At 68.0% G+C, this 230,103-nt stretch carries 196 protein-coding genes, 27 pseudogenes and 1 riboswitch (1 of these 224 only partly in view); of the genes and pseudogenes, 123 read left to right on the top strand and 100 right to left on the bottom strand.

All coding sequences use genetic code 11. The annotated features are described in order from the left end of the window. Nucleotides 1-77: 77 nt before the first annotated feature. Nucleotides 78-564, bottom strand: a pseudogene (locus ACQEXA_RS03100) (hypothetical protein). Between the two features lie 446 nt (nt 565-1,010). Between ACQEXA_RS03100 and ACQEXA_RS03095 the strand changes: the two are divergent. From ACQEXA_RS03095 to ACQEXA_RS03085, 3 genes are all read left to right on the top strand, one after another. Then, complete coding sequence (locus ACQEXA_RS03095; RefSeq protein ID WP_433128498.1) at nt 1,011-2,078, top strand: hypothetical protein; 1,068 nt, start codon at nt 1,011-1,013, stop codon at nt 2,076-2,078. 36 nt (nt 2,079-2,114) lie between these two features. Next, nucleotides 2,115-2,633: a hypothetical protein gene (locus ACQEXA_RS03090; RefSeq protein WP_433128496.1), complete on the top strand. Its 519-nt coding sequence runs from the start codon at nt 2,115-2,117 to the stop codon at nt 2,631-2,633. A gap of 94 nt (nt 2,634-2,727) precedes the next feature. Continuing rightward, nucleotides 2,728-2,925, top strand: coding sequence for a hypothetical protein (locus ACQEXA_RS03085; RefSeq protein WP_432937429.1), 198 nt, complete (start codon nt 2,728-2,730; stop codon nt 2,923-2,925). Nucleotides 2,926-3,071: 146 nt separating this feature from the next. Here the strand turns inward: ACQEXA_RS03085 and ACQEXA_RS03080 are convergent, their stop codons facing one another. Beyond that, entirely contained in the window at nt 3,072-3,290 is a 219-nt protein-coding gene (locus ACQEXA_RS03080; RefSeq protein ID WP_432937432.1) for a hypothetical protein, read from the bottom strand. An 81-nt stretch (nt 3,291-3,371) separates the two neighbouring features. Here ACQEXA_RS03080 and ACQEXA_RS03075 point away from each other — a divergent pair. Next, nucleotides 3,372-3,555, top strand: a pseudogene (locus ACQEXA_RS03075) (hypothetical protein); the annotation flags it as partial. A gap of 17 nt (nt 3,556-3,572) precedes the next feature. On the opposite strand, the pseudogene ACQEXA_RS03070 reads toward ACQEXA_RS03075, so the two are convergent. Then, a pseudogene (locus ACQEXA_RS03070) lies at nt 3,573-4,028 on the bottom strand (MFS transporter); the annotation flags it as partial. Between the two features lie 380 nt (nt 4,029-4,408). Next, complete coding sequence (locus ACQEXA_RS03065) at nt 4,409-5,236, bottom strand: enoyl-CoA hydratase/isomerase family protein (protein ID WP_433128494.1); 828 nt, start codon at nt 5,234-5,236, stop codon at nt 4,409-4,411. A gap of 153 nt (nt 5,237-5,389) precedes the next feature. Between ACQEXA_RS03065 and ACQEXA_RS03060 the strand changes: the two genes are divergently transcribed. The 5 genes and pseudogenes from ACQEXA_RS03060 to ACQEXA_RS03040 all read left to right on the top strand — a co-directional run bounded on the left by ACQEXA_RS03060 (nt 5,390) and on the right by ACQEXA_RS03040 (nt 15,710). Next, nucleotides 5,390-6,322, top strand: coding sequence for a LysR substrate-binding domain-containing protein (locus ACQEXA_RS03060; protein WP_432937438.1), 933 nt, complete (start codon nt 5,390-5,392; stop codon nt 6,320-6,322). Nucleotides 6,323-6,450: 128 nt separating this feature from the next. Then, a pseudogene (locus ACQEXA_RS03055) lies at nt 6,451-6,936 on the top strand (ISAzo13-like element transposase-related protein); the annotation flags it as partial. Nucleotides 6,937-7,618: 682 nt separating this feature from the next. After that, a complete protein-coding gene (gene ltrA / locus ACQEXA_RS03050; protein ID WP_433128492.1) occupies nt 7,619-9,400 on the top strand; it encodes a group II intron reverse transcriptase/maturase in 1,782 nt (593 codons plus the stop codon). 367 nt (nt 9,401-9,767) lie between these two features. Further along, on the top strand, nt 9,768-14,018 hold the full coding sequence (locus ACQEXA_RS03045; protein WP_433128490.1) for a carboxypeptidase regulatory-like domain-containing protein: 4,251 nt from the start codon (nt 9,768-9,770) through the stop codon (nt 14,016-14,018). 471 nt (nt 14,019-14,489) lie between these two features. After that, nucleotides 14,490-15,710, top strand: a complete 1,221-nt coding sequence (locus ACQEXA_RS03040) for an RNA-guided endonuclease InsQ/TnpB family protein (RefSeq protein ID WP_433128489.1) — start codon at nt 14,490-14,492, stop codon at nt 15,708-15,710. Between the two features lie 130 nt (nt 15,711-15,840). On the opposite strand, the gene ACQEXA_RS03035 is transcribed toward ACQEXA_RS03040, so the two are convergent. The 11 genes from ACQEXA_RS03035 to ACQEXA_RS02985 all read right to left on the bottom strand — a co-directional run bounded on the left by ACQEXA_RS03035 (nt 15,841) and on the right by ACQEXA_RS02985 (nt 28,964). Continuing rightward, nucleotides 15,841-16,278, bottom strand: a complete 438-nt coding sequence (locus ACQEXA_RS03035; protein ID WP_432937450.1) for a hypothetical protein — start codon at nt 16,276-16,278, stop codon at nt 15,841-15,843. Next, nucleotides 16,275-16,709, bottom strand: coding sequence for a MarR family winged helix-turn-helix transcriptional regulator (locus tag ACQEXA_RS03030; protein ID WP_433128487.1), 435 nt, complete (start codon nt 16,707-16,709; stop codon nt 16,275-16,277). Before ACQEXA_RS03030 ends, ACQEXA_RS03035 begins: the two co-directional genes overlap by 4 nt. 430 nt (nt 16,710-17,139) lie before the next feature. Beyond that, nucleotides 17,140-18,564, bottom strand: a complete 1,425-nt coding sequence (locus ACQEXA_RS03025) for an extracellular solute-binding protein (RefSeq protein ID WP_432937456.1) — start codon at nt 18,562-18,564, stop codon at nt 17,140-17,142. 19 nt (nt 18,565-18,583) lie between these two features. Further along, entirely contained in the window at nt 18,584-20,467 is a 1,884-nt protein-coding gene (locus ACQEXA_RS03020; protein ID WP_432937459.1) for a glycoside hydrolase family 125 protein, read from the bottom strand. After that, complete coding sequence (locus ACQEXA_RS03015) at nt 20,464-21,282, bottom strand: carbon-nitrogen hydrolase family protein (protein ID WP_359399549.1); 819 nt, start codon at nt 21,280-21,282, stop codon at nt 20,464-20,466. The genes ACQEXA_RS03020 and ACQEXA_RS03015 overlap by 4 nt, the downstream gene beginning before the upstream one ends. After that, the gene (locus ACQEXA_RS03010) at nt 21,279-22,112 is read right to left on the bottom strand and encodes a carbohydrate ABC transporter permease (RefSeq protein WP_432937464.1); all 834 of its coding nucleotides are present in this window, start codon (nt 22,110-22,112) and stop codon (nt 21,279-21,281) included. Before ACQEXA_RS03010 ends, ACQEXA_RS03015 begins: the two co-directional genes overlap by 4 nt. Then, entirely contained in the window at nt 22,109-23,188 is a 1,080-nt protein-coding gene (locus tag ACQEXA_RS03005; protein WP_433128484.1) for a carbohydrate ABC transporter permease, read from the bottom strand. Before ACQEXA_RS03005 ends, ACQEXA_RS03010 begins: the two co-directional genes overlap by 4 nt. 7 nt (nt 23,189-23,195) lie before the next feature. Next, complete coding sequence (locus ACQEXA_RS03000; RefSeq protein ID WP_432937469.1) at nt 23,196-24,497, bottom strand: ABC transporter substrate-binding protein; 1,302 nt, start codon at nt 24,495-24,497, stop codon at nt 23,196-23,198. A 1,701-nt stretch (nt 24,498-26,198) separates the two neighbouring features. Further along, a complete protein-coding gene (locus tag ACQEXA_RS02995) occupies nt 26,199-27,266 on the bottom strand; it encodes an alpha/beta fold hydrolase (protein ID WP_432937472.1) in 1,068 nt (355 codons plus the stop codon). Between the two features lie 159 nt (nt 27,267-27,425). After that, entirely contained in the window at nt 27,426-28,265 is an 840-nt protein-coding gene (locus ACQEXA_RS02990) for an IS5 family transposase (RefSeq protein ID WP_433128482.1), read from the bottom strand. A 279-nt stretch (nt 28,266-28,544) separates the two neighbouring features. Continuing rightward, on the bottom strand, nt 28,545-28,964 hold the full coding sequence (locus ACQEXA_RS02985; RefSeq protein ID WP_432937477.1) for a hypothetical protein: 420 nt from the start codon (nt 28,962-28,964) through the stop codon (nt 28,545-28,547). 277 nt (nt 28,965-29,241) lie between these two features. Here ACQEXA_RS02985 and ACQEXA_RS02980 point away from each other — a divergent pair, with 277 nt between their 5' ends. Continuing rightward, a complete protein-coding gene (locus tag ACQEXA_RS02980; RefSeq protein WP_433128481.1) occupies nt 29,242-29,868 on the top strand; it encodes a DedA family protein in 627 nt (208 codons plus the stop codon). 1,032 nt (nt 29,869-30,900) lie between these two features. Here ACQEXA_RS02980 and ACQEXA_RS02975 read toward each other — a convergent pair. Next, nucleotides 30,901-32,154, bottom strand: coding sequence for an IS4 family transposase (locus ACQEXA_RS02975; protein WP_433128479.1), 1,254 nt, complete (start codon nt 32,152-32,154; stop codon nt 30,901-30,903). A gap of 61 nt (nt 32,155-32,215) precedes the next feature. Here ACQEXA_RS02975 and ltrA (ACQEXA_RS02970) point away from each other — a divergent pair, with 61 nt between their 5' ends. Further along, entirely contained in the window at nt 32,216-33,430 is a 1,215-nt protein-coding gene (gene ltrA / locus ACQEXA_RS02970) for a group II intron reverse transcriptase/maturase (RefSeq protein ID WP_433128478.1), read from the top strand. Nucleotides 33,431-34,408: 978 nt separating this feature from the next. On the opposite strand, the gene ACQEXA_RS02965 is transcribed toward ltrA (ACQEXA_RS02970), so the two are convergent. Continuing rightward, complete coding sequence (locus ACQEXA_RS02965; protein ID WP_432924671.1) at nt 34,409-35,455, bottom strand: IS110 family transposase; 1,047 nt, start codon at nt 35,453-35,455, stop codon at nt 34,409-34,411. Nucleotides 35,456-35,618: 163 nt separating this feature from the next. Between ACQEXA_RS02965 and ACQEXA_RS02960 the strand changes: the two genes are divergently transcribed. From ACQEXA_RS02960 to ACQEXA_RS02950, 3 genes are all read left to right on the top strand, one after another. Further along, entirely contained in the window at nt 35,619-36,002 is a 384-nt protein-coding gene (locus ACQEXA_RS02960; RefSeq protein WP_433128476.1) for a hypothetical protein, read from the top strand. Between the two features lie 17 nt (nt 36,003-36,019). Further along, on the top strand, nt 36,020-37,027 hold the full coding sequence (locus tag ACQEXA_RS02955; protein WP_433128475.1) for an IS3 family transposase: 1,008 nt from the start codon (nt 36,020-36,022) through the stop codon (nt 37,025-37,027). A 122-nt stretch (nt 37,028-37,149) separates the two neighbouring features. Next, nucleotides 37,150-37,458, top strand: coding sequence for a reverse transcriptase domain-containing protein (locus ACQEXA_RS02950; protein WP_433128473.1), 309 nt, complete (start codon nt 37,150-37,152; stop codon nt 37,456-37,458). 9 nt (nt 37,459-37,467) lie between these two features. On the opposite strand, the gene ACQEXA_RS02945 is transcribed toward ACQEXA_RS02950, so the two are convergent. The 5 genes and pseudogenes from ACQEXA_RS02945 to ACQEXA_RS02925 form a co-directional block, all read right to left on the bottom strand. Further along, complete coding sequence (locus ACQEXA_RS02945) at nt 37,468-37,887, bottom strand: hypothetical protein (RefSeq protein WP_433128471.1); 420 nt, start codon at nt 37,885-37,887, stop codon at nt 37,468-37,470. After that, nucleotides 37,868-39,685, bottom strand: a complete 1,818-nt coding sequence (locus tag ACQEXA_RS02940; protein WP_433128469.1) for a recombinase family protein — start codon at nt 39,683-39,685, stop codon at nt 37,868-37,870. Before ACQEXA_RS02940 ends, ACQEXA_RS02945 begins: the two co-directional genes overlap by 20 nt. Then, a complete protein-coding gene (locus ACQEXA_RS02935) occupies nt 39,678-39,815 on the bottom strand; it encodes a hypothetical protein (protein ID WP_433134827.1) in 138 nt (45 codons plus the stop codon). Before ACQEXA_RS02935 ends, ACQEXA_RS02940 begins: the two co-directional genes overlap by 8 nt. Nucleotides 39,816-39,978: 163 nt before the next feature. Further along, nucleotides 39,979-40,119, bottom strand: a pseudogene (locus ACQEXA_RS02930) (DUF5372 family protein); the annotation flags it as partial. An 11-nt stretch (nt 40,120-40,130) separates the two neighbouring features. Further along, nucleotides 40,131-40,508 carry a hypothetical protein gene (locus tag ACQEXA_RS02925; RefSeq protein ID WP_359412606.1) on the bottom strand — a complete coding sequence of 126 codons (378 nt, stop codon included), beginning with the start codon at nt 40,506-40,508 and terminating at the stop codon, nt 40,131-40,133. A 71-nt stretch (nt 40,509-40,579) separates the two neighbouring features. Between ACQEXA_RS02925 and ACQEXA_RS02920 the strand changes: the two genes are divergently transcribed. The 3 genes and pseudogenes from ACQEXA_RS02920 to ACQEXA_RS02910 all read left to right on the top strand — a co-directional run. Continuing rightward, on the top strand, nt 40,580-41,434 hold the full coding sequence (locus tag ACQEXA_RS02920) for a group II intron maturase-specific domain-containing protein (protein ID WP_433128467.1): 855 nt from the start codon (nt 40,580-40,582) through the stop codon (nt 41,432-41,434). 121 nt (nt 41,435-41,555) lie between these two features. Further along, nucleotides 41,556-42,278 (top strand): annotated as a pseudogene (locus ACQEXA_RS02915) (ISAzo13-like element transposase-related protein); the annotation flags it as partial. 3 nt (nt 42,279-42,281) lie between these two features. After that, nucleotides 42,282-42,533, top strand: a pseudogene (locus tag ACQEXA_RS02910) (transposase); the annotation flags it as partial. A gap of 281 nt (nt 42,534-42,814) precedes the next feature. On the opposite strand, the gene ACQEXA_RS02905 reads toward ACQEXA_RS02910, so the two are convergent. The 3 genes from ACQEXA_RS02905 to ACQEXA_RS02895 all read right to left on the bottom strand — a co-directional run bounded on the left by ACQEXA_RS02905 (nt 42,815) and on the right by ACQEXA_RS02895 (nt 46,268). After that, the gene (locus tag ACQEXA_RS02905; RefSeq protein WP_432937486.1) at nt 42,815-43,426 is read right to left on the bottom strand and encodes a hypothetical protein; all 612 of its coding nucleotides are present in this window, start codon (nt 43,424-43,426) and stop codon (nt 42,815-42,817) included. Nucleotides 43,427-44,074: 648 nt separating this feature from the next. After that, a complete protein-coding gene (locus ACQEXA_RS02900; protein ID WP_432937491.1) occupies nt 44,075-44,839 on the bottom strand; it encodes a DUF3592 domain-containing protein in 765 nt (254 codons plus the stop codon). Nucleotides 44,840-45,314: 475 nt separating this feature from the next. Next, nucleotides 45,315-46,268, bottom strand: a complete 954-nt coding sequence (locus tag ACQEXA_RS02895) for a phosphotransferase family protein (RefSeq protein ID WP_433134432.1) — start codon at nt 46,266-46,268, stop codon at nt 45,315-45,317. 180 nt (nt 46,269-46,448) lie between these two features. Between ACQEXA_RS02895 and ACQEXA_RS02890 the strand changes: the two genes are divergently transcribed. Next, nucleotides 46,449-46,763, top strand: a complete 315-nt coding sequence (locus ACQEXA_RS02890; protein ID WP_432937493.1) for a tyrosine-type recombinase/integrase — start codon at nt 46,449-46,451, stop codon at nt 46,761-46,763. 140 nt (nt 46,764-46,903) lie between these two features. Here ACQEXA_RS02890 and ACQEXA_RS02885 read toward each other — a convergent pair whose 3' ends face one another. After that, on the bottom strand, nt 46,904-47,350 hold the full coding sequence (locus ACQEXA_RS02885) for a DUF1772 domain-containing protein (protein WP_432937496.1): 447 nt from the start codon (nt 47,348-47,350) through the stop codon (nt 46,904-46,906). Nucleotides 47,351-47,441: 91 nt separating this feature from the next. Between ACQEXA_RS02885 and ACQEXA_RS02880 the strand changes: the two genes are divergently transcribed. Together ACQEXA_RS02880 and ACQEXA_RS02875 are read left to right on the top strand one after the other, a co-directional pair. Next, nucleotides 47,442-48,020, top strand: coding sequence for a TetR/AcrR family transcriptional regulator (locus tag ACQEXA_RS02880; protein ID WP_432937498.1), 579 nt, complete (start codon nt 47,442-47,444; stop codon nt 48,018-48,020). Between the two features lie 348 nt (nt 48,021-48,368). Next, nucleotides 48,369-48,854: a peroxiredoxin family protein gene (locus ACQEXA_RS02875; RefSeq protein ID WP_433128465.1), complete on the top strand. Its 486-nt coding sequence runs from the start codon at nt 48,369-48,371 to the stop codon at nt 48,852-48,854. A 143-nt stretch (nt 48,855-48,997) separates the two neighbouring features. On the opposite strand, the gene ACQEXA_RS02870 is transcribed toward ACQEXA_RS02875, so the two are convergent. The 6 genes and pseudogenes from ACQEXA_RS02870 to ACQEXA_RS02845 all read right to left on the bottom strand — a co-directional run bounded on the left by ACQEXA_RS02870 (nt 48,998) and on the right by ACQEXA_RS02845 (nt 55,372). After that, nucleotides 48,998-49,912, bottom strand: a complete 915-nt coding sequence (locus tag ACQEXA_RS02870) for an IS982 family transposase (RefSeq protein ID WP_359412734.1) — start codon at nt 49,910-49,912, stop codon at nt 48,998-49,000. A gap of 882 nt (nt 49,913-50,794) precedes the next feature. Beyond that, nucleotides 50,795-52,690, bottom strand: a complete 1,896-nt coding sequence (locus tag ACQEXA_RS02865) for a zinc ribbon domain-containing protein (protein WP_433128463.1) — start codon at nt 52,688-52,690, stop codon at nt 50,795-50,797. Next, entirely contained in the window at nt 52,663-53,007 is a 345-nt protein-coding gene (locus ACQEXA_RS02860; protein ID WP_433134826.1) for a hypothetical protein, read from the bottom strand. The genes ACQEXA_RS02865 and ACQEXA_RS02860 overlap by 28 nt, the downstream gene beginning before the upstream one ends. Before the next feature lie 6 nt (nt 53,008-53,013). Next, nucleotides 53,014-53,148 (bottom strand): annotated as a pseudogene (locus tag ACQEXA_RS02855) (helix-turn-helix domain-containing protein); the annotation flags it as partial. Between the two features lie 214 nt (nt 53,149-53,362). Next, nucleotides 53,363-53,800 (bottom strand): hypothetical protein, encoded by a 438-nt coding sequence (locus tag ACQEXA_RS02850; RefSeq protein ID WP_433128461.1) that lies wholly within the window; start codon nt 53,798-53,800, stop codon nt 53,363-53,365. A gap of 927 nt (nt 53,801-54,727) precedes the next feature. Further along, on the bottom strand, nt 54,728-55,372 hold the full coding sequence (locus tag ACQEXA_RS02845; protein WP_433128459.1) for a hypothetical protein: 645 nt from the start codon (nt 55,370-55,372) through the stop codon (nt 54,728-54,730). Nucleotides 55,373-56,154: 782 nt separating this feature from the next. Between ACQEXA_RS02845 and ACQEXA_RS02840 the strand changes: the two genes are divergently transcribed. Further along, nucleotides 56,155-56,868: a PP2C family protein-serine/threonine phosphatase gene (locus tag ACQEXA_RS02840; RefSeq protein ID WP_432937510.1), complete on the top strand. Its 714-nt coding sequence runs from the start codon at nt 56,155-56,157 to the stop codon at nt 56,866-56,868. Nucleotides 56,869-57,291: 423 nt separating this feature from the next. On the opposite strand, the gene ACQEXA_RS02835 is transcribed toward ACQEXA_RS02840, so the two are convergent. The 4 genes from ACQEXA_RS02835 to ACQEXA_RS02820 all read right to left on the bottom strand — a co-directional run bounded on the left by ACQEXA_RS02835 (nt 57,292) and on the right by ACQEXA_RS02820 (nt 60,719). Next, the gene (locus tag ACQEXA_RS02835; RefSeq protein ID WP_432937513.1) at nt 57,292-58,503 is read right to left on the bottom strand and encodes a globin domain-containing protein; all 1,212 of its coding nucleotides are present in this window, start codon (nt 58,501-58,503) and stop codon (nt 57,292-57,294) included. Nucleotides 58,504-58,849: 346 nt separating this feature from the next. Continuing rightward, nucleotides 58,850-59,170 (bottom strand): EthD family reductase, encoded by a 321-nt coding sequence (locus tag ACQEXA_RS02830; RefSeq protein WP_432937516.1) that lies wholly within the window; start codon nt 59,168-59,170, stop codon nt 58,850-58,852. Beyond that, complete coding sequence (locus ACQEXA_RS02825) at nt 59,167-59,724, bottom strand: dihydrofolate reductase family protein (protein ID WP_432937518.1); 558 nt, start codon at nt 59,722-59,724, stop codon at nt 59,167-59,169. The genes ACQEXA_RS02830 and ACQEXA_RS02825 overlap by 4 nt, the downstream gene beginning before the upstream one ends. A gap of 56 nt (nt 59,725-59,780) precedes the next feature. Next, nucleotides 59,781-60,719, bottom strand: coding sequence for an RNA polymerase subunit sigma-70 (locus tag ACQEXA_RS02820; RefSeq protein WP_432937520.1), 939 nt, complete (start codon nt 60,717-60,719; stop codon nt 59,781-59,783). A gap of 351 nt (nt 60,720-61,070) precedes the next feature. Here ACQEXA_RS02820 and ACQEXA_RS02815 point away from each other — a divergent pair, with 351 nt between their 5' ends. After that, nucleotides 61,071-61,580, top strand: coding sequence for a hypothetical protein (locus ACQEXA_RS02815; protein ID WP_433128457.1), 510 nt, complete (start codon nt 61,071-61,073; stop codon nt 61,578-61,580). A 64-nt stretch (nt 61,581-61,644) separates the two neighbouring features. Next, nucleotides 61,645-61,816 (top strand): annotated as a pseudogene (locus tag ACQEXA_RS02810) (tyrosine-type recombinase/integrase); the annotation flags it as partial. Nucleotides 61,817-63,294: 1,478 nt separating this feature from the next. On the opposite strand, the gene ACQEXA_RS02805 reads toward ACQEXA_RS02810, so the two are convergent. Beyond that, on the bottom strand, nt 63,295-64,701 hold the full coding sequence (locus tag ACQEXA_RS02805; protein ID WP_433134430.1) for an IS1380 family transposase: 1,407 nt from the start codon (nt 64,699-64,701) through the stop codon (nt 63,295-63,297). Nucleotides 64,702-66,444: 1,743 nt separating this feature from the next. Here ACQEXA_RS02805 and ACQEXA_RS02800 point away from each other — a divergent pair. Beyond that, nucleotides 66,445-66,651: an acetyl-CoA synthetase gene (locus tag ACQEXA_RS02800; RefSeq protein WP_433128455.1), complete on the top strand. Its 207-nt coding sequence runs from the start codon at nt 66,445-66,447 to the stop codon at nt 66,649-66,651. A gap of 51 nt (nt 66,652-66,702) precedes the next feature. Here the strand turns inward: ACQEXA_RS02800 and ACQEXA_RS02795 are convergent, their stop codons facing one another. Next, nucleotides 66,703-69,348 carry a glycosyl hydrolase gene (locus ACQEXA_RS02795; protein ID WP_432937529.1) on the bottom strand — a complete coding sequence of 882 codons (2,646 nt, stop codon included), beginning with the start codon at nt 69,346-69,348 and terminating at the stop codon, nt 66,703-66,705. A 412-nt stretch (nt 69,349-69,760) separates the two neighbouring features. Next, entirely contained in the window at nt 69,761-70,588 is an 828-nt protein-coding gene (locus tag ACQEXA_RS02790; protein ID WP_432937532.1) for a ZIP family metal transporter, read from the bottom strand. 279 nt (nt 70,589-70,867) lie between these two features. Between ACQEXA_RS02790 and ACQEXA_RS02785 the strand changes: the two genes are divergently transcribed. The 4 genes and pseudogenes from ACQEXA_RS02785 (at nt 70,868) to ACQEXA_RS02770 (ending at nt 75,123) form a co-directional block, all read left to right on the top strand. Beyond that, complete coding sequence (locus ACQEXA_RS02785; RefSeq protein ID WP_433128453.1) at nt 70,868-71,821, top strand: hypothetical protein; 954 nt, start codon at nt 70,868-70,870, stop codon at nt 71,819-71,821. Between the two features lie 231 nt (nt 71,822-72,052). Then, nucleotides 72,053-72,586 carry an SMI1/KNR4 family protein gene (locus tag ACQEXA_RS02780; RefSeq protein WP_433128452.1) on the top strand — a complete coding sequence of 178 codons (534 nt, stop codon included), beginning with the start codon at nt 72,053-72,055 and terminating at the stop codon, nt 72,584-72,586. 108 nt (nt 72,587-72,694) lie between these two features. After that, nucleotides 72,695-72,973 (top strand): annotated as a pseudogene (locus tag ACQEXA_RS02775) (hypothetical protein); the annotation flags it as partial. Between the two features lie 167 nt (nt 72,974-73,140). Further along, entirely contained in the window at nt 73,141-75,123 is a 1,983-nt protein-coding gene (locus ACQEXA_RS02770; RefSeq protein WP_433128450.1) for a SpoIIE family protein phosphatase, read from the top strand. 258 nt (nt 75,124-75,381) lie between these two features. Here ACQEXA_RS02770 and ACQEXA_RS02765 read toward each other — a convergent pair whose 3' ends face one another. From ACQEXA_RS02765 to ACQEXA_RS02755, 3 genes are read right to left on the bottom strand one after another with little or no spacing between them, the layout of a single operon-like run. Continuing rightward, a complete protein-coding gene (locus tag ACQEXA_RS02765) occupies nt 75,382-75,612 on the bottom strand; it encodes a non-oxidative hydroxyarylic acid decarboxylases subunit D (protein ID WP_432937542.1) in 231 nt (76 codons plus the stop codon). Nucleotides 75,613-75,662: 50 nt separating this feature from the next. Continuing rightward, nucleotides 75,663-77,087, bottom strand: coding sequence for a non-oxidative hydroxyarylic acid decarboxylases subunit C (locus ACQEXA_RS02760; RefSeq protein ID WP_432937545.1), 1,425 nt, complete (start codon nt 77,085-77,087; stop codon nt 75,663-75,665). A 27-nt stretch (nt 77,088-77,114) separates the two neighbouring features. Beyond that, on the bottom strand, nt 77,115-77,705 hold the full coding sequence (locus ACQEXA_RS02755) for a non-oxidative hydroxyarylic acid decarboxylases subunit B (protein WP_432937548.1): 591 nt from the start codon (nt 77,703-77,705) through the stop codon (nt 77,115-77,117). 79 nt (nt 77,706-77,784) lie between these two features. Here ACQEXA_RS02755 and ACQEXA_RS02750 point away from each other — a divergent pair, with 79 nt between their 5' ends. After that, nucleotides 77,785-78,657, top strand: a complete 873-nt coding sequence (locus ACQEXA_RS02750) for a helix-turn-helix domain-containing protein (RefSeq protein WP_432937550.1) — start codon at nt 77,785-77,787, stop codon at nt 78,655-78,657. Between the two features lie 500 nt (nt 78,658-79,157). Here the strand turns inward: ACQEXA_RS02750 and ACQEXA_RS02745 are convergent, their stop codons facing one another. Further along, nucleotides 79,158-79,634, bottom strand: a complete 477-nt coding sequence (locus ACQEXA_RS02745) for an MFS transporter (protein WP_433128448.1) — start codon at nt 79,632-79,634, stop codon at nt 79,158-79,160. 62 nt (nt 79,635-79,696) lie between these two features. Between ACQEXA_RS02745 and ACQEXA_RS02740 the strand changes: the two genes are divergently transcribed. Beyond that, nucleotides 79,697-80,236 (top strand): carbonic anhydrase, encoded by a 540-nt coding sequence (locus ACQEXA_RS02740; protein WP_433128446.1) that lies wholly within the window; start codon nt 79,697-79,699, stop codon nt 80,234-80,236. 528 nt (nt 80,237-80,764) lie between these two features. Further along, nucleotides 80,765-81,202, top strand: coding sequence for a hypothetical protein (locus ACQEXA_RS02735; protein ID WP_433128444.1), 438 nt, complete (start codon nt 80,765-80,767; stop codon nt 81,200-81,202). Between the two features lie 334 nt (nt 81,203-81,536). On the opposite strand, the gene ACQEXA_RS02730 is transcribed toward ACQEXA_RS02735, so the two are convergent. Continuing rightward, complete coding sequence (locus ACQEXA_RS02730; protein WP_433128442.1) at nt 81,537-82,550, bottom strand: transposase; 1,014 nt, start codon at nt 82,548-82,550, stop codon at nt 81,537-81,539. A gap of 122 nt (nt 82,551-82,672) precedes the next feature. Between ACQEXA_RS02730 and ACQEXA_RS02725 the strand changes: the two genes are divergently transcribed. Further along, a complete protein-coding gene (locus tag ACQEXA_RS02725; protein WP_432920626.1) occupies nt 82,673-83,707 on the top strand; it encodes an IS110 family transposase in 1,035 nt (344 codons plus the stop codon). A gap of 460 nt (nt 83,708-84,167) precedes the next feature. Here the strand turns inward: ACQEXA_RS02725 and ACQEXA_RS02720 are convergent, their stop codons facing one another. Further along, the gene (locus ACQEXA_RS02720) at nt 84,168-86,366 is read right to left on the bottom strand and encodes a recombinase family protein (protein WP_433134428.1); all 2,199 of its coding nucleotides are present in this window, start codon (nt 86,364-86,366) and stop codon (nt 84,168-84,170) included. 298 nt (nt 86,367-86,664) lie between these two features. Here ACQEXA_RS02720 and ACQEXA_RS02715 point away from each other — a divergent pair. Both ACQEXA_RS02715 and ACQEXA_RS02710 read left to right on the top strand, forming a co-directional pair. Further along, nucleotides 86,665-86,793 (top strand): annotated as a pseudogene (locus ACQEXA_RS02715) (IS5/IS1182 family transposase); the annotation flags it as partial. Between the two features lie 189 nt (nt 86,794-86,982). Continuing rightward, the gene (locus ACQEXA_RS02710; RefSeq protein ID WP_432937564.1) at nt 86,983-87,423 is read left to right on the top strand and encodes a hypothetical protein; all 441 of its coding nucleotides are present in this window, start codon (nt 86,983-86,985) and stop codon (nt 87,421-87,423) included. A gap of 82 nt (nt 87,424-87,505) precedes the next feature. On the opposite strand, the gene ACQEXA_RS02705 is transcribed toward ACQEXA_RS02710, so the two are convergent. After that, the gene (locus ACQEXA_RS02705) at nt 87,506-88,678 is read right to left on the bottom strand and encodes an RNA-guided endonuclease InsQ/TnpB family protein (RefSeq protein ID WP_433128440.1); all 1,173 of its coding nucleotides are present in this window, start codon (nt 88,676-88,678) and stop codon (nt 87,506-87,508) included. 32 nt (nt 88,679-88,710) lie between these two features. On the opposite strand from ACQEXA_RS02705, the gene tnpA reads away from it, so the two are divergent. After that, on the top strand, nt 88,711-89,139 hold the full coding sequence (tnpA, locus tag ACQEXA_RS02700) for an IS200/IS605 family transposase (protein ID WP_359408944.1): 429 nt from the start codon (nt 88,711-88,713) through the stop codon (nt 89,137-89,139). A gap of 718 nt (nt 89,140-89,857) precedes the next feature. On the opposite strand, the gene ACQEXA_RS02695 is transcribed toward tnpA, so the two are convergent. Both ACQEXA_RS02695 and ACQEXA_RS02690 read right to left on the bottom strand, forming a co-directional pair. Then, entirely contained in the window at nt 89,858-91,255 is a 1,398-nt protein-coding gene (locus tag ACQEXA_RS02695) for an IS1380 family transposase (protein ID WP_433128438.1), read from the bottom strand. A gap of 121 nt (nt 91,256-91,376) precedes the next feature. After that, a complete protein-coding gene (locus tag ACQEXA_RS02690; RefSeq protein WP_432937572.1) occupies nt 91,377-92,387 on the bottom strand; it encodes an NADP-dependent oxidoreductase in 1,011 nt (336 codons plus the stop codon). Between the two features lie 111 nt (nt 92,388-92,498). On the opposite strand from ACQEXA_RS02690, the gene ACQEXA_RS02685 reads away from it, so the two are divergent. From ACQEXA_RS02685 to ACQEXA_RS02650, 8 genes and pseudogenes are all read left to right on the top strand, one after another. Continuing rightward, nucleotides 92,499-93,074 (top strand): TetR/AcrR family transcriptional regulator, encoded by a 576-nt coding sequence (locus tag ACQEXA_RS02685; protein WP_432937575.1) that lies wholly within the window; start codon nt 92,499-92,501, stop codon nt 93,072-93,074. Continuing rightward, a pseudogene (locus tag ACQEXA_RS02680) lies at nt 93,071-93,673 on the top strand (alcohol dehydrogenase catalytic domain-containing protein); the annotation flags it as partial. The gene ACQEXA_RS02685 and the pseudogene ACQEXA_RS02680, both read left to right, overlap by 4 nt. Nucleotides 93,674-93,864: 191 nt before the next feature. Next, nucleotides 93,865-94,335 carry a helix-turn-helix domain-containing protein gene (locus tag ACQEXA_RS02675; RefSeq protein WP_433128436.1) on the top strand — a complete coding sequence of 157 codons (471 nt, stop codon included), beginning with the start codon at nt 93,865-93,867 and terminating at the stop codon, nt 94,333-94,335. Between the two features lie 205 nt (nt 94,336-94,540). Next, complete coding sequence (locus ACQEXA_RS02670; RefSeq protein WP_433128434.1) at nt 94,541-95,578, top strand: IS630 family transposase; 1,038 nt, start codon at nt 94,541-94,543, stop codon at nt 95,576-95,578. A 44-nt stretch (nt 95,579-95,622) separates the two neighbouring features. Beyond that, nucleotides 95,623-96,183 carry a transposase gene (locus ACQEXA_RS02665; protein ID WP_433128432.1) on the top strand — a complete coding sequence of 187 codons (561 nt, stop codon included), beginning with the start codon at nt 95,623-95,625 and terminating at the stop codon, nt 96,181-96,183. A gap of 294 nt (nt 96,184-96,477) precedes the next feature. Then, complete coding sequence (locus ACQEXA_RS02660; RefSeq protein WP_432937578.1) at nt 96,478-96,654, top strand: hypothetical protein; 177 nt, start codon at nt 96,478-96,480, stop codon at nt 96,652-96,654. 363 nt (nt 96,655-97,017) lie between these two features. Continuing rightward, a pseudogene (locus ACQEXA_RS02655) lies at nt 97,018-97,371 on the top strand (alcohol dehydrogenase catalytic domain-containing protein); the annotation flags it as partial. 59 nt (nt 97,372-97,430) lie between these two features. Beyond that, entirely contained in the window at nt 97,431-97,904 is a 474-nt protein-coding gene (locus tag ACQEXA_RS02650) for a cupin domain-containing protein (RefSeq protein WP_432937580.1), read from the top strand. Between the two features lie 211 nt (nt 97,905-98,115). Here the strand turns inward: ACQEXA_RS02650 and ACQEXA_RS02645 are convergent, their stop codons facing one another. After that, nucleotides 98,116-98,718: a CGNR zinc finger domain-containing protein gene (locus ACQEXA_RS02645; RefSeq protein WP_433128430.1), complete on the bottom strand. Its 603-nt coding sequence runs from the start codon at nt 98,716-98,718 to the stop codon at nt 98,116-98,118. A 1,849-nt stretch (nt 98,719-100,567) separates the two neighbouring features. Here ACQEXA_RS02645 and ACQEXA_RS02640 point away from each other — a divergent pair. Both ACQEXA_RS02640 and ACQEXA_RS02635 read left to right on the top strand, forming a co-directional pair. Beyond that, the gene (locus ACQEXA_RS02640) at nt 100,568-101,041 is read left to right on the top strand and encodes a VOC family protein (protein ID WP_432937585.1); all 474 of its coding nucleotides are present in this window, start codon (nt 100,568-100,570) and stop codon (nt 101,039-101,041) included. A 184-nt stretch (nt 101,042-101,225) separates the two neighbouring features. Further along, nucleotides 101,226-102,347: an alpha/beta fold hydrolase gene (locus tag ACQEXA_RS02635; protein WP_433128428.1), complete on the top strand. Its 1,122-nt coding sequence runs from the start codon at nt 101,226-101,228 to the stop codon at nt 102,345-102,347. 653 nt (nt 102,348-103,000) lie between these two features. On the opposite strand, the gene ACQEXA_RS02630 is transcribed toward ACQEXA_RS02635, so the two are convergent. Beyond that, nucleotides 103,001-103,828: an HARBI1 family protein gene (locus ACQEXA_RS02630; protein WP_433128426.1), complete on the bottom strand. Its 828-nt coding sequence runs from the start codon at nt 103,826-103,828 to the stop codon at nt 103,001-103,003. A 142-nt stretch (nt 103,829-103,970) separates the two neighbouring features. On the opposite strand from ACQEXA_RS02630, the gene ACQEXA_RS02625 reads away from it, so the two are divergent. Together ACQEXA_RS02625 and ACQEXA_RS02620 are read left to right on the top strand one after the other, a co-directional pair. Further along, the gene (locus tag ACQEXA_RS02625) at nt 103,971-104,252 is read left to right on the top strand and encodes a hypothetical protein (RefSeq protein WP_432937593.1); all 282 of its coding nucleotides are present in this window, start codon (nt 103,971-103,973) and stop codon (nt 104,250-104,252) included. 21 nt (nt 104,253-104,273) lie between these two features. Further along, complete coding sequence (locus ACQEXA_RS02620) at nt 104,274-104,765, top strand: RrF2 family transcriptional regulator (protein WP_433128424.1); 492 nt, start codon at nt 104,274-104,276, stop codon at nt 104,763-104,765. 48 nt (nt 104,766-104,813) lie between these two features. Here the strand turns inward: ACQEXA_RS02620 and ACQEXA_RS02615 are convergent. The 4 genes and pseudogenes from ACQEXA_RS02615 to ACQEXA_RS02600 all read right to left on the bottom strand — a co-directional run. Beyond that, nucleotides 104,814-104,957 (bottom strand): annotated as a pseudogene (locus ACQEXA_RS02615) (pyridine nucleotide-disulfide oxidoreductase); the annotation flags it as partial. 368 nt (nt 104,958-105,325) lie between these two features. Then, nucleotides 105,326-105,787 carry a carboxymuconolactone decarboxylase family protein gene (locus ACQEXA_RS02610; protein WP_432937599.1) on the bottom strand — a complete coding sequence of 154 codons (462 nt, stop codon included), beginning with the start codon at nt 105,785-105,787 and terminating at the stop codon, nt 105,326-105,328. Nucleotides 105,788-105,825: 38 nt separating this feature from the next. Further along, a complete protein-coding gene (locus ACQEXA_RS02605; RefSeq protein ID WP_432939936.1) occupies nt 105,826-106,197 on the bottom strand; it encodes a cupin domain-containing protein in 372 nt (123 codons plus the stop codon). A 112-nt stretch (nt 106,198-106,309) separates the two neighbouring features. Continuing rightward, nucleotides 106,310-107,230 carry an NADP-dependent oxidoreductase gene (locus tag ACQEXA_RS02600; RefSeq protein WP_432937602.1) on the bottom strand — a complete coding sequence of 307 codons (921 nt, stop codon included), beginning with the start codon at nt 107,228-107,230 and terminating at the stop codon, nt 106,310-106,312. Between the two features lie 526 nt (nt 107,231-107,756). On the opposite strand from ACQEXA_RS02600, the gene ACQEXA_RS02595 reads away from it, so the two are divergent. Further along, nucleotides 107,757-109,106 carry an IS701 family transposase gene (locus tag ACQEXA_RS02595; protein WP_432928858.1) on the top strand — a complete coding sequence of 450 codons (1,350 nt, stop codon included), beginning with the start codon at nt 107,757-107,759 and terminating at the stop codon, nt 109,104-109,106. A gap of 35 nt (nt 109,107-109,141) precedes the next feature. On the opposite strand, the gene sigJ is transcribed toward ACQEXA_RS02595, so the two are convergent. From sigJ to ACQEXA_RS02580, 3 genes and pseudogenes are all read right to left on the bottom strand, one after another. Next, nucleotides 109,142-110,032 (bottom strand): RNA polymerase sigma factor SigJ, encoded by an 891-nt coding sequence (gene sigJ, locus ACQEXA_RS02590; RefSeq protein ID WP_433128422.1) that lies wholly within the window; start codon nt 110,030-110,032, stop codon nt 109,142-109,144. 404 nt (nt 110,033-110,436) lie between these two features. Next, nucleotides 110,437-111,300: an LLM class flavin-dependent oxidoreductase gene (locus tag ACQEXA_RS02585; RefSeq protein ID WP_433128420.1), complete on the bottom strand. Its 864-nt coding sequence runs from the start codon at nt 111,298-111,300 to the stop codon at nt 110,437-110,439. Between the two features lie 32 nt (nt 111,301-111,332). Beyond that, a pseudogene (locus ACQEXA_RS02580) lies at nt 111,333-111,485 on the bottom strand (hypothetical protein); the annotation flags it as partial. Nucleotides 111,486-111,532: 47 nt separating this feature from the next. Between ACQEXA_RS02580 and ACQEXA_RS02575 the strand changes: the two are divergent. The 6 genes from ACQEXA_RS02575 (at nt 111,533) to ACQEXA_RS02550 (ending at nt 114,625) form a co-directional block, all read left to right on the top strand. Then, a complete protein-coding gene (locus ACQEXA_RS02575; protein WP_432937611.1) occupies nt 111,533-111,847 on the top strand; it encodes a hypothetical protein in 315 nt (104 codons plus the stop codon). A gap of 152 nt (nt 111,848-111,999) precedes the next feature. Beyond that, nucleotides 112,000-112,185: a hypothetical protein gene (locus ACQEXA_RS02570; protein ID WP_432937614.1), complete on the top strand. Its 186-nt coding sequence runs from the start codon at nt 112,000-112,002 to the stop codon at nt 112,183-112,185. Then, a complete protein-coding gene (locus tag ACQEXA_RS02565; protein ID WP_359408899.1) occupies nt 112,182-112,325 on the top strand; it encodes a hypothetical protein in 144 nt (47 codons plus the stop codon). Before ACQEXA_RS02570 ends, ACQEXA_RS02565 begins: the two co-directional genes overlap by 4 nt. A gap of 58 nt (nt 112,326-112,383) precedes the next feature. Beyond that, nucleotides 112,384-112,629, top strand: coding sequence for a hypothetical protein (locus ACQEXA_RS02560; protein WP_432937617.1), 246 nt, complete (start codon nt 112,384-112,386; stop codon nt 112,627-112,629). A 363-nt stretch (nt 112,630-112,992) separates the two neighbouring features. Continuing rightward, nucleotides 112,993-114,210 (top strand): MFS transporter, encoded by a 1,218-nt coding sequence (locus ACQEXA_RS02555; RefSeq protein ID WP_432937619.1) that lies wholly within the window; start codon nt 112,993-112,995, stop codon nt 114,208-114,210. A gap of 241 nt (nt 114,211-114,451) precedes the next feature. Next, nucleotides 114,452-114,625 (top strand): hypothetical protein, encoded by a 174-nt coding sequence (locus tag ACQEXA_RS02550; protein WP_432937622.1) that lies wholly within the window; start codon nt 114,452-114,454, stop codon nt 114,623-114,625. Between the two features lie 54 nt (nt 114,626-114,679). On the opposite strand, the gene ACQEXA_RS02545 is transcribed toward ACQEXA_RS02550, so the two are convergent. Further along, nucleotides 114,680-115,180: a DinB family protein gene (locus ACQEXA_RS02545; protein ID WP_432937624.1), complete on the bottom strand. Its 501-nt coding sequence runs from the start codon at nt 115,178-115,180 to the stop codon at nt 114,680-114,682. Between the two features lie 612 nt (nt 115,181-115,792). Here ACQEXA_RS02545 and ACQEXA_RS02540 point away from each other — a divergent pair. Next, a pseudogene (locus ACQEXA_RS02540) lies at nt 115,793-117,379 on the top strand (IS200/IS605 family accessory protein TnpB-related protein); the annotation flags it as partial. Between the two features lie 28 nt (nt 117,380-117,407). On the opposite strand, the gene ACQEXA_RS02535 reads toward ACQEXA_RS02540, so the two are convergent. The 7 genes and pseudogenes from ACQEXA_RS02535 to ACQEXA_RS02505 form a co-directional block, all read right to left on the bottom strand. Further along, nucleotides 117,408-118,238 carry a hypothetical protein gene (locus ACQEXA_RS02535; RefSeq protein WP_432937628.1) on the bottom strand — a complete coding sequence of 277 codons (831 nt, stop codon included), beginning with the start codon at nt 118,236-118,238 and terminating at the stop codon, nt 117,408-117,410. Nucleotides 118,239-118,658: 420 nt separating this feature from the next. Further along, nucleotides 118,659-118,946 (bottom strand): annotated as a pseudogene (locus ACQEXA_RS02530) (helix-turn-helix domain-containing protein); the annotation flags it as partial. Between the two features lie 42 nt (nt 118,947-118,988). Further along, on the bottom strand, nt 118,989-119,480 hold the full coding sequence (locus ACQEXA_RS02525) for a GNAT family N-acetyltransferase (RefSeq protein WP_432937630.1): 492 nt from the start codon (nt 119,478-119,480) through the stop codon (nt 118,989-118,991). A gap of 671 nt (nt 119,481-120,151) precedes the next feature. Beyond that, entirely contained in the window at nt 120,152-120,997 is an 846-nt protein-coding gene (locus tag ACQEXA_RS02520) for a GNAT family N-acetyltransferase (protein ID WP_432937632.1), read from the bottom strand. A gap of 185 nt (nt 120,998-121,182) precedes the next feature. Next, nucleotides 121,183-121,806: a sterol carrier protein domain-containing protein gene (locus tag ACQEXA_RS02515; RefSeq protein ID WP_433128418.1), complete on the bottom strand. Its 624-nt coding sequence runs from the start codon at nt 121,804-121,806 to the stop codon at nt 121,183-121,185. A 48-nt stretch (nt 121,807-121,854) separates the two neighbouring features. Next, nucleotides 121,855-122,523 (bottom strand): GNAT family N-acetyltransferase, encoded by a 669-nt coding sequence (locus ACQEXA_RS02510; RefSeq protein ID WP_433128416.1) that lies wholly within the window; start codon nt 122,521-122,523, stop codon nt 121,855-121,857. Nucleotides 122,524-123,171: 648 nt separating this feature from the next. After that, the gene (locus ACQEXA_RS02505) at nt 123,172-123,837 is read right to left on the bottom strand and encodes a nitroreductase (protein WP_433128414.1); all 666 of its coding nucleotides are present in this window, start codon (nt 123,835-123,837) and stop codon (nt 123,172-123,174) included. 629 nt (nt 123,838-124,466) lie between these two features. On the opposite strand from ACQEXA_RS02505, the gene ACQEXA_RS02500 reads away from it, so the two are divergent. The 3 genes from ACQEXA_RS02500 to ACQEXA_RS02490 all read left to right on the top strand — a co-directional run bounded on the left by ACQEXA_RS02500 (nt 124,467) and on the right by ACQEXA_RS02490 (nt 127,437). Continuing rightward, nucleotides 124,467-125,033: an RNA polymerase sigma factor gene (locus ACQEXA_RS02500; RefSeq protein WP_432937642.1), complete on the top strand. Its 567-nt coding sequence runs from the start codon at nt 124,467-124,469 to the stop codon at nt 125,031-125,033. Further along, on the top strand, nt 125,030-126,259 hold the full coding sequence (locus tag ACQEXA_RS02495; RefSeq protein ID WP_432937644.1) for a CU044_5270 family protein: 1,230 nt from the start codon (nt 125,030-125,032) through the stop codon (nt 126,257-126,259). Before ACQEXA_RS02500 ends, ACQEXA_RS02495 begins: the two co-directional genes overlap by 4 nt. 377 nt (nt 126,260-126,636) lie before the next feature. Then, nucleotides 126,637-127,437, top strand: coding sequence for a L,D-transpeptidase family protein (locus ACQEXA_RS02490; RefSeq protein WP_432937646.1), 801 nt, complete (start codon nt 126,637-126,639; stop codon nt 127,435-127,437). A gap of 525 nt (nt 127,438-127,962) precedes the next feature. Here the strand turns inward: ACQEXA_RS02490 and ACQEXA_RS02485 are convergent. Further along, complete coding sequence (locus ACQEXA_RS02485; protein ID WP_432937648.1) at nt 127,963-128,652, bottom strand: response regulator; 690 nt, start codon at nt 128,650-128,652, stop codon at nt 127,963-127,965. Next, entirely contained in the window at nt 128,652-130,316 is a 1,665-nt protein-coding gene (locus ACQEXA_RS02480; RefSeq protein WP_433128412.1) for an ATP-binding protein, read from the bottom strand. The genes ACQEXA_RS02485 and ACQEXA_RS02480 overlap by 1 nt, the downstream gene beginning before the upstream one ends. A gap of 291 nt (nt 130,317-130,607) precedes the next feature. Between ACQEXA_RS02480 and ACQEXA_RS02475 the strand changes: the two are divergent. From ACQEXA_RS02475 to ACQEXA_RS02435, 9 genes and pseudogenes are all read left to right on the top strand, one after another. Beyond that, nucleotides 130,608-131,444: pseudogene (locus ACQEXA_RS02475) on the top strand (ABC transporter ATP-binding protein). Further along, the gene (locus ACQEXA_RS02470; RefSeq protein WP_433128410.1) at nt 131,441-132,319 is read left to right on the top strand and encodes an ABC transporter permease; all 879 of its coding nucleotides are present in this window, start codon (nt 131,441-131,443) and stop codon (nt 132,317-132,319) included. The pseudogene ACQEXA_RS02475 and the gene ACQEXA_RS02470 overlap by 4 nt, the downstream one beginning before the upstream one ends. A 100-nt stretch (nt 132,320-132,419) precedes the next feature. Next, nucleotides 132,420-133,505 carry an ABC transporter substrate-binding protein gene (locus tag ACQEXA_RS02465; RefSeq protein WP_432937654.1) on the top strand — a complete coding sequence of 362 codons (1,086 nt, stop codon included), beginning with the start codon at nt 132,420-132,422 and terminating at the stop codon, nt 133,503-133,505. A 259-nt stretch (nt 133,506-133,764) separates the two neighbouring features. Beyond that, entirely contained in the window at nt 133,765-134,382 is a 618-nt protein-coding gene (locus ACQEXA_RS02460) for an IS607 family transposase (protein ID WP_433128408.1), read from the top strand. After that, on the top strand, nt 134,379-136,349 hold the full coding sequence (locus ACQEXA_RS02455; protein ID WP_433128406.1) for a zinc ribbon domain-containing protein: 1,971 nt from the start codon (nt 134,379-134,381) through the stop codon (nt 136,347-136,349). Before ACQEXA_RS02460 ends, ACQEXA_RS02455 begins: the two co-directional genes overlap by 4 nt. A gap of 170 nt (nt 136,350-136,519) precedes the next feature. Next, nucleotides 136,520-137,458: an ATP-binding cassette domain-containing protein gene (locus ACQEXA_RS02450; protein WP_432937660.1), complete on the top strand. Its 939-nt coding sequence runs from the start codon at nt 136,520-136,522 to the stop codon at nt 137,456-137,458. Beyond that, on the top strand, nt 137,455-138,306 hold the full coding sequence (locus ACQEXA_RS02445) for an ABC transporter permease (RefSeq protein WP_432937662.1): 852 nt from the start codon (nt 137,455-137,457) through the stop codon (nt 138,304-138,306). The genes ACQEXA_RS02450 and ACQEXA_RS02445 overlap by 4 nt, the downstream gene beginning before the upstream one ends. A gap of 68 nt (nt 138,307-138,374) precedes the next feature. Continuing rightward, the gene (locus tag ACQEXA_RS02440; protein ID WP_432939939.1) at nt 138,375-139,643 is read left to right on the top strand and encodes a sensor histidine kinase; all 1,269 of its coding nucleotides are present in this window, start codon (nt 138,375-138,377) and stop codon (nt 139,641-139,643) included. Then, nucleotides 139,640-140,308, top strand: a complete 669-nt coding sequence (locus tag ACQEXA_RS02435) for a response regulator (RefSeq protein ID WP_432937664.1) — start codon at nt 139,640-139,642, stop codon at nt 140,306-140,308. The genes ACQEXA_RS02440 and ACQEXA_RS02435 overlap by 4 nt, the downstream gene beginning before the upstream one ends. A gap of 321 nt (nt 140,309-140,629) precedes the next feature. Here ACQEXA_RS02435 and ACQEXA_RS02430 read toward each other — a convergent pair whose 3' ends face one another. Then, the gene (locus ACQEXA_RS02430; RefSeq protein ID WP_433134825.1) at nt 140,630-140,902 is read right to left on the bottom strand and encodes a hypothetical protein; all 273 of its coding nucleotides are present in this window, start codon (nt 140,900-140,902) and stop codon (nt 140,630-140,632) included. Here ACQEXA_RS02430 and ACQEXA_RS02425 point away from each other — a divergent pair. Together ACQEXA_RS02425 and wrbA are read left to right on the top strand one after the other, a co-directional pair. Next, complete coding sequence (locus ACQEXA_RS02425) at nt 140,802-141,515, top strand: alpha/beta fold hydrolase (protein WP_433128404.1); 714 nt, start codon at nt 140,802-140,804, stop codon at nt 141,513-141,515. The two genes, ACQEXA_RS02430 and ACQEXA_RS02425, sit on opposite strands and share 101 nt — an antisense overlap. A 673-nt stretch (nt 141,516-142,188) precedes the next feature. Further along, a complete protein-coding gene (gene wrbA, locus ACQEXA_RS02420) occupies nt 142,189-142,803 on the top strand; it encodes an NAD(P)H:quinone oxidoreductase (protein WP_432937668.1) in 615 nt (204 codons plus the stop codon). Nucleotides 142,804-143,582: 779 nt separating this feature from the next. Here the strand turns inward: wrbA and ACQEXA_RS02415 are convergent. Beyond that, nucleotides 143,583-144,451 (bottom strand): annotated as a pseudogene (locus ACQEXA_RS02415) (IS5 family transposase). A gap of 417 nt (nt 144,452-144,868) precedes the next feature. Between ACQEXA_RS02415 and ACQEXA_RS02410 the strand changes: the two are divergent. Together ACQEXA_RS02410 and ACQEXA_RS02405 are read left to right on the top strand one after the other, a co-directional pair. Beyond that, a complete protein-coding gene (locus tag ACQEXA_RS02410) occupies nt 144,869-145,288 on the top strand; it encodes a YciI family protein (protein WP_432937670.1) in 420 nt (139 codons plus the stop codon). Continuing rightward, nucleotides 145,261-146,592 carry an RNA polymerase sigma factor gene (locus ACQEXA_RS02405; protein ID WP_433128402.1) on the top strand — a complete coding sequence of 444 codons (1,332 nt, stop codon included), beginning with the start codon at nt 145,261-145,263 and terminating at the stop codon, nt 146,590-146,592. Before ACQEXA_RS02410 ends, ACQEXA_RS02405 begins: the two co-directional genes overlap by 28 nt. A 37-nt stretch (nt 146,593-146,629) precedes the next feature. Here the strand turns inward: ACQEXA_RS02405 and ACQEXA_RS02400 are convergent. Then, nucleotides 146,630-146,854: pseudogene (locus ACQEXA_RS02400) on the bottom strand (site-specific integrase); the annotation flags it as partial. A 14-nt stretch (nt 146,855-146,868) separates the two neighbouring features. Between ACQEXA_RS02400 and ACQEXA_RS02395 the strand changes: the two are divergent. Beyond that, nucleotides 146,869-147,045 (top strand): annotated as a pseudogene (locus ACQEXA_RS02395) (amino acid deaminase/aldolase); the annotation flags it as partial. Nucleotides 147,046-147,091: 46 nt separating this feature from the next. Here the strand turns inward: ACQEXA_RS02395 and ACQEXA_RS02390 are convergent. Both ACQEXA_RS02390 and ACQEXA_RS02385 read right to left on the bottom strand, forming a co-directional pair. Continuing rightward, entirely contained in the window at nt 147,092-148,003 is a 912-nt protein-coding gene (locus ACQEXA_RS02390) for a DUF2510 domain-containing protein (RefSeq protein WP_432937674.1), read from the bottom strand. Between the two features lie 80 nt (nt 148,004-148,083). Next, a pseudogene (locus ACQEXA_RS02385) lies at nt 148,084-148,354 on the bottom strand (SDR family oxidoreductase); the annotation flags it as partial. A 554-nt stretch (nt 148,355-148,908) separates the two neighbouring features. Here ACQEXA_RS02385 and ACQEXA_RS02380 point away from each other — a divergent pair. Together ACQEXA_RS02380 and ACQEXA_RS02375 are read left to right on the top strand one after the other, a co-directional pair. After that, the gene (locus tag ACQEXA_RS02380; RefSeq protein ID WP_432937677.1) at nt 148,909-149,139 is read left to right on the top strand and encodes a hypothetical protein; all 231 of its coding nucleotides are present in this window, start codon (nt 148,909-148,911) and stop codon (nt 149,137-149,139) included. 367 nt (nt 149,140-149,506) lie between these two features. Next, the gene (locus ACQEXA_RS02375; protein ID WP_432937679.1) at nt 149,507-151,435 is read left to right on the top strand and encodes a hypothetical protein; all 1,929 of its coding nucleotides are present in this window, start codon (nt 149,507-149,509) and stop codon (nt 151,433-151,435) included. 215 nt (nt 151,436-151,650) lie between these two features. Here ACQEXA_RS02375 and ACQEXA_RS02370 read toward each other — a convergent pair whose 3' ends face one another. Next, a complete protein-coding gene (locus ACQEXA_RS02370; protein ID WP_432937681.1) occupies nt 151,651-152,565 on the bottom strand; it encodes a LysR family transcriptional regulator in 915 nt (304 codons plus the stop codon). Nucleotides 152,566-152,721: 156 nt separating this feature from the next. Between ACQEXA_RS02370 and ACQEXA_RS02365 the strand changes: the two genes are divergently transcribed. Both ACQEXA_RS02365 and ACQEXA_RS02360 read left to right on the top strand, forming a co-directional pair. Beyond that, nucleotides 152,722-153,999: an MFS transporter gene (locus ACQEXA_RS02365; RefSeq protein WP_432937683.1), complete on the top strand. Its 1,278-nt coding sequence runs from the start codon at nt 152,722-152,724 to the stop codon at nt 153,997-153,999. A gap of 27 nt (nt 154,000-154,026) precedes the next feature. After that, nucleotides 154,027-154,488, top strand: coding sequence for a transposase (locus tag ACQEXA_RS02360; protein WP_433134426.1), 462 nt, complete (start codon nt 154,027-154,029; stop codon nt 154,486-154,488). Here the strand turns inward: ACQEXA_RS02360 and ACQEXA_RS02355 are convergent. The 4 genes from ACQEXA_RS02355 to ACQEXA_RS02340 all read right to left on the bottom strand — a co-directional run bounded on the left by ACQEXA_RS02355 (nt 154,471) and on the right by ACQEXA_RS02340 (nt 160,294). Further along, nucleotides 154,471-155,268 carry a zinc ribbon domain-containing protein gene (locus tag ACQEXA_RS02355; RefSeq protein WP_433128400.1) on the bottom strand — a complete coding sequence of 266 codons (798 nt, stop codon included), beginning with the start codon at nt 155,266-155,268 and terminating at the stop codon, nt 154,471-154,473. The genes ACQEXA_RS02360 and ACQEXA_RS02355 overlap by 18 nt on opposite strands. 36 nt (nt 155,269-155,304) lie before the next feature. After that, complete coding sequence (gene tnpC / locus ACQEXA_RS02350; RefSeq protein ID WP_432920114.1) at nt 155,305-156,753, bottom strand: IS66 family transposase; 1,449 nt, start codon at nt 156,751-156,753, stop codon at nt 155,305-155,307. Nucleotides 156,754-156,791: 38 nt separating this feature from the next. Beyond that, complete coding sequence (locus ACQEXA_RS02345; protein ID WP_433128398.1) at nt 156,792-158,171, bottom strand: hypothetical protein; 1,380 nt, start codon at nt 158,169-158,171, stop codon at nt 156,792-156,794. 446 nt (nt 158,172-158,617) lie between these two features. Continuing rightward, entirely contained in the window at nt 158,618-160,294 is a 1,677-nt protein-coding gene (locus ACQEXA_RS02340) for an IS4 family transposase (RefSeq protein ID WP_433128396.1), read from the bottom strand. Nucleotides 160,295-161,140: 846 nt separating this feature from the next. On the opposite strand from ACQEXA_RS02340, the gene ACQEXA_RS02335 reads away from it, so the two are divergent. From ACQEXA_RS02335 to ACQEXA_RS02250, 18 genes and pseudogenes are all read left to right on the top strand, one after another. After that, complete coding sequence (locus tag ACQEXA_RS02335) at nt 161,141-161,647, top strand: reverse transcriptase domain-containing protein (RefSeq protein WP_432931328.1); 507 nt, start codon at nt 161,141-161,143, stop codon at nt 161,645-161,647. Beyond that, a complete protein-coding gene (locus tag ACQEXA_RS02330) occupies nt 161,596-162,396 on the top strand; it encodes a reverse transcriptase domain-containing protein (RefSeq protein ID WP_433128394.1) in 801 nt (266 codons plus the stop codon). The genes ACQEXA_RS02335 and ACQEXA_RS02330 overlap by 52 nt, the downstream gene beginning before the upstream one ends. A 552-nt stretch (nt 162,397-162,948) precedes the next feature. Beyond that, nucleotides 162,949-163,956, top strand: coding sequence for a group II intron reverse transcriptase/maturase (gene ltrA, locus ACQEXA_RS02325; RefSeq protein WP_433128392.1), 1,008 nt, complete (start codon nt 162,949-162,951; stop codon nt 163,954-163,956). Further along, nucleotides 163,920-164,210, top strand: a complete 291-nt coding sequence (locus tag ACQEXA_RS02320) for a group II intron maturase-specific domain-containing protein (RefSeq protein WP_433128390.1) — start codon at nt 163,920-163,922, stop codon at nt 164,208-164,210. Before ltrA (ACQEXA_RS02325) ends, ACQEXA_RS02320 begins: the two co-directional genes overlap by 37 nt. A 90-nt stretch (nt 164,211-164,300) precedes the next feature. Next, nucleotides 164,301-164,819: a transposase gene (locus tag ACQEXA_RS02315; protein ID WP_433128388.1), complete on the top strand. Its 519-nt coding sequence runs from the start codon at nt 164,301-164,303 to the stop codon at nt 164,817-164,819. A gap of 333 nt (nt 164,820-165,152) precedes the next feature. Beyond that, nucleotides 165,153-165,503, top strand: a pseudogene (locus ACQEXA_RS02310) (IS701 family transposase); the annotation flags it as partial. 731 nt (nt 165,504-166,234) lie between these two features. Then, entirely contained in the window at nt 166,235-167,491 is a 1,257-nt protein-coding gene (gene ltrA, locus ACQEXA_RS02305) for a group II intron reverse transcriptase/maturase (protein WP_432920871.1), read from the top strand. A gap of 548 nt (nt 167,492-168,039) precedes the next feature. Next, entirely contained in the window at nt 168,040-169,305 is a 1,266-nt protein-coding gene (gene ltrA, locus ACQEXA_RS02300) for a group II intron reverse transcriptase/maturase (protein WP_433128387.1), read from the top strand. Between the two features lie 535 nt (nt 169,306-169,840). Then, nucleotides 169,841-170,110, top strand: coding sequence for a hypothetical protein (locus ACQEXA_RS02295; protein ID WP_433128385.1), 270 nt, complete (start codon nt 169,841-169,843; stop codon nt 170,108-170,110). Nucleotides 170,111-170,144: 34 nt separating this feature from the next. Next, a complete protein-coding gene (locus ACQEXA_RS02290; protein ID WP_433128383.1) occupies nt 170,145-170,396 on the top strand; it encodes a DUF5372 family protein in 252 nt (83 codons plus the stop codon). A 130-nt stretch (nt 170,397-170,526) separates the two neighbouring features. Next, nucleotides 170,527-171,996: a recombinase family protein gene (locus tag ACQEXA_RS02285; RefSeq protein WP_433128381.1), complete on the top strand. Its 1,470-nt coding sequence runs from the start codon at nt 170,527-170,529 to the stop codon at nt 171,994-171,996. A gap of 10 nt (nt 171,997-172,006) precedes the next feature. Next, nucleotides 172,007-173,227 carry an RNA-guided endonuclease InsQ/TnpB family protein gene (locus ACQEXA_RS02280; RefSeq protein WP_433128379.1) on the top strand — a complete coding sequence of 407 codons (1,221 nt, stop codon included), beginning with the start codon at nt 172,007-172,009 and terminating at the stop codon, nt 173,225-173,227. A 28-nt stretch (nt 173,228-173,255) separates the two neighbouring features. Beyond that, complete coding sequence (locus ACQEXA_RS02275) at nt 173,256-174,053, top strand: hypothetical protein (RefSeq protein ID WP_433128377.1); 798 nt, start codon at nt 173,256-173,258, stop codon at nt 174,051-174,053. A gap of 7 nt (nt 174,054-174,060) precedes the next feature. After that, nucleotides 174,061-175,083 carry a reverse transcriptase domain-containing protein gene (locus ACQEXA_RS02270; protein ID WP_432937705.1) on the top strand — a complete coding sequence of 341 codons (1,023 nt, stop codon included), beginning with the start codon at nt 174,061-174,063 and terminating at the stop codon, nt 175,081-175,083. A 168-nt stretch (nt 175,084-175,251) separates the two neighbouring features. Beyond that, on the top strand, nt 175,252-176,007 hold the full coding sequence (locus ACQEXA_RS02265; protein ID WP_433128375.1) for a hypothetical protein: 756 nt from the start codon (nt 175,252-175,254) through the stop codon (nt 176,005-176,007). 35 nt (nt 176,008-176,042) lie between these two features. Next, complete coding sequence (locus tag ACQEXA_RS02260) at nt 176,043-176,714, top strand: response regulator transcription factor (protein ID WP_432937710.1); 672 nt, start codon at nt 176,043-176,045, stop codon at nt 176,712-176,714. After that, nucleotides 176,711-178,105 (top strand): sensor histidine kinase, encoded by a 1,395-nt coding sequence (locus tag ACQEXA_RS02255; protein WP_432937713.1) that lies wholly within the window; start codon nt 176,711-176,713, stop codon nt 178,103-178,105. Before ACQEXA_RS02260 ends, ACQEXA_RS02255 begins: the two co-directional genes overlap by 4 nt. Before the next feature lie 33 nt (nt 178,106-178,138). Continuing rightward, a pseudogene (locus tag ACQEXA_RS02250) lies at nt 178,139-178,460 on the top strand (transposase); the annotation flags it as partial. Here ACQEXA_RS02250 and ACQEXA_RS02245 read toward each other — a convergent pair. Then, complete coding sequence (locus ACQEXA_RS02245; protein WP_433128373.1) at nt 178,457-179,440, bottom strand: alpha/beta fold hydrolase; 984 nt, start codon at nt 179,438-179,440, stop codon at nt 178,457-178,459. The pseudogene ACQEXA_RS02250 and the gene ACQEXA_RS02245 overlap by 4 nt on opposite strands. Before the next feature lie 144 nt (nt 179,441-179,584). Here ACQEXA_RS02245 and ACQEXA_RS02240 point away from each other — a divergent pair, with 144 nt between their 5' ends. Then, entirely contained in the window at nt 179,585-180,223 is a 639-nt protein-coding gene (locus ACQEXA_RS02240; RefSeq protein WP_433128371.1) for a helix-turn-helix domain-containing protein, read from the top strand. Here the strand turns inward: ACQEXA_RS02240 and ACQEXA_RS02235 are convergent. Both ACQEXA_RS02235 and ACQEXA_RS02230 read right to left on the bottom strand, forming a co-directional pair. Next, a complete protein-coding gene (locus ACQEXA_RS02235; RefSeq protein WP_433128369.1) occupies nt 180,123-180,593 on the bottom strand; it encodes a hypothetical protein in 471 nt (156 codons plus the stop codon). The genes ACQEXA_RS02240 and ACQEXA_RS02235 overlap by 101 nt on opposite strands. A gap of 72 nt (nt 180,594-180,665) precedes the next feature. After that, a complete protein-coding gene (locus tag ACQEXA_RS02230) occupies nt 180,666-180,908 on the bottom strand; it encodes a DUF5302 domain-containing protein (protein ID WP_432937724.1) in 243 nt (80 codons plus the stop codon). Nucleotides 180,909-181,237: 329 nt separating this feature from the next. Between ACQEXA_RS02230 and ACQEXA_RS02225 the strand changes: the two genes are divergently transcribed. From ACQEXA_RS02225 to ACQEXA_RS02205, 5 genes are all read left to right on the top strand, one after another. Beyond that, nucleotides 181,238-181,849 (top strand): DoxX family membrane protein, encoded by a 612-nt coding sequence (locus ACQEXA_RS02225; RefSeq protein ID WP_433128367.1) that lies wholly within the window; start codon nt 181,238-181,240, stop codon nt 181,847-181,849. Nucleotides 181,850-181,942: 93 nt separating this feature from the next. Then, nucleotides 181,943-182,467, top strand: a complete 525-nt coding sequence (locus tag ACQEXA_RS02220; protein WP_432937729.1) for a DUF3995 domain-containing protein — start codon at nt 181,943-181,945, stop codon at nt 182,465-182,467. Next, entirely contained in the window at nt 182,457-182,972 is a 516-nt protein-coding gene (locus ACQEXA_RS02215) for an RNA polymerase sigma factor (protein ID WP_432937731.1), read from the top strand. The genes ACQEXA_RS02220 and ACQEXA_RS02215 overlap by 11 nt, the downstream gene beginning before the upstream one ends. Further along, the gene (locus tag ACQEXA_RS02210) at nt 182,969-183,430 is read left to right on the top strand and encodes an SRPBCC family protein (protein ID WP_433128365.1); all 462 of its coding nucleotides are present in this window, start codon (nt 182,969-182,971) and stop codon (nt 183,428-183,430) included. The genes ACQEXA_RS02215 and ACQEXA_RS02210 overlap by 4 nt, the downstream gene beginning before the upstream one ends. A gap of 149 nt (nt 183,431-183,579) precedes the next feature. Then, nucleotides 183,580-183,936 (top strand): DoxX family protein, encoded by a 357-nt coding sequence (locus ACQEXA_RS02205; RefSeq protein ID WP_432937736.1) that lies wholly within the window; start codon nt 183,580-183,582, stop codon nt 183,934-183,936. A 1,032-nt stretch (nt 183,937-184,968) separates the two neighbouring features. Here ACQEXA_RS02205 and ACQEXA_RS02200 read toward each other — a convergent pair. Further along, entirely contained in the window at nt 184,969-185,367 is a 399-nt protein-coding gene (locus ACQEXA_RS02200) for a hypothetical protein (protein ID WP_432937738.1), read from the bottom strand. Continuing rightward, the gene (locus ACQEXA_RS02195) at nt 185,367-185,639 is read right to left on the bottom strand and encodes a hypothetical protein (protein ID WP_359410207.1); all 273 of its coding nucleotides are present in this window, start codon (nt 185,637-185,639) and stop codon (nt 185,367-185,369) included. The genes ACQEXA_RS02200 and ACQEXA_RS02195 overlap by 1 nt, the downstream gene beginning before the upstream one ends. Nucleotides 185,640-186,063: 424 nt before the next feature. Between ACQEXA_RS02195 and ACQEXA_RS02190 the strand changes: the two genes are divergently transcribed. Next, a complete protein-coding gene (locus ACQEXA_RS02190) occupies nt 186,064-186,252 on the top strand; it encodes a ketopantoate reductase family protein (protein WP_432937741.1) in 189 nt (62 codons plus the stop codon). Between the two features lie 36 nt (nt 186,253-186,288). On the opposite strand, the gene ACQEXA_RS02185 is transcribed toward ACQEXA_RS02190, so the two are convergent. Both ACQEXA_RS02185 and ACQEXA_RS02180 read right to left on the bottom strand, forming a co-directional pair. After that, entirely contained in the window at nt 186,289-186,948 is a 660-nt protein-coding gene (locus ACQEXA_RS02185; RefSeq protein WP_432937744.1) for a hypothetical protein, read from the bottom strand. Then, nucleotides 186,945-187,484 carry a SigE family RNA polymerase sigma factor gene (locus ACQEXA_RS02180; protein WP_432937746.1) on the bottom strand — a complete coding sequence of 180 codons (540 nt, stop codon included), beginning with the start codon at nt 187,482-187,484 and terminating at the stop codon, nt 186,945-186,947. Before ACQEXA_RS02180 ends, ACQEXA_RS02185 begins: the two co-directional genes overlap by 4 nt. 580 nt (nt 187,485-188,064) lie before the next feature. Between ACQEXA_RS02180 and ACQEXA_RS02175 the strand changes: the two genes are divergently transcribed. The 3 genes from ACQEXA_RS02175 (at nt 188,065) to ACQEXA_RS02165 (ending at nt 191,608) form a co-directional block, all read left to right on the top strand. Beyond that, nucleotides 188,065-189,405, top strand: coding sequence for an IS701 family transposase (locus ACQEXA_RS02175; protein WP_433128363.1), 1,341 nt, complete (start codon nt 188,065-188,067; stop codon nt 189,403-189,405). Between the two features lie 190 nt (nt 189,406-189,595). Beyond that, the gene (locus ACQEXA_RS02170; protein WP_433128361.1) at nt 189,596-190,048 is read left to right on the top strand and encodes a hypothetical protein; all 453 of its coding nucleotides are present in this window, start codon (nt 189,596-189,598) and stop codon (nt 190,046-190,048) included. Nucleotides 190,049-190,180: 132 nt separating this feature from the next. Continuing rightward, on the top strand, nt 190,181-191,608 hold the full coding sequence (locus ACQEXA_RS02165) for a purine-cytosine permease family protein (RefSeq protein WP_433134424.1): 1,428 nt from the start codon (nt 190,181-190,183) through the stop codon (nt 191,606-191,608). Nucleotides 191,609-192,472: 864 nt separating this feature from the next. Here ACQEXA_RS02165 and ACQEXA_RS02160 read toward each other — a convergent pair. The 4 genes from ACQEXA_RS02160 to ACQEXA_RS02145 form a co-directional block, all read right to left on the bottom strand. Beyond that, the gene (locus tag ACQEXA_RS02160; protein ID WP_433128359.1) at nt 192,473-192,691 is read right to left on the bottom strand and encodes a hypothetical protein; all 219 of its coding nucleotides are present in this window, start codon (nt 192,689-192,691) and stop codon (nt 192,473-192,475) included. Between the two features lie 401 nt (nt 192,692-193,092). Next, nucleotides 193,093-193,830: a cation transporter gene (locus ACQEXA_RS02155; RefSeq protein WP_432937749.1), complete on the bottom strand. Its 738-nt coding sequence runs from the start codon at nt 193,828-193,830 to the stop codon at nt 193,093-193,095. Between the two features lie 231 nt (nt 193,831-194,061). Continuing rightward, nucleotides 194,062-196,374: a bifunctional polysaccharide deacetylase/glycosyltransferase family 2 protein gene (locus tag ACQEXA_RS02150; protein WP_432937751.1), complete on the bottom strand. Its 2,313-nt coding sequence runs from the start codon at nt 196,372-196,374 to the stop codon at nt 194,062-194,064. Between the two features lie 16 nt (nt 196,375-196,390). Next, nucleotides 196,391-197,209: a hypothetical protein gene (locus ACQEXA_RS02145; RefSeq protein WP_432930415.1), complete on the bottom strand. Its 819-nt coding sequence runs from the start codon at nt 197,207-197,209 to the stop codon at nt 196,391-196,393. Nucleotides 197,210-197,633: 424 nt separating this feature from the next. On the opposite strand from ACQEXA_RS02145, the gene ACQEXA_RS02140 reads away from it, so the two are divergent. Further along, nucleotides 197,634-198,065 (top strand): hypothetical protein, encoded by a 432-nt coding sequence (locus ACQEXA_RS02140; protein WP_433128357.1) that lies wholly within the window; start codon nt 197,634-197,636, stop codon nt 198,063-198,065. A 31-nt stretch (nt 198,066-198,096) separates the two neighbouring features. Here the strand turns inward: ACQEXA_RS02140 and ACQEXA_RS02135 are convergent, their stop codons facing one another. After that, the gene (locus tag ACQEXA_RS02135; RefSeq protein WP_433134422.1) at nt 198,097-198,327 is read right to left on the bottom strand and encodes a hypothetical protein; all 231 of its coding nucleotides are present in this window, start codon (nt 198,325-198,327) and stop codon (nt 198,097-198,099) included. Between the two features lie 804 nt (nt 198,328-199,131). Here ACQEXA_RS02135 and ACQEXA_RS02130 point away from each other — a divergent pair. From ACQEXA_RS02130 to kdpC, 4 genes and pseudogenes are all read left to right on the top strand, one after another. Further along, complete coding sequence (locus ACQEXA_RS02130; RefSeq protein WP_433128355.1) at nt 199,132-199,221, top strand: K(+)-transporting ATPase subunit F; 90 nt, start codon at nt 199,132-199,134, stop codon at nt 199,219-199,221. Continuing rightward, nucleotides 199,221-200,884: pseudogene (gene kdpA / locus ACQEXA_RS02125) on the top strand (potassium-transporting ATPase subunit KdpA). Before ACQEXA_RS02130 ends, kdpA begins: the two are co-directional and overlap by 1 nt. Next, nucleotides 200,884-203,013 (top strand): potassium-transporting ATPase subunit KdpB, encoded by a 2,130-nt coding sequence (kdpB, locus tag ACQEXA_RS02120; RefSeq protein WP_433128353.1) that lies wholly within the window; start codon nt 200,884-200,886, stop codon nt 203,011-203,013. Before kdpA ends, kdpB begins: the two are co-directional and overlap by 1 nt. Before the next feature lie 21 nt (nt 203,014-203,034). After that, the gene (gene kdpC / locus ACQEXA_RS02115; protein WP_432937761.1) at nt 203,035-203,664 is read left to right on the top strand and encodes a potassium-transporting ATPase subunit KdpC; all 630 of its coding nucleotides are present in this window, start codon (nt 203,035-203,037) and stop codon (nt 203,662-203,664) included. Nucleotides 203,665-204,167: 503 nt separating this feature from the next. Here the strand turns inward: kdpC and ACQEXA_RS02110 are convergent. Both ACQEXA_RS02110 and ACQEXA_RS02105 read right to left on the bottom strand, forming a co-directional pair. After that, nucleotides 204,168-205,586, bottom strand: coding sequence for a hypothetical protein (locus tag ACQEXA_RS02110; RefSeq protein ID WP_433128351.1), 1,419 nt, complete (start codon nt 205,584-205,586; stop codon nt 204,168-204,170). 116 nt (nt 205,587-205,702) lie between these two features. Then, nucleotides 205,703-206,818, bottom strand: a complete 1,116-nt coding sequence (locus ACQEXA_RS02105; protein WP_433128349.1) for an IS630 family transposase — start codon at nt 206,816-206,818, stop codon at nt 205,703-205,705. A 126-nt stretch (nt 206,819-206,944) separates the two neighbouring features. Here ACQEXA_RS02105 and ACQEXA_RS02100 point away from each other — a divergent pair, with 126 nt between their 5' ends. Continuing rightward, nucleotides 206,945-207,286: a hypothetical protein gene (locus tag ACQEXA_RS02100; RefSeq protein ID WP_433128347.1), complete on the top strand. Its 342-nt coding sequence runs from the start codon at nt 206,945-206,947 to the stop codon at nt 207,284-207,286. A gap of 76 nt (nt 207,287-207,362) precedes the next feature. Beyond that, nucleotides 207,363-208,292, top strand: a complete 930-nt coding sequence (locus tag ACQEXA_RS02095; RefSeq protein ID WP_432922089.1) for a transposase family protein — start codon at nt 207,363-207,365, stop codon at nt 208,290-208,292. A 76-nt stretch (nt 208,293-208,368) separates the two neighbouring features. Here the strand turns inward: ACQEXA_RS02095 and ACQEXA_RS02090 are convergent, their stop codons facing one another. The 4 genes from ACQEXA_RS02090 to ACQEXA_RS02075 form a co-directional block, all read right to left on the bottom strand. Further along, nucleotides 208,369-210,075, bottom strand: a complete 1,707-nt coding sequence (locus ACQEXA_RS02090; RefSeq protein WP_433128026.1) for an ISAzo13 family transposase — start codon at nt 210,073-210,075, stop codon at nt 208,369-208,371. 987 nt (nt 210,076-211,062) lie between these two features. After that, nucleotides 211,063-212,364, bottom strand: coding sequence for an NRAMP family divalent metal transporter (locus tag ACQEXA_RS02085; RefSeq protein WP_433128345.1), 1,302 nt, complete (start codon nt 212,362-212,364; stop codon nt 211,063-211,065). Then, complete coding sequence (locus tag ACQEXA_RS02080; RefSeq protein WP_432937766.1) at nt 212,361-213,707, bottom strand: magnesium transporter MgtE N-terminal domain-containing protein; 1,347 nt, start codon at nt 213,705-213,707, stop codon at nt 212,361-212,363. The genes ACQEXA_RS02085 and ACQEXA_RS02080 overlap by 4 nt, the downstream gene beginning before the upstream one ends. Nucleotides 213,708-214,040: 333 nt before the next feature. After that, a riboswitch (M-box (ykoK) riboswitch) is annotated at nt 214,041-214,211 on the bottom strand. Between the two features lie 470 nt (nt 214,212-214,681). After that, on the bottom strand, nt 214,682-215,248 hold the full coding sequence (locus tag ACQEXA_RS02075) for a hypothetical protein (protein ID WP_432937768.1): 567 nt from the start codon (nt 215,246-215,248) through the stop codon (nt 214,682-214,684). Between the two features lie 266 nt (nt 215,249-215,514). Between ACQEXA_RS02075 and ACQEXA_RS02070 the strand changes: the two genes are divergently transcribed. The 9 genes and pseudogenes from ACQEXA_RS02070 to nthA all read left to right on the top strand — a co-directional run bounded on the left by ACQEXA_RS02070 (nt 215,515) and on the right by nthA (nt 221,300). Next, a complete protein-coding gene (locus tag ACQEXA_RS02070; RefSeq protein WP_433128343.1) occupies nt 215,515-215,997 on the top strand; it encodes a cupin domain-containing protein in 483 nt (160 codons plus the stop codon). A 271-nt stretch (nt 215,998-216,268) separates the two neighbouring features. Further along, nucleotides 216,269-216,706 carry a VOC family protein gene (locus ACQEXA_RS02065; protein WP_432937774.1) on the top strand — a complete coding sequence of 146 codons (438 nt, stop codon included), beginning with the start codon at nt 216,269-216,271 and terminating at the stop codon, nt 216,704-216,706. Nucleotides 216,707-216,771: 65 nt separating this feature from the next. After that, nucleotides 216,772-217,205 (top strand): annotated as a pseudogene (locus tag ACQEXA_RS02060) (DUF427 domain-containing protein); the annotation flags it as partial. A gap of 389 nt (nt 217,206-217,594) precedes the next feature. Beyond that, nucleotides 217,595-218,005 (top strand): hypothetical protein, encoded by a 411-nt coding sequence (locus ACQEXA_RS02055; protein WP_432937776.1) that lies wholly within the window; start codon nt 217,595-217,597, stop codon nt 218,003-218,005. A gap of 221 nt (nt 218,006-218,226) precedes the next feature. Next, nucleotides 218,227-218,445, top strand: a complete 219-nt coding sequence (locus tag ACQEXA_RS02050; RefSeq protein ID WP_432937778.1) for a hypothetical protein — start codon at nt 218,227-218,229, stop codon at nt 218,443-218,445. 107 nt (nt 218,446-218,552) lie between these two features. After that, entirely contained in the window at nt 218,553-219,047 is a 495-nt protein-coding gene (locus ACQEXA_RS02045) for a hypothetical protein (protein WP_433134420.1), read from the top strand. Then, the gene (locus ACQEXA_RS02040; protein WP_433134418.1) at nt 218,951-220,147 is read left to right on the top strand and encodes an ISAs1 family transposase; all 1,197 of its coding nucleotides are present in this window, start codon (nt 218,951-218,953) and stop codon (nt 220,145-220,147) included. The genes ACQEXA_RS02045 and ACQEXA_RS02040 overlap by 97 nt, the downstream gene beginning before the upstream one ends. After that, on the top strand, nt 220,144-220,689 hold the full coding sequence (locus ACQEXA_RS02035) for an SH3-like domain-containing protein (protein WP_433128341.1): 546 nt from the start codon (nt 220,144-220,146) through the stop codon (nt 220,687-220,689). Before ACQEXA_RS02040 ends, ACQEXA_RS02035 begins: the two co-directional genes overlap by 4 nt. Continuing rightward, entirely contained in the window at nt 220,686-221,300 is a 615-nt protein-coding gene (gene nthA / locus ACQEXA_RS02030) for a nitrile hydratase subunit alpha (RefSeq protein ID WP_432937784.1), read from the top strand. Before ACQEXA_RS02035 ends, nthA begins: the two co-directional genes overlap by 4 nt. A gap of 881 nt (nt 221,301-222,181) precedes the next feature. On the opposite strand, the gene ACQEXA_RS02025 is transcribed toward nthA, so the two are convergent. Together ACQEXA_RS02025 and ACQEXA_RS02020 are read right to left on the bottom strand one after the other, a co-directional pair. Continuing rightward, nucleotides 222,182-223,186 carry an IS110 family transposase gene (locus ACQEXA_RS02025; RefSeq protein ID WP_433128339.1) on the bottom strand — a complete coding sequence of 335 codons (1,005 nt, stop codon included), beginning with the start codon at nt 223,184-223,186 and terminating at the stop codon, nt 222,182-222,184. A 90-nt stretch (nt 223,187-223,276) separates the two neighbouring features. Continuing rightward, nucleotides 223,277-223,573 (bottom strand): hypothetical protein, encoded by a 297-nt coding sequence (locus tag ACQEXA_RS02020; RefSeq protein WP_433128337.1) that lies wholly within the window; start codon nt 223,571-223,573, stop codon nt 223,277-223,279. A 369-nt stretch (nt 223,574-223,942) separates the two neighbouring features. Here ACQEXA_RS02020 and ACQEXA_RS02015 point away from each other — a divergent pair, with 369 nt between their 5' ends. Both ACQEXA_RS02015 and ACQEXA_RS02010 read left to right on the top strand, forming a co-directional pair. After that, on the top strand, nt 223,943-225,994 hold the full coding sequence (locus tag ACQEXA_RS02015; protein ID WP_433128335.1) for an ATP-binding SpoIIE family protein phosphatase: 2,052 nt from the start codon (nt 223,943-223,945) through the stop codon (nt 225,992-225,994). A gap of 13 nt (nt 225,995-226,007) precedes the next feature. Further along, a complete protein-coding gene (locus ACQEXA_RS02010; protein ID WP_433128333.1) occupies nt 226,008-226,286 on the top strand; it encodes a hypothetical protein in 279 nt (92 codons plus the stop codon). A 70-nt stretch (nt 226,287-226,356) separates the two neighbouring features. Here ACQEXA_RS02010 and ACQEXA_RS02005 read toward each other — a convergent pair whose 3' ends face one another. The 3 genes from ACQEXA_RS02005 to ACQEXA_RS01995 all read right to left on the bottom strand — a co-directional run bounded on the left by ACQEXA_RS02005 (nt 226,357) and on the right by ACQEXA_RS01995 (nt 228,646). Next, nucleotides 226,357-227,010, bottom strand: a complete 654-nt coding sequence (locus ACQEXA_RS02005) for a mycothiol-dependent nitroreductase Rv2466c family protein (RefSeq protein ID WP_432937797.1) — start codon at nt 227,008-227,010, stop codon at nt 226,357-226,359. A 78-nt stretch (nt 227,011-227,088) separates the two neighbouring features. Next, a complete protein-coding gene (locus tag ACQEXA_RS02000; RefSeq protein WP_433128331.1) occupies nt 227,089-227,928 on the bottom strand; it encodes an oxidoreductase in 840 nt (279 codons plus the stop codon). A gap of 82 nt (nt 227,929-228,010) precedes the next feature. Further along, on the bottom strand, nt 228,011-228,646 hold the full coding sequence (locus tag ACQEXA_RS01995) for a DsbA family oxidoreductase (RefSeq protein ID WP_432937801.1): 636 nt from the start codon (nt 228,644-228,646) through the stop codon (nt 228,011-228,013). Nucleotides 228,647-229,433: 787 nt separating this feature from the next. Here ACQEXA_RS01995 and ACQEXA_RS01990 point away from each other — a divergent pair. After that, nucleotides 229,434-230,103, top strand: a pseudogene (locus ACQEXA_RS01990) (GNAT family N-acetyltransferase); it runs 238 nt beyond the window's last position.

Raw genomic sequence — 230,103 nt, 5'->3', positions numbered from 1 at the left:
TTCGTACGAAGGCGGGCCGGCGTCCCGTTCGCCATGCCTCCGTGACGGCACGCTCTCCGCATCCCGGACGACACCCGTCACCTGACTGGCGGCTCCACCATCAGTACGACGCTGTCCGCCTCGACGTCGAACCCGAGAACCGGCGACTCCCGTCACTGCCCTCGGCGTCCATCAGCACCGGCTTGCGCAACCGCCGACCGATCGCCGTGAGGACCCCACACAGGACATCGAGTCGCTCCTGCCCTTGGATCTCCCGCAGATCGACGTCGAAGTCGATCTCCTGCGCCGCGTAGAACCGAAAGATCGCCAACATGTCCGGGATCGGCCGCACCTTCAGATGAGGCTGCTCGGCGTCGGCTGGGCGCGACAGCACGACCTCCGCCCGGGCAGCGGCACCACGGTCGGGCCCTCGGAGTACTGGAATGCCCAGCCCCGCTCCACGACGAGATCAAGGACCGACTGCCAGTCCCTCACCGAGGCGTTGGGCACCCAGACGTCCGGCAACGACCCCATCACCTCGGGGTCGAAGAACCACCTGACGTCCTCCCACAGCAGATCAGCCACCGCCCCATCCTGCCTCCCCGCCGCCACTTCACCGACCGATTTCCTTGGCCGCGTCTCTTCCGTGTTCGACCCTCCTCGCCCGCCCTGTACCTGAGGCTGGGGTGACCGTTTGGAAGGGTGTGGCGCGCTTGGTCCCCATGGCCGAGATCCGGGGCGCGGATACGGCGGACGCGGTCCGTACGAGATGGGGGAGAGGTACGAGGGTGGTCCTTTCGAAGATCACGGGCGGCGCTCGAACGACCTGTTGGTGGAGTTCACCGACATCGACTACATCGACGTCGACTACTGATCGAGCACCCTGTGCGCTTGTGCTGGTGACTGGGCGTGATTGAGCCCTTCACTCGGCGAGTGAGCGCTCGAGTTGGCAACTCTGCCGCTGAGTTGCTCACCTCAGGCCATGCCTGCCGGGCCTTGCGACATGATTGCGGCCATGCGTAGAAGGGTGGGTGGGGGGGCTGCGCCGGCTGTGGCCATGGCGCGGACGCGGTGAGTCGGCGCTCGCTGAGATCGAAGCCGAGATCACCGCTTTCGGCGAGGCTCTGGACGTCCATTCCTTCAGCCCCGGCCGGCCCGGTGCCACCGATGAGATGCGAGCCGAACTGGCGCGCGCCCTTGACGCATACGAGGAGGCGAAGCGGGACTTCACCGGCGCCCGGACGCGGGCGGACACACTCGACGCCCTGCGCGCACTGGACGAGGGCAGGCACGCGCTGGCCTGTCTGGACGCACTGCTCGCCGGCCGACGACCGCCAGAGCACATGTCGCTGTGCTTTTTCGACGCTCGGCACGGCCAGGCCAGCAAGCAGGTCAGCTGGGCGCCTCCCGGGGGTGTCGCCCGCAACATCGCCGTGTGCGCAGCGGACGCGGTCCGCCTGGCGGAGAGTCGGAGCCCAGTCACTCCGCAGCCGGGTCAGGAAAGCAGGGTCCGCGTACAGCCGCGCGGGTCCAAGCCTCGTACGACGCCGCCGGTGCGTGCCCCCCAGCCGCAGGTCAGCGGGAAGGGCGGTAGCGGTGAGCAAACGCATCAACTGGCAATGCCGTCATACCGTCCGGCCGTGATGGTCTTCTCGACCAACGGGCAGACACGTGTCCACCTGCGCTTCGAGGGCAGGAAGGGGCGCTCCTCACGCCTCTACCGGCTGTCCGGCGACGGCACCCCCATCACCGCGCGGATTCCGCTGCCGGAGGGGAACAAGGTGATTGCCTTCCGAGTGTTTGCCGCTGGCGACCGGGAGACATGGACCGCGACTGCGGCACCGCTGCGAGAAGTTCCGCGCTTCCACGACGAGATCAACGGGACCGGATCGGATGTCGTCCACTACCGAGGGGAACCTGGCCCAGGCGCCCTGCACTACGCGGGCCCGAGCCTGATCCAGTTGGAGGCGCTGGACGACCGCCTCGCCTTCGGGGTGACGGTGGCCGAGGGCCGCGCCGGGGAGCATACGTTCCAGTGGCCGGGCCGCGGCTACTACCAGGTGCGCTCCGCCGGGGCGTGGAGTCTGTCTGCGACGTGACGGAAGGCGGACAGCTGCGATTGAGCCGGACGTGCGATGACAATGCCTCGCGGCCACGCCAACACGAGGAGGGCCTCGCGGGCATACGGCTGCACCGGCTCGGCGGCCAACATGCTCAACGGGCCAACTGAACGCACGCACCAGGTGGCCGCCGCGCTGGACGGCGAAGCGCCGGCCGCCCACCGGGGGTGGCACCAGTGGTCGGGACATGGTGCCGGACAGTGGTACCTGAGGGAGGAACACTTCGGCGAGGCCGGGGTGACCGCCCACTACTGGGACTCGCAAGGCATTCCCACCTTGGCGGCCGTGACCGTGCACGGGCGCACGAGGCCCCAGGTCGACTTGGACGGTATCCGGCTGATCGGCCGGACGGTCTCCGAGGTCGACGCAGAGGTGATCCAGTACATCGAGGACCGCGATCTGGGCTGGCTGGTCTACTGCGACGGTGGTCCGGGGCCAGAGGAGCTCAACATGTACGTGCGGGCCACAAGAGCCGGGGACACCGTCGTCAGCGGCGCCCGCCTTTTCGCACCGGACTGGAAGGACCACGGCTGACGCCGCACCCTCGCCGGCTCCACGCTTCGGCATCCGGCGCCTCGCCGACTTGAACGGGGAGCCCGCCACTGTTCAGGCTCTCGCCGCTCGCGAGATGCGGCTGCTGACGTGCGACACCGGGCAGCACACTCGCGGCCGGGCGGCCGGTCTGAAGGTGACGAAGGTGCCCGCGAAGGATCCCGGACCCGAACCCGACTGGGAGGCTCAGGTCAAGCCCGGCAACGGCACGCGAGCAAAGCGCCGGGGGCGGCAGGCTGTTCGCGACGCCAAGACGGATGACCCGTCCGCCTAGGGACCGGACGGATGTGCGCCCAGACACACAGCTGCCCGCCAGCTCCACGGGTACGGGGGCTGGCGGGCCAGCGCCTCGAAGAGCGCCCCTCGCGGGGTACGCCCGACGCTACGCCCGCCAGCTGCCGCGCGGAAGGACCGAGCAGATCACCGCGCCCTCGGCCACACCTCGGGGCCGCCTCCGTACCACTCGATCAAGGGCGAGTCAGCCACGTCAACCTCGTCCAGGTCCTCCGCGCCGGCGCGCTGCAGGAACACGCTCAGATCCCGGAGGCTGTACGCCACACCCAGGACCTCGTCATCGACGTGAACGCACCGGCCTCCGCTCTCGGCGGGCGCGTCCACGGTCACGCGGCGCTCAGTCATACCCCCAGCCTCGCCCGCGGATCGTTTCTCCGCACGCTGGGACGACTGTCAGTGGATGCGGCTGCCTTGGCCCCGCCGCCCGCCTGGGACCTGCACGAATCGACGTTCAACACGGAGATCGTCGTCAGTGGGCTGGTGACCAACGCCATCCGCTACAGCGGGGCCCCGTGCAATTGCGTCTGATCCGGCAGGACAGGCCTTGATCTGCGAAGTGTCCGACGGGAGTAACACCGCTCCCGACCTGCGCCGGGCTCGCATGTTCGAGAGGGTGGCGAGTGCGGTGCCCACCGTTCGTGCGACGGAGTTGACGTTGTTGACTACGCCAGTGTCTGCCCGGCTGACGTGTTCGCTGAGCAGCGCGGGGAGAGCGGCATATCCGAAGACTACTGCGGCGAAGATGCCCACAGTTGCAAGGATGACCTCCCAGGGGTGGTCATAGAAGAAGGCGAGCGCCGTGAACGCGACCGCGGCCAGCAGCATGGCAAGGACGAGGGTCGCCCGTGGGCCGAGCCGCGCCACGAGGTCTCCGCCCAGCGGGGATGTCACCAGGCCGGACAGAGCACCGGGCAGCAAGTAGACGAGGCTGGTGCTGAGCACCGATGCGCCGAAGCCGTAGCCGGACGCCGCGCGAGGGGTTTCGACGAGCGAGGTCACCCCGAGGAAGCCCGCGAAGTACGCGATCCCGAGGCGAGTCCGGCCACGTTGGCGATGACGATCGGCCGGCGGCTGGACGGCCACGACGACACGATCGCGGCCTTTCGGGGCATGGTGGCTCGCCCGGACGGCACTGCTGTCGTGGCGGCACAGGCGTCGATCGGATCGGGCGGGCCGCGCATCCGGCGGGCCTTGCGGTCCGGATGGTCTCTGCCGACGACCGCGACACCGGGAGCGGTCAGCACCCGGGCGAGTTCAATTCCAGGGGCGCTGGTGCAATCACGCCCGGCACGATGATGTGGCTGCCCCAGATCGCCGCGTCGGGGCAAGGCTTGGCGACGTCGGCGGAGGCGAACCCATGGTCACTGTGACCGTGGGCGGCGTCAGGTGTTGCTGAGGGATGCCACAGCAATCTGTCCGGATCGGTCCGGGCGGGCTGTGGGCCGGCGACAGGAGCCGGCTGATTACACGTCGTCGGGGTCGTTGTCGAGCAGGTTGGGCAGGTGTGCGCCGAATCTGTTCTCCAGGTCGCTTTCCTGCTGCATCCCGCGCTTGAACAGAGCGGTGACTCGCTGCTGGGTTTCGGGCCAGTCAAGGGTGCCGTAGAAGGCGTCGCGGGCTTCGAGGAGCCTGTCAAGGGTCGGCAGGGAGACCTGGTTGACGAGGTTCTTCGCTGTCTCGATCGGGCGCCGGTCGAAGGAGGCGAGGCGCCGGGCGAGGGTGTCGACGAAGCCGTCCAGTTCATTGTCGGGAAGGGACCGGTTGACCCAGCCGTAGCGTTCGGCGGTGTCGGCGTCGAAGTCGTCCGCGCTGAGGATGATTTCCAGCGCGCGGCCTCGGCCGGTCAGCAGGGGAAGTCGCTCGGTGCCGCCAGCACCGGGGATGACTCCCGCGCCGACCTCGGGCTGGCCGAGGAGGGCGTTCTCGCGGGAGGCGAAGCGCATGTCGCAGGCGAGGACGAATTCGCTGCCCAAGCCACGGACGCGGCCGCGGATCTTCGCGATGCTCACCACGGGGGACTTGGTGAGGCGGACGAGGGTGTCCATAAGGACATTCATGCCGGAAGGGCCGGCACTGTTGGTGTAGTCCCGTGACGTGCCGGACATGTCGGAGTGGGCGAGGTAGAAGTCGAGGCTTGCGCTCTCAAAGACGATGACGCGTAGGTCCGGGCTGGCGTCCATCCGCGCGAGCAGGTCCTGCAGGCCCTCGAAGACGGTTTGGTCGACCACGTTGAGGGGCGGGTTGTCGAACAAAACTCGCCAATACGCCGGCGACTCCTCGCTGATGCTCACAGATGATGATTTTCCGGTTGTACCGCTCATATTGATCTTCCCGGGTCGACTGGTGGGGCGTTTATGCAGGTCACCGGCTCTCCGCTCGGTGAGTTGCGAGTGCCGGACCAGTCGACACCAAGGAGACCATCCTGTCCAATATATGATTGTGGCATGGTCGATATGATCAATAGTATCTCTCTGACCAGGCGCCTGTTGGAGCAGTTTTTGGTCGTGGCTGACGAGAAGCATTTCGGGCGTGCAGCCGAGCGTCTTGGCATGAGCCAGCCGCCGCTGAGCCAGTCGATACAGCGCCTGGAGCGCGGTCTGGATGTGCGCCTGTTCGAGCGGGGCCCGGGAGGCGTTCGTCTGACGTCGGCAGGTGCGGCTTTTGTTGTGGATGCGCGGCGGCTCCTCGATGCGCAGGAGGCGGCTATCGAGCGGGTGCGACGGGTTGCCAGCGGCCTGGAAGGGGACATCCATGTGGGCTACGTGACCATCCTCAGCCACCTCTACGTGCCCAGGCTGCTGCGGGCGGTAGCTGAGGAGCTGCCCGGACTGCGGGTGCACCTGCACCAGAACTCCCCGGTCGCCATCGCCGAGAAGGTGCGCTCCGGCACGCTGGACCTGGGGTACCTGCGCGACACCTCTCCCCTGTCCGGTGATCTGGCCAGCGAAGTCTTCGCCGTCGAGCGCCTCACCGCAGCTCTGCCGCAGGATCACCCGCTGGCCGAGGCCGACGAGATCGGATTGGAGGCTCTGCGCGACCAAGACTTCGTTCTTCCAAACGCGACGGTCCTTCCCGCGCTGGCCGAACAAGTCCAGCTCGCCTGCCACCACGCAGGGTTCACTCCCCGCAGACGTGCCGCGGCCGACGACCTCAGCGGCCTCCTCAGCTACGTCGCCTCCGGACTGTGCGTGAGTCTCCTGTCCGAAGGTTTGCGGGATTTCGGCGTCCCCGGGATCGTCTTTGTTCCGGTGCGAGGGTCATCTCCGTATCTGGAGACCACAGTGTTCGCCATACACCGGCCCGACGCCGACGCCGCAGTCCTTCGCCTGCTGGAAGTGATCAGCCGCGCACAACGGTGTGACCTGCCGCGACCGTAGCCTCCACCCGCTCGGCGAAAGCAATGCGCCCGCGCAGGCGGTCATCGGCTGCGTTGCCGGCGGCTGTCGGTCTCGGCGTTCAAAGCCGTCGGTGGGGTCGGTGCGCGGGTGCGGGCGAGGCCGATGATGGGGCCGAGGCCTGGATCCTGGGCCACGGCGGTATACGGGCGGCCGCGCGGGCGGCCCATGTCAGCGAGACAACGGTCCGAAGGGCGTGGACGAATTGGAGGCTTGCGAGGAGCCTCTGGTCGGGTACGCATGGTCTGTGGTGGTCGGAAGAAGGCCGTGGACCTTGATCAGGGACTGCGGCCCGCCCTGCCGGCACTGGTGGAACCTGACGAGCGGGGCGACCGATGTCGCCACTGCGTTGGACGGTGAAGTCGACCAGGAGCCTCATCGCCGAGTTCACCCGTCAGGGACACAGGACAGGCTCGGACACGGTCGGGGACCTGCTGCGTGAGGAGGGCTTCAGTCTGCAGGTCGGCGCCAGGACCATCGAAGGCAAAGCAGCACCCGGACCGTGACGCCCAGTTCGCTACATCAATGAGCGGGCCATGGAGCACATGGGTGCTGGCCAGCCGGTGATCAGCGTCGACACGAAGAAGAAGGAGGTGCGACACGAGGCCGCACGAGACGAGCGAACTCGCTGGTGGGAGGACCGACTGATGTCGACAGCGTAGTTCCGGGCCAGTGCTCAGGGCCTGTCCCCACCCCGACGTGCGTTGCCGGTAACGGCTCGGTGCGGAGCTCGGGGGGAGAAGCCCAAGGGCCTCCGTTCCATCCGGAGGCCACAGGCAAGGGGAAGACCGGACGGGTGAAGGCGACTGAACCCCTGATGATGCTTCGTGATCTTTAGCCCCGCCGATGGGATGCTCCAGCGGGGTGCAGGACTGGCCGTTGAGAAGCGGCAGGCGCCGGTTGGGGATTCTTTACCAGCCGGGAGAGCATCGCCGTCCCGGAGTCGAGGGGGCACCCAACCCGGTCGTATCTCGCTCGTGTGGAACGTGACAACCCCGATGGGGTCCGGAGGCAGCTGTCTGCGGTAAGCCGACCGTAAGGAAGGCCCAACTCCCCAGCGGGCACAGGATGACCCAAGAAGCCAAGGCCGGCAGCCGAAAGGCAGCAGGAAACCGGGGCTGGTGATCGGCGCCTCCGCCGATCGCCCCGCATAACTGGCCGGATACGGGCGGCTGCCCGGACTCGAAAGGGTGCTGACGTGGGTCAGGTGGGCCTGTGAGGAACCGATGACCATCAGCGCTGGAACCGAAGGGCAAGTTGGACACCATGGCATCACCGATGCCCACGACGGACTCCGCCGTGGGCGGCGAGGCCGCGGTGAACGGACCGGAGGACACCTCCACCGACTGGCTGTCGATCGATTGGCAGACAGCGGAGGAGCAAGTACGGCGGTTGAGACAGAGGATCTTCACGGCGTCGCAGGCAGGGGACCTCAAGCGGGTCCGCAATCTGCAGAAACTGATGCTCCGTTCCCGCGCCAGCACGCTGCTGAGCGTGCGGCGGGTCACGGAGGTCAATGCTGGCCGCAAGACGGCGGGCATCGACAAGATGGTCGTGCTGCTGCCCCAAGGAAAGGCCGAGCTGGCCGACTGGATGCAGCACAAGGCCACTGCGTGGAAGCCCAAGCCCGTCAGGCGGGTGTTCGTACCGAAGGCGAACGGACGTCAAAGGCCGCTCGGCATTCCCGTGATCTTGGACCGGTGTCTTGAGGCCCTGGTCCTCAGCGCACTCGAACCCGAGTGGGAGGCACGCTTCGAGCCGCGATCCTATGGGTTTCGGCCCGGCCGTGGCTGTCACGACGCGATCCAGGCCATCTTCCAGACCGTGAAGGGCAAGGACCCCAAACGGCAGTGGGTGCTGGACGCCGATCTGACGGCGGCATTCGACCGGATCGATCATGATCGGCTTCTGACCCGGATCGGTCAGTTCCCCGCCCGGGGACTGGTCGAGCAGTGGCTCAAGGCCGGGGTGGTCGACCAGGGAAGATCCGCCCAGACGGTCGAGGGGACCCCGCAAGGCGGGATCATCTCACCCCTGTTGATGAACGTGGCCCTTCATGGGATGGAGGGGGCGGCAGGGGTCCGCTATCGGCAAACCGGCGCCCATGCCGGGGAGACGGAGGCGGGCTCGCCGATCCTGATCAGATACGCCGACGATCTTGTGGCTCTCTGCCACAGCCGTGAGGAGGCGGAACTGGTTAAGGACCGGCTCACCGCGTGGCTGGCGCCCAGAGGCCTGGTCTTCAACGAGGGCAAGACGCGCATCGCGCACCTCGACGACGGCTATGACTTCCTGGGATTCAACGTCCGCCGCTACCGCGGAAAACTGCTGATCAAACCGAGCAAGGCGGCCTTGCAACGGATCCGGGACCGGCTCACCGCCGAGGTATTGAACCTGCGAGGGCTCAACGCCGCAGCGGTGATTGCCAAGCTCAACCCGATCATCCGGGGCTGGGCCGCCTACTACCGGGGCGTGGTGTCCAGCGAGGCATTCGCCTCGCTGGACTTCCACATGTGGAAGCTCACCTACAAGTGGGCCAAGTACAGCCACCCGAAGAAGTCGAGGCACTGGGTGGCGTCCCGGTATTTCGGTCGGTTCAACCGGACAAGGCAAGACCGGTGGGTCTTTGGAGACCGGGAGACCGGCGCCTATCTCACCAAGTTCGCCTGGACCAAGATTGTCCGGCACCAGATGGTCACCGGCGGGGCGTCGGTGGATGACCCCGCTCTGACCGAGTACTGGGCTGTACGACGGCGCAACAAGAAGCCTCCGCTGAGTCCGAACGGGCTGCGTCTGCTTCAGAAGCAGCACGGCCGATGTCCGCTCTGCAACGGGCTCTTGTTGCACGCCGACCACGAGCCACAAAGCCCGTCCGAATGGGAACAGTGGCTCAAGGTGACCCGACAGGCGGTCCGCAAGAACGCGATCACCGCCGCCCCAGGTCGCAGCACGCCGGGCGAGATCCTCTCCTTCCGCTTGATCCACACCCACTGCCACCGCTGGCTCGATACCAGCACCGGCGGTCGGACAGCACTGCCATCTGCCAACGAGGCCACATAGGGCCTGCTTGAGCCGTGTGCTCGGACGACGGGCACGCACGGTTCTGAGGGGGCGGGAGCACAGCAATGTGCTCCCGCTACCCGACCGCGTGAACGGGTCCGTCAGCAGGCTGACGGACCCTCATGCAAGATCGAGGTGACGTAACGCCAGTGACCGGTGTGTCAACGTACCGGCACTGGCGAATCCTGGCCACATGGCGATCATCCGCCGCGTCGCGACCATGTTCGCCGTTCACAGCCGTTGGGATCCTTCGCGTTCAGGAAGCGCTGGCCTGCTGACCCTCAAACAGTTGAGCAGCACGCTGGACCGATCCGCTGCTGACACAGACAGGCCAGTCGGACACGGTTACCAACACAGGAGTCCGAAATTGGGCAGTTCGAAGCGATGGGGTCCAAGACGGTGGGACCCCTTCGTCCGTGCAGCCGCACTGATCGCCGTACCCCTGGCGGTCATCGGCCTTGAAGTCCCGGCCCAGGCAGCCACGCTGACACACCATGCCCAGGCAGGTGTCACAGCCGGCGCTGCGGCCCCGTCCTCGGTGCCGGCGGAGCGGGTGTGCGCCGCCCCCAAGCCGGGTGACTACAGCTGTTTCGCGCTGCGTCGCACGGACAAGCGGGCCCCCGCTCGCTTGGCTGCCGACGTCATGCCACCCGGCTTTGGACCGGCGGACCTGCAGGGTGCCTACAACCTGCCGGCGTCGGGTGGTGGCGGCCGTACGATCGCCATCGTCGACGCCATGGACGACCCCAACGCGGAGGCGGACCTCGCCGCCTACCGCGACAAGTACGGGCTGCCGCCCTGCACGACCGCCAATGGCTGCTTCACCAAGGTGTCCCAACGCGGCGGCACCGACTACCCGGCGCCCGACCAGGGCTGGGCAGGCGAGATCTCGCTCGACCTCGACATGGTGTCCGCCGCCGCGCCCGACGCGAAGATCCTTCTGGTCGAGGCGGACAACCCCAACGGCGATGACCTCGGCGCGGCCGTCGACGAGGCCGTGGCGCTGGGCGCCAAGTACGTCTCCAACTCCTACGGCACGCAGTACGACGAGGAAGAAAGCGGCGAAGACCCGTCCGAGACCACCACGTCGGACGTTCACTACAACCATCCGGGTGTCGCGATCGTCGCCTCCGCCGGTGACAGTGGCTATGGCGTCTCCTACCCGGCCGCCTCGCAGTACGTGACTTCCGTGGGCGGCACGTCCCTGGTCAAGGACTCCGGCAACGCCCGCGGCTGGTCCGAGTCGGTCTGGGGCGGCACCGGATCGGGTTGCTCGCAGTACGAGTCCAAGCCGGCCTTCCAGCACGACACCGGCTGTGCGAACCGTTCCGTCGCGGACGTCTCCGCCGTGGCCGACCCGGCCACCGGCGTCGCGGTGTACCAGACCTACGGTGGCACCGGCTGGGCGGTCTACGGCGGCACCAGCGCCAGCGCGCCCATCATCGCGTCGACCTACGCGGTGGCCGGCAGCCCGGCCCCGGGGACATACCCCAACTCCTACCCCTACCAGCACCCGGCCGCGCTCAACGACGTGACCGCGGGGAGCAATGGCGGTTGCTCACCGGAGTACCTGTGCACTGCCGGTACCGGTTACGACGGCCCCACCGGCCTCGGCTCCCCGAACGGCGTCGCCGCGTTCACCAGCGGCCCGCACGGGGTGGTCTCCGGCACGGTCACCAGCACCACCGGCGGCCCGGTCGCCGGAGCCACCGTCTCGGCCGACGGGCTCAGCGCCACCACCGACTCCAGCGGCGCCTACTCGCTCGACGTGCCGACCGGCACCTACACCCTCACCGCATCCGGATACGGGTTCGCCAGCTCGGTCGTCAACGGGGTGACGGTCGCCGACGGTGCCAAGGTGAGTGAGAACTTCACGCTCGCCCCCGTGCCCAGGCACACCGTGAGCGGCACCGTCACCGACGGCAGCGGACACCACTGGCCGCTGTACGCGAAGATCACCGCTAGCGGTGTGCCCGGCGGCCCGGTGTTCACCGACCCCGCCACCGGCAAGTTCAGCCTCGACCTTCCGCAGGGACACGACTACACCCTGACCGTCAGCGCCGCCTACCCCGGCTACGAGCAGGCGCACAAGACGGTCACGGTGGCGAGCTCTGACCAGACCGTCCCGTTCGCCCTCTCCGTGGACCGGGTGGCTGAGACCGCACCGGGCTACGCGGTCCACCACGTCGGGGGGACGCAGACCTTCGACTCGACCACCGCGGCCCCGTCCGGCTGGAGTGTGGCCAACGCCCCCGGCACCAGCGGCGGCTGGAGCTTCAACGACCCCGGCCACCGCGGCAACCTGACCGGCGGCACCGGCGGCTTCGCCATCGTCGACAGCTACCTCGCGGGCTCCTCGGCCTCGCAGGATTCGCAACTGATCAGCCCGGTCTACGACCTGAGCAAGGATGCCACCCCGCAGGTCGAATTCGACACCGACCAGCTCAGCCGTCAGCCCGGCACCGACCAGGACATGATCGACGCGACCACCGATGGTGGCCAGACCTGGACCAACGTTTGGAAGGGCAACCTGTGGGGAGCAGCACACCACTTCAAGGTGCCGCTTGCGCAGTACGCCGGCAAGTCCAACGTCCAGCTGCGCTTCCGCTACGTCGCCCAGAGCGACTTTTGGTGGGAGCTTGACAACATCTTCGTCGGCAACCGCAGCTACGACCCGGTCCCCGGAGGCCTGGTGGCCGGCACCATCGCCGACGCCAACACCGGCGCCCCCGTCAACGGTGCACGGGTGACCAGCAAGAGCGCTCCGGCTGAGTCGGCGCTCACCTCCGCCACGCCGACCGACCCGAACCTGCCGGACGGCTTCTACTGGATGTTCTCCTCGGCCACCGGCAAGCACCAATTCTCGGCGGTCAAGCCCTACTTCGCCACCGGAACACAGCCGGTCGACGTCGCCGCCAACGGCGTGGCCTGGCACAACTTCAAGCTGAAGGCAGGCCGACTCACCGTCAACCAGTCATCCATCGACATCGCCGTCGCCACTGGCGGCAAGAAGTCCGCGAAGCTGATCGTCCGCAACGAAGGCAGCGCCCCGGCCACCCTGAAGCTCGCCGAGCATCCCGCGCTGCTGCCACAGCTGTCGCGAGGCGGCGCACCGCTCAACCGCCTCGCGGGGACCTTCTCGCCCCTGCCGATGAAGGCCCTGGCGGCACGCGGTGGTGCGGGCGCGACGAGCACCACGGCCGCGCGCGTCCCCACCGGGACGCGGACCACGGTGGCCGGGACGGCCTGGCAGACCTCGGCCGATCTACCCACGGCGCTCTCCAGCAATGTGGCCGACTTCTATGACGGCCGGCTCTACACCGGATTCGGCTGGGCTGGGTTTGCCGTAGGCGACGTCAGCTCGCTGTACTCCTACAACCCCGCCACCGGCGCCTGGTTCCAGCTGGCCTCCGCCACCGATCCTCGAGAAGCACCCGCCCACGGCTTCATCGGGGGCAAGCTCTACGTGGCTGGCGGCTGGGGCGGCCCGAGCGGTGTCGACCGCAAGCTGGAGATCTACAACCCGCGCACCGACCGGTGGTCCGTCGGCGCCGACATGCCCACCGCATACGCGGCCTCCGGCAGCGCGGTGCTGAACGACAAGCTGTACACGGTCGGCGGCTGCTACGCCCTGTCCTGCGCCGGCGTCACCGACGTCCAGGTGTACGACCCGCACACCGACAGCTGGTCCAAGGCCGCTCCGTACCCCGAGCCGGTCACCTGGACCTCCTGCGGGGCCATCGCGGGCAAGCTCTACTGCGCCGGCGGCATCTCCGGCGACTACAGCGACCACCCCATCAAGCACGCCTACGTCTACGACCCGGGAATCAACAGCTGGTCACCGATCGCCGATCTGCCGAACACCACCTGGGGCGCCGCCTACAGCGCCGCCAACGGGCAGCTGCTCGTCTCCGGCGGCGTGATCAGCGGCGGTGGGCTCCGCCCGACGCTGACCAACCAGACCTACGCCTACAGCCCCGCCGCCAACGCCTGGACCGCGCTGCCCAACGCCAACCTCACCGTGTACCGCGGCGCAGGGGCGGCCGGGTTCTACGTGGCCGGCGGCCTGTCCAGCAACCAGATACTCGCTCCGTCGATCAGCAACGTGTCCCTGCTGCCCGGCTACAACCGCAACTCGTCTCCGACCAACGTCGACTGGCTCTCCGAGACTCCCAAGTCGGTGACCATCGCACCTGGCCGGAGCACCACGGTGACGGTCACCGTGAACGCCGGAGCACCGGGAATCGTCACCCCCGGCGACTACACCGCGGCCCTGTCGCTCAGCGCCGACACCCCGTACCCGGTGCTGTCTGTTCCGGTCACCATGCACGTGGGCCCGGCCGGGAACTGGGGCAGGATCGCGGGCACCGTGCTCGGCCCGGACGGCCACGGACAGCACGTCCCGCTGGCCGGGGCGACAGTCAAGATCCGCTCCGGCGCCAAGAGCTACACCATTGCCACGACCCAGGAAGGCATGTACAGCCTCTGGCTCCCCGTCAGCGGACGTCCGGCGACCGTCCTCGCCGCCAAGAGCGGCTTCAAATCCACCACCGCGACCGCAAAAATCACCGATGGCTTGACGACCAGGCACAACTTCACCCTCAAACCGGCTTCCTGAGCCTGGCACGCACAGGTGAAGTGAACTGACGCAAGACGTCCCGGCTCCCCTCCAGGAGCCGGGACGATTTTTTTGCGGCGGGAACAGCCGACCTGGCCCTCCCGGGCGAGCACCCCGTGACAGGCCGGCGCCGAGGACGGTTGATCCCGACGTCCAAAGCCCCCGGCACCGCAGGCCGAGCAGCCGGCGGACACCAAAGGGTAGGTGAGCGCGGTGCCCGCGCCGGCACCGCTGCGAGGACTGGGGCGGTCACGGCTGCCCCGTACATGAGCCGGCTGGTGATCGCCTTCACCGGCTTTCTCCGAGGATGCCCCGGCCTTCAGGCCGGGGAGGAATCGGACTCCTGCGGAGCAGGGCAGGGACAGCCGGATCGCCGTCAGGGCGATCCGGCGTCCACTCCGCACGGCCGTGATGCCGCCCACAACGGTCAAGAACTCTCAACTGTCAGTCCTCCCAGGTAGGTTCGGATGCATGACGACAGAAGCGACCACGAAGGACACCGGGCATGCCCGGTACACCTTCCGTGTACGCCTGTCGAAGACAGCCCGGCGCGCACTCGAAGCCGAGTGGGATCGCTGCCGCTGGATCTGGAACGAATGCGTGGCCAAGTCCCGGCAGGCCCACGCGCAGAGCAGAGCGGGCGGCGAGAAGTTGACGTGTGGTCCGGCGCAGCTGGACAGGATGCTGACCGACGCCCGCGGGGTGATGCCGTGGCTGGCCGAGGGTGCCTCGGTGCCGCAGCAGCAGGTGATCCGGGACTTCGCCAGGTCGAGGGCGAAGGCGCTGAAGGACATCAAGGACGGGCTTGCGCAGCACCGCCGGGCGGGGATGCCCCGCCTCAAGCGCAAGCGTGACAGCCGACCGTCGCTGAACTACACCCGGCGCGGTTTCCGCCTCAAGGAGGGCCGCCTGCACCTTGCGGGCCAGATCGTGCTGAGCGTGGTGTGGTCGCGGGCTCTTCCGGCCGACCCGTCGAGCGTGCGCGTGTACCAGGACACGCTCGGACATTGGTACGCCTCCTTCGTCGCCCCGGCCCAGGTCGAGCCGCTTGTGGAGACCGGCCACGTCCTGGGCGTGGACTGGGGTGTGAAGGAGACCGCGACCACCACGGACGACGCCTACGACCTTCCGCATGCCGAACACGGCAAGCGGTCCGCTCAGCGGCTCGCGAAGTACCAGCGGATGATGGCCCGGCGCCGGCGACCGAAAGGACAGCGTGCATCCACCGGCTACCGGAAGGCGCAGGCACAGGCAGCGAAGCTGCACAGGAAGATCGCGCGGCAGCGGGAGGACACCGGCCGCAAGTGGGCCAAGTCCGTCATGCGCGATCATGACGGAGTGGCGGTGGAGGACTTCCGCCCGAAGTTCCTCGCGAAGACCACGATGGCCCGCAAGGCGGCCGACGCGGCCATCGCGGCGACGAAGCGTGCCCTGGTCGAGATGGGCCGCAAGCACGCACGGGACGTCCGTCTGGTGCACCCGGCGCACACCACGATGGACTGCGCAACGTGCGGGGCGAGAACCAAGCACGCACTCCCTCTCTCGATGAGAACGTATGCCTGCACCGTGTGCGCAGCCGTGTCCCCCAGGGACAAGAACTCCGCCCGCGTGATGCTGGTCCGGGCAGGTTGGAACCCGGACGGTGTCGAGGGCGTAAGACCACCTGAGCCGCTGGCTCCGGTGGCGGCCTGAGCCGTACATCCCCGCTCAACCCTGGAGGGTGGAGAATCCCCTCCCTTCAGGGAGGGGAGCCTTCAAAGACTGGCCTCGGTGAGGGCAGCTCCCCTGCGAACCGCCTCGCGATGCATGCGCGTCCTCGGACCTAGAACGGTCGGCGTGTTTGCCACGGAAAGGGTGCGAGGTCGGGCTCGACCCAGCCGGTCCTGGCCGGGGTGTCGGCCAATGTTGAGGGCCGGTAGAAGCGAGTGAGCAGCTTCTTGTCGAACAGCGCGGGGTGCTGGTCGACGAATGCGTCGAAGTCTGCTGTGTCGGACTGGCCCGCATGGTGGCCCACCAGCTCCACCCAGGCGCGGCTGACGGTGGCGTTGTACTTCTGCGGGGCGCCTGCGTAGCGGGCGGTGCGCTGGATACCATCGCTGACCAGATCCACTGCTGCGTGGGTGCCGTAGCGCCGTACGGCCAGCCAGGTCAGGTGGACGTGCTGGCGGTGCCCGAACTGCTCGGCGGCGGCCATCACCTCTGCCATCAGCTCCGGGAACGGTGAATACTCTTCCTTGGGGCCCTGGCCGTTTGTGATCATGCCCCCTCCTTGATCAACGCATCCAGAACGGCGTAGAAGCCGGCGATCGCCTCGGCAGGCAGGCCGTCCAGCGCGCGGCTCTCAAGATCAGCGAGCGTCTGCTTGATCAGGGCTGCCGCTGCACGCCCGGACTCGGTGAGTTCGATGAGCACCGAGCGGCGGTCGTTGGCGCGCGTGCCGCGGGTGATGTGACCGCGTCGTTCCAACCGGTCCAACACGCTGGTCAGTGTCGTGGGGCGAATGCCGATGGCGGCGCCCAGTTGGGACACGGTGCGGCCCTGGCCGTCGGCGAGGTTGGCCAGCGCGTTGATCTCGGAGGCGGTCAGGTCGAGGTCGACGAGTTCGGCGGCGATCAGCTGCAAGGTGGCGTGGGTCGCGCGCTGCAAGGTCAGCAGCACCGACCGTTCAGATGACACGGATTCGGGCTTCATGATTTCGGATATTACGAGATCGAACTATGGGCTGCAAGTGCCAGCACTGTCTACGAAGCCCGAACCACACGCCTACCTTGACGAAAGACGTAGAGGCACCGTCGGTGGTCGACCAAGGTGAAGGAGGCGGTATCGGTCTGGCGCCGCGTCGGGGAACGACGGTGGCAAGAGTCCCAGGGCCGCAGTTGAGCCGAAACAGCTCGATGATCAGTGGGGCGGCGGTGCCGGAAGGGGAAGTGATGGGCCGGCCGGGGAGCCTCCGGCGTCGAGTGGGGCGGCTCCACCACGGCGAGATCGCCCTCGGCTGCAGCGAAGAAGGGGGAGAGCCTCGCGACGCCCTCGTCCTTGATCTCCTGCCCCTCGACGCAGAGGTGGGCGACGGGAGCGCCAGGTAGCGGGTGCTTGCGCGGGCCTTGGGTGGTGGTTTGGGTCAGGCCACGGGCAGTCCTGTGATGGCGCCGATCATGTCGGCGGTTCGGGCGGCGGCGGTGTGGGGTTCCCGGCGTTCGAGGAGGATTGATTCCAGGAGTGCGTGCAGTTGTGCGGAGACGCGTGCGTACGGCGGTGTGGCGGGGCGTACGACGGCTTGCTGCAGCATGGTGCCCGTGGTGTGCAGGAACGGTGAGTGCTGGGCGGCCTGTTCGAGTGCGGTGCGGCGTGGTGCCAGCTGCCAGGTGTCTTGGGACATGGTGGCGAGTGCTTGGATGGAGGTGAGGGCGCGCAGGAGGCGCATGCTCTGCCGGGGGGAGGCCGCTTGCCGGAAGATGCCGTAGGCCATGCCGCCGGCGAGGGTGGCGGCGGGGCCGCGGGGGCCGGCGGGCATTGCGATGAAACCGAACTGGTCGAGCAGGTCTTGTGTGGTGAGTGACGCGGCGGCTGCCAGGGCCGGGGCGTCGTAGCTGCCTCCTATGGCCATGCTGGCCTGGCCTTGGGCGAGTTGGCGTATGGGCACATGGCGTTCGTAGCTCACCGACTCGGCGGAGATGACGCCCGCGTGGAGGAGTTCGCGCAGGAAGGCGAGGGATTCCGTGGCGGCAGCCGTGTCGAGTGTGACGGCGTCGTGGTCGAGGACTCCGGCGCCGTTGGAGGCGAGCAGCGACAGCAGGCAGTAGGTGGCCGTTTCGCCGGCGGCGGAGCCGCCGGGCAGCGTCAGCGGTATGGCCGTGCCGCGCTGGGCCAGGGTCTGGCCGAGGGCGGCCAGTTCTTTCCAGGTCTGCGGTGGTTGGTGTCCGGCGGCGGCAAGGTCGGATCGCCGGTACCAGATGCCGGCGACGTCCGCCTCCGCCTGTACCGCGACGGGGCGGGCGTCGAACTTGTTCGCCGAGCGGAACGGCTCGAGGAAGTCCCTCTCGTACTCGTCGTCGACCCAGTCGGGGTCGAGTTCGTCCAGCGGGGTGAGGAAGCCGGAGGCCGCGAACTCGTGCACCCATACCGAGTCCATGATCGCCAGGTCGGGTGCCTGGCCCTCGGCGATGGCGCGTACCAGCACCTGGCGCAGGTCGGACAACCCGACCTGGACGATGTCCAGGGACAGCTCCGGCGGCGCCGCGGCGCGCACCGTGGCTTCCCAGGAGCCCTCCGGGACGACGACCTTCAGGGTGCTCGCGGCGGTGTTCGGGGGGACCCAGCTCGGGTTGACGAAGGAACCGTGGCGGCGCTGGCGCAGCACGATCCCTTCCTCGGCCATCTCGGTCAGGGCCCGGTTGACCGGGGTGCGGCTGATGCGGTACATGGCGCAGAGTTCCTGCTCCGTGGGCAGCCGGTCACCGGGGCCGTACCGGCCGCCGACGATCTCCTGGATCAGCAGGTTCTTCAGCTGAACGTAGACCGGCAGCGGCTGCGTGGGGTCGATCACCGTCACCCGTTCCTCGTTTTCATGCGCGCCACACGTTGTGCCCGCCCTTGGTTATACCAAAGTGGAGGATTCCGAACACAGCCGCGGGCCAGGCGAACCAGTGGCGGGCCAGCCACCTCCCGCTGTCGGCGCGGTAGGTCTCCGGAAGCAGTCCGTCGACGCCCGCGACATGGCCGATGCGCTCCAGTACCGCCTTCGCGCGGGCGTTGTCCCTCATCGTCCGTGCGACGGCGAGTTCCTGTGCGTCGCCCAGCGTCCACGTCCCTGGGGTGTGCGCCGATCCCAGCCCCCCGAAGCGTCCGGCGACATGGCCGGCGTTGTGCGGGGAGAACGCGAACCGCATGGTGGCGATCCAGTGCTCGTCCTCGGGGGAACAAAAGCCCCAAGTCGGGGCCAAAGCGGTGGGCAAGTCGTTGGCGTCGTGGTAAAGCCGGTGGTGGCCGTTGCCGTCGGTCTCGTAGGCCCACTGTGGGCCGAACGGCCCCTCGCAGGTGAAGGCCCGCGCGATGGCGCCTGAGAGATTCTGCGCGGTCTGCTCCAGATGCAGCGATTCGAGACCCAACTCGGAGGACCAGGGCGCCAGTTGCGAGGCCGTGTGCCAGTACAGGATCTGCGTGGACAGAGCGAAGGGCAGCTCGCTGGGGTCGTCGGCGGGGTTCTCCGCTCCCGCCAGCAGCCCGTCGTGACCGTCTCGGGGCAGTCCCTGCCAGACCTCGGTGATCAGTCGGCCCCATTGGTGCGCGGCATCGCCGCCGTCCGGTCTGATGGGCCACCGGCCCGCGACGCGCCGGTAGTCGGCGAGTTCGAGGAGGGGATACAGCTGTTGATCGGCCTGCACGGCCAGGTCCTTGGGCCGGCCGTCGGGCAGGTGGCTGCGCATCCAGGGCGCGCCTGGCGTGCGTCCTCTGCCCCACAGCCACCGCAGATGGCCGGCCACCACATCGGTGACGGCGTGGTCGTCGGGTGCCGCACACAACAGGAGCAGCGCCTGGTAGTAGGCGTCACGGGTCCAGCTCAAGGGGAGCAGTCGGTGGTCGGTGAGAATGGTGCGATCTCCGTGGCCGACGTCGAGCGCGGTGCAGCCCAGCACGTAGCGTACGGCTCCGGCCGCGATGTGCTCGAGGGTCCCGGGTGGATCGGCCTGCGTGATCCGCGGCGCGGGGGCGGTAGGGCGCAGTCCATCGCCCGGCCAGGGGGGAGGTGCCAACGACACCGTGACCGTGATCTCCACAGGTTCGCCGTCGTCGGCGGTGATCTCCCACTGCGCGGCGCCGCCGGCATCGGGCACCCAGCGACCGGCCGTCGCGTGCACTGCCACGCGGGCCGAGGTGGTCAGGACCGGTGCAGTGACGGTGAGTTCGCCGGGCGACACCTCCACGTCGCTGTGCACGTCGAGAGGGAGGGGCGGATTGACCTCCGTGATCTCTGCCAACGCGCTGCGGTCCAGTCGGCCGCCGAATCGCAGCACCGCACGCACATCGGGGGTGGCCTCGATCACGTACCGCTGAGCGAGTGCCGCTTGGCCGGGTAGGGCCCATGCCGTCACCGAACAGGTCCACCCGCGTCCACTGCGGTGCCACACGGGCCGGCCTTCGCCGTCCAGAACGGCGCGGCACTCGGGCACCTGCTCGTCGGGCAGGTCCAGGCGCAAGAACGCGAACCGCTCCTGGGTGAGCTGTTCCCTGTAGCGGCGCACGGCCGCCGGGTCGCCGCGCTGCTCCTCGTCGAAGGGCGGCGAGGCCAGCATCTCGACGAAGCCGTGAACCGGGTGCGGGGCGCCGAGGGACAGCCATGATCCGTCGCCGCCGAAGGAGCCGGCGACGAGCCCGTTGCCGAGGTCGAGCGGTTTGGGCAGGCCGGCGCTCAGTGCCCCCTCCGCCGCGTTTGGGGTCTGCCCGCTCACTGGTCACCCGCCGTCACGACACCGAGCCGGTCCACGGCCTCCGGACGGTACAGGTCGACCTGCCGCATGCCCAGTGCCGGCTCCTGGTGGCGTTCCTTGGCGATCAGGTCGAGGTCGAGCCGGGCACGCAGCGCGGTCTCCTCCGCTCCCGCCGAGGCCAGCACGTTTCCCGCGGGGTCGACGATCAGGGAGTGGCCGGTGAAGCCGCCGCCGGTGAGGTTGCAGGCGACGGCGAACATCTGGTTGTCCTGGGCGCGGGCCCTGGTCCGCAGGGTCAGCAGGTATTCGTAGCCGATGGGTACGGCCGAGGGGATGACGAGCGTCTGCGTCCCGGCCAGGGCCAGGGTCGTGGCCAGTTCGGGGAAGGCGTGCTCGAAGCAGATGAGCGGTCCGAGTCGGCCGGCGGGCGTGTCGACGGTGAGGAGGCCCTGGCCGGCTGTGAACCGGGTGAGCTCCGCGGGGTAGAGGTGGGTCTTGCGAAACGGGTGCACCGCCCCGTCGGGCAGGATGACCGCGGCTGTGTCGTACAGGACGTCGCCGTCGCGTTCCAAGAGGCCCAGGACGATGGTCGTACCGACCTCTGCGGCTGCCTTCGCCACAGCGGAGACCGTGGGGCCGTCGAGCGGCTCGGCCAGTTCCGCGCCGCGCTCGTCGAGCATGTCCAGGTCGTAACCGGTGGTGATCAGTTCGGGCGTCACCACCAGGTCGCTGCCCGGACCGTGTGTGCGCACAGCGTCCAAGAGGCGCTCCACGTTGCCCGTCACATCGCCCAGTTCTGCCGACAGTTGCAGGGCGACGACATCCAGCACACTCATCCTTTGACTCCTCCGGCGAACAGCCCGCGTACGTAGAACCTGTTGAGGGCGATGAACAGCAGCAGCGGTGGAAGGACCACCATGATCGAACCGGCCGAGACCAGGTTCTCCTGCGCCAGATGCGGCGACTGCAGATTCGCCAGGCCGACCGTGAGGGGCTGATGATCACGGTCGAGCAGCGTGAGGCCGAGCAGGAGGTCGTTCCACACGAAGACGAAATCGATGATCGCGAACGACACCAGTCCCGGCAGGGCCAACGGCAGTACCACATACCTGAGTTGGTTCAGATGTGAGGCTCCGTCCAGTCGGGCCGCCTCGAGCAGTTCCTCCGGCACGTCCGCGAAGAAGGCGGACATCATGAAGACCGCCCAGCCCGCGCCGAAGGCGGTGTGGACCAGGATGATGCCGAGGTACTGCAGGTCGCCCTGCGCAAGACCCAGCAGGCGCAGCCACGGCAGCAGCGGGATCAGGATGATCTGGACCGGCACGATCATCGTCGTCAGCAACAGGAAGTAGGTCAGCCGCTTGAAGCGGAACTCCAGCCGGGCGAAGGCGTACGAGGCGAGCGCCCCGATCAGGAGGGATACCGCCACCGACCCGAGGGTGATGATAAAGCTGGGTACGACGTACTGCGACAGTCCCTGGTTCCACGCATCCCGGTAGTTGGCAAGCGTCAACTGCGACAGACCGCCGTGCCACCACCCGCTGCGGGTCTGGCCGATCGGCAGTACCGAGATCGCGAGCGCGGTGACGACGGGCACCATCCAGACCAGACTGGCGGCCGTCAGCGAGCCGTAGAGCGCGGTGACCGTGAAGCGGTTCCTCCTCACCGTGACTCCTTCCGGGGGAGCATCGACTTCAGGTAGGGGAAGCCGAGGACGATCAGCACGGCCGACATCAGCACCGCGACGGCGGCGCCCTGTCCGGCCTGCGGCGAGGTGAGGAAGGCGAACGCCTCCTGCCAGGGCAGCAGCCCGAGGACGGTGGAGTCCGTGCCGGGGCCGCCCGAGGTCATGACATAGACGATGTCGAACGTTCGGAGCGCGAAGATCACGCTGACGACGAAGACGATCCGCATGGGCTGCCGCAGGTGCGGCACGATGACATGGCGCACCACCTGCAGCGGCCCGCAGCCGTCGACGCGCGCGGAGTCGACGAGTTCCTGGGGCAACGAGGCCAGCCCCGCACTGAAGGTGATGACCCCGTAGCCGGCGAATGCCCAGGCCGCCGCGATGATCACGAAGACGTTGACCAGGCGGATGTCGTAGAAGCCCAGATTCAGCGTGCCGGGGTCGGCGAGCCATTGGCCCGTTGTCTTCAGGTGCAGCGGGCCGATATTCAGTGTCCCCTGCAGGTGCAGGGCCTTGAGGACGGCGTTGAGTACCCCGATGTGCGCGTCGGGGTTGTAGACGAAGGACCAGATGACGCCCGCTGCCGCCAGGGAGATCGTCATGGGCAGCACGAACACGGTGCGGAACACGACCGACCAGCGCCGGGCGTGCCAGATGGCCACTGCCGCCACCAGGGAGATCCCCACCACCATTAGCGGGAAGAGGATCAGCCACAGCAGCGAGTTGGCGCCGGCGTGCCAGAAGTCCGGATCGCTCAGTGTGTGCCGGTAGTTGGCCATGCCCGCGAACTGCCAGGTGGAGCGGTCGAACAGGTTCCACGGCCGCAGCAGGCCCCAGGTGAAGAAGCTGCTCAGCACGCTTTGCAGGACTGGCCAGAGATAGAACAGGGCGAAGACGACCATCAGCGGGGTCACGAAGGCGTAGCCCGTGCGGCTGCCCCTCTTTCCCGCTGTGCGGGTGCCGCCCGGGGCGGTGGGTGTGCGGCCGCCGCCGCGGCGGTCACCGGTGGATCCGGGACCGCTCGCGGGCGGTGGCTTCTTGAGGGAAGTGATCATCGCCGTCTCACTGGTGGGAGCGGGTGTCGATCTGCTTCATCTTCGAGATGAAGGCGTTGACGTTCGTGTCGCGGACGAACTGCGTGAGCGCCTGCTCGTACTTGACCTGGATCTCCCCGCCGATCCAGTCGTCGAGGTCGTAACCGGCTTGCTGGGTCGGGTTCTTGGGCCACAGGGCGGCCGCGTTGCGGTCATTGACGTTGGGGTACGCGCTGGCCGGGACCTTGGCGTTCGGCGCGACGTATCCGCCGATCTTCGCCCAGATCTCCTGGGCCTGAGGCGATGCGAGGTAGTCCAGCAACGCGCGCGTGGCGGCAGGGTTCTTGGACGCCTTCGCGCCCATGAACAGGTCACCGCTCACAAATTGGGGCGCGGGCGTGCTGCCGTAGGCGGGCATCTCGAAGAAGGACAGATCCTTGCCCGGCACCAGTTTCGTGCCGCATTCCTGGGGGTCGACCAGGTTGATGAAGGCGCCCTGGTTCTCGAAGAGGTACTTGCCCGCGACCCGCCCGCAGGTGGCGTCCGTGAAACTGCTGGACAACGATGTCGACGGGAAATACGAGCGGATTGTGTCCGCGAAGACCTGGAAGGACTTCACGATCCGCGGGTCGTCCCAGCCGATCTTGCCGCGCGCCAGGTCGTTGAACGCGTCCGCCCCTGCCACCCGCAGCAGGATCGAGTCGGTCCACTGCGTGAGCGGCCACTGGTCCTTGCCGCCCACCGCGAACGGGGTGACGCCCTTGGCCTTGGCCGTGTTCAGCACCGAGGTGAACTGCGCCCACGTGTGCGGTACCGACACGCCGAGCTTGGCCATCTGCTTGGGGTCGTACCAGATCAGGGCGTTGACGTTGCCCTTGAACAGCACGGCGTCGGTGTGCCCGTCGGAACCCTGGGCCATGTCCCGCACGGACGGGGTGTACTCGCCGTCGGCGACCCACTTGTCCCAGGACGAGTCGAGATTCACCAGCAACCCCTGCTGGGAGAACGTCCTCACCAGTCCGGGCAAGGCCACCGACACGTCCGGCGGCGAGCCCTGAGCGAACTGCTGCGTCAGCAGGGCCTGACCCTGCTCGAACGGAACCGTCTCGACCTGCACCTTGACCGACGGGTACTTGGCCTCAAAACCCTTGATGACCTGCTTGAAGGCATCACCTTCACTACCGGTCCAGTTGCTCAGTACCCGCAGGTTGCCCTCAACCTTGCCGCTACTGCTCGGCGTACTGCCGCCCGACCCGGCGCATGCCGCCACCGTGCTCAGGAGCAGCGCCGTCGCCACCCCCGTTGTGACTCGTACACGCCTTCGGGTCATGAGTCTCACGATCTTGCCTCCCGGTCTGGGCGATCAGTGGGTGCCACCGTGCAATCCATTTGTCATTGCTCAATGACTAATGCGTGCGGAGAGTCTGAAGTCGCGCGTTAACGCCTGTCAAGACCGGGATTTCGCCGACTGGGGCGCACAGGAGGCTGAAATGTCCTGAATGGCCAGATTCTCTGGTGGGGGTCGACCGCTGATGGTCATCGGCTCTCAGGGGCGGCTTCCACTTCTGGGGCCTCCAGTGGGACTTGTCATTTCGGTAATTTCCGCCCGAAAGGTCGATAACGATTCCATTGCAACAGGGTCACGGCCGTCCTGATGGATATGTGCTGTTTCCTCCCGTTGCAGCGGAATTGTGCCGCCCTCCCGGGTCGCACCCCTTCGAATGCGAACCCCCTGCGTCTTCGCCCCGGAGAGGCGAAGACCGGGCGGCGGCGGCACGTCGGCGGTGCCCCGCGTATTGCCTCGTCGTCGCGCTCGCCGTCGACCAGAATCACGAGCGAGAAGGCCCCGAGTTTGTCGAGGCGGGCGAGCGGCGGAAGCCACCGCTGCTTCTCCTCCTCGTTGCCCAAGCGGTCGGGGTGCCCATGACCATCCCGGACTGCACGGCGTTGATGGGTCGGAGCTCCCTTCACCACGGGGGAGTTCCATCCCGACGAGGCCAGTCTGGAACCCGTTGAGGCCGAGTGCCCCGTACCCGTGCACCGTTGTGCCGACCACGCCCACGTTCGCGAAGGCCGGGAGCAGTAACCCACCTGTCCGCTGCGTTCGAAGAGGACCTCAGCGGACTCCCCGACCATGTCTCGGGCGAGTTGGGTGACCCATGTCGCCGTCGGGTGCGCGGTCGCACCGAGCCAAGATCTCAGCGTCCTTGTTGCTGTGGCTCATCGGTAGGAGCCGTATCAAGGTGAACACGCTCGTCAAGCCCAGGTAGGGCAGTCGCAGCAGCACCAGATCATCCTGGTGCCGACCGAAGCCGGGCCGGCAATCATCGAGTCAGTCCCCGATGTCACCGCCGACCGGCCGGGACGAATGACCGCACCGCACATGGCTGACCAGCACGGATGAGGTCGCTGGCACTTACGGCGTCGGCGTCGGCGAGAGTAGTCCCACTCTCTGGCGACCACCCTTCGATGCCAGGCCAGTAGCATCCCTGGTGTGACCGGGAAGACGCTGCCCCAGTGGCGGCGGGGTATCAGCGACGACAGGGCGGCCGACCAGAACCGGCTGGCGGACTCGTAGCGGATCGGATTGGTCGGTTGCCCTCGCAGTACCGCGCTCTCGTGCCGCAGCACCAGCAGTTCGGCATCCTTGGCGGTCTCCCGGCGCCCAGTACCGCCAGCACGGACACAGCGCACGGTTGGCTGCGTACAGCAGCGAGGTGATCGACGTGCAGCATCCCAGCCACCGCCGAGGGCTCGGTACGCAGGTTTCCACCTGCAGCGATGACTGTGTGAGCCCCACACCGTGGCATGGCTTCCGGCGGTGTCGCCGCGGAACCTCGAGGTCATGCGGACAATGGCCGACGCGGAGACCCCGCCCGAGGCGCTGCGTTGCTACCGGTCGTTCTTCAACCGCTCCTCAGCACATAAAGACCCGGTCCTGTGAGGGCACGACGAGCAAGTGAGGCCGCTGCCCCGGTTCCCTTGCCCGCCAACAGGGTTGGCGGGCAAGGGAACCGGGGCAGCGGCCGGGTCATCGGGATGCCGCGATCGATGCCGCCGTGAGTCTGTCCACGGCTGTCGCGACCGCCTCGGGGCTGGAGATCATCGTCAGGTGCCGGGCGCCCGGGATGAGTGTCGGAGGCGGTGCGCCGATACGGCGGGCGGTCTCTTGCGGCGTCTGCCGGGTGAACACGTCGTCCTGGGCTCCGAACACCACCGACTTGGGCAGGCGCACCCCGGCCAGCCCAGCCACCTGGTCTGCGGGCAGACCCGGCACACCCGCGGCCAGTATGCTCCAGAGTGCGTTCTCCGCCCCCGGCACCCGGAGCGGGCGTCGCCACTGATCCAGACCGGCGGCGTCCAGGCGCGGACAGGCAGGCCCGCATTGTGCGTCGTACATACTGCGGATCACTGCGTCGACGCCGAGCCCGAGCCGCAGCAGGCTGGTGCGGTACGGGTCGATCAGTACGTACTTGAAGCCCGGCGGCGGTCCGGCACCGGTGTCGAGGGCGTCGCCGTCGAGGAGCATCACACCCCCCAGCCGGCCAGGGGCCCGCAACGCCGCCTCGGTGACCACGGCGGCTCCGCTGGAGTGCCCCACCAGCAGCGGGCGCTCGCCTGGACCGCCGAGGTGCATGGCGTCCAGGAAGCCCAGGAGCTGACGAGTGAAATGGTCGACGGTGTACGGGCCATGGCGCTCGCTGTATCCGTCCCCCGTCAGGTCGAGCGCGTACACCCGGTGGTCGTGGGCGAGCAGCGGAGCAAGGCGCGACCAGGTGTCCACGGATTCGAAGGCGCCGTGCACCAGGACGACCGGTGGGCCCTCCGTACCCCAGGTCTGGTAGCGCGTGCGGATGTCGGTGGCCTGCACGTACCTGAGCCCCCGCGGCGGCGCGGCGCGTCGGGCCGTGACAGCGTTGAAGATGAACGAGGCCGCTGTCACGACCACCAGCATGACGGCACAGCCCAGTGCGGCGCGCCGCAGCCACCGCCGCAGTCGGGAGCGGCGTGGCGGGTGCGCGCGCTCGGCCCGGCGCAACGGCGGAGCGGATGCCGGCTGGGCGCCCCCGTCTCCGGCTTGGCGAAGATCAGCTGTCACGGCCCACAGCATCGCCCATGGCACACCCGCGGTCATCCTGCGGGGGGAGTCATTGTGGCTACTCCGCCCGGTGTAGCGGAGGGGAGTCGTGCGGTGATGGTTATTTCAGGTGTCGTCTGAAAGAGCGTTTTGTCCCGGCGGTGGTGTTTGCTTCGGGGTTCAGGTGTCGCGCCAGTTCAGGGTGGATTCGCGGGTGAGTCGTCGGCTTATGAGGTCGATCATCGCGATGTGGATTATGGCTTCGGAGCGGTGGGGGTGGGTTTCGTAGTCTCGGGCGAGGCGGCGGTGGTGCATGAGCCAGCCGAAGGTGCGCTCGACCACCCAACGTCGGGGGATCACCTTGAATTCTTTGGTGCCGGGGTCGCGTTGGACGACTTCGACGTCGATGCCGAGGTGGGCGCCGTGGTCGATGGCTTTCGTGCGGTATCCGGTATCGGTCCACGCCTTGGTCACGCGAGGGTTGGCGGCGGCAATGCGGGAGAGCAGACGGATGCCGCCGGCGTTGTCGGAGATGCTCGCCGCGGTCACCCAGACAGCCAGCAGTAGGCCGAGGGTGTCGACGCCGATATGACGCTTGCGACCTGCGATTTTCTTGCCGGCGTCGATGCCCTGGCCGGCCGTGGGCACATTGGCCGAGGTCTTGATGCTCTGCGCGTCCAGTATGCAAGCACTGGGCTCGGCGTCCCGGCCTTCCGCCTCACGCACCAACCGGCGCAGGAGTCCGTTGAGCTGGTCGAAGATGCCTTCCTTTTGCCAGGCAGCGAAGTACCCGTAGACCGTCTCCCATGGTGGGAAGTCGTGAGGGAGATAGCGCCATGGAATCCCGGTCCGGTCGACATAGAGGATGGCGTCCATGATGCGGCGCAGGTCATGTTCGGGCGGGCGTCCGATGTCCAGGCCCTTGCCTCTTCGCTCCGCCCGCCAGGCAGTGAATGTGGGTTCCAGTAGTTGCCAACGCGCGTCGGACAGGTCGCTGGGATACGGCCGTTGTCGCTCCATGTTTCGGTAGTACCGTCCGGCAGACCCCTTCCCCAGGGCGCAAAAGGCGTCAATCGGGGGCGCCCTGGGATCAGACAGGATCGAGCTGACTGAAACGGGCCGACGCTTGATGTCTGCCGTCACTCCTGCCTCAGCGAGAACTTCTGCCCCAGCAATTTCAGGCCGACCTGGTCCACGAACATCCACCAAACACCACCGCCGGGACAAAACGCTCTTTGAGAGTGTGTTTGAGATCTCGGGCGTGCTCGGGTTCGCTTGATGACGGCACCCGGGCGGGGCTCAGGCGAGGAGCAGGATGGCGGGAGCGTCTTTGCTGGTGCCGAGCGGGTGGTCGCAGTGGCCGCACGTGTCGCGTACCGGTCGCATCATGTTGGTCTGGATGCTGAACGTTCCAGACTGCCGGGCCTGAGGGCAGTAGTACCCGAGATGCAGGCGGACCCACGGCGTGAGCGACAGTGCGGTGGCCGCATGGTCGCGCTTTGTGTCGTGGAACGGCGCCCACCAGTAGTCGACGACGGCCCGCAGCGCCGTCCGCTCCCGCCCGTCGGTGACGTCGAAGGCGGCGACCCGGGCCGCGGTGGGGTGCTCGGGGTGTTCCTCATGGGCCGAGCACAGAGCCTGCTCCTGCCCGTGCTGGAAGGAGGTCGTGCGCCGGGTGCGTTGGCAGATGAAGCAGTCCAGGCTCAGCTCCAGCCTCATTTGCCAGTGCGGGTTGTGAAAGTCTTCGCCTCGCAGGAGGCCGGTCAGCGGATGGGCAAGCCCAGCCTGACGCAGGTCAGCGTCTGACTCGGCAGCCGCGTACGACCCGCGGCGGGGATGCGCCGGCTCCGCAGTGGCCGCCGTGTGCCGCCTCACCGACCCCCGAGCCGCTATCTGCCTTGCCCGCAATAACCTGAACACCATCGGCCCCCCCGGGGCCGGCTCGAATCGCACGACAACCGCATTCCCGCCATATGAGGGAAGGGACGAGATCCGCATGAGCGCGCCACCTCTGCCCGGGGTGCTCGGTGACATCGCACCGATCCTGAATCACTGGGGTTACTGGGCAGTGGGCGGCCTGATCTTCGTCGAGGACTTCGGCGTCCCCGCCCCGGGCGAGACGATCCTCATCGCCGCGGCGCTGTATGCGGGTGCCGGGCAGCTCAACATCGCCGTCGTCATCGCCATCGGCATCGTCGCCGCCATCCTCGGAGACAACGTCGGCTACCTCATCGGCCGCACCGGGGGGCACGCGCTCGTACAGCGCTACGGCAAGTACGTCTTTCTCACGCCCGAACGGTATGAGAAGACCGAGAATTTCTTCGCCCGCCACGGCGGGAAGGTCGTCGTCATCGCGCGCTTCGTCGAAGGGCTGCGCCAAGCCAACGGCATCATCGCCGGCACCACTGAGATGCCCTGGCCGCGCTTCCTCGCCTTCAACGCGCTCGGGGCGGCGCTGTGGGTCGGGCTGTGGGCGGGCGTCGGTTACGCCGCCGGCGACCACATCACCACGATCTACACCGAGGTCAACCGCTATTCGATCTATCTGCTCATCGCCCTGGGCGTGCTGATTCTCGCGCTCGTGGCCCGTACCGTACTGCGCCGCCGCCGCACCACGGACTAGCTAGTACCCCAGCGTTTCGCTATCTGGCCTGGTCGTGTGTCACGAACGTTGAAGGAGGCGTCGGTGTAGGAGCTTCTGGAAGCGGTGCTGTGCAGGAGATGGAGGTAGGTCCTCCGGGGTCGCCCTGCAGGGGGAGGCTCCAAACCACGTGTGTCACGAACGCAGAGGGGAGTTCAGGTAGGAGAGCTTCGCGATGCGGTGCTGTGCGAGAGATGAGGGACTTGGCCCCTCGGTTCCGTCCTGCGGGGGATGGTGCCAAACCGCCACATGCTGCGTTGGTTGACGACCGTCGTGGTGAGCGATGTGGAAAAGGCGGCGGTAGAGCCGTCAGGTGGGGATCAGGAAGACGAACGCAAGTGAATCGCTGCTGAAGTGTCGTTAGAAAACAGGTGACATCAGAACCGGAGATTTGTGGTTGCTCCGGGATAAGTCTGGCGGGAGTCCCGTCTACTGGCCAGGCGGTGTCCGGCACGGAGGCGACGTGAGCCTGATCTGCGGCTCTCGCATGGAACGTGAGAAGGCATGCCCTGATAGTGCCGCTTGAGTCATGCGGGTGGCGAGAGGGAGCGGCCCAAGCGGAAGAACCGTGAGGGTTTGAGTACCGACGCGGGGTGTGCTGGCGGACCGGCTCGTAGTAGTGAGGAACCCTTTGTAATGAAGGGGGAGCGAAGGGGCCGGGTCATCCGTGACTGATTGTTCGTTCGGTCAACCGGAAGTTCTCCGGGAGGAGCTGGGTGGACCAGTTGAAATCATCGGACAAGCCGTTTGAGATCTCGAAGTGGGAGGTTCAGGAGGCAATGCCACGTAGCGTAAGTTGATCATGCTGTGAGAGTGAGTGCTCGGGCGTTGACGAGGTGGATTGTGGGCGGCGCCGGATGGCGGGTGCCGGTGTCGGCAGGACGCTTGACGCGGTAGCTGTTGTGCCGGGCGCGCTTGACGACACGGGGGTAACTGCGGTGGCGGCGGCGGGGGTTGAGGTTCTTCTTGCGGGTGATGTCGGCGCGGACCCTGGCCAGGACGGCGTCCAGGTCCTCAGGGGGAAATAGCCGCCGGGTCGGCGACGCGGCGGCGGACGATGCGCAGGGCGCGGGTGAATTTGACCCGGTCGGGGTCGATGTCGGCCTCGGTGGCGGCCCGGCAGATCAGGGCGGAGATCGCGTAGTGGGTGAGCAGGTAGCCGTACAGCTCCTGCCGGACGAGGTCCGGGCTCTTGGAACGCAGGATGCGGCCTGGGCCGCGTAGGGCGGTCTTCAGGTCATCGTTGGACTGCTCGTGCTCCCAGCGCTGGTGGTACGCGTGAGCGAGCAGGGGGGCGGGGGCGTTCGTGTGGTCGGTGATCGTGGTGATCAGGCAGATCAGCTCCCGCTCGGCGTCGGTGCCGCGGTCGGGGACCTCGTACTCGACCACGCGCACCACTCGGGCGGCTGCGGGATCGACCTCCCGCCCGGCGCGGGCGTCTTCCAGCAGTCGGCCCCGCGCCGCCGTGTTGAGGCGGGGGGAGTAGACCAGGGAGAGGTAGGAGCCGTCGGGCAGGTCCGCGACCAGCGGGAGGGTGAGCGTGTCGCCGACGCGCCAGAGCAGGTCAGCGCCGGTCCCGGCGGCAGCGCACCACTGCTCGAAGCCGAAAAAGCCCCGGTCGGCCAGCAGCAGCATGTCCTCTTCCAGGCGCTCGAACAGATGGAAGGCCAGGGTCTGCTCGCCGGCGCGCTTGCCGGCGATCGGCCCGATCGCCGCCCCGATCGGGGCGCGGGAGCCGGTCTCGACCAGGGTGAGCACCCGCGCCTTGGGGAAGGCGGAGGGATTGGCGGCGGTCCCGGAACGGCCGAACGCCTCGGCGTTGGATTCGGTGTCGGGCAGGTCCCACTCCATGCCGTCGATGGAGACCAGGCGGCGGGGCCCGAGCCAGGCCCCGCGGGTGAGCTGCTCCGCGACCGGCTCGGTGATGCGGTCGAAGATCTCCGCGAGCGGTTCGGAGCCCAGGCGCTTGCGGGCCTGGGTGATCGCGCTGGTCGTGGGCACCTCCCAGGCCCGGTCCCAGCAGCCCCACCGCTCCAACGGCTCCGAAAGGCGGGTGATGGCCTCTTCGTAGTCGTCGTCCGCGAACAGCGCCAACGCCATCACCAGGTACACCACCACATGCGGCGGGAGCTTCCCGTCCGACCGTCTGGCCTGCCGTCCGAACGCCCGCACCGCGTCGTCGATCACATCACGTGGGACCGAGCCCGCCAGCAGCCCGATCGAGATCCACTCCGGCAACCGCCCGCCTGCACCAGCACCCTGAGTCACGGTCAGCAACCTACCGCCCGGAGTCGAAGGCGGCCCCACGCCCTTGATCAACTTACGCTACGTGGCATTGGTTCAGGAGGCGTACGAGAAGGTCAAGGCGAACAAGGGTGCGGCAGGGGTGGACGGGCGCTCCATCGAGGACTTCGAGAAGGATCTGAAGGGTAATCTCTATCGAATCTGGAATCGTCTGTCTTCGGGGAGTTACTTTCCGCCTCCGGTGAAGGGTGTGGAGATCCCGAAGTCGCATGGTGGTGGGGTTCGTTTGCTCGGTGTGCCCACCGTGGCTGACCGAATCGCTCAAACGGTAGTAGCCCGGCGTCTTGAAGAGAAGGTCGAACCGATCTTCCATCAGGACTCCTACGGCTACCGTCCTGGGCGGTCCGCGTTGGATGCGGTCGCGGCGTGCCGGAAACGCTGTTGGAAGTATGACTGGGTGATCGATCTGGACATCCAGAAATTCTTTGACAGCGTGCCCTGGGACCTTGTCGTCAAAGCGGTTCGGGCCCACACGGATCTCCCCTGGGTAGTTCTGTATGTGCGGCGGTGGCTTGAGGCGCCGTTGCAACTGCCTGACGGGACCTTGCAGCAGCGCGATCGCGGAACCCCGCAGGGTTCTGCGATTTCGCCTGTTTTGGCTAACCTGTTCATGCATTATGCGTTCGACATGTGGATGGCCCGGGAGTATCCGGGCGTACCGTTCGAACGGTACGCAGACGACGGTGTTGTGCACTGTGTCAGCGAGGGTCAGGCCCGGAAACTACGGGAGGCAATCGCGAACAGGATGCGGGAAGTTGGGTTGCGGCTGCATCCCGGCAAGACCAAGATCGTGTACTGCCGGGATGGTAATAAGCGCCGACGTCCGTACGGGCAGACGGAGTTCACCTTCCTGGGGTTCACTTTCCGGGCTCGCAAGGCCATCGACAGGAATGGGGAGAGGTTCACCTCGTTCCTGCCGGCGATCAGCAAGGAATCCTCGAAGAAGATCAGCGGTGAAGTGCGGCAATGGCGGCTTCACCGACAGATCGGCCGGACCTTCGCCGAGCTCGCACGGGCGATCAATCCGATCGTTCGGGGCTGGATGCAGTACTTCGGTGCGTTCTACCGGACGGCGCTGCTTCCCCTCCTGGAGCGCATCAACGCCTACTTGATGCGCTGGATCCGCAAGAAGTTCAAGCGGCTGCGGACCTTCAAGAAGGCCCATGCGTGCTGGCGGCGTATCACCCGTCAGTACCCCAGGCTCTTCGCCCATTGGGCATGGGTTCCCACGTTCTGGTGATCAGGATGACAAGAGCCCGGTGACGGGAGACTGTCACGCCGGGATCTGTGAGGGCCGGGGGGTGAAATTCCCCCCGGCTACTCGACCGCAGGCTGCGTCGGTTAAGTGCCGTTCGTAGTGAGCGCTGCGGGAAAAGGCGCGGCAACGACCGCGTCAGGTATGGGTCAGGAAGGCGAGCGGGAGCGAACCGCTGATGACGTGTCGTAACAGATTTCAGTGGCGTCGAAACCAGGGCGAGACCAGGGCTCTGGGACAAGTCCGGGGGGAGCCTGCTGACTGCCCGGATGGCGTCCGGCATGTAGGCGGCGCGAGCCTGACCCGGGCTCTTGCACGGAACGTGAGAACCTGTCGCCCCGATACTGCTGCCGGCCCGCGGGGCCGGCGGCGAGAGGGAGATCCCCAAGCGGCCGACACCGCAAGGGGCCGAGTACCGATGCGGGGCACGGGGGCAGACCGTCTCGTAGTAGTGAGGAAGCCCGGTAATGCGGGTGGAGCGAAGGGGACGGATCATCCAGGTCTGTTTGGCGGTCAACCGGAGTTCCCGGGAGGAGCCGGATGAGCGGGCCAAAGCCGTTTGAGATCTCGAAGCGTGTGGTCTGGGAGGCGTATCTCAGGGTCAAGGCGAACCCCTCTCTGTCATCCCTGAAGGAGCGGGGTCGGTCAAGTGGCTGTCTTGTCCGTCTTTCTGTCGGTCTTCGACCGGTTGAGGGCAGCGTGAAGCGCCGCACGACGCCAGGGTCGTCCGTGCCAGGAGCAGGGGTGTGAAGTTGTGTGTCTCGCCCCAACGGTGTGGTCACGTGGTGGGCAGGCTCGGCTGCCGGTCATCCCTTCGCGGGCACGCGTCCAGTCGGTGGGCTGGACGGGCCTCTGCATGGGGCGTTTCGCGACGGCCAACGGGATCTGATCAGACTAACGGCCACGCCGCCGCGGCGGGAGCCAGACAGAGAACGATCGCGCGCCGGCCGTGTTCCGGCCTGCTCACGCCGTGGCAGTCTTGGCCAGGCAGCGGACTTCGCCGTCGCGCAGGGCGTAGAAGACCAGGGTGAGCAGCTTGCGGGCCGCGGCGGTCTTGGCGGTGTTGCGGGCGCCGGAGCCGCGGCGTTGGGTGATGCGGTCCTTCAGCCGCCTCATCGGAGTGTCGGCGGAGCATCGCTGGACCGCTTCCACACAGGCCCAGCGCAGCAGCGGCGAGCCCTGTTTGGTGATCGGTCCTCGGTGGATCTTGGTGTCCGAGGCGCGGTGACGCGGGGTCAACCCGGCCCAGGAACACAGCTGTCCGGGACTGGCGAAGCGGGTGACGTCGCCGATCTCGGCGACCATCACGGCGGCGAAGATCGGGCCGACCCCGGGAATCGTCTGCACCGCGCGGTAGCCGGGATCACCGGCGAGTGACTGCGCGGTGAGCTTCTCGATGTCGCTGATCTCTCCGTTGAGGAAGGTGATCAGCCTCATCAGCGAAGCGACCCGCGCCCGGTAGGGGCCGTGCAGCGAGAGCCCTGCCAGCCAGTCGCCGCCGGCCCGGCCGAACAGATCGGTCACCGGCACGTGCAGGCAGACCTTGGCGAGGACCGCGTGGACCTGCGTCTTCGCCGAGGTGCGCGCGTTGACCAGCTTCTGGCGGTAGCGCACCAGCTCCCGTATCTCGCGGACGCGGGGCGGGGCGATCCATGCCTCGGGCAGGCGCCCCATGCGCAGCAGGTCGGCCAGGTCGGCCGCGTCCTTGTCATCGGTCTTGACCCGCCGGTAGGTGAACATCTTGACTCCGAGCGGATGCGCGAGATGGACCTCGGCCCCGGCCTCCGCCAGGGCGTCGGCGGCCCAGTACCAGCCGTAGGTGGCCTCCAGCACCACTTTCGGGTGCGGGCCTGCCTTGGCCATCTCTGCCTTCAGCGCGGCGGGACTGTTGTCGATCCGTACCCGGCCCAGCCGCTGCCCCTCCGGGGTCATGCGCAGCAGCACCGAGCGACGGGCATGCAGGTCCATACCCACGACCTGGGGTCCGCCGTAGGCTTGCTTACGGTCCATCGGGGGCCTCCTGCCTGTGGACGGTTGATTCTTCTCCTGGACCGAGCATCGTCCGCACCCGGCCGGAGCGGGAGGCCCCGCTCCTTCATCGCATCAGCCTTGGGTGAGACGTCCCGCTTCGTCGGGTTAGCCTGAGAGGGCACGACAGGAGAACCACCCCCTCATGACCAGCACCAATCCCGCCGAGTCCGATCCGGCTCCCCGGCCGAGGCGCCGTTCCTTCAGTCCTGAGTACAAGCTGCGGATCGTGGCCGAGTACGACGCCGCGCCCAAGAACGAGAAGGGTGCGATCCTGCGCCGCGAGCGTCTGTACCACTCGCACGTCAAGGAATGGCGGGCCGCGCGGGATGCCGGGGCGCTGGAGAAGCTAGTCGACAAGCGCACCAGCCCGGCGAGGCCGAAGAAGTCCGCCGCCGAGGCGGAGAACGAGAAGCTGCGCCGACAGGTGGAACGGCTGGAGAAGGAACTGGCCCGGAACAAGGCCGCGCTGGAGGTCATGGGAAAAGCTTCCGCGCTCTTGGAAATGATCTCCGAGGGCGCGGACTGAGGGCCGCCGCCGACCCGGTGGTCGACGACGCGTTCGCCGGCATCGAGGGCAAGCTGGGCATCACGGCCGCCTGCCGGCTGACCGGCCGCTCCAGGGCCACCCACTACCGCCGGCTCCGTCCCCCGCCACCGCGCAGGTCCCGCAAGCGGCAGGTCCAGCCCTCGGCCCTGACGGCACAAGAACGGGGTGCGGTACTGGAGCTGATGAACAGCGTCGAGTACGCCGAGCTTCCGCCCGCGCAGATCTGGGCGCGCGAGCTGGATGCCGGGCGCTACCACTGCTCCATCTCCACGATGTACCGAATCCTGCGTGAGAAGGGGCAGTCCGGCGAACGCCGCCGTCAGGCCACCCACCCGGCGAAGACGGTGCCCGAGCTGGTGGCCACCGGGCCCTCGCAGGTGTTCACCTGGGACATCACCAAGGCAGCCGGACCGGCCAAGGGTGTCTGGTATCACGCCTACGTCATCATCGACATCTTCAGCCGCTACATCGTCGGCCATACCGTCGAGGCGGCCGAATCAGCGGCGCGGGCTGAGGAGTTGATCCGCGAGACCATCACCCGCAACGGCATCGTGCCCGAGACCGTGCACGCCGACCGCGGCACGTCGATGACCTCCAAGAAGGTCTCGCAGTTGCTGATCGACCTCGGCGTCACACGGTCGCACTCGCGGCCGAAGACCTCCAACGACAACCCCTACAGCGAAGCCCACTTCAAGACCACGAAGTACATGTCCGACTACCCCGAGCGGTTCGATTCGCTGGCCCATGTCCGCGAGTGGTTCGACGCGTTCATCGCGTACTACAACCATGAGCACCGGCATTCGGGGATCGGCTTTCACACGCCCGCCAGCGTGCACTTCGGCACCGCCGAGGAGGTCCGCGACCAGCGAGCCGTCACCCTCGCCGAGGCATACACGCGCCACCCCGAACGCTTCGGCCGCCGCCCCCGACCACCCCAGATACCCCAGAAGGCGTGGATCAACGACCCGGCCAAGCGCAGGGAACCCGCATCACAAACCTCATAGCGCCACGACCGTCTCACTGGACTTGAAATCTTCCGAACCGGGGAGCGGCCGGGGTCGACGGCGAGTCGATCGAGCAGTTCGAGGCTGACCTGCAGGGCAACCTCTACAAACTGTGGAATCGGATGTCGTCGGGCAGCTACTTCCCGCCGCCGGTGCGGATGGTGGAGATCCCCAAGCCCGGGGGAGCAGGCAAGGTCAGAGTTCTCGGAGTGCCGACAGTCGCGGAGAGAATCGCGCAGACAGCGGCGGCCATGGTCCTGGAACCGGAGGTGGAACCGCTGTTCCATCCGGATTCCTATGGATACCGGCCCCGCCGAAGCGCGCTGGACGCGGTCGCGGCTTGCCGGGAACGGTGCTGGAGGACCGACTGGACGGTCGACATCGACATCCAGGGGTTCTTTGATGCATCGTCACACTGCTCCTTGTGCTGATTGTGGGGGTCAGAACAGGCTGTTCTGAGGGGTCGGGGGCTCGATACGCAGGCCTTTTCTGCGTCCGGTGCGGACGTGGACGGCCTTCAGTTCGCCGTGCTTGACACGCTGCAACAGGGTCTGGCGGGAGACGCCGTAGGCGAGGGTGGCCTCGAGCATGGCGAGCCAGCCGTCGGGGGCGTCCTCGACGAATAGGGCACGGAGTTCGTCGGTGAGGCGGATGCGCCAGGGGGCGCCGGGGGTGTCCTGCTCGCCGGCGATGAAGCCGTCGCCCAGCCAGCGATGCAGGGTGGAGGGCGCGAGACCGAGTCGGTCGGCGGCCTGGGCCACGGTGACCAGCTCTCCTTCCTGCGGCTTGTCGCTCTTGGTGTGGCAGGGGATGCCCCAGTGGTGCCGTAGTGATTGGACTCTACTGGCCGTGTATGACAATCCCCGGGCGGTGCGCCGACCTTGGCGGTTGAGGATCCCGGCGATCTGGGCGTCCGGGTAGTGCACCGCCAGGCGGCGGATGAGGTCGACGGTGTCCTCGTCGGTGCGGATCTTCGGCTGCGGTCGGCGGATCGGCACCACCAGTTTGCTGATCGCGCCGCCTTTCCAGCGCATGACTGCCTCGGCGCGCGGGTCGGAGTCGTCGCGGTGGACGGTGAGGGTGACGTCCTCGAGCAGGGTGCAGCAGCTGCTTGCGGTCCTTGTCGGTGGTGGTCTCGGCGGTCCAGACCGGGTGGAGGTCGTCGGCGAGGGCGAGCACCGTGGCGCGCTCGGCCGCGGTGAGGGCGGTGGGCTGGCGGCGATCGCGGCGGGCGAGCTCGGCCTCGGCGGCGGCCAGGGCCGTGAGCGTCTTCTCCCAGTCGGCCTCCAGGCCGCGGGCGACCAGGCGGTTGTCCGGGTCGACGGCTCGGTAGCGGCGCTCGGCGCGCAAGGCGTCGTAGCGGGCGCGCTCGACCTCGCGCCGGTATTGGGCAAGCGCCGTGTCGTGGTCGGCTTCGAGTTGGTCGGCAGCCTTGAGGCAGGCTTCCAGGGCGGCGGGGGTGAGCGCGGCCAGGAACGCGGCGGCCACCGCGGCGTCGATGGCCTGCCCGCCGACCTGCAGGTGGCGCGTGCCGCGGCCGTCGACCAGCTGTCCGGATCCGGTGCAGTAGTAGCCGGGGGTGGCCTTGGCAGGGCCCTGGTAGAAGACGGCGAGTTTGCGCCCGCAGATGCCGCAGACGGCCAGGCCCTGCAGCAGCGCGCACCCCTCACGGACCGCGCCGGTGCCGGGCTCGTGACGCCGCGGGCGGGTGTTTGCACTGATTTTCTCCTGGTTGGCCAGGTAGTCCTCCCAGGTGATGAAGCCCTCGTGGTGGTCCTCGATCAGGACCTGCCACTGGTCGCGGGGCAGGACGCGGCGGTGGGTGCGCACGGTGCCGTCGGTGTCGAGGCGGCGTTCGAAGCGGGTGCGGCCGTAGACGTAGGCACCGGCGTAGGCGGGGTGGGTGAGCGTGTTGTGCACCGCGTGGTAGGTCGGCTCGACCCAGACGATCTCGGTGCCGTTGACGTACCCGGTCGGCTGCAGCGGCCACTTCAGGCCCTGCTCGCGCAACCACAGCCACACCCCGCGCGCTGAGCCGCAGGCGGCGAAGTGTTCGAAGACCGCGCGGATCACGCCGACCACGGCCTCGTCGGGATGGAAGAGGATCTCGCCATCGGCTTCGCCCCAGACCAGACCGACGGGAAGGCCGCGTCGCAGTTCCCCGCGGGCGGCCTTGTTGCGCACCCCGCCGTCGAGGCGGGCCCGCAGAATGTGCAGCTCAGCTTCGGCCATGGTCCCCTTCATGCCCAGCACGAGGCGGTCGTCGAACCGGCGCGGGTGGTAGACGCCGTCCGCGTCGGCGACCAGCGTGTCGGTCATCGCCGCGAGGTCGAGCAGCCGGTACCAGTCCGCATTATTGCGGGCCAGCCGGCTCACCTCGAGCGCGAGGATGATCCCGACCTGGCCCAGGCCGACCCGGGCGGCCAGCCCGGCGAACCCGGACCGCCCCAGGGCACTGGCGCCGGAGATGCCCTGGTCCTCATCGACGACGCTGACCTGCGCACGGGACCACCCGAGCGCCACCGCACGCTGGCCCAGATCGTACTGGCGGGCCGTGGACTCCCTGTTGCGTTCCAACTGAAGCAGAGTGGACTGGCGCACGTAGACGATCGCCGCTCTTTGCCGATGGGACGCGGTGACTTTACTGTGCTCACTCATCGTCAGCCTCCGTTCGGCGTGCGGCGGTCATCTTGGCGATGAGATGGGCCAGCTGGGTGACGGCCTCTTGCAGCTGGTTCTGCGGCGGGGATACCTGCTCGGGGAGCAGACTGAGTTGGACAGGCTGCACGGTCGTCCTCCTTGCACGGTGACTGCCGTGCAGCCTGCTCCCGCCCAGCGATCGCCCGGGCGAGAAGCGAGGAAACCAGCCCGTGCGCCTCCAACAGCTTGACCGACGAGGCAAGTTGCCTGATGCGATCGTCTCCGGCGCCGGTGGCTTCTTCCCTGTCCTGAGGGAAGTCAGTCCAGGCGGCCGGGATGAGCGACTTGCTCCCGTCCGGCAGGACCAGCAGCAGCTCCAGCCGTCCCCGGCAGTGCATCTGGCCGAGTACCTGAAGGCTGCGGCCCTTGAGCGGGTGGTGGTCCCTGACCACCTGCACGGACCTCACCGCGCACCACCGTCTCGCAAGGGCAGAGCGACCTCCGCACAGCCGCCGGCGCGCAGCACGGCGCGGGCCACCAGTACCACGGTGGGTGCGTCCACGCTGGTCAACACGGTGCCCAGGTCAACGGGGACGCCCTCGACCAGGCTCGCGCACAGCCGCAGCACCTGGCCCTCGCCGGTGGAGCAGGCCAGCCGCCCGCGCTTCAGACAGGCTGCCACCCGCGACCAGTCGACGAACGCCATCGGCGTCCCGTCCGCAGCAGGGACGATCTCGACGAAGTCCGCGATGAAGTCGTCGCGGCGCAGCCACCGTTCCTGGCCAATCAGCAACTCGACGGCCGCCACCGCGCAGTACAACCCCGCGGCCCCAGCGCGCAACGCGGCCGCGAGGTCCTCGATGCGGGTAGTAAGTCCGGGCTTCGTTCGACGAGATCTCGCACTCCGCTCTGATGGATCGGGTGCGTAAGCGCGTCGGAGACAAACGCGTTCTGGCCTTGGTGAAGGCGTTCTTGAAGTCGGGCATCCTCGGCGAGGACCGTGTGCTTCGGGAGACCACCGCCGGGACCCCGCAGGGTTCGATTCTCTCGCCGTTGATGAGCAACGTGGCTCTGTCGGTCCTGGACGAGTACATCGCCCAGTCGCCGGGAGGCCCGGGGTCTACGCCCTGGGCGCGGGCCAAGCGGCGTCGTCAAGGTCACCCCAACTACCGGCTGTCCAGGTACGCGGATGACTGGTGCCTGATGGTCCACGGCACCAAGGACGACGCCGAAGCTCTGCGCGAAGAGATCGCGGAGGTGTTGTCCACGATGGGCCTTCGCCTGTCCGTGGAGAAGACCCTGATCACCCATATCGACGAGGGACTGGATTTCCTCGGGTGGCACATCCAGCGCCACCGCAAACGGGGGTCCAGCCGCTGCTACGTCTACACCTATCCCTCGCGCAAGGCCCTCAAGGCCGCGATGGACAAGGTCAAGGCGATCCGCCGCGGAACGGCCACCGGCCTGCCACTGGACGAACTGCTCATCCAGATCAACAAGATGCTGTTCGGCTGGTGCATGTACTTCCGCCCCGGAGTGTCCAGCGCGACCTTCCAGTACCTGAGCTCGTACACGTGGGGCCAGGTCATGAAGTGGCTGCGCCGCAAGCACCACCGGATCAACCGGAGGGACCTCCGCCGCCGCTACTGCGGCGGGGGGTGGTGGCCAGCAGGGGAGGAACGGACGCTGTTCGATCCCGGCAAGGTACGCACCACGCGTTACCGATACCGAGGATCAGCCATCCCTTCTCCCTGGCCATCCGGATGAGGGCAATCACCAACAACCTGACGGGACTTGTGGAGCGCCCGGTGCCGTGAGAGCGGCACGCCGGGTGCGGGAAGCGGCCCAGAGAAACGGCTCGATCGAAAGACGAGACCGCGCTCTGGGCCGACTTCACCACCGAATGTTCTGCCACATCACCGCGAACTGGCGCGGCCGACCACTGACCAGCTACCAGGTCGTCATCGAAACCATCGCCGCGACGACCACACGCACCGGGCTGACCATCGACGCCGAGCTGGACACCGGCAGCTACCGCCTGGGCACTACGGTGACCGCCGCCGAGTTCCAGGCCCTGCCAATCACGCCCGACGCGTTCCACGGCGACTGGAACTACACCCTGGCGCCAGTCCCGCCCCGAACGCCACAGACGCCGGCGACCGCCCGGCGGATCGACCCCGACCTGACCACGATGCTCAGCAATCCGGCCCTGACCGGCATGCCGCGGTCCGACTTCGAACGCCTGGTGGCAGTCTCCGAGCCGTACTGGGACGCCCTGGCCGAGGCGGCCTTCCAGCGACGCTTCCACCGTCCGCGCAGTTACCTCCACCCAGCAGACCAGCAGCCTGGACCACTACCACCGCCTCCTGGCAGCGCTCTTACGCCGACGCAGGGCGATCACCAGCACCCTCCTGGCCCAGCTACTGGGGGTCGGCCGCACCAACCTGTCCAACCAGTTCCAGGACGGCCACAGACTCCTGGACCTGCACCGAGTCATCGTCACACCGCTGCCTGGATCACCCGCCCGCACCCTGGAACAGATCCAAGCCCGCTTGACTCCCGACGAGGACCATCAGGCAGATCAACTCTGACAGTTATTCAGATACAAGCCCCTGGCCGCACTGAGAACTGTCAGAGCGGGGCCTTCGCCGCCTGGGCTTCCATTGCCGGCCGCGCGATGGTGGACCGGGGGCTGTACCTGCCCAGATCCTGGACGGACGACCGCGAGCGCTGCCGAGCAGCGAAGGTTCCCGACGTGCGCGACTTCGCCACCAGGGCAGAGCCGGCCAAGCGCCTCGTACTGCGTGCCCTGGCCTCCGATCTCGCCGTCGCCTGGGTGGCCGCAGACGCCGCCTTCGGGCAGGAGGCACTCCCATCACTCCTTCTTTCAGATGAAGAACGTCCGCGACGCCCGCCGCGTCGGCATCCCTCGCTCCGTTATCCAGCACAAAGACGTCCTGGTCTGCACCCGGCGCGGGAGGTGTGGCGATTGCGCTCCTTCCTGCCGCTGTTCCACTGTTCCTCGCTGACGCCGAAATCGAGATGGGCGTCACTGTCAGAGGTCTCGGATCTCTTATGACGTCGTCGTACAGCTCCGAGCAGTGCTGGGCCGGTGTTCCTTGCCGATGCCTGACGAGGTTCACCTGGTCACGGAACCGCCAGGCAGTCGGCCCAGAGGGCGGCCAGAGGTGCCGGGATCTGCGGGATGGCGGCACAGCCGCGCGAGTCGCGGGGGAGGCCGTCACTGGCGATGAGGGTCCAGCTGCCGTTGCCGGAGCGGGAGAAGTACTTCATCGCGGCACCGTCGTCCTGACTGGCCACCTGCTCGGCGTAGGTGGCGCCGGCGGTCGGTACGAACATTGCGGCCGCGTAGGTGGTGCCGTCGCAGCTGCCGTAGTAGAAGGTGCCGGTACGGGGCCTGATGTGCACGAGCTGAGGCCGGCTCTGGCGGCCGTACGCGGCTGTCACTTCGGCTTTGGTCGTGGGCGACACGGTGATTGACCGGCAGCCGGAGGTGGACGTCGGGGAGGAGGACGATGAGGCAGGCGAGGAGGGGCCGCGCTTGGTGGTCTGCGAGGGGGCAACAGCCGTGCGGGGGGTTGCCGCGCTGGTCGGGGAGATCGTGGTGACGGATGGCGAGGGAGGCCGGTGTGTGTTCGCCGAACCGCTGGACGAGCAGCCGGTGAGCAGGGTGATACCCGCGATGGAGAGGGCCGCTATGGCGGTGGCGGTACGACGGGTGGCGCTGCGACGTCTCAATGCGAACCTCACTTGTATCGGCTGCGCGCGAGGGCGGCGGCGTCCTTGTCCGCGAGTGTGTCCGCGGCGCTGGACGCCCGGTCCGCGTAGGTGACGCTCCGGGGCCGTCGGGGATCCGGGGCATCGGTTCAGCTATGGAGCAGGTCGGTCAGACGATTTTGTTGGCGGGGCCGGCGGGCAGGTCGGTGACGCGAGTGGCCTCGCCGCGGGCGCTGCCCTTGGTGGTGACGTTGGTGTTCTCCACCAGGACGCTGCTCTCGGGGATGATCAGCGTTCGGTCACGGCTGGAGACGCCATTGACGACCAGTTCGGTTCCGGTGCAGTCGGCGCCGTCCCCAACTTCGTCCTCGGTGTGCGCCGACAGCGCAGCGCTGTATGCCGTTGTGCGCCTTCGCGCCGCGCCCCCTGCGGTGGACCGGCGATTCGCGGCAGGGCCCGCACGGCGCAGCGTCTTCGGCTCGCCGCTGTGGCCGCCCTCGTTGCGACGATGACGGTGACAATGCTTTTCGGCTCAGCCGTGGACTGGGCCTTTCCGCCGTTGGCTGACCACGACATCGGTCTCCCAGCGGGCTTCTTTGTCGGTGTACCTGCCGACGCGGGTGTATTCGCTTGGGTACTCCAACGGGGCGCAGGATGCCTGATGCTGCACTAGGTCCTTGGGCGGTGGGTGTCTTGCGTCTTGCCTGCTTCCGTTTGCTGCTTGGTACGCACCACCTCTCTGGCAGTGCCCGCAAGGAAGCCTGCCGCGAGAAGCCCGGTCACGATCGAACCCTGTCGGATTCCGTCGGCGTCGCGTCCGTCGAGGTACGCAATGTGGCGGACCTGGGTGGGCCGCGCCGGGTTGTAGACGATGGGTATGCGCGTTCCTGGCTTCGCATCGCTTGCTGAGCTGACCGTGACATCGACATCAGTGCGCACGGGGCCGGACGGTGTGCCAAAGCGCACGGTCACGGCGGTCGCCCATCCTTCCTCCGACCGGCTGGTGATCTCGACTACCGTTGCATCGGTCCTGTGGCCCTGGTCCCGGAGATTTGCCAGCATCTGGTACTCCTGAGCAGCCTTCCATCCCATGCCTCCGGCAAGGGTGGCGAATATCAGGAAACCCCCGGCGGCCAATCGGGCTTTGGCCCAGCAGGGGGCCACCAGCCACGATTCCGGACCGAGCCGCAGCAGCCCCGCCACGAGTTGGCCCGGTGCAGGTAGAGCCCAGTCCCGGCGGCGTACCAGCAGCCAGGTGACACCGTTCGCCGCAGCCAGCGCCACCGCCCAGCCGAGAACATAGAGCCACAACGGCCCAAGCGGCCCGAATGCCATCCACACCACGATGGCCACGACGGCCGCCGGCGTCCCCCACCCAATGGGAGAGACGTACTCATCCCGGCCGCCGCTCAGCACGGACTTGCGCTCATCCATCTGCGCCTCCACACCCGTTACGAGGTGAGACTCACCGGCTGCCGCGTTGGTTGCGGTAGAAGTGTTTGTGCAGCCGTATGCCGTCCGAAGCGCCCGTAGGTAGGGGTCCGTGGACGAGCTGTGGACGGGATCTTGGGGCAATGGCACAGGTGAAGCCCGGAAACGGAGGAGGCCTCTGACGCGGGACGGCTCGGTGAGATCATCCGCGCGATCTGCTGGTCAGGGGTGAGGCTTCCCCGTCTGCTTCGAATGCTGCGCGGTTGGTCCTCCTGGTACGGCAACGTACTCCGGTGTTGCCGTCATCAGGTGCCCTCGAATCAGCGGCCTGGAAATGCGACTTCGCCACACCCAAGGCTTGTTACTGGGGTCTGTCACAGATCACGGGGGGCACGGCGGGGGATGCCGCTGTTCCAATCGAGGTAAGGCACGGGCAATGGCGGTTCGCCGCCGTGTTCGCGCCCCGGACCGCCTTGGCTCAGCCCAGCGTGTCCATCAGAGCGGTGACGTAGGTATCCAGCCGCTCCTCCACGGCTCGCGTCGTCAGCTCTGTCCTTCCTGCCTCCCGCCATGGCTGCGCGATCAACTGCACGTCTCCTGAGAACGCCAGCCCGTCCAGCACCTGCCAGTACAGCCGCTCGCTCGCGGCCGCTGCCAGCACCCCGCCGGCCTCCTCATACGCCTCTGCGAACCGCAGACCCCACGCCGTGCCGTGCAGCAGCGCGAGATTGGTGGAGCAGTGCGCGACATCAAGGTCCGCCGGGCCCCAGGAGGTCGCTGCCCAGTCGACGACGCCGGTGATCCAGGGACCTGCCGGGCTTGGGGGCGTCACGTCGAACAGCACGTTGCCGGGGTGGAAATCCCGATGCAGGAATCGCCCTTCATAGGGCGGCGCCGGCTTGCGGATCACGTCGATCGCCGCGGCCCATGCCGCCGCGTCGGCACCCTTCGGAGTCACGACGGTGTCGGCGGTCGTCCACGCCACATACCCTGGGGGCCGCTCGGCGGGTCGCAACGCGTGGATCGCGACGAGTTGACGGGCCAGCAGAGCGACGCGCGTCTCCAATCCCTCATCGTCGAGGACCGTTCGGCCCGCCAGATGTGTCATAAGGAGCGAGGGATACTCGCAATGCGCGGCGGTCGGATCGACCGCGACCAGTCCAGGAGCCGGCACGTCGGTCCCCGTGAGCAGGGTCAGGGCGCCAGACTCCCTGTTCAGCCAGTTCTCGGCGTGCTCCACGTTGACGAAGGTCCGCAGCACCAGGTCGCGGGTGCCTCCGTCTCGCGTGCCGATGGTCAGCCGCCGCATTTCGGCGGTGATGCCGCCGTGCAGCGCCTCGGTTTTGACGACCCGTTCGCCAATGTCCAGATGCTGGCCGACCCAAGCCAGGGTCAACGGTCGGACGGCCCCCGCCTCATCGTGGATTGTCACCGTGCCACCCCACCATCCGGACGGCGGCCCGCGCAAAGCCCTTTTGTCGGAGGCGATATCAGCGCTGTTCCTCGCCTCCCGTCAGGGTCCGGATCACCGCAACTTCGCTGCTCAGGTCACGGAAGTGACTGTCACCTCGATCCCCGCGAAGACCAGCTTCGCCCATTCCCATCCGCAGTCGTGCATGCCCGGCACGTCGACCACGACACCGCGGTTCAGGACGACTGGGTCACGGCCCGGAAGGCTGCTGGCTTCACCGCCGAGTTGCACTTTCATGACCTGCGGCACACGGGCGATACGCTGGCCCCCACCGCCGGGGCCAGCCCTCGAGAGGTCATGGCCCGCATGGGGTACAGCAGTTCACGCGCCGCGCTGATCTACCAGCAGATGACCAGCGACCGTGACCGGGCCATCGCTGATGGTCTCGGCGCCATGATCCGGAGTGGTGGGGGAGCGCCTTCGGACTCCTCCGAGGAGAGCCCCGAGGGCACGTAGTGGCACGCGTGTGGCACGGCGCATGAAATGGCTAAGGGCCGGCCCGGGAGGAAAACCCTCCTGAGCTGGCCCTTCTGGCTGTGCCCCCGGCAGAATTCGAACCGGATTGTGCGCCACCGGCGCGGTGTCGGCCCGCGAGCTCAGGTGAGGGCGGCGACCAGCAGGGTGAAGGCGGCGATGATGACGGCGACGCGGACGTAGTGGAAGCGGTCCCAGCGGTTCATCTGCTCCTTCCAGTCCTCCGGCCGGTTTTCGGGGGTCCACGTCTTGCCCTGGTTGTTGATCGGGACGAGCAGCAGGATCGACATGATCACGCTGACGATCAGCAGCGCGGCGCCGGTGACGACCAGGCCGGTGCCTTCGTGGTGCCAGCCGGCGACGGCCCAGACCGCGCAGAGGACGACCGAGCCGATGTACCAGAACGGCATCACGGCGCCGAGCATCCGGCCGCCGTGGCTTCGGCCGAGCTGGCCGGTGTCGCCGGGGAGGGCGTCGAGGATCCGGTTGATGACGAAGGCGACGGAGAACTCCACCCCCACCATCACGCCGACGACCACGGTGGTGACGACCTCAAGTGCGTTGAGCATGACGACCCCTCCAGATATCTAGCGGTGCTAGCTGTCGAGGCAACGCTAGTACTGCTGCCGCTCTCTTGTCTAGCGATGCTAGGATCGAATCATGTCGGTACAGGAACGCAAGGAGCGAGAGCGGGCGGGCCGCGAGCGCCTCATCGTGGCGACGGCCCGCGAACTCGCCGAGCAGCAGGGCTGGGACGCGGTCACCACACGCCGGCTCGCCGAGCGCATCGAGTACAGCCAACCCGTCCTCTACAGCCACTTCCGCGGCAAGCGCGAGATCATCGGCGCCGTCGCCCTCGAGGGTGCTGCTGAGATGGCCGCGGCGCTGCGGGCCGCGACCGCCGCCGCGGACGGTCCGCGCGCCCGGGTCACCGCCCTCGCCCGCGGCTACCTCGACTTCGCCGAGCGCAACCCGGCAGTCTACGACGCCCTGTTCCAGCTCGACGGCGGCCTGGCGTACGCACAGGAGGACACCCCGGAACCGCTCAAGGATGCCTTCGCCGCCCTGCTGGAGTGCCTCGGCGAGGTCGCCGGGGACGGCGTCCACCCAGGGCTGTTCACCGAGGTGTTCTGGGCGTCCCTGCACGGGATCGCGACCCTGACCCGGGCGGGACGGCTGCCGCCGGAGGACACCGAGCAGAGGGTGGAACTGCTGGTGAACCGCCTCGCCGTGCTCTGACACACCATCCCGACGGGCACGCAACCGGGGACCTCGGGCGCGGCCGCCTGCCTGCGGCATCGCTTCCGGTCACTCGCGCCCACACAGCACAACCGCAGATCGCTGGGCCCCGCACCCCCGACGGGGCGCCTGCCCCGGAAGCTGCGGTGCTCATTGATCACGACCCGATGCGCGCCCTAGGACGCACCGAGCACGGGCGGTGCCGGGCCGTATTCCGCCGACGATGTGTTCTTGACGACAGTGGGTGGGCGACGCAGAAGGTTCTCGGGATACAGAACGTTCTATACAGTGGAGCCATCGGCCCGAGAATCAGCCAGCGGGCCACATCCCATACGGAAGGACCCCGCTATGCCAGTGCCCGAGATCGGCGCCCCCGCCCCTGACTTCACGCTTCCGGGCGTCCTGCTCGGCGACGGCGGCACCGCCGAGCGCAGCCAGTACTCCCTGTCGGCGCAGCGGGGAACCCCCGTCGTGCTTGCCTTCTACCCCGGCGACGGCTCCTCGGTCTGAACCAAGCAGCTCTGCTCGTACGACTCCGACCTTGACCGCTTCCGCGACCTCGGGGCGACCGTGTGGGGAATCAACTTCAGTGACCTCGACAGCCACGAGAGCTTCGCGCGCAAGCGCGACCTGCGCTTCCCGCTTCTCGCCGACACCGACCGCTCGGTGGTGAAGGCATACGGGATCCAGATGCCCGGTCTCGGCCTGAAGCGCTCGGTGTTCATCGTGGACGCCAACGGCGTGGTCCGCTGGAAGCACGTTGCCCGCATCGGACTGACCTACCAGGACAGCGAGACGATCACCAAGGAACTGGCGGCGCTCGCTCGCCGCTGAACCACGACGACTCCTGTCGATTCGGCGGCGTACCGCCGACTTCTGGCCCCTGTACACGGGCACGGCGATCCCGATCGACTCATGGCGGTCGCGGATGTGGCTGGATACCTGGGTCTAGATGATCAATTCCAAGGGGTCTGCGGTTAGTGGTCGTAGGCGGTCAGTGAGCGTAGGACGGGCTGGGCGGTGTGGTCGTTGTGCCAGATCGCGGCGGTCAGCGCGAGGATGCGCTGCATGACGCGGGCGATGACTCCGCGGGGTGTGCGCCCCCGGTGCTGCTCGAGGTCGAGCTGGCCTTTGAAGCTCTCGTTGACCGACTCGATGACCTGCCGCAGCGGCTTGAACAGGGGCGCCCCGGGCCGTTCCGGTTCGCCTTTGCGGGCCGGCCGCAGCAGCCGGATGCATTGCTCGGCCAGCTGCTGCTCGAAGTCGCGGCCGAAGTAGTTCTTGTCGCCGATCAGTGTCTGTCCGGGCCGACCGGCAACGAGGCCGGGCTCGGCGGCCAGGAGGTCGAGCAGGGTCTCGCGTTCGTCGGCCTTGGCCCCGGTCAACGCGTAGGCGATGGGCAGGCCCTGCAGGGTGCACACCAGGTGCAGGCGCAGGCCCCAGAAGAAGCGGCTGTGGCTGGCGCAGTACCCGTACTCGGCCCACCCTGCCAGGTCGGAGCGCTTGACGGTCTCGCGGGAGCGTCCGCACTCCACCGGCGTGGAATCCACGATCCACACGTCGTCGCTCCACACCGAGGTGTCGGTGGCCAGCACCCGGGTGACCCGCCGCAGCAGCTCGGCGGCCTTGCGCAGGCGCTTGTTGTAGCCGGGCTGCTTGGGCAGGTACGGAAAGAGATGTCCCAGGTGGGAACGGGCGTGGCGAAGCCATTTGGCCTCCGAGGTGAAGCCGAGCATGGCCTGCATCATCGCGAGTGTGACCAGCTCGGCGTCGCTCAGCCGCGGAGCGATCCCCACACGCGGCCGCCACGGAGCGAGATGCGGTGAGTCCTTCAGCAGGTCGTCGGTCTTCACGTACAGTGCCGTGGCGAGGGAGTCCAACTCTGTCTTCACACACTGACGTTGGACTCCCTCTCCTTGTGCGCGCAGCCGATCCCTTGGAATCGATCATCTAGCCGGCCGGACACACCACGGGGGTGCGGCGGAATGCTGCACCCCCGTCGTCGTTGTTGGTCGTTGGCGGCTGCGCTGGTTGCCCTGAGACGGGCCGCGGCTCCGGAGAGCTCGCAGGTCACCGACGCATCTCAGCTGAGGCCGGCTGCTGTTGACCGTGGCTGACCGCTTTATCTGGCACGGCTGTGGCATGCGACCTCTTCGTCCCGCACTCTCGGCGGGATGGTCATTGCGGTCCAGGATGCTGGTCGCGGGGTCATCGACGGCCGTTGCCGGCCACCTTCGGATGCGGTGGTTGCTGTACTTCGCTGCTGTACGGCAGCGGCGAGTTAGGGCGGTCCAGTCCGTCAGGGCCGAGTCCGGTACCGTCCAACCGGTGCCGGTCCTTGGCGAGGATGCCTTGCTCCTCCGGCTGGCGTCTCCAAACAGGAGACGGACATCGGGCACGGTGTCGTGGAAGCGGGGAAGTCAAGGGCCGGCCCACCCAAGAACGATCTTGAAAACCGTCGTGGCGCGAGCCACCGTGAGTTCAAATCCCACACCCACCGCGCAGGTGAACGGCCCCTGGAATTCGCCCGATACGGCCAGGGGCCGTCGCGTTGTGCGGTGCCCGCTCGGCACCGCGACGAGTTCTTGGAGTCGTTCCCCTTCGTCATGGGCATGGTCGAGGACCCAGAGAGCTGACCGCGAGGCTGGCTGCGAGGCGCGAGTTCAGCCACGACTGATCACACACCGCTGCTACCTGCGGCTGCGTAGTCGATCAACGCTCTGACCGCCCGCCGGCCTCCGCTGCGCGGCGGAACAACTCCCGAGCGTCTCTGATTAGCTATGCGATCCTGGGTTGGATTGAGTTTCCGGGATCGTTTCCCACCGTGGTGGGGAGGCGTGGGCGTGGAGGTGGAATCCCGCGCCGAGTGCTGCCCCTCGTGGCCGGTGGCCGGTGGTGGGTGTGCTGATCGTGTTCACGCCCTGGTGTCGGTGGGCTGCGCGGGGCAGCCGGGTCCGGTCCGTGTGAGCGTGTCCCTCCGGACGCTGGCCAACACGACCGCGAAGCCGTGCTGGGGAGGGTGCCCTGCGTCGCCTGGGCGCGGGGCGTGTGGAACGTGGCCGGGTAGGGCCGGTCTTGGTCCGGTCCTTCCGGCTGGTCTTGGGAGTCGGTGTGAGGACGGAGTTCGCTTCCAGGTTGTCGAGGACCGTCCGGATCGCCATGTGGCCGCTGGTGCGGTCGGTAACGGTCGTGGCCTGGTGGGCCAGGCCGCGGGCTGCGATACGGCGCCAGGCACCGTGGTCGCGGTCGCCCTGCCAACGGCAGTCCTGGTGGGGGCAGATGGCCCATTTCCATCCCGTGAGGGTGGGCCGGTCGGGGGCCTTGCGGTGCCGCAGCGGGGTCAGGCAGTGCGGGCACAGTTTGGAGGTGTTCCGGGCAGGAACGGTCACCACGGCGATGCCCTGCTCGGTGGCAAGGTGCCGCATGCGGTCGGCGATCTGTCCGCGGACCTGCTGGGACAGGCGGGTGTTCAGGGTGCGGCCCATGCCCCCGGCTTCCATCGACCGCAGATCCTCGACATAGATCACCGTGGCTCGGGCGGCAATCGCCTGGTCGACGGCCCACCTGGCGGCAGCCCATGCGAGCGCGTCGTTGAGGCTCGACCGGCGGTTGGACACGTGCTGGATCTCGCTGCGCAGCACGTCGAGCTTGGGGGCAAGCTGGTGGTCGTGGCCTGCGATCAGCCGTTCATAGTGCTTGCTCTTGGTGTGCAGTCGCTCCGAGAGGCGGCGCAGGCGGTGCTGCTTGGCGAGCACACCGGCGGCCCGGAACTGGCCGCCGGCCCCGAGCGCGGTGATCCGCCCGTCGCCGTTCAATTGCACGGTGCCTGCGCTGAGGAGCGTGTTCAGGCCCCAGTCCACGCCGAGCGCCACCGTATGACCGGTGCGGTGGGCCTTGGGGACGGCGTGGGTGTAGGCCAGGTCAGCGCGCACGGTGTCACCCGCGAGGCGGAGGGTGGGAAGGTGGAGCACCGCCGATGCCGGGACCGTCGGCGGCAAAGCGATGGGGCAGGCCACCCACGTCCAGTCCCGGTAGGTGGCCGGGGCGGGGCGGGTGGGCAACTGTAAGCGCAGCAGCGCCTGCCGGGTGTCGGTTTCGGAGCGTTCGATCGTGGCCTGCTGCCCGTCGCACGCGGCGAGCAGCAGCATGCGGGGGATCTTCGGGGTGCCTTCGAGTTCGAACACGTCCACGGGCAGACAGCCGTTGGCCCTGGCGAATGTGGCGGCCTGCCGGGTGCGGGCCTTGATGATGCTGGACGGCAGATGCTCCCCGCCACAGATCGCCGCCCGAACCTGATCCCACTCTCTCGGGGTGCGCTTGCTCGGATCGGCCGGCCACGTCGCCAGCATCCCCAAATCCACATCGGCGCGCCACTTCACCGAGCGCAGCGCCCGCCCGGCCTGCTCCTGGGCCATGCGCACGATCCGGTCGTTGACCTTCACGCCCTCGGGCGGGGCGGCACTCCAGCCCAGACGCCGCAGCGCCATCCACGCGTTCGACGGCAGATTGCGACCGACCTCGTCCACGCCGGAGGCGAGTACCTTCACATCACGGCTGTTCCAACGCTCGGCGAGCACGACAGACACCATGCCCGCCACCAGGTCGCTGCACCAGCCGATGCGTTCGGCCAGCACGGCCTGGGTCAGGACTTCGCCCGTCTTCTCATCCACGCCGGTGCGCACAAGGGTGCGGGCGCACGCGGTGCGGGAGGTCTCACCGTGGGCGAGCTGCGGTTTCCGGCTCGCTGGTGACTACCGGCCTGGCATTGCTCGGACTCGGCCAGCAGGCGACGCCGGTTTTCGGCCGACCGCATCCCGTACAGGCGGCCGGCGAACGTGGTGACCAGCGAAACGAAGTCCTCGCCGGTGGAGGTGGCCCGCAGCTCCTTCTCCTGCGCCTGAAGCGAGGATTCCTGCCCGTGGGAGCCGGACACGCGCACGTACAGGCCCTCCAGGCGGACACGCTCGCGACCGGTGGAGACCTTCATCGCCTCCACATCGATCGAGGAGAACCGACGCTCACGCCCGACGCAAGTCGCCGGAATCTTCCCCGAGTCAGCCCAAAGCCGAAGCGTCACGGGGTGAATACCCAAACGTTTAGCAGCTTTTGACAGCCGAAGAAGTTCCACACGATCACCGTACGATCACTGAAGAACTCTAAGCAAATTGATGAGCCTCGCGCGCCTGGAGCAGAGTCGGGCGCCCTGCCGGCCCTCGTGTCCGCGGATTGGGCAGGCTGTATAGCTGCCGGGCACCTTCAGAAGGATGGCCTCGTGGATGGAGTGAATGGCTGTGTGGCCGCCGATGTGATGGGCCGGGTGCCGCCGTGTGGTTCCTGGGCCGTCAGTCGAAGTCGGGGATGCAGTGGTGGCTCGAGGTGCTGCAGATTTTGGCGTGCAGCGGTATCTCTGGGCCGAAGTAGCCCCACTCCACGAATGTGACTGTGCGGTCCGGTTTCATTACGGCTCTGGCCTGGTAGAGGACGCCTCGGTGCTCGTCTCCGGTGAGGCGGAAGGGGCCGGCGTCGTCGAGGATCACAGCGAGCGTGTAGTGGTACTGGTGGAGCGGGTCTTGCGACGGCAGGCGGTCGGGGAACTCCACCCGGCCGACCGTTCGCGCGGGGGCGTAGTCCGCCCCGGGTGCGGAGGGGGTGGCGGTGTCGTCGTCGTAGGGGCCGCAGGCGATCGAGTGTGCAACCTGGTGGCTGTAGCCGAGGCAGTAGCTGTCGCCCGAGATCCACCCGAAGTCCCTGGCGCCCTTGCTGCTCCGGCGGACGACCACCACCGCCTCCTGAGGCGGTCTGGGACTTTTGCCGGGGAGGGTTGTCGTGCTGAGCCAGTCGGCGAGGGCGCCGTCTGTCGGCCCGAGCCTTGCTGCCGCCTCCACCGGACGGGCTGGACCCGCGACCGCTGTCGGCGCCGCCGGAGCCGATGAATGGACCGGGACGGTGGGACGGCGTGCATCCCGTGCGTGTTCACCGTTGGTACAACCGGCGAGAGCAAGGAAGAGCAGGCCGCATGCCGTCAGCCGTCTGACCCGTCCGACTCCCACCGGTCCCCCTCCCCGTGTTGGCAGTATGGGACATGTCCTTGCCGCACTTGGAGGCGGTGCGGGCGATTGTGACCTGACGTCATCAGGCGGGTTGACTCTCGAACTTGGCTTTGAGCGCGCTTCGCTCGGGTCGCAGCGCCGTTCCCGGGTGGGATGGGTGTGGGGCGGGAGCGCCCTCGGGCCGGGAAACGGCAGGTCAGGGCATGGCCCCTGGCGCGGCCTGAAAATCTGCCGGCTCAGCCTTCACATTGCTCGGGGTGTCGTCCGGCCTTGTCCACGATCGTTCACCGTCGTGGTCCCGTCGGCTGGCGCGGACGTCCGTGAACGGCCCCGACCGCCGGCGAATGAGACCAAAACTGAGGCCACGCTCTACCCGCGCGCTCGCTCTGTCGGGATGCGCAGGGCTGGCTCCGGCCGACCGGTAGAGCGCTTCCTGGCATGGCGCTTGATGACCCGTCGCGGGGAAGGTTGAGCGGTTCTCATCGAAGGTTGAGCGCCGGTTCGTGCGAGACCGGACATGCGGAGGCCGGGTGATGGCCCTGCACCGCACCGGAGCCCGCTGGGAGCAGCTTCGACCCGGTTCGTGGGTTGTCGACAGCGCCCACCCTGCGGGTTCGTGATCACGATGGTGAGTGTCGTCGTTTCCCGACATCCTTCTCAGGTGAAGGCGATGGCTGCCCCGGTTGCGATCGAGAGTTTCGCGACCTGGAGGAGTTGCAGGCAGACATAGGATTCGACACCGTAACGCTGCCATCCCTCGGTGGCCGGCTCCTCGGCATCGGTGGCCTCGAAGACCGCTTCGGAGTGCGGATCGAGGTCTTCAGGAAGACCGAGGGCTTCAGCAAGACAACGGGTTTCCGCCAGCAGTCGCACCGAGGAGCCGAGGTACCCGCCCGGTGCCTTTTTGTCGACGATGACGTGGGCGAAGTCGGCAGGGGCGTAGTAGCCCTCGCAGTCCGAATGATGGATCAGATGGTCGAACGGTCCAGGATGATCACCTGGGAGAGTGTTATAGACACTGCTCAGGAGCGGGTCGTCGGTCGCACGCTGGGCCCTATCCAACGGCTCCGGCAGGCGCCCGCCTGCTGCAAGGTGGGCGGCGAGACGACGAACGGTGTGCAAGCCCGAGTAGCCCCACATCTCGAACTCCGCGTCCTCGGCCTCAACCAGATCGGGCTCGGTCCACCGTTGCGCTCCCGCACGTTCCAGTAGCTCGCCCATCGCAACGAAGTCGGCGCGGACCATCTCGGTGTAGTCATCTTCGGCATCAACGAGCACACCGACGACCAGGTTCAAACCCATGAACCGATCTTGCCAGCGCCGATCGGACGACCAGACCTTGCCCTGCCGCTTCCACGCGTCTGCCGATGACCGCCCCTGGATGCGGACTATGGGCACGCTGGTCACTGAGGTCTGCAGGACTTGGGCCGGCCATTCGGGTCCCAGTCCTGGCTTGGCAGGTCTGCCGATGCTTCCCATGGCACAACTGGCACAACGACGGGTCTCCCCGTTGCCGTCAACGGCTGCCGTCAGGCGCTGTTGGCACCTCGGCCGACAAAGCGCTGAATGGAGCGGCCGACGATCGTGTCCGGCCCGTACCGGACAACGATCTCGGCGACTCGCTTCGGAGAAGTTGTGGGCCGCCCGTCCGGCGTGGTTGTCCCAGATTTAGCTCATGGGCGCATGCGCGCCGTTTGGCGCGCGTGGGAAAGTGGCGGTATGCGCTTTATGTTCTGAAGCCAACCGAGGTCCGAGGATGAACGAGCACGCCAGCTCCTGCGCCGGTCGCAGCCCGCAGGCCTCCGAGGACGGTCTGCGACAGCTGCTGGCCGGGATGACCGCCGTCTGCGACGGCGACTTCGGCATCCGCCTGCCCCAGGGCCCCGACCCGATACACCCGGGTCGTCGCCGAGCCGGTCATCGACGCCAACGGCCGACTGCGCGGCGTCCAAGGGGCCTACCAGGACGTCTCCGCCCAGCACTGGACCGAGATCGCGCTCTCCGCCACCCGAGAACGGCTCGCCGACACCGAACAGCAGGCCTCCGAACGCCACCGGCTGGCCCTCCGCCTCCAGCAGGCCATCATGCCGCCCGAACCCCCGCCGCTGGACGCCGCCGGGCTGGCCACTGCCGCCCGCTACCGCCCCGCCGCCCAGGAGGAATGCGTCGGCGGGGACTGGTACGACGCGGTACTTCTGCCCGACCGGACCGCCCTGCTCGTCGTCGGTGACATGGCCGGACACGGAATTGAGGCCGCCACCGGCATGGTCGCCCTGCGCAACGCCCTGCGCGGCCTCGCCGTCACCGGAGCGGGACCGGCCCAGCTGCTCGCCTGGCTCAACACCGCCGCCGACGCACTCTCCGACCCGGCCACCGCCACCGCCATCTGCGCCCGCTACGACCCGGCCTGCCGCGAACTCCGCTGGGCCAGAGCCGGTCACCTGCCACCGCTTCTTGTCCGGGGCGGCCAGGCAAGGCTGCTACCGATGCCGCACGGCGTGCTGATCGGCGCCGACCCCGACGCAGAGTACGAAGAGGACACCCTCGTCCTGGAACCCGGCGACGTCCTGCTTCTCTACACCGACGGCCTGGTCGAACGCCGGGACCAGTCGGTCGAGGACTCGCTGCGCCGATTGGTGGGCGGCCTCGGGGACCCCATCGATGACCTCGGCCGTTTCCTCGACCGCCTGCTTGACCGGTCCACCGCGGACACCGACGACGACACCTCCCTCATCGCAGTCAGGGTTGCGGATGGCTGCAGGCCGGCCGAAGTCCCGGGTAGCCGTACTGAAGTCTGATCATCTCGCCAGGCGACCACGGGCTGCACGACCGATCGCTTGGATCGCCGGCGACGCTGGTCAGAGAGCCATGCGCCGGCGCGGCATCGGCTTCCCCTCAGTGCAGACCGATCGCCTGGCGGGCTTGACGCAGCTGAGCGGCCCGCCTGCCTACCAAACCCATGGGCCGCGCATAGCGAGTGCCCTGAGAGTCGCCCGTGGCAGATCCAGTGTGCTGACGTTGCCGTCAGAGTCTGCCGTTACGACCTCTTCGCCCCGAACTCTCCGCCGGCCGGCCATGACGGTCCAGTGCGCTGGTCGCGGGTCGACGCAGGCCGCTGACAGGCCAGCTTCGGTTGCGGTGGTTGCTGTACTCCGCTGCTGTACAGCAACCACTCATGACAGGAGGCGGTCCAGTCACTCCGCGGTCGTCATGATCAAGGTCTAGTCCAGGTCCGCCTGCCAGAGGTCGGGGCCGAACACCTCGTACTGGATGTCCTGCGGCGCGACGCCCCGCTCAAGCAGCCTGCTGCGCACACCTTGCATGAACGGCAGCGGGCCGCACAGGTAGTACAGGGCGTAGTCGGGCAGATCGACTGCTGCGGGGTTCATCAGTCCCTGGAAGACCCCGTTCAGCGGCTCCATGCTCTCCACGCCCTTCTCGTACCAGGCGTACAACTGCGCCTGCCGCAACTCCAGAACGTCGCTCACCACCTGGCGGCGCAGGGGAAATGAGGCTTCGTCGAGATCGGCGTGCAGGAGCGTGATGTTCAGCCCAGACCCGGCCTTGGCGAGGTGCGAGAGCATCCCGGCCACCGGAGCGATCCCGATGCCCGCGGTGGCGAACACCACCGGCCGTCCCGAGTCGTCGAGCACGACGTCGCCGTACGGCAGCGACATCGTCAGGATGTCGCCCACGTCCACCGAGTCGTGCAGGAACGCCGACATCTCCCCGTCGGGCTCGCCGCCGACGCCACGGACCCGCTTGACCGAGAACTGGCGGTGTTCCCCGTCGTCGGCCCGGGTCAGGCTGTACTGGCGCGGCTGGAGCACCCCGTCCGACATCGTCATCCGCACAGTCACGTACTGGCCAGGCAGCGAGGTCTTCACCAGACGGTCGTCGATCCGCCTGACCACGAAGGTCACCACGTCGTGGGTCTCCCGGATCTTCTTCTCGACCTTCCACGGTCGCCACACCGTCTCCGGCCTGACCCCACGCGCGCTGTAGAGGCCGCGTTCCTGGTTGATCAGAGCGTTGGCCATCAGCCAGTAGACCTCGTCCCAGGCGGCGGCTACCGCCGAGGTGACCGCGTCGCCCAGGACATCGGCGATCGCCCACATCAGGTTGTCGTGGACGATCTGGTACTGATCGGGACGGATGCCGAGGGACGCGTGCTTGTGCGCGATCCGCGAGAGCAGGTGCTCGGGGATGTGTTCCGGTGATTGCACCAGTCCACTCGCGAACGCCGCCACCGATCCGGCCAGCGCCTTCTGCTGATCTCCGTGGGCCTGGTTGCCGCGGTTGAAGACGCCGTTCAGGAGTTCGGGATGCTCGGCGAACATGTGCCTGTAGAAGCGCTGGGCGATTTCTCCGATGTGCTCGGCGACGGCTGGCAGTGTTGCTGCGACGACAGGCCGAGAGGTGTCTGAGAGCATGGACAGGTCCCTCCAGCGAGGACGTGAAGATCCCGGCCGTGGGCGCTGAAATGCCGGCGGTTACACGTAGGAATCGAAGCCGCCCGGCCGAAGCCCGGCAGCGGCTAGGCAGCAGCCGCACAGGTGCTGGACGACTGACGGAGGGAGATCCCCTGAGTAGGGGGCGACGAGGCCGGTCCGCGCGGGTGGTCGCTTGCTGGGGGAGGGCCTGCTGCCGCGGCCAGGGTCTGGAGTTGTCACCCCAGGCTATGACGCGCTCCTGGGCCGGGCCAGTCGGCCCAGGCCTGTGCGGCTGACGTTGATCGCTTATGCCTGGGTCGTCTTCTGCTTCAGTCGTTCGTGGGGGCTAGCCTCGACAAAGCCGCAGCGAGGTGTCCGCCACTCGAGGACAGGCACGGACTACTTCTCTGATCACACGGTTCCGCTCGCTAAGAACGCTGTCTCGGGAGGCGAACGCGGCCCGCAGGTCGTCCATCGTGTCCCATTCCAGTTCGGCGACCAGGTAGTACGGTGCGCCGCCGCGTACGGCCGCCACGTCACGGCTGACCGGGTAACGGCGCAGCCCGGGTAGCCGGCGCCCGAGTGGAATGTGGACCTCGCGGTAGTGCCGATCGAACCTCTCGGGGTCGGTCGGAGTCTCGTAGAGGGCGAGGAGGCGAACCGTCATCGTGCCGCCCTCCGATACCGCACGAGGACGGCGGCGCCGGCCCGCTCGGCCGACAGACACTCCAGGTCAGTGCGCGGGCCGTCGTCGAGGAAGAGCCCTCGGCCCGTGCCGAGGATTGTGGGGAAGGTCAACAGCCGGTATTCATCAATCAGTTCCTCGGCCATCAGCGCGTGTACGACGCTCAGGCTGCCGGTAATGATCACATCGCGCTCCTCGCGCTTGACGGCGTCGATGAGGCTGCCGTCGATGACCTGCGAGTTCGCCCACGCCGAGGTGTCGGTCACCGTGCGGGAGACGACCAGCTTCGGCGCGGCGTTCATGCGCGCGGCGAACGGGTCGTCTCGCCCGGGCCAGATGCGCGAGAACAACTGCCACGTCGTACGCCCCAGTAGCAGGACCCCGTCGTCGAGTGTGCTTCCGAGTCGGAACTTGTCCCCGGCGACCGTCTCGGGACCATGCCGGAACGCCCAGCCGCCGGCCGGCGTTCCACCGGAGCCGTCCGGGTCTGACACGATCCCGTCCAGGGTGACGAACTCAATGACGATGACGCTCACGATGGGTGTCCCTTCGATCGATGCTCACCGGTACCTACCGGCGGCACCGGCGCCACTCATCGCGCCTGGCGAAACTCGTCGGAAGAAATCTGCCGGGGCAGGTCGAACGCCTCCAACACGTCCGGATCGGCGAACACGACGTTGTGCGCGACCCGGGCGCCGGTGACCGTGAAGACCTGCAGTGTGTGCAGCCGATGCCCGCCACCGGGCTCCGGCGCGTACGCCGCGAGCGCGGGCTGCCCGTTGGCGGTCAGGTGCCTCATGCCCCAGCCCGTCCCACGCATCGCGAACACCCGCTCCATGAACAGGCCGTAGGCACGGCTACCCCGGTACCACAGCGGCACCGGCGGCATCTCCAGGACCGCCTCATCTGTGAGCAGCTGCACGAGCGCGGGGACGTCGGCCGCCTCGAACGCCCGCACATACCGCTGAATCACCGCGCGTGCCTCGGGATCGTCCGGCTCCGTGATCTCTTCCACGCCGCCCACCTCCGCAAGGGCGGCACGGGCCCGCTGCAGCGCGCTGTTGACGGCCGCGGCCGTGGTCCCCAGTTGCTCGGCGACCTCGGCGGCGGTGAACTCCAGTACCTCGCGGAGCACCAGCACGGCCCGCTGCCGCGGCGGTAGGACCTGCATCGCTGCTACAAGCGCGAGCCGCATGTCGGCCCGTACCTCCGCATCGAACCGCGCGTCGGGAAACGGCTGCAGCCAGGGGATGTCGAAGGCCGGAGTGAGTGGCGCCCCAGAATCCTCACTCGGCGCGCCCAGCCCGGACGGCAACGGCCGCCGCGCCCGCCCTTCCAACGCGGTCAGGCATGCGTTGGTCGCGATCCTGTACAGCCAGGTCCGTACGGACGCACGCGTACGGTCGTACCGATCTCGGGCCTTCCAGGCACGCAGCATCGTCTCCTGCACCAGGTCCTCGGCCTCGTGGAACGAGCCCAGCATCCGGTAGCAGTACGCCACCAACTCACCCCGGTACGGCTCGAAGTCCATGGGCCCATCATGGCGCACCCGGGCAGCTCACATTCGAATACGCTGTGAAACCAACCTCCTTGAGACATCACCTCAGAGCACGTCGGTAGGCACCGTCTGGGGACAGTAATCCAAGATCCTCTCCCAGATTTCCCCAAGATGCCCCTGCCCTGGAGTTTCTCTGTCGGGGTGGCGGGATTTGAATCCACGACCTCTTCGTCCCGAACTACCGGCGTAGTGGTCGCTGAAGTCTCCTCGTCTGGTCAGACGGTCTGTGAGGATCAACGACAGTCGTCGGCGGTCGGCACAGTTGCTGTACTTCTGTGCTGTACCGCGTCTCCGGCTGTCAGTGTTGCATGGCACTGTGCCGTCATGACGACGACCGCAGAGCTCACCCTCTTCGCCGGCTACTTCCAGATCCACGTAGTGGATGCGGATTCAGACGGTGATCTGAGCGACGCATGGACGGACCAGGCTGTTGCCGATCACCTTGCGGTTGCACAGGATGCGCTGGGCATCGGCACTACTGTGAACGTCAACGTGTCCGTCATGGTCGCCGTCCTGCACCAGGAACCGGATGATGACAGTGCGGAATTCGATCACGTCGTTGAGGCCAGCCTCGACGTGTCGTTGGGGCGGGTGATGGTCCTGGGCTGCACGGACTACGCTCCAGAAGCGGCTACGTTCGAGGTCCTGCCAGGCTGGAATCGCGTCCGCGTATCCCGGAGCAACTTGAGCCGGGCGGCTGAGGCTGACATCGACTCCGACGAGAGCCCCGAGACCACCGAGAAGATCCGCATCCAGATGTGGCCGGCCCCAGAGCTTCCGTCCAAGGTCATCAAGCGGTGGGTGCAGGGTGATGCACGCGGCACGGCCTTCTAGGGTGTGATCCAGTTCGCCCGACCGAAGGTGGACTTGTACACGGCGCGCCGCGCCTTCCAACCTCGCACGGCACGATTGCGCCACGCTGTTGACGGCTGCCGGCATCGCGCCGCGGGCCATCCGAAATCCTTGGGCACAGCCAGATCAGCATCACCATGGACGTGTACACGCAGGTCGTGCACGACGATACCCAGCGGGAAGCGATCAGCCTCATGGATCGGCTGCTCAAGCGCCGTCTACCAGCTGCCTGGGAGGCGAGTGCCGTCAAATGGTGCCGTCAAAGGCCCCGGACCATGTTCGGTCCGGGACCTTTTGGCTGCTGCCCCCGTCAGGATTCGAACCTGCGACACCGCTTCAGGAGTTCGGTTCAGGGCCCGTCTTGGCGGTGTGTTGTGGCCTGGCGCCTTCGCGACCTCAGGGGAGGAGAAGCACTGGCTCAGGTCGGCGATGCCGCGGAAGTGGCAGGGAGACTTGACCGAAGGCATCCGTGGGCCCGGTCGATGGTGGTGATCCCGGTGACTTCCTCAATCCCCGCGCGAGCTTCCGTAAGAAGCCAGGTTATGTCCTCTCCAGATCTGCGGCGTACGACGTGTTCGGCACGCGGTGGCTAGTCTCGTCAGTGTTGACGGCGAGCGAGAGACATCCAGAACGGTGCGTTGGGCGTATTCCTACGCCGCGCACGGGCGTCCTCCGGCGAACCGACCCTTGAGGTCCATCCGGACGTCGAAGGTGCCGCGTAGGGACGCCTGGTCCGGCTCCGGGGGAGTTGACGAGCAGCGCGCGGCCATCTCCTGACAGAGGCGTGGGGCCTGACGGCAGGTGATGAGACAGGTGGCGAGACCGAGGGAGGCTTCGTGGATGTCGCTTCGTCGCTCCCCGTGGACGCGAAAGCGTCTGTGTCGTCATTGCCGTCACCTCATCGACCCCTCACCCCTCCTGGACCGGTACGCTTTCGTCCGGAGGCGGGAATGTTGATTGCCGTGGCTTTCGGCGCTGGTGGTGTCATCTGCCTAGTACTTGGCATGTGGTTCGTCTGGCGGCAACACCGCGGGCACGCCAGCACCCTCGTCGGATGGGGCGGACTGGCCATCGGAGTGGGGCAGTTGATACGCGCAGCAGGCGCTTTGACCGGAGACCGTCAGCCGCTCGGCGTCATCCTCGCCACCTGTTTTGCAGCGCTCAGCGTGGTCGGCTACATCCTGCTGGCGCGTGGCCGGGACACGTTTCGGAACGGTCGGGGCGGCCGGAAGCGCCGGAAGTTGCCTCCGATCCGCCCATGACAGGTTGCACCTCCAACACGCTTTCCAACGTGGCAGCCAACCCGGGACATCACTTCTTCTGGAAGTGACGGCCAAGTTTCTAACGTGCGGCGGTCTACCTAGGCCATCTTCCTGACCTGTGCATACGCCGGAGTTAGTTGTCATCGCCTGTCAACGATGGATTGCCGCGCACGGCCACTAGACGGCCCAGCACGGCACACATGGGCGATCACGGGGCTGATTTCACCACGTGCCCCAACGCCATGAGACCGAGTCCGATGACGATGAACGACGGATGATTAAGCCTCGATCCACCGGTCGGCTTTGAAGGGGTCTTTTGAGGTTTCGAGGGTCGGGCGTTGGAGCTGTGACTGGACGTGGGCGGGGGGTATTTGCTGGTCTGCCCAGCGTTTCCACGGTTCTGCTCCGGTCGGGCCCCTGGCGGGGCGGGATGGTCAGTGACGTCGGGCCGCCTCGGGTGGCGCGTGGACGGTGTCGAACAGTCGTGTCCAGGCGTGCTGCCAGGGCCATCGCTGCGGTAGGTGCAGGGTGAGGCGGCGGGCGGAGCGGGCGATCCTGGCGGGGACGTGGACGAGGTGGGCGCGCAGGGTGGCGGTGGTGGCTTTGGCGTGGAAGGCGGAGGTCAGGGCGCCGGTGGCCCGCAGCAGGTTGTAGGCCATGGCCCACAGGGTGAGCCAGGCGGCGTTGGCGTGGAAGTGCCCGGACGGCAGGTGGGCCAGTGCGGAGTTCTTGCTGTCGGCGATGACCTGCTCGACGACGGCGTGGTGGCGGTGTTCCCGCTCGGCCTGGAGGGTGGGGGCGGGGTTGTCGGTGAAGAACGGGTGGTAGCGCCAGGCGGGGAAGAGTTCGCCCTGCTCGCCGATGGTGTTGGGTTTGGCCAGGTCACGGACCCGGCGCACGATCAGCCGGGCGGTGACCCGGTCTGCCTTCTTCCGGCCGGCGAACGCGGTGTAGGCGGGTATCTCGGCGACTTCGGCGTCCGAGATGAGCTCGCCGCTCTCCGGGTCGGGCACGGCGGTGGGGTAGGTGATCTGCTGCCAGGCGGTGTCGTCGATGGCGGCGATGGCCCGTTTGATGGAGGGGTTCATGCCGGTGGTGAGGGAGAAGCGGGCGCCGGCCCGGCGGCAGGCGGCGATGACGCCGGCGTTGTAGAACTGCGAGTCGGCGCGCAGGATGCGCAGGCCTGTGCAGCCGGCCTCACGGGCGGTGGCCAGTGCCTCGCTGACGAGTTTCGGGGCGCCGCGGGAGTCGGCTGCTTTGCCGCGGCGCATCCGCACGGTGGCGATCACCGGTCGGGAGGTGGGGGTGCAGATCGTGGCGAGCAGGGGGTGCAGGGTGCGGATGCCCTTGAACCGGCCGTACTCGCCACCCTGCTTGGTGCGGCCGTAGACGCGTTTGTGAGTGGAGTCGACATCGATGAACGCCTTCTCGCCCGCGCCGGGCAGCAGCGGGGTGTTCGCGGCCAGCGCGGCCAGGAACTGACGGTGCACCGCGTGCAGTTGGAGGGCATGACCGTGGGTGAACGAGCGCAGGAACGTGCCCAGAGTGGACGGGGCACGGATACCTGCGAACAGCAGGGGCATCGCACCGTGCCGCAGCACGTCCAGGTCGTCGATGCTGTCCGCGCCCGCGGCCATGCCGGCCACGATGCTTCCGACCTTGGCGTCCGCCGCGGCACCCGCCCCGTTCTTCGCCCCCCTCAGCTTCACCTTGTCCGCCGTCAGACGGGCAAGCCCGCACCGCTCAGCCAACCGCATCACCGGGACCAGCCCGGCATACGCGACCAGATTCGCCTCATCGAACGCGGCGGACACCGCCGAAGTGGCATGGGAAGATTGCATCTCGCGGATGTACTCCGATTCTGTGGACATGGAACCCTAGGAAGTCCCATCGTCCCAGCTCAGAGGGCATCCGCGTCTTCATGTCCAAGCCCTGGACCGGCTATTGCCCGGTGGATCGAGGCTAAGTCCGCTCAACGCCACAAGTAGAGCACCCACCCCCCAGAGTCTGGGTTGTCGAACATGACGTTGCAGCCATCGGCCCGGCAGACGCCCAAGAATCAGGGCGTGCAGGCCCAGCACTGTGCAAGCGAGCCAGACGGCAGCCACCAAGAGGACCAGCGGCATCAACATGGCCGCCATCGACGTGCTCATCGCGTCCCCCGTCTTGTTGCCGGCTGTCTACTCGCCCGCGAAGTTTCGCACGCCTGCAGGGGATCACGCGGTCTGCGTAGCGACTTTGGCCCGGAGCTTCAACGACCCAGTCAAGCGCCACTGTCTGGGGCTTGAAGCACTGGTTTGGAAGATCGCGTAACCGGATCCGGGCTGAGATGGTGCGGCGTTGCGTTGGACGTCCTCGGGTTACTCGCCGTAGATCCCCGTTGTTCCCCGCTGGCCGCTGCCAATCGGGCGCGTAGAGGGCACGTGTGTCCCTCTGCCGTACCCTCGGTCACCAGGTGGTTGATCCCACGGAAGAACCTAGTGAGCGCTCACGCGAGCTGTGAGAGCTTCGCGCTGCCCCGTAGTCTCATGTGCATCCATTGGGGAAGGACGGGGGCACGCGATGGCGAAGCCGGTACGCGCAGCATTGGGTGAGATCTGGATCACTTGCCAGATCTGCAAGGGGGACGTGTTTCGGGAGCGACGTGTCCTGTTGAACAGCGCCGGCATGGAGTTCTTGAAGTTGGGTTGGGCCGATGAGAAGGCAACTGGCCTCATCTGCTGGCGGTGTGGGTACGTCCACCTCTTCGTCGACAGCGATATCAAGCTTTACGGAGCGGACAAATAGCGCAGATCGGTCTGGCAGCTCTGGTTCGCCGGTGCAGTCTCCGTAAGCCACCACTCTCCCCAGGTCCCATCCCGTCTGCCGTCGACCCGCACACCCTGGAGCGGGCGTGGTTCCTGGCGTCCAGGTGGTGCGCGCCATCGTACGAACGACTGTGCATAGCGGGGGAGGCGTGGAGGATGCCGGACCCGTGCCCGTGGAGGCACGCGCATGGCGGGTCGCTGGGATCGGTGCCGCTGCCGACCCGCCGCTCACGTCATCTCGTCTAGTTCCTGCTGCGCCCCGGTCTGCGCCGGGGCGCAAGCGCCAATCGGCCACAGCGTGGTGCGTCGGTGCTGTCGCCGGTCTCCCCCTGCCCACTGATCCCGCGACGATCCCGCGACCTCAACGGCGAGAGGGGGCATGCTGGTGTCTGTACAAGCGCGTTGGGAGGTCCAGGGATGCGTTGGTGGGCCGTGGGGTGGATGGTCGCCGGAATGGTCGTTCTGGCGGCGTGCAGCTCGTCGACGGATGGAGGTTCAGCCCCTGGGTCGTCCGGGAGCCGCTCGGCGGAGCCGTCGACCGGCGCGCCGACGCGCACGTCCGCAAGCCCGTCCATGAGCGAGAGCGTGAGCCCAACCGCGGCAAGCCCATCAGTGCCGGCCGGCGCGCCCTCCACCTCGGTGCAAGGCTGTGCCGCCGGGCACGCGAAGGTCGCCGTCAGCCCCGGTGACAGGGCCGAGCGGCAGCTGTGCGTGCGTCCGGGGACGGCGGTGTCTCTCGTTCTGGAGCCCCGGGCAGACGACAAGCGGTGGACAGGTGTGCAGAGTTCCGCGCCCGTTTTCGTCCTTGTATCCGAATGGCGGGTGGACGCGGACGGCACCGCCTACGCCACGCTGCGCTGTGCGGGCACCCGGGCCGGTAAGGCCAGGATCACCGGGCTGGCGAAGGCGCCAGACGTGGCAGGTGCGGCCCATGGCACCTTCACGCTGGACGTCAGTGTGGTGCCGTACCCGAGGGAGGGGTGACCCCGGAAGCCGGGATCACCCCTCCACCTCTCGCTGTCGGTTACGCGGGTGTCAGCCGCGGCCATGCACCTTGATGGTGTAGATACCGCGACCGTGCGTGGCCGCGTACAGGGTCTGGCCGTCAGGGCCCAGCTTCAGCTGGAGCACGGCGACGGCCGGCAGAGAGCCGACGCGCTGCCACTTCGTCTGACCCGGCGCGCGGTAGACGACCCCCAGGTCGGTGGCGACGGCGAGGCCGCCGTTCGCCGTGACGACCGCGGAGTTGGTCGGCACGTCGGGAAGGTTCGCCGAGATGTCCTTCCAGGTCGTACCGCCGTCCTTGGATTCGAAGACGTGGCCGACGCCGGCGCCGGGGCCCTCGGTCCAGTGCCGGGAGAAGCCATTGACCGCGAGGAAGACGTGGTCGGCGTTCTTCGGATCGACGGCGAAGCCGCTGAGGTACCGGTTGGGGACCGTGCCGTCCACGGGCAGGGAGATGTCGTGCCAGCCGGTGCCGTCAGCATTGCCGACCGAGATGCCGCGGGCGAAGCCCTGGTTGTTGCACGGGCCGCACCAGGCTGCGTAGACCTTGCCACCCGAAGCCGCGACGGCCGTCGCGGTACGGCCGGCGCCCAGGTCGTACACGCTCTTCCACTCCGAACCGCTGCGGATGGCGTAGCCATGGGTCTGCACCCACACATGGCGGCCGCCCGCGACCCAGGTCGAGCTGTTCTTCAGGTCGGCTCCGATCGGAGCGATGAAGCGGGCCTCGCCCGTGGCGTTGTCGGCCGGGGCGATGTTGTACGACGTGGCCTTGCTGGGGTCGGTGATCCAAGAGCCGTCGTTGACGGCGCAGTTCTGGGTCACCTGCAGAGCGAGGTAGACGTATTCCTGGGCGATGTTGCAGCCGTTGGCGGGATCGGTGAGGGTGTCGCCGCCGTCACCGCCGAAGTTGGAGCCCATCACCTTGTCGTTGCTGCGCAGGATGGACTGCCCGTTGTCCTGCAGACCACCGGTGACGGAGACTCCGCCGTGGTCCAGGTCCTTGCCGATGCCCACCGAGTAGTACTGGAGGGTGTCGATGGTGCCGTCGTTGAGCGAGGTCCAGTCGGTGGCGTGCCCGGCGGAGTCCTGGGAGCCGTTGACCGGCCGCTTGTAGGCGCCGCCGTCGTTGCCCACGTACACGAAGCTCTTGCCGCGGTAGCTGCCGATCGCCACGCCGTGCTGGTCGGAGTGGGTCGTCGCGTTGCAGTCGCCCGTCTGCTTGGCGGGGTCGATGCTCCAGCAGGAGAAGCCGAAGTTCCAGTAGGGCCCGACAGTCGACCAGTTGCTGCCGCCGTCCTTGGTCTCGTAGACCTCCTCGAGTCCCGCGTACACGTGCTGCGGGTCGCTCGGGTCGACGGTCAGGAACTGGTTGTACCAGGCCTGGACACCCGGCATGTAGCCGCTGGAGGTCAGCGCCGAGCCGTCGGCTGCCAGACCCTTGTAGTCGGCAATCTTCGTCCACGGGCCGGTGGGAGAGCCCGACTTGGAGACGTAGATGCCCTCCAGACCGCTGTCCGGATTGGTGTTGAGCTGCTCGGGCGACTGGTCGATCGCGTAGTAGCGCGAGCCGTCGGCGGACCGGGCGAAGGTGACGTTGCCGACGTTGTCCGGGTCCGACGGCAGGTCGCCCAGGCCGCTGGTGATCCGCGTCCAGGTGCCGTTCACCTTGGTGTAGAAGCCGTTGTAGTCGTCGCCGCTGCGCCAGCCGACCGCCAGGACCACCTTGGAGGGGTCCTTCGGGTCGATCGCGATGTCGTTGGCGATGTTCTTGTACGCGGCCGAGGAGTCGTGGGCCTGTGAACCACCCGGCATGTAGTCCGGGTTGGGCGCGAACTCCAGCTTCCAGGCGCCGCCGAGCTTCTTGGCGGAGTGGCTCCACACGCCCTCGCTGGTGGCCGCCCACACCTTGCCGCCGCCGAAGCGCAGTTCGTGGATGGTGGTGCTCTCCAGCTCGTCCCCGCCGACCCGGCTGCGGGTGGAGAAGGTGCCGTGGTGCGGGTTCGACAGGACGTATACGCCACTGCCCAGGTACGCGTCCGCGTTGGTCGTCGCCTCGCCGGTGCCGAGCCACAGGCGGCCCGCCCCGTCGAGCGTGAGCGCGCCGGTGGACTGCGAGGGCAGCCGGTCGCTGATCGGCTGCCAGTGCCCGCCTCCGGTCCGCGACCGCCAGACCCCGCCGCCCGCGCTGCCTGCGTACACGTACCCGTCGTCATCGGCGGCCATGGCGGCCATACGGCCGGTGACATAACCCGAACCGCCGCTGGAGTTGGAGTCGATGTCGCGGTAGCGCGGGTCGTCGGAGTCGTACGGCAGATTGGTGACGTTCCGCCAATGGCCACCGGAGCTCGGGAGGCTGGACAGGTTGCGCCAGGCGGCGCCGTACGCGCCCGGGGCCACGATGCCGGGCGAGGTGCGGGCCTCGGCGTACTGGTCCGCGCCTTCGGCGATCTCGTCAGCCTCGTTGCCGTCGTCGCCGTCGTCCGCCTTCGCCTTGGGGGTGATGCCACCCACCGAGTGCTCGCGTTCAGAGGCAAGTTGCGCGAGTGTACGGGTCCCGAAGGGGTTGCTGTGATGCTTGCCGGGCGCTGCGCTCGCGGGTATGGCGACGAGTCCGGCGGATGCGGTGATGGCGCAGATCGTGAGCCATCGTCTCTTACGGGTTGGTGCTGACACCAAGTCCTCCCACACGGGCAGTGATACAGCCGTCACAGGCGACCCGATCACGAGCGGAAGGAAGCATCCGGCACTTGAACAATTCTTGAATCAGAATCTGACATTCCAGTGGCTGGAAGTCGACGTGAAGTTGCAGTCAGGGACTTCGTCAGAGAGCGAGGGGAGGAGAGTCGCCAACGTTGGCCGGCGTTCCGTCCCGAACTATCGGCTGGACGGACATTACGGTCCGGGAAGCTGGTCGGGCGGTCGTCGGGGGCTATTGGCGGTCACCTTGGTGTGCGGTGGTTGCTGTACTGCGCTGCTGTACAGCAACCAGCCGCTCTTCAACTTGTCCTATCGCGTCATTACCTGGGACCCGTGTGCGTCCCGAGGCAGAGCCGCGTTTGGGGTGCCCCTCGTCCTGCTGGTCGATTCAGGCGCCTGCGGCCGTGACGACGGCGTCCGTGGCGAACCCGAGCAGCAGGCCGGCCAGGATGCACCAGGTGGTGAGCGTTTTCAACCCGGCCTTGCGTGCCACCGCCAGAAGTTCGATGACCACGTAGAGGATTGAACCGGCGGCGAGGCCGAGGAAGGCGATCGAGAGGGTGTCGTTGACGAGGTGCTGGCCGACGAGCGTGCCGAGGAAGGTGGGGCCGCCGCCGATCAGGCCGAGCCACAGCAGGGTGAGCCAGGACGGGCGTTCGCCCTCTGCGGCCAGGGGGGCGACGATGCCGAAGCCTTCGGTGGCGTTGTGCAGGCCGAACCCGATGATCAGCAGCACGGCGAGGGAGATCTCGCCCTTCGCGGCGGAGTTGCCGATGGCCAGGCCCTCGGCGAAGTTGTGCAGGCCGATGCCGGTCGCGATCATCAGGGCGAGCGAGCCGGCCTGGCTGCGGGTCTTGGGGGCCAGCTCGGCGGTGGCGGCGGCACCGGGCCCGGCGGGGCGTGCGGCGGCGGTCCGGCGGCGGGTGATCCAGGCGTCGTAGTGCACCAGTCCCGCCAGCCCGATTGTCAGGCCGGCCGCCAGGGTGGCAGCCCCGGAGGCGACCGTGCCCCACTCGTGCTTGCTCAGGCCCTCGTCGACCGGCTCCCAGGCGTGGGTCAGGACGTCCCACACGAGGAAGACCAGGATGCCGATGGCGACGGCGTTCAGACCCGCCTTGAGACGGGGTGTGGGCGTGCGCAGGCGGCCGATGGGGAGGCCGAGGTAGATGGTGAAGCCTGCGATGGCGCCGAGCAGAGCGATATTCGCGCTGGACATGTGGGACTTCCTGGTCTGACGTGCGGGGACGCGCCAGAAACTAGAGGAGGTAAGCCTTACCTAACAAGCTGCGCGGTTTCGATTTCAAGGAAGCTTGGTGAAGTCATTACGTAGCGGCAATGGCGGAGCCTGGTGCCGACCGGCGGTCATAGCGGCCGGGTCATGGCCTCCGGAGGGCAACACCGGACGAGGTCGGTTGCTGTCATTCGCTGCTGTACAGCACTGGCTCGATCGCCGAGTCCGGCTCGTTGTCCGCGGCCTGTGTTTCACTGTCCGGCCATGGACAAACAGGAACTCCTCGCGGCCGTTGACTCCTTGGTCCGGCCGGACGGGCAGGAGTTGGTGTGCGACCGGGCCAGGCACCCGGCGGGGCATGTGTGCCTGACGGCTTCCGAAGAAACCAGCCTGCCCGTGCTCATCAAGGAGCTCGGCGACCGGTACGGGCAGCTACGCAACCTCGCCGCGGGCGGATATGTCGATCCCACGGTGACCGAGCAGACGGGGCTGCCCCTCCTGGCACCTTTTGGGGAACAACTGGTCGAAATGCGCGCCTGGACGTGCGGCGGCTGGTGGATCGGCTGCGGGACGTTCCGTGCCGGTGACGGCGTACGGCTGGTGGTGCTCGTCGCCGAGCGGGCCGCACCGTCACCGGACAAGGTTCTGGACATGGTGCCGGACGGACTGCCGGAGGGTGCCTCCTGGGTGGACCGGGTTGTCGCCGTCACGGGGTGGCCGGCAGACCGGGCGTGGGTGGTGAACTGGGCGGAGGCCGAGGCCCGGCTGGGGACCGTGCTGCCCGGTGACTACAAGCGCCTTGTCGAGCGGTTCGGGTACGGCGCCTTCGACGACTACCTCGGTCTCTCTCTGCCCGGCGGCCCGCTGGGGAGCATCGATATCGTCGAGTTCAACGAGTGGTGGGCCCAGTGGACCGAAGCGCACAACAGCAACCCGTGGGAGCCGTACCAGCTGTACCCGGCTCCGGGCGGGCTACTGCAGTGGGCGGGTACCGAGCAACGGGACGACTTCTACTGGCTCACCGAGGGACCCGATCCGGACAGATGGCCCATCCTCGCGACGACGGAGGACCACGGCACCTGGCACCGGTTCGACGGCTCGACCGCGGAGTACCTCTACCGTCTGCTCACCGACCCGCGGCAGCCCTTCTCGACCGCCCGTGACTTCGATACCCATTGGTTCGAGAGCTACGAGGGCGTGGAAGCCGAAAGCGATTGACCGGTCCGGTGGCTTACCCACGGTCGGTGGAGCCTCAGCACCCGGACAACAGGACAGCATGCGTCGGTCAGATGGCGGGTCAGATCCCCCGGACGACGCCATCACCATCCTCCTTACGTTGTTACGTGGGTTCTTCCTGGTCATTCACAGTCAGCGGTGGATGTTAGATGCCGTGGACAGTCGTGTGACGAGCAGTGCTGCCGAGCCCAGGGTGATCGCTACTCTGCTCGCATGATCCCGCAGGAAGACCGTCAGTTCCCCGCCGCGCTCGCCGCTGCCATGGCGGTTCGGCTCGACTGTATCGGCGAGGACGGTGTGGACTTCGAACCCTATGAGTCCTTTCTGAGCGCCGACGTGACGACGGACTGGTTCCGTGCGTGGACGGGCAACGACGGCCTGGATGGCGACGCCTTCCGAGTCTTCGGCCAGGACGGCACCGGTGGGTGCGCGGCGTTCTGGCTGGTCCACCCGGGTCGGGAGTTGGTGAAGCAGCCCGTGGTCTTTCTGGGCTCCGAAGGGGAGACCGGAGTCGTTGCCCGCGACCTCGGTGCGTTCCTGTGGCTCCTGGCTGACGGTTTCGGTCCCTGGGAGGCCGCCACCGCGCACGAGCCCGAGCCCGATTGGGCTCCTCAGACCAATGAGGAGCTGGCAGCCATCGCGCAGCAGTACGCCCCGGGCTGCCGAGCATCGGCACCGGCGATCATCGCGCAGGCCGCACAGGAGTTTCCCGACTTTGACGACACCGTCATGGGGCAATGCCGCTGAACCGGGCCTACTGATCAGCCCTTCCGCTGACCAGCGGTCCTGATGAAGCCCACGGCCCTGACCAGCTCAGATGCCGTGGGCTGCTGTGGCTTCCACCTCCGACTCCCTGACCGAGGGAACCCGCTGCCGGGACGGCTCGACCCCGGCCTTGGGCCGCGCCTAATGGCTCTAGGCTGTCAGCTCGTGTGGGCCTCCACCTGGACGGATGACGCGAACGACGCCGTCACCCCATACATCGGACTGCCAAGGCTGCCCGTCGTGGAGTGGCCGGACGCCTGTGCCGACGACAGCCCGCGCGGCCTGCACTGGAAGACCCGCCATTTTGTCGAGAGGGCCAACCGCCGGCCATCCATCTGGGTCGATGACGAGATCAGCTCTATGGACCGCCTCTGACTCTCCGCCTTCCAGGTGAGTTGATCGTATCTTCACGGGCCGCCGCCCACCGTTTCCAGCGGGTTCCCTGCCGTCGTCACTCGACGCAGGCGGTCAGGCACACCCCTTGATCGAGGCATCGTGACAAAATATGCCAGTACGGGTGAAGAGGATGCTTTGGTATGTGCCAGGGAGCCCGGATGGATGCCTCGGACGAACTCCTTCGAACGGCTGACCCGGCGGCTCTGCTGACGCTTGACGGTGCCATCCGCAGCCTTAACGTGGCGATGGCCAAATTGCTGGGCAGGTCGGCGGATCAGTGCCTGGGACATGCATTCGGAGATCTGTGGCCCGCAAGCCAGCGGATGTCGGCCGACTGTCTCGTGGTGGCCGGCGCCAGGACGAAGACGGTCGCGATGCGGGTGCTGGAGTTCCCTGGGCGGGACGGAGAATCGGTTGTCTGCTTGATCGAGGCGCGGCAAGTGAAGGATCCTGCCGGTGGCGAGCAGCTGGTCTGGCTGCACGCACTGGATGCGCGCAACGACCTGGCCAGCCTGTTGATCCCGTTCCGGCTGGCCACCGCGGCCGCCGACCTCGGCCTGTGGATGTATTCACCCCAGAGGGATCAGCTGGAGTGGCTCGGCGGCCCCGCCCTGGTCACGACCTCGCCGGATCTCACTGCGCCACTTTCCAGAGTGATCTCGGCAGTTCACCCGGACGACCGGGAGGCCTTCCGGCAGCTGCTGCGCTCGCCCTCCGCCCAGTCCCCCTGGGTGAGGCTGCGGTACCTCGCCCCGCACGACGGCTGGCACCACCTGGCCGCCCAGACCCGTCGGATCCGGCTCGGGTACGGAGGCCCCGAGCGGGTCTTCGGGGTGGTCCGCGACGACACCAAGCAGGAAAAGCGCCAAAAGAAGGCGCAGGTCGCGCTGGCTGCCGAGCGACAGCGCGCCAAGGAAATCGCCGAATTCTCCTCCGCCTTGATCTCCGCAGCCACCGAGCAGGAACTGCGGCAGGTCGTCCTGACCCGGCTCGCCGCGACCTTCGGCGCCAGGGGTGCCCTGATCGCACTCGTCGACGACGGCCGCCTGAGCATCTCCACCGACGCCGGGATAGGCATGTGTGAGGTCGAGGCCTTCCATGGCATGCCGATGAACCATCCCACCCCGCTGCCAGAGGCGATCCGCACCGGCGAGCCGCAGTGCATCCTCGACCGGAAGGACTACATCCGCCGCTGGCCGAACGCGGCCGAATATCCGCACCTCGCCCGACTCGGCTCCGACTACGCCATCTCGATCACCCCCCTCAGCGAGACCGGCAACCAGCCGCTCGGGGCGTGGCTGGTGACCAACCACAGCGGATACCGGCCGACCCTGGACGAGCGGACCCTCATGGGTACGCTGGCCGACCTGGCCGGCCAGGCGCTGCGACGCATCAGACTGCAGCAGGCACGCGTCGAGCTGGCCACCGCACTGCAACAGACCATGCTCCCCACGCTGCCCGAGCACCTCCCGGGCCTGCAGGTCGCCGCCCGCTACCAGCCCAGCCGGGACGGGCTGGACATCGGCGGAGACTGGTACGACGCCTTCATGCTGCCCGACGGCGCGATCGCCCTGGAGATCGGCGACGTCCAGGGGCACGACGTGGACGCCGCCGCCTGCATGGGACAGGTCCGCTCGTTCATGCGTGCGATCGCCGACCAGGAACCGGATCCGGAAACCGTGCTGACCCGCACCAACAAGCTGCTCGTCACGATGGACCCCGCACGATTCGCCAGCTGCACCATCCTGCGTGTCGACCCGCACGACGGACGGGTCACCGGCACCAGCGCCGGCCACGTGCCGGTGCTGTGCGCGCACAGCGACGGCAGTCACGATGTCCTCGAGCTGCCGGGCGGGCCAGTCCTCGGAGTCGTGCCCGGCACCGAGTACCGCGGGGAGACCTTCACCCTGGACGAGGACAGCGCACTGGTCATGGTCACCGACGGCCTGGTCGAAGGCCCCGGCCTCACGTTGGAAGCCGGACTGGAACGAACCGGAACACTGGCCGCCCAAGCCGTCCACGACGGACTGAACGCCGAGGAGACCGCCGACCGCATCCTGGACGCCGCGGTCGCGGTCGACCACCTCGACGACGTGGCCGTGCTGGTCATCCGACGCACCTGACGGCGCCCGCGTCCCCACGAACCCTCTCTGCGGACCCCTTGGCAAGACCACTCTTCGGTGATGCAGCGTCATACAAGGGCGGCGTAGCGGCTTTGGGCTGGAGCTGCCTCGGCGCGAGTGATCATGGCCCCTGGTTCGGACCGCCAGGATCGGCGGCCGGCTCAGCTGAGCCACAGCTCTCAGCCGGGCCCCGGTCGGCCTCCCAGACCACAGACTTGCACGAACTACCTGACGTGCTCCGACTTCGACCCCCGGGGCTCAGGCAGTGGTGCGCAGTGGCGGCACGGTGGGGACCTCGGTGGCTCGGTCGATGTCCTCGGCGGTGACTCGGAACTCCTGCGGGTAAGCGTCGCGGCGGGTCCGGGAGGCAGGCTCGCTGGTTCGCCACATGTACAGGCAGCGCGTGCACTGCAGCACGTCCCAGATGCCGGGGACGGGTGAGGTGGTGATGGTTTCGACGGTGTCGTGGGCGCAGCGGGGGCAGATCATGATCGGTTCCTGTGGCTTGTCGGTGTTCGTGGGGCGGGCGGGAGTCGGGGTCAGCGTGTCGCGAGGAGGGTCCGCAGACGGGTGGCCCATTCCTTGGCCTCGGGCACGTCCTTGACGGGGGTTTCGAAGTTGCCCCGAACGTCCGGTGCGACGGGGGTGGTGGCGTCGATGATCATCTTGCTGGTCATCCCGGACGGCTCGCCGGCCGGAGCCAGCGGTACGACCGACAGGTGGGGGATGATGACGACGTCCTCGCGGGGGTTGACCTTGGCGGACTGGGCCCACATCACCTGTGGCAGGTTGAAGGGGTCCACGTCCTCGTCGACGAGGATCACCTGGCTGACGAAGCCGAGTCCGTGCGGGGTGGTCATCGCGCGCATACCGACCGCTTTGGCGAAGCCGCCGTAGCGCTGCTTGAGCGAGATGATGACCAGCAGGCCGTGGGTGTACATGGCGTTGACGGCCTGGACCTCGGGGAACTCCGCGCGCAGCTGGTTGAGCAGCGGGACGCACGTGTTGGGGCCGAGGAGGTAGTCGATCTCCGTCCACGGCTTGCCGAGGTAGAGCGATTCGAAGATCGGGGCGGTGCGGTAGGAGATGCGGTCGATGCGGACGACCGGCATGCGTCGGCCGCCCGAGTAGTGGCCGGTGAACTCGCCGAAGGGGCCTTCGTACTGACGCACTCGCGACTCGATGACGCCTTCGATGACGACCTCGGATCCCCAGGGCACGTCGAGTCCGGTGAGCGGTGCGGTGGCGATCGGCGCGGGAGCGCCGCGCAGGGCGCCGGCCAACTCGTATTCGGACTGGTCGTAGGCCATCGGCGTGCCGGCCACGATGCTGATGACCGGGTCGTTGCCCAGGGTGATCGCGATGGGTAGGTCCTCGCCGCGCTCCTCCGCCGCGCGCAGGTGCAGTGCGAGGTCGTGGACCGGCACGGGCTGGATGGCCAGGCGGTTTCGTCCGACGACCTCCATGCGGTAGACGCCGACGTTTTGCTTGTCGAAGTTGTCCGGGTCCTCCGGGTCGCGGGAGATGACCGCGGCCTTGTCCAGGTAGAAGCCGCCGTCGCCCTCGTTGAGGCGGAAGAGCGGAAGCACCTCGAAGAGATCGATGTCGTCCCCTTCCATGGTGTTCTCCCGCCAGGGCGCGTCCTCGCGGCGTTCTGGGGCGATCGGGAAGGCGTCCCAGCGGCGGGCGAACTCCTCGACCTGGTCCTTGGTGGAGGTCTCCTTGGGCAGTCCTAGCGCGAGGGCGTGGTTGCGCCAGGAGCCGTGCAGGTTCAGGGCGATGCGGGCGTCGGTGAAGCCCTTGACGTTGTCGAAGTACAGGGCGGGCGCGTCCTCGCCGAGCTGGCAGGCGGCGTTGGCCGCGGCAGCCAGGTCGGGCTCGGGCAGCACTTCGTCGGTGACGCGCAGCAGCTGGCCCTCCTTCTCCAGGACGGCGAGGAAGGACCGAAGGTCGTCGTAAGGCATGTGGATCTCCAAGAGGGGGGTGCGGTTTCAGGCGGCTCGGTGCGTGCGGCGGGCGGTGCGCATGCCTTCCCAGCGCTTGGCCGCTGGTGCGGGAAGCTCGAACTGGTCGAGGATGCGGGCGGTGATGTGGTCGACCATGTCGTCCAGCGACGCCGGGTGGTTGTAGAAGGCCGGCATCGGCGGGACGATCTGCACGCCTTTGCGGGCCAGGTCGAGCATGTTCTCCAGGTGGATCTCGCTCAGCGGCGTTTCGCGGGGGACGAGCACGAGCCGACGGCGCTCCTTCAGCACCACGTCGGCTGCCCGGCCGACCAGGCCGTCGGCGTACCCGGCCCGGATGCCGGCGAGCGTCTTCATCGAGCACGGCACGATCACCATGCCGTCCGTGCGGAACGAGCCGGAGGCGATGGTGGCACCCTGGTCCTCGGGCTGGTGCACCGCGTCGGCCAGCTCGGCCACCTCGCGGGCGGTGCGGCCGGTCTCCAGCTCGATGGTGGTCCGGGCCCAGCGGGAGAGCACCAGATGCGTCTCCACGTCCGGCAGCTCCGCCAGCACCTCCAGCAGTCGGATACCGAAGATCGCTCCGGTCGCTCCGGTCATTCCCACGATCAGACGCATCCCCGTCTCCCTTTCCGGTCGCCTGCGATCGACCGTAGGCGGCGTCTGCGCACGGCCAGCGGTACGCTTGCGACTGGCCATGGGGAAAATCGGTCAAGCCTCGATCATCGATCTTCCGTACCGGCCCTCACTGGGAGCGCCGATCGGCATGGACGTGCTGCCCTTCACGGAGCTGCGAGACCGCGTCCGGCGCCGCGGTATCGAACTGGGCGCCCCCATCAGGCCGTCCTTCCACCGCCTCGTCCACGTCCGCACCGGCACGCTGGAACACACGGTGGACTTCACGCGCCACACCCTGGACGCAGGCCAATGGCTCTGGGTGCGCGCGGGCCAGGTGCTCCAGCACTCCGCCGAGGGGCTCGCCCGGGCACAGGGCACCCACATCCTCTGGCAGCCCGGCTTCCTCCCGACGGAACCGCCACTGGACGCCTCCCCGTTACGCCCCGAAGGGCCACACGCCCGAGCGGTGAACCTCGCACTGCGCCACCTCACTTCGCAGTACGACGACTTGGGCTCATTGCCACTGGAAGCGCATGTCGAGGTGCTGCGGCACCTGCTGGCCGTACTCCTGCTACAACTGTCCGGCGTCCGCCCTCTCTCTCCGTCCCCGGCCGCGGGTGGCGACGCCTTCCACCGCTTCCATGCGGCCGTGGAGCGGGAATTCGCCCGCAGGCACCGCGTGGCGGACTACGCGACGGAGCTCGGCTACAGCGTGCGTACGCTCACCCGCGCGTGCGCCGAAGCGACCGGCCAAACCGCGAAGCAGTACCTGGACGCGCGCATTCTCCTGGAGGCCAAACGCCTCCTCGTCCACACCGACGCACCATCGATCACCATCGGTGCGCAGCTGGGCTTCACGGAAGCAACCGACTTCACCAAGTTCTTCCGACGACGGGAAGGACGAACCCCGGTCCAGTTCCGCGCCCAGGCCCGCGGCACCGCGCTCTACTGAACTCTGTGCTTGCCGTCCACAGCACCGTCCACTTCAGTCCGAGACGGTCATGGTCGACTGCCACGTTTGGTTCCCCGTTTGGCCCCCGACTCCGGGATCCCACGCCGTTGGAGGTGGATGGCTGATGCCCGCCTCGCAAGCCTCCGTATGAGATCTTCTCCCAGACGTCCCACGGGCGGCGGGGGCCAGACGCGTCGCACGTGGAGCCGGGTTACCTATGGATGTGCACGGTGACCTGCCATCCAGCGGCAGCGGTGACAATCGCCGTCCCAAGCGGGACGTTCACGGTGATGCCGATCACGGTGAACCACTTCAACGCAGAGCGTTGAGGTGGTTGGCGATGTGCAGCACGCCGACCGCGAGTGAGGGGCGATGGCGGGGTAGAGGCCGCCGAGAGCAAAGACCGCGGCCAGGCCGGGCAGCGCGGCCACGAACGCCGTCCGGGCCTGGTGCGGCACCCGGGCCCGAGGCTGGAGTGAGGCGAGCGCCCCCGAGCGACGCTAGGCGGTTTCGGGTATCAGCGCCAGCGCCACCGCCGCGGCCAGGAAGCCAGTCAGCAGCAGCGCGAACACCGGCACGCGCGGCGCCGGCGCGTACTGCACCAGCAGGCCGGAGCCGAACGCGTCGATGGCCGGCCCGCCGCTGGACGCGGCGCTGTTCACCAGCGCGCCGAGTCCAGGAACGCGCCGCGGCTGCAGTTCCACGAGTGCGGCGGCCGGCGGGCCGGCCGCGGCGCTGGTGGCCAGGCCCTGGACGGCGCGCGCGGCGAGCAGCCGGCCGACCCCGCGGGCCTCGGTGAATAGCAACATCGATGCGGCCTCCAGCGGCACCGAGTCGATCATCACAGGCTTGCGGCCCAGGAAGTCGGACGAACCCCCCGCGGTGATCAGCGCGAGCAGCAGGAACAGCGCGTACACCGCGAAGACCATGGTCAGGCTGCCGGACGAGATGAAGTTCCCCTTTCGTGGTGCTTGCATCCCGCAAATACGAGTATATGCTCCTATATGTTCGATCCCCGCAGCACCGTTGAGGAAACAAAATGATCAAAACAGAGGATCTGGTCAACCGGAACGCCGCGTTCGCCGCCCGTGGCGCGCATGAGGGCCTGCACATCCTGGGCAGCGGCAACCTGATGGTCATCGGGTGCGTCGACTCCCGTGTCGACCCGAGCCACGTGCTCGGGCTCGACCTCGGCGAGGTCACGGTGATCCGCAACGTGGGCGGACGCGTCAACCCGGCCGTGTTTCGCACCCTGCTCATGCTCGCGAAGGTCAGGGAGGCCCACTCCGACGACCGCCCCGCAGGCACGCACATCGTGGTCATGCAGCACACCGATTGCGGCATCAGGGACATCGCGGCGTTCCCCGAAATGCTCGCGAACGACTTCGACATCCCCGTCGAGGCGCTGGACGGGAAAGCCGTCATGGACCCGGTCGCCGCCGTCCGGCTCGACGTCGGGGTCCTCAAGGAGGTGCTCAAGACCAGGATGCCCGCAGGCCTCGTGACAGGGCTTGTCTACGACGTCGAGACCGGACTGATCGAGGTCGTCGCCCCGACCACGGGGGCCGGGGAGGAATAGGCACCGGCTTCGCCCAAGGCATCGCCCGATAGAGGCGGCCGGGTTCCGCCCGTGAGGGCAGATCCGATGCGATTGCGCAGGAAGAACACGGCCGGCAGCACAGGGCCCCGTCGAAGCCTTCGTCGAACGCTACAAGACGGCCTTCGGGCAGTAGGTCCTGGCTGCCGACGGGCGGCGCATCGCCTCTGCCTCGCGCCGCGAACAAGAGGCGATGCGCCGCCCGTCGGCGCGAGCAACTGTCCCTGATTCCCGCCCACATCGATGAGCAGCGCAGCATCGCCGTGGGCCGGGCGGCCTCGAAAGCAGCGACAGAGCCCGTCGGCCGCCTTGGTGCGCAGCCCGTCCGGTCGGTGTCCCGGCAGCGTGCGCCCGCTCAAAACCACTGTGGTGGTTGTGGCGATACCAATGCCCCCTCGCGGCCGTCACGGCAACCCGGCTGATCGGGCCGAAGCAGTAAGGTCCGCGTCAATAGTCGTGGGCGGCTCATCGGCGACGAACAAGCCGAACAATCGGCAGAAAGCTGATCACATGTGTCTTGCTACAGGTACCGCCGCCGAAGCGGCCAGTGCTACGCCTCGTCCCGCCTTCGGGCCCGCGGTGGACCCCATTCATCTTGAACCGGTCGACGAGGTCGAGATCACGATTCTGGTCGACAACGTCTACGACGCTCTGCTGGGCGGCGATGAGCGCACGCGCCGGGCTCCCTTCAGCGTCGGTGTCAAGCCGGCGCCGCACTTCGAGGAGGGCGAGAGCTTCGTCGGCCTCGTCGCCGAGCACGGCTTCTCCGCGCTGGTCACGATCAAGCGGCTCGGACACACCAGCTCGCTGCTGTTCGACGCCGGGCTCTCGCCGACAGGAATGGTCGTCAACGCCGACCGGCTCGGAGTGCGCTTCGACGATCTCCAAAGGGATTCGACGTGGTGGAACGGCGCGTACCCTCCCTGCTCCTCGATGAGAGCGTACTGATCACTGGTGAAGTCGACAGGACAACTGAGTTCGAACGGGGCACGCCGCCCAGTCATGAGGCGTGGACGGGCGAGCGGTGGGCACACGACGCGAAAATCATCGACGATCAGGCCCTCGTCGTGAACCTCCGGGGGCACGGACTGGTGGTGCTGACCGGCTGCGGCCACGCCGGCGCGGTCAACATCGTTCGACACGCCCTACGCCTCACCCAGGTCGACCGGCTCCATGCCCTCGTCGGCGGACTGCATCTGAGCGGGCCGGCATTCGAACCGATCATCCCGCCGACAATCACCGCCCTGACGCAATTCGCGCCGAGCCTGGTCGTTCCCGGCCACTACACAGGCTGGCGTACGCAGCATGCACTGGCTGCTGCGCTCCCGTCGGCCTGGGTACCGAGCTCGTCCGGCACCTCGTTGCACCTGGAGAGCGCGCCCGCCTGACGTGCGGGCCCCTGCGCCAGAAGAGAACTGCGCCTCCCGCGGCTTACCCGACCAGGTTTGAGTGTCCCCAGGACCCTGTTGCCCATTGAGTTGATCAAGCTGCGAGGTGGCGTCTTTCCTTGCGCGATCTTGCGCAGGTAGTACTCCTGCCCGCTGCCGCCGTCGCGGATCTGACATACGGCAACAATGTGCAGGACCGAGTTGAGCGCACGGTTACCGCCGGTGTTGAGTCGATGGCGGACGTTGTTGCCGCTCGAGGCGTCCAGGGGTGCGCTGCCGGTGTAGTCGGCGAAGTGGCGCTCGGTCGGGAAGCGGCTGACGTCTCCGACGCGGCCGATGACCTTGGCGGCCAGCACGGTGCCCAGACCCGGCAAGGCCGTCAGCGTGGTGCGGGTTGCGGCGAACGCGTCCCGCCTCTCGGCTTCGTTGTCCTTGACCTGCCGGTCCAGCAGTCGCAGGTCGGCCAACAGGTCGCGGGCTATGTCGCGGCGGCAGGCGTCGGTGGCCGTCACGGGCCGGATGGCTTTCACAGCGGCGGCGGCCTTGTCGGCGGACAGTCCGGTGGGTGCACCTCCGGGCAGCAAGTCGCGCAGCACGGCGTGGAGCCGGTTCAGGACGCGGGTGCGTTCGTGGACCAGGTCGTCGTGCCGCTCGGTCAACAGCCGCAGGATCGTGGTCCGGTCCTCGGCGTCGACGCCCCTCAAGTCGTGCCGGAAGAGGGCGACCTGGGCGCCGTGGCGGGCATCGTTGGCGTCAGTCCTGCGGCCGCCGCCGGTGGCCAGGAGCCGGGCCCGGGCCGACAGGGTGGAGGGCCATCGACCACGATCCCTCCTGCGGCGGCCAGCTGTTTGGTGAGGGTTCGGCCCAGGCCGCGGGAGCCTTCGACGGCGAAGCGTCGTTCGGGCCACTGCTCGCACAGCTCCCGTGGCTTGCGCACCTACCTGACGCTATGAGGGCCGGGCCCCCTTCCGCGCCAGCCCGGTGGATGCTGTTTCCGGGTGTCCATACGAGCTCGGGAAGGAGGCCCGGGATGTCTGTCTACGTCGGAATCGACGTGCATCGCAAGAGGTCGCAGATCGCCATCGCCGACCAAGGCGGTGGGATCAACGTGAACAGGAACGTGCCCAACGGGCGGGTGCCGGTGCTGGGGGTGATCGGGGATCTCCCCACGGGCACACCGGTGGCGTTCGAGGCCGCCTTCGGCTGGGGCTGGCTGGTCGAGCTGCTCCAGGAGCACGGCTTCGAGCCGCACCTGGTGCATCCGCTGCAGTGCAAAGCCATCGCCTCGGCCCGGTTGAAGAACGACAAGGTCGATGCGGCCACCCTGGCCCAGCTGCTGCGCGCCGATCTGTTGCCAGAGGCCTGGATCGGCCCGCCGTCGGTCCGGCAGCAGCGGGCCGTGCTCCGACATCGGGCCCAACTGGTCCGGTTGCGGACCCTGTTGCGTAACCGGATCCATGCCGTGTTGGCCGATCACGGCTGTGACCGGGGAACCAGCCGCAGCTGCTGGAGCGGTCCCGGCCGCCGCTGGCTGGAGCAGCTCCCGCTGCCCGCGTCCTCCCGCACAGTGATCACCGACCTGCTGGAGCTGATCGATGCCGTCCAGGTTCCCATCGACCGGCTTGACGCTCGGCTGACGGCCGAAGCCAAGAATGACCCGCGGGTGAAGGTCCTGACCACTCTGCCGGGAGTAGGACCACTCACCGCTCTGGTCCTGCTGGCTGAGATCGGCGACATCCGCCGCTTCCCCTCGGCCCGCAAGCTCGCTTCCTGGGCTGGGCTCACTCCCACCGTCCGCGGCTCGGACCGCACCGTCCGCTACGGCCACATCTCCAAACAGGGCGACCCCTGGGTGCGCTGGATCCTGAGCGAAGCGGCCCAGACCGCCAAACGATCCCCGCAGTTCGCCGCCTGCTACGAGCAGATCGCCCATCGCCGCGGCAAGAAGATCGCCACGATCGCGATCGCCCGCAAACTCCTCACCCGCACCTGGCACCTGCTCGTCGAGTACGAAGCCGACCAGCACGCCACCCGTCCCGTCGGGGAGGCAGCGCTGAGCCAATGACAGTCACACTTCCCCTTCCGAGAGGTTGCCGACCCCGGGTGCGCTCGCGTCAGCGCATGAGCCGGCCCCGCCGTGCTCGACTACCTGAATGAGCAGCCCGGCCCCCGGACTAGGGTCATGGCGCCGGCCCGGCGACGGTGCACGGAGCCGAATGGGTGCGTGTGAGACTCCTCCGCCCGACCTACCCCCGGGGATCATCGACAGCCCTCGACCGAGGAGACACGGGCTCCTCCACCCACTCCGGCACCCGCCCCGAGCAGCCGGGCCAGGTTCCAGTCTGCTCTTGACAAGCCCGGCCCTCATGGGTGCGCCGACGCGGCGTGAAGTGCACCATCCCGGAGAAGTCCGACCAGATCCGCAACCGCCAGAAGCTCGGCTTCCGAGGCGGCCGCCCGCCCAAGTTCGACAAGGACGACTACAAGCAGCGGCATGCGGTCGAGATGAGCAAGCCGCAGTGCTGTCAAAGTCGCGGTTCGACGTCATCGCCTCGGGTTCCTTTCCTGTTCGGGATTATCGTCGTCTGTTGGTGGTCGAGCCCGGCTTGTCGAGACTGGTGGCCGCGGGACTGCCGGTGGAGTCGGCAAAGTCGTTCGACTTCTGCGGGGTCGGCGTGGATCACCCAGGATCGGCGCGGGTTGCTGAGTTGGCGGGCGGTGACCCAGCCGCGTGTGATCCATCCGAAGAGGGTGACGCGGGGCATGCCGATGGCGCGGGCGAGGTCGGTGAGCCACCATTCGTGCTCGCCGAGTGCTGGTGCGGACCGCCGACTGGATTGTTCCTGGTGGCTGACACAGCCCAGGTCCTGCAGCAGTTTGCGCACGCCCTCGGTGCCGAAACGTTCGCGGCGTTTGGGCGGCCGGAAGCCTTCCGCGTTGAGCATCTTCGCGATCTGCGGCGCCGGGTGTCCGTCGTCGGCGAGTTCGCGGGCCCGGGCGGCCAGGCGAGGGAAGTAGCTGAGCTGATCAAGACGAGCGACCGGGCGGACGAGTTCGCCCGTGGTGCGATGCCCGCCGGCCCAGGTGATGCGGACGGTGACACGTTCACTGTCGCCGATCACCGCCAGGTCGACCTTCTCGATCAAATGCCGCACCAGCTGCTTGCGGTCGGTGTCCATGGTGGTCGGCGCCCGCCAGATCGCGGGCAGATCACTGGCAAGGGCCCGGATCTGCTCGCGTTCGGCGGCGGTGAGGGTGCGAGGCCGGGCCGCGGTGAAGCGGTCGTACTCCTCGCTCAGCTGCTGTCGTTCGGCCAGCGCGTGCTCCCAGTTCTTCTCCAGTTCCCGCACCACCAGGCGGTTCTCGGGCTCGGCCAGTTGGTACTGACGCCGGGCCCGGTCGACTGCGTAGTCGGCGCGTTCCAGGCGCTGACGCCAGATCCCGTCCATCTGGGCCCGGCGCTGCTGAGCCTGCTCGGCGGCCTGAAGCGAGACTTCCAGCGCGGCGGGGGCCATCGCCGCCAGCAGCAGGCTGGTCACATACCGGTCGACGCATGCTCCGGACAGCTGCTGGCACAACGCGCCGCCGTAGTCGGTTTTGGCACGGCTGCACTCGTAGACTCCTCGCAGCTCTCCGCCCGGGCCGCGCTGATAGCGCACGACCATGCGTTTGCCGCACCGATCACAGAAGATCAGTCCCGGCAGCAGGGCCGACCCGCCTCGCACCACGCCCATACTCTGAGCATGAGCCCGGTTCGCCTCGATGCGCTCGAGGTTGCGTTCATGCCGCTCGGTGCTGATATAGGCGGGCCAGACACCGGGCAGGTAGACCAGCCAGTCCTCCCGCGGCCGCCGCACCCGGCCGGTGAAGGGACGCCCTGCCTGGCGCCGGCGCGGATCGGTCCGGCTGCGGCCATAGACATAGACATAGACGCCGGCATAAGCCGGGTGGCGGAGCATGTTCTGCACCGCGATCCTGCTCGGGCGGCGCCAGGCCAGCTCGCCCCGCTCAGGGCCTTCCCGCACCCGGATCCCCATCTGGATGCCGTGGTCGACCAGGAACCGCAACACCGCGTTGATGGTGGCCAGTTCATCGAACAGATCAAAGACCAGGCGGACCACGGCCTGCACCTGCTCGTCCGGATCGAAGACGACCTCGCCGTCCGGGAGCCGCCCATAGCCCACCGGCAGCGGCACGGCCAGCTCACCGCGGCGGGCCTTGTTCAGGCGCCCGTTCCACATTCGCTGCTTGATCAGGTGTAGTTCGGCCTCGCTGATCGTTCCCTTCAGCCCCAGCAGCATCCGGTCGTTGTACTCGGCCGGATCGTAGATCCCGTCCGGGTCCGCCAGCAGGGCCCCGGCCAGCGCACACAGCTCCAGCAGTTGGTGCCATTCGCGCCCGCAGCGGGCCAGCCGGGACATCTCGCTGCCCAGCACCAGGCCCACATGATCGAGGCCGACCTCGGCCACCAGCCGCCGGAAGCCGGGACGGTCCTGAAGGCCGGACGCCGAATGCCCCAGGTCCTCATCGATCACCAGCACCCGGGACGGGGCCCAGCCCAGGTCGACGGCCCGCTGCGTGAGCCCGTACTGCAGCCGGGTGGACTCTGCATGACCGAGAACCTGCTGCGGGGTCGACTGGCGGACATAGATCACCGCGAGGCGGTCGCGATGCCACGGCCGGACCTTGCCCTCAACCCGTGCCCACGGGGCGGCAACCGTCATGCTCACCGCACTCACCCTCGTCCCGTCCGACCACATCCGCAGCGATCACCATCCGCACGGCCAGCACCCCCAGCAGCCGCGCCACCAGCTGCCGATTCAGCTCCGGAACGGCTCCCCACCACGGGATCTGGGGAGCTCAGCGACGACACGCTCGTCCACCGCGACTCACCACCCTCTTCTGCACCAGCCTGCCGCTCACGCAACCGCCGAACGGCAGCAGCGGCAGCGAGCAGGCCCTCAATCCCTACGACCGGGGCATTCCCCGAGCCAGACACACCTACGTGTGCAGTGCGGCTTGCTGCTCGAACGCTGCTTCAACCGCCTCAAGGGCTTCCGCGGCATCGCCACCAGATACGACAAGACCGCCACCTCCTGCGAAGCGGCGGTCGCGCTCGCATCGTGCCTACTCTGGGCAAGAGCCGTTTGAAGACGGACCCTAGTGCCGCATCAGCCAACGTTCACCCAACGTCACTCCTCCGCACCGTCGGGGGCGACGTCAAGCCGCCCGCTGAGGCTGGGACCTGATACAGAGACGCGCCGTCTGTTCAGGAGCCAGCGCGTGGATGGAATCGCGACACCGCAGCGGCGCTGACGAAGAAGAAAGAGGTGCCTCCGCATGTCACACCACACCGCGGCGGTGCCGGGGGCTACGTGGGTGGCCAGGTGGGCGGGAGCTCTGCTGTCCCTCGTGGTGGCTGCCATCCATGTCGTCGACCAAGGCGGTATCACAGCAACAAGGGACCCCTACTACATCGGCGTCGCCTACCACGTCTTGGAGATCGCGGCCGTGGTCACTGCCGTGCTGCTCCTCGGCGGCCTCGTCCGACTGGGATGGCTGCTGGCAGTCGGGGTCGCCGCCGGCCCCTTGCTGGGCTACATCCTGTCCAGGGGGCCGGGACTGCCCGACTACAGCGACGACATCGGCAATTGGACCGAACCGCTCGGGCTGGTCAGCCTGGCCGTCGAAGGCGCCCTGCTCCTGTTGTCGGTGCCGCTCTTCGTCGGAAGTTGGCGGAAGCGTCATGGACGAGCCAATACGTCAACTACCCGGGAATGAATTCCCGGGCTTGCTGCTCGGGCCGCCACTGGCTGTGGTGGTTCCGGCTGCGTCCAGCTCTCACGTTCGATGGTGTCGCCGGTCAGGCGATGAGGGTGAGGGCAGGGGCCTGTGACTCAGCCCCGCGGACCCACAGGTACCAGCCGCGATGGCCGATATTGCGGGACGCGTTGCGGTCGGCGTGCTCAGCGAAGCCGCATGACCGGCAGGCGAAGACGGCCTGGGAAGGCCGGTTGGCTTTCTCGATGTGATGACACTTGGAGTACTCCCGGCTGGTGTACGCCGGATCGACGTGCACCACCGGGATGCCGGCGCGTTTCGCCTTGTAGGCGATGAACTGGCCGAGCTGGTGGAACGACCAGGAGTGCAACGTGGTGCGCTGGGGCTTCCTCAGCCGGGCCCGGTCACGGACGCCGCCCAGGTCTTCCAGGGCGATGCCGTGTCCGGTGCGTTGAGCCTCCGCCACGATGTGCTTGCTGATCTTGTGGTTGATGTCGCGGGCTCGCCGGGCCTCCTTGCCCGCATGCTTCTTCGCCCGTCGCTTGGCAGACTTGGTGCCCTTCGTCTGCAGCTTGGAACGCAGTGTCCGGTCGGCCTCGCGGCGGCGGTTGAGGTGCCGTCCGCTGTGTCGTTTCCCGGTGGAAGTGGTGGCGATGTTGACGATCCCCAGGTCCACCCCGAGGAACCCGGCCGGTTGCTCGTTCGGTACGGCTTCAGGGATGTCGCAGGTCACCAGCAGATACCACTGCCCGCCCTGACGCAGCAGATCGGACTCGCCCTGCCTGTGTACGGCCACCACCGCCAGCTGTTCGTGCTGTCCGGTGAACGTGACGTTCTTCATCCGCCCGGAGGTCGTCCAGATCGACACCGTGCGCTGCTCGTGCTGCCAGGACAGCATCCGGTCGTCATAGGGCTGTGCGGCGTCTTTTCGGAAGGCGACCGGCTTGCCCGCCGCCTTGGCGTAGCGCTTCGACCCGGGTTTTCCGTGGTTCCCGTTGCGCAGGCCGGCGCGGAGCGTGGTGTAGGCGTCGCAGGTCTTCTTGATGGCATGCTGGGCGGCCTGTGCGCCCAGCCCCCAGCGGGTCTTGATCTGCTGGTAGGTGTGCCTGCGCAGGGCCAGGGGTTTCATCGTCTGCTGTTCGAAGGCGATCTCGGCGGCCCAGGTGGCGGCCTCGTTGCAGGCGTGCAGGGTCTCCTCAAGTGCCTTCGCTTGCACAGGCGTTGGCAGGAGTTTGACCCGCACGACGAGTTTCATGACCGCGAGGCTAGCACTCCTACAATCAGTCCATGTCACCTCGCTGGGAACAGAACCCCGATCTGAGGAGGGGTAGAACGGTTGTCTACACCCTTCACGCTCACTTGGTCTTCACGCCGAAGTACCGGCGTGGTCCCTTCACGGACGAGATCCTCGTCCGCTGCCAGGAGATCATGCGGGACGTCTGTGCGGACTTCGGTGCGGAACTGACCGAGTTCAACGGCGAAACCGACCATGTCCACCTTCTCGTCCACTATCCCCCGAAGGTCGCTCTGTCCCGCCTGGTGGGCTCACTCAAGGGCGTCTCCGCCCGCCGCCTGCGCCAGGAGTTCCCCGAGCACATCCGCCGCTACCTCTGGGGCGACCACTTCTGGTCCCCCTCCTACTTCGCCGCTTCCGCCGGGGGCGCGCCCCTCAGGGTCATCAAGGAATACATCGAGAACCAGAAACGCCCCGACTGAGCCATGACGTCCAGCTCCGCCGGACCGGGCACCCGGCGCTCCGCGCCGATTGCTGTGACCGGCTCCGCCGGTCAAGACACCGCGACGCTCCGCGTCCCGCCCCTGGGATGCGATTCCTCCCGAGGCTGAAGCCCCGGGGTTCCTCGCAAGAATCCGCTGAAACAATCTTGAAAACCGTCGTGGCGCGAGCCACCGTGGGTTCAAATCCCACACCCACCGCGCAGGTGAACGGCCCCTGACCAGGTAAGACGGCCAGGGGCTGTGTTGTTGCGTGCTGTCCGCTCGCAACTGTGATTTCCCGCGGTTCCCTGCACGATCGAGCACGGATGGGGCACGATGCCCCGCTGGCGCCCGTGACGACGCTGGTGGCCGCCCGGTCGCTCGCTCGTGCGTCTGCGCCGCCCGCTCGTGGCGAGCTTCGGCCTCCTTATGGGGTGGTGCGATATCGCGGCCACCTGGCCGGAAGACGTGCCCCAAAGGCTCCTCATCGGCGTCTCGATGGCCACCAGTGCCCCGAGGGCGAGCGCCGGACGCCTCTGGGAACGGCTCGTCCCTAAGCCTTGATCCACCGACGTGGCTTGGAATGGATCTTCTGACCGGTTTTTGAGCGGGTTTCGGGTCGGTGTCTGTGTCTGGGCAGGTGGTATCCGCTGGTCTGCTCAGCTTTTCCACGGTTCGGTTCCGGTCGGGCCCTGGCGGGCGGGGTGGGCAGGGACTGTCAGCCGGGTTCGGGCGGGGCGTGGACGGTGTCGAAGAGGTGTGTCCAGGCGTGCTGCCAGCGCCAGTTGTGCGGGAGGTGCAGGGTGATGCGCCGGGCGGAGCGGGCGAGGCGGGCCGGGACGTGGATCAGGTGGGCGCGGAGGGTGGCGGTGGTGGCCTTGGCGTGGAAGGCGGAGGTCAGTGCGCCGGTGGCCCGCAGGAGGTTGTAGGCCATGGCCCACAGGGTCAACCAGGCGGCGTTGGCGTGGAAGTGCGCGGACGGCAGGTGGGCCATGGCAGAGGCTTTGCTGTCCGCGATGACCTGCTCGATGACGGCGTGGTGGCGGTGTTCCCGCTCCGCCTGGAGCGTCGGAGCGGGGTTGTCGGTGAAGAACGGGTGGTAGCGCCAGGCGGGGAAGAGCTCGCCCTGCTCGGCGATGGTGGCGGGTTTGGCCAGGTCGCGGACCCGGCGCACGATCAGCCGGGCGGTGACCCGCTCCGCCTTCTTGCGGCTGGCGAACGCGGTGTAGGCGGGTATCTCGGCGACTTCGGCGTCCGAGATGAGTTCCCCCGTCTCGGGGTCGGGCACCGCGGTCGGGTAGGTGATCTGCCGCCATGCCTGGTCGGGGATGGCGAGGATGGCCCGCTTGATGGAGGGGTTCATGCCGGTGGTGATCGAGAAGTGGGCGCCGGCCCGGCGGCAGGCGGCGATCACCCCGGCGTTGTAGAACTGGGAGTCCGCCCGCAGGATGCGGGTGCCGGTGCAGCCGGCCTCCGCGGCGGTAGCCAGGGCCTCACTGACGAACTTCGGGGCGCCGCGGGAGTCGGCTGCCTTGCCGCGGCGCATCCGCACCCCGGCGATCACCGGGCGGGACTGTGGAGTGCAGATCGTGGCCAGCAGTGGGTGCAGGGTGCGGATGCCTTTGAACCGGCCGTACTCGGCGCCTTGCTTGGTGCGGCCGTATACGCGTTTGTGGGTGGAGTCGACATCGATGAACGCCATCTGGTCGGCCCCGGGCAGCAGTGGGGTATGCGCGGCCAGCGCACCCAGGAACCTCCTGTGTACGGCGTGGAGTTGGAGTGCATGGCCGTGGGTGAACGCGCGCAGGAAAGTGCCGAGCGTGGAGGGGGCACGAATGCCGCCGAACATGGTCGGCATCGCACCGTGCCGCAGGACGTCGAGGTCGTCGATGCTGTCCGCACCCGCGACCATGCCGGCCACGATGCTGGTGACCTTCGCGTCCGCCGCCGCACCCGCGCCGTTCGTCACCCCGGTCAACTTGACCTTCTCCGTCACCAGTCGCGGCAGACCACACCGCTCGGCCAGCCGCATCACCGGGACCAGCCCGGCATACGCGATCAGATTCGGATCATCGAACGCAGCGGAGACCGCCGCTGGCGTATGGGAAACTTGCATCTCGGAAGTGCCTTGCTGATTGTGCGTGCTGGAAGCGTGAAGAACTCCCATCATCGCAGGTCACAAGGCACTTCTTCATTTTCCCAAGCGTCATCCACAGGCATCGGTCGGTGGATCGAGGCTAAGCGACTGTGAGCACGATCTTGCCTTGGATATGCCCTCGGGAGGCGCGTTCGTGCGCTGCTTGGGCATCCGCGAGCGGAAACGTGCTGTCGATCGCGGTGCGAACCGTGCCCGCGTCGAGCAGGCGTCCCACTTCAGCGAGCTGCGCGCCGTTCGACCGGACCTGGGTGCCCGAGACGGTGACGCCCAGCTTCGCGGTCTCTTCGTCGTCGTATTCGCCGAAGAACACGGGGAACAGGGCGCCGCCGCGCTTGAGCGTGCGCAGGAAGCGGCTGCTCTCGCGGCCACCGACGGCGTCGAGAACTAGGTCGACGTCGTGCACGAGTTCCTCAGGACGACTCTTGGTGTAGTCGATGAACTCGTCGGCGCCCAGCTCGCGCAGGAACGATTCATGCGCCCCCGATGCCACCGCGATGACACGTGCACCCTTCCACTTCGCCAGCTGCAGTGCGAAGTGCCCCACGCCGCCCGCGGCTCCATTGACGAGCACCGTGGTGCCGGCGTCGAGTGGCACCGGGCGGTGCCGCGCCGCCTGGAAGGGCGACGGATGATCGTGTCCGAGCTCGATCAGGAACTGCCACGCCGTCAGCAGGGCCATGGGCGCCCCGGCGGCGTGCACGTGATCGATGCCGGCCGGCTTGCGTGCAAGGTCCGACGCAGGCGCGGCCACGTACTCGGCGTACGCCCTGCCATCGAAGCTGGGAAAGCGAAGGAGACCGAAGACTTCATCACCGACAGAGAAGCCCGCCACATCCGCAGCCACGGCCTCCACGACACCCGACACATCCGTCCCCGGAATCACAGGCAAGTCGAACGTCGGCCTCGTCTCCGGAGGTATGTTGCTCAGCCCGTCGCGCAGGTACCAGTCCGGAGGATTGATGCCGACCGCGTGCACGCGAACGAGTACCTCACCCGGCCCTGGCTCGGGAATCGGCACCTCGTCGTAACGCAGCACCTCAGGGCCGCCGTGCTCATGCAGCCGGATCGCCCTCATCGTGTGTGTCGACATCATTTTCTCCTGCCCCTACCGGGGGATACACTCATCTGGATCAGCGATCCGGTTATCCGGACCACTGATCCGGATATATGGTTCACTGATCCGGATAGTCAAGAGGGGCAGATGCGGGCCGACGCCAGGAAGAATCACGACCACCTACTCGCAGTCGCGGGTAGCGCCATCACCGAGCAAGGCGTCGACGTATCACTGCGCGACATCGCACGCAGGGCCGGCGTCGGGCTCGCGACGCTGCTCCGTCACTTCCCGACGCGCGAGGCGCTGCTCGACGCCTTGCTCCGCACGAGCTTCGACGAGCTGACCGCAAGGGCAGGCGAGCTCGAAACGTCGAATTCGCCCGAAGACGCCCTCGTTTCGTGGCTACGCGACTTCGTCGCGTGCGCACATGAGTATCGGGGCGTAGTGGCGCTGATGACGGCCGCCATTGAGGACACTGAGTCCGCACTCCATTCTTCGTGCGTCACGATGCGCGCGGCCGGCACGCGGCTCCTCGCTCGAGCTCAGGCTGAGGGCATGGCGCGAACCGACATCGACGGCACCGACCTGTTTGCGCTGGCCGGGTCGCTCGCGTGGCTCAGCGATCAACCCTCGCTCGCGCCACGCGCCGATCACCTCTTCGATGTTGTCGTGAGCGCGATTGTGACGAGCGCAGGGAGCAGCGACGCTGAGAGGGCGCCATGATGCCGGTGCGGCTGCCCCACGTGCTCAGCGTGGATGCCGCGGGTGTGGTCGACGAGGTCGGCCCAGGGGCCACCGGTGTTCAGGCGGCGACGAGGTGTTCGCCATCGGCGATCTCGCCGAACTCGGCGGCGTGAACGCCGAGTACGCCGTCCTGGCAGCCTGGTCGCCGAAGCCCGACGCGCTGAACTGGGAACAGGCCGAGTGCCAGCGAACATCGATACCGCCACGCCCGCGCTCGACCGGCTGAAGGACGGCGCCGGTACGACGTGCTGATCGAGGGCGTGGCCGGCGGGGTCGGCACGGTCACCGTCCAACTCGCCGCGGCCGGCGGCGCCACTGCCATCGGCACTGCGAGCGCACGCAACCACCGGTTCCTCGCGGGACTCGGGGCGACACCGACCACCTACGGCCCCGGAGCGGGCGAGCGGGTCACCGTCCTGGCACCGGACGGAGTCGACGCCGTCCTGGACTGCTCCGGCTCAGGCTCGCTGCCCGACCTGATCGACCTCACCGGAGGCCCGGACCGGGTGATGACCGTCGCCGACCTGAACGCGGCCAAGTACGGAGTGCACTTCTCTGACTCGGCGGGTCCCCGCGCGGCGATTACGGCGAGGTGGCCGGCTTCCAGTCCGCGGGGTCCGCCTCCGCCGGCGTCGCGAGCGGCGGCGATCTCGCCAGCACACTGTTTGCGGCCTGGAACTAGTAGCGTGTCGCTGCTTAATGATGGCGTATCTGGTGGGAGGTTGGTGTCTGGCAGATTCCGTCTCTTCTGCCAGGCAGGACTGTTGTCATGGGTTCGCAGAAGAAGCGGCCGGTCACGTTGACCGCGCAGGATCGCGAGGAGCTGATCCGGGTGACCACGACTGGTGTTCGTGGCGCCTCAATGATCATGCGCGCGCGGGTGCTGCTTGCGCTGGACACCTCGGTGGGTGAGGTTGATTCCAAGGAGGTGATCGCGGCCAGGCTCGGCGTTTCCGGTGAGACGTTGCGGCTGGTCGCCAAGCGTTTCGCCGAGACCGGCAGCGATGTTCACGCCACAATCACACGGAAGAAACGCGACCTCCCGCCGGTGCCCTCGCCGGTGACCGGTGAGGTCGAAGCCCGGCTGATCGCGATGGCCTGCTCACAGCCGCCCCGGGGCTATGCCCGGTGGTCGCTGCGGCTGCTGGAGAAGTACGTCGCACTGGCCGAGGACATCCCCGATCTGGACCACTCCACCATCGGGAGGATCCTAAAAAAACGGAACTGCGTCCTCATCTGAGGAAGTGCTGGACCATCCCGCCACGAGCGAACGCGGAGTTCGCGGCCCGGATGGAAGACGTACTAAGCGGATGACCTGAAGTTCTGCGCGGAATCCGGGGCGGCGGCGTCGGCCGGGCGCGATGGCCTCGATGACACGGGGACCTCGCCGGGTGTTGTATCGAGGTTGAACAAACTATGACAAAACCGGCGAGGTCAAGGCCAGTATGCGTCCGGCATCCGTGTTCGCCAACCCTCCCGGCGTGGCGGACCAGCACCTGTACCACCTGCTGCACCACCGCTGGCGGGAGGCCGCCCGCGTCGTGATGGTGCTGCTGTCCGCCGCCGGCCTGACCGCAGGAGAGATCGGCGAGCTGCTCGGCTACCACCCGGCCACGGTGCGCCGCTGGATCCACCGCTACCACGCCGACGGCGCCCCGGGCCTGGCCGACCGCCCCCGCCCAGGACGCCCCCGGCTCGGCGGGCCGAGGTTGAGCGAGCGCATCCGCCGCCTGCTGACCCGCCCCGGGCCGTGGACCGTCCGCCGGATCCACCACCGCCTGGGCCGGCCGAAGATCAGCCCGCGCACCGTTTACCGGCGCACGCGCGAGCAGGCGGCCTGGCGGCGGCCCCGCCTGACGGCCAAGGGCGACCCGAACCGGCGGCGCGTCCTGGCCGCCCTGCGCCGGCAACTGCGGGCCCTGCCCCGTGGGTCGGTGGTCCTGGCCGAGGACGAGACCCACCTGCACCTGCTGCCGCACATCCGGGCGAGCTGGATCCTGCGCGGGACGCGGCAGCAAGTGGCCACCCCGGGAAAGAACCGGCAGACCACCGTCTTCGGTGCCCTGGAGGTGGCCACCGGCGCCTGGGTCTACACCCTCGACCGCCGCCGCAGTGCCGCCACCTTCGTCGCCTTCCTCCAACTGCTGCTGGCCGCCTACCCCGACACCCCGGCCGTCGCGGTGCTCTGCGACAACGACAGCATCCACCACGCGAAGGCGGTGACCGCCTACCTGGCCGACCAGCCCCGCCTGCGCCTGCTGTTCGGCGCCCGCTACAGCCCGCACGACAACCCGGTCGAGCGCATCTGGGCCGCGCTGAAGGCGTTCCTCGCCAACACCGCCGTCACCTGGCCGAGCCGCCTGCGCCAGGTCCACGCCTTCTTCCGACAACGCTCACCCACCCAGATGCTGACCACCGCCGCGCCCTGGGCCTCACCCTGGCTGCCGAGGGATTACGCGCAGAACTTCAGGTCATCCGCTTAGCCGTCTATGCCCGGCCCTACGACCCGGCACGTCCGGTGGTGTGCATGGACGAGAAGCCCTACCAGCTCCTCGATCACGCGCGCGACCCGCTCCCGGCCCGCCCCGGTCACGACGCCTGCCAGGACAGCGAGTACATCCGCTGCGGCACGTGCTCCATCTTCGTGTGGGCCGAGCCCCTGCGCGGCTGGCGCCGAGCCCGGGCACTGCCCCAACGGACCCGGATCGACTGGGCCAGCCAGGTCAAGCAGTTACTGAGCGTGGATTACCCCGACGCCGACGCCGTAGTGCTGGTGATGGACAACCTCAACACCCACAACATCGCCTCGCTGTACGAGGCATTCGAACCACAAGAGGCCTTCGCCCTGGCCCAGCGCCTCGAGATCCACCACACGCCCAAACACGGGTCATGGCTCAACATTGCCGAGATCGAACTCTCCGCGCTGACCCGACAATGCCTCGACCGCCGGATCGGCGACCTCGACATCCTCAACACCGAACTCACAGCGTGGCAGAACGCCACCAACACCGACCAACGCCAGGTGGACTGGCAGTTCACCACCCACGATGCACGCATCAAACTGCGCCACCTCTACCCCAAGCATTAGCCGCGACAGCCTACTAGGCCTTTGTTCGGCCGCATTGCTGTGACCGTCAGCTCTCGATGGCCAGTCGTAGCGAGAACGCCGCAGGTGAGCGGCTGATTGTCAGCTACGGTTGGCCATTTTGAGCAGCGCAAGCCAGCAAACGTGGACGGTGTTACCCGTTCGGTCCATAGCGGTCGCTGCGGCGGATGAGTCGCGGTGTCATGACACTGCGCCCCGCGCTCAGAGCGGATGCGCGGCGGGTTTCGCACTTCAGACAGGCGAACCCGTGCAAGTCAGCTTCGAAAGGTGAAGACAGTGACGCAGTTCAACAAGGGCGATCGTGTGGAGTACCAGGGGCAGGACAACCAGAGGCACACCGGCGAGATCCGGCGTATCCAGGGTGAGTCGCCCCAGGCGAGGTACACCGTCCGCGACGAGAAGACCAAAGCGGAAGAGCAGGTCGAGGAGCAGAAGATAGAGCGGTCGCTGTAACCACAGCATCGTGATGTGCCGCCCCCCTGCGGGGTGGGCGACTCATCGGCGTAAGGGACTTGCTGTCCGGCGGCCGACGTATCGAGGATCTGCTTCGCGAGTACGAGTGAAACGCAGCCTGCCCGTGTCCCAGGCCCCTGGCGTCCTGTCCAGGGGCTTCGTCGTTTCGGGGTCTCATCACTGCGTGGTGGTCTGTCGGGTCGACAGGGCCAGGCTGAAGCGTCGAAGGTTGATCACGAATTGCGTCGGGCTGTTCAGGTCTTGGGGCGGTAGGTGCCCGGCGACTTGCCCAATTCCGTTGCCCGCGTGCCACGGAGCACCTCTCTAGCAGTCGCCACCAGCAAGCCCGCTGCGAGCACCCCTTTGAACTGGCCGGGCTACAAAACGCTCGCTGACGCGGCCGAGAACGATGTCATCGTGCGGGTTCACGCCGCAGGGTTCACCCCTGGAGAGCTGGATTGGCCGGATACGTGGTCCGATCGCGTCGGCCGCGACCGGACGTGGGTCGTGTCCGGGCATGGGCCGTCGGGTGTCGTCGTCGAGCTGGGGTACGGAACCACCGGCATCACCGCCGGCCAGCGGGTGTTCGGACTGACCGACTGGACCCGCAACGGCTCACTGGCCGAGTACACCCCCGTCGAGGCGCCCAACCTCGCTCCGGTTCCGGCGGGCGTCGGCCATATCGGGGCCGCCGCGCTGCCGACCTCCGCCCTGACCGGCTTACCCCCGGCAGGACGATCATCCAGGTGACCGAAGGCAGAGAAAGGAGAGTAATCATGATCGGAATGCGGATTGCCAGCGGCCTTGTGGCTGCCGGCATAACGGCCACAGTCACCGCATGCTCCCCCGCAGTAGACCGTGCGACCGCAACGGCGGCAGCGGCGCCGGCCGCTGCCGTGGCTTCCCCGCGCCCGACCGAGACGCTGTCGCCCGTATTTGAACAGCCACTTCCGAATGTCAAGGGCAAGACGTTCACCTCGGCGATCGTGGACTTCCCCCCCAATTCACATGCGCTGCCGCATCGGCACGGCGCGGCTTTCGTCTACGCCTACGTGCTCGAGGGCACTGTGCGTAGCCAGCTCGCCGGCGAGCCGGTGCGTACATACCACCAAGGCCAGAACTGGGTCGAACCGCCGGGTGCCCACCACGTGCTCACGGAGAACACCAGCCGGACAAAGCCAGCGAAGCTGCTGGTCATCTTCATCACCAACACGGGGGACAAGCTCAAAATCGAGGATCCACCGGCATAAGACATCGGCTGTACAACGGGCCGGCAGCCAGACATTTCGTGTACCACCCGCCCGACACAGGTGGTACACGGTGGCCGTCTACCGTGACGATTGTGGCCTCCGATATCGGTCGGCCCCATGGCTATAGGTGCCACAAGCAAGATCGCGATTTACGGTTGGAGTTCCAGGATTCGAATGCCGTGGTTCACGTCGTCACTGGCGATGAGCGGGGTCAGGTCGGCGTTGTGGCAGCCAGGTCCTTCTTCCTCTGCCGGTACGCCCGCATGGACGCCCGCGAGCCGCATTTGGGGCCGCAGTAGACGGCAGAGCTGTTCCGCGTCCGATCGAAAAAGCAGAAGTGACACGGCTGGTACCGGCACGCCCGCAACCTGTCCCACACGCCCGCTTGGGCGAGTTCGGTCGCGTTTGCCAATACGGTGCCGAACAGACCGTGGACGCCGGTCTGCGCGGTCACCAGGGATGCTCCCGAGGCGGAGATGACCGTCACCAGCGGATACCGGGACGCGGCATCGCGGAGGTGCTCCTCCGCCTGAGTCAGTACCTCGGGTGTGACGTCCTTGTCGCCGGAGTGAGCCAGCAGCACGGTGATCAAGGCCCCGCGCAGTTCCCGTGCGGTGGCTGCGTCGGCCTCCGTCACGCGGGTGGTCTGCGAGGTCATGGCGTTTTCCAGGAGCCATGCGTGCATGGTCTCGGCACTTTCGAAGCGCTCTGCCAGCCGGTGGGGGCCCGCGGGGTGCGTGTTGAGGAATTGCAAGACGACATCAGCCGCCGTCGGCTGAGTCAATGGGCTGCGCTCGGTCGTGCGCGGGAGCATCGTGGGCCTCCTTACTCGAAGGAAGGCTAAACCATCTAGGCGTTACCTCTGAAACCATTACGGTAGCAATCTTCTTCCCGGTGAGGTATCTCCTTGGGCGCGGGCGGAGCCTGGAGGTGATCCAGTGGCGCCACTCTGCCGAACCGGATGGTGAAGTAGTTGCGTCCAGCCCGCGGGGGGACCCCTGAGGGTCGCTGATCGTAGTGCAGTGCCGCTGCGGATTGAGGAGAACCGCCTTCTGGGCGGTCGAGGTGTCGCTTTGCCAGTGCGTAGCAAGAGGGTCTCGATCAGCGCCGCGCGCCCTGGCGTGCGCTCGGTCGCGATGTCGGCGGTGGTGGTCATCCCACCGATCGCAGTGATCGGGATCAACGCGGCGTGCTCGATGCGGGCGCCCAGGTCGGGACGGGGGACCGACGGGTGCGGTAGCGGATGCATCGTCCGATGCGGTGACAGTCTGGATGACCGTCGTCCCGATACGTCGTAGGGCGGCGATGACCGACGGCAAGGGGACCCGGGTGGGGCTGCATCGCAACTTCGGCAGGAGCCCCGAAGTTTTGAGCGTGGCCATGGCCCGTTCGCCGGGCGCACGGGCCTTGGCGTCGGACGTAGCCCTGGGCGTTGAGCTATGCCTTTGTGTCTGCCGAGTACGGCGGGGGAGTGGGAGCGCCTGAGTTCACGCCGAACGGACAGACCGTCCGCATGCAGGGCTGCGGTCGTGGCCGCGAGGGTCTCGGCGGAGACGTAGGGGAGGGGATGCATCCCAGCCCGTCGCGGCTGCGGCCGCATCCAGCGGACGAGGCTTGCGCGCCCGGCCATGAGCGCGGCCAACAGTGGCGTGCTCATGCCGAGATCGCGGAGGATGCCGCTCATCAGCCTCCGTTGCCCGGGGTGCCGGTTCCGTGCCCGTGCGCTGACCGCCGTCGACGGACGGGATGTCCCCGGTGACGGAGAGGCGTTCTCACGAAAGATCGCGACGTCGGCGATTGCGCGGACGAGTCGGGGAAGCGGCCGACGGTCGGCCGCCGCCCACCCGTGACGAGGGCTGAGACCGGGGCCGCCCCGGCCGACCATCCGCCGAGTGGTCCGTGCCGATGTCGCGCCTGAGTTGACGACTTCCGGACGCCGTATGGGACCACGTTGTTCGTCGACGAAGTCACCGTGCTCACGCGCCGGCGTAAGGAAATGAACGAGCAGCGGCACCGCCCGTTGCTGTCCGGCTTGCCGGACATTCATCCGGTTTGACGTCGGATTGCTCGCTGTCGGGATCAACGGCCCACGCACGCGGGGTAGTTGAGTTCCGCTCCCTGCACTGTCTGGTGCGCCGCCGCTGTCCATCCTTCGAGCTCGGCGCGAGGGGCGGTTGCATGTTGCGAGCTAACCGCTTACGGTCATAACCATGATGAACACACCGCGGCGAGTCCCGTCGCAGCCCTTTTCCCGTCCCGAGAGTGCCGCGCGGGCACTTCTGGTGGTGGTCGCCGACTGCCCGCCGCTCTCAGGATTCGGGCGGGAAGGGCGTACGAGCTGCTGTGGAGGTGCGGCTCAATGGCCTCGACGACTGGGCCGAGCTCGGTCGCGGAGTGGGTCGGCGAACAAGCCCTTCACGGTCGGCGTCTCCTACGTCGCCCGCGGTGCAGGCGCCCGCCATCGTGCTCCTGAAGGGATCGACCATGAGGAAGCGAAGGGCGTAGGGCGCGGTCGCATTTTCTCTTGAATCTAGATAGTTGGCATCCAGATTCTCTCCTCAGGGCAGCGGGCGGCGGGTCTTGCTCTGCCGTCCTCGGACACCTATGGAACCGGTGACTCGCGGCTGCGAGGTTCGCCGAAATCAAGAAAGAAGGACCCCTATATGTATACGAAACTCGAACTTATCGTGCTGCCCGTGTCCGACGTCGATCGGGCCAAGGCGTTCTACGAGAAGGCGGGATTCCGTCTGGATCTCGACAAGGCCGCCAGTGAGGACTGGCGTGCGGTGCACTTCACGCCGCCCGGCTCCGAGTGCTCGATCATTTTTGGCAAGGGGCTCACCTCCGCCGCCCCCGGCTCGTCCCAGGGCCTGTACCTCATCGTCTCCGACATCGAGGAGGCCCGCGCCGAACTCGTCGGACGCGGCATCGAGGTGAGCGAGGTCTTCCACGACGCCGGGGGACTCCTCTTCCACAGTCACGAGGCCGGCGAGGTCACCCACCAGGTCCAGGGCCAGGGGCGACTTGCCGGCCTGCACCCCGACCGGGCCTCCTATGGCTCCTTCGCCTCTTTCAGCGACCCGGACGGCAACGGCTGGGTGCTCCAGGAGATCACGCAGCGGTTCCCCGGCCGCTGACACCACGTGAGCCACCCACCGTGCGCCGGGCGGTGACCAGTCCGGATGTAAGCCGGACCGTTCAGCCCTTGGACGCAGCCGCCGCGGAGCCCGCGGCCAGATCCCTCGCCGAGCCCACATGCTCCTGGACATCGAGGTCCCGGCCGAGCCCTGACCTCGGGAAACGTTACGAAAGGAACTTCTCATGACCATGCCTTCCATGGAGCCGCCGGCCCAGGAGGGCCCCGGCTCGCAATCGTCGTCACACCGTGCCCGGCGCGGGTTCTCGCGCCGCGCCTTCGTCGGCGGTGCGGCTGCTTCTGCTGCTGCCGCCGCCGGTGTCTGGCTGGTCGGCGGGTGGACGCCGGCCGCCGCCACAGGCCCCCTACGAACGCCGAAGGGATTCGGCTCTGTGTCCGCGGCTCCGGGGCTTCCGGCAGGGTTCAAAGAGGTGTTCACCAGTCGGCTCCTCCAAGCTGGTGGGCTGCGCCAGCACGCGGTGATCGGAGGTGAGGGCCCGCCGCTGCTGCTGGTGCACGGCTGGCCGCAGAGCTGGTACGCGTGGCGCATGCTGATGCCTGCGCTGGCCCGGGAGTACACGGTCATCGCCGTCGACCAACGCGGCATCGGGCTGACCGACAAGCCCAGGCACGGGTACGACACCCGTACTCTCGCAGGCGACCTGGTCGCGCTGATGGGCGCGCTCGGCTACGAGCGGTTCGCCGTGGCCGGCCACGACACAGGCATGATCATCAGTTATGCGCTGGCCGCGGATTACCCGGAGCGGGTCGACCGCGTAGCCCTCGCCGAGGTTCCCGGGCCTCCAGGAGCGGGCGACTCGCCGCCCCTGTTCATCGAAGAGCCGGTGAACAACCGGCTCTGGCACATCCCGTTCAACCGGGTCAACCACGAGCTGACCGAGCAGCTGGTCAGGGGCCGGGAGGAGATCTTCTTCGGCTACGAGTTCGACGTCCAGGGTGGGGAAAGGCAGCCCGACTACGTGCGGAAGTACTACTTCCGTCTCTACTCCGACCCCGAGACCCTGCGCGGCAGCTTCGGGTTCTACCGCGCGTGGGACGCCACCCTCGCACAGAACCGGGAACGTGCGAAGCAGAAGCTGACCATGCCCGTCCTGGCTGTCGGCGGAGCGAAGAGCTGGGGCGCGGACGTCGGGAAGGCAATGGCGGCCATCGCGGAGGACGTACAGGGCGTGGTTCTACCCGGCGCCGGTCACTGGGTCGCCGAGCAGGCACCCCAGGAGATGCTGGCGACGCTGACCAGGTTCCTGGCCCCGTACCGCGCTACCGCATCCCGCTCGTTTCGTTAGAGGGCAACGCTTGGACATCCGGGCACGCCCTTGAAGAGACTGGAACGAGCTCCGCCGGAGTATTCCCTTCGCTGCCTTTGAGTAGTCGGGGCCCTCGACCGAAGAGCTCTGTAGTTTCGCCCTTCTCCTGCGCTGAGCATGCGCCGGAGCCTCGACTGTGGTCGTGCTGCCCGCCGGGTGTCCCGGCGGGCAGCACGGGGCGAATGCCATCGAGCAGTTGCATTCGGACTCTCGGTGGCGACAGTTCTCACGCCGCCGTGCGGCCGGCTCCCATTCGGGCGGTCGCCGTCCGCCGAAGAACCTCTCGGCTGGATGCCGCATCGGTGCGCAGCCTTGCCAAGAGACAAAAGCGAGCATGCATCCTAAATGCAGAGCTTCCGTTTGGGTCGAGGAATGAAATACCTATGGTTTTCAAGTTGGACCTCGTCGTGCCGCCCGGTCTCCGACGTCGATCGGGCCAAGGTCTTTTACCAGGCACTGGGATTCCGCCTGGACATCGATGACACGGACAGTGACGACATCCGGTCCGTTTCACGCCGCCCGGCTCCGAGTGCTCGATCGTCTTCGGGAGGGTGCTGACCTCCGTTGCGCCGGGCTCGACTCAGGCAGTGAGCCCTTCTCGGTAACGTCTCGCAACTCTTGGTGATCTTCGCTCAGGTGGTGCGGTCGTGTTCGAGCTGGAGCAGGACGAGGGCGGCTCGGGCGATTCGGGTGATGGCTGCGGGGTCGAGGCTGACCCGGCGCAGGGCCTTGAAGGTGACCTTCAGTAGGGCGTTGGCGCGTTCGGCGACGGCGTGGACGCCTCGGATCATGGCGTTGAACGCTTGGTCGCAGTCGGTGAGTTCACCGCCCTTGGGCTTCTTGACCGGGTGGCGGAAGCCGTCGCCGGCGTTCTCGTAGCCGAGGTCGGTCAGGGTGGGGATGCCGAGGGTGGTGGCGAGCCGGTTGAGGGCGTCGACGAGGCCGTGGGCGCGGGCGCAGGTGGTGTCGTGCTCGCGGCCCGGACGGACCGGGGAGACGCACAGCGGCCAGCCGTCCGGGGCCGAGATGACCTGCACGTTCCCGCCGTGGTGCTTGTGTTTGCCGGACCACCACAGGTCCGCGCCGTTGGGGCCGGCGGCGGCCACGCGGTCGGTGCGGATCACGGTGCCGTCCAGGTTGAGGTGGGTGTACCCGGCCGCTGCCGCGCGCTCCAGCGCGGTGGACAGGTCGGGTGCGTGGTCGGCCAGCACGGTCAGTCCCTCGTGCAGGTAGCGGTAGGCGGTCGGGGCCGAGATGCCGTTGTCCCGGGCGAGTTGGGCCATGCGGGTGCCGTCGACGAACCAGCGCAGCACGAGCACCGCCTGCCTGAAGACGCCCAATGCGCGGGTGCCCTTGCGGGTCCCGAGTCGCTCGCGGTGTCCGCGCAGCAGCTTCGCGAGGTGCTCGGCGGTCGACCTGCGGACATCGAGCACGGCGGTGTAGGTGATACTGGACGACACGTGAAGCCCCTGGTTGTACCGAACGTGATCTTGGCAGACCCGTTCCTATCAGGGGCTTCACCTCTGCCTGACGCGACGTCACCGTCCTGCCGCCCGCCACGACATCACGCTCTGTAACCATCACGTTGCTGAGAAGACTTCAGTGCACCTCGTCGCGTCCGACATCGAGGAAGCCCGAGCGGAGCACCTCGGTCGCGGTATCGAGAGCGAGGTATTCCACGACGTTGTCCACGGGTACAAGGCCGGTGAGGTCGGGCGCCCTTGTGCGGGCTCCGAGCGCGGTGCCAACGCGTTCCGTGCCCATGCCGACTACGGACCCATGACCACCTTCAGCGACCTGGACGGCAACGGCTGCGTCCTCGAGGAGGTCAAGCAGCGCGCCTCCGGCGGGGTGGGCCGAGGCACGGGTTTTGACACGTCATAACTGGATCTTTAGTATCCAGTTATGCGGACGGGTAAGGGCGTTGAGTGGGCCGTGCACACGCTACTCAACCTGGCGTGGCTGGGGGGCGGCGAGCCGGTGGCGACTGCGGAGCTGGCCGCTGGTCACGATCTGTCGCCCACCTACCTGAACAAGCAGCTGCAGCAGCTGGTCAAGGCGGGGCTGCTGGAATCCGTGCCGGGTGCGCGGGGAGGCTTCCGGCTGGCCCGCCCCCTGGCGGCGGTGTCGATGCTGGACGTGGTTCTCGCTATTGAGGGGGATGAGCCCCTATTCCGCTGCGCTGAGATCCGTCGGTGCGGCACCATCGGCGAGCGAGTGCCAAATAGCAGCTTTACTCGGCCGTGCGCCGTGAACAGCGCCATGGAGCGGGCCGAAGCGGCCTGGCGCAAGGCGCTGGCCGATCAGAGTCTTGCCGACGTGCAGGCGGAGGCGGAGGCGGAGGCGCACGCTCCCACGATCGCGTCGCACGTGCGCCGGGGACTTGGGCGCGACTGATCCTTTGCCCGCGGGGGCTTGAAGGTGGCGTCCTCCCTGCGACCGGTATCGGTATGTCTCCAACAGGCGCACCAAATCCGCGCTGATCGTCGGGCACGCGGGCACGGCGTGCCAGAGCCATGCCTCAGGCACCTCGCTTGCGATCGTGAGGGTTGCCGAGTTCAGCAGTTCCCTGACGCCTGGGCCCACGAAGTATCCAGTACGAGGCGGACTTGTCGCGGTGGGCCGGGACCCCCCTCGGCATCCAGCCGCTCGGCCACGGCCTGGCCCAGGCCGGGTATGCGCCGCACGTCGGCCTGGGCCGGCACCGGCCATAGCAACGCCTCGCTGGATCGCAGGCTCAGTACGAGCACTCGCAGCCGAGCAATTCGCGTGCCACGATCACAGTGCTGAGCCATGCGGCTTGCGCCATGCCCGCCACCGCGCCGCAAAGTTGCGTTGGGCAATTGCCCGACTCACTCCAGTGGCACCGCACTGCCAGGCCCACTCCCCGGCCCGCGTACCGCTGGCCTCCTTGCGGAGCGAGCTGCCAAGGGCCCGGCAGGCACCTGGGATTCGGCTCAGTCGCCGACCACGGTGTATCGGCTGGTGATCGCTACGCGGTTGAACGCGTTCATCACTGTCGCCAGCCAGGCGACCGCGGAGATCTGCTCCTCGGTGAGCACGACGGCGGCCTCCTCGTAGTCGTCGTCGCTGACGTGGCCCTGCGACACGCGCGTGATGGCCTCTGTCAGACGCAGGGCCGCGCGCTCGGTCTCGGAGAAGTAGCCGGTCTCCTCCCAACCGGGCAGTACGGCGAGTCGGTCCGGGTTCTCGCCCATCTTGAGTGCGTCGCGGGTGTGCATCCTGAGGCAGAAGGCGCAGCCGTTGATCTGGGAGGTGCGAATCTTCAGCAACTCGACCAGGAGACGGCCGAGGCCTGCAGTGGCGGCACTCTCCTCCGCTGCCGCGGACAAGGCGATGAGGGTCTTGTAGTTGGCCGGGTGCTGCTTTCCGATGTTCACGCGCTGCTTCGCGGTCATGAATTGCTCGCATTCTTGGAAAGGCGGGCGATGGTGCCCTACCGTCTTGGGTCAGGGATCTTGAGTGCGTCCCCCGTGTCGGATACGAAGACGACCAGAAGCTTCGTCGGCATAGTCCTGCTGACGTTTTCGGTAAGCACATGGTGGGCGCCCGGCTCCTCGATCCGGTTCTCGCCCTGGTGGTATGTGTGCACAGGTTCGCCGTCGACCTTGCTGCGCACGCTGCCGGTGAGAACGTAGGCATAGGCGAAGGCCTCGCCGTGCCGGTGCGGAACCGCCCGGGCATTGGGCGGAAAGTCGACGACTGCCGAGGTGACCTTTTTCCCTTGCCGTTCGGAAGCGCATTTTGCGGCAGTGGCGACAGTATTTCGGAGGGATGTTTCGAAGTCACGGCTGCCGTGGCGGGAGATTTCTTGGTGGCTGCGTCATGCGCGCCAGGGCCGTATCCGGCGACCCCGGCAAGTTTTCCAGCAGCCAGAATGCGACCAGCCATCCGTATTTCGATGATGATGATGTCCCCGCTCAGTCTTCCGCGACTCGAATAATGGTCTTGCCGGGGGTACGCCGTTCCGGGGCGAACGCGGCCGGCGCCTCGGCCAGCGGGCGCAAGGCACCCACGATGGGCTTGAGTCGCCCGTCTCGCAGCCGCTGGGCAAGGTCCGCCAGCCTGTCGCGGTCGGGTTCGACGACGAAGAAGACGGACCGCCCGTCCTCAGGCTGGATGGTGGGCGGGTGCGCGATGGTGACGAGCGTGCCACCGGCGCGTATGAGAGCGGTAGAACGGTCGAGGATCTCACCGCCGATCACGTCGAGGACCACGTCGACCTCGCCGGCGTCCTCCAGCTTGTCGGCCTGCAGGTCCAGAAAGGTGTCCACGCCGAGAGCAAGGGCGGTGTCCCGGTCGGCGGCCCGGCCGGTGCCGATGACCCAGGCTCCCACCTCGCGGGCGAGCTGCACTCCGATCGAACCGACGCCACCTGCGACGCCGTGGATCAGGACGGTCTGGCCGGTGGTAAGGCGCGCGTGGTCGAACAGGCCCTGCCAGGCAGTGAGTCCGGAGATCGGCAGTGCGGCAGCGACGGTGTGGTCGACGTCCGCCGGGAGCGGAGCGAGGTTTCGGGCCTCCACAGCCGTGTACTCGGCCAGGGAACCGTCACGGGTCCAGTCGGCCAGGCCGAAGACTCGCTGGCCGACGGTCAGGCCGGTGGTGCCGTACCCCAGCTCGACGACGACTCCCGACAGCTCGTGGCCCGGCACGCTCGGAGTGCGGTCCCGGCCTGCACGGTCGGCCCATGTTCCCGGCCACTCCAGCTCTCCGGGGGTGAACCCGGCGGCATGCACCTGCACAATGACGTCGTTCTCGGCGGCGTGGGGGTAGGGAATATCCGCGAGAGTGAGACCACCGATACCCGCCTCGCGGTCTTGAACGATGATGGCTTGCACGACAGGTCCTTCCTGTGGAGGTCTTGAACTCGAACACCCGAATCACCTGCGTGAGCAGGAAGCTGGGTGCGAAGCGTCACCGATCCGACCCTTCGCATTTCATGAGAGCAGAGCCAAAAGGCATCATTGCGGCCGTGTCACAATGGAATATCGGCATGAATGACGAACGCGTCGCGTCCGGGGGAGGGAAAGGAAATTTCAGACCGTATGCCGAGTTGATGACCCTGGGCCTTTACGGGTGAAGAGGTGCTGTCGCCGATGGCCGGGTCTTCCCGATTTCACGGCCGGCGGTTCAGGGCGGCAGAGGAGACGCGTATGGCTCCGATGCTGCCTCGCTAGGGTTTATGCGGCTCACTGAGAGTCTCCTTGGTCGTTCTGGCTCCGCGTTCTCATCAGGGAGACGAGGCGGCCCACCGAGGTGTGACAGCTCAGACACGGCAGCTGTAAGTCTTGATCGTTGAGCTGTTCATGCAGGTCAGCGGGGCGGGTGCGGGGATGGGAACGGCCACCTCGATCATGGTCGATTGTGGAGTCGACGTATGACGTGGTGGCCGTGGAGGCCACGGTAGCCCGGCAGGAGTGGACGACGGCGTTCGGGGAGCTGATGGGGCAGCTCGCGGACTGCTTCCCGCGACGGGACTCGCGGCTGCTGGCGCGGGAGATGACGCAGGCGATGCTGATGGAGCTGGAGCGGCGCAACTGCTGGACGCTGTCTGAGGCGCTTGGTCACGACGGCCCGCACCGGCTGCAGCACTTCCTCTCCCGTGGCGCCTGGGACCATGATGCGGCCCGGGACAGGCTGGCCGCCTGGGCTTGTGGTCAACTCGCTGACGAGCAAGCAGTGTTGGTCCTGGACGAGACGGGGGACGCGAAGTCCTCGACCGACTGCGTTGGCGCGGCCCACCAGTACTCCGGCGCGCTGGGCGGGGTGGGCCTGTGCCAGGTCGCTGTCCACCTGACCTATGCCTCGCCCCGCGGACACGCGCTGGTCGACCGGGAGCTGTACCTGCCGGCGGGCTGGGCCGAGGACGAGGAGCGCCGGCTGCTGCGGCACGTGCCGGACGAGGTGTGCTTCGCCACCAAGCCCCAGCTGGCGATCACCATGCTGCACCGCGCCCGCGCCCTGGGCATCCGCGCGCGCTGGATCACCGGCGACGAAGTCTACGGCGGCCTCGAGCTGCGCCGCGCTGCCCGCGCTCTGGGCTTCGACTACGCCATGGCGGTCAAGACCGACCACCGCGCCACCACCGCCACCGGCCGCCATCCGGCGGCCGAGCTGGCCCGAAAGGTGCCCGGACGGGCGTGGATGCGGATGCGGACCGGGCACGGCCGCAAGGCAGACCGCCACTACGACTGGGCCCTGATCGACGTGCTCGCCGACGACGCCCTCGAGGGCTACGCGTCCGCCTCAGGGCACTCATTCCTCGTCGTGCGTCGCCACCGCTACACCCGCGAACTCTCCTTCTACCGCTGCCAGTCGGCCACCCCCGTCAGCCTCGCGCACCTTGTGGACATCATCTGCACCAGGTGGAGGATCGAGGAAAACTTCCAAGGGGCGAAGGACCACGCGGGGCTCGACCAGGGGCAGGTGACCTGCTGGAACTCGTGGATGCGCTGGAGCCTGATCAGCCTGCTGGCCGCGGCGGTCCTGGCCGTCACCCGCGCGCGTACACACACCGCCGACACCACCGGCGCCGAGCTCGTTCCCGCCAGCCCCCGCGAACTCCTCGCCGTCCTGCGGGCAACCGTCATCCCCACGCCCCGCCGCGACCTGACCCACGTGCTGCACTGGTCCGCCTGGCGACGCCGGCATCAGCACCGAGCCACCGCCTGCCACCGACAGTGGAACAACGTGGCCGCCACCGCGACCTGCTGACCTCACTATGAAGATCAAGACTTACAGCTGCCGTGTCAGAGGTGCGAAAGCTTCTCCGGGTTGATGACCCTGCGGTACGCGGTGATCACGCCGTCCGTGACCTCCAGCGTGTCGACGGAGTAGACGCGGCCCGCGCAGCGGAAGAGGAGGGCGAGTTCGCCGCCGATCTCGACGACGTCGATACGGTCCGCACGCCACTGGCGGCCCACTCGCACCATGACCTCGGCGACGCGCAGACCACCGTGGATGAGTTTGCGGGCTGCAGCGATCTTGCCGCCGCCGTCGGTGACGTACACAGCGTCCGGATGAAGGAGTCTGACCAGACCGGCCAGATCCCCGGCCTCGTAGGCGGCGCGGAAGGCCGCGAGCACGCGTTCCCGCTCTGCCTTGGACGCTTGCGGCGTGGTCTGCTTCGCCTTGGCCACCCGCCGCCGTGCCCGTGAGGCGTGCTGCCGGGCGGTCGGTGCGGAGGTGCTCAGCACTTCAGCGATCTGGCCGAACTCAAGACCGAAGACATCGTGGAGGACGAAAGCCACGCGCTCCGGTGGGCTCAGCTCCTCCATGATCAGGAGCATCGCCGAGCCGACCGATTCGTCGACGAGTACTGCTTCCGACGCATCCGGGCCTGTCAGCAACGGCTCCGGGAGCCAAGGCCCCACGTAGGCTTCCCTGCGAATGCGGGCGGACTTGAGGATGTCGTACGACCGCCGTGCGGAAACGGTGACCAGCCAGGCTCGTAGATCACTGACGTCGCGCAGGTCCGCTGCGGCCGCCCGCAGCCACACGTCTTGGGCCACGTCCTCGGCATCGGCCACACTCCCCAGCAGCCGGTACGCCACGCCGAAGACCGCAGGTCGGTGTGCCTCCCACTCGGACTCGAGCAGGTCTCCAGACCCAGCCGGCCGGGGTGTCCGCGACTCACCCATGCAGACGTAGCCTCCTTGGCTTCCGGATTCAGAATAGTCCTCTGTTTCATGTTGGCGGGTTCTGGTCGGAATTGGTCGCAGTGTGTCGGACGCCCCTGCGAAGCCCGCTTCGCGAGGTGGGTGGGTTCGCCTCAGGCAGCCGCCGATCGGGGGCGTGAGGCGTGGGGGCTTAGAACACCCTTCGCACTCCTCTGACCTGCAGCGAAGTGTGCCGGAGGGCGCCCGCGGCACGGAGTGTGTCGGAAGCTGCGACCGGACGAGGTGTCCGCCTCTGACAGCGGTTCTCGGGCCACGCGGCTGAGCCGTCGACGATTGTCGTCGGCGGCTCAGCGACGACCCGCCACAGGCACTCCCGCCGTGAGGCCACTCTCCAGCTGTGAAGATCACGATCTGCAGCCGGCCTATTAGGTACGCGGCGGGCCCTGCTCGATCCGGCGCAGTATCGGCTCGATACTCTCCAGGCCATCACCCCAGGGCATCCGCTCATCCCACCACGTGATCCCGAGATCGGCCATCGGGCCGACAAGGTCACGACCGGCAGTCCCGGGGGAACTCATGCCGCCGATGACGACGTCGAACGGCCTGTCCGCGAGACCGTTCTCCGCCCGGCATGCGCGCAGGAACAGCACCAGTTCCCGGACCTCGCTCACCTCCGGCGCCCGCGCGGCCTCAACCCCGGCCATGACCGGAATGGCCCCGTCCCACTGTGCCGCCCGCCTCATCGGCGCCTTGTTGGGCCAGAACCCTCCAACCCAGATCGGCACCCGCGGACGCTGCACCGGGGTCGGCCGGAAGACCACATCGTCGATCGTGACCTGGTTGCCCCGGTAGGTCACCGGCTCACCGGACCACAGCAGATCCAGTGCATGCAGGCCCTCGTCCAGGCGCTCGGCGAGCACCCTGATTTCGGTCGTGTCGCCAAAGCTCCCGTACTCGTCGGCCACGGGAGCACCGAGCCCGACACCGAGGACCATGCGCCCCCCGGTCAGCCGGTCCAGGGTGGTTACTTCCCTGGCCAGCTTCGCGGGCCGCCGCCTGGCCACTGGTGTGATCGCGGTACCCAGCCGGATCCGGCAGGTTGCCAGGGCCGCGGCAGTGAGCAGGACCCAGGGATCGGCTATCTCCCGGCGCAGTTCCTTCTGCTCGACAACGTGATCCCATACCAGCAGCGCGTCCCATCCGGCCTCCTCGGCCCGGCGGGCCACATCGGCGAAGACGTCCGGCGCCGCGAACTCCCCGAAGTTCGGAACGCACACCGAGTAACGCATGACCCCACCATGCCATCCGGCACCGCACGACATCCGGTGATGCGCAGGTCCTCCTCATGTGCGGAGGCCTCCGGTAGGCGGCGGGACTTCACCCACGAGGGTCCGCCGGCAAACCGCAGCGTGAGCGTCAGAACGCGGGCCGCCTGGCCACGGCGGCGCAGCAGGTACCCGAGCTCGACGACCAACGGTCACACGCCGGCGGTGACGAGGGCAGCAGCTCGAGGACCGCACCGTGCCGAGCACCGGCCGGCAGACTCGCTCCCTGCCCGACGTGGCGGACTGGCTCGTGGCACGGCTGGGCACGGTGACGGCGGCCCGCATCGCCGTCGGTGCGCAGGCCTGCGAAACACCGGAGCAGTGCGCGCGCCTGGCCGCCGCGGTCGAGGACCGGCTGTCCGTGCCCGTCACCGTCGTCAACGACGCCGAACTCCTTGTCCCTGCAGCTGGGTTCGAGCACGGCGTCGGTGTGGTGGCGGGCACCGGGGCGATCGCCGTCGCACGCCATCGCGACACCGGCGGATACCTCGCCGCGGGCGGCTGGGGCTGAGTACTCGGCGACGAAGGATCCGCCTCGGCCCTGGTACGCGAGGCGGCCCGGACCGTCCTCGGCCACGCCCACGAAGGTGGCGCCCCGGACCTCCTGGAGAAGGCACTGCTCGCAGCGTACGACGTGCCAGGCCTGCCCGAACTCGCGGGCACATGAGCTGGGACGGCGGTGTGGAGACCGGGGGACAGCACGGCCCCGCGGTGTTCGCCGCCGCGGGCCGGGGCTCGGCGCAGGCCACTGCCGTCATCGAGGCCGGGGGGCGCGAACTCGCCGCCCTGGTCGCCAGGTTGGCGGCGGCGGCGCCCATACGGACATCGCCGTGGCGGGCGGAGGAGTGATCACGACCCAGCCCCGGCTGTTCGCCTCCTTCCGGCGGGCGCTCGGCGAACGGCTGCCGGGCGTGCGGGCGGTACTGCTCGACACGCCCCCGGTCCAGGGCGCCCTCACCCTCGCGCTCCGTGCCGAAAGGGGCCGGTAGCCATGCGGTACTCCCAGCGCACGGCACCTTGTGCGTCGGCGGATACCACCACAGCGGCGTGCGGGAGATGGACATCGAGCTGTGGTACCGCGGGGCCACCGTCGTCAACGGCTTCACGCCGCAGCGCCATCGGCAGCTGGCGGCACTGTGCGAAGGCCTGCGTTTCGCCGCCGAGCGCCGCCTCACCCTTGAGTCGCTGCTCACCCACGAGGTGGCACTCGACGACCTCGACGAGGGCTTCGCGCTGCTCCACGAACGACCGTCCCGGATTCGTGACGGGCGTACTGCGCCCTGCCTCACCTAAGAGTCATCACGTAATGCTGCCGAGTCCCGGCAGTGGCGGCCGGTGACCCGGCGGTGCCCTCTCACGTCTGCCGCTGGCCGAGCGCGGGCCCATGAACCGACTCGGCCGCCTGGAGCGATTGTGCGCTCGTGTGCGGTCGGCCGTCCCTGAGTAACGCTGGACGGGCGCGTCGGCACTTGGCGATCACTCACCCGCGATAACGCGGCCGCTTCGTTCCCGCCGCACGGACGGTAAAGTCTCTCCATATCAAGTATCTTGATGTCGAGATTGGTGCCGGTGGAACGGAGGCCTGCCATGCGACGGGCGGGGGATGGGCTGATAGCGCAGCTGAGGCAGCCGCCTGGTGGGCGGGACGCACGGATCATGCTGCTTGCGCAGTGCGTGGACCGGACCGGGACGGGGGTGTGGGCCGCGGCTTCCGTGCTGTACTTCACCTTCGTAAGCCAACTGGACGCGCGTCACCTCGGACTGCTGCTGGGGGTGGGGGCGGTCGCGGGGATAGCCGGATCACCGCTGGCGGGGCGGACCGCTGAACGGCTGCCAGTGCGTGGCCTGCTGATCGGCTGTCATCTGCTGCGACTGGGCACCATGGGTCTGCTGCTGGTCGCCGACAACTTCGCCACCTTGCTGCCTGTGGTCGCCCTTACCTGCCTGGGGGAGCGGGCGGCCAAGACACTGGAGATGCTCTTCGCTACCCGGGTCGCAGGTGAGCAGCGAGCCACCTACCAGGCGCTGTTCCGTAGCGTGGCCAACGCCGGATACGCGGTCGGCGCGGGCATCGCCGCACTCGGCCTGAGTGTCGGCACCACGGGCGCCTACCGCGCGCTGATCCTGGCCAACGCACTCTCCTTCATACTGGCCGCCGCACTGATGTGTCGGACCCGGGAGCCGGTCGGCCACGGCCTGGTCGTGGCGCAGAGCGACGGCAGTACAACTGACGGACCGTCAGGCTCCCCCAGTCCTTGGTGGGATCGCGGCTACTTGCTCTTCGTCCTGCTCGACATCCCGATGAACCTGGACGACTCGGTTCTCAACGTCGGCCTGCCGCTGTGGCTGGTGCACCACACCAGCGCTCCGCACGCGATCGTCCCCGCCTTCCTTGTGGTCAACACCGTGCTCGTGGTGGTGTTGCAACTTGGGGTCTCAGCACGGGCCGAAGGCCCGCGCAGGGCGGCTACAGCAGTGGGCTGGTACGGCATGGCCCTGTCCGCCTGCTGTCTGCTACTGGCGACCGCCACCGGCGGTGGTGCCTGGGCGGCCTCATTCGCCATGCTGGCAGCCGCGATGCTGGTCACCCTGGCCGAGCTGCTGCGCTCGGTGAGTTCCTGGGAGCTGGCGGTGAGCCTGGCGCCGCCGCGTGCCCGGGCTTCCTACCTCGGACTGGCGGGAATGTCTCAGTCGGTACAGAAGTCGGTGGGTCCCCTGCTGCTGACCGGTGTGGTGATGACGGCCGGTCCGGCGGGCTGGCTGGCGCTCGGCGCGGCAGTCACCGGGTTGAGCCTGGTGCAGCGACGGGCCAGCCTGCGGCGACTGGAGACCCTCTCCGCGCCCCTACAGGCCGTCAGCGCCCTTGGCGGTTAGGTCGACCCCTGTGGTCGCGGACCGCTGATTCCCCTCCTCCAAGACCTACTCGGCGTGTGGTGCGGTGAAAGCCAAACTGCCCTTGCACGCCCGTATGGCGAGAACCTCTGCCCAATCTGCCTTAACTGGCCGCAGTGCCGCTGCTGCACCGGGCCCACACCCCGCCGCACCAGCCCCGACGCGACGGCCGCTGCGCCACCTGCGCCTCCGCCTTAACTCGCCCATCGGAAGGAGTGAGCGCATGACGGACCGCACGCCACCTTCCACGGCACCCGCACCAGGGCTACAGCCCTTCGCCCCGCAGCCCGGCCGCTGGGAGCAGGAGCGATCCCTTGCCGAGCGCACCGGGCACCTCTGCCGCGGTGCCTGGTGCACGCAGACGTGCGAGCCCGTGCTGATCCGAGAGCGGACCTGACGCCTCCGCGCGACATCGATGAAGGGACGAAAGCCCTCTGCCTCACCCGAACAGCTAGGTCAGGACTAGCCAGCGGCGGCCGTCGATGAGCTCTCGTGCCGCATCGAGGTGGCCGGCGTGGCATGCAGTCTCGGTGATGACGTGCAGTAGGACGTCGCGCAGGGTGTGCAGATGCGGTTCGCCGAACAGGTCATGCGGCCACCAGGCCAGAACGGCGTCGGCAGGGGTGGTGGTGATGACGGCGTCGGCGAGTTCTGTCTCCTGCCGGTATCCGTCGAGCACGTCGGCGGCCGGCAGCTCGGGTGCCACGTTCCAGGCTTCGTCGCCGCTCGTCAGGCCGTGGATGATCTTTTCGTCCCCGGCGACGACTGCGCGGAACCAGAAACGCTCGACGTCCAGCGCGAGGTGCTGGACCAGTCCCAGGCAGTGCCATCCGGATGGCAGCACGGGCCGTCGCAGAGCCTCCGCGTCGAGCCCGTCGAGGATGCCGAGAACGTGGCGGCGCTGCGCGTCCAGGGCCCTGAGAAGCGCCCTGACTTCACTGTCCGGAGCCATTTCGCTCATATTTTCGGTCACGGCCGTCCAGGATTCCTCAATTCATGAGGCCGCGCAGGGAGTTCTCTGACACCCGTGACGCATAGAGGCCCGCGGAACGGCGGATGCGAGCAGCCCGCAAACAATGACCCGCCGCTCCAGGGCACGTTGCCGCGCGCTCGACCAAACACAGCCGCGGGTGCCCTGTGGCAGGCATCCGAGACGTCGCCTTCCGGCGTTGGAAGGTTCCGGCCGCGTCGTAGTCGGCTCCGTACAGCAGCTCTTCCACGTCTGTGCTGTCCACCCGGTTGTGGAGGTGTGCCAGCCAGAACAGTCGCTCGTTCAGCAGCTCAGTCCTCGTCGGCTTCGTCGGCGAGCCGCCACAGGTGGATCGAGGCGTTGTCCCTGGTGGCCGTGCACCACATGCCAGGTCCTGCGGAACGTGGGCTGCCAGAGACGGGCAGGGGGTTGGGAACTGTTCATTTTCAGATGTGCAGGAGCGTGTGTGGGTGTGCACGAGCATGTACTGGTTCGTGGTGTTGCGGCGCGCGCACGTCGCGTGGCGGGCACTGTCAGTGCCGGCCCGTACCGTTCTTCCTGTTGCCGATCAAGCGTGATGGAGGGACTACATCGATGCGTGAGGGGTCGCTGCGCACGATCGCTGCCCCTTTCGTGGCCGTCGGCCCGTCCGGCGTGGCGATCCGCACCCGCCTAAAGCACCTGAGCGCCGCCGACGAGCAGGTGTTGCGCCTGGTGGGCATGCATCTGGGCTCGCTGGCCTCGAAGGACCTTAAACGCCGGTGCGCCGACGGTCTGGAGCACTCCACTCATACGTGGGCGGGGCGCAAGCGAGCCCTCACGGAGGAGTCTTCGTCGCGCTGGGCCGGGAGCATCACCAAGGCCACGCATGATCAGTGGGCGCTGGCAAGGCGTGCCCAACTCGCGCATATCCAAAGCCTTCAGGCGGGCGTGCGGACGATCGCACACCGCCTGTCCCTGCCGATCGGCGAGAAGGGAAGCAGGCGGAAGCCAGGCGGCTACCGCAGCGCACAAGAGTGGTTCGCCAAGTCCCGGCGCCTGCAGGTCCTTGAAGACCGGCTCAGTGCCCAGCAGGCCGACCACGCCGTGGGCCGCGTCCGCATCGTGCGCGGCGGGAAGCGCCTCGCGCGCAACCGGCACCACCTGCACGCCGCCCACCTCACGCAGGCCCAGTGGCGGCAATGCTGGGAAGCATCGCGCTGGTTCCTGCAGGCGGACGGGAATCGGGCAAGCGGTTCGGCAATGAGACGATCCGCGTCACCCCGGACGGCGAGGTCTCCCTCAAGCTCCCTGCTCCGCTCGCCCACCTCGCCAACGCCCCCCACGGCCGGTATACGCTCACCGGCGCTGCCCTCTTCCACCACCGCAGCGACGAGTGGGCCGACCGCGCCACCACGAACCGGTCCGTGGCCTACCGCATCCACTACGACACAGACCGCTCCCGCTGGTACCTCACCGCCTCCAGGACCATCCCGCCCATCAAGACCGTTCCCCTGTCCCACGCCCGCACAGGCGGTCTGGTCGGCGTCGACACCAACGCCGACCACCTCGCCGCCTGGCGCCTCGATCAGCACGGCAACCCATGCGGCGAGCCGCGCCGGTTCGTCTACGACCTGTCCGGCACCGCGATGCATCGTGATGCCCAGGTACGGCATGCACTGATCCGGCTCCTGCACTGGGCCCAACGCCACGGCCTGTCGATCGCGATCGAAGACCTCGACTTCAGCGCGGAGAAGACACGGGAGAAACACGGCCGCCAGAAGCGGTTCAGGCAGGTGATCTCCGGCATGCCCGTATCCACGCTGCGGGCCCGGCTCGTCAGCATGGCGGCCGAACTCGGCATCACCATCATCGCCGTCGACCCTGCCTACACCAGCAGGTGGGGCGCCCAGCACTGGCTAGGGCCCCTCACCGGCACGACCAGGAAGACCAGCCGTCACGATGCCGCGAGCATCGCGATCGGCAGGCGCGCCCTGGGGCACCGCATCCGGCGACGGACGGCACCGCCTTCTGCCCACCAGAGCGATGGACAGCAGCATCGGACCGCCCAGGCCGGACACGGCACCCCAGGGCGTGAGGAAACCCGCCCCCGCATCCCCGGACCACGGACACGATCCACTGGGACCAGACGCGGCGCGAACGCGGGAGACCAGGACGCCCAACACCGTTCGGAGCGTCCGACTGAGCCTGTGCAACCCATGCTCAGTCCCTAGGAACGGTAGGCGATCATGCCCCGCACGGTCATGGACCGCGGATCCACCAGCCAGTGCCGCGGGGTCTCGGCGTATTCCTCGGTGCTTACGACAGCACCGTCCTCATAGGGGTATGCGCCCTCGTAGTCCCACCTGGCCATCTCGTCCCCGGGCGCGGGAAGCAGCGCCGCCCAGGCCTCCAGCCGCAGCAACTCCCCTCCGTCCGTGGCATCGTGGAGGTACAGGGCCCACTGTCCGGGATCGGTGCAGAGGAAGTGCCGCCCGGACGGGCTGACTGCCTGGAGGATCTCTCCCTCGCTCCGCTCCACCGCGAGGGTGATGCCGGCCCAATGCCCCCACAGAACTGGGGAGTCCTCGTCGCCCTGGCCGATGGTCAGCCCCATGTACGCGGGGCTCGGATGCGGGAAGTGGGCAGAACCGGCGCCCACAGTCATGGTCTTCGCCCGTCCCAGGACCACGCCATCGGCGGCATTCACGACGAGCCACTCTTCTTCCGGCCGGTCGTCGACATACTGCCGGACATGGGCCCACACCAGCTTGCCATCGGCGGAGAAAGCGGCAGAACCCGCGTCCGGAGACTGGTGACGGGGGTCGTCCGCGTACGTGGCCAACGGGGCACGGGTCCAAGTGCACGCATGAGTGGCCCAGCAGCCGTGCGGTATCTCCCACAGGACGTCTCCGCCGCGGTCGACGGCCCGCACGTTGTGCACCCCGGAGAAGACAGCGACATCGCCCGTGGGTGACACCGTGGCCCTGCCGAACGGCCAGGGCCACGGCGCGGGAAAGCGGCGCGCCTCCCCTTCCTCACCAAGGTCAAGGACGGCCAACTCGTCGTCCCCGCGCTGGACGAGCAGCCTGCGGTCCGGCCAGTGCAGTACCTATGGGGCGTCGGCGCCGTTGGCGCGGGCCGGGCTCAACGGAGCTTCGACAGTGGCGACCAGGCGTGCCGTGTGCAGCGCGACAACTCCATGCATGGGATCGGTTGGCATGCTGGCATAGTTCCATAGCGACCAATGGCGCATCCTGCTGAAAGTGACGCAATCGCAGGTGCCTCCGATGGAGGTCCCGCGCGCCTTTGAGGTGGCTGGCCTCGGCTGCACGTCTCAAGGTTGTCCCGTAGTGATCTTCGGGTGATGTCTCCGGGTGCGGCCCGCTTGTCTGTCCGGGGAGGGTGAGGTTGTGCAGGCCTGCGATGCCGAGCATGGCGTGGTGTATGCCGTCACCTTTCAGGCCGCAGTCGCGGAGGATGGCTGCAGCGCGAGCAGTGGGCCGAGGTGGTCGATGATCCGGTTGGCCGAGGACTTCGAGATACCGAACAGCGGGGTGAGCTGGCGCATCGTCAAGTTCCCCGCCAGTAGGCCGCCACCAGCAGAACAGAACCGGTCCGCCAACGGAAGGCTTCACGGCTGACCCCGGTGAACTTCGAGTGTCGGCTCGCGCCGCAGTGCGGATACCAACTTCCCGAAACAGCGTGGGCTCAGCCCGGTGAACGGGCTTATCCAACTCGGCTCTGACGCCGTGATCACACCAGCCACACCAAGATCACCTCGGTGGAGGCGAGCCCGCTCCCGGACTCGCTACCCGAGGGCCTTGGCGTACCAGTGATCTGCTTTGCCGTGGCCTTCATATGGCATGGTTTCCTCGTATCCATACCGCGTGTACAAGCCCCGCGCCTCGGTGAGTTGGGTGTTGGTCTCGCACACAATCCGAGTGGCGCCCAGCCTCCTCGCGGACTCCTCGACGGCGAGCAGCAGACCCCGGCCCAATCCCGTTCCCCGCCCAGCAGGACGAACGTACATCCGCTTGAGTTCCGCGGTGTTCGGGGTGTTGCTCAGCAGCCTCAGGCCCGCGCAGCCCAGGAACTCGCCCCTGTTGCTGCGCGCGACGAGAAATTCACCGTCCGGCGGGCTGAGGTCATGATGCGGGTCCATGGCAAGCACCGTGAGAAGCTCTGCCTCCGTCGCCGAGCGTCCCAGCACCCGGCGCCCCATCTCCGTGAAGTACTGCCGCATCATCTCCTCCACAACCGTGCCTGTGACGGGTTCGGGCTCGATAGTCCAGGTAGGCATGCAGCCATGGTCGCGGACCCACCGCAAGCCGTCCACAGGCTCTATCGCCAGGTGCAGCCGTCTACGGGCAGAGTCAGAGATGGATACGGGCCAGCCTTTGGCGATCCGACATGTCGTAATTGGCTGCGAGATCCGTAAACCAGTCTTCCTGGATCGCCAGCAGGCCTCGGGCACCTGCTCGCCGCGTCTGCGGGCCACGTGGACAGCGACTTAGGGTCATCTCCGTATCTGGAGACCACGGTGTTTGCCATACACCGCCCCGACGCCGACGCCGCAGTCCTCCGCCTGCTGGAAGTGATCAGCCGCGCACAACGGCGTGACCCGCCGCGACCGTAGCGTCCAGCTGCACCGCGAAGGCAATGCGCCCGCGCAGCACCGAAGGACGACGTTCCATCACCGGCTTCGGCACTGGCGGACTTCGGGACCCGGCCAACGCGGCGGTGGGGTCGGGTCACTTCCGAGCACGGGGGGCCGTTTCAGCTTCAAGCTTTCTGGGCGGCTGCTCCGTGCGTTGGCCGACATGAACGATTCCGGGATCGCTGACCTTGCCGACCGCTCCGTGCTGCGAAGAGGCGCCGAGGTCCAAGGTCGAGCTGTACGCGCCGATCCGCAGGGACTGCCATTACTCGGTGGCTGTCCCTATCCCTGTTCTGCATCCCTGTTCTGCGGCCTTACGACCGTGCGGGTTGATTGGCGATCAGAAGGGTGACGTCCGCAGGACGGAATCCCAAACCGGCATAGATACGGGCGATGGTGTCCTCCGCATAGGCGAGGAAGACAGTCCGCACCCCGTGGTTGCGGGCATGAACGGCCAGGGCCGCCGTGACGGCCGCAGCCAGGCCCTGGCGGCGAGCGGTGGGGAGAGTGCCGACGCCGCCGATCTCGGTGGTGCCGCCTGCTGGGTGGTAGTGGCCGGCGGCGAGGGGGGTGCCGTCTGAGGCAAGGGCAGCGATGAGTGCTTTGTGCCTGGCGCGGATGGTGGGCCGGACCGCCTCGAGCGTGCCGTCCCCGGCCAGTTCCTCAGCCGCCGCCGCCAGTTCCGCGGGGCCCGCGAGGCCCACAGCGGTGCCTGGCTCCGCGAAGGCCAAGCGAGGAAGAGCGAGTACTTTGGGCAGGGCCGGGTCGTCGGCCGTCAGCACGCGGAGCGTGACGCCGTCCGGCAGGGGCTGCGCGGGAACCGGGCGGTGCGGGTCGAGGGCCATCAGCGGGCGTTCTTCCACCGGGAGGCCGGCGGCCTCGATACGGGCACCCAGCGCCGGAGCTGCCTCGGCGAGCCACTCGAAGGCTTCCGGCACGCCGAGTTCGCGCTGCCGGGCACGCACCAGGGCGATGTCAGCTGCGGTGACGGTCCCGGAGCAGTCTGCTATCGGTTGAGCGTGGCTCGGCCCGCCGTAGTATGGAGTTCCTGGTTCCTTTCGCACGAACAGCCGCAACGGGCCGAACTCTTCGGCGTCGGCGAACAAGAGGGGCACGGCGGCGTAGTACTGCTCGATACGGACGCGCAGCGAGTCGCTCATACCGCGCATCCCACCACGGAGCATGAACATGCCGCATCCGAAAATGACAGTCTCGAACGGAAGCGGCTCGCCGCGACTCACGCTCAACATCCCGAAGGCGCCTCGGGAGAGCGCCAGCCGTTGCCAGAACCGAGAATCGACAGCACTAACGCGCCTGCCTGCCGCCGCAGCATCCGAGTGGCTGTTCAGTAGAGCGGGAAGGCCCAGCCCCCCGGATACCAGGGCTCGCGGTCGCTGTGGAAAGCCAGCGAGGCGAGCGCGAGCGCACCAGGCCGCAGTTCCTCGATGAGCCCTGCGGCGGCAAGACCGGTCAGTGCAGTACCGCCGAGGAAGGCAGCGCCGAGTTCCGCCGGTGTCAGACGCAGGTCGGCCGGTGCGGTGGTGGGTTCGCAGACCACAACCCCGCCTTCGGCCTGCAGCCGGTGGCGTCCGGTGTTCCACGGGCAGAAGTCGTCCCGCACGTCCAGGACAACGTCGAGCGGCAGGGTGTAGCACCGGCCTGCCAGGGCCCGGCCGGTGTCCACCGGCCGCACCCACAGACGGTCGACCAGCGTGCTCTGGACGGCTCGCGAATCGGTCAGTAGATGCGGCAGGGGTTCGTCCACGGCGCCCTCGTAGTCGATCCGGCTCACCAGGTCGATCCCTGTGAGGAAGCGCCACAGCGCCGCATGTGCCGGGCGCGAGAGCGCCGCCAACTCCAGCACCTGCACCACGACGGTGCTGCCGCCGAGCCCGTCAGGGACCGAGCCGTGCCGGTAGAGGGCATAGCCGGTGGCGCCGCCGTCGTCCTGGTGCACCGCGAAGCGCAAGGAGGTGGCGCCGCCCCGCCGGTGCGGATAGTCAGCCAGGCGGACTGTTCAGTGAGCCTCCTGCCGGTCGGGCCAGCCGACGGTCTTGGTGCGGGCCTGGTCGTAGATCTTCTCAAGGAGGGGGCGGGCCTGGCCGACGTCGTGAAGCCGGACGACCCCTTCCCCGAAGTCGGTGTCGGGGCGGAATCGCATGGCGCGCCGATCGCAGCGCATCAAGTTCCCGACTGTCGCGGGCCCGTAGCCGTAGCGTCCGTAGATGCCGGCCTCCGACGGGCGTAGCACTGCGACCGGCTCGCGGCCGTTCTCGTAAAGGTCCGTCAGCTGTGTCCGCATCATCGACGTGAGGATGCCGCGGCGGCGGTGCGTCGGCGCCACGCCGACCGAGGCGATCCCCGCCGTGGGCAGCATGCCTCCGGGAACGCTCAACATTCGGCTGTACACGGAAGCGCCGGCGACAGGCACGTCGCCGTCGAAGGCCGCCAGGGTTCGCGCCAATTGCGTCGCGGCCCGTTGGTCCGCCAACTCTTGCTCCGAGCGGTCCATGCCGTAGGTATCGGCAATCATGCGCGCCCAGGGCACGAACTCTTGGTCAGTGACCGGACGAAGCGGAAGCGGCGAGGTCGTCACCAGGTTTGTGTACATCACACCGAGCCAGAGCAAGAGACCGGCCCTAGCCTCCGCCGCTTTCATACCTTTCGCCATCGTCGCAGAGGCCACGGCTTCATCGGTAAACGTGTCAGACGGGGACACAGCAGCTACCGGCGCTGCCGAAACTCGTGAACAGTTCCGGCACTGGTGCAGTGGACACTGCGCGAGGCGAAGCTCGGCGCGCCCCGCCTTCACCGCTCCACAAGGACGCCGATCCGTCGATCGTTCTGACCGCATCTGCCGCCCAACACCTTGGCCCGCCGCCCGTGCTTGAGGACCAGCACGGCCTGAGCCTGCCCGACGACCACCCGGCATCCAGCAACTGGCCGCAGGGAAGTGGAAGTTGACCAAGCGGGCTTCGGCCCCTGGGCACGCCTCCACTGCACCGCCGAAGGGACACGCAGGCACGGCGTCCAGTTCGCCATCCTGTCCTGGAACGCCTGTGAGACGCGCGCCTGGGGACCCGCCGACCAGTTGGAGCCAGCCGAACTTGCCCGCCTGCTGGGCACCTACGCCACCCGCGTGCATATCCCGCGCGCTCCACCGCCGTCACCTGCCTGGAGTTGATGACGCGCTTCGCCCACTCACCCGCGCGGTCAAGGACCGCTACACCGGCGGATGTGTATCGGGACCGATGCCCGGCTCGCTCACCGAACCGGTCGAGCGGAGCGACACGGGCTGACGACCCGTCTGTTGTGAGGATCTCCGGTCAGCGGGTCACACTCCGATGAAGCTCACTGTTTCTGTGATGTCCGCCCGCCCGGTACGGAGCCGTGGCACGCCTTCCTTCTCGAATCCCACCGCGACACCGCAGAACAGTGCGAGCCTGTCGTCGGCTCCGGCTATCTCGCTGACGGTCTTGCGATACATCGTCCACATCACCTGGGGGCAGCTGTGCAACCCTTCCGCCCTCAGCAACAGCATGACCGTCTGCAAGTACATCCCCGCGTCCCCCCACTGTCCGGGCCCCATCGTCCGGTCGAGGTAGCAGAACAGTACGACTGGCGCCCCGAACGCCTCCGAATTCAAGGCGGCGATCTTCGTGGGCCTGTCGGGGTCGTCGCGCTTGATTCCCAGCGCTTTGTACCGTTGGGCGGCCGCAGCGGAAAAACGGTCCAGATACGGTGAGGTCATCTCGTCCGGGTACATCGGATACTCCCGCTCATCGCCCGGGTCGCCCGCCAGTGCCCTGGCCGTCGCGCGTCTCTTGAGCTCGGTCAAGGGCTCGCCGGTCACGACATACACATGCCAGGGCTGGAGGTTCCCACTCGACGGAGCCCGCGCCGCTGCAGCCAGCACTCGTTCGAGTACCTTTTTGGATACCGGCTCATCGCTGAACGCCCGCACGGCCCTGCGACTGTCCACGGCTTCATACACATCCACGTCTTTTCGTCCTCTCACTCCATGGCGGGCGGCGACGACATTAGGTGATCATCACGCCAGGTGGCCAGGCCGGGCGGAACTTTGGTGCTGCCAAAACCGACCGACATTCTGCCGCCGACCGATCACGAAGTGCTGTCGAAACCCACCTGCACGCGCTGTCGGCGCTCGACGACAAAGCCAGGCCGCTGTGCTCCGACGACGAGGCGACCGGTGTGTGGACCTTCGGTGAGCTGTATGCCGTGGCCCGGACCCGTGGCGAACCAGGCGTTGCTCGCCGTGGCGGCTCTCAGGTCGACGTTGGGTGGCTGGGGAGCACTCAGGGCGGATCGTCGTTCGCACCGGACCGTGCTGTGACAGCCCGCTCTATCAGCAGCGAGTAACTCCTCCTCATCGCTGAGCTCATGACGACATACCACCTCACCGTGATCCACCAACCGATGAGCTTTCAAAACGGACCGCGGATGATCGATTCCAAGGGTTCGAGTACGCCTTGGGCGGCACCGCGGGACAGGGAGTCCGGCTCCCCGGCGTGATGCGCGCCACATCTGCAGGAATTGTCGGTTCGGGATGTAAGAAACGAGCCGCTACGCCCATTGCTTGGTGAGAGAGCCGAAACGAGGGGACGGCGCGTGACACAGGTTCAACGCTTCCGGGACGTCTACGAGGAGTGCTATCCGCGTGTCCTTGCCTACGCCACCAGCCTTGTCGGGCGGCAGGCGGGGGAGGACATCACCAGCGAGACGTTCGCCGTCGCCTGGCGGCGGGTGGGCAACATTCCTCAACCGGCGCTGCCGTGGCTCCTGGGCGTGGCCCGCAACCTGGTGCGCGAACTGCGTCGCCGGGACGCCCACCAGTATCTCCTCGCCGCCGAGGAAGCACAGCGCATCAGCAGCGGCGCGCAGATGGACGTCGGTGACGTCGCGGCGGAGGTCACCGATCGGCACAACGCGCTGCAGGCCCTCGCGAGCCTGCCGGAGGCCGACCGGGAACTGCTGACGTTGATCGCTTGGCACGGCCTGAGCGCCAGGGAGGCCGCACAGGTCCTGGACTGCACCACCGCGACGCTGACCGTCCGACTGTACCGAGCCCGCCGCCGACTGGAGAAGGCCCTGGAAACGGCACCCGTGTCACAGACGGCGTCCGCACCTCCCGTAGAGGCCCCGCACCCCACTCATCACGAAGGAGCACCCGCGTGAAGAACACCGGCAAGCGGCCCGGGCGGCCCGACGTCATGAAGGTGCTCGCGGACGCACGGCCCGACGCACTGGATCCGTCCCGGCTGGTGGACCCCACGCGGCAGCGGGAGGACTTCGCGCGCATCGTCGCCGAGGCGACGGACGGCCCCGCCGCACGCATCCCCGCACCCCGCCGGCGAGGTGGGTTCCGGCCGCTGGGAGCGGCGGCCCTGGTAGCCGTGACGGCGTCCGCCGTAGCCGTGAGCACGCTCGACTGGCAGGAGCCTGCCGATCGGCCGGCCGCACCGCCGCGGTCCTCCGCCGGAACAGAGCGGCCGGGCGCCACCGTGGACGTCCGCGTCGACGGCCACCTCGAACTGCTCAGCGCCGCCAAGAAGGCCGAGTCCTCGGTCGCCGAGGGCATTTACTGGCAGACCACCACGCGCTCGGAGAACGTGGACGTCGCCGGTGTGAAGGGGCAGCTCTTCGCCGTGCGCAGCACGTCCACCGACGAGTGGTCGGTGGGTGTGCGCCCCGGAACCAGGAGCCTCATGGTCTCCGGCCTGGATTCCGTGACCGAGCCCCGGACCGCAGCGGACCAGGCACGCTGGCACGCGGCGGGCTCGCCCGGCACGGTGCAGGTCGAGGTCGCGGCAAAGACCGGGAGCAACCTGATCGGCTTCACGATGGGAACCGGGCGGCCGATGGTCATGAAGACGAACATCGACGACAAGATCTACGCCGTCGGCCCGCGCAACGTCTCCTACAAGGACCTGCGTGAACTGCCCTCCACCAGCAATGAGTTGCGCCGCTACCTGGAGCGACTGTACGCAGAGGACAACGGCGCCGAGACCGGCACCTCAGGCCGCAGCGGCTGGATGCTGCGCCAGGCAGCCAACCTCGTCACGATGCCCGTCAAGCCCGGCGTCCGGGCGGCCGCGTACCGGGTGATGGCACATCTGCCCGGAGTCCGGGTGATCGCACGTGCCACAGATCCCCTGGGGCGTGAGGGCGTTGGCGTCGAGTTCCCGAGCACGTACAGGACACCGCTGGGGACCACGCAACAGCGGCTCGTCGTGGACCCGGCCACCGGCGCGATGCTCAGTGAGCAGGTCATCCTGGTCAAGGCCTCGGCCAGGGCCAAGCAAGCGGGTCTCAAAGCGGGCACGACGGTCAACTACGCGGCGACCACCCGGATGAGCTGGGGCGAGCACCAGATCACCGTACCGAAGAACGCTCGTAGCTGAGCCGAGAGCCGACCTGCGCAGCCCGCAGGGAGCACTCGCAAAGACGACTGCCTCCTCGAACATCGGCTGACGGACTCGGAGGTCTGCCGCTGACTTGACGCGGCAGACCTCCGAGCAACGACCAGCATCCCTGGCCGCGGCCTCCCGCAGCGCCCTCGGCATCCCAGCTGAGTTCCCGACATCCATGCGATCCGGCCTGGAGCCAGTCTGGTTGAAGGTGTGTGCAACGGCGTGCGAGGTCAAGTACCGCGCCATGACGCGGGCAGCGCTGCCAGGCCTGCCGCACGCCCACGAACACCGTCTGGTCTTCCGGATCCGTGAGCCCCGCCCACAGGTCTGCCCCTCGTTTTCCCGCCCCCTTAAGAAAGCCTGCACCAATGCGCCTCCACAGGCCCTACATATCCGCAACCGCGGCGGTCATCGTCTCCTCGCTCGGGATCGCCGCGTACCACCACATGCCCGAGGGAGATCCCATCCCTGCTCCTGGGACGGCCTCGATCGTCCTGGACTCTGCTGGACCCGCGGCCGGGCAGTCGGCTGCTGCTGCCCCCGTCAAGCCATGGACGACGGTTTCGCCGCGGCCTCAGATCCTCTCCCGGCTGCCGGGGCTCGGCCGCAGGACGTTGTCGCACATCCCGGCCGACGCCTGCCAGGTCGTCCTGGTCACGGGATCCGCCCGGAACTCGGCGTCGTCGAAGGTCGTACTCTACGAGCGTGTCGGCGATGGCTGGCGTCCCGGGGCGGTTTGGGCCGCGCACAACGGCTACAAGGGCTGGACCGACGAGCACTACGCGGGCGACCTGCGCAGCCCCATAGGGGTGTTCGGTCTCACCGACGCCGGCGGACGGCTGGCCGACCCCGGCACCAAGCTGCCCTACCACCATTCCGGTGCCTTCTCCATCAGCGGGCCCGGTATCGAGGGCGAACCGCTCGCCGGTTCCTTCGACTATGTGATCGCAATCAACTACAACCGGCAGCCCGGCACTTCACCGATGGACGGCACCAAGCCGATGGGCGACAACCGCGGTGGGGGCATATGGATCCACGTCGACCACGGCGGCCCCACGCACGCCTGCGTCAGCCTCTCCAAGACGCACATGAAGCAGTTGTTGCGGGCCCTCGACCCCGCTGACCACCCCGTGGTCGTGATGGGCGACGCGGCCTCTCTCGCCCGATGACAGTTCCGCGGTCCACAGGAGTATGGAGTAAGCGTGTCGTCCCTTCCGTTGCCGAGACCGTGGTCAGGTCTCAACATTCCGGGCATTGCGGCCCGGAAGGTCCGTCACATCACCAAAGCGTGAGGGCTTCGGCTTGAGTACGGTCTCTCTCCTCGACAGCGAAATCGACCACGTCCTGACCGCGCCTTCGTCGGCAGCGCGACGCCTGAATGCAGGGCGCACAAACGTGGTGGTTTGCCGGCGGCACGGGCGTAGGCATCGATACGGACGCGGACTACGCCCCGCGGTGCCGATTCCAGAGTCTGAGTTGGCTCGCAGGTTCAAATACCTTCTTCTCTTGCGGCTTGGCGACAAGATTCACAGGCGGCGCCGGAGTGATCCGGCATGGGCTCTCGAACATGTGGGGGCGGCGTGCCGAACGAGGACGTCGACCAGGCGACCGGCAGGCGGAGTTGTGCGGCAGCTGAGCGGTGGTCTGCGGGCAGGGTCGGCCGCGCGGGGAGAGCGAGTGCTGCCGCCAGGGGTTCACTGCGGGATACGGTACTGATGTTCGGGACGGCCGGTGGTGCCGTAGCGGAGTTCCAGGTGGACGGTGCCCTCCTTGACGAGGTAGGACAGGTATCGCTGGGCCGTGGCACGGGAGACGCCGGTCGCCTCGGCGGCCTCGGCTGCCGACAGGGCGGCGGGGGCGGCGCGCAGGGCTTGGTGGATCGCGCTGAGCGTGGGTGCGGAGTGGCCCTTGGTCGGGATGCGAGGGACGGCGGGCGGGCGGGCCGCACTGAACAGAGCGTCCACATCGGCCTGGTCGGTCGTGGTCGTCCGACTGAGCGCGTCCACGCGGTCGCGGAGCTGGCGATATGCGGTGAGCCGTTCGGCGAGGTCGGCTGAGCCGAATGGCTTGACCAGGTAGCCGATGGCGCCCAGTTTCATCGCGGCCCGGACAGAGGTGATGTCGTGGTCGGCGGTGATCATAAGGGCGTCCGGTCGAGCATCGCCCTGGTCCTGACTGAGCTGCCGCAGTATGTCGATGCCGCTGCCGTCGGGCAGGAACACGTCGAGCAGTAGCAGGTCCGGGTGCAGATTGCGTACCGCCGCCAGAGCCTCGGTCACGGTCGCCGCCTCGCCGACCACTTCGAAGCCCTGGACGCGGTGTACGTAGTCCCTATGGATCTGGCCGACCCGGAAGTCGTCGTCCACCACCAGGGTCCGGATCATCAGCCCTCACCCCTCATTGGCGACGCCGCCGTGAACAGTACGTCCTGCGGCACGGGTGCCGTGCCCCGCAGCGGCAAGACGACCGTGAAGACCGCGCCCGGGCCCTCGCTGACCCGGATGGTGCCGCCGTGCCGCTGCACCAGCCGGTGCACCATAGCCAGCCCCAGGCCGCGGCGTGCGGTGCCCCGCTCTGGACGGGTGGACCAGCCGTCCTCGAAGATCGACTGGGATGTGCCCGGGACGATGCCGGGACCATTGTCCGCCACACGTACGACGATCAGCTCGTCTCCCTCCGTCAGCGTCAGTCGGATCCGGCGTCCGCCGTCGGCGGGTGGTGCCTCAGCCGTCGCGTCGATGGCGTTGTCGAGCAGGTTGCCGACGATGGTCAGCATCCGACGCAGGTGTGGCGGATCCGCTCCGAGCGCGGAGTCGTTGGTGAGGACGATCCGCACTCCGCGTTCGGTGGCGACCGTGGTCTTCGCCACGATGAGCCCGACCATCAGCTGGTTGCCGATGTGCCGGCGCACGGCCTCGGTCAGTGCCTGCCCGGAGCGGGCCGTCTCGATGGCGTACTCGTACGCAGACTGGTGCTCCCCGATGTCCAGCAGCCCGGCCAGCGTGTGCATCCGGTTGGTGAACTCGTGCTGCTGGGCCCGCAGGGCGTCGGTCAGTCCGCGCACGGAGTCCAGTTCGCGCAGCAGACCGATCAGCTCGGTGCGGTCGCGCACGGTGACGACGGCACCGAGTTCGCGGCCGTGCAGGGTGACCGGCATGCGGTTGACGGCGAGACAGTGGTCGTCGGTCAGCACGCTGACGTCGGTGCCGGTGAGGGTGCCGTCCAGTGCGCGGCGCAGTCGGCCGTCGGGCAGCGCATCCTCCAGCAGGCGGCCGAGCGCGGTGCCCAGGCCGAGCAACCGGCGCGCCTCGTCGTTGACGACGGTAATCCGTCCATCCGGGTCGAAGGCGACCACGCCCTCCCGGATGCCGTGCAGCATCGCCTCACGGTCCTGCAGCAGGCCGGCGATCTCCTCCAGTTCCAGTCCGAAAGTGGTCCGCTTCAGGCGCCGGGCCAGCAGATAGGCCGCCGCCGCGCCGATCGCGGTGGCGATCGCGGCGTACAGCCCGAAGGTGGGCAGCTCGCGCCACAACTCACCGAGCACGTCACGTTCCGGTATGCCCACGGACACCTCGCCGACCAGCGCGCTGGAGGGCCCGTAGAGGGGGGCTTTGCCATTGGCAGACCGCCCGGTCGCCCCCTGGTCGGTGCCGACGTGCGTATGGCCGTCCCGCACCACGATCGGCTCGACCACCGGCTCGCCGATCAGAGCAGGGATGGGGTGCGAGCGCCGTACGCCTCGCAGGTCGATCACAACCACGTACGACGCCCCGGACGCCCTGCGGATCCGTTCGGCCACCGTCTGCACCAGGTCACCGCCACCCCCGTACTCCATAGCTCGTTGGATTTGCGGATCCGCGGCCGCGGTCTGCGCGATCGCCAAGGCCCGCTGCTCGTAGGAGCGGTCGAGCTCGGCCCGCTGCGCGAAGGCGAACAGGACGAAACCGATCAGGCCGGTGAGCGCGAGGATGACCAACTGGTTCGCGAGGATCAGCGTGGACAGCCTCCGCTTCCCACCGCGGCCTGTCCGGAAGCGGATGCGTATCACGGGTGCCTCTTTCGGCGGATGACCATCGTGCCGGACCGGCCCATGCACGTGCCCGGGTGGCGCGATTGTGCCGGATGGACGGGATGCTGCCCACCCCCCATCCGATGAGCAGAACGAGCAGAACCCCGGTTTACGCAACATTCGCGAGTTAGCTCGGAAACAGCGACGTCATACGCGGCTGCCTCTAGCGTCTGCCTTCCTCGGCTTGCGGGGAACTCCCCCCGGAATCCCCGAGGAACTCCGAAACAAGGAAGGAAGCGGCCCCACATGGCCTCGCGAAATCATGCCGCGATGGGCCCGGGTGCCGGTGCGGCGAAACATGCGGACGCGCGCATCGATATCTCCGGGCTCACGAAGCGATTCCTGACCCCTGCCGGTGAGGTGTTCACGGCGCTGCAAGGCGTTTCGTTCACCGTGTAGCCGGGCCAGTTCTGCGCCGTGGTGGGTCCCACCGGCTGCGGCAAGTCGACGACGCTGGGCTTGGTGTCCGGGCTCGACCGGCCCAGCGAGGGTTCGGTCAAGGTCGGCGGCCGTGAAGTGGACGGCATCACCGACGGCGTCAGTTTCATGTTCCAGGCCGACGCCCTACTGCCCTGGAAGACCGTGCTCGGCAACGTGCTGATGGGCCCCGTCTTCCGTGGGGTGCCCAAGCAGCAGGCACAGGCTTCGGCGCGCGACTGGCTGCGCCGGGTCGGCCTGGCCGGGTTCGAGGACCGCTACCCCCACCAGCTGTCCGGAGGTATGCGCAAGCGCGTGGCGATGGCCGCGGCTCTCATCAACGAACCCAAGATTCTGATCATGGACGAGCCGTTCGGCGCCCTGGACGTACAGACCAAGGCGATCATGTCGACCGAGCTGCTGAACCTTTGGGAGCAGATCCGGCCGTCCGTCATCTTCATCACCCACGATCTGGACGAGGCGGTGGCACTCGCCGACCGGGTGGTCGTGATGACCTCCAGCCCCGGCTCGGTCAAGGCGGTCTTCGACATCGACCTGCCCCGCCCGCGCGGCTCCGTCCAGGAGATCCGCTTCCAGCCCCGCTTCGTCGAACTCCAGCACCAGATCTGGGACACGCTGCGCGAAGAGGTGGAGCGGGCCTACGCCCTGACCGCAGGAGGCAAGGAATGAGTACGGCGTCCCCTGTTTCCGACGCTCGCATCGCCGACGGCGGGCCGGGCCCTGCCGCGATCGCCGCGCAACGCGCCCTCCGGCGGCGCGTCGCCCTGGTGTGGGCCGGCCGTATCGGCCTCGCGGTCCTCGTGATCGGCGGCTGGCAGGCGTTCACAACCTGGGGCATCGTCGACCCGTTCTTCTTCGGACAACCGTCGGGAATCTGGAAGCGACTGATCGACCTCTTCCAGCACGGCACCCAGTTCGGCTCCTTCTACCAGAACATCTGGACCACCATCGAGGAAGCGCTGATCGGCTTCGCCGTGGGTGCCCTCACCGGGGTCGTCATCGGCGTCGTGCTGGGGCAGAGCCAGTACCTCTCCGATGTGCTCGGCCCCTACATCAAGATGGTCAACGCGATCCCGCGTATCGTCCTCGGCTCGATCTTCATCGTCGCCTTCGGCATCGGCGTGACCCCGAAGATCCTGCTCGCCGCGGTGCTGGTGTTCTTCATCGTCTTCTTCAACGCCTTTCAGGGCGTCCGCGAGGTCGACCGCAACGTCCTCGCCAACGTCAGGGTGCTCGGCGCCTCCCGGATGCAGATCACCCGGCACGTCATCGTGCAGTCGGCGCTGACCTGGATCATCGCCAGCCTGCACAGTGCCTTCGGTTTCGCCATCGTCGGCGCGCTGGTCGGCGAGGTGCTCGGCGCTCAGAGCGGACTGGGCCTGGTCATCAAGACCGCGCAGAACAACTTCGACCCCAACGGCGTGTTCGCCACGATGCTCGTCATCGCGGTGATTGTGCTCGGCGCGGAGTGGCTGATCGGCAAGCTCGAACATCGGCTGCTCTCCTGGCGCCCGCCAACCCCCTCCGAAATGAATGTCCTCTGAGCTTCGCTCCCCCAGTCCCATTACCTCATCACCGCGTTGCTGCTGTCACCTGCAGGCCCCGCAAACAGTGCCCACATTCCCGAAAGGTGTATGTCTCGCCATGCTCAAGAGAACCCTCACCGCCTCGATCGTCACCGTCCTCGCCCTCGGCGCCGCGAGCGCCTGTTCCAGTAACTCCAGCAGCTCCGCGTCGTCCGGCTCCGGCGGCACCCCGACCGTCCGACTCATGGTCGGCGGCATCGACAAGCAGATCTACCTGCCCTACCAACTCGCCGAGAACCTCGGCTTCTACAAGAAGTACGGCGTCAAGGTCGAGCTCAGCACCGAGCAGAACGGCGGTGTCGGCGCCGAGGAGGCCATGGCCTCGGGACAGGTCGACATGGCCGGCGCCTGGTACAACCACACGATCGAGTTCCAGGCGAAGGGCAAGGCGGTCGAGGACGTCGTCCAGTTGTCCGGCGCGCCCGGCGAGCGGGAGATGTGCACCAAGAAGAGCGGCGTGACGTCGGCCGCCGACTTCAAGGGCAAGACGCTCGGCGTCACCGACCTGGGCTCGGGCACCGACACCCTTACCCAATTCATGGCCGCGAAGAAGAGCGTCAAGGCCAACCAGTACCACCGGCTCGCGGTCGGTGCGGGCTCCACCGCTGTCGCTGCGCTGCAGAACGGCAAGGCCGACTGCGTGATGACGACCCAGCCGACGGTCGCCGCGATCCAGAAGAAGGGCGTTGGCACCTCTGCGATCGACCTGGCCACCACCGACGGCGCCAAGACGGCGCTGGGCGGTGCGTTCCCGGCGGCGAGCGTCCTCGCCCGCACCGACTGGGTGAATTCGCACAAGGACGCGGTCCAGAAAGTCGTCGATGCGCTCGTGGCCACCATGCACTGGATCCACGACCACAGCGCCGCCGACATAGCGAACAAGCTGCCGGCGTCGTTCGTACAGAACCAGTTGGTCACCAAGGCCGACTACATCACGGCTCTGAACGAGGACAAGGGCCAGTTCCTGCCGGACGGCATCATGCCAGCCGGCGGCCCGAAGACCACGTTGGCCACTGAGCAGCTGGTCGGGACCGTGTCCTCGTCGGTGGACCTCGGCAAGACGTTCACCAACGACTTCGCCATCTCGGCCAACAAGAAGGAGGGCTTCACCACCACCACGACCCCGGCCGGCGTCGACGGCTGAGTCCCGGTGCTCCCGAGGCCGCCCAGGCAACGACAGGCCGGGCGGCCTCGGTTCGTGGGCACCACGAATCACAAATCCTCACCGGCCGACTCGCGAAGGAGACCAAGGATGAGGCTGGTCCACCGGTACATCGTCGCCACGGCAGCCATGACCAGTTCCGCTACGTCGCGGTACAGGGGCTCACCGTCCGCCGACGAACCGGCCGGCCCTGAGGCTCATCAATTTGCTTAGAGTTCTTCAGTGTTCGTACGGTAATTGTGTGGAACTTCTTCGACTCTCAAAGGCTGCAAGGCATTTGGGTGTTCATCCCGTGACGCTTCGGCTTTGGGCTGACTCGGGGAAGATTCCGGTGACTTGGGTCGGGCGTGAGTGTCGGTTCTCCTCGATCGATGTGGAGGCGATGAAGGTCTCCACCGGTGGCGAGCTTGTCCGCCTGGAGGGCCTGTACGTGCGTGTGTCCGGCTCCCACGGGCTGGAATCCTTGCTTCAGGCGCAGGAGAAGGAGCTGCGGGCCACCTCCACCGGGGAGATCGTCAAGGTCTTCCGTGACCGGGCCTGTGGCCTGCGGGAGGACCGGCCCGGTCTGAGCCGGCTCCTGCGGGCCGTTGCTGACGGCTCGGTGACCGTCGTGCGGGTCACGCACGAGGACCGGCTCGCCCGGTTCGGTGGCGGCTGGCTCAAGCACCTGCTGTCCGTGTACGGCGCCCGTCTTGAGGTGCTGCACCCGAAGAAGCTCGGCGGCCGGGACGAACTCCTTGAGGACTTCGCGTCGCTGGTCACCGTGTTCGCCGGCCGCCTGTACGGGATGCGGTCGGCTGAGAACCGGCGTCGCCTGCTGGCCGAGTCCGAGCAATGCCAGGCCGGTAGCCACCGGTGAGCCGGAAACCGCAGCTCGCCCACGGTGAGACCTCCCGCACCGCGTGCGCCCGCACCCTTGTGCGCACCGGCGTGGATGAGAAGACGGGCGAAGTCCTGACCCAGGCCGTGCTGGCCGAACGCATCGGCTGGTGCAGCGACCTGGTGGCGGGCATGGTTTCTGTCGTGCTCGCCGAGCGTTGGAACAGCCGTGATGTGAAGGTACTCGCCTCCGGCGTGGACGAGGCCGGTCGGAATCTGCCGTCGAACGCGTGGATGGCGCTGCGGCGTCTGGGCTGGAGTGCCGCCCCGCCCGAGGGCGTGAAGGTCAACGACCGGATCGTGCGCATGGCCCAGGAGCAGGCCGGGCGGGCGCTGCGCTCGGTGAAGTGGCGCGCCGATGTGGTCTTGGGGGTGCTGGCGACGTGGCCGGCCGATCCGAGCAAACGCACCCCGAGAGAGTGGGATCAGGTTCGGGCGGCGATCTGTGGCGGGGAGCATCTGCCATCCAGCATCATCAAGGCCCGCACCCGGCAGGCCGCCACGTATCTCAAGGCCAACGGCCGTCTGCCCGTGGACGTGTTCGAACTCGAAGGCACCCCGAAGATCCCCCGCCTGCTGCTCCTCGCCGCGTGCGATGGGCAGCAGGCCACGATCGAACGCTCCGAAACCGACACCGGGCAGGCGCTGCTACGGCTTCAGCTGCCCACCCGCCCCGACCCGGCCACCTACCGGGACTGGACATGGGTGACCTGCCCCATCACGCTGCCGCCTACGGTCCCCGCATCGGCGGTGCTCCACCTTCCCACCCTCCGCTGCGCGGGTGACACCGTGCGCGCTGACCTGGCCTACACCCACGCCGTCCCCAAGGCCCACCGCACCGGTCATACGGTGGCGCTCGGCGTGGACTGGGGCCTGAACACGCTCCTCAGCGCAGGCACCGTGCAACTGAACGGCGACGGGCGGATCACCACGCTCGGGGCCGGCGCCCAGTTCCGGGCCGCCGGTGTGCTCGCCAAGCAGCACCGCCTGCGCCGCCTCTCAGAGCGACTGCACACCAAAGCCGACCAGTACATGCGGCTCATCGCAGGCCACGACCACCAGCTTGCCCCCAAGCTCGACGTGCTGCGCAGCGAGATCCAGCACGTGTCCAACCGCCGATCGAACCTCAACGACGCCCTGGCGTGGGCTGCCGCCAGGTGGGCCGTCGACCAGGCCATCGCGGCCAGGGCCACGGTGATCTATGTCGAGGATCTGCGGTCGATGGAAGCCGGGGGCATGGGCCGCACCCTGAACACCCGCCTGTCCCAGCAGGTCCGCGGACAGATCGCCGACCGCACGCGGCACCTCGCCACCGAACAGGGCATCGCCGTCGTCACGGTTCCGGCCCGCAACACCTCCAAACTGTGCCCGCACTGCCTGACCCCGCTGCGGCACCGCAAAGCCCCCGACCGGCCCACTATCGCGGGATGGAAATGGGCCATCTGCCCCCACCAGGACTGCCGTTGGCAGGGCGACCGCGACCACGGTGCCTGGCGCCGTATCGCAGCCCGCGGCCTGGCCCACCAGGCCACGACCGCTTGCGACCGCACCGGCGGCCACATGGTGATCCGGACGGTCCTCGACAACCTGGAAGCGAAGGCGGTCGTCACACCGACTGCCAAGACCAGTCGGAAGGACCGGTCCAAGACCGGCCCTACCCGGCGTCGTTCCACACGCCCCGCGCCCAGGCGACGCAGGGCACCCTCCCCAGCACGGCCTCACGGTCGTGCCGGCCAGCGTCCGGAGGGACACGCTCACACGGACCGGACCCGGCTGCCCCGCGCAGCCCACCGACACCAGGGCATGAACACGACCAGCACACCCACCACCGGCCACCGGCCACAAGGGGCAGCACTCGGCGCGGGATTCCACCTCCACGCCCACGCCTCCCCACCACGGTGGGAAACGATCCCGGAAACTCAATCCGACTCAGGATCGCATAGCTAATCAGAGACGCTGTAAGTACCGCCGCCAGCTGCCGGTGCGGTAGTACCCCGGTACTACCGGCCCGCCACTGTTCAGCCCCCGGTACCACCGGATCCGGCAGATCGCGGACTTAGCGTTGCGGAGGAGGCGTCAGGCGTTTCGGGCGCCGGAGTCCGAGAGAGAGAACGCGAATGATCGAGGCACAGCAGCTCACCAAGAGGTACGGGGAGAAGGTCGCGGTCGACGGTCTGGACTTCACCGTGAAGCCGGGCACGGTGACGGGCTTCCTGGGGCCCAACGGTGCGGGCAAGTCCACGACGATGCGCATGATCGTCGGGCTGGACGCGCCGACGAGCGGCTCCGTCACGGTGAACGGTCACCGCTATGCCCGCCACCAGGCACCGCTGCAGGAGGTGGGGGCGCTGCTGGAGGCGAAGTCGATCCACCCGGGCCGCTCGGCCTACAACCACCTCCGGGCCCTTGCGCTGACTCATGGCATTCCGCGCCGTCGGGTCGAGGAGGTCGTCGAACTCGCCGGTCTCGGCAGCGTCGCGAAGAAGCGTGCCGGTGCCTTCTCCCTCGGCATGGGCCAGCGGCTCGGCATCGCCGCGGCCCTGCTCGGAGATCCGCAGACCGTGATGCTGGACGAGCCGGTCAACGGGCTCGACCCCGAGGGCGTCCTGTGGATCCGGAACCTGCTGACCACCCTCGCGGCCGAGGGGCGCACGGTTTTCGTCTCCTCGCATCTCATGAGCGAGGTGTCACTCGTCGCGGATCATCTGATCATCGTCGGGCGTGGCCGGCTGCTGGCCGACACGACCGTGCAGGACCTGGTCCGCGAAGCGGGCGGCGACACCGTGAAGGTCGCAACGGACGACCCGGCGCGGCTGCGGGACGTGCTGGCCGGGCCGGGTGTGGAGATCACTGGCCGCATCGGCTCGGAGGAACTCCAGGTCACCGGGATGTCCGCCCGTGCGATCGGACTGAAGGCGGCCGATCATGGGATCCCCCTGTTCGAGCTGACCACGAAGGCGGTGTCGCTGGAGGAGGCATTCATGGAACTGACCAGGGACGCCGTGGAGTACCACGGTTCCACGACCGGCATCGAGACCTCCGGGAGCGCGGCATGAGCATCCTCACGGCAACGCCCGAGACTCCCGAGACCGCCACGGCCGCTCAGGCCCGGCCCGCCTACCGGGTGACCGGACGGCGCGTGCTGGCCTCTGAGTGGGCCAAGCTCTGGTCTCTGCGTTCCACCTGGATCACCCTCGGCCTGGGTCTGCTGTTCCTCGTCGCCTTCGGTGTCATCGCCGCGAGCCACTACAAGTCCAATCTCGACTCCGGCCGGCACATGGACCGCGACTTCGCCACCGCGACGGCCATGAGCCTGTCCCTCTTCGGCACGAACTTCGCCCAGCTCGCCCTCGGTGTGCTCGGCGTGCTGGTCACGGCGGGCGAGTACTCCACCGGCATGATCCGCTCGACCCTCGCGGCCGTACCGCGCCGGCTCCCGGTGCTGTGGTCCAAGGCGGCGGTGTACGGAGTGGTCGCCCTGGTGGTCGCGACCGTCGGCGCGTTCGTCGCCTTCCTCGTGGGCAGCCAGATCGTCTCCGGCACGCCCGCCGCCATGGGCCTTGGCCATGCCGGCGTCGTCCGCAGCCTCCTGGGCGCCGGACTCTACCTGGGCCTGGTCGGAGTGATCGGCGCCGCCCTGGGCGCGCTCCTGCGGTCCGTGGCCGGCGGTATCTCGGTCCTGGTCGCCGCCCTGATGCTCGTACCCGGGCTGATCTCCCTGCTGCCCAGCTCGTGGCAGGGCGACATCGACCCCTACCTCCCCAGCCACGCGGGCGAGTCGATCTTCGCCCTGACCCACGACTCCACCACCCTGTCGCCGGGCGCCGGACTCCTGGTCTTCCTCGGCTGGACAGCCCTCGCGCTGGCCGGAGCGGCGTACCGGCTGCTGCGCAGCGACGTCTGAGCAGCAGCCACCCGCATCATGGGTTGGTGACATCCGTGACATCCGTGACCGCCGATGACCTCAGCGGGATGGGGCCGCTGGTCGCCCGGCTCGGCCGGGCCGGCCAGCGGCTCCGGCATGCCGACCAGGCCCGTCCGTGGGTGCTGGACACCGCGGTGGTGGTGCTGGTCTTCCTGCTGTTCTGCTTGCCGGATCTGCTGCATGCAGTCGGCGTGATCGGCGGGGACGGCGACGGCCCGCGCCGCTTCCGCGTGGCATTCACCCGGTTGCCCGTGGCGGGCATCATGGCTCTGCAGGCCGGACTGGTGCTGCCGCTGTTGTGGCGGCGGCGGGCGCCCGCCGCCGCCTTCGGCGCCGTCACGGCCGTGTTCGTCCTCCAGTGGTCCCTCGGCGCCGCGCTCCGTGCGGACGTCGCCCTCTTCGTCGCCCTGTACAGCCTGGCCCTGCACGGGCGGCTGCGGCAGCTGGCTTGGGCCTGCGCGGTCGCAGCGGGTGCACTGAGCCTGGTCGCGGTGCGGGTCTCGGCGGCGGTGTCGGTCTGGGACGCACTGTTCTTCCTGCTCAGCACGGCGACCGCAGCACTCGCGCTCGGCCTGATGATCCGCATCCGGCGGGCCCAACTGGTCGGGCTGCGCGAGCGTGCGGCACGGCTGGAGATCGAACGCGACCAGCGCGGCCGACTCGCTGTCGCCGCCGAACGGGCACGAGTGGCCCGCGAGATGCACGACATCGTGGGCCACAACCTGTCCGTCATCATCACCCTCGCCGATGCAGGAGCCTACGCCGCAGGCGCAGCTCCGGAACGGGGCAAGGAGGCCCTGCACCTCATCGGCGACACCGGCCGCCAGGCGCTGAGCGAACTGCGGCGGGTGCTCGGCGTACTGCGCGAGGCGGACGGTGCGCCGGCCGAGCCCGAGCTGAGCCCGCAGCCCGGTCTCACCGACCTCGACGCGCTGTGCGAGGGGGTGCGCGCCGCCGGCCTGGAGGTCGTCTACCGTACGGTCGGAGACATCGACGCCCTCGACAGCGGGGTGCAGCTCACGGTCTACCGCATCGTGCAGGAGGCCCTGACCAACACCCTGAAGCATGCCGGCGCCGGCGCGCGTGCGAACCTGGCGATCGTCGTGGAGGACACGCGGCTGACCATCACGGTCCAGGACTCCGGCCCCTCCACCCCGGTCGGCCGTCCCCGCACGGCGAACGAGGAAGGTCACGGCCTGGTGGGCATGCGAGAACGAGCGGCACTCTATGGAGGGCACGTCAGCGTGAGCCCCGCAGGCGCCGGCTGGACGGTACGGGCCGACCTCGACCTCACCCCCCAGGACGGTGCCCGGTGACCACCGTGCTCGTTGTGGACGACCAGCCGCTCCAGCGGTACGGCTTCCGCATGCTTCTGGACTCCGTGCCCGAGACGGAGGTGGTCGGCGAGGCCGCCCACGGAGCCGAGGCCGTGCGCAAGGCCGCCGAACTCCGCCCGGACGTCGTCCTCATGGACGTCCGCATGCCGGGCATGGACGGCATTGAGGCCACCCGCCGGATCGTCGCCGCCGGCGACCGCTCCCGTGTCCTCGTCCTGACCACCTTCGACCTCGACGAGTACGTGTACGCGGCGCTGCGCGCCGGAGCCAGCGGGTTCCTCCTCAAAGACGCCCGCCCCGAGGAACTCCTGGCGGGCATCCGCGCGGTGGCCGTCGGAGATGCTGTTATCGCCCCCGCGCTCACCCGCCGCCTTCTCCACGAGTTCGCCCGTCTCGTGCCGCCCGGCGGTGCCGGCTCCACCGAGGACCCGAGACTGAGCTCCCTGACCGACCGTGAACGCGAGATCCTCGTCGCCATCGGCAAGGGGTGGAGCAACGGCGAGATCGCCGGCCGTTTCGTCCTGTCGGAGTCCACCGTGAAGACCCATGTCGGCCGGGTCCTGGCCAAGATCGGCGCCCGCGACCGCATCCAGGCAGTGATCTTCGCCTACGACCACGGTCTGGCCCGGCCCCAGGCGAGCTGAGCAAGCAGGTGCAGCCTTCGACGGACAGCCGGCGCAGCGATCCGCGCCACGGGATGGGATCTGATCCACGGGCGGTGGCCGCGCCCTCTGGGCTGCGCCTGCTGCGGGCGGTGGACGAGGACGCCGTGCCTCCACGGCCATGAAGATCGGCGAGGCACAGCTCAGCAAGGCAGGCGACACCCTCGGCGCGTGACTGTGGGGGAGCCAGGGGCTGGTCCAGGTGTTGTCGAAGAGCATCACCGGGCCGGCTCCTGACCGCCGCAGCCCCCGGACTGGCCCGTGGCTGCCAGCCGGCTACCGGCAGAACCTCTGGAAAGCCGCTCAGGCAGCTCGGATCAAGGTCGCGGGAGATGAGGTGAGGGTGGAGTTGCGGCGAGCCGGCGGCGGGGTGATCGCGGTCGAGGTGGTGGGGAGCCGGCCGCGCCCGCGGTGCTGTTCTGCCACGGGTTGGCCGACTCCCGGCTGGCCGTGTACGGCTTCGCGGGCGCGGCCCATGCGCTCGGACTGCGCCTTATCGCCCCGGATCGCCCCGGCATCGGCGGCACCGACGTCCGTCGCCTGCCGCGGGTGGTGGACCTGGGTTGCGGAAGCCACCCTGGTCCTGGACGCGTTGGACGTCGGCTCGGTGGCGCTGCTCGGCGTTTCGGGCGGCGGAGCGTTCGCGGCTGCCTGCGCGTGCGAGCTGCCTGACCGCGTCCGCAGCCTGCTGCTCATCGCGCCCCTTGGCCTGGCTGCCTGGCCCACCCGCGGGATGGCAGCCGGGCAGCGCGCGGCCTTGCAGATCGCCCGGCACGTTCCGGCCTTCGGTGGCTGGTTTCTGGGCCGCCTGGCCACGCTGGCGCGCCGGGAACCAGGGCTGTTCCTTCGCCTGGCGACCAGCGAGATGCCCGTCGGCGACCGGCGTGCCCTCGCCCAGCCGGACGCGCGCGCGGCCTTCCTGACCAACTACCTGCGAGCGTTCCACCGCGGCAGCTGGGGAGTCGGGCAGGATCTGCGCGTGCTGACCCGGCCGTGGGGTTTCGACCTCGAGTCGATCGGGGTGCCCACGTCGATCCATCAGGGGGACGCCGACACTACCGTCCCGCTCCAGCACGCCCGCCGCTTCGCCGCGGTGATACCGGGCGCACGCCTTCACGTCCATCCCGGCCAAGGCCACTTCTCGATCGTCACCGCACCCGAGCAGATGCTGGCGACACTCGCCGCATAGCCGGTCGAGGTTGCCGCCGGACATCACGGCGACGCCGCGTCCGGTGACGACTGGGCCGAGTGGACCCGGTGGACGACAACGCCCGCCGCCCCCGGCGGCCACGTCCCCCGTCATGCGCAAGACTTATGGATACGCGCTTAGACCCAGGTATCCAACCACATCCGCGACCGCCAGGAGCCGATCGGGATCGTCGTGCCCGTGTACAGCGGCCATAAGTAGTTGATCCGTCATTAGCCCCAACCGTCGCGGTCGGCTCGCCCTGCGTCCTATTCCATGAAGCCGAGCGCGGTATCCGCACGACAGTGCGTCATGCCGGCACCTGCTGGCGTAGCGCTTCCAGCGCCTGCGCCCGTATCTGTGATCAGGAGCCCTGCCGCGTCACGAACCCCCATCAGCCCCTTCGTCATCAGCCTCGACCTTCAGGATGAGAAGGGTTCGATGGGCCCTTTCAGAGCGTCCACCGATGGGTGACGCCGCGGACGGCGCTTTTGGGTTGGGGCGGTCTTCGTGGGTGACGACCGCACTCCCCGAATAGTTGACAAATGAACTAGATGGTTTAACGTTCACCTATCGCGCGGACGGTTCACGCCAGGCCGCCTGCGCGGGGCCTGCGAACCACCTGCCTGGTCGGTCGTGGCGCACGAACGCATTCCCAGAATCGGAGGCAACCCGCATGACCACCCCTGTCCGTCTCGCCGTCATCTACTACTCCTCCACCGGCTTCTCGGCAGAGATCGCCAAGGAGATCGCGGAGGCGGCCGAGAAGGCCGGCGCCGAGGTACGCCTGCTGAAGGCCGCCGAACTCGCCCCCGAGGCCGCCATCGCCTCCAACGAGGCCTGGGCCGCCCACGCAGCGGCCAGCGCGGGCGTTCCCGAGGCCACGCCAGCCGACGTCGAGTGGGCGGACGCGGTCATCTTCGGCACCCCCACCCGCTTCGGGAACATCTCTTCCCAGCTGAAGCAGTTCATCGACACCCTCGGCGGCCTGTGGGCCCAGGGCAAACTGGCCAACAAGGTCTACAGCGGCTTCGCCACGACCGCCACCGCGCACGGCGGCCAGGAGTCCACGCTCCTCGCCCTGTACAACTCCATCCACCACTTCGGCGGCATCATCGTGTCCCCCGGCTACACCGACCCCATCAAGTTCGTCGACGGCAACCCCTACGGCACATCCCACGTCGACGCCCAAGGCAACAACCCGGTCGGCGAGCAGACCCGCAACGCCGCCCGACACCAGGCCGAGCGCGTGGTCCAGCTTGCCGGCGCCCTCAAGGCCGGCCTCGCCTGACCCCCGGACAGCCGCTGCTCGTTCCCCACATGACCGGGCGGCGACCGGCCCGCCCTAGTCGATCACCAGGGCGGCCCGGGGCGATGTCAAAGCTTCACTGACTTCCCTGCATGTCGTTTGCCATGCCACAGACAGGCGTCGAGACGGATCGGGATCTGCGCTGTCTCTCGACTTCGCCCGACGGACGAAGGATGACGTCTTCTCGCCAGTGGTCGTGGGGCACCTGTGGGACCAGGGGCTCCCAACGCATGGAGGGGCCAGCTCAAAAACAGGCTTCTCTGCGGGGTCTGTAAATCTGCCCGCCCAGCCTTCCCGGGTTCGAATCGTGGCGCGGCCACACTCGGGAGTACCCGCCCCTGACCAGCAAATTTGGTCAGGGGCTGGTCTCTTTCCTGACCTCCGCGGTTAGCCGCCGCTCCCCGTGGTTCCCCGCCTCTTCGGGCACGCAGCGGCACGGTTGATCGTGGCGCCCTAGACCCGCCGCGTCCATGGTTCGGTCACATTTGTCGGGCGCAGCGTGACCTTGATCACGTAGGAGCTGCGCCGGTCTCACGCGCTCCGTGATTCCCCGTGTTGCCAGGTAGTCCGCCCCACCACGCGGACCGCGGGCCAGGCGGGTGACGCACTCGCTTTCGAGGTCTGTTCCCCCCGCAGGGCGTTGTCCCCCCTTGTCCGCGATCGTTCACCACCGTGCTGACGTCGGTGTCGCGTATCCCTGTGAACGGCTCCGGCCGCCGGAGAATGAGACCAAAACTGAGAGGTCGTTTTCTCCCGTTGTTTTATCCCGTGAGGCGGATTTGTTCCGGTGATGTCGGGTCGCGCCAGGAGATGGTGGCCTCGCCGGTGAGTCGGCGGGCCATGAGCTCGGTCATCGCAAGGTGGATCATGGCTTCGGAGCGAGCCGGAAGAGTCTCGTAGTCGCGGGTCAAGCGGCGGTGGAGCATGAGCCAGCCGTAGGTTCGCTCCACGGTCCAGCGTTTCGGGATCGGGGTGAATCCCCTGGTCCCGGGATTGCGCTGGACGATTTCGAGGTCGATGCCGAGGGTGGCGGCATGCTCCACGAAGTGCTTGCGGTAGCCGCCGTCCACCCAGACTTGCGGATGGTGGGATGGGCGGAGGCAGCCTGCTCGAGGAGAGCCTGACCTGCGACGGAGTCCTGAACACTGGCCGCGGTGACAAGGACCGCCAGCAGAAGGCCGAGGGTGTCGGTGATGATGCTCCGTTTGCGGCCGACGATTTTCTTGCCGGCGTCGGTGCCCTGGCTCGAAGCGGGGACACTGGTGGAGGTCTTGACGCTCTGCGCGTCGATCACGCAGGCCGACGGGTTCGCGTTGCGGCCCTCCTTCTGTCGTACCAACTCCCGCAACAGGCCGTTGAGCTGGCCGAACACGCCGTCCTTCTGCCATTTGGCGAAGTAGCCGTAGACGGTTTCCCAGGGCGGGAAGTCGTGGGGCAGGTAGCGCCACTGCACCCCGGTACGGTCCACGTACAAGATCGCGTCCATGATCTCGCGCAGCTCGTGCTCGGGCGGGCGGCCGATGTCCAGGGCGTGTCGGCGTCGCTCGGACCGCCAGGCGGACAGGACCGGCTCGATCAACTCCCAGCGAGCATCGGAAAGATCACTCGGATACGGACGTCGCTCACTCATGGTGTGGACGTACCGCGTGCAGCCGAGTGCGCCCAGGCGCACGGAATTACCTGTGGAAGCACAGCCCAGAAGCGGGCTTCCTGGGATGAGACAGGCGCACGCCTCCTCCCGCCCCAACCGTCACCCCACCAACCCCACGAGACCAACCCAGTCCAACAGCCCCTTCAGCACCACATCACCGCACAGAAGAAAGCGGGCAATAAGAGGGCGCTAGAGATGAAAACGACCTCTCACAGGTGCCCCCGGTCATGGTCGGCTGCTGTCGTCGCTGTACTTCGCTTGGCGCCCGGATCTCCGGGATACGGTGTCCCCGGCCCGGGTGCAAGGAATTTCTGTCCGCCTGTCGATCCGCGGCTGCCTCGTTCGACCTTGGGGTGAGAAGGCCGAAGGGCGGCCCTTAGACCGAGGAGACCGAAGATGGCGAAGTACATGTTGATCCTGCGGGGCACGGACGAATCCGTTGCGAAGATGATGGCCACCCCTTTCGAGGAGATGCTCGAGACGGTGGGTCGCTTCAATGAGGAGTTGATCCGGGCGGGCGTGCTCGTGGCCGCCGAGGGCCTCGACGACCCGGCCCAGGGCGTGGTGGTCGACTTCAGTGGCGAGAGGCCGGTGGTCACCGACGGTCCGTACGGCGAGACGAAGGAGCTGTTCGGTGGCTTCTACCTGATCGACGTGGCATCGAAGGAGGAAGCGGTCGAGTGGGCCCAGCGGCTCCCGGCCGTCGCCGGCTCGAAGTGCGAGGTCCGCCGCGTACCGGGCATCGACGAGTTCCCGCAGGACAACGAGTGGATCATCAGGGAGCGGGCGTGGCGCGAGCGGACCGGCCAGCTGTGACGCCCGCGGCCGTCGACGGCCCGCCGAGCGCCGAGTCGGCGCGGCGGGCCGTCGAGGCCGTCTGGCGGATCGAATCCGCACGGATCGTGGCTGCGTTGACCCGCTACACCGGGGACTTCGAGCTCGCCGAGGACGTCGCGCAGGAGGCGGTGGCGGAGGCGCTGGTCTCCTGGTCGCGCGACGGTGCGCCCACGCACCCGGTGAACTGGCTGCTGGCGACCGCGCGGCGGCGCGCCATCGACAGCTTTCGCCGTCGGTCGGCGCTCGACGAGCGATACACCATGCTCGGAGGCTGGCTCGCCGAGGGGGACCAGACCTCGGGCGTGGTGGTCCCGCCGGACCGGTCGGACGCCCTGCCGTGGGATCCCGACCGGGTCGACGACGACGTCCTAGCGCTGATGTTCATCTCCTGCCATCCGGTCCTCTCGCCCGAGGCCCGCGTAGCCCTGACGCTGCGTGTGGTCGGCGGCCTGTCCAGCGAGGAGATCGCCCGGGCGTTCCTGGTGCCCACACCGACGGTGCAGGCACGGATCACGCGGGCGAAGAAGACGATCGCCGCAGCCGGAGTCCCGTTCGAGCTGCCGCCGACAGAAGAACGGCGTAATCGGCTCGGCGGTGTCCTCAGCGCGCTGTACGTGATCTTCACGGAGGGCTCGACGGCGACGATCGGTGACCACCTGCTGCGCCCCGACCTGGCGTACGAGGCGATCCGACTGGCCCGGATGCTGGCCGCGTTGCTGCCCGATGAACCGGAAGTACACGGGCTGCTCGGCCTGTTCGAGCTCACGGCCGCTCGCTTTCCCGCACGCACCGGGCCGGGTGGCGAGGCGGTGCTCCTGGAGGATCAGGACCGGCGTCTGTGGGACCGGTCGGCGATCCGTCGCGGTATGGCCGCACTCGGCCGGTCCTCGGCCCTCGGGCGCGGCCTGGGACCGTACGGTCTGCAGGCGTCGATCGCCGCGTGCCACGCGTCGGCGTCTTCGGTGCCGGAAACCGACTGGGAGCGCATCGTGCTCCTGTATGAGGCGCTCTGCCGCATCGCCCCGTCACCCATCGTCGAACTCAACCGGGCGATCGCCATCGCGATGGCCGAAGGGCCGCAGCAGGCGCTGTCCGTCGTGGACGAACTGGCCGCCTCCGGCCGCCTGTCGGGCTCGTACCTGCTCCCGAGCGTGCGCGGCGAGCTGCTCGTCCGGCTCGGCCGGACCGCCGAGGCACGGACCGAGCTGGAGCTCGCCGCCCGCCTGTGCCGCAACGCCCGCGAACGGTCAGTGCTGCTGTGCAAGGCGGCTGCACTGGAGTAACACCGGCGGCCCGGTAGCAGCCGCCCGCGCGGAGCCCTCAACGCCTGCAGCGGCCGGGCGCAAGCAGGCTGGTTACCTGGGCGATCGCCTCCGGGGGAGGCTTGAAATAGCGGCCAACGTGTTCTGCCCTCTTGTGTCGGGACTTCGCCATCAGCATCAGCAGTCTCGCCCCGGCCCCGTGCCGCGCCTCGCCGAAGTGGGTCACACCGGAGCGGCGCTACTCATGCAGATCCCAACCGGCGCCGGGCCCGCGCAGCGCGGTGGTCCAGCAAGCGCGACCGCCAGGAGGGTCCCGGCGAGGTGCAGGCGCCGCTGTTGGGCGCGCCCGCCGACCACCTCCTCATCGGCGACAAGGTGTGGTTCCGGCATGCCAAGGCGGGCGAGCCGTGCGAACGGATCGACGCGCTGCACCTGATCGAGGGCGACGAGATCACGGCGACCGTGCCGACGTAGCGCGGCGAGGGCCGGATGTTCCTGTGACGGCCGGGCAGCGCCACGGTCAGGCGCTGCCGCCGCCGTCGAGGGGCTCGATGCCATCAGTGATCCACTGTATGTCCGTCACGGACGGGCCCCTGCTGTTGTCGTCGAAACCGAAGCCGAGCAGCAGATAGCGGCCCTGGACCCACGGCGAGGGGAACACCACCGCTTCCACGACGGCGCCGGGCCCCTTGCCCGTGCTGACCTTCCAGCGGATGAAGTACCCCTTCCGGCCCGCGACCGTCACAGCCCCCGCGGCGGTCTGGCGATGTCCGGTGATGCCGCCGTAGTCCTGCAGGCCGCTCATGTTCGTGCCGTACGTGCTCCGCGCGACCTCGCCGATCTCGGCCTGTGCCAGCTCCTCGAGGGTCAGGTCGCCAGGATGGGCGATGGCCCGCGTGTAGGCCCCACCGGGCAGGCAGGAGTCGGCGGGCACCGCCGGGCAGCGGTACACGGTGCCGTACCCGAGGCCCGCGCCGGTCTTGGTGGAAGTGCCCCGCCAGCCGCGCAGCAAGGGAACGCGAAGGCCGTTGACCGTGTCGTCGACGTGTCCGGTGACGGCCGGGCGCTGCCCCGGGGGCCGGCTCCCGCCACTGTGGCGGTCCTCGCCCGCGGATGTGGAAGGGCTCGGCTGGGCGCGGTGCGACGCCGACGGGCTCGGCGCGTGCCGGTCGGGGGAGGCAGACCCGTGGGCCGACGGTGCCTTGCGGCCGTCGTCGCCGCCAGTCAGCACCACCGCCGCCGTGACACCCCCGACGACCAGGACGAGGGCGCCGGTTATGAGACCCACGACCAGGCCGCGGCGCCGCTTGCCCTCGCCGGGTGGCAGCGGCGCCTGCACATGCTCGGTCCAGGTCGTGCCGTCCCACCACCGATGCCCGGCAGGGCCGCCGCCCTCATGCCACGGATCCGGGTACCACCCAGGGGTCGCCATGTTCACGGCGGCACCTTACCCGCACGAACTGACGGCGCGGCCAACGAGGTTGACCACCCCGTCCCGCACAGCGGTGTCACTTACGCGCCCGAGATCCCGCCCGATCACCAGGAAGTCGGTGGCGTTCATGAAGGGGGAGTCGTCGCTGGCGAGGAACACGACCGCCGCCGGCGATCTCCTCGCCCTCCGCGAACCGGCCGACCGGGATGTGCGCCAGACGGCGCGCGGCCCGCTCGGCGTCCTTGGCGAACAGCCCCTGCAGGAGGGGATGTTGACCGGGCCGAGACGCAGGGCGTTGACCCCGATACCTTCCCGCGTGAACTGCACGCCCCATTCGTGGGACATGGCCATTTGGTGTCTATGTGTCGACCGCAGCGGCGGAGGCGCCTGTCGAGGAGGCTTCCCGCTACAGCTTCGGACGCAGGACGGCCGAGGCCCCTACCCGGTGGCGATCGACGGCCGACCGGCGGGGCTGTCTACCGGACGCACAGCACGTGGTGGACCCTCGGCCTCGACGAGGAGCACGCGACCGACCGCACCAGCCGCGACGCGGCGGCGCCCGACGTGTCGCGCTGGTTGATGCTTGCGCCGCGGCCGAGGCCGATACGGCGCGCGAGATGCGGCGGCGCACCGAGGCGCCCGGGGGTGGGAGTTCACCACGTGGGACACCGTCGGTCCGGGCGCCACCGTCCGCACCCCCGGCAAGTGCCTGCCGGTACGGGGAGGTTTGTGGGACGGCGGCCCGCTGTACTCGGAAACCTGGGGCGCCCCGGTGCGCTTGACCGGTGTAGGGCATCTGCCGAACGGGTCCGTTGTGGCGCGCGGCACCGAGGGGGACCGGCCCGCATGGCTTGGTATGGGCGTCCTGCTGTCCCCCTGGCACCGTCACCGGCCGTCTCGCGATCGTGGCCCTCTATGTCTTCGTCGGCCAACGGGCGGTGGGGGGCTTCGACTTCTGGCTCGCGACGAAGATGGACGCCCCGCTGGGCGCGGTCGGCGGGGCGGTGGGTGTCGCCATCCTCTCCAACGTCCTGGACGCGATCACGGCGCTGGCTGCCTGCGGGACGTGCCGCCCACGCTATGGCAGTACGCGTGGGTCGACGGGCTCCAGCCCCGCCTGGAGTGGGCCGGCGTGATCAAGGGCACGTCGGTGACGCTGTCGTTCGCGGAGGTGTTCTTCGCGCCGGCGTTCCGTAGCTTCCGGCGGAAGGGCAACGTGTCCTGACGGTACTTCGGGCTTCTTCGCGCACGGCGACAGCGCGTCGGTGACGGCACGGGACCGGGCGGGTTTCGGCCAGTCCTCCGCATGGGAGTGAGTTCTCCGTCCAGGCGCCCTGGTCGCCACGCCCGCTTGGCCGACGGGCCCGTTGTGCACGACCCGGCAGGGCGTATGGAGGCCCCGGAGAAGGCGGGTTGACAATTTACGACCCCCTGTGAGCTTGGTGATCTCCGGTGAGGGGGATCAGTACGACCAGTCAGGGGGATTATGAGGGGGGATGTGTCATGAGGCTGGAATTCGCCGTGCTCGGAACCCAGTCCACCGAGGGCGGCCTGAGTGCCTGGGCCGCGTTCTGGCAACAGTCCGGCAGCGCCGCCGTGTGGCTGCTCGCCATAGGCCTGGTTTTCGTCGTCATCGGGCTCGTCCGACTGGGGTCCTGGCTGCTGAGACGTTACCGGAGCAACCGGCTGCTGCCTGTGGTGGTGTGCGAGGATCGCGCCCTCCTCGGCGGCAACGGCCACAGGGGCAACGGCAACGGGCACAACGGTGGGGACCACAACGGCGGCCAGGGCCACGAGTCCGCGCGGACCGCCGAACTGGCAGCCTACATCACGGAGCACATGGCCGCTGACACGCTCGGCCCGAACGTCCTGACTCCCGGCAGCGGCAGCACCATCGGCCCCGATCCGGCCCCGGAGACCACGTCCTCGCCGCACGGCTGGATGGACGTGATGAAGCGGCTCGCCCTCTTCCGCCCCCAGGCGTACCACGTGATGCTGCACTGTCTGTCCGCCGACGACGAGCGGCTCCGCTTCTCGGTGCGCATCCTGTACATGCCCAAGAACACGGTGGTGGCGGCCACGATCATGGAGGCCGAGGCCAGCACGCGGACGGGCGGGTCCCCGGACGGTGCCGAGAGGGAGCTGTACGATCGGATAGCTTGTTACTGCACCGTCAAGGTCCTCGCGGATCCGCGCTCGAAGGACCGTATCCCCCGCTGGGAGAGCTGGGGCGACGACCCTGCGGCGTACCGCTTCTACCGCATGGGCATCAAGGCGCAGGAGCTGGCTCTTGAGCTGGCTGCAAAGGGACGGAGCAGGGCCAGTAAGAAGCAGGCCCAGCGCGCAGACAAACACTATGCGCAGGCCGCGGAACTGGTGCCCGGAAACCTGCCGGTCCGGCTCTATCAGGCGGGATTCCAGGAGCTTATCGCCCAGACCTTCGGCGTGCGAAACCAAGACGACCGCATCCGCAGCGCCGTCGACATCTACACGTACTGCGTCCGGCTGTGGCCCGAGCACATTGAGACCGCGTACCGCCTGGCCATCGCCCGCGCCGGACAAGGCGGCGACCGGGGTGCGCAGGCGGACGACGAAACGAGCTCCAGCGCCCACCTCGGCCGGCTCATCGAGCGCCTTTCCCGGCGGGCCATCATTCGCCGCTACGCCCGCACCTGGCTTCCGGGGCGTCGAAACCTCGGCGAACGCCGCTACTGGCGCCGGTGGTTCGCCCTCGAGCGGCCCCGTCCCTCGCTGCGGACCCGTCGCCGCTCCTTCCTCGGGGCCGTACGGATCGCCCACGCGGCCGAGGTCCTTCGGGTGAACCCCAATGCCCCCCGGCCGCCCGATGGGCTCCCAGAGGCGTTCTGCGACGTTGCCAGCGAGGTCGCGGGCGGCAGGGCGCGCTGGGGCCGGCGCAGGGGCGGCCGTGACTGGGGGATGCGCCGTCTGCTGTACGCCGATCACGCGCGCGACGAGGGCCACGCGGGGCAGCACGAGCACAGTCGGGCGCTGACCCCCGGTGCGGCGCCGCGGCACCGGGGTTCCAACAGGGCCGCCGCCGGACATCTGGTCCACTACAACGCCGCCTGCTTCCTCAGCCTGGCGCTGGCGGTGGACGCTCCCGCGGATTCGGGTGACTGGTCCGACGACGAATGGCGCGAGGACTGCGCCCGCGCGGCCGTGACCCAGCTCAACACCAGCCTCCGCGTTACCCGCAGCCAGTTCTCCATCGCTTGGGCCGAAACCGACACGGACCTGCGACCCCTGCTCACCGGCCGCCTCCCGCACGACCCTCGGGACCCCTTGCCATCTTGGGGCCAGATCAGCAGCAACTGGGCGCGGTCCGCAGGGATCCGCGTCACGGACGAGTCGTCCGCGGCGTGGCCCCGCCGAGTCGGTGGCTTGCTCCGCGGGCGCCGACGACATCGGTAGGGTCGCGGCCTGTCGGCTGTGTCGGTCAACGGATTGCCCGGCGGCGGGACAACGCTCGCGCGGAAGCCCGCCCGGGAACCGGAGCTCCCGGTGCCCGAAAGGACGCCCTGCCCCACTCCCGCTACACCGAGGTCGGCCTCCTGGTGCCGGACGTCGACGTCGAGGGCGTCGACCGACCGGCCCCGGCGGTCGAGGCGGCCCGCGGACCGGCCTGATCACGCCTTGGAGTCATCGTCCTGGGGGGCGGCGTGAGTGGCCAGGACGAGGTCGATCAACGCCCTGGCGGCGGCGGACGGGCGGCGTTCCGTGGCGGTGACGAGGGAGACCTCGAAGCGGGGCGCGGGCTGCACCGGACGCATTGCGAGAGCGTCGGCGCGGGTGCCGGAGGTCAGCGAGGCGCTCACGAAGGCGCAGCCGAATCCGGCGCGGACCAGGTCGACGACCGTGGGGATGTCGGCGACCTCTACGGCGATCTCCCGCCGCAGGCCGCTCCGGGTGAACATGCGGTCGACGCTGGCGCGGGTGCCCCACCCGACGGGGAAGTCCACGAAGCGCTCGCCGTCCAGGTCGGCGAGCGGGATCACCGAGTGCTCGGCGAGGGGGTGGCCCTCCGGGCAGGCGAGCAGGAGAGGCTCGGACGCGAGCAGGCGCTGCGTCACGCCAGCGGGGTACATGCCGGGGAGCGCGGTGAAGGCCAGGTCGAGGCTGCCGTCGAGCACCCGGGTGACGAGTTCGGCTGAGCCGCCCGGAGCGGTGCTGGGGATGATCTGCACCTGCGGGCGCTCCCGGTGGTAGCGGGTGAGGGTGGCGGCCAGATCGATGAGCGCCAGCGAGTGCATGATGCCGACGTTGACGGTGCCGCGCACACCGCCCTGTGCGGCTGCGACGGCGTCGCGGGCCGCGTCCACCGCCGCGAGGGCGGTGCGGGCCTCGTTGAGCAGGGCGCGGCCGGCGTCGGTGAGTTCGACCTGGCGCGTAGTGCGGTTGAACAGCTTCCCGCCGAGTTCACGCTCCAGGGACCGCACGGAGACGGAGAGCGTCGACTGCACCAGATGCAGTCGGGCCGCGGCGCGGGTGAAGCTGCCCTCCTCGGCGACGGCCACGAAGTGTTCCAAGTGCCGAAGCTCCACGTCGTGCTCCTTTCGCATTCATGCAGCTCATTGATGATCCCCATCGATTTTCTTCGTTGGACATCATAAAGCGAGCCAGGGAGCCTGAAGGGCGACTCGGCAGGGCAGACCACGCCGCTGCTGCCTCGAGCAAGCACTTGGAAAAGGAAGCCGTACTTGTCTGTCATCCCCGCAGGGCGGGCGGAGCCGCGGGCGCACCGCCACCGACCCACCCGACGCCATCGGCACCACTCGTTCGGCTTCTGGACCACCACGCTCGCCTTTCTGGTGAACATGGGCTTTTCGGCCGTGCCGACTCCCCTGTACGTGCTCTATCAGCGGCGCGACCACTTCTCCACGATCATGATCACCGTCGTGTATGCCGTGTACGCGGTCGGCGTGATCGCCAGCCTCTTCCTCGCCGGCCACCTCTCCGACTGGATCGGCCGCAAGCGGGTGCTCATGCCCGCGCTGCTGCTCAACATCGTCAGCGCGCTTGTCTTCGTGCTCGCGCCGAGCCTGCCCGGCCTGCTGGTGGCCCGGGTCCTCTCCGGTGTCTCCGTCGGCCTGACCACCGCGACGGCCACCGCCTATCTGAGCGAACTGCACCTGGGAACCTGGCGCGGACGGTCGGGCTCGCCGCGCCGCTCTCAGATCGTCGCCACCGCGGCCAACCTCGGCGGCATCGGGTTCGGTCCGCTGGTCGCCGGGCTGCTCGCCCAGTACGCCCCCCAGCCGCTCGTGCTGCCCTACGTGGTGTTCCTCGTCGCGCTGGCCGCGCTGGCCGTCCTGGTCGCCTTTTCGCCCGAGACCGCGGACCTGCCGGATCCGGCCCCGCGGTACCGGCCGCAGCGCATCGCGGTGCCGGAGCACGCGCGCCGGATGTTCTTCGCTGCCGTCGCGACAGGCCTGGGTGCGTTCGCCGTCTACGGAATCTTCAACTCCCTGGCGCCCACCTTCCTGGCCGGGACCCTGCACGAGAGCTCCCATGCGGTGGCCGGGGCCGTGGCGTTCGCCGCGTTCGCCGCCGGAGCGGTGGCCCAGATAGCGCTGAGCCGCGCCCCGCTTGCGCTCACGCTGCGCACGGGCCCGCTCGTGCTTGTTCCCGGCCTGACCCTGCTGGTGGGCGGGATGTGGCTGCCCAGCCTGGCGATGTTCGTGATCGGCGGGGTGCTGACCGGCGCCGGCGGAGGACTGGCCTTCCGCAGCGCACTGACCGCGGCCGGGGCGACCGCCCCGCCCGAGTCCCGGGCCGAGGCGCTCGCCTTCTTCTTCCTCGGCGCCTACCTCGGTCTGTCGGTGCCGGTCGTCGCACTGGGCATCGCGACGCAGTACGTGTCCGCCCGCGTGGTGATGCTCGGCTTCGTGGTGATCGTGGGCGCCGCCGTCGCGCTGGGCGTCCGCTCGGTGCGCACGCAGTACGTGCGCCACGAACTCGGCGCGAGTCCCCGATGACCGCCGTGCCTCCCCGCGCCGGTCGGCCTGTGCTCCAAACGATCACCATCCCACGCTCCCTGGCGAGGACGCGGATCACGCTGCCCGCTTCGAGCCTGCCTCGCGCCAATTCCGGCTTCTCGCCGTTCGCGTGGCGGCTTCACCAGCATGATCCACTTGAGCGCCGACGGCCGCTGCCGCCCGCTGTCCCTGATCGTCACGGCGGAACAGGGGGCGGACTGCACCCAGTTCGTGCCGGCGCTGGAGAAGATCCGGGATCCCCGGCTCGGGCCGGGAAGGCGCCGCAAGAAGCCGGCCGCCGTCGCGGCGGACAGGGGCTACAGCAACGGCCCCTGCCGCGACTACCTGCGGCGCCGGGGCATCCGGCACACGATCGCGGAGAACGCACCCCACAGAGCGCGACCATCTACCTGGCCGGACTCCACATCGCCGGCACCTTCCTCTGGTCTGCCCGGTGATCCAACGACATCCCTAAGAGCCATCACGTAATGCTGTGATGTCCGCCCGATGTCTGTGCGGGGCTGGCATGGCTGGGTGGCGTGCCGGCTCCGTGCAGCCGGCTGTTCCGACGTGGGCCTTGTGCCGCTCGTTGGCGGGTCGGGTCTCATTCGGGGTAAGTCCGGTACCGGGTGGTGGTGTTTTGTCGAGCAGAGGCCCGCGGCCGGAAGCATCCGGCTTGTGGGCTGCCGCGTGGGTGTGGCCCCGGCTGGGGCGTGCACCGCGCTGCGGTTGACTCGACAGGGCTTCTTGCAGCCCTTCATGGAACACGATCTGTGTGTGGCGCGCCTGGACTGTGTCCAGGCGTGCGGTGCTTGGGTGGTCGGGGTCGGTGAGGTGGACGTGGGCGCAGAGGGCGGCGGAGACCTTGTCTCGGTCGCCGGTCAGCCCGCAGGCGGGACAGTGGTGGATGCGGTCGGCGAGGGTTTTAACGACCTTTTCGCCGCAGAAGCAGGTCTGGGAGAGTGTGGTGGTGAAGGTGGAGGCCCGGAGCATCCGCCCGCCGGTCTTCTCGCATTCCCGGCCAAGAGCGGTGATGAGCCGTCCGGGTGTGGTGGCCTGCAGTGCTTTGCCCCACCTGCGGTACCAGGTGCGGATGTCGCAGTCCTCGACGATCAGGTTCGCGCCGTGCTCGGCGGTGATCTCTTCGGCGATGCGGCGGGCGCGGTGGTCTTTTGCCGCAGCCTGGGTGGCGGCGGCTTCGGCAAGGCGAGCCCGGTCGAGCCGGTAGCCGGCTGACAGGCTGTCGCGCCGGTAGGGCTGCTTGGGCACCCCAGCCTTGTTCGCTGCCCGTGACTGGTTTGGTGGTCAGGCTGGGGTGGGGATCCAGGCGCCTCGGCCGTCGAAGAGTCGGGTGATGGTGTCGAGCAGGTTGCGGCCCTGCTTGGCGGCGGTAGATAGGTAGCCGCGCACGGCGAAGAAGCGCTCGGCTCCGGGTGCCGTGCGCCAGCCGCCGGAGATCTTCTGCTGGATCTTGGCCATCCGGATGGCCTGCTCGCTGGTGTTGTTGTCGAAGGGCACCCGCCAGTCGAAGGCGAACCGGAGCACCTGGTGGCTTTCGGTGTCGAGGCGGTCGAGCAGGTTCGCGGCCTTGTCCCGTTTGCGGCGTGGTTCGCCGGGGGCGCGGGGCGGGTGCAGGGTCCGTCCGGCGGCGATGATCTCCTCGTAGCGGGCGGTGAGGCGTTCGAGGGCGTCGACGGTGAAGCCGGTGGCGTGAGGGTGCGCGGTCTGGATGTTCTTGATCTCGTCCCAGGTGTCCACCAGCAGCGCGGCCAGCTCTTCGGCCCAGTCCTCGGGGTGGCCGGCAGGCGCGTTGTCCACGACGGAGGCCAGTTCGCGCAGGTGGTGGGCATTGCATAGGGCGTGGACCGCGTCGGTGTACGTCTTGTAGGGCTTCCAGCCGTCGTGGACCGCGATGCCGGTGAAGTGCGGTAGGACGCCCATGGCTTCGAACGCCTTCACGCCGCGCTTCGTGTGGACCTGGTAGAGCGTCAGCGAGCGGGTGCAGGCGGTGTGTACCCAGCAGGTGCGCCCCGCGATCCGGGTGCCGGTCTCGTCGAAGCCGACCACCTCGCACTCGATGAGTTGCTGCCGCACGGCCTCGGTGTGCGGGGCGACTGCCTCGGCGGCCTGCCCGGCCCACCCGAGCAGAGTCGCGGTGGCCACATCCGCGTCCAGGCAGTCGGCCAGCAGTTCGGCGCACCGCTCATAGGGCAGGTGCTGGCGAGTGAGCAGGTAGACCGCCAGGCTCTTCAGCCGCGGCCCGTACTGGGCCGGGGCGGCGGGGGCGTCGGAAGGGGTGGCGGCAGCGTTGACCTGCCCGCAGGCGCAGCGGCGGTGTTCGATGCGGTGCTCGGTCACCCGCAGGCGGATCTCGGGCAGGTCGAAGACCTGCCGCCGCTCGATGGAGACTACCTCGGCCCCGGTCAGGTCACCCGCGCAGCCCAGGCAGGCGGTCGGGGAATGGACCTCGATCGCGTCGGGCTCGTCGACCTGCATCAGCGCGCCCCCGGCGCCGCCGCGGGGCTTGCCCGGGCCTCGGCCCGAGGGCTTACGTAGCGACGTCGGCCTCGCCAGCCCGTCGCTGGACGGCGGCTTGGAGGAGTTCTTCGAGTTCATCCCCAGACGCCGCTTCAGCTCACCGTTCTCCGCGCGCAGCTCAGCGATCTCGGCCCGGGCGGCCGTCAGCTCGGCCCTCAACTCGCCAACGAGTGCAATCAGTTCCGCGTAGCTCGGCAGCGGCGGGGTGTCGGACACGAGATCCAATGATCAACGAGTTGGACGCCAAGATCAACTCAGTGCGCCAGGACCACCAAACCAGTTACCGCTGCCCTTGCCCCGCCGGGCGTTTCGACGATCCGTGCGAGAAGGCCCGCGGCCTGGCGCCTTTCGGCCCGGGCTTGTTGGCGTTTCGACGGCCGGTACTGGCCGGGGTTGGACGCTCGGCGGGAGCGGTCGAGGGCGCGCCTGCGGCCGCGGTCCTTGCGGCGGGCTTTCGCCAGCGCGGCAAGCTCCGCGTCGCTGGGCTCGATGCGGGTTGTTTCGACGTCGCCGTCGGCGGGGTCGAAGGTGTGGGGGAAGGAGACGATGGAGAGGTTGGAGACGTTGCCGTCGATGCCACCGACCCGCTCGAGTGCGGCCGCCGCCGCACGCCGGGCCTTCGTGGCGGGGGATGCGTAGCCGCCGGTCAGGACCATCAGGTGGGCTTCGTAGGCCCACCCGCCCGGCGCTGAGGTGTCGCGGCGGCGCACGAGGTCGATCTTGTGCCAGGTATCGGGATTGGTCAGGAAGTGCACCAGGCGCGGCCAGCGACCCGAACCCGAGGGCAGCCGGACGGGCAGGACCAGGTCACCACGACGTGAACCGGCGCCGCCGGTGAACACGACGACCAAAGGCCCGGTGTGGTCCCACCACGTCGCGGCCCGCGTCTTCGTCGTGTCCTTCGCCGTCACCTCGCCCGTCTGAATACGTCCCGTAGGGCGCATAGGAGCAGGCAGATGCCGAGGCTGCTCCAGCACCCCGGTCCCTGCCGGGAGCGCGGCAGCCTGCTCCGGGGTGGTGACCGTATGGTCGAGGTTGCGGTTGCGGTAGGTGTCCAGGTGCCCGGCCAGGGTGCCGTGCAGCCGGAAGGTCTCCCACTTCCGCGAGATGGTGTGGGAGCGGGCGCGGCCTGGGATGCGGGTGTAGTCCCACCACCGGCCCGCGCGGGGCCGGCCGTGCCTGCGGCCGGAAGAGTCCGGGAGCAGATGCCGGCTCACGGAAGTCTCGAAGACCTCGTCGGCCTGGTGCATCACCAGTGCTTTGGTGACGTGATGGGCGAGGTGCCTGGAGTTTTCCATGTGCCGGTAGGCGCGGCGTTCCATCCCTTCCCGGGACAGACCCAGCTGAAGCCGCCAGACTTTCGCGTCCCTCTCGCGGCGGACATCGCCGGCCCAGTACGCGTCGACGGCGTCCCGCGCGTCACGCTGCAGTGCGCGTTTGACGGACCACATCGCCCAGAACAGACCCTCGGTCCGGTGCCGGGCGCCGGGGTCGTGGACATCCAGCGGCAGACGGATCACCGCAACGTCGATGTCCGCGCTTCGCGTCCAGCGCTTCCCCTTGTTCTTTCCCCGGTATCGACGAGCAGGAGCAGCATCGAAGCAGGCCGCGGTCTCACACAGTTCTGTGGTCACCGATGCTCCACCTCCTTCTTTGGCTCATGCCGGACGCCGTCACCTGTCCGCAGTTTGACCAGCACGGCAACCAACGCCAAAGCTACAAAACCCCACTGACAACGCCCCGTGCCACGACAAGACTTCGGTCTCTACGATGGCCTTCATGCACCTGCCTCTTGCCCGCCGCACGTCGGCCGACCTTCATGCCTGGACACCACTGACCGGGCCGCACATGCAGCACCTCATCGAGTAACTGTGGGAGCTCGCACCCCATACGGGCCGCGGTAGGCCCTGGTCACCGCCGTTCGCCGACCGGACCCTCCTCGCTGTTCCGGCCTACCGGACCAACCTCACCATGCAGCAACTCGGCTCCCTCTCCGGCGTCTCCCACACGCCGGCCACCGGGTCATGACTCAAGGCCGGGAAGTTAAGGGTCTTGTGGTTGGCGTCGAGGCCCGTCGCGGTCAGCAGGCGAGGGTGTAGGTGGCGGGTCCGGTCTTGTGGATCACGCCGCGGTGAGCCCACTGGGACATCTGGACGCGGAAGCTGTTGATGTTCGTGACGCCGAGGATGCGGGCGACATCGCGGGCGTGCCAGGGCTCGCCGGGGCGGCTGGCAAGCACGGCGAGGGCGAGTGTCATCCGGCCGCCCGGGTCCGCCGAATCGTGTTCTTCGGAGGTGCCGTCGGTAGGTGAACTCTCCATGATTTCATGCCCGTTGTTCTCCTCGGTCGATGGTGGGACGGTGCTGGGCGGCGCGAGCGGGGTACTGGTGCGGTCGTGGATGGTGATCTCGATGGCGGTCACCGGGGTGCCGGCCTGGGGGCGGGCCTGGCCCTTGAAGGCGTGGTAGCGCGAGATCGGTGACTTGACCTTGCGGGCGCTGATGCGCAGGCGGCGGGCGGGCAGCAGGTTGTCCAGGACCGCGGCGCCGATCGTGCCGACCGGCTGGGGGTGCTCGGGGGCGATCCCGGCCGCGAGGATGACCTGGGTCCGCGCGGCCTGCAGGGCGGTGATGAAGCCGGCGCGGTCGGGGTCGATACCGGGGCGGGACTCCACGGCGTCGACCATGACGGTACGAAGCGCCTGGTAGAGGGCGAGGGCGGCCCACAGTTCCTGCTCGATGCCGAACCGGTCGCCCGAGCGCAGGACCCGGCCTGCCATGAGCGTGGAGCGCAGGGCGAAGAACGCCGATTCGATCTCCCACCTTTCGGCATAGATCCTGGTCAGACGCTCGGCGGGGTCGGCTACGGGGTCCAGCAGGGTGGTGGCCAGGCGGTAGCGCCCGCCGACGTGGGTGCCGTCCGCCAGGACGCAGACGATGTCGGCCTCGATGACGCGCACCGTCAGCTCCCCGAATCGGGAAAGGTAGGAGCCGTCGGACAGGGCCCGGAGCAGGGGCGGTCGGCGGGTGGACTTGCAGCGGGCCAGGAACTGGGCGCCGGTGGCGGCGGCCTCGGCCAGGAAGGTGTTGCTGTCGAAGCCCCGGTCGATCAGCAGCAGGTGGTCACGGCCCAGCAGCGGCAGCAGGCGCTTGGCGTAGCTGGTCTCGCCGGCGCTGCTGGGGCCGAGGCAGGCGCCGAGCAGGCCGCGAGTGCCGGTCTCCACCAGCGCCATCAGCATGAGGGTGGGGTAGCCGGCCCAGGCGAGCCGATAACGGATCTTGCCGAGCCAGCCCCGGGCCCGCTCGCTGTCCGGGGTCTTGATCGAGGAGCAGCCGTCGAAGGCGACGGTGCGAAGGTGCCGGTAGCGGACGCCGGGTGTGGTGGGCTGGGCCAGCGGTCCGGCCAGGGTCTCGAACAGGAGCTTGAGCGGGGCGGGGGTGAGGCGGCGGCGCAGGTGCCGCAGCGCGGTGGTCGACACCTGCGGGAGCGGCAGGTTGCCAAGGGCGGCGGTGAGTTGACGCCAGACGCCCTGGTAGCCGTGGTCGGGGAACAGGGCCAGGGCGAGCATGTAGTACACGCCGACGCGCGAGGGCAGCGCGCGCAGCCGCTGCTGGGTCCGTCCGGTCTCCTCCAGCACGGCGTCGACCAGCTCGAAGGGGATGACCTGTGTCAACTCGCCCAGATGGCCCGGGGCGTAGACCCCAGCGGCGACCGTGCTGGAACGAGTGAGGGTGATGGTGGCACACTGGCCGGGCAACGGGACCTCTGCTCTGGATCTCGGACTGTCTTGCGAGGACGTCCCAAGATCTACCAGCGGTCCCGTTCCGCATGTAGCCCCAGGTCAGCACACATCAGCCCCCGCCTGGACAGTGCCCCGGCCAGCCTTAACTTCCCGGCCTTGTTGTGTCCTGAACGCGAAAGGAAGAAGCATGTAGGAACTCTTCTTGTAGCGATGCTGTACGAAGGATGAAGGTTTGGCCCTTCAAATTTGCCCTGCGGGGGGAGGATTTAAACCACGTGTGTCACGAACGCAGAGGGGAGTTCAGGTAGGAGAGCTTCGCGATGCGGTGCTGTGCGAGAGATGAGGGACTTGGCCCCTCGGTTCCGTCCTGCGGGGGATGGTGCCAAACCGCCACATGCTGCGTTGGTTGACGACCGTCGTGGTGAGCGATGTGGAAAAGGCGGCGGTAGAGCCGTCAGGTGGGGATCAGGAAGACGAACGCAAGTGAATCGCTGCTGAAGTGTCGTTAGAAAACAGGTGACATCAGAACCGGAGATTTGTGGTTGCTCCGGGATAAGTCTGGCGGGAGTCCCGTCTACTGGCCAGGCGGTGTCCGGCACGGAGGCGACGTGAGCCTGATCTGCGGCTCTCGCATGGAACGTGAGAAGGCATGCCCTGATAGTGCCGCTTGAGTCATGCGGGTGGCGAGAGGGAGCGGCCCAAGCGGAAGAACCGTGAGGGTTTGAGTACCGACGCGGGGTGTGCTGGCGGACCGGCTCGTAGTAGTGAGGAACCCTTTGTAATGAAGGGGGAGCGAAGGGGCCGGGTCATCCGTGACTGATTGTTCGTTCGGTCAACCGGAAGTTCTCCGGGAGGAGCTGGGTGGACCAGTTGAAATCATCGGACAAGCCGTTTGAGATCTCGAAGTGGGAGGTTCAGGAGGCGTACGAGAAGGTCAAGGCGAACAAGGGTGCGGCAGGGGTGGACGGGCGCTCCATCGAGGACTTCGAGAAGGATCTGAAGGGTAATCTCTATCGAATCTGGAATCGTCTGTCTTCGGGGAGTTACTTTCCGCCTCCGGTGAAGGGTGTGGAGATCCCGAAGTCGCATGGTGGTGGGGTTCGTTTGCTCGGTGTGCCCACCGTGGCTGACCGAATCGCTCAAACGGTAGTAGCCCGGCGTCTTGAAGAGAAGGTCGAACCGATCTTCCATCAGGACTCCTACGGCTACCGTCCTGGGCGGTCCGCGTTGGATGCGGTCGCGGCGTGCCGGAAACGCTGTTGGAAGTATGACTGGGTGATCGATCTGGACATCCAGAAATTCTTTGACAGCGTGCCATGGGACCTTGTCGTCAAAGCGGTTCGGGCCCACACGGATCTCCCTGGGTAGTTCTGTATGTGCGGCGGTGGCTTGAGGCGCCGTTGCAACTGCCTGACGGGACCTTGCAGCAGCGCGATCGCGGAACCCCGCAGGGTTCTGCGATTTCGCCTGTTTTGGCTAACCTGTTCATGCATTATGCGTTCGACATGTGGATGGCCCGGGAGTATCCGGGCGTACCGTTCGAACGGTACGCAGACGACGGTGTTGTGCACTGTGTCAGCGAGGGTCAGGCCCGGAAACTACGGGAGGCAATCGCGAACAGGATGCGGGAAGTTGGGTTGCGGCTGCATCCCGACAAGACCAAGATCGTGTACTGCCGGGATGGTAATAAGCGCCGACGTCCGTACGGGCAGACGGAGTTCACCTTCCTGGGGTTCACTTTCCGGGCTCGCAAGGCCATCGACAGGAATGGGGAGAGGTTCACCTCGTTCCTGCCGGCGATCAGCAAGGAATCCTCGAAGAAGATCAGTGGTGAAGTGCGGCAATGGCGGCTTCACCGACAGATCGGCCGGACCTTCGCCGAGCTCGCACGGGCGATCAATCCGATCGTTCGGGGCTGGATGCAGTACTTCGGTGCGTTCTACCGGACGGCGCTGCTTCCCCTCCTGGAGCGCATCAACGCCTACTTGATGCGCTGGATCCGCAAGAAGTTCAAGCGGCTGCGGACCTTCAAGAAGGCCCATGCGTGCTGGCGGCGTATCACCCGTCAGTACCCCAGGCTCTTCGCCCATTGGGCATGGGTTCCCACGTTCTGGTGATCAGGATGACAAGAGCCCGGTGACGGGAGACTGTCACGCCGGGATCTGTGAGGGCCGGGGGGTGAAATTCCCCCCGGCTACTCGACCTCATGCTGCGCTAGCTGAAGACTGCCGTGGTGAACGATGAGGAAAAGGCGCCGGAAAACGGTGTCAGGTGGGGATCGGGAAGGCGAACGCAAGTGAATCGCTGCTGACGTGTCGAAAAGTAGAGTTGACATCAGAACCGGGGTGTCAAGGCAGTCCCGGGAGGAGTCTGGCGGGTGCCCGTTTATTGGCCAGGCGGTGTCCGGCATGCAGGCGGCGCGAGCCCGGTCTGCGGCCTTCGTGCGGAACAGGAGAAGGCGGGCCTGGATACGTCTCCGCTGGTGAGCGGGGAGAAAGGGAGCGTCCTGGACGGTCCGAAGCCGTGAGGGACTGAGTACCGATGCCAGGCACGCCGGCGGACCGGCTCGTAGTAGTGATGAAGCCCCTGTAATGGGGGCGGAGCGAAGGGGCCGGGTCGTTCGTGACTATGTTTATTCGATCAACCGGGTGTTTCCCGGGAGGAGTCGCGTGAACGAGTTGAAAGCATCAGGCAAGCCATTTGATATTTCGAAGCAGTCCGTCTGGGAGGCGTACGTGAAAGTCAGGTCGAACAAGGGCGCTGCGGGTGTGGATGCGGTGTCGATGGAAGAGTTCGAGAAGGATCTGAAGAACAATCTGTACCGGATCTGGAACCGTCTCTCCTCCGGCACCTATTTCCCACCCCCGGTGCGTGCGGTGGAGATCCCGAAGAAAGGGGGCGTCCGGATTCTGGGCGTGCCCACGATAGGGGATCGTATCGCTCAGACGGTGGTTGCCGGGGTGCTGGAGGCGAAGGCCGAACCGGTCTTCCACCCGGACTCATACGGCTATCGTCCCGGGCGGTCGGCGATCGACGCTGTGGGCCGGTGCCGGGAGCGCTGCTGGAAGGCGGACTGGGTCATCGACCTGGACATCCGCGCGTTCTTCGACAGCGTTCCGTGGGATCTGGTCCTCAAGGCGGTCGCTGCCCACACTGATCCGTCCCAGTCCTGGGTCCTGTTGTACGTGCGGCGCTGGCTGGCCGCACCGCTGCAACTGCCCGACGGGACACGGCGCGAGCGGGACCGGGGGACGCCCCAGGGCTCTTCGGTTTCGCCTGTCCTCGCCAACCTCTTCCTCCACTACGCCTTCGATTCCTGGATGGCGCGGAACTTCCCCGCCATCGGGTTCGAACGCTACGTGGACGACGCGGTGGTCCACTGCGTCAGCGAACGCCAGGCACGCTTCGTGCTCAAGGCGATCGAGAAGCGGATGACCGAGGTGGGGCTTGAACTGCACCCGGAGAAAACCCGGATCGTGTACTGCCAGGATGCCAACCGGCGTGCCTCGTACGAGCAGACCGAGTTCACCTTCCTGGGTTCACCTTCCGCACACGCTCCGCGGTGCGCAAGGACGGCCGGATGTTCCGGTCGTTCCTCCCCGCCGTCAGCGGGGAGGCCCTGCGCCGTATCAGTTCCGAGGTGCGGTCCTGGCGGCTGCACCACCGCACCAGCCTGACCGAAGCAGACCTCGCACGGTTCATCAACCCGATCATTCGGGGATGGATGGCGTACTACGGGGCCTTCTACCAGTCGGCCCTGTATCCCCTCCTGGAACGCGTCAATGCCTACGTGATGCGGTGGATGCGCAAGAAGTTCAAACGGCTGCGGGGCAGGAAGAAAGCCCAAATGGCGTGGAACCAGGCCGTCTCACGACGACCTCGGTTCTTCGCCCACTGGGCCTGGACCACCCATGCTCCCCGCGTCTGGTGACCAGAGCGACAAGAGCCGTATGACGAGAGATCGTCACGTACGGATCTGTGAGGGCCGAGGGGTGAGAATCCCCTCGGCTACTCGGCGGTCATGACTCGGCTCGCCGAACCACTCGCCGAGCTCCTCGGACCCCCACCGACTGACCGGCGGGAGCTGTGGATTGTCGACGCAACGCTGATCCCCGTCCACGACCAGCAGCGCGCAGCGAAGAGCAAGAACTACCGGCACAGCGTCAACGCGCAGATCCTCTGCCGGGCCCGCCACCGGAGAGTCGTCGCCGTCAAAGACGCCTGGCCCGGCAACCGCAACGACAACGTCGTTTTCCGCGAAACCCTCCAGAAAACACTCCCTGACCATCCCCGCCCCTCCGGCGACGGCGGCTACCGAGGCCGCGACCGCATCCGCACGCCACGCCGAGGCCTCGACGGTCGCCTCATCAAAGACCGCACCTACCGCCGGTTCCGCAAACGCTGCGCCGTCGCAGAACACACCATCGCCCGGCTCAAAGACCACCAGATCCTCCGCCAACGCAGGCGCCGCGGCGAGGCGGTCAACCACGCCGTCGCTGGCGTCGCCGCACTCCACAACCTCAAGATCGACATCCCGTAAACGAAGCACCCCTGGCGGGGCAGCAGGCCCCGGACCGCATTACGTGATGGCTCTTAGCCTCGATCCACCGACGTGGTTTCGAAGTGATCTCCGAGCGTTTGCGGGGCGGGTTCTGGGCTGTCGGCTGGGTGCGGGCAGGTGGTATCCACTGGTCTGCTCAGCTTTTGCACGATTTCAGCTTCAGTCGGGCCCGGCGGGCGGGGCGGTCGGGGACGTCAGGCCCCTTCAGACGGGCGGTGGACGGTGTCGCACCGCTGTGTCCACGCATCGTGCCAGGGCCATCGCTGCGGGAGGCGGCCTGGCAGCCACCGGCTACTGATCCCGGGGCGGGCGAGAAGCAGCGGTGGTAGGCGAGTTCACCGGTGGTGCGGTTGCGCAAAGGGCTTGGCCAGCCTCGAGGAACACCAAGTCCGCCGCTTCACCTCGTGGTCCCGCTGGGGCACCCTGGCTATGCCGGCGCACGCCTTCCTCGCCGTCGTCCGCGCCGACGGACGCGCCCGCCACCCCGCCCCGGACGGTCTGATCTCGCTCACCTGCAACGAGATCCGGCGCCTGTTCACTGCGTTCGCCAGCCGGCCCATCCGCGATGCGGCCCATCGGCTCGGTTGGTCCCACTGGAGACGCCGCCATCAGGCCCGAGCCTGGGCCAGCCATTACCGCCGGCAAGCCGTGCATCAGACATGAAGATCACGATCTACGGCTGGAGGTGTGCCACGAACGCTGAGAGTGAGGTTGATGGAGGTAGAGACCCTGCTTGATGCGGTGCTGTGCGGAAGATGAAGGTTTGTGGCCCTTCGGCGTCGCCCTGCGGTGGGAGGCGTCAAACCGCGTGTGTCACGAACGCAGAGGGGAGTTCAGGTAGGAGAGCTTCGCGATGCGGTGCTGTGCGAGAGATGAGGGACTTGGCCCCTCGGTTCCGTCCTGCGGGGGATGGTGCCAAACCGCCACATGCTGCGTTGGTTGACGACCGTCGTGGTGAGCGATGTGGAAAAGGCGGCGGTAGAGCCGTCAGGTGGGGATCAGGAAGACGAACGCAAGTGAATCGCTGCTGAAGTGTCGTTAGAAAACAGGTGACATCAGAACCGGAGATTTGTGGTTGCTCCGGGATAAGTCTGGCGGGAGTCCCGTCTACTGGCCAGGCGGTGTCCGGCACGGAGGCGACGTGAGCCTGATCTGCGGCTCTCGCATGGAACGTGAGAAGGCATGCCCTGATAGTGCCGCTTGAGTCATGCGGGTGGCGAGAGGGAGCGGCCCAAGCGGAAGAACCGTGAGGGTTTGAGTACCGACGCGGGGTGTGCTGGCGGACCGGCTCGTAGTAGTGAGGAACCCTTTGTAATGAAGGGGGAGCGAAGGGGCCGGGTCATCCGTGACTGATTGTTCGTTCGGTCAACCGGAAGTTCTCCGGGAGGAGCTGGGTGGACCAGTTGAAATCATCGGACAAGCCGTTTGAGATCTCGAAGTGGGAGGTTCAGGAGGCGTACGAGAAGGTCAAGGCGAACAAGGGTGCGGCAGGGGTGGACGGGCGCTCCATCGAGGACTTCGAGAAGGATCTGAAGGGTAATCTCTATCGAATCTGGAATCGTCTGTCTTCGGGGAGTTACTTTCCGCCTCCGGTGAAGGGTGTGGAGATCCCGAAGTCGCATGGTGGTGGGGTTCGTTTGCTCGGTGTGCCCACCGTGGCTGACCGAATCGCTCAAACGGTAGTAGCCCGGCGTCTTGAAGAGAAGGTCGAACCGATCTTCCATCAGGACTCCTACGGCTACCGTCCTGGGCGGTCCGCGTTGGATGCGGTCGCGGCGTGCCGGAAACGCTGTTGGAAGTATGACTGGGTGATCGATCTGGACATCCAGAAATTCTTTGACAGCGTGCCCTGGGACCTTGTCGTCAAAGCGGTTCGGGCCCACACGGATCTCCCCTGGGTAGTTCTGTATGTGCGGCGGTGGCTTGAGGCGCCGTTGCAACTGCCTGACGGGACCTTGCAGCAGCGCGATCGCGGAACCCCGCAGGGTTCTGCGATTTCGCCTGTTTTGGCTAACCTGTTCATGCATTATGCGTTCGACATGTGGATGGCCCGGGAGTATCCGGGCGTACCGTTCGAACGGTACGCAGACGACGGTGTTGTGCACTGTGTCAGCGAGGGTCAGGCCCGGAAACTACGGGAGGCAATCGCGAACAGGATGAGGGAAGTTGGGTTGCGGCTGCATCCCGACAAGACCAAGATCGTGTACTGCCGGGATGGTAATAAGCGCCGACGTCCGTACGGGCAGACGGAGTTCACCTTCCTGGGGTTCACTTTCCGGGCTCGCAAGGCCATCGACAGGAATGGGGAGAGGTTCACCTCGTTCCTGCCGGCGATCAGCAAGGAATCCTCGAAGAAGATCAGTGGTGAAGTGCGGCAATGGCGGCTTCACCGACAGATCGGCCGGACCTTCGCCGAGCTCGCACGGGCGATCAATCCGATCGTTCGGGGCTGGATGCAGTACTTCGGTGCGTTCTACCGGACGGCGCTGCTTCCCCTCCTGGAGCGCATCAACGCCTACTTGATGCGCTGGATCCGCAAGAAGTTCAAGCGGCTGCGGACCTTCAAGAAGGCCCATGCGTGCTGGCGGCGTATCACCCGTCAGTACCCCAGGCTCTTCGCCCATTGGGCATGGGTTCCCACGTTCTGGTGATCAGGATGACAAGAGCCCGGTGACGGGAGACTGTCACGCCGGGATCTGTGAGGGCCGGGGGGTGAAATTCCCCCCGGCTACTCGACCTCATGCCGCGTTAGCCGAAGACTGTCGTGGTGAGCGATGAGGAAAAGGCGCTCAAGAGGCGTCAGGTGGGGATCGGGAAGACGAGCGCAAGCGAATCGTTGCTGAAGTGTCGTTAAGCAGACAGATGGCATCAAAACCGGGGTCTTTAGCCAACTCCGGGAAGAGCCTGGCGGGAATCCGCTTACTGGCCAGGTGGTGTCCGGCATGTAGACGACGTGAGCCCGGTCTGCCGCTCTCGCATGGAACAGGAGAAGGCGCGCCTCGATACTGCCCTGTCCTCGGGCGGGTGAGAGGGAGTGTCCCAAGTGGCGGACACCACAAGGGATCGAGTACCGACGCGGGGCACGCTGGCGGACCGGTTCGTAGTAGTGAAGAAGCTCTTGTAATGAGAGTGGAGCGAAGGGACCGGGCCATTCGTGACGTTGTTTATCTAGACAACCGGGCTTCCCGGGAGGACCTATATGGACGCGTTGAATTCATCAGGCAAGCCGTTTGACATCTCGAAACGGGAAGTCTGGGGGGCGTACGAAGTGGTGAAAGCGAACAGAGGCGCGCCCGGCGTGGACAGTCGCTCCATTGAGGACTTCGAGAAGGATCTGAAGGGCAACCTTTATAAGATCTGGAACAGGATGTCGTCAGGGACGTACTTCCCGCCGCCGGTGCGTGCGGTGGAGATTCCCAAGTCGTCTCCCGAAGGCGGCGTCAGGATCTTGGGCGTGCCCACGGTGGCCGACAGAATCGCCCAGACGGTGGTGGCCAGGCATCTGATGGACCGGGTCGAACCCGTATTCCATGAAGACTCCTACGGCTACCGGCCCGGACGATCGGCCTTGGAGGCGGTGGAACGCTGCCGTCAACGCTGCTGGAAGAGGGACTGGGTGATCGATCTCGATGTCCAGAAGTTCTTCGACAGCGTCCGGTGGGACCTCATCGTCAAAGCCGTGGAAGCGCACACCGATGCCCGTTGGGTAGTGCTGTATGTGAAGCGGTGGCTCCAAGCTCCGCTTCAACTGCCCGATGGCACCTTGCAAGAGCGGAATCGTGGGACTCCCCAGGGGTCAGCGGTTTCGCCCGTGCTGGCGAACCTGTTTCTCCACTACGCGTTCGACTTGTGGCTCGCCCGTAAATGGCCGGGTATCACGTTCGAGCGCTATGCCGACGACGCAGTCGTGCACTGCGTGTCGGAGCGTCAGGCCCGCGAAGTGCTGGCGTCGCTGACGGACAGGATGGAGGAGGTCGGGCTCCGCTTGCACCCCGACAAGACCAAGATCGTGTACTGCCGGGACGGTAAGCGCCGACGGCCTTTCGGGCAGACGGAGTTCACTTTTCTCGGGTATACGTTTCGCGCACGCGAGAGCCGGAACAGGCACGGACGGCGGTCCACGTCGTTCGAGCCGGCGATCAGTAAGGAAGCTCTGAAGAGGATCAGTGCGGAAGTCCGCAGTTGGCGGCTCCACACTCGGTCCGATCTCTCCTTCGTCGAGCTTGCACGACGGATCAATCCGGCCGTGCGGGGCTGGATGCAGTATTTCGGTCGGTTCTACCGGTCGGCACTGAATCCCCTCTTGATGCGCATCAATGCCTACTTGGTGCGGTGGATCCGTCAGAAGTACAAGAGGCTCGCGGCGTTGCGGAAAGCGCTCCAGAAGATGTGGGAGATCGCCGACAGGTACCCCCGCATGTTCGCGCACTGGAGATGGACCACAGTGGCGTCCGTGGCCTGGTGATCAGAGTGGCAAGAGCCGTGTAACGGGAGACTGTTACGCACGGATTCTGTGAGAGCCGAGGGGTGAGATTCCCCTCGGCTACTCGGCAGACCGTCGTGGTGAGCGTCCGGGGAAAAGGCGCTGATCAGGCGTCAGGTGGGGACCGGGAAGGCGAACGCGAGTGAACCGCTGATGACGTGTCGTAAGTAGTAGATGACATCGAAACCGGGGTGTCTTCAGGACCCCGGGATGAGCCTGGCGGGTGACCGTGTATTGGCCAGGCGGTGTCCGGCATGAAGGCGGCGCGAGCCCGGTCTGCGGCTTCCGTGCGGAACGTGGGAAGGCGCGGCGCGATACTGCCCTGGCTCAGCAGCCGGGGCGACAGGGAGAGCCTGGTGCGGAAGCGCTCCGGCCGGGTGCTGAGTACCGTTGCGCGGCGCGCTGGCGGACCGGCTCGTAGTAGTGGGGAAGCCTCGGTAATCGAGGTGGAGCGAAGGGGCCGGGTCGTTCGTGACTGGTTTGTTCGGTCAACCGGAAGTTCTCCGGGAGGAGCGGGATGGACGAGTTGAAAGCGTCGGCCAAGCCGTTCGACATCTCCAAGCAGGAGGTGTGGGACGCCTGGGTGAAGGTGAGAGGGAACAAGGGCTCATCCGGCGTGGATGGGGTGTCGATCGAGATGTTCGAGAAGGACCTGAAGAACAATTTGTACAAGGTCTGGAATCGGATGTCCTCCGGCACGTACTTCCCGCCGGATGTCAAAGCGGTGCCGATCCCCAAGGGCGGGGGTGGCATCAGGGTTTTGGGGGTGCCGACGGTCCTCGCATAGGGCCGCATCGTCCAGGCAGTCGTTGGGTTCGTTGGTGGTTACCCACCCGTTCCACCCGTTGTTCGGCTGCGAGTTGGAGATTTTGTACGTCAAGCGCCGGAGCGGTGCGCTGGTCTTCGTCTGCGTGAGCGGTGCGAGCCGGAGCGTGACGCTGTCGCAGGCGTGGACCGACCGGGGGGTTGCGGCCGAGGAGCACCCACTCGCCATCGAGGGCCTGTGTGCTGCGCGTGCGCTGGTGAATGCCCTGATAAGCCGTGGTGCGGACCGGGACGGGGGCGGATCCTGATGGCATGTGAGGTGTGTCGCGTGGATGCCCTGGCGTGGGCGGGAGCGAGGAGCCGTGCCGCGGATCGGGGTGTTTGGCGAGACGGTGATGGTGCTGGCCAACATGGTCGAGTCCGTGCTGGGAGGCGGCCGTGAACGGGCAGTCGAAGATCACCGCGTCGCATCGGTCCCGGCAGGCGGTGGTCTACCTGCGGCAGTCGACGTATGTGCAGGTGAGGGACAATACCGAGTCCACGGCGAGGCAGTACGCGCTGGCCGACGAGGCGGTGCGGCTGGGCTGGGACCGCGAGGACGTCGTGGTGATCGACGCGGACCTGGGCGTGTCGGGGAAGTTCGGGGCCGAGCGCGAGGGCTTCCGCGAGCTGGTGGCGAAGGTCTGCCTGGGCGAGGTCGGGGCGATCTTCGGGCTGGAGGTGTCCCGTCTGGCTCGCTCGTCGGCGGATTTCGCCCGGCTGCTGGAACTGGCTCGGCTGACAGAGGCGCTGCTGGTGGACGGCGACGGCATCTACGACCTCGCGGACATCAACGACCGGCTGCTGCTGGGGCTCAAGGGCAGTATGAGCGAGGCCGAGCTGCACATCCTGGCGTCTCGGTTGCAGGGGGCGAAGCGGGCCGCCGCCGAGCGAGGCGAGCTGCACTTCCCGCTGCCGGTCGGCTACGTCTACGACGACGAGGGCGAATGCGTGCTCGATCCGGACGTGGAGGTGCAGACGGCGATCCGGGACGTCTTCGCCGCGTTCGCAGAGGGCGGCTCGGCCTACGCGGTGGTGGCCGCATTCGTCGGCCGGCGCTTCCCGCTGCGGGCCTATGGAGGCGTGTGGGCAGGTCAGTTGCGCTGGGGCAAGCTCACCCACGCCAGGGTGCTGGGGGTGCTGAGCAACCCGTGCTACGCGGGCACCTACGTCTACGGCCGGTTCTCCACCCGGCGCACGGTGGAGCCGGATGGCACTGTGCGCACGGGGGTGCGGCTGCTGCCGAGGGACCAGTGGCCGGTGGTGCTGCATGACCACCACGAGGGCTACATCACCTGGCAGGACTTCCTGGACATCGAGGCGAGGCTGAAGGCCAACTGCACTCATGACGGTGCGCGTCCGGCTCGGGAGGGCCTGGCCCTGTGTCAGGGGATCATCGGCTGCGGCTCGTGCGGGCGCCCGATGACCACCCGCTATCACCGCAGCGGGCAGGCGGCCTACGAGTGCTCCGGGTCGAAGGCCGACCACCAGGGCACACCGACCTGCCGGTCCATCAGGGCGGACGTCGTCGATGACGCTGTGGCCGCACGCCTGCTGGCCCAACTCACCCCGGGCCAGATCACCGTCGCCCTCGCGGCAGCGGACGAGGTCACCACCCGCCACACCCGCTCGCACCGGGCGGCCGAGCTGGCGGTGGAACGCGCCCGCTATGAGGCGGACCGTGCCGAGCGGGCGTTCACCGGCTTTCTCCGAGGATGCCCCGGCCTTCAGGCCGGGGAGGAATCGGACTCCTGCGGAGCAGGGCAGGGACAGCCGGATCGCCGTCAGGGCGATCCGGCGTCCACCCCGCACGGCCGTGATGCCGCCCACAACGGTCAAGAACTCTCAACTGTCAGTCCTCCCAGGTAGGTTCGGATGCATGACGACAGAAGCGACCACGAAGGACACCGGGCATGCCCGGTACACCTTCCGTGTACGCCTGTCGAAGACAGCCCGGCGCGCACTCGAAGCCGAGTGGGATCGCTGCCGCTGGATCTGGAACGAATGCGTGGCCAAGTCCCGGCAGGCCCACGCGCAGAGCAGAGCGGGCGGCGAGAAGTTGACGTGTGGTCCGGCGCAGTTGGACAGGATGCTGACCGAGGCCCGCGGGGTGATGCCGTGGCTGGCCGAGGGTGCCTCGGTGCCGCAGCAGCAGGCGATTCGGGACTTCGCCAGGTCGAGGGCGAAGGCGTTGAAGGACATCAAGGACGGGCTTGCGCAGCACCGCCGGGCGGGGATGCCCCGCTTCAAGCGCAAGCGTGACAGCCGACCGTCGCTGAACTACACCCGGCGCGGTTTCCGCCTCAAGGAGGGCCGTCTGCACCTTGCGGGCCAGATCGTGCTGAGCGTGGTGTGGTCGCGGGCTCTTCCGGCCGACCCGTCGAGTGTGCGCGTGTACCAGGACACGCTCGGGCACTGGTATGTGTCCTTCGTCGCCCCCGCGCAGAGCGAACCGCTCGCTCCCACGGGGCGGGTGCTCGGGGTGGACTGGGGTGTGAAGGAGACCGCCACCACCACGGATGGCGCCTACGATCTCCCGCATGCCGAGCACGGCAAGCGGTCCGCTCAGCGGCTCGCGAAGTACCAGCGGATGATGGCCCGGCGCCGGCGACCGAAAGGACAGCGTGCATCCACCGGCTACCGGAAGGCGCAGGCACAGGCAGCGAAGCTGCACAAGAAGGTCGCGCGGCAGCGGGAGGACACCGGCCGCAAGTGGGCCAAGGCCGTCATGCGCGATCATGACGGAGTGGCGGTGGAGGACTTCCGCCCGAAGTTCCTCGCGAAGACCACCATGGCCCGCAAGGCGGCCGACGCGGCCATCGCGGCGACGAAGCGTGCCCTGATCGAGATGGGCCGCAAGCACGCACGGGACGTCCGTCTCGTGCACCCGGCGCACACCACGATGGACTGCGCAACGTGCGGGGCGAGAACCAAGCACGCACTCCCTCTCTCGATGAGAACGTATGCCTGCACCGTGTGCGGAGCCGTGTCCCCCAGGGACAAGAACTCCGCCCGCGTGATGCTGGTCCGGGCAGGTTGGAACCCGGACGGTGTCGAGGGCGTAAGACCTCCTGGTCCGCTGGACCAAGAGGCGGCCTGAGCCGTGAATCCCCGCTCAACCCTGGAGGGTGGAGAATCCCCTCCCTTCAGGGAGGGGAGCCTTCAAAGCGGTCGATCCCGGCAACCGGCTCGTCGCCCAGACGCTGGAGAGCCGGTGGGAGGCCACGCTCACTGCCCTGGCCGAGGCCGAGGCGGCTCTCACGGCGGCGCGGGAGTCCCGCCCGTCGCTGCCCGACCGGGACGGCCTGCTGGCTCTGGCCACCGATCTGCCCCGCCTCTGGCACGCGGCCGACACCCGGGACAAGGACAGGAAACGCCTGCTCAGGACGCTCGTGTCGGACGTGACGCTACTGCCGCAGACCGACCGATGGCGAGCCCGTGTCGGCTTGCGTTGGCACACCGGGGCGAGCGAGGAGGTCGCTCTCGAGCGGCCCAAGCCCGCGCCGGAGGCTCGGCGGACCCCGTCGGCGGCGCTCGCGCTGATCAGCCGGCTCGGTCCGCAGCTTCGCGACGCCGAGATCGTCACCGAACTAGCGGCGGCCGGCATCACCACTGGCTCTGGCCGCCCGTTCGACGAGGCCGCAGTGCGCTGGGTCCGCCACGTCCACAAGATCCCCTCCCCATTCACGGTCCCGTTCCGGGACGGGGAGATCTCGGTCAAGGAGGTGGCCCACAGCCTGGGCATCGCGGCCGACACGGTCTACTACTGGATCACCCACGGACAGTTGGCCGCTCGCAAGACCCCCAGCGGCCGCTGGTGCGTCCCCTGGGACGAAGAGACCGAGGCCGCCTGCCTGCGGCGCATCGCCAAATCCGGGCACCTCACCCTGAAAACCCGAACCATCACAGCAGGAGGGGCAGTATGAAGCCGCCGTGCCGACCGTCGCTGACAGGGTCGCGCAGACGGTGGTGGCCGGGCACCTGGCGGAGCGGGTGGAGCGGGTGTTCCACCCGGATTCCTTCGGGTATCGGCCGGGCAAGTCGGCGCTGGATGCGGTCAGGGTCTGCCGGGAGCGGTGCTGGCGGTTCGACTGGGTGGTCGAGTTCGACATCCGGAAGTTCTTCGACACCGTCCGGTGGGACAAGGTCGTAGCTGCGGTCGAGGCGCACACCGACGCCGGTTGGGTGGTGCTGTATGTCAAGCGGTGGCTGGCCGCTGGGCTGCGACTGCCCGATGGGTCCACGACTGAACGGGTAGCGGGCACGCCGCAGGGTTCTGCGGTGTCGCCCGTCTTGGCGAACCTGTTTCTACATTATGCGTTCGACGCGTGGATGGTCCGGGAGTACCCGGGCTGCCCGTTCGAGCGCTTCGCCGACGACGGGGTGGTCCACTGCCGAACGTTGGCAGAGGCAGAACGGGTTCTGGCCGCGCTGCGGACCAGGATGGCCGAGGTCGGTCTGGAGTTGCATCCGGACAAGACCCGGATCGTGTACTGCAAGGACGACAACCGACGGGGCCGGTTTCCGGTCTGCGAGTTCACGTTCCTGGGGTTCACGTTCCGGCCGCGAGGAGCCAAGGACAAGCACGGGGTGATGTTCACCGCGTTCCTACCCGCGATCAGTAAGCAAGCCCTGAAGAAGCTGAGTAGGACGGTACGGTCCTGGCGACTGCACCGTCGCACCGCGGAGGAGTCAGCCGATCTGGCCCGGATGGTCAATCCGGTGGTCCGGGGATGGATGAACTACTACGGGCGCTTCTACCGCTCGGCGCTGTACCCGCTGCTCGACCGCATCAACGCCTACCTGTTGCGGTGGATCCAGAAGAAGTACCGGACCGGGATGAAACAGGCCCTGCGGCGGCTGGCCGAGGGCCACACGCGGCGTCCAAAGTACTTCGCTCACTGGACCTGGGTGACCCCGGCGGGGTCGAGGACCAGGACGACAAGAGCCGTATGACGGGAGACTGTCACGTACGGTTCCGTGGGAGCCCGGGGGTGAGATTCCCCCGGGCGACCCGACTACCAAGCGGATCAGGCTCGTTTTAGGGAAGTCCTAAGGTCCGGCTCGGGTGGCCTGAAGCGGCGGCTGGTGTGGTGGCAGCAGCTACCAGAAAGGAGGCGCACGATGCGCCCCACAACCGCAGCGCTGGCCGCCGCGACAGCTCTCGTTCTCGCCGTGGGAGCGGGCTCGGCCGCAGTGGCCGGCACGTCCGACGGCAAGGGGGCCGGCAGCACGGGCCACGGCAAGACCGTCGTCCAGTGCTCGCCGGACAAGCCGGACAGCAAGCTGGAGAACGCCCTCAGGAACGTCAAGATCGCGCTCGGCGCGAACGGCGGCAAGCTCACCGACCAGATCGTGGCGACCTTCGCCAAGGAGACGGGCATGCCCGTGGCCAAGGCGCGGGCGCTGCTGCAGAAGCTCTTCAAGGAGGCGCCGGGCGGTACGAAGCCGGGTGACCCGGGCAGCAAGGGGGACAGGGCCGGCGCCTCTGCCTTCAGCGCCGCTGACTTCGCCAAGATCCTCGGCGTGTCGACGGCGAAGGCCCAGGCCGCGCTGGACGCCCTGCAGAAGCTCGCCACCGGCCCGAAGGGGCACATCGACGAGACCACCCCGGCGTACGCGGCGATCGCCGCCAAGCTCGGGGTGAGCCCGCAGCAGCTCACGGACGCGATCATCCAGCTCAAGAAGGTGACGGCCAAGCCGGGCGAGGACAAGCCGGCGCCGGGCAAGGACGGCAGGTCCGGCAAGCACGGCAAGGGCAAGCCCGGCGAGTGCAAGCCGGTTCCCGGCAAGCCGGGTGAGCCCGCACCGGGCAAGCCGGGTGACGGGAAGCCCGGGGACGGCAAGCCGGCCGTGGCGCTCGCGCTTGAGTCGAACTGACGTCGCGCTGACACGCGGTAAGGCACCCTTGCGCCATGCGAGTGCTGGTGGTTGACGACGATGACGCGGTGCGCCGTTCGCTGGCGCACGCCCTGACCCGGGACGGGTACGAGGTCACCGTCGCGGCGGACGGTACCGCCGCGCTGGAGTCGCTGGCCGCCGGGCGGCAGGACGCGGTGGTGCTGGACATCCTCATGCCGGAACCGAACGGCCTTGAGGTGTGCCGCCGGGTGCGGGCCCGGGGGGACCGCACCCCCATCCTGATGCTCACCGCCCGCGACCTGGTCGCCGACCGGGTCGCGGGCCTCGACGCGGGTGCGGACGACTACCTGGCAAAACCCTTCGCTCTGGAGGAGTTGCGTGCCAGGATCCGTGCCCTGCTGCGGCGCAGCGGCGCCGACCAGGAGGTGCTGCGCTTCGCCGACCTGGAGGTGGACACCTCCGCCTGCCGGGCGTCCCGCGGCGGCCGCGTCCTGGACCTGACCAGAACGGAGTACGCGCTGCTTGAGCTCTTCCTGCGCAATCCACGCCGGGTGCTGAGCCGTACGCTGATCTTCGACTCGGTCTGGGGCTACGACTTCGGGCCGTCGTCCAACGCCCTTTGGGTGTATGTGAGTTACTTGCGGGCCAAGCTGGAGGCGGGCGGTGAGCCGCGGCTCGTCCAGACCGTGCGGGGGCTCGGGTACGTGTTGCGGGAGGAGCCGTGAGCCTGCGCAACAGGCTGGCGTCCGCGGGCGCCGCGGCGGTGCTCGCTGCGCTGGTGCTGGCCTCGGTGGTGCTGTATCCGGCGCTGAGCGTCAACCTGAACGAGCGCCGCGACGCCGAGTTGGTGTCGGCAGCGGACCAAGCGCCGCAGGTGGTAAAGGAGTTCAAGCAGAAAAGCGCGCTGGCGGAGCAGGACGGCGAGGGACCGGACGAGGTCGTCATCCCGACGAAGCCGGTCTCTGTCGGCTCCACGACGCTGCAGTTCGTCCTGCTGCCGGTCGCCAAGGGCCCGACGGACGGGTTCGTCGACGTCAGCGACGTGGACATCCAGGTCGCTGAGGGCGCCCACCCCGCGTACTTCCACGACGCCGACTGGGATGACAAGCACTACCGCGTCTACACCACGCAGTTGGCGGACAGCCGCGGTGGCCTGGTGCGCACCTACGTACCAACTGCGGTCGTGCACAGCACCCTGCGGCAGCTTGCTGTGCTGCTGGTCGGGATCACCGCGGGCGGCTGTCTACTGGCCGCGGTGGCGGGGCGGTTGGCGGCCGGGCGGGTGCTACGGCCGGTGCGGCGGCTGACCGATACCGTCGAACACGTCACGGCGACACAGGATCTGACGGCCCGTCTGCACACCGACGGCCGGGACGAAATAGCCCGCCTCACCCGGTCGTTCGCAGCGATGATGGCGGCGCTGGAGGAGTCGGTGGGCGCGCAGCGGCGGCTCGTCGCGGACGCCTCGCACGAACTGCGCACGCCGCTGACCAGCTTGACCACCAACCTGGAACTGCTCGGCGAGGGCCCGGGCCTGGCCGATCCGCAGGCCCCCGCGCTGCTCGGCGAGGCCCGCGCGCAGGCCGCAGAGCTGACCTCTCTCGTCAACGACCTGGTGGATCTGGGGCGTTACGGCGGTGTGCGGACGCACACCGAGGACACCCGGCTCGACCTGCTGGCCCAGCGGGCGCTGGATCGGGCGGCGGCGCGTTCGCCGCGGCTACGGTTCGCCGCGGAACTGGCGCCGTGCATGGTGCACGCCGACCCGGACGCGGTGGAGCGGGCGATCGGCAACCTTGTGGACAACGCGGTGAAGTGGAGTCCCGAAAACGGGCAGATCACCGTATCCACGACAGCGGACGGCACGGTGTCGGTGTGCGACCAGGGGCCCGGAATCCCGGCGGCCGACCTGCCCTTCGTCTTCGACCGCTTCTACCGTTCACCGGCCGCGCGATCCCTGCCGGGTTCCGGGCTCGGACTTGCGATCGTCCGGCAGATCGCCGAGACGCACGGCGGCGGCGTGGCCGCCGAACCGCTGCCGCAGGGCGTACGGCTGCGGCTGTGGCTGCCACCGGTGAGCCTGGCGGCAGAGCAACTGGACGAGCCGACGGCGTGAGACGTCTGGTCGGGGCGGACGCAGCGGCACCGCCCGCCGCTGGCTGCAATCCCGCCGATCGGCTCCCGCTACGGCCCAAGGCGCCGCCACCCGGCCAAGCTGCACGCAGACAAAGGCTACGACTTCGACCACCAGCGCAGCCGGCTACGACGCCGGCAGATCGTGCCGCGTCGCCCAACGCGGCAAGGAGCACTGCGGCCGCCTGGGCCGGCACCGCTGGGTGACCGAGCGCACGATGTCCTGGCTGAACGGGCGCCGCCGCCTGCACCGTCGCTACGAGCGCAAGGCCGCACACGTCCTCGCCTACGTCGGCATCGCCGGCGCCCTCATCTGCTACCGCAGAAGCGCCGATTAAGACACCGCTTCAAGCCAGATGGTCAGCAGTCGGTTGATCTCGTCGGGGCGTTCCTGCTGGAGCCAGTGGCCGCATCCGTCCAGCAGGTGGGAGGAGACCAGTCCGGGAAGTGTCTCCGGATAGGCGTTGATCGCGTCGGCCATCCAGATTGTGGAGGCGTCCAGGCTTCCGCCGATGAACAGGGACGGCTGCTTGATCGGCAAGCCGTTGACGTCGGCGAGGTCTTCCCAGTCGCGGTCCATGTTCCGGTAGCGGTTGAGTGCTCCGATCATGCCAGTGCGTTCGAACTCTTCGGCGTAGAAGTCGAGATCGGTTTCGGTGAGCCAGGAGGGCGACCGGTCCTTGGGGAACCGGTCGCGCAGTGTTCCGCCGCTGCTGACGAAGTGCGGGTCAGGGTCCCCTTGCGCCGGCATGGTGTCGGCGGACAGGGCCGCGTAGAAGCCCGCGAGCCAGCCCCGGACGTCGGGCTCGATCTCGGCCTCGGCCCGGCCCGGCTCCTGGAAGTACGAGACGTAGAACTCCTGGTCCCCGCCCATCTGCGCGAAGATATCGCTGGGGCGAGGGCCGCCGGGCGGGGCATAGGGAACGCTCAGCAGGCCCACCGCGCGAAAGACCTCGGGGTGGAGCAGGGCGGAGATTGCCGCGATGTTCGAGCCCCAGTCGTGCCCGATGATCACCGCCGTCTCCTCACCCAGGGCGTGCACCAAGGCGACGTTGTCATCCACGAGGGCCCGCATCCGGTACTCCTGCGGCGAGGACGGCTTGGAGGAGCGGCCGTAGCCGCGCACGTCGAGTGCGACCGCCCGATATCCCGCCGCCGCGAGTGCCGGGAGCTGGTGGCGCCAGGAGTACCAGGACTCGGGGAAGCCGTGGACGAGCAGGACCAGCGGCCCGATGCCCTGTTCGACCACGTGCAGCCGCCCGGCGGATGCGTCGATGGTGCGGTGGCGCAGCTCTGCCGATGGCGTGGACTGATGCATGGCTTCTCCTCGGACTCCCAGGTGGCCGCAGTTACGCATCGATCATGCGTCGCGGTGCCTGGCAGATGCGACCAGCATTGCCAGTTTGGCAAACTAGCAGGCCAGCAGGCTGCGTACATGGACTGCCTGGAGAGGGTGAGGCCGATGACGGACGACGATATTGCTCGTGCGCTGGCCGCCATGGGGCCACGGCTGCGGGCCGCGCGTGAGCGGCGCGGAGCCTCGCTCACCGACGTGAGCCGCGCGACCGGCATCTCCCTCAGCACGCTGTCCCGGATCGAGAACGGTCGACGCAAGCCGAACCTGGAACTGCTGCTGCTCCTGGCGAAGCAGTACGGCGTCTCGCTGGACAAGCTGGCCGGCACCGTATCCGCCACGGCGGGGAAGCCGCCCAGCCCCTCGCCCCAGCGTCCGGAGGACAAGGCTGTGTTGCCGCTGACCCGGTACGTCGGGGGCCTGCACGCCCACAAGCACGTCCTGCCCGCAACCGGCAAGCAGCCGCTACGCCCACGGCAGGTGTCCCACGAAGGGTACGAATGGCTGTGCGTGCTGTCCGGACGGCTGTGGCTGGCGCTCGGCGACCACGACCTCGTCCTCACCGCCGGGGAAGTCGCCGAGTTCGACACCCGCACCCCTCACGGAGTCGCCGACGCCAGCCCTGGCGGGCCGGTCGAATACCTGATCATGTTCGGGCCGCAGGGCGAACGCCTACGACTGCGGGTCCATCCAACAGCCGACTGCGACAACCTCGTGGGGGAGGAGCTGCGCGGACGAAGGCGGTGAGGACTTCCACGACGGTGGAGTGGTCGCGGGCCGAGTCGCGGGCGATGCGCTCCAGTGCGTAGATGCCGCCCAGGCGGGCGGCGAGTTCGGCAGATCCGGGCTGCTCGATGGCCTTGGTGTAGCGGTCAGCGGCATGGCCCTGCTGGGCAAGGGCGCGGGTGCGTTGGCCGACGTCATAGATGCGTCGGGCGGTGTCGGCGTTGCGGGCGGTGTAGTAGACGGCCACGAGTGCCGCCGGCCCGGTGGTGTTCGTCGTCAGTAAGTGGCCACGGATCGCGTCCGGCAGATGGGCGCGATCCGCGGCCGTGACGGAAGGACGTAGAGCACCGCGCTGTGGTCGGCGGAAGCTGGTGTTGGTCGCCTCCGGCACCCGGCAGAACCCCACGCGACCGTCAGTGGCATGGCCGCCGGGCGGTGTCCCCGTCCGGCGGCCGGTTTGAGCTCAGCCGCCGCTCTTACGCCGGAACGAGCGCCGGCCACCAGCCGGGCCGTGCGCGCCGCGGGCCTTCGACGCATCGGTGTTCGCAGCGAGCGCCGCGGCGTTTGCCTGCATGCCGCGCTTACGCGCCAGGGCCTGGCGAAACTTGTCCTTCAGTTCAAGTTGGCTGTCATCGCCGGGTGCCAGGGCAGGGCTTTCGTCGTCAGTAGGCTCCGAACCTTCCTGCGATGGTGACTGTGCAGTCATGGTGACCTCCTGGGTTCGGGCAGTGGGAAGCCCAGCTTGTCATGCCGGGCACTGGGCGGGGCGCTGCGGTTTCTCTCAAACGTCGCGCCGCTACGTCCTGTGCCCGAACCGATCACCGAACTCGACCAGCTCACCCACCGCGACGTCCACCGACGCGACCGCGTCGGCGGAATCCTGCACGCGTACCAACATGCAGCGTAACCAGCGCGGACGTGATTCTTGGCACCTACAGCGGTGGCCGTCGACGCTGTGGCCGACCTCACAGGGAACGTCCGCTCGGGCAGGTCTCTCCATCTCCATGTACGTGCCGTCACCTCTGGAGGCTCGCTGTGAAGCTCCTTGTCCGCACCGCCCTGTGGGCGGCGCTCTGCGTGCAGTCGATCTGGTTCCTGACCCACGGGGCCGACCTGTTCGGGGTCTCGGTGCTGGTGGTGCTCGGCGGATTCGCCGCGCTGGCGGGCCGGTACCCCTGGACGGGTGTCCCGGTCCGGATCCTGATGGCCGCCGACTTCCTGCTCTCGGTCGGCGACCGGTTCGGCGTCTTCGGCAGGCCGGAGTCGCCGAACGTGAACTGGGGCGACTTCGCACACTTCACCACCTACACCCGCCAGGTGGCCTCGTTCCTGCCCGGTGGACTCGCGCCGCCCCTCGCGGTGCTGGCCACCATCGGCGAACTCACCTTCGGCCTGGCCCTGCTGCTCGGCGTCCAGCTGCGGCTCACGGCGCTGGGTGCCGCGTGCCTGCTGGCCTGCTTCGGGACCTCGATGACCGTCTCACTACCGGTCGCCGAACAGTTCCACTACTGCGTGTTCGTGCTGGCCGTCGGCATGCTCGGGCTGGCCGCGGCCGAACGGCACCCGCTCAGCCTCGACACCGTGCTCACCCGTACCCGGCGCCGTCCGTCGCCGTATCTCTCGGTGGAACGGGCCGAGGGCCGGTAACGACGCGGGCCGTGTTCCGTGGAACGAATCGCGGTTCCGGCTCCTCTGGAGAGTGACGCAAGCGCGTCGTCCGCGTTCCTTGGGGAGGTCACCATGCAGAAAGTCAGCAAGCGCGAGCGCACCGCTCGACGCGCCGCGGCAGCCGTGTCGACCGTTCTCGCCCTCGACGGGCTGCTGCACCTCTACTGGGCCACGGGAGCCACCTGGCCGGCTCGGGACCGCCTCGGGCTCTCGCTGGCCGTGCTCGGCATGGACGTCCCCTTCGCCCCGCGTGATCTGCTGCCGCTGGCGACGCTGCTGCTGACCGGGGCCGGCATAGTGCAGGCGCGGGTCCGCCTCGGCCGCGGGCACCGCTGGGGACGAGTGCTGCAGGCGGGGACGACGATGGTGGCCGCCGGAGTCTCCGCCCGCGCCGCGGCCGGCCTGGTGTGGATGTGCGGCATCGAAGCGGGCCTCGACGAGCGGGCCGGGGCCACCTTCCAGTGGCTCAACGCCTGCCTCTACACGCCGTTGTCCCTGGTGACCGCAGCTGGCGCGATCCTGGTCGTACGGTCGGGGCGCACCTCGCCGACGGCGGCCCCCGCCGAGCGGATGGAAGACTTCAGCCGTGCCCGATAACCGCGCCGACCGCACCGAGCTGTCACGGCTGGTGCGCGCCGCCCAGCGCGGTGACACGCTCGCCATGAACGACCTGCTCGACCAACTCGCCCCGTTCGTCGGTCGGATCTGCGCGCCCATCGCCCTCGACGAGGGTCCGGACGCCGTACAGGAAACGCTGGTCGCGGTCTTCCGCAGCCTGCGCTCCCTGAGGGAACCGGCCGCTCTGCACGGCTGGGTGCGGGCGATCGCCGCCCGTGAGGCACTGCGCTTGGCCCAGCGGTCCGCCCGCTCGGTCCCGGCCGAACTCGACACACTGCCCAGCCCCGGCGACCCGCAGCTGGCCACGGACATCCGTAACGTCCTGTCCCGGCTCTCTCCCGAGCACCGGGCGGTCCTCGTGCTGCGCGATGTCGAGGGGCTGGACGAGCAGTCGGCCGCTCGGCTGCTCGGGCTGCGCGTCGGCACCGTCAAATCCCGGCTGCACCGGGCGCGCGACTCCTTCAGGAAGGCGTGGTCGCAATGACCGTCAACTGGCCCACCGCGGCCCTGGACCCGGTACGACGGCTGCACGCCCTGGCCGCCGGCGTACGCGGGGCCCATGTCGTCGAACGGGTCGTCGCCGCGCCCTTCGACGAGGTCTGGCCGCTTCTCGCCGACCTGGAGGGCGAGTTGGCCCGGATCGTGCCCGACACCCGGCGGCTGCGGGTGACCCGGACCGACGGCGACCGGATCGAAGGCGTGGCCACCAGCCAGCGTGGTCTGCGGGCACGCTTCGACGGGGTGCTGCGCCCCGGATGGTGCCTGCTGCAGAGCCGCTTCGTCCTGGTGGGCATCGCCGCCAGGCCCACTGCGGGCGGCACCCTGGTCGCCTTCACCGGTGGCCTGCGCATTCCCGGCCGCCCGGCGCTCTTCCCGCTCGGGGTCCGGCGCGAGGGCCGGCGCACCCTGGAACGGCTCAGCGCACGGGTGGAGGGCGTATGAGCGGCGCTTCGTGCGGGTGAGGTCGACCGACTGCTGAGCTACAACGAGCAGCACGTACGGCCAGTTGCTCGCGTCAGGGCGACATGTACGATCACCCGCGCACGGCAACATGGCGCCCAGCACCATTGTCCCCGCAGAGCGGAGAGAACGTGTTCATCGCCTTCGTTACGGTCAGCATCCTCGGCGCGGTCTTCAACGGTGCCGCCGCGGTCACCTATCTGATCGGCCACGAATACCCCAAGACCCAGGCGGACATGAAGGGCATACCTCGGAAGTATGTGCCGGTACTGGGCACGTTGCTGGCAGCGGGCACCGTGGGGCTGCTGGCCGGGCTCGCCGTACCGCTACTGGGAACTCTCGCCGCCTCCGGCCTCGTGTTGTACTTCAGCGGTGCCATCATCGCCCACGTGCGGGTGGGCTCCCGCAACATCGTAGGCGGGGTCGCGTTCCTGGCCACCGCAGTGGCCGCCCTCACCCTGGGCCTGGTCTACCACGGCCCCTGGTAAGCCGCGGGGCCCACAAGTTCCGTGCCTACAACCACAGTGGCCGTCGCCGTTCTCCTTGCCCCGCTGAACCGCCAGATCACGCCTCCGAACTGCTGCCGATGCCGCCCCGCTCCCGCCGCAACCGTCCCAGCAGCCAGGGCGAGTTGAAGGAGGCGGCCCGCCTCGCCGACCGCCTCCAAGCAGTCGGCTACACCACACGCGACGTCGCCCGCATCATCGACCGCGATCCGTCCCCCGGCTCGCAGTTCTACACCAAGAACAAGGGGCGCCGCCTTCCTCACCCGTCTGCGTCAAGTCGTAGCCGCCGTCGAAATCGGGGCACCAACACCAAGCCGCCCAGGCCCACCACCGCTGGAACAACATCGCCGCAACCGCAACCACCTGACCAGCAACGAAGTCGCACTGATGAAGAACTGACAGCTGCCGTGTCAGTCAACTGTAAATCCGTCGACAAGACCTACTCGGCGACACATCCCACGAGTACATTGCATCCCGTTTCCCTCAAGTTGCCCGGTGACCAGCCACCAGCCCATCTCACGCTGAACACCACCGGGGGCAGAGTCGCCGTGCGCGACTCTGCCCCCGGTGTGCCGCGGCGTCTGCGGCCGGCGCATGGAATCCCACTGGACCCTGCGGGTGCCGAAGACTCCATCCATAACGAGCGTGATCCACATGCCCATCCACGGCCAGTCCGGGACCGCCGAGAGGGCTTGGGTGGCCGCGTCGAGCGATTGTCACGCGGCTGCGAAGTCACCGGCCTGTCGTTCCAGTTCGACCAGCGCCAAGAGCTTGCCGGCCTTCAGACTCGACTCTGGTGAGGTCTGACAGACATGGCGATGGCCGGTTTCACGTAGCGGTGGGGCTTCGCGGGCGAGAGGTGGCTGGTCTGCCCATGCCGGCCATCGTGCAGCCTCTAATACGCCAGGAGTTCGTCGCTTCCGTCAACCAGAAGCGCGATCGTACGGTATTCCGGGTGCGACGCGGCTCGGTGAGCTGCGGTCAGGGTCGTGCCCCCTGAAGCTGCCTCGCCGGCTACTGGTCGGGGTGTACGGCCTGCACGCCGGTGCCCGCGTACGCCTTCGGCGTCAGGGTGAGCAAAAAACGTCCCGTCGGGAAGACGGCGGAGGGCCGGGCGGCGTGGATGGCGTGCACAGTGGCCCAGGAGTGGCCGAAACGCAGCAGAGCGGTGGCGGTGACCGCGGCGTCGGTGTCGAACGCCTCGATGGTGATGAACCGCAGCCCCTGGATGTAGCCGAGCAGCCCGGGGCGTTCGACGTCGCCGGCCGTCAGCGACAGCACCGGTGCGTACAGCGTCCCCAGCCCACCCGAGGCCTGCACGTAGAAAGCCGCGACCGCTTCGTTGAACGGATCCTTCGGGTCGTGCAGCGCCGTGGCGGTCGTGTGATCCAGGACGACCGGGATCGCCGCCACTACGCGGCCGCCTGGGGGCCCTGGGGCGCGCCCAGGCGCTGCAGGAGACCGCGGGCCTTGGCCTCGGCCTCCGGACTCGGCGCGCTGCCGAGGGCGGAAGCCAGCTCCGCCCGGGCCAGCTCGGCGCGCTCGGCGTACTCGGCTTGGGTGGGCGTGCCCTCTGCGAGCTCCTCGACCAGTCCCCGGATGGTCGTGCCGTGCTCGGCTGCCAGGACAGCCAACCGGTCACGTGCGGCCGCGCTCACCTTGATACTCGTCTCGTCTGCTGCCATACCCCGACTCTACAACACTCCTCTACTGCTGGTAGAGGAACCGTGGAACCCGAGGAGCCGAGTCCCGTAGGAGAGCCAGAGCAGGCATGACTGAATCCCCCCACGGGAAGACCGCTACGCCCAGCGTCGGCAGCACCGGCCGGAGCCCCGGTCAATATTGTGTAGATCATCAGATGGGTCTGCTGGGCCGTTGCCCGGCGGCTACGGTTCGAGCCGAGGCGCTGAAGGCGGCCGGTGTGACGGCGTAGAGGACCTTTTGGGGCGGCGTCTTCCTGGGAGTGGACTACCTACTCCCAGGAAGACGCCGCGTGGTCGCGCCGCCCGTACCGCCGCCCGCGCACCCACGCCGCGCCTGGGCATCGACGGTAGAAGGTCCCCGGTAATCCGGTCGGGAGTCAGCGAGCTGGCGCTCGCGGAGGCGACGGTGACGGAACGGGACCCGAAGCTGGCGTCCTCGTCCTTGTACCGGGACCTGCTGGTTGGCCGGCCGACAGAGGTCGAGCAGATCTTCGGGGACCTGGTGGGGAGGGCTCGGGCCCAGTTCGTACCGACACCGCGCTGGACGCGACGACGCTGCAACTGTAGGCGCACCAGCGGCCGGTTGAGCGGCTGAGGCCGGCCCGCAGCGGCGTGTCCCCTCCGCGCCCGCTCAGTTGTAGTGGTGCTCAGGCGGCGGCGTGGTGGTGCATGTCAGCGGCCCGTGCGCCGGGACGATCCGCTCCACCGAGCCGGGGTTCATATGGACCGAGGCCAGCTGCGCGGCGTTGAGGTAGCCGATGAACAGCTGCTTCCCAGCCGGCATCGCGGCCGGGATGAAGGTGAATGTCACCCTGCCATCGTGGCCCTTCTCGCCCTTCATCACGTTCGTGACCCCGGGACCGGACCCGCTGGGACTCAGCTTCCCGTCGTCGTGCGACCCCTTGCAGAACACACCCTCCTTGATCAGGACCGGGAACCCGGCCTTGCGCAGCGCCTTCTCCAGCCCGGCGTGGTCGCTGAAGTACGCGGCCTTGTCCCAGGTGGCGACGACGGTGCCGTCCTTCTTGGTGTCGACGGTGTACGCGGCCGTCTGGACGTGCACCGACCCCGCGCCGGTGCTGTCGTCGGCCGACGGTGGAGCTGTCGAAGGGTTGCTCAGCGCGGGCACCCCGATAGCGAGGGCCGCGGCGGCCGCGACCCCGGCCGTGCCGACGAGGCGCCGCCGATTGCGACGGGTGCGGCCGGCCGCCTCGATCCGCTCCACCGGTGTGGACATGGTGATGTCGTCGAGGGAATCCCTCAGTGCGTTGAGCACCTCGTGCTCGCTCATGGTCCGACCTCCTGGTCGTTGGCGGTGCCGTCATCGACGGTGACGAGTTGGCCGCGCAACGCCGAGACGGCTCGCGACAAATGGGCGGTGACGGTTCCCTCCGCGATCCCCAGCACCTTGGCCGTGGCCCTGGTGTCGAGGTCGAGGAAGACCCGCAGCGCGATCACTTCCCGCTGCCGCTGCGGCAGTTGACGCAGCACGGTGAGCAGACCGGGGTCCAGTCCAGGCTCGGCCTCCCGCGGATCGGGCACATCAGGCGCGCCGTCCTCCAGCGCGACCTCCTTCCGTCTCCGCCGCCACAACGACACCCGGGCGTTCAACGCCGTGCGCACGATCCATGCGCGCGGCGCCGGGTGCCGGCTGACCTTCGGCCAGGACACCCAGGCCCGCGTGAACGCCTCGGCGACCAGATCCTCGGCGAGCTGCCGATCGCCCACACTCGCCAGGACCGCCCGCAGGCAGACGTCCTGGCTGGCTCGGTAGAACTCCTTGAACTCCAACTGCTTCACACCCCCTATACGCCGCAGCGCCCTCACACACTTACCTCCCCGCCCCGCAAGTAATTGACTGGGGGCCGTCCGGCCCCGCCAGGCGTCGGATCCCACCACCGGAGGTTCCCGCAGTCATGAATAACGCGTACACGCTCTATTACAAGGTCGTCTGCTTTCCGAGAGTCTCTGATCGGCACGCCCTGGATGGCGAAAAGCTGGAGAAGGTCCTCAACAAGCACGGTTGGAGGACCTGGTCACTGCTGAGCCCTTGGCGAGGGCCTTGATCTGTCAGGACGAGAAGATGCCGTCGAGGGTCGGGGAGTACCGCATCGGACCTCGCAACTGCGCGGGCGGCATGGGGCTCGCCTATCTGGCTGTGTCGCCGTCGGGCCGACGGGTCGTCCTCAAGATCATCCGCCGGGAGCGCGTGGACGACGCCGGTCCCTGCTGCAATTGCCCGGCATGGAGATAGAGCCCGGCATGGAGATAGTACGTATGGGCTAAGCCAGTTGTGTCTCTTCAGTCACGGCAGCTGTAGTTCTTGATCGGTAGGTTGTCGATGCTGGTCAGCGTGGTGGTGGGGTGCCTGCGAGCATGGGTACGGCCACCGTGATCATGAACGTTTGTGACGACGTATCAGGAGCAGGTGGCCGTGGAGGCCACGATAGCCGAGCAGGCATGGATGACGGCGCTGGGGGCGGTGACCGAAGAGATCGCGGACTGTTTCGGGCGCCGTGAACCCCGAGCCCTGGCACGGGAGATGTGCGAGGCGATGCTGATGGAGCTGGACACCCGCATCTGCTGGACCCTTGCCGAGGCCCTCGGGCACGGCGGTCCGCATCGGCTGCAGCACTTCCTGTCCCGCGCTTCGGTCGATCACGATCTGGCCCGGGACCGGATCGCGGCCTGGACGGCGGGTGAACTCGCCTACCCGGACGCGGTGTTGATCGTGGATGAGACCGGTGACGAGAAATCCTCCACGGACTGCGTCGGTGCGGCCCACCAGTACTCCGGTGCGCTCGGCGGCCTCGGCCTGTGCCAGGTCGCGGTCCACCTCACCTACGCGAGCCGCACCGGGCACGCCCCGATCGACCGGGCCCTCTACCTCGGCAGGGAGTGGGCCGCCGACGAGGAACGCCGCCTGCTCACCCACGTCCCAGACGACATCGAGTTCGCCACCAAGCCCCAGCAGGCCGCCGTCATGCTGCAGCGTGCCCGCGACCTGGGCATACAGGCACGGTGGCTTGCCGGCGACGAGGTCTACGGCGGCCGTGAGCTGCGACAGGCCGCCCGCGCACTCGCCTTCGACTACGCCCTGACCGTCCGCACCGATCACCGTGTGGACACCGCCGTCGGCCGCCTGACCGTCACCGACCTCGCGGCCCGGGTCCCGAAGAAGAGCTGGATGCGCCTGCGCACCGGCCACGGCCTGAAGGGCGACCGCCACTACGACTGGGCCGTGCTCGGCATCCGCCCCGACGACACCCCCGACGGACACCGGCCCGGGCACGCCGCCGTCCTGGTGCGCCGTCACCGCTACACCCGTGAACTCTCCTTCTACCGCTGCCATTCCGCCGCCCCGGTCACTCTGGCCGATCTTGTGGACGTGGTGTGCCGCAGGTGGCGCGTCGAGGAGGACTTCCAGATGGCCAAGGGCGTCTGCGGCCTCGACCAGGGCCAGACCACCTGCTGGAACTCCTGGATGCGCTGGACCTTGATCAGCATGCTCGCCGCCGCCGTCCTGGCCGTCGCCCGCGCCCGCACCACCACGGCCACCACGAGCAGCGAGCTCGTCCCGCCCAGCGGCCGCGAACTCCTCCGACTCCTGCGGATCACAGTCCTGCCCCGCCCCCGACGCGAACGCGACCACCTCCTGCACTGGTCAGCCTGGCGTCGCCACCACCAACACCAAGCCGCCCAAGCCCACCGCAGATGGAACAACATCACTGCCACAGCAACGACTTGACCAGCACCGATGCATCACCGATCAAGAACTACAGCTGCCGTGACAGTGATGTCTTTTGTTCGAGGTGAGCTTTAGGGGCGGCGCACGCGGTGATGTCGGGGGTGTACTGCAGAGTGAGCCGCTGGGAGCTCGTGGGGGATGCCATAGGACTACATCGGTGTCCCGGTGGTGGTGTCAGGCGGTTCAGGATGTGGCTGGTTGTCAGCCGGTCGAGCAGTTCTGCGGTCTGGTGGGGGTGGCCGCACAGGCGGGCGAGGATGTCGGCTTGGTGGTGGCCCTGGGCGGAGGTGTGCGTGGCGAGCACGAGTGCAGGGGGAGACCGATCGCGGGGGAGAGGACCGTAGAGGGCGGCCAGGAGGCTGGCGGTGGCCAGGGAGTGGCCCTGTGCCTGCGCGGTCGGCAGAGAGCGCTACGACCTGAGCGACGGACCCGCCGCAAGGGCCTCGCCGAGCTCGCACAGCACCAGCTGGTGTCCGTACGCCGACGCTCGTTGCACCAGGGCTTGTTCGAGGACCACTTCCGCACCCGGAACGTCTACGAGTTCGAGCCCGAGGACCTGGGCGGCACGCGACCCCGGGCGCTGCTCGCCCTCGACGTCCTCGTGATCCTTCTGGTGCCGGCCGGCGGGGGAGCGGTCGGCTAGGGGAGGTGACCGGCAAAGTCCTGGCACAGCGTGCGCCGGGCGTACTTGAGCGGCCGCCAGTGGGGAATGACTGCGACCACAGGGGTGGATCAGTACGCGGGAGGCACCGTGAGCACATCGACAGGGCCGAGGGTGTCGGGCCTGGAGGTCCGTTCCATCGACTATGTTCCGCTGGACGAGCGGCACGGCAGGCTGTGGCATCTGGGTCCTTTGTGGTTCATGTCGAACGCGCAGATCGCCACGCTGGCGGTGGGGCTCATCGGCATCACCGGGGGCGGCAATCTGATCTGGTCGCTCATTGCGATCGTGGTCGGCACCGTGATCGGCACCTTCTTCATGGCCTTCCACTCGGCTCAGGGGCCGCAGTTGGGACTGCCGCAGATGATCCAGTCACGCCCCCAGTTCGGCTACGTCGGTGCCCTGCTGGTGTGGCTGTTCGCCTATGTGCAGTACGCGGGGTTCAACGTCTTCAACACGATCCTCGCCGGTCAAGCCCTGCACACCACGGTCCATGGTGGCGTCAAGCTCTGGGTGGTCGTGGTCACCGTGGTCGCCTTCGCCGTCGCGCTGGTGGGCTACGACATCATCCACCGGGCCGAGCGGGTCCTGACCTACATCTTCCTGGTCGTCTTCGGCGTCTTCACGGTGGGTGTCCTGCTGACCCTGCACTACCCGCCGGGCTCCTTCGACCTCGGCGGCTTCGCGTGGACCCCCTTCCTCGCCCAGTTCGGCGTGGTCGCCGGCTACCAGATCAGCTGGGCCATCTACGTCTCGGACTACTCGCGCTACCTGCCCCCCGACGTGACGGTCGCCAAGACGTTCTACTGGACCTACTTCGGGTCGGGGCTCGGCGGCGTCTGGCTGATGACGCTGGGGGCGCTGCTGGCAGCCTGGGCCGGAAAGGACTTCGACACGATCCGCTCGATCAACGCCGCGGGGGATGGGGTGTTCGACGGCTTCGGTGCGATCGTGCTGCTGTTTGCCGTCCTGGGCCTGGTGTCCGTCACGGCGCTCAACATGTACGGCGGATCGCTGACCCTCATCAGCGCCGTCGACTCATTTACGAGAGTGCGCCCCACGCTGGCTCTGCGGCTGGTGACCATCGGGCTGACGGCGGCGCTCTCGCTGGTTGGTGCGCTGGCCGCGACGTCGCACTTCCTGGAGAACTTCAACAACTTCTTGCTGCTGGTGCTGTACTTGTTCATCCCGTGGACCGCGGTGAACCTCATGGACTACTACGTCGTGCGCCGCGGGCACTACGCCATTGCCGAGATCTTCAATCCGCGTGGGATCTATGGGCGATGGGGCTGGCATGGCATCACCGCATACCTGGTGGGGTTCGCCGTCATGGTGCCGTTCTTCTCTGTCGGCACCCTTTACGTCGGACCCGTCGCGCGCGCCCTGGGCGGTGCCGACATCTCCTTGTTCGTCGGGCTGCCGGTCTCCGCGCTGCTCTACTGGCTGCTGACTCGCTCGATCGACGTGCAGGCCGAAGAACGGCTTGCCGAGGCCGAGGCCGAGGCGCTGGAGCAGGCGGCCCACGAGCACCGCGAACCTTGACCGCCCCGTACCGTGAACCCTGACCGGCCCCGCGCCGCGGTCCGGCGCCTTCGATGCAGCACGGTCGCGATGCTGTGACCGACGGCACGGTGGGCGCCGGCCCGTGCAGTGCCCCCAGGGGCTTTGTCCGGCCTGAAGCACCCCGTCGGTTCGGTTGCAGCACGAAGCGGTGCTGGGCGTGCAGGTGAGGCTCAACGAGGACGGTCCGGTCGCGCGCGGGGCCCGCCGGCCGTTTGGTGAACCGCACGACCAACGCTTCCTTCGTGCCGAAAACCCTGTGGGGGCTGGTTCGGCGCACGAGTCTCGCGGGCACCGGCGCCGTGTTTGCGGTGGCTTCGTGTCTGGTCCGCGGATGGCGCTGACGGCCGGTCCGGGCGGGGCTCGCCGGCGCCGCCTCGCTCGCCACCGGGCTGCTGACCTCCGGCGCAACCAACTGGCCCTACTCGGTCTGGGGCTCCTCGTCGGCCGGGGTGCCCGTCTGCTCGGCCGTGTGGGGGCGGTGTAGTAGACGGATGCGCCCTGCTTGTTGCGCTGGGCGTGGTTCTTGGCGACGAGGCCTTCCAGGGTGGTGTGCACGACGGTGATCTTGATGTTGCGCTGAGGGTGGGCCGTGTCGAGTGCGGTGGCGACGTCCGCCGCGGAGCGCGGTTCGCTCTGTCGGGTGAGATGACGGCGGACGAGTTCCACCAGTGTGGGCTGAGACGTCTTCGCGTCCGCTGTCTTGTTCACGGGCTTCTTGGCGGCCGACTTCTTGGTTGCGGTGCTCCCTTGCGGGTCGGTGGCCTTCTTCGCGCGCGTCCGCTTGCCAGTTTCCAGGGTCACGTCGACCGACGGGAAGCGCGCCATGTGCTCACGGAGCGCTGCCTACACCTCAGGGTCGAGAGGCACGTCACGGAGCTTGCCGCGCTTGGGCGGGGCGAAGACCAGCGTTCCGTGCACCTTCTTGACCTGCCGGCAGACGTACAGCCAGCCGAGATCGCTGATGTTGTTGACGGCCAGGCCGAAGATCTCACCCTGTCGCAGCCCGCACCCGGCGCCCAGGTCGACGATGGCTCGGTACCGCTCGGGCAGCCCAGCGCGCACGCCGAATACCTGATCAAGGGACCACGGGTGGACGCGTGTGGGCGCGGAACGAGGGGCCTTGACCGGATCGGGCCCGGCAGGGGTCGGAGGCCAGCAGACGGTCATCCACGGCCACGTTCAGTACGGAGGACACGGCGTCGAAGATGAGCCGTCGGTACTACGGTGAGGCCACGACCTCTTTGAGTTGGCGGTCCCAGTCACGGATGTGCTCGGGTTGGAAGGACCCGGTGGGACGAGGGCCGAGGTATGGCATAGCGGGGAGGCGCAGCCTGCCTTTCACCGCGGCCCGGCTGGTGAGGTCGGTCGTGGCGCCGACCGCGGTGCTGTTTACCGACCCGTTAACACTCCAGGTCCCGAGGAGCGGGCGGACCGAGGCAGAGGCGGCCGGGCTCGGGGCGCACTCATCGCTCGCCGAAGAAGATCTCTTTCACCTCGCGCACCGCGTAATAGACAAGCACGTAGCCGGCCAGCGGGTCGGCCCACCACCAACCGAGCGCGCTGTTCAGCACCAACCCCATCAGGACACCGGTGGCGAGCAAACCGTCGATCAGGGTCACCCGGCCTTCGGTCTTGAGCACCGGGTTGTCAAGGGCCGCCCCAGTGCGGGCCTTGCCTGCGGCCAGCGCGAACATTACGGCCGCCGTCACCGCGGTCCACACGATGCCCAGGGGCGAGTGGTGCGGGCGGAAGCCGGTCGCCAACACGAAGGTGGACTGCACCAGCAGGTAGACGGCCAGCAGCGCGAAGCCGACGCCGATCAGACGCAGCGCCCGGCGCTGACGCTCCTCTCCAGTGCGACTCAGCTCCCAGACCACGACCGTCGACGCACCGATCTCGATCAAGGAGTCCAGGCCGAACCCGGCCAGCGCGACCGATCGAGCGGAGATCGCGGCCACCGCGAGTACTACGATGCCGATCACGTTCCAGCCGAGCGTGGTGTATTCCAGGGCGAAACCTCGGCGGAGCAGGTTCGCTCGAGCAGTTTCGTTCGAGGTCATCACCGCACGAGTCTCGCAGACCGGGTGGGTGGCCCCCGGACCCGTCACGGCGTACGCCAACTGCAGGGCACAGGTGCGGCAGGGGGCTTGCAGCTCAACGCTGCCGCTTACAGTGCCGTGCACCTTCACGCAGATGCCCACGCCTCCGAATGGGACTGCGTGACGTAACGAGAGGACTCACGGTGATCCTGCAGTTTGTCGGAAGCCTACCGGAGCCGCTCATCGCTCCGGCGACAGCGGCCGGTTAGGGGGCACCACGCCCGTGGCGTGCCCGTTCGACAGGTACGCCAGGGGCGAGGGAGCACCGGAGCGCTCCGTGAACGGGCCGGTCAACGTTCTCCCACGTCAGGCTGAATCCGCCTACGCGACCTCTCAGTAGGGCTGCGGTGTCTCGTGCGGTGCCGGCTGTGGGAGACCGTTGGGGGGTGGGGATTGCAGATGCCCGTCATACGGTGCCTTCTGCGGGAAGGCGTCGTGCGCTACCGGCGGCCGCAATCCCGGTTCCTGCGGGGTGAGCTCGTTACGCCGCGTGCGAACCTCGCCTCCCGGGGCCTGCAGGCTGCCGTACCGTTCCATGCGCTGCCACCGCAGGCGGGAGCCTGACACGGCGGTGAAGACGGACTGGATCACCACCAGGTACATCAGCTGCCGGTAGACGAATTGCTGCAGCGGCAGGCTCCACAGCGGGCCCGGGCGTTCTCCGTCCAGGCGGAACGCGTACAGGCCCATCAGGAGTTGCAGGAGCAGGAAGGCGAGCCACAGTCCGATGATCCGGACCGGGTCGAGGAAGACCAGCCCGTACACGGCGAAGATGTCCACGACGGGTGCGAGCAGGGGCAGCAGTACCTGGAAGAGCAGCAGATAGACCAGGCCTCGGCGGCCCAGTTTTCCGGCGGCGCCGCGCTGCAGCAGGGCGCCGCGGTGCTTCCACATCGCCTGCAGGGTGCCGTAGCACCATCGGTACCGTTGCCGCCACAGGGCGTTGAGTGACGCGGGCGCTTCGGTCCAGGCTTTCGCGTCTTCCTCGTACACCACGCGCCAGCCGGCGCGGCACAGCGCCATGGTCAGGTCGGTGTCCTCGGCGAGGGTGACGTCGCTGACGCCGCCGAGGTCCAGCAGGGCCCGGCGGCGGAACGCGCCGACCGCTCCGGGGACGGTCGGCATGCATTCGGCGAGGTCGAACAGGCGGCGGTCGAGGTTGAACCCGACCACGTACTCGATGTGCTGCCAGCGGCCCAGCAGGCCACCGCGGTTGACGACCTTGGCGTTGCCCGAGACGGCGCCCACGCGCGGGTCGGCGAAGGGCTGCACGATCGTGCGGACGGTGTCCGGTTCGAAGACCGTGTCGCCGTCGACCATGACCACCAGGTCCCAGGTGGCGGCTGCGAGGCCGGTGTTGAGTGCGGCGGGCTTGCCCGCGTTTTGCTGGCGGATCACCCGCACCGGCAGGTGGAGCGATTCCACCAGATCGGCGGTTCCGTCGGTGGAACCGTCGTCCACCACGATGATCTCGACCGGATGGTTGGAGGCGAGCAGGGAGCGCACGGCTGCCTCGATCCCGGCGCTCTCGTTGTACGCGGGGACGATGACGCTGACCGGCTCGGTCACCGGCGGCCCCCAGGAGCGGCCCCGACGGGTTTGCAGGCGCCGGTGCCGCCGGGCGGCGATCAGCACGACCACCGCGCGCAGCACGCTGATCGCTCCGGCCGCGTACATCAGCAGGCCCAGCAGCCACACGGCCCAGTCGCCGCCCTGCAGCATCTTGATGAGGGCTAGCCCCTGCAGATGGTCGCCGAGCCCGGCGGGCTGGACGGGTGCGGCCATGCCGACCGCATTGGAGACCGTCGCGAACCTGAAGCCCTGTGCCTTGAGCCGTGGGATCAGGGACTCCAGTGCGGCGACGGTCTGGGACCGGTCACCGCCGGCGTCGTGCATCAGCAGGATCTGCCCGGCATGGCCGTGGGGTGTCGCATTCGCGAGGATGCGCTGCACACCGGGGCGCTGCCAGTCCTCGGCATCCTGGGTGGTGAGCACGGTGACGTAGCCCGCCGCGTCGGCCTGCTTGAGGACTGACCAGTCGGCGTTGTCCAGCGCGTCGTTCTCGGAGGAGTACGGCGGCCTCAGCAGTGCGGTGGTGACCCCCGCGGCACCGGCCACTGCCAGCTGCGTCTCGCGCAGCTCCAGGGAGCGCTGCCAAGGGGCGAGGTGGGCCAGGTCAGGGTGGGTGAAGGTGTGGATGCCGATCTGGTGGCCGTCGGCGACGATCCGACGGGCCAGCTCCGGATGGGCGACAACCTGGGTCCCGACGACGAAGAAGGTCGCGTGCACATGATTGCGGCGCAGCACCTCCAGGATCCGTGGCGTCCAGACGGGGTCCGGGCCGTCGTCGAAGGTCAGCGCGATGGTGCGGGTCTTGACGTGGGCGGTATGCGGAGAGGTGGCGGCGTTCGCGATCACCGGGCCACCGTGGACCACCTGACTGGGCACCGTGTCGTTGCGGCCACGGGCGCCGGTCACGCTGTCCGAGGTGATACGGAACATGTGGTGGGTGTAGCCCTGCAGCAGCAGAGCCGTCGACAAGGTCACCGCGAACACACTGAGCAGCAGCCAATGGGCGCGAGGTGTGATCTGGCGGATGCGGCTGCCGATGCGAGGAGGCGCATTGCGGCGTCGGCGATTGGTCACGTCAGTTGGCCTTGGCTCACTTCACGGGGTTGTGGGACGAGCCGACCGCGCGGCCCTTGGAGTGGGGATTGGTAGTGGCAGTGGGGGTTGCGGTCGGGGACGCGATACCGGTGGAGGCCGCGGTAGGACCGGGTGCGGCCGCCGCAGAGGCGGCGGAGGCTGTCGACTGGTCGGCGGAGCCGGAGACCTTCTGCGTCGGCGTGAGGCGGGAGTTCGTCTGCGCCACGGCAGGGCTCCCATTCCCTGCGGAGTGGCCTGTGCCGGAAGAGGCGTCGGGAGCGGTCGCCCGGGGCGTGGTCGGGTGCGGGGAGTCCGGTTGCGGGACGAACGGGGCGTTGAGGGTGGGGCCGCCCAGCAGGGTGCTGATCAACAGGGCCACGTAGCCGCCGGCTGGGATCACCAGCAGCCGGGCGGCGCGCAGCACGCGACGCTGGCGTCGACCCGAGGAGTCGACGAAGACGGGCCGAACCGACTCGCTCTTCGGCGCACCCGGTCCTGGCGCGGAAGAGCCGGGCGGGTCGAGTTCTGGAGGCGGCACGGTGAGCATGTCGCCGTGGGGAGCGTCCCACCCCGTAGTGGCAGGGTTTGGCCCGGCGGCGTAGGGATCCGTGGCGATGACGTAGAGATTCGGCCTGGTGGTGTAGGGGTCCGTCCCCGCCACATGGGCATGGCCCGCCGGATGCGTCTGCTGCGTGACTTGTTCCGGGGCCCAGGGCATCGTGGCCGTGTCGGTGGGGGCGCTGCCGCCGTGCTCGTAGCCATAGGCATACGCGTACCCGGCGCCGCCGTACGGATCCTCGCCGTATGCTCTGCCGCTTTCGTCCGTCCACTGCACGAGTCGTGCTCCTTGTCCTGGCCGACCGACACAGTCGTCCGCTTAGACAGAGCGAACTCGGCCGGAAGCGTTACACCTGGCCTCGCAGTGCAGAACGAATCAACCGAAAGGGGGCGTAGTTGGATCCTGTCACTCGACATCAGCCGACCGTCTCAGTTTCCGTCTCGTTCGCCAGAGTCCGGACTCGTTCACCGCTGTTCAGCAGCTGTGGTGACCAGACCAGAACGGGCTCGGATGCAGGTGAACGCCCGTGCACTCACCCCGACATCCCACCAATACAGGTGGAAAGCGTGCACCCGGGTCCGGGGTACCGTGCGGGGCGTGTCAGGCGAACGAGCCGACGTCAGACTGAGCCGCGGTTGAGGCAAACGGTCCAAGCTCCCGGCCAAAGTCGGTCCGCCGACCGCTCGATAACGTGCACGCTGTGAGCAATGACCGTGAGGACTTGAGGCTGAGGAAGGTCACGCCCAGCGGGGTCGATCGCCTGCATCAGCTCGCTGAGCGGGTGCGGCAGGATCTGTCTGCATCTGGCCTGACCGTTCACGCCACCGCTGAACACGACCCCGTGCCGGATGAAGGGGGCGGCTGGATCGAGCTGGACGACTTCGACGACGCCGGAGGAGGGGTCTGGCTTCACTGGGAGCTGCATCCCCGGGTGCGGGAAGCAATCCGGACTGCTATCCAACGTGCAGAGATCGATGATCCTTTCCTGAAGGTCGCAAGCGAGACCTACAAGCACACGGTGACGGCAGTCCTCGCCACGCTGACGGCGCTTGGCTACGAAGCCGAACGGAGCAGGGACGACTACCGCCCGTACGCCGTACGCGTGCTTGCGCACCCCGACGTCCACGCGTGACTGGCACCGTCCCCGCACGGGATGAAGCGGCTCATCTCCCGCTCCTTCCTCCCCGCCCCAGGTTGCGCAACTTTTGCCACTCCACTGACGTCCGGCCCCGCTCCTGCCAGTACGGGTGGAACAGCACCTCGCTCGACAGCCGGCGCAGGCGCTGCCGCAGCTCGGTTCGGCCGGGCCGCTCGGCGAGCTGCCGGTAAGTGGCACTCCACTCCTGCTGCGCCAGTAGTTCGGCGACGTGGTGGTCGTACAAAGCGTGGACCACGGAGCGGCCCTTGACGGCGGCGGCCCGGTAGGCGATGCCGTGCCGCTGCTGCACGTTGAAGACACTCTCCCATGGTCAGACGGCCAGACCGGGCAGCAAGACCGGCGCACCGAGCGCGAGCTCTTCCGACACCGAGCTTGCCCCTGACCATTTTGCCTGGTCAGGGGCCGTTCACCTGTGCGGTGGGTGTGGGATTTGAACCCACCGTGGCTCGCCACGATAGTTTTCAACCCTGTCCGCTGGTAGTGGTCAGGGGCTCAGGCCGTGTTTGTGGAGCGTGGCCGACACTCGGAAGCGGATGCGCCCACACTGCTCACGATCTTCCCCAGCCACAGTGGGACACGTTCCCTCGCCCTCTCGGCTTCCGGCTCCGTCGGCTTGATCTCAGGCATGAGTCGCAGGCCAGCCGTGCCCGTTGCGTGCCCGGTCCGGCGTCACGTAGCGCCGATCGCGCTCCGACCCAGGTCAGGGAGTGCCAGGTCAGCCGCCATCTGCACCAACAGGGAGCTAACGGCTAGATTTCGTTGCGGTCACGGACTGTCAAGTCGGCATCAAGGCAATCGGCACGCGCGTCAGGAAGGCACTAACGCCATATCCCTGAGCGCTCGTGCCACGTTTCGCTACCTCTGCCGGTTCCACCGGTACCCGCTCCTGGCCCCTGTGTCCCCCACGCCTGGTAGGGGCCGGGCGGCTTCGTTCATCGTTCCCGTTCCAAGGTGTCTTCGTGTCAGACGTGGTTTTTATCGTGCTCAGCCTCGTACTCTTCGGCCTCCTCGGGTTGGCGGTCAAGGGGGTGGAGCGGCTGTGAGCATCGAGAACATTGTCGGAGTGACAGTCGCAGGGTGCCTGATGGTCTACCTGATCTGCTGCCTGATCGTCCCGGAGCGCTTCTAGTGAATGAGACTCTCGCGGGCTGGCTCCAGATCCTGGCCCTTATAGGCGCGTTGGCGCTGAGCTACCGTCCGCTCGGCGACTACATGGCGCACGTCTTGACCACCGGCAAGCACTGGCGGGTGGAGCGCGCGGTCTACCGTGCAGGCGGTGTGGACGGGGATGCCGAGCAGACGTGGGGCGCGTACCTGCGCAGCGTGCTGGCATTCTCACTGGTTCCGTGCTTTTCCTCTATGGGTTCCTGCGACTGCAGAACCACTTCCTGCTGTCGCTCGGCATGAAGGCGATGTCGCCGGACCTGGCGTTCAATACAGCAGTGTCCTTCGTCACCACCACCGACTGGCAGGCGTACTCGGGCGAATCTGCGTTGGGCCACTTGGTGCAGATGGTGGGCCTGGTGGTGCAGAACTTCGTTGGGGCCGCTGTTGCCATCGCTGTGATGGCCACATTGATCCGCGGTTTCGCGCGGAAGAAGACCGCCTACATCGGCAACTTCTGGGTGGACTTGACCCGCATTGTGCTACGGGTGCTGCTACCGATCTCGTTCATCTTCGCGATCGTGCTGGTGGCCGGTGGCGTGATTGAGAACTTCCACGGCTTCCAGTCGATCACGACCATCGCGGGCGACCACCAGAGCCTCACCGGCGGTCCGGTCGCCTCCCAAGAGGCGATCAAGGAGCTCGGGACCAACGGTGGCGGGTTCTACAACGCCAACTCGGCCCACCCGTTCGAGAACCCCAACGCCTTCACCAACTGGCTCGAGCTGTATCTGTTCACGGTGATCGGCTTCAGCCTGCCGCGCACCTTCGGCACGATGATCGGCGACAAGCGCCAGGGCTACGCCATCGTCGCCGTGATGGGCCTGATCTGGGCCACCTCCATTGCCATCATCACCGCCAACGAACTGCACAGCGTGGGCAGCTCGGCCGGACATCTGGCCGGCGGAATGATGGAAGGCAAGGAGCAGCGGTTCGGTGTCTGGGCCTCGGCACTCTTCGCCGCTTCCGCGACCCTCACCTCCGCCGGTGCGGTCAACTCCTTCCACGACTCGTTCACGCCGGGTGGCGGCGGTATGACGATGTTCAACATCATGCTCGGTGAGATCGCGCCCGGCGGTACCGGTTCGGGTCTGTACGGAATCTTGATCCTGGCGATGGTCGCGGTCTTTGTCGCGGGACTCATGGTCGGCCGTACGCCCGAGTACCTGGGCAAGAAGCTCACCGGCCGGGAGATGAAGTTTGCCTCGCTGTACATCCTCACCACACCGGTGCTCGCACTGATCGGCGCGGGCATTGCCATGGCGCTGCCGGGCGAGCGGGCGAGCATGCTCAACTCCGGTCCGCATGGGTTCTCCGAAGTGCTCTACGCCTTCACCTCGGCAGCCAACAACAACGGTTCGGCGTTCGCGGGTCTGCCCGTGAACACCGTCTGGTACAACGTGGCGCTCGGCGTGGTGCTCCTCCTCGGCCGCTTCCTGCCCATCATCTTCGTCCTGGGCCTGGCCGGATCTCTCGCCAATCAGCAGCCCGTGGCGATCACCAAGGGCTCGTTGCCCACCCACCGGCCGGAGTTCATCGGCCTGCTGTTCGGCGTGATCCTCCTCGTCATCGGCCTCACCTACTTCCCCGCCCTGGCTCTGGGGCCGATCGCGGAAGGTCTCCACTGATGTCCCTGACCACCGTCGAAACCCCGGTCTCCCCTGGAGAGACTCCGAACAAACCGCGGGAGCCGCACCGCGTATCGGGCGGGCTCCTCGATCCGAAGCAACTCATCGCCTCGCTTCCCGACGCGGTCACGAAACTCAACCCCCGGGTCATGTTCAAGAACCCGGTCATGTTCGTGGTCGAGATCGGCGCACTGCTGACCACGTTGTCGGGCATCAAGAACCCGAGCATCTTCGCTTGGGTGATCAGCGCTTGGCTGTGGCTGACCGTGATCTTCGCCAACCTCGCCGAGGCCGTCGCCGAGGGCCGCGGCAAGGCACAAGCGGAAACACTGCGCCGCACCAAGACCGACACCATGGCGCGTCGTCTCGCAGGCTGGAAACCCGGGGCCTTCGCCACGCCGGAAGAGGAAGTCTCCGGCAGCGCATTGAAACTCGGCGACCATGTCGTGGTAGAGGCAGGGCAGATCATCCCGGGCGACGGTGACGTGGTCGAGGGCGTCGCCAGTGTCGACGAGTCCGCAATCACGGGCGAGTCGGCACCGGTGATCCGTGAGTCGGGCGGTGACCGCTCGGCGGTCACCGGTGGCACCAAGGTTCTCTCGGACCGCATCGTCGTGAAGATCACCTCCAAGCCGGGTGAGACCTTCATCGACCGCATGATCGCCCTGGTGGAGGGCGTGGCGAGGCAGAAGACGCCGAACGAGATCGCGCTCAACATCCTGCTGGCGTCGCTGGCCATTGTCTTCCTGCTCGCGGTCGTCACGCTGCAGCCCTTCGCGGCCTACGCGCACGCCAAGCAGAGCATCGTCATCCTTGCCTCCCTCCTGGTGGCGCTGATTCCGACGACCATCGGTGCCCTGCTCTCCGCGATCGGCATCGCTGGTATGGACCGGCTCGTGCAGCGCAACGTCTTGGCGATGTCCGGACGCGCGGTGGAAGCGACGGGTGACGTCAACACGCTGCTGCTCGACAAGACCGGCACCATCACCTTCGGCAACCGTCAGGCGTCGGAGTTCGTGGCGCTCCGCGGGGTGAGTACTCAGGAACTGGCGGAGGCGGCGCAGTTGTCGTCGCTGGCGGATGAGACGCCCGAAGGCCGCTCGGTCGTCGTGCTGGCCAAGGAGGTGTACGGACAGCCGGAGCGTGTCGAAGGCCAGTTTGGCCACGCCGCATTCGTACCCTTCACAGCCCAGACCCGCATGTCCGGCATCGACCTCACCCAAGATGGCGTAACCAGCCAGGTACGCAAGGGAGCCGCCTCGGCGGTGACGGCCTGGGTGGCCGACAATGGCGGTCAGGCCGGTGATGAGGTGCGGGAGATCGTCGACCGGATCTCGCAGGCGGGTGGCACTCCGCTCGTCGTCGCCACGACCCGCAACGGCAACGCCCGCGCGCTGGGCGTCATCCATCTCAAGGACGTGGTCAAGCCCGGGATCCGGGAGCGGTTCGATGAGCTGCGACGGATGGGCATCAAGACCGTCATGATCACGGGTGACAACCCGCTGACGGCCAAGGCGATCGCCGAGGAGGCGGGCGTCGACGACTTCCTCGCGGAGGCGACTCCCGAGGACAAGATGGCGCTGATCAAGCGGGAGCAGGCGGGCGGCAAGCTCGTTGCGATGACCGGTGACGGCACCAACGACGCCCCGGCCCTGGCGCAGGCGGACGTCGGCGTGGCGATGAACACGGGTACGTCGGCCGCCAAGGAGGCCGGCAACATGGTCGACCTCGACTCCAACCCGACCAAGCTCATCGAGATCGTGGAGATCGGCAAGCAGCTGCTGATCACCCGTGGTGCGCTGACGACGTTCTCCATCGCCAACGATGTCGCGAAGTACTTCGCGATCATCCCGGCCATGTTCGCCGGCGCGTACCCGGGCCTGAACAAGCTGAACATCATGCACCTGCACAGCCCGACCTCGGCGATCTCCTCCGCGATCATCTTCAACGCTCTGATCATCGTGGTCCTGATCCCGCTCGCGCTGCGCGGTGTACGCTACCGGCCCGCCTCGGCAACCTCACTTCTGAACCGCAACATCTGGATCTACGGCATGGGTGGCCTGGTGCTGCCGTTCATCGGCATCAAGCTCATCGACCTCGTCATCCAGTTCATCCCCGGTCTGCGCTGACCGAGACGGAAGGCAGTCATCATGCCCAGCTTTCTTCCCCCCGTGGTCCGCAACCACCTGTCGTCTCTCCGGATGCTGTTGGTGTTCACCGTGATCACCGGGGTCGCCTACCCCCTGGCGGTCACAGCGGTCGCCCAGGCCGCCTTCCCCGACCAGGCCAACGGCTCCCTGGTGAAACACAACGACAAGATCGTCGGCTCCAGCCTCATCGGCCAGAACTTCAACCTGCCCCTGAAGAAGGGCCAGACGAGCGCGGACCCGGACCCCAAGTGGTTCCAGCCGCGGCCGTCCGCTGCCGGCACCAACGGCTACGACCCCACGGCCTCGAGCGCCTCCAACCTGGGACCGAACAGCTCGGTTCTGATCCAGGCGATCAAGCAACGCCGCGTAGCCGTCGCCAAGTTCGACGGTGTGGACCCGTCGACAGTCCCGGTCGACGCTCTGACCGCGTCCGGGTCGGGTCTCGACGCGGACATCTCCGCAGCCTATGCGTACGAGCAGGTCAACCGCGTGGCCAAGGCCCGAGGCCTTGATCCGGCAGCGGTCCGCACGCTGGTCGGCGACCACATCACCGGCCGTGCCCTGGGCTTCCTCGGAAACGAGTACGTCGATGTCATCAAGCTCAACCTGGCGCTGACCAACCTCAAGTGACGTGATGGCGCCTGAGGTCTGTGTGATGTTGTGATCACTCTTCGGGTTCCGTCCTCTGTGCGGGGACGGGACCCGGTAGGACGCTGGGCGTGATGCGCAGGCAACTCACCGACGACGAGTGGAAGCTCATCGAGCCCTATCTGCCGATCGGCGGGTCCGACCCGCACCCCAAGCGACCGCGGGAGCAGTTTTGAAGGGGTGATCCGGCGGATCCGCACCGGCGTCAGTGGCGGGGGATGTCCCGCGAGTTCCGCCCTTGTTCGACGGTCTACAGCCGCATCCGGGCCGGGAGGGGTGCCGGCGTCTTACGGCTTGGTGCGCGATAGCTGACACCCCCTGCCTAGTGCAGCGCGTCGCAGGTCCTTTGCCGGTAGCTCGTGGCTGAATTGGTGACGCTGTGCGAGCGTGCAGGGACCCTGCAGGAAGCGGTCCTCGGACAACCCAGCCTCGGGTCCGGCGCCCGGTGGGCAGGGGCTGGGTTGTCCCAGCATCGCCTGGTCCGGTTACTCTCGGATCGGTGTCAGCAAGCTGTGAGCGCGGTAGCCCAGATCCACATCTGGAACGGCCGTGCCATCGGCGTAGGCCCGGGTGCGTCCGCCTACCTCGGCCGACAGCCCGGACCGCTCGGTGAGCCAGGCCGCCAGATCCGGGACGAGGCTCAGAACGACCAGTGCGAAGTCGCTGGTATAGAAGTCGCGGATGTGCGCGGCCAGCAGGGCGATCCGGTGCGGGGAGCAGGCATGGGCGAGTTCGGGGAATTCGCTGATGAACCAGCCGTCGGCCAGCTCACGGTAGATGTCATCCTCGGTGGGAGGTTCCTCGCCCTCCTCCTCGAGCGGGAAATCGTCAGGGACCGCGTTGCGGCCGGGCCGGAATTCGGCACGCCAGGCCGCGAACTCGGCGATCCACGCGTCCTTGCCGGTCGGCTGTGCGGGTGCGGGGGTGCCGGCGGTCGCGGTTCTCCCGTCGAGGAAGTCCGAGCGGCGGAGCTCCTGGGCCAGCCGACGGCAGCGGTGGAATTCCGCGTACTGCCCTTCCGACTCGCCCCCGGGGTGGAAGAAGCCTGCCGGGTCCGGGAGCAGCCGCGCGGCGAGGTGGGGGTCCGAGACGGGTTCGAGACGGCATCCGGACGTGGCGACCGGTCCGACGGCGGCCAGCCAGGATTCCAATGCCTGGTCGGCGTCCGGGAAGTATCCGGCACCGACTGTCAGCGCGTCGCTGCCGCAGGCGTCGATGTCCCACAGGTACCACCGGTCCGGGCCATCTGCGGCGGCGAACGGCGCGGTGACGGCGAACCGGGTGCCGTAGGCGTCCCGGCACCATAGGGCCGTGCCGGTCGGTGCGGCGGCGATCGAGCCATCCGGAAGCGACGCGGTACGTTCCCGCAGGTCCGTGACGGTCTTGATGGCGACTTGGGCTGCAGGGTGCGGGGTGATCCTGGCGAGGGCCAGCAGCAACCGCCATGCGCCGTTCCGCGATTGCGGCTCGTCGGCGGCCGTGACTGCCTGGAAGGCTGCTTGCACGGTGGCATCGGTCACGGCGTCGAGCAGCTGGTCCGGGCTGTAGGTGTCGAGGATCTCGGCGGCTCCTGATTCCCGCCGCGCGTCGCTCGCCGCGTCTTGCCCGGAAAGCGTCCGGCCCAAGCGGCGACACAACTCGTCCTCGGTCCAGGATGCCAAGCCGTCCGCGGCGACCAGGCCGGTGACGATCGGTTCGGCGTCGCATGCCGCGAGATCCATCCGGTGCCGGTCGAGCCGGCGACGGTACTCCCCGAAGTTGGCCGACTCCCCCCACAGGCTTCGCGCCGACTGCCCCCACGGCGCTGCTTCCTGTCCGGCCGTGCGATTGGCGGGATTACCCGACTGCCTCGCCCTGGCGGCGGACTGTGACTTCTTCTTCTTGCGCGGCTTCGAGACTGGCACCCGACCATTGTATGAACGTGCCGCGGAGCATCATCGCCGGAATCCTGCTTTGCCCAGATAGGCGATGAATGCATACCACTGCCCGGCACGTCACGGCCCGCCGGATACCCGGAGCGTTATGCGGCTTGTGTGAAGGTATCGGGGGCGGGTTGGGGGTGGCGGTCGAGGTAGCGGGCGTGTTCGGCGTCGGCGTCGTAGCGCCACCGGTAGGGGCGGGCGGTGCGGTTGTAGTCGACGGTGTAGGCGGTGATCTGGGCTTCGAGGTCTTCGCGGGAGGCGAAGTCGCCGCGGCGGAGCAGGCGGCGGGTCAGCGCGCTGAACCACTGCTCGACCATGTTCAGCCAGGAGGCGTGCTTGGGCGTGTGGGTGACGGCGAAGCGGGGGTGGGCGGCCAGCCAGGCGCGGGTGGCCTTGGAGGTGTGCGAGGAGCCGTTGTCCATGATCAGATGGATCCGCAGGGCGGGGTCGGTCAGCTGGTCCAGTTGCCGCAGGAAGGCGATGAAGGTGGCCGAGTCGTTGCGGGCGATGCGCTGGGCGATCACCTGTCCGGTGGCGACGTCCAGGGCCGCGATGATGGAGACCGTGCCGTGGCGGCGGTATTCGAACTCGCGGCGTTGGTCGTGTCCGGGGCCGGCGGGCAGGTTCGGGTGGCGGCGGGACTTGGCCTGTATGCCGGTCTTCTCGTCCACGCTGACGAGCACGGTGGCGGGCGGCAGGTTCAGGTAGAGGCGGCACACGGCGCCGACCTGGGCCCAGAAGGCCGGGTCGTCGGCGCGGTTGAGCCAGCCGCGGACCTTGTGCGGGCGTACCTCGGCCTCGGCCAGGATCCGTCCCACCGTGGAGGGGGAGGGGGCCGGACCGCGCTCGGCCAGGTGCGCGGCGATCGAGGCACGGGTCCACACCGAGGCGCCCTCCGGTGGGGTGGAGGTGGCGGTGGCCACCACCGCGAGGCGCTCGCTGGGGCCGTACCGCTCCGGGCGGCCGCTGCGGGGGCGGTCGAACAGCCCCGGCACCCCGCGACGGCGGAAACGCTCGCGCCAGGTACGCACGGTGGGCAGGCTGCACCCGAGCCGGGCGGCGATGTGCGTATGGGGCAGGCCCTCGGTGGCCAGCAGCACGATCCGGGCCCGCCGCACCACCGCCTGCCCGGCCCGCGTACTGGCCACGATCGTGCGCAGTTTGCGCTCCTGCTTGCGGGACAGCGTCAAGGGCGCGGCAGCCGGGTGGGCCATCTATGCTCCTGCGGACAAAAAATGAGTGCACGTCAGCTGCATCCTTGTCCGGCCGCTCCCACGTCTGCGGCCCGCCCGCCTCGCCCTTGTCCCGCCACGGGGCCCGCCTGCGCCACACTGGGCACCATGCCGGTCCCTTCCCGCAGGCTCAAGGACGACGTCGATGGCACAGTCGACCACCACGCCGCGCAACAGGGCCGCTGGCCCGCCCTGGCCGAGGTCGACATCCGCTGGCGCGGCTCGTTCAGCTACCTGACCGCGATCATCCAACGCGGCGGACAGGACGAGCGCATCCCGCTGTGCCGCATCGAGTACCTCGGCAAGGACGAGGAGTGGGGCTTCGCTCTGTACTCGCCCGCCACTGACTCCTACACCCCGGCACTCCTGCACACTGGCACCGACACCGGCCACCCCAACGATGCCTTCGATACGGCAGCTCTCATCCACCTCGCCGGCTACGAGGCGTAACAGCAGGGGGCCGCCCAACTGGCAAAGGACCTGCGACGCGCTGCACTAGGTACGCGAACGGCCGTTCGGGACGATCATGATTGTGACGTCAGGATGGGCCCGCACGGCCTTGAGGCATCGTATCTGTACGGGGATCCCGCGCCGCCGCTTAAGCAAGCTGATTGTGGAGCTGGCCGACCCGTGGACGGCCCGTGAGGAGTCCCGGCTGCGCGAACGCCGAGGCCACGACCGGCAGCGCGCCGCAGGAGCCGGCCCCGACCACGAACTGGTCTTCACCGACCGGGTCATTGCCACCCTGGTCGTCCTGCGCTTCCAACTCCCGCACGCCGCCCTCGCCGTGTTCTACGGCGTGGACCGCTCCACGATCACCCGCGCCGTTCACGAGGTACGCCCCCTGCTCGCCGCCCGCGGTTTCGCTATCCCCGATGGCCCCGACCTGCGGCTTCGCTCCCTGGCTGATGTCTTCGCCTACGCCGCCTCCCACGGTGTGGAACTGCGGATCGACGGTACCGAGGTCCGTGTACGCCGCCCCCGGGCGAACAAGCCCGGCCGCCGGGCGTTCGTCTCCGGCAAGATGAAGCAGAACACCAAGAAGGCCAGCGTCATCAGCGACGAGAAGGGCCGCACCCTGTGGACCGGGGCCATCCGGCCCGGCCGTATGCACGATCAGACCGCGCTGAAGACCGAAGGCATCTCGGACCTGTTCGAGCAGTTCCCCCAGGTGAAGGCCAAGGTGGACGCCGGATACCGAGGCCTGGCCAAACAGTTTCCCAACCAGGTCGAAGCCCCGCCACTGAAGCCGAAGAAGGATTCCCCGCCCGAAGAAGTAGCTGTCTGGGAGGCCGCTCGCAAGAAGCAGTCCTCCGAGCGGATTCCAGTCGAGCACGCCAACGCCGAGCACAAGCAGTGGCGGTCCCTCCAGCGCTGGATCGGACGCCGCGAGTACTACGACGAGACCCACCTGGCCATCGCCAGCCTGGTCTCCGACCGCACCGCCGAGCGGTGATCATCCACCAGCCAACCCGCCAGGCCAACACGACCCGACCTCAATCGCGCACCAACTCGTTAGGGCGCGCAGAGAATCAACATGCTGGTTTGATCTTCGTTGGTGGCTGGTTGCCGTACCTGTCGAGGTGGGTAGCCAGGTCCGTTGGGGTGCGGAATCTGGCTGTCGACGGCGGGATCGTGTGGCCGGCCTCGGCCAGGAGGGGTCGCACTTCCTGGACAGCGCGGGTGAGGGTGCTTCTGGTGACGCCGAAGAGCTGGGCAAGCAAGTCATGGGTGCCGATCTTGCGCTGGTAGAGCACGGTGGCCAGGATCCGGTCGGCGTCGGAGAGCTTGTCCTTGGCCCCTGCGCCGCGTGTTCGGTGTCGTTCGCCGCCCCGTCGCTCGTGGCGGAGCCGCTCGCGCTGTTCGGCCAGGGCAGGGATCAGATCGTTGAGCAGGGTGTCCAGTTCGACGAAGGTCATGCCGGTCAGCTCAGGGTCCCAGAGCATGGAGCCGTCGATGCGAGCCGGTGCTGCAGCCGGCCGGGCGACGGTCGCGGGATCCGTCCTCGGGCCGGGAGTGGGCGGGGCATCGGCGGGGTGGAGCGTGTAGTTCCAGTCTCCGTGGAAGCGGTGCCTGCTCATCGCCAGGGCGTCGATCTCGGCGTCGGTGACTTTGATGCCGGTGTCGTAGGTGTTGGTGTCGAGTGCGGCCTCGACCCGGAGCCCGGTGCCGGTGGTGGTGGCTGCGATGGTATTCACGATGACGTCGTGGCTGGTCAGCGGTCTGCCGCGCCAGTTCATGGAGATGTGGGAGAACAGCCGGTGCTCCACTCTGTTCCATTTCGATGTGCCGGGCGGCATGTGGCAGACCGTGATCTGCAGGCCGGTCTCGGCCGCGAGGGCTGCGAGTTCGGTCTTCCATGCGCGGGTGCGGTAGCCATTGGAGCCGCCGGCGTCCGCGGTGATCAGCAGCCGTGCGGCATGCGGGTAGTCGTGCCGGCCACGGGCATGCCACCAGCGGCCAATCGAAGCGACCGCGAAGGCCGCGGTGTCGTGGTCGCACCCGACGTTGACCCAGCCGGTGTTCGCCGTGATGTCGTAGATCCCGTAGGGGATCGCCTTGCCCGGCCCCTGCCGGTCGAGGAAGTCGTGCGTCTTGACCTGCACCGGCTCGCCCTGAGGCTGCCACTCACGCCCAGCGTTCTTGTACTCGCCGACCAGCTCTTTCTTCTTCGTGTCCACGCTGATCACCGGATCCCCGGCGTCTCGGTGATCGCGGGCCTGTTCGTTGATGTAGCGGAACTGCGCGTCGCGGTCGGGATGCTGGCTGCCCTCGATCGTCTTGGCGTTGGCCTGCAGACTGAAGCCCTCCTCGCGCAGCAGGTCACCGACGGTGTCCGCCGAAACGCGATGGCCCTGCCGAGTGAGTTCACCGGCGAGTTTGCGCGTCGACTTCGTCGTCCAGCGCAGCGGCGACATCGGATCCCCACGCATATCCGGCTCGACCAGCGCCAACAGCGCAGGACGCAACCCCTCGTCCACCTCGGCCGCCCTCTTACGCCCGCCGCCGGGGCGGCGGACCCGTCCCGAAGGCTCCGCACCCGCCTCCAGCTCGTCGACGCCCTTGCGGACGGTGGTCTCGCTGACCCCGGCCGCCTGCGCGACCGCCCGGATCCCGCCGTGTCCCAGGATCCGGGCCTCGGTTCCCATCAGCAGACGGCGCTGACGCTCGTCCAGGTGCGGAACCAACACCGCTAATCTCACAAAGAGTTGATCACGAGTCTCCTGCGATATGGCCATATCACATCAACGAGCCAGATCCACGGAAGCAACACCTTGATTCTCTGCGCGCCCTTAGCACGGTCGCTGTACAGCAGCGGAGTACATCAACCACCGCATCCGAGGGTGGCTGTCAATGGCCGCCGATGAGCACACGACCAGCCTCCTGAACCGGAATGACCTCGTGGCCGATAGTTCGGGACGAAGAGGTCGTGACGGCAGACTCTGACGGCAACGTCAGCACACTGGATCTGCCACGGGCGACTCTCAGGACGCTCACCATGCCTGGCCATGGGCCAGGTGGGCAGGCGGGCCGCTCAGTTGGCCGAACTCCTGTAGCGGATGTCGCCGTGCCATAGTCGTGCCGCATGAGGAGAAATCTCCCGCAGCACATCAAAGCTGTCGTCCGTCGGGCGGCGGCGAAAGTCCGCAGGCCCGCAGCACCTCCGGCATGACCGTAAATGGGTCTCCGCTGGCGACCCATCGAAAGTGGACCACCATCATCACGTCATCGACGCTCTCTCGCACGAACCCATCCACGATGCCTGGGCAGCCCACACGTTCACACACAACGACCTCGCCTGGCTCCACCTCGTTAGCAATCTGTTGGTAGCACCCCATGTCGGGGTATCCCGAGAACTCGTAGACCCAGTGACCCATTCCTGACCTCCTACCGAGGGAACGAACACTCCACCGACCCGTCAGTCTCGAAGGCAACGAAATCACCCAAAGCTAGTAAAAAAAAATACCTACATGCGGTGAAGGGCGTAGTAGACGTGCAGCGCACGCTTCCGGCCACCGCGACTCCACGGATCGCGCGATCAAGATCACGGCGCCGTGCCCGTCGCGTGCCTGGTCCGACAGAACGCGGCGGGTTCTCACGGGGAACGGCGGCGCCGATCGCGAATTCGACCCTCTCGATCCCTACGGTGTCCTGTCACTGAACAGCAGGGCTGTCCCCGGTAGCCCAGGCGACGAGTCGTTGCGTGGTGGAGTGAAATGCCGGGTTCAGCCGAGACCGAACCAGCCCAGGATCGTCTGTACGAGCAGGATTGTGGACATACCCGCGACGCCAATGACCACGACAGTCGCGGCAATGCGGTAGCGCGATCCGTTGGCAGCCTCCCCGAGGAGCGACCGACGGTTGGTCAGAACCAACAGGTAGACCAGGACGACCGGGCTGATCAGCCCTTGGAGGACCTGAGTGCCGATCAGCAGCTGGATAACATCCAGCGGGGTCATCGCCACCGTGGCACCCAGCACGATCTGGACGGTGAACAGGCCCAGAAAGAGCGGGGCGTCGCGGAAGCTGCGGGAGACGGAGCGTTCCACGCCGGCGGCCTCTCCTATGGCGTAGCTGGCGGAGAGCGGGACGACGGCGCCCGCCAGCGCGGAGGCGCCGATCAGGCCGAGGGCGAACAACAGCTCTGCGTTCTGCCCGGCAACCGGCTTGAGTGCCTCAGCCGCCTGGGCGGCGGAGTCCAGGGGACCGCTGCCGCCGACGGCGGAGGCGGTGGCGATGATGATGGTCAGGCTGATGACGCAGGCGAATACGGCGCCCAGGATGGCGTCGGCGCGGATCAGCGGGTAGTCGGCGGGCTTGGCGCCACGGTCCACGACGCCGGCGGCCGCGTAGAACTGCATGTATGGGCTGACGGTCGTACCGATCAGTGCGACCGCGAGCAGGATGAAGTCCTTGTTCGGCTCGATGTGCGGGACGATCAGGTGGTGGCCTACGGCACCCCAGTCGGGGTGGCCGAGGATCATCGCGATGGGGTAGGCGAAGAAGGCCAGCGACATGATCAAGAAGATGCGTTCGGCCCAGTGGTAGGAGCCGAACAGAACCAGCGCCCACAACAGGATCGCGGCCGGCGGGATGACCGCCCACTTGGGTACGCCGAGGAGTTCGAAGGCAGCGCCGATGCCGGCGAACTCGCTGACGACCAGGCCGGTGTTGGCCAGCAGGAGGCAGAAGACGGCGAGTGCGGTCAGGCGAAGACTGAACTGTTCGCGGATCAGGGCGCCGAGGCCTTTGCCGGTGTGGGCGCCAAGGCGGACGGCCATCTCCTGCACCATCACCAGGGCGATGGTGACCAGCACCATGAAGAACAGGGTGCCGTAGGTGAACTGGGAGCCCGCCGAGGCGTAGGTGGCGATACCTGCGGCGTCGTTGCCGGCGTTCGCGGCGACCAGGCCAGGACCCGCGATCGCGGCGACCATCGTGATGCGCCGCCAGCCGGTGCGGCGGGCAGGGGCCGCGCCGATCGTGGGCGAAGCAGCCGCGGTGGTGGTGTCGACGTCGCGGGTCACTGCAGGAACCTCCGGAAGTGCACGCGCCCGCGTTCGGGCAGCATCGCGTCGATCAGGTCGTCGGCCAGGATCCGGCCAATCGGGCGGTCCGTGCCGTCGACGACCAGCAGCGAGGAGGCCCGGGCGTCAACGAGCTGGTCTGCGGCCTCGGCCAGCGGAGTGTCCGGGCGGACGGTGACGGGCGACCCGAACTGGGCCAACCAGGCCACCAAGTCCGCCACCAGGGCTGAGTCCTCGGCAACTGCCAGGTCGAACAGACCGATGTCGCACACCAGCCGGTCCTTGTCGTCCACGACGGCAACGGCGTCGATCTCAGTGCGGTGCTCGGCCTGTTCGGCCAGGCGGCCGCGCACCTTGGCGACGATCTCGTCCCGGTGGGCCGTGACCAGCACTGTGGTCATGGCACCGCCCGCGGTGCCCTCCCGGTGGGTCAGCAGCCGGCGCAGTTCCGCCGCTTCTCCGGTCGGCATACGACCCAGCAGGTTCTCGCGCTCCTCGGGGGTGAGGTCGCGCAGAGCGTCGGTGGCCTCATCCGGCTCCATCTCGTCGACCAGCCGAGCGGCGTGGTCGGGCTGGGCCTCACGCAGCAGATTCTCCAGTTCAGCCGGTTCCATCTCCTCCAGCGCGTCGGCGGCCTGCTCCGGCTCCAGCCAGCCCAGTAGCTGCTGCCGCTCGGCGCGGCCGAGGTCTTCGAGGATGTCGGCCAGGTCGGCCGGGCGCAGCCGGTGCAGCGCGGCCCGGGACGCACGCAGTCGCACCTCCGGCGGTCCATCGACGGCCTGCTCGGCGAACGGGGCCACCGCCTGCCAGTCCAGCACCCGCTCCGGGGTCGGCCTCGCCTGCCAGCGGCGCGGGCCGAGCCGACGAAGCAGGGTGGGAAGTGATACGTCCACCCCGACCAGCACCACGCGGTCCACCAACGGCGCCAGGTAAAGGTCGGCGGCGCGGGTGACCTGAACGCCGTCGACGTCCACGAGCTGGTGATCGAGGACGTCGTTGCCTAGCAGTACCTCGCCGGGACGCCGGGCAAAGTCGCGCAGATCTACCCGAGCGGTGCGCAGCCGCACGTGTCCGGCATGGATCTTGCCAATGGTGTCTGACGCCAGGAAGGTTTGCCGCCGCCCGATGCGCAGGATCAGTCCGGTGACCGGCGGATAGGGCTCCGGCCCGTACAGGCGGGCGACCACGTCTACGACGCGGCCGACCTCCTCACCGGACTGGTTGGTGACCGGGCCACCGATCAGCCCGGCCAGCGAGACCAGTGAGATACGGACCGCCTTGGAGGCGGTGGCACGGCGCTCCAGGGTGACCCGGCGGTCACGCAGACGGGCTGATGTCGACATGAGCAGAGTGTGGCCAGCCAAAATAAACACCCCCTTGCCCCGCTTCGACGGGGCACCGGGCTGCCCACGGCAGCGAGCTTCCTCCGCCCGACAACGGTAGGCACACCCGGCGCACGCCAATGAACGGCTTGGCAGAGTGGTGTCGTTGGCTGGTGACCGGTTGCGGAACCGGGCAGGTCAGAGGAGAACGGGCTGCCGCAAGCCGCAGAAGGACGGCGAGGACAACGCGAAGGAGGGCCGACTATGGCCCGGACTACTGTCCATCTCGCCTCCTCCCGGTCTCGGCCACCTACTCGTGACCGCGCGGCAAGGGGGAGCCAGGGTTGAGGACCCGGCACACCCCAACTCGTCAGAGCTTTGGCACTCCACGGCGTAATCCCTCTCAGGGAAGCCACCTGGGGTCACCCCTTGTGCCGGGGAGACCTGTCCTGATCCGGAGCGTCTCTCGACGGGTGGGATCAGTGGCCTGTGTCCGTGAAGACGCCTCACCGAACGAGGTGTCTTGTTAAACCGCCCAAATGATACGCCCCGTCATGCTGCCGCCCCCAATGCATGACCACTCCTTGACCTCGACTCGGAATGATCGTGGCCATCGATGCGACGGCGGTGCCAGCGGTGCTGCACGCATTCCCGTGTCCGAAACGGCGATCATGAAGGAGGTCCGGCAACGGCTACTCGGGGGTCGCCTCGCTCACGGCTACCACTCTTTTGGTCCGTGCCTGTCGCGTGCCCGTCCCGGCGGGACGTAGCGGGGACTCACGGGGAGCAGCGGCGCCAACCTCGCTCCGGACCAGGTCAGGGAGTCGCCAGGTCAGCGGTCACCCGCATACGGCGTCTTCCAAAATAGTGCACCAAGCCCTCGGCAGGGGCGCGTGACTGGGTCATTGAAACCCCGCCCAAAGCCACTCCGTACGTGGAGGGGTATGCGACCAGTGGTGGCCGCCGATCTCGGGTCGAGCAGTGCCACGGCAAGATCAAGCACCTCGTAGAGCCGACCGCGGCGACAGTCGGTGAAACGTCGCGGAGGCTGGCCCCAGAGAATGCACGCCTGCTGCGGCCGGGTGGGTGGAAGCGGCCAGCAGGGTGGGGAACATCGCCATCTCGTCCGTGTCCCCTCTGGCCACGCCGGACGTGCGGGCCGAGCTGCTGCCATCACCGTGGGCTGCTGGGTCTTCCGGATCGCCGGGTGCGGTCGGCGTGCGGACATCGGGCTCGTGGGGCACTTTCTGCCAAGGGCGCTGGGCGGGTTCGGCGGGCTGTCCTGTGACGGCAAGCGCGGTGGTGATCTGCTCGTAGGCCGCGTGGTCGAGGCGCTGCACCGTGATGGCGGCCTCAACCAACTCCAGTGGCTGCGGCTCATCGAGCGAGACGTTGAGGACGTCGACGTGGGGGAAGTGCGCCGCGGCGGAGCTTGCCGGGGCGATGAGCGTCACCGGCACGGCTCGGGCTTTGTCGATGACGTCGGCGAACTGCCAGGCGGTGTCCGCGTCGAGGGCGGCCGCGGGCAGCGGCAGGTAGGGCGGGTGAGGCCCAGGATGCACGTATCAAACGGGCCGCCTGGAGGGACCCTCCTTCGATGGCGACCTCTTCGTCCCGAACGTGATCCGAGCCCGCATGCCCCGGATCCGGCACCGCTGACCTACGCGTCGCCGTCCAGGTGTCACATGTGCCGTGGGTGATCGGTCTCTTCTGTTACGGCATGCCCAAAGGGGGCTCGAGGGCAGCCGTCGGTTTGCAGCCACCGCAGCGGTCCGCGCATGCCCCCTGCAACACGTCGTTGCGCATCTAACTTAGGGAGATGGTTTGCATGTCGTACCCGAAGCAGGTGTACACGGGCGATGACGGCGAGATCAGCGCGAACTTCCGGCCGTCGAGCACCCCACCGAATGTCGGAACAGCAGGCAGGGACGCCATCCACTACTTGGCGACCACAACCACCACGCGAGGCGAATTCGGACTCTACCGAGTGGAGATGAGCGCAAGGGCGGGCGGCCCCAAAACTCATTTCCACAAGACGATCTCGGAGTCCTTCTTCATCCTCAACGGCACCGTTCGACTTTTTGACGGCGCACAGTGGATCGACGCTCAACAGGGCGACTTTCTGCATGTACCGCAGGGCGGGCTGCATGCCTTCCGCAACGACTCCGATGCGCCGGCCGAAATGCTTCTGCTCTTTACACCCGGGGCACCGCGTGAAGAGTATTTTGAGGGGCTTTCACGGATGGCACATGCCACGGATGAGGAACGCGCCAGGTTCTTCGATGAGCAAGACTCGTACTTTGTGGAGTAACAGGCAGATTCCCCTCTCGTATCGCAGCAGCCGACGGCCCGGTCCTCAATGAGATCACCCCTGTCACCGGCAGAGCCTCAAGGCACGGCCGAGGATGTCGGCGCGGCCACGGGGTACGGGCCGGTGACTCGGGCGGGTATCGCGCCGGGCGCCGCGCGGGGGATCCGCGTCTGCGATCAGACGTTCAACGACGGCACGAATCAGACGGAGGGGTCGGTCCTGCTCGCGACCGGCGCCACCTTCCCACCCTGCACAGTGAGGATGACGGACCATGACGGCTCACGATGATCTGCCCGCCCCGCAACAAGGGCTCCTTGTCACGCACTTCCTGACCGTGCGCGACGTGGAGAGATCACGGCGCTTCTACGCCGACGTGTTCGGCGGCGAGGTCGTGATGGAGGAGAACCCGGCGATCGTGAAGGTGGCCAACAGCTGGATCATCATGAATCCCGGGGGTGGCCCAACCCCCGACAAACCCGGCGTCACCCTCGAGGCGCCCCAGAGCACCGAGCGGGTGTCGAGCTTTCTCAATGTCCGCGTCGCGGACATGGCCGCCTTCCACGCCCACGCGGTCGCCAAGGGCGCCCACTTCCTCACCGAACCCCTCGACCGCGGTTCGGAACTGCGCTGCTACCTGCGCGATCCCGACAGCTACCTCATCGAGGTGGGTCAGTCCACCGGCCTGCTTCGCGGTGTCCATGCCGATTGACCACCGGTCCGCGCCCCTTCCTCTGCCGAGCGCCTACGGCTGATCTAGGTACTCACGATGGAGAAGGTGCAGCACCCGAGTCTGATCGCGCCAGTCGGGCATGTCGAGCCCGTCCCCAGGGTGCGGCGCGGGTGTGGGAGGACGGTGCTCCCGAGGCCTTGCACGGAACCGTCCGCTTCGAGTGGGAGGCACTGGACTCCTGGTTCGAAGCGGACGAGCTGGCCTTCGTCCACCCCAGGAGTCCCTATTCCCGCGTGGACGCGCTGCGCTCCTCCAGCAACGTCCGCGTGGCACTGGAAGCGGTCGTGCCGGCGGAAGCGCCGCGCTGCGTCAAACTGTTCGAGACCGGGCTGCCGATGCGTTATTACCTCGCATGGGCCTACGACCCACCGACGTTCAGGCCAACCGCATCGCCGATATGGTCGAATTCCTCAACGAGCGCGTTGATCTGTGCGTCGACGGAGAACCTCTGGCGAGGCCTTCCAAGCAGGCCAGGTGAAGGCACGCACTCCCGGATTGCACATGTCGCACATGACGGCTTGTTGGCACCGCTGTCTGTATTCGTTGAGTCGACGTTGACTGTTTCAGCATCCGGTGGATGCGGTCCGGGCCTGCACGGCCGGTCTGCGCACCACTGAGTGGTGCGCAGACCGGACGGTACTGTGAGGCAGACCCGATCGGTGCCCGGGATGCCGATGCCGTGGAACGGTGTGGCGGCGTCGGGAACGGCGCCGGTGATCTTCTGGGCCAGGCCTGAGGGTGTCGGTTGTCACGCCGCAATCCGAGCTGATAGGAGTATATGCTCGTAATCGCCGGCTTGGGGATCACCTGACACGGCAAGCCCCCCGCGTCCGGCCTGCGGCCGGAGATCATTGAAGGAGAAACATCATGTCGAACACGGAAGACGGCAAGAGCGAGGGTCTCAGCTACTACCCGTGGTGGCTGGACAAGCTGGCCGACAACGTGACCGGGAACGGCTCGTTCATCGACAACGGCCCCATCCAGGGTCCCGAGGCCGTCCACTCGGTGGTGACCGCCGCCCGTGAGCTGTACGAGTTCCAGGACTTCACCTACACCGGCGACTACGGCAACGACGGCTTCATCGAGGAATACACCACCCGGGTGAAGGGCGAGACCCTCCACGTCGTCGTCACGGTCGCCCGCAATGCCGCAGGCGAATGCGAGACGCTCGTCGTGAACCACCGCCCGCGCAACGCGATGCTGCTCTTCTCTCGTGAGATGCACAAGAAGTTCGCCGGCACCCCCCTGGCCGAGCACTTCCTCGCCGACGAGTCCTGAGACAGCGGCTGCGGGATCCGTGCCGTGGACGGACGGCCGTCCTGCGGGACCTGCCCGGACGCGGCAGCATGGTCTCATCCAGTGGGCGCTCCGGACCGATCGGCAGAGCCTTCGCCGACAGCCCGAGCCCGCCATGCGCACAGTGATCGCCGGGCCGGTGCGGGACGGCGGCCGACCGAGGGCCGGCGTGAGGGGGACCGCGGTTTGTCCGAGAGGGCCTGGTGGCCATCGAACCCTCCGCCGCCAACCGCCGCGCACGGATCATCGGACTCACGCCGGACGGCCTGTCCCGCATGGAAGCGGCGACGCCGCTGTGGCAAGGGACGCAGACCCGGTTCGAGGAGAGCTTCGCGGAGGCCGGGCGGCCGGGCCGGGCGGCCCGGCTGCGCGCGTCGCTCGAAGCAGTCTTCCAGACCGGTTTCACGTCCTGGGCCGAGTAGAGACGGGACGGCACCAGTCGGGTCCCCACCGTCGGTGCCGCGAAAGCCTCAGCCATCTCACGTTGACACAGATAAGTCTGCTGTTCCGCATATGTAGGGGTGATGTCATGGACGGTATTGCCGACATGGGCGGCACATCAGGGTGGGGCCTGGTGCACCCCCCGAGAAAGGACGAACCCGTATTCGCGGAGCCCTGGCACGGCCGCGCATTCGCCCTGGCGCTTTTGTCCATACGGGCCGCCGGGGCCAACGTGGACGCCTTCCGCCACTCGCTGGCAGGGCCCCGGCGTTTGCCCGGCTCGTCCGACCTTGGGTCGGTTGACGTCGGCGGCGGGCCCCGGAAGCAGGCGAACACGGCCCCTGTGGATCATGGAGTTCTCTACGCTTCAAGATCCACGAAGGTGCCGTGTTCGTCCCACCATCATCCCCCATCCCTGCTCCTGTCTGCCCCGCACCCCGCCTGCCAGATCTGCGTGAGGGTGCCGCCCGGGATCAAGTCGGCAGCCTGGTCGCGGAGTTCGAGTCACTCACCGATCCGCGCGGAGCCAGCGGTGTGCGTTACCGGCTTTCCTCCCTGCTGGCCCTGGTGGTCTGCGCGATGATGCCCGCGGGCCACGACTCGATCACTGCGGCAGCGGAGTGGTGCCGGCGTGCGGCCCCCGAGGAACTGGCCGCCTTCGGCCTGCCCTACCACCCGCTCCTGGGCCGTTACCGGGTGCCGAGCGAGAAGACCCTGCGCAGCGTGCTGGGGCGCCTTGATCCGGCCGAACTCAGCGCGGCCGGGTTCGCCTACCTGACGTCCCTGCTCTCCGACGAGCGCGCGCATCCCGCGCTGCTGATGCCGGACGGCGGCCCGGAACGCGAACAGCGCCGGGCCCACCAGGCTGCCGCCCAGACCGATCCGGTGCGTCAAAGGCGCCGGGCGATCGCGGTGGACGGCAAATGCCTGCGCGGTGCCAGGCGCCCTGACGGCAGCCGGGTCTTCGTGCTCTCCGCGGTCCGCCACGGCGACGGCATCACCCTGGCCTCCCGCGAGATCGGCGCGAAGACGAACGAAATCCCCGAGTTCGCACCCCTGCTCGACCAGATCGACGACGTGGAACTCGCCGGCGCGGTCATCACCGCCGATGCTCTCCACGCCCAGCACGCCCACGCCGCCTACCTGCACGAACGCGGCGCCCACTACCTCCTCACGATCAAGAACAACCAGCGCGGTCAGGCCCGCCAACTCCACCGGCTGCCCTGGAAAGAGGTCCCCGTGATCCACCGTGACGACACCCGCGGCCACGGCCGCCACGAGCAGCGCCACGTACAGGTCGTCACCGTCGACGGCCTGCTCTTCCCCAACGCCCGTCAAGTCCTGCGCATTCAGCGCAGGCGCCGCCTCTACGGAGCGAAGAAGTGGTCCAGCGAGACCGTCTACGCCATCACCGATCTGCCCGCTGAGCAGGCATCTGCCGCCGAGATCGCCGCCTGGGCTCGCGGGCACTGGACCGTGGAGAACACCGTCCACTGGGTGCGTGATGTCGTCTTCAGTGAGGACAAGTCCCAGGTCAGGACCCGCAATACGCCAGCCGTGCTCGCCGCCGTCCGCGACCTGATCCGCAGTGCACTCAAACTCGCCGGGTACGTCAACACCGCCGCCGGACGCCGAGCCCACACCGAACGCCACCGCGTCCTCGCCCTCTACGGCATCACATGATCAACCAGACATCCGAGGCAAACGCCGGGGCCCTGCACTCGCTGGAGCGCCTGGACCGGGCCGCCTACCTGGACGAGGGCTACTTCGGACGCTGGCTGAACGGCGGGGAACTGCTCCTGACGGACAGCGCGATCCTGGCGCCGGGCGCGGTCGAGGCCCGTGCCCGCAACCTCCGCGGTGAGCACGTGCAGGAGCCGCCGGTGCCCGAGCCCGCCCGGCCCGACTACGCACCGACCGCCGAGGGCCCGCTGCGCACGCTGGACGTCCCGCCGGCCTTCGCCGTCGGCGAGCGGGTGCGTGCCAAGAACGTGTCCGTGCCCGGGCACACCCGACTGCCGGGCTACGTGCGGGGCCACATCGGAGTGGTGGATCTCATCCAGCCCGCACACGTGCTGCCGGACACCAACGCCCACTTCCTGGGCGAGAACCCGCAGCACGTCTATTCGGTGCGATTCGACTCGCGTGAGCTGTGGGGCGCAGACGCCGAAGCCTTCGCCGTCACCCTGGAAATGTACGAAAGCTATCTGGAGGCCACCTCATGACCGCCACCAAACCATCGGGTGAGAGTCTTCCCACGGCCCTGCGGGTCGAAGCCCTCGAGCAGCTGCTCACCGAGCGCCGCCTGATCGACCCGAAAGCCGTCGACGGGATCATCACCACCTACGAGACCAACGTCGGCCCGCTCAACGGGGCCAAGGTCGTCGCCAAGGCATGGACGGACCCCGACTACCGGCAGTGGCTGCTGGAGGACGGCACCGCAGCGATCGAGGCGCTGGGGTTCTCCGGCGCCATGGGCTGGCACATCAACGTCGTGGAGAACACTCCCACCACCCACAACGTCGTGGTCTGCACACTGTGCTCGTGCTACCCCTGGTCCGTGCTCGGCCTGCCCCCGACCTGGTACAAGGACCCCGCCTACCGAGCACGCGTGGTCAAGGAGCCCCGCACGCTCCTGTCCGAGATGGGCCTCGAACTCGACGACGACGTACAGATCACCGTCCGCGACTCCACCAGCGAGACGCGCTGGCTGGTACTGCCCGAACGACCAGCCGGCACCGAGCAGCTGACCGAGGAGGAACTCGTCCAACTGGTGACTCGGGATGCCATGGTCGGCGTGGCCAAGGTGGCGGCACCGCCAGCGCCAGCGCAGTAGCTCGAAGAGCATCCCGATGCCGACGCGTTTGAAGCCCTTGGTGACGCAGTCGGCGGCCGGCGCCTCCAGGTGCCGCAGCACCCACGGGTTGAGGGCGTGGAACACCTCGACCCGCTCCTGGATGGACTGGCCGGGGGAGATGGCGGGCAGCTGGACAGGCTGGATTCCGTCGCCCAGGTCGAGCACTTGCTGCTGATAGACGGGCACGACACCCCGGATGTGCCGGCACCGATCCAATGGTGGGGCACATCTTTCATGAACGGTCTGACAGATCAACCAGCGGCTTGCTCGAAACCCGCGCCCGGCGGTCGACGACCGGGCCGGGGCTGCGGTGGCGTGCATTGTTCCTCCGAGCGAAGAACATCAGCACGCTCCCGACCTCCGCTCTTATTCTAGCCGTGCTGGGGGTGTGTCCAGGTACTTTCCGCACCCATGAGGGCCGGGCCTGTCAAGGGCGTAGATGGCTCTCGCCTGCGGCTTCCTGGTCGAAGCAGGGGCGTTTTCCTTGTTGGGCTTCTTCGTGTTCGTCTGTGAGCCCGCCGCGTGGGAGGGGTCCAGTTGGAGCTCCTGGAGCCCCGCGAGGGATGATCGGGGCGAGGACGAACGAGCTGGAGGCCGACGAGCGGCGGTCGAGAATGAGGGCGAGGAAGCGTCACGGATATTCACAGGTACGGTCGTTGACATCCCCGGCGGGTCCTGACCGGCGGAGTGGCCTCACAGGCACCCATCCGGCACCGGGCCGGCGCTCGGCGCCATGATCGTGATGCGGGGATCCGGGCTGCTCAATCAGGTCATCGAGCGCGGCCGTTGGGCCGTCTCATGCGGAAAGGCGAGCTCACCCGGGGTCTGCGACCGTCTGCGGCGATTGTCGTCTGCTGGAGTCATCGGCGCCTCTGAAGCTGGGTGGATCCAACCTCGCGCAGGACGTGGTAGGCGCGAGCCAGCAGGCGGCGGGCCACCGCGGTGGTGGCGATCTTCTTGCCCCGGCGATGAGCGAGGCGCTGGTAGGCGACGGAGAAGTCCGGCGACCGCTTCGCGGTCTGGGTGGCCTCGCACAAGATCCACCGCAGCCAGTCCGAGCCTTGCTTGGAGATGTGCCCGTGCCTGACGGTGAGATCCGATCCCCGGACGGTAGGCGTCAGCCCGGCCCAGGCGGTGAGCTTGCGCGCGGACGGGAAGCGGGTGACGTCGCCGATCTCGGCGACCATGACCAGGGCGGTGAGCGTGCCCACCCCCGGCAGCTGGGTGAGCGCCTTGACCCTGGGGTCGCCCCGCGCCTGTGCGAGCAGCTGTGCGTCCAAGGCGTCGATCGGCTCCTTGAGGGCGTCCATCAGGACCAGAAGATCGTCGACCACGCGGCGCGAGGCATCCGGCAGATCCAGGGCCTGCAGCCAGGCCCGGCCCGGAGCGGTGGAGTAGCCACCGGGCCGGTCGCAGCCGTGATCCGCCAGGACGGCGTGGACGCGGTTGCGCAGCAGGGTGCGCAGCCGCACCAGCTGGCAGCGGTGCCGCACCAGGACCCGCTGCTGCCGCACGTCCAGCGGGGCGATCCACGCTTGCGGTAGCAGATCTGCGCGCGGCAACTGGGCCAGGGTGGCCGCGTCCACCTTGTCGTTCTTCAGTCGCGCGGAGGCGATCGCCTTGCACCGCAGCGGATGCACCAGATGCGGCTCGAATCCGTAGTCCTCCAGCAGCTCCACCAGCCATCCCCAGCCGTAGGCGGCCTCGAAGGCGACCGGCGCCCCGATCGGAAGATCACCGATCACCGAAAGCACCGGCTCCACCCCGTTGGGCACGTTCCGGTTCACCCGCACCGCGCCGCCGTCCTCGACCACCGCGATCTGCGACCGCTTGCGGTGCACGTCGATACCGACGTAGACAGACATTGAGGGCCTCCCTCCTGAGCTCGTACATACCCGGACGATAGGTATCGCCGGGCTGAGCAGGGAAGGGGGCCCGGCCCTCATAGGATCAGGTCAGCGGGCCTTCGCTGCGGCAGGCCCACGGGGGACGATCACAGAGCCGGGGCCGGTGTAGCGGCCCTGCCGCAGCGCCGCCTCGACCTGCGGCACGATCGCCCACACCACGGTGCGGGACTTCGCCCGGATGTCGGGAGCGGCCTCGATGAGCGTGTCCAGCAGCCACAGCGGCGACCCCGACAGCCGGTAGTCCGCCGACGCGAACCGGCCCTGCCGCACCACCGCCGACAGGTTCTGCTGGCTGGACAGGCCGAACAGTTGCGTCGCCTCCTGCAGGCCCAGCAGCGCAAGCATGTCCCCCCACCCTGTGCGTCCACTCGCCGGGCTCCTGTGCGGCCACCTCCACCACTGGCTCCCGCCGCCTTCTTACTGGACTGCCCTTGGATTCTCACTGGCGCAGAACTTCGCCACCGTAGCGTGATCACCAACCGTGAGGTCACTCTAGGGGAAACGCACCCGCACGAATGTGGACCGGCGCCAAGGTAGTGTTTAGGTGTGCTTGCCTGATTTGTGGGGCTGCCGTCGCCGACGTGCAGATCCGTGACCCAGGAGTGAGTAGGAGTCGAGTTGGCACCTGCGACAGCCAAAGCCGGGAGTCACCCCCAGCAGTCAGGGCCGGGCATTCCGGCCGCCTCGTACAAAGCTTTGCGAGGCGCGGAGACGTTGACGCTGGCTCTCAAGGCCACGGAGTGCGTGGACGGCCGGGGCGCGTTCCTGCACTGGTGCGATCCTGCTGCTCGCCGGTTGCACCTGGTTGCGGCCAGCGGGTTGGCCGCGGGGAGCGCCGCGGCGTGGGCGGATCTCTCCGTCGAGCAGGACGTGGCGCCCGCACGCGCCCTGCGGCGCGGTGACTATGCCTGGGTGGGCGGGGACAGCCTGGGCATCGGGGGAGTCGGCACGGCAGCGGTGCCCCTTCCCGGTGCCGATGGCCCGATAGGTGTGCTGTCCGTGATCATGGCAGGGGCCGGCGAGCCGGATGAGGTGCAGCGATCTTTTCTGCATTCGGTGGCGGGATGGGCCGCAGCGTGCCTGGAGGACCTGCCTGGCAGGCTGCCCGTCCGTGGTTCGGCGGCCGGCTCTGAGCAGACGGTCCGAATGGGCAAGCTGACCTCGGCACTCGCCGAGGCCCTGACCTCTCAGGAAGTCGTACAGGCCGTCGCGGCGCACGTCCTGCCGCCATTTGGTGCCGACGGGCTCATATTCTGGGTCTTCGAAGGCGGCCGACAGCGTGTGGTCGGCTCCGCCGGATACACACAGGAATTCCTCAGTCTGCTCGACGGGATCCCGATAGCCGACTACCCCGTGGCCACCGACGTGCTGGGATCGCGTACTCCCCGGTTCATCGAATCAGCCGCAGAGTACTGCCAGCGCTATCCAGCGCTGCAGCATATTCCGTCACCGGCCCAGAAGAACGCGTGGGCGTTCCTGCCCATGATCGCCTCCGGGCACTCCATCGGCATGTTTTTGGTGTCTTTCGCCCAGCCGCGATCCTTCAGCGACGAGGAGCGCACGCTGCTGACCGCGGTGAGCGGTCTGGCCGGCCAGTCGCTGGAGCGGGCCCGGTTGTACGACGTGGAGCACGCCCGGGCACAGGAGCTGCAGCGTGGCTTGCTTCCCCGGACGCTGCCCTGCCTGCCTGCCGCCTGCGCGGCCGCACGCTACCTGCCCGCGGGCCGGGGCGAGCACGTCGGTGGCGACTGGTACGACGTGATCCCGCTGTCCGCGGACAGAGTCGCCATGGTGATCGGCGACGTGATGGGACACGGCATTCCCCAAGCGGCCACCATGGGCCAGCTGCGTACCGCGGTGCGTACCCTCGCCGACCTGGACATACCCCCTGCCGAGCTACTCAGCCACCTCAATGACCTGGTCAGCGACCTGGGTGAGGACTGCTACGCCACCTGCCTGTACGCCGTCTTCGACCCGATCACCCGGATATGCTCGTTCTCCCTGGCCGGTCATCTCCCGCCGGTCATCGTCCATCCCGATGGCACCGTCCACAGGCCCGACCTGGCCGCCGACCCGCCGCTCGGGGCCGCCGAGCCACCGTTCGAAACGCACCAACTGCTTCTGCCCGAGGAGAGCCTGCTGGTCCTGTGCACCGACGGGCTCGTCGAATCCGCCACCCAGGACGTCGACCAAGGACTGGCCCGACTGCAACAGATCCTCGCCCAGAATGCGATGCCCACCTTCACGGTGCGAGACGAGGCCGACGACGTCCAACACCTCGACGACCTGTGCGACACGGTGGTCTCGGCCCTGCTGCCCGACCATGGCCAGACGAACGACGACGCAGCGCTGCTGATCGCCCACACGCGGGCCGTCGACGCCGGTGATGTCGCCTGCTGCATCCTCCCGGACGATCCCCGCGCGGCCGGACAGGCCCGCGAATTCGTCCGCCAGCAACTGGCCGCCTGGGGACTGGACGATCTCGCGATCACCACCGAGCTGCTGGCCAGCGAGCTGATCGGCAACGTGATCCGGCACGCCAAGGGCCCCATCCGGCTGCGCCTGCTGCGCAGCCGCTCCCTGACCTGCGAGGTCTATGACGGCAGCCTCAGCACCCCGCGCATCCGCCACGCCGCCTACACCGACGAGGGCGGCCGCGGCCTGCAACTCGTCGCCGCCCTCTCCAGACGCTGGGGCGCCCGATACCTCCGCGACGGCAAATGCATCTGGACCGAGCAGGACATCCCCGCCCCCCCGGCGGGGTGAACGGCCCTGGGGGGTGAACCGCTGTGGTCCGGCCGGCGCCGCCCACCGTCACCGTCGCTTCGACGCCGTGCGCCAGGACTGGTGGGCCGTCTTCAAGGCGCACACGCGCCTGACCGGTGACCCCCGGCCGCATCGACTCCGCGTATGCCCTCGCCACCCCGCCGTCCACGACGGGATGCGGCTGCGGTCCGGGCGCGTCGGCGAGCGCACCCGCGCCTTCCGTTGTACCTACACCTCGACAACACCGCCCGGTATCGTCCGCGACTTCGACACCCTGCTGCACGACACCTAGTGAGGTGAGGCCGGTCAGGGGCCGCCCGGAAGGTGTGGGCGTCGATCAGCCCTACGCGTGTGCCTGCGGCTCAGCTGAAATCGGGCCCGCTGGTGCGCGTGCGCTTGATCTCGTAGAAACCCGGCGTGGAGGCGACGGCGAGCACGCCGTCCCAGAGCCGGGCGGCGTCCTCGCCTTTGGGGGCTGGGGTCACGACGGGGCCGAAGAAGGCGATGGGGTCGCTGCCCGCGTCCGGACCGGGGACGCTGATGATCGGGCTGCCGACGTCCTGGCCGACCAGGGTGATTCCTCGGCGGTGGGATGCCCGCAGCTCGTCGTCGTAACGGTCCGTGGCACCGATGTCGGCCAGATCCACCGGCAGTCCGGTCTCCCGCAGGGAGGCTTCCAGCGTGGCCCGGTCCTTGGGCTGCTGCTGCAGGTGATAGCGGGTGCCGAGGGCGGTGTATAGGGGTTCGAGTACCTCGGGCCCGTGTCTGAGGGCGGCGGCAGTCAGGACGCGTACCGGTGCCCAAGCTTCGCCCATCAGCACGCGGATGCGCTCAGGGAGTTCATCCAGCCGGTTCTCGTTCAGGACGGACAGGCTCATGACGTGCCAGGACACCTCGACGGGCCGGGTCCTGGCGACTTCCAGCATCCAGCGGGAGGTGAGCCAGGTCCACGGGCACACGGGGTCGAACCAGAAGCCGACGGGTGTAGGGGAGGTAGGGGAGGTGGATGCGGACACGGGTAACTCCAATTGCCGGTGCGGTTCGTGTCGTTGTGGCCCGGGGCCGGCCGGCGAGGGCCGGCGGGTCGGAGGCGGTCAGTCGTCGGTGGGGAAGTCGGTGGAGGCCGACAGCTCGGACCATGCGGCCAGGTCGTCGGCCAACTGCCGCTGCCCCTGCTCGACCAGGCGCACGGCGTCGCTGCCGAGCACGAGATGGACGGGCGGCTTGTCGCTGTCGAGGACCTGGAGGAGGGCCTTCGCGGCGCGTGCGGGGTCGCCGGCCTGCTTGCCGTCTTTTGTCTGCCGGGCGGCCCGGATCGGGCCGAACACGGCGTCGTAGTCCGGCACGGTGCGCGGAACGCGGACCATCGAGCGGCCGGCCCAGTCCGTACGGAATGAGCCGAGCGCCAGGGAGGTCACATGGATGCCGAAGCCGGCGACTTCCTGAGCCAGCGAAGCGGCGATGCCTTCCATGGCGAACTTGCTGGCGCCGTAGAAGGCCACTCCAGGCAGCGCCGTCAGCCCCGCCATGGACGACACCGTGACGATGCGGCCGCTGCGCCGCCGCCGCATATGGGGCAGCACGGCCTTGATGACGGCGACGCTGCCGAACACGTTGACGTCGAACTGCCGACGAAGGTCGTCCATGCCGGACTCCTCGACGGTGCCCTCCAAGCCGTACCCGGCGTTGCTGATCAGCGCATCGATGGGACCGACGGTCCGCTCGACGTCGTCCACCACCGCCGCGACGGCGTCATCGTCGGTCACGTCCAGCAACTTGGCGACGGCGCGCCCGGATGCCAGGGCCTCGAACGCGCCGATCTGCTCTGGATTGCGGACTGTGCCGACCACGAGGTCTCCGGCGGCCAGCGCTTCCTGGGCGAAGGCCCGCCCAAGGCCGCTACTTACGCCGGTGATGAGGAATGTCCTACTCATGGGGTCTCCTACGGAACGTGCGGTAGTGGTGCGGCGCTGTCTTGGAAGCCTGGTCGTTGCTCCACGTACCTGACCTGGTCGTCTAACGGGCCGCCCAGGCCTGCTCCAGTGCCCGGGTGTATGACTCGGCCGATTGGACGCCGCTGACCCCGTATTGCCGGTTGAGGACGAAGAAGGGTACGCCACGTGCGCCCAGTTCAGCGGCCAACCGCTCGTCGGCCCGCACTTCCGCGGCGTACGCATCCGGATCGTCGAGTACTGCTCGGACCTCGGCTTCGTTCAGGCCCACCTCGACGGCCAAACCGACCAAAGTCTCCTTGTCGTACACCGAGCGTTTGTCCGCGAAGTTCACTTGGAAGGCGAGATCCATCAACTCGACCTGAAGGCTGCGGGTCTTGGCGAAATGAAGGAGACGGTGAACGTCGAAGGTGTTTCCGAAGAGACGTCCTCCGACGAGGTAGCCCAGCCCCAAGGATTGCGCCATGGCCGCAGCCTGCTCTTCTCTGGCGATCTGCTGTTCTCGGGTGCGCCCGTATTGTGCAGCGACCGCGTCGATGATCGGGACGGTGCCGTTCTCAGCCTCGGGGTTCAGCTCGAATGACCGGTGAACCACCTCAACCTGATCACGGTGCGCGAAGCCGGCGAGCCCTTGGGTGAAGCGTGCCCTGCCGATGTAGCACCACGGGCAGGCGATATCGGCCCAGATTTCGACACGCATATGTGGTATCTCCCTGTCTGTGAGGGCCGTACGCCCCGCGGTTCGGCGGTTCGGCGGCCGGTCCGCTTGATCTCGATGCGTTGCTCCCGAGCCTGTTCGGCCTACCGGAAGCAGGATAGTCGACCGGCCGTCTACTACGCAGTGTGATCCCGGTTACGGCACCACCCATGAGTCCCCGCCGCGTCCCATCGAACCGGGCACGCAATGGGCACGGCTGGGCTGCGGCTCATGCCTGGGATCAAGCCGACGGATCCCGAAGCCGAGAGGGCGAGAGGACGTGTCCCACTGTGGCTGGACGCCGAGGATCTTCGTCGGCTTGTATCCCGCTTCCGCTGCTCCGATGACACTCCGGAGGAAGATCGTGAGCGGTGTGGGTCGCGTCCGCTTCCGGGCGTCGACCGCGCTCCGCCGACGATGTGTTCTTGACGACAGTGGGTGGCGAGGCAGAAGGTTCCAGGAAGAAGGAACGTTCTAGGGTGCACGCTTTCCAAGTGTGCTCGTGCCCATCGGCGGGCCGCACGGAGCCGTTCACCTGCGTTTGTGTGCGCTCGTTGGCCTGGATCTTGATCGGCGCTGGTACTCATCCGGACGGGGCGGTACCCGTGCGAATGAGACCAGAAGTGAGACCACGACCGAGGTCGGCCGGGACGTAGGCGGCACGCCCGTGGCCCCGGATCTCTGGGGCGCACTGATCTGTGCGCACTCGGCACTATTCGAACTGGGTCCTGTCGTCTCGGCCCGGCGGAAAACCGCGGGCGCCCGCCGACAGTACGAGGGATCATGAGGGATGCGCCCGGATGACTGGCACCTCACCGACGACCTCGACTGCTTTCTCGTCCGAGCCGGAGACTTCCTGCACTTGCGCCCGGCCCTGCACACCCTCCCGCTGACGGTGACCGAGACACTTCGAACACGCGGGGTGGACGCGTACGGCACCGAAGCTCCAGTCTTCGGCTGGCTGGAGCGGGAGGGCGAGGTTCGCGCGACCTTCTTCCGCACCCCGCCCCACCGTCTGAACCTCACCCCCCTCACCCCCGAGGAGGCCGACACCCTCGCCGCTCACCTGGCCAGTCTCGGTCGCCCCCTCCCCGGCGTCAGCGCGGACCACGACACCGCCACCGCCGTCGCCGAGGCCTGGCAGCGGCACACGGGCGCAACGCCGACGCTCCACGAGCGGAAGCGCCTGTACCGCCTCGGTACGCTCACGCCACCGGAGGCGCTCCCGGAGGGCCGGGGTCGAGTCGCGGGCGAGCAGGACCGCGAGCAACTCACGCTCTGGAGACGCAAGTTCGTTGCCGCCATCGGAGAGCACTCCTCCACCGACGCCGACTCCTGGGCCGGCACGCGCATCGCCTCTGGACGCGTCACGTTCTAGGAGACCCGGACGGTACCCCCGTTTCCATGGCGGGCGTGACTCCGATGATCGCCGGCCAGATCCGGGTAGCCCCCGTCTGTAC

The organism is Streptomyces sp. CA-106110, assembly GCF_050936285.1.
In the GTDB taxonomy this organism is placed as follows: domain Bacteria; phylum Actinomycetota; class Actinomycetes; order Streptomycetales; family Streptomycetaceae; genus Streptomyces.
This window is presented reverse-complemented; position numbering and strand designations above follow the sequence as displayed.

Excerpts from the sequence above, each read along its gene's own strand:
- ACQEXA_RS03090 (WP_433128496.1), top strand. The coding sequence starts at position 2,115 with ATGACAATGCCTCGCGGCCACGCCAACACGAGGAGGGCCTCGCGGGCA.
- ACQEXA_RS03085 (WP_432937429.1), top strand. The coding sequence starts at position 2,728 with ATGCGGCTGCTGACGTGCGACACCGGGCAGCACACTCGCGGCCGGGCG.
- ACQEXA_RS03080 (WP_432937432.1), bottom strand. The coding sequence starts at position 3,290 with ATGACTGAGCGCCGCGTGACCGTGGACGCGCCCGCCGAGAGCGGAGGC.
- ACQEXA_RS03060 (WP_432937438.1), top strand. The coding sequence starts at position 5,390 with ATGGTCGATATGATCAATAGTATCTCTCTGACCAGGCGCCTGTTGGAG.
- ltrA (WP_433128492.1), top strand. The coding sequence starts at position 7,619 with ATGCCCACGACGGACTCCGCCGTGGGCGGCGAGGCCGCGGTGAACGGA.
- ACQEXA_RS03040 (WP_433128489.1), top strand. The coding sequence starts at position 14,490 with ATGACGACAGAAGCGACCACGAAGGACACCGGGCATGCCCGGTACACC.
- ACQEXA_RS03035 (WP_432937450.1), bottom strand. The coding sequence starts at position 16,278 with ATGATCACAAACGGCCAGGGCCCCAAGGAAGAGTATTCACCGTTCCCG.
- ACQEXA_RS03030 (WP_433128487.1), bottom strand. The coding sequence starts at position 16,709 with ATGAAGCCCGAATCCGTGTCATCTGAACGGTCGGTGCTGCTGACCTTG.
- ACQEXA_RS03015 (WP_359399549.1), bottom strand. The coding sequence starts at position 21,282 with ATGAGTGTGCTGGATGTCGTCGCCCTGCAACTGTCGGCAGAACTGGGC.
- ACQEXA_RS03005 (WP_433128484.1), bottom strand. The coding sequence starts at position 23,188 with ATGATCACTTCCCTCAAGAAGCCACCGCCCGCGAGCGGTCCCGGATCC.
- ACQEXA_RS03000 (WP_432937469.1), bottom strand. The coding sequence starts at position 24,497 with ATGACCCGAAGGCGTGTACGAGTCACAACGGGGGTGGCGACGGCGCTG.
- ACQEXA_RS02990 (WP_433128482.1), bottom strand. The coding sequence starts at position 28,265 with ATGGAGCGACAACGGCCGTATCCCAGCGACCTGTCCGACGCGCGTTGG.
- ACQEXA_RS02985 (WP_432937477.1), bottom strand. The coding sequence starts at position 28,964 with ATGAGGCTGGAGCTGAGCCTGGACTGCTTCATCTGCCAACGCACCCGG.
- ACQEXA_RS02980 (WP_433128481.1), top strand. The coding sequence starts at position 29,242 with ATGAGCGCGCCACCTCTGCCCGGGGTGCTCGGTGACATCGCACCGATC.
- ACQEXA_RS02965 (WP_432924671.1), bottom strand. The coding sequence starts at position 35,455 with ATGGACCGTAAGCAAGCCTACGGCGGACCCCAGGTCGTGGGTATGGAC.
- ACQEXA_RS02960 (WP_433128476.1), top strand. The coding sequence starts at position 35,619 with ATGACCAGCACCAATCCCGCCGAGTCCGATCCGGCTCCCCGGCCGAGG.
- ACQEXA_RS02950 (WP_433128473.1), top strand. The coding sequence starts at position 37,150 with ATGTCGTCGGGCAGCTACTTCCCGCCGCCGGTGCGGATGGTGGAGATC.
- ACQEXA_RS02940 (WP_433128469.1), bottom strand. The coding sequence starts at position 39,685 with ATGAGTGAGCACAGTAAAGTCACCGCGTCCCATCGGCAAAGAGCGGCG.
- ACQEXA_RS02920 (WP_433128467.1), top strand. The coding sequence starts at position 40,580 with ATGGATCGGGTGCGTAAGCGCGTCGGAGACAAACGCGTTCTGGCCTTG.
- ACQEXA_RS02900 (WP_432937491.1), bottom strand. The coding sequence starts at position 44,839 with ATGGATGAGCGCAAGTCCGTGCTGAGCGGCGGCCGGGATGAGTACGTC.
- ACQEXA_RS02885 (WP_432937496.1), bottom strand. The coding sequence starts at position 47,350 with ATGCTCAACGCACTTGAGGTCGTCACCACCGTGGTCGTCGGCGTGATG.
- ACQEXA_RS02880 (WP_432937498.1), top strand. The coding sequence starts at position 47,442 with ATGTCGGTACAGGAACGCAAGGAGCGAGAGCGGGCGGGCCGCGAGCGC.
- ACQEXA_RS02860 (WP_433134826.1), bottom strand. The coding sequence starts at position 53,007 with ATGAAGGTCTCCACCGGTCGCGAGCGTGTCCGCCTGGAGGGCCTGTAC.
- ACQEXA_RS02845 (WP_433128459.1), bottom strand. The coding sequence starts at position 55,372 with ATGGGTTTGAACCTGGTCGTCGGTGTGCTCGTTGATGCCGAAGATGAC.
- ACQEXA_RS02840 (WP_432937510.1), top strand. The coding sequence starts at position 56,155 with ATGCCGCCCGAACCCCCGCCGCTGGACGCCGCCGGGCTGGCCACTGCC.
- ACQEXA_RS02835 (WP_432937513.1), bottom strand. The coding sequence starts at position 58,503 with ATGCTCTCAGACACCTCTCGGCCTGTCGTCGCAGCAACACTGCCAGCC.
- ACQEXA_RS02830 (WP_432937516.1), bottom strand. The coding sequence starts at position 59,170 with ATGACGGTTCGCCTCCTCGCCCTCTACGAGACTCCGACCGACCCCGAG.
- ACQEXA_RS02820 (WP_432937520.1), bottom strand. The coding sequence starts at position 60,719 with ATGGACTTCGAGCCGTACCGGGGTGAGTTGGTGGCGTACTGCTACCGG.
- ACQEXA_RS02815 (WP_433128457.1), top strand. The coding sequence starts at position 61,071 with ATGACGACGACCGCAGAGCTCACCCTCTTCGCCGGCTACTTCCAGATC.
- ACQEXA_RS02805 (WP_433134430.1), bottom strand. The coding sequence starts at position 64,701 with ATGCAATCTTCCCATGCCACTTCGGCGGTGTCCGCCGCGTTCGATGAG.
- ACQEXA_RS02790 (WP_432937532.1), bottom strand. The coding sequence starts at position 70,588 with ATGTCCAGCGCGAATATCGCTCTGCTCGGCGCCATCGCAGGCTTCACC.
- ACQEXA_RS02785 (WP_433128453.1), top strand. The coding sequence starts at position 70,868 with ATGGACAAACAGGAACTCCTCGCGGCCGTTGACTCCTTGGTCCGGCCG.
- ACQEXA_RS02780 (WP_433128452.1), top strand. The coding sequence starts at position 72,053 with ATGATCCCGCAGGAAGACCGTCAGTTCCCCGCCGCGCTCGCCGCTGCC.
- ACQEXA_RS02770 (WP_433128450.1), top strand. The coding sequence starts at position 73,141 with ATGTGCCAGGGAGCCCGGATGGATGCCTCGGACGAACTCCTTCGAACG.
- ACQEXA_RS02765 (WP_432937542.1), bottom strand. The coding sequence starts at position 75,612 with ATGATCTGCCCCCGCTGCGCCCACGACACCGTCGAAACCATCACCACC.
- ACQEXA_RS02760 (WP_432937545.1), bottom strand. The coding sequence starts at position 77,087 with ATGCCTTACGACGACCTTCGGTCCTTCCTCGCCGTCCTGGAGAAGGAG.
- ACQEXA_RS02755 (WP_432937548.1), bottom strand. The coding sequence starts at position 77,705 with ATGCGTCTGATCGTGGGAATGACCGGAGCGACCGGAGCGATCTTCGGT.
- ACQEXA_RS02750 (WP_432937550.1), top strand. The coding sequence starts at position 77,785 with ATGGGGAAAATCGGTCAAGCCTCGATCATCGATCTTCCGTACCGGCCC.
- ACQEXA_RS02745 (WP_433128448.1), bottom strand. The coding sequence starts at position 79,634 with ATGCAAGCACCACGAAAGGGGAACTTCATCTCGTCCGGCAGCCTGACC.
- ACQEXA_RS02740 (WP_433128446.1), top strand. The coding sequence starts at position 79,697 with ATGATCAAAACAGAGGATCTGGTCAACCGGAACGCCGCGTTCGCCGCC.
- ACQEXA_RS02735 (WP_433128444.1), top strand. The coding sequence starts at position 80,765 with ATGTGTCTTGCTACAGGTACCGCCGCCGAAGCGGCCAGTGCTACGCCT.
- ACQEXA_RS02725 (WP_432920626.1), top strand. The coding sequence starts at position 82,673 with ATGTCTGTCTACGTCGGAATCGACGTGCATCGCAAGAGGTCGCAGATC.
- ACQEXA_RS02720 (WP_433134428.1), bottom strand. The coding sequence starts at position 86,366 with ATGACGGTTGCCGCCCCGTGGGCACGGGTTGAGGGCAAGGTCCGGCCG.
- ACQEXA_RS02710 (WP_432937564.1), top strand. The coding sequence starts at position 86,983 with ATGTCACACCACACCGCGGCGGTGCCGGGGGCTACGTGGGTGGCCAGG.
- ACQEXA_RS02705 (WP_433128440.1), bottom strand. The coding sequence starts at position 88,678 with ATGAAACTCGTCGTGCGGGTCAAACTCCTGCCAACGCCTGTGCAAGCG.
- tnpA (WP_359408944.1), top strand. The coding sequence starts at position 88,711 with ATGTCACCTCGCTGGGAACAGAACCCCGATCTGAGGAGGGGTAGAACG.
- ACQEXA_RS02695 (WP_433128438.1), bottom strand. The coding sequence starts at position 91,255 with ATGCAAGTTTCCCATACGCCAGCGGCGGTCTCCGCTGCGTTCGATGAT.
- ACQEXA_RS02690 (WP_432937572.1), bottom strand. The coding sequence starts at position 92,387 with ATGTCGACACACACGATGAGGGCGATCCGGCTGCATGAGCACGGCGGC.
- ACQEXA_RS02685 (WP_432937575.1), top strand. The coding sequence starts at position 92,499 with ATGCGGGCCGACGCCAGGAAGAATCACGACCACCTACTCGCAGTCGCG.
- ACQEXA_RS02675 (WP_433128436.1), top strand. The coding sequence starts at position 93,865 with ATGGGTTCGCAGAAGAAGCGGCCGGTCACGTTGACCGCGCAGGATCGC.
- ACQEXA_RS02670 (WP_433128434.1), top strand. The coding sequence starts at position 94,541 with ATGCGTCCGGCATCCGTGTTCGCCAACCCTCCCGGCGTGGCGGACCAG.
- ACQEXA_RS02665 (WP_433128432.1), top strand. The coding sequence starts at position 95,623 with ATGGACGAGAAGCCCTACCAGCTCCTCGATCACGCGCGCGACCCGCTC.
- ACQEXA_RS02650 (WP_432937580.1), top strand. The coding sequence starts at position 97,431 with ATGATCGGAATGCGGATTGCCAGCGGCCTTGTGGCTGCCGGCATAACG.
- ACQEXA_RS02645 (WP_433128430.1), bottom strand. The coding sequence starts at position 98,718 with ATGCTCCCGCGCACGACCGAGCGCAGCCCATTGACTCAGCCGACGGCG.
- ACQEXA_RS02640 (WP_432937585.1), top strand. The coding sequence starts at position 100,568 with ATGTATACGAAACTCGAACTTATCGTGCTGCCCGTGTCCGACGTCGAT.
- ACQEXA_RS02635 (WP_433128428.1), top strand. The coding sequence starts at position 101,226 with ATGACCATGCCTTCCATGGAGCCGCCGGCCCAGGAGGGCCCCGGCTCG.
- ACQEXA_RS02620 (WP_433128424.1), top strand. The coding sequence starts at position 104,274 with ATGCGGACGGGTAAGGGCGTTGAGTGGGCCGTGCACACGCTACTCAAC.
- ACQEXA_RS02610 (WP_432937599.1), bottom strand. The coding sequence starts at position 105,787 with ATGACCGCGAAGCAGCGCGTGAACATCGGAAAGCAGCACCCGGCCAAC.
- sigJ (WP_433128422.1), bottom strand. The coding sequence starts at position 110,032 with ATGGGTGAGTCGCGGACACCCCGGCCGGCTGGGTCTGGAGACCTGCTC.
- ACQEXA_RS02585 (WP_433128420.1), bottom strand. The coding sequence starts at position 111,300 with ATGCGTTACTCGGTGTGCGTTCCGAACTTCGGGGAGTTCGCGGCGCCG.
- ACQEXA_RS02570 (WP_432937614.1), top strand. The coding sequence starts at position 112,000 with ATGAGCTGGGACGGCGGTGTGGAGACCGGGGGACAGCACGGCCCCGCG.
- ACQEXA_RS02555 (WP_432937619.1), top strand. The coding sequence starts at position 112,993 with ATGCTGCTTGCGCAGTGCGTGGACCGGACCGGGACGGGGGTGTGGGCC.
- ACQEXA_RS02550 (WP_432937622.1), top strand. The coding sequence starts at position 114,452 with ATGACGGACCGCACGCCACCTTCCACGGCACCCGCACCAGGGCTACAG.
- ACQEXA_RS02545 (WP_432937624.1), bottom strand. The coding sequence starts at position 115,180 with ATGGCTCCGGACAGTGAAGTCAGGGCGCTTCTCAGGGCCCTGGACGCG.
- ACQEXA_RS02525 (WP_432937630.1), bottom strand. The coding sequence starts at position 119,480 with ATGCCTACCTGGACTATCGAGCCCGAACCCGTCACAGGCACGGTTGTG.
- ACQEXA_RS02520 (WP_432937632.1), bottom strand. The coding sequence starts at position 120,997 with ATGAGCGACTCGCTGCGCGTCCGTATCGAGCAGTACTACGCCGCCGTG.
- ACQEXA_RS02490 (WP_432937646.1), top strand. The coding sequence starts at position 126,637 with ATGCGCCTCCACAGGCCCTACATATCCGCAACCGCGGCGGTCATCGTC.
- ACQEXA_RS02485 (WP_432937648.1), bottom strand. The coding sequence starts at position 128,652 with ATGATCCGGACCCTGGTGGTGGACGACGACTTCCGGGTCGGCCAGATC.
- ACQEXA_RS02470 (WP_433128410.1), top strand. The coding sequence starts at position 131,441 with ATGAGTACGGCGTCCCCTGTTTCCGACGCTCGCATCGCCGACGGCGGG.
- ACQEXA_RS02465 (WP_432937654.1), top strand. The coding sequence starts at position 132,420 with ATGCTCAAGAGAACCCTCACCGCCTCGATCGTCACCGTCCTCGCCCTC.
- ACQEXA_RS02450 (WP_432937660.1), top strand. The coding sequence starts at position 136,520 with ATGATCGAGGCACAGCAGCTCACCAAGAGGTACGGGGAGAAGGTCGCG.
- ACQEXA_RS02445 (WP_432937662.1), top strand. The coding sequence starts at position 137,455 with ATGAGCATCCTCACGGCAACGCCCGAGACTCCCGAGACCGCCACGGCC.
- ACQEXA_RS02440 (WP_432939939.1), top strand. The coding sequence starts at position 138,375 with ATGGGGCCGCTGGTCGCCCGGCTCGGCCGGGCCGGCCAGCGGCTCCGG.
- ACQEXA_RS02425 (WP_433128404.1), top strand. The coding sequence starts at position 140,802 with ATGCGCTCGGACTGCGCCTTATCGCCCCGGATCGCCCCGGCATCGGCG.
- wrbA (WP_432937668.1), top strand. The coding sequence starts at position 142,189 with ATGACCACCCCTGTCCGTCTCGCCGTCATCTACTACTCCTCCACCGGC.
- ACQEXA_RS02410 (WP_432937670.1), top strand. The coding sequence starts at position 144,869 with ATGGCGAAGTACATGTTGATCCTGCGGGGCACGGACGAATCCGTTGCG.
- ACQEXA_RS02390 (WP_432937674.1), bottom strand. The coding sequence starts at position 148,003 with ATGGCGACCCCTGGGTGGTACCCGGATCCGTGGCATGAGGGCGGCGGC.
- ACQEXA_RS02375 (WP_432937679.1), top strand. The coding sequence starts at position 149,507 with ATGAGGCTGGAATTCGCCGTGCTCGGAACCCAGTCCACCGAGGGCGGC.
- ACQEXA_RS02330 (WP_433128394.1), top strand. The coding sequence starts at position 161,596 with ATGGGACCTTGTCGTCAAAGCGGTTCGGGCCCACACGGATCTCCCTGG.
- ACQEXA_RS02315 (WP_433128388.1), top strand. The coding sequence starts at position 164,301 with ATGACTCGGCTCGCCGAACCACTCGCCGAGCTCCTCGGACCCCCACCG.
- ltrA (WP_433128387.1), top strand. The coding sequence starts at position 168,040 with ATGGACGCGTTGAATTCATCAGGCAAGCCGTTTGACATCTCGAAACGG.
- ACQEXA_RS02295 (WP_433128385.1), top strand. The coding sequence starts at position 169,841 with ATGGACGAGTTGAAAGCGTCGGCCAAGCCGTTCGACATCTCCAAGCAG.
- ACQEXA_RS02280 (WP_433128379.1), top strand. The coding sequence starts at position 172,007 with ATGACGACAGAAGCGACCACGAAGGACACCGGGCATGCCCGGTACACC.
- ACQEXA_RS02265 (WP_433128375.1), top strand. The coding sequence starts at position 175,252 with ATGCGCCCCACAACCGCAGCGCTGGCCGCCGCGACAGCTCTCGTTCTC.
- ACQEXA_RS02260 (WP_432937710.1), top strand. The coding sequence starts at position 176,043 with ATGCGAGTGCTGGTGGTTGACGACGATGACGCGGTGCGCCGTTCGCTG.
- ACQEXA_RS02245 (WP_433128373.1), bottom strand. The coding sequence starts at position 179,440 with ATGCATCAGTCCACGCCATCGGCAGAGCTGCGCCACCGCACCATCGAC.
- ACQEXA_RS02240 (WP_433128371.1), top strand. The coding sequence starts at position 179,585 with ATGACGGACGACGATATTGCTCGTGCGCTGGCCGCCATGGGGCCACGG.
- ACQEXA_RS02230 (WP_432937724.1), bottom strand. The coding sequence starts at position 180,908 with ATGACTGCACAGTCACCATCGCAGGAAGGTTCGGAGCCTACTGACGAC.
- ACQEXA_RS02220 (WP_432937729.1), top strand. The coding sequence starts at position 181,943 with ATGCAGAAAGTCAGCAAGCGCGAGCGCACCGCTCGACGCGCCGCGGCA.
- ACQEXA_RS02210 (WP_433128365.1), top strand. The coding sequence starts at position 182,969 with ATGACCGTCAACTGGCCCACCGCGGCCCTGGACCCGGTACGACGGCTG.
- ACQEXA_RS02195 (WP_359410207.1), bottom strand. The coding sequence starts at position 185,639 with ATGGCAGCAGACGAGACGAGTATCAAGGTGAGCGCGGCCGCACGTGAC.
- ACQEXA_RS02185 (WP_432937744.1), bottom strand. The coding sequence starts at position 186,948 with ATGAGCGAGCACGAGGTGCTCAACGCACTGAGGGATTCCCTCGACGAC.
- kdpB (WP_433128353.1), top strand. The coding sequence starts at position 200,884 with ATGTCCCTGACCACCGTCGAAACCCCGGTCTCCCCTGGAGAGACTCCG.
- kdpC (WP_432937761.1), top strand. The coding sequence starts at position 203,035 with ATGCCCAGCTTTCTTCCCCCCGTGGTCCGCAACCACCTGTCGTCTCTC.
- ACQEXA_RS02105 (WP_433128349.1), bottom strand. The coding sequence starts at position 206,818 with ATGGCCCACCCGGCTGCCGCGCCCTTGACGCTGTCCCGCAAGCAGGAG.
- ACQEXA_RS02100 (WP_433128347.1), top strand. The coding sequence starts at position 206,945 with ATGCCGGTCCCTTCCCGCAGGCTCAAGGACGACGTCGATGGCACAGTC.
- ACQEXA_RS02095 (WP_432922089.1), top strand. The coding sequence starts at position 207,363 with ATGATTGTGACGTCAGGATGGGCCCGCACGGCCTTGAGGCATCGTATC.
- ACQEXA_RS02090 (WP_433128026.1), bottom strand. The coding sequence starts at position 210,075 with ATGGCCATATCGCAGGAGACTCGTGATCAACTCTTTGTGAGATTAGCG.
- ACQEXA_RS02080 (WP_432937766.1), bottom strand. The coding sequence starts at position 213,707 with ATGTCGACATCAGCCCGTCTGCGTGACCGCCGGGTCACCCTGGAGCGC.
- ACQEXA_RS02070 (WP_433128343.1), top strand. The coding sequence starts at position 215,515 with ATGTCGTACCCGAAGCAGGTGTACACGGGCGATGACGGCGAGATCAGC.
- ACQEXA_RS02065 (WP_432937774.1), top strand. The coding sequence starts at position 216,269 with ATGACGGCTCACGATGATCTGCCCGCCCCGCAACAAGGGCTCCTTGTC.
- ACQEXA_RS02055 (WP_432937776.1), top strand. The coding sequence starts at position 217,595 with ATGTCGAACACGGAAGACGGCAAGAGCGAGGGTCTCAGCTACTACCCG.
- ACQEXA_RS02045 (WP_433134420.1), top strand. The coding sequence starts at position 218,553 with ATGGACGGTATTGCCGACATGGGCGGCACATCAGGGTGGGGCCTGGTG.
- ACQEXA_RS02035 (WP_433128341.1), top strand. The coding sequence starts at position 220,144 with ATGATCAACCAGACATCCGAGGCAAACGCCGGGGCCCTGCACTCGCTG.
- nthA (WP_432937784.1), top strand. The coding sequence starts at position 220,686 with ATGACCGCCACCAAACCATCGGGTGAGAGTCTTCCCACGGCCCTGCGG.
- ACQEXA_RS02025 (WP_433128339.1), bottom strand. The coding sequence starts at position 223,186 with ATGTCTGTCTACGTCGGTATCGACGTGCACCGCAAGCGGTCGCAGATC.
- ACQEXA_RS02020 (WP_433128337.1), bottom strand. The coding sequence starts at position 223,573 with ATGCTTGCGCTGCTGGGCCTGCAGGAGGCGACGCAACTGTTCGGCCTG.
- ACQEXA_RS02000 (WP_433128331.1), bottom strand. The coding sequence starts at position 227,928 with ATGAGTAGGACATTCCTCATCACCGGCGTAAGTAGCGGCCTTGGGCGG.
- ACQEXA_RS01995 (WP_432937801.1), bottom strand. The coding sequence starts at position 228,646 with ATGCGTGTCGAAATCTGGGCCGATATCGCCTGCCCGTGGTGCTACATC.